The sequence below is a fragment of the Paraburkholderia sp. BL6669N2 genome (assembly GCF_003387275.1).
Taxonomy (GTDB): Bacteria; Pseudomonadota; Gammaproteobacteria; order Burkholderiales; family Burkholderiaceae; genus Paraburkholderia.
The window spans coordinates 3,896,774-4,127,459 of sequence record NZ_QUNA01000001.1 but is presented as its reverse complement, the minus strand read 5'-3'; the positions used below and the strand labels follow the sequence as shown (position 1 = coordinate 4,127,459).

General features: G+C 61.0%; 194 protein-coding genes, 1 tRNA gene and 6 pseudogenes (2 of these 201 cut by a window edge). 76 read left to right on the top strand and 125 right to left on the bottom strand.

What is annotated here, in order from left to right; genetic code table 11:
* On the bottom strand, positions 1-418 hold the start of the coding sequence (locus tag B0G80_RS18795) for an EAL domain-containing protein (protein ID WP_116118969.1). It extends 2,702 nt beyond the left edge of the window; 418 of the gene's 3,120 nt are visible here — the first part of the coding sequence; it begins with the start codon at positions 416-418; the stop codon falls past the left edge of the window.
* Between the two features lie 159 nt (positions 419-577).
* On the bottom strand, positions 578-1,054 hold the full coding sequence (locus tag B0G80_RS18790; RefSeq protein ID WP_116118968.1) for a nitrate reductase associated protein: 477 nt from the start codon (positions 1,052-1,054) through the stop codon (positions 578-580).
* 147 nt (positions 1,055-1,201) lie between these two features.
* Between B0G80_RS18790 and fdhD the strand changes: the two genes are divergently transcribed.
* Positions 1,202-2,041, top strand: coding sequence for a formate dehydrogenase accessory sulfurtransferase FdhD (gene fdhD, locus B0G80_RS18785; protein WP_116118967.1), 840 nt, complete (start codon positions 1,202-1,204; stop codon positions 2,039-2,041).
* 105 nt (positions 2,042-2,146) lie between these two features.
* Here fdhD and B0G80_RS18780 read toward each other — a convergent pair whose 3' ends face one another.
* The 19 genes from B0G80_RS18780 to B0G80_RS18690 form a co-directional block, all read right to left on the bottom strand.
* Positions 2,147-2,917: an enoyl-CoA hydratase gene (locus tag B0G80_RS18780; RefSeq protein WP_116118966.1), complete on the bottom strand. Its 771-nt coding sequence runs from the start codon at positions 2,915-2,917 to the stop codon at positions 2,147-2,149.
* Positions 2,918-3,035: 118 nt separating this feature from the next.
* Entirely contained in the window at positions 3,036-4,235 is a 1,200-nt protein-coding gene (locus B0G80_RS18775) for an acetyl-CoA C-acyltransferase (RefSeq protein ID WP_106281998.1), read from the bottom strand.
* 131 nt (positions 4,236-4,366) lie between these two features.
* The gene (locus B0G80_RS18770) at positions 4,367-6,802 is read right to left on the bottom strand and encodes a 3-hydroxyacyl-CoA dehydrogenase/enoyl-CoA hydratase family protein (protein ID WP_116118965.1); all 2,436 of its coding nucleotides are present in this window, start codon (positions 6,800-6,802) and stop codon (positions 4,367-4,369) included.
* A gap of 127 nt (positions 6,803-6,929) precedes the next feature.
* Entirely contained in the window at positions 6,930-8,717 is a 1,788-nt protein-coding gene (locus B0G80_RS18765) for an acyl-CoA dehydrogenase C-terminal domain-containing protein (RefSeq protein ID WP_106282002.1), read from the bottom strand.
* 97 nt (positions 8,718-8,814) lie between these two features.
* Entirely contained in the window at positions 8,815-9,414 is a 600-nt protein-coding gene (locus B0G80_RS18760; protein ID WP_116118964.1) for a TetR/AcrR family transcriptional regulator, read from the bottom strand.
* A 606-nt stretch (positions 9,415-10,020) separates the two neighbouring features.
* Complete coding sequence (locus tag B0G80_RS48060) at positions 10,021-10,149, bottom strand: hypothetical protein (RefSeq protein WP_404935351.1); 129 nt, start codon at positions 10,147-10,149, stop codon at positions 10,021-10,023.
* Between the two features lie 103 nt (positions 10,150-10,252).
* Positions 10,253-11,512 (bottom strand): cardiolipin synthase ClsB, encoded by a 1,260-nt coding sequence (gene clsB / locus B0G80_RS18750; RefSeq protein WP_116118963.1) that lies wholly within the window; start codon positions 11,510-11,512, stop codon positions 10,253-10,255.
* Positions 11,509-12,024, bottom strand: coding sequence for a dihydroneopterin triphosphate diphosphatase (gene nudB, locus B0G80_RS18745; RefSeq protein WP_116119756.1), 516 nt, complete (start codon positions 12,022-12,024; stop codon positions 11,509-11,511). Before nudB ends, clsB begins: the two co-directional genes overlap by 4 nt.
* Positions 12,025-12,205: 181 nt before the next feature.
* Positions 12,206-14,005, bottom strand: a complete 1,800-nt coding sequence (gene aspS, locus B0G80_RS18740; protein WP_106282010.1) for an aspartate--tRNA ligase — start codon at positions 14,003-14,005, stop codon at positions 12,206-12,208.
* 63 nt (positions 14,006-14,068) lie between these two features.
* Positions 14,069-14,722 (bottom strand): DUF502 domain-containing protein, encoded by a 654-nt coding sequence (locus B0G80_RS18735; RefSeq protein ID WP_012431717.1) that lies wholly within the window; start codon positions 14,720-14,722, stop codon positions 14,069-14,071.
* Between the two features lie 75 nt (positions 14,723-14,797).
* Positions 14,798-15,175 (bottom strand): FmdB family zinc ribbon protein, encoded by a 378-nt coding sequence (locus B0G80_RS18730; RefSeq protein WP_116118962.1) that lies wholly within the window; start codon positions 15,173-15,175, stop codon positions 14,798-14,800.
* A 182-nt stretch (positions 15,176-15,357) separates the two neighbouring features.
* Positions 15,358-15,981, bottom strand: a complete 624-nt coding sequence (locus tag B0G80_RS18725) for a thiopurine S-methyltransferase (RefSeq protein ID WP_116118961.1) — start codon at positions 15,979-15,981, stop codon at positions 15,358-15,360.
* A gap of 24 nt (positions 15,982-16,005) precedes the next feature.
* Positions 16,006-17,583 carry a ubiquinone biosynthesis regulatory protein kinase UbiB gene (ubiB, locus tag B0G80_RS18720; RefSeq protein WP_116118960.1) on the bottom strand — a complete coding sequence of 526 codons (1,578 nt, stop codon included), beginning with the start codon at positions 17,581-17,583 and terminating at the stop codon, positions 16,006-16,008.
* Positions 17,584-17,598: 15 nt separating this feature from the next.
* Positions 17,599-18,258, bottom strand: a complete 660-nt coding sequence (locus tag B0G80_RS18715) for an SCP2 domain-containing protein (protein WP_116118959.1) — start codon at positions 18,256-18,258, stop codon at positions 17,599-17,601.
* Positions 18,259-18,414: 156 nt separating this feature from the next.
* Complete coding sequence (locus B0G80_RS18710) at positions 18,415-19,407, bottom strand: Tim44 domain-containing protein (RefSeq protein WP_116118958.1); 993 nt, start codon at positions 19,405-19,407, stop codon at positions 18,415-18,417.
* A 37-nt stretch (positions 19,408-19,444) separates the two neighbouring features.
* Positions 19,445-20,176: a bifunctional demethylmenaquinone methyltransferase/2-methoxy-6-polyprenyl-1,4-benzoquinol methylase UbiE gene (gene ubiE, locus B0G80_RS18705; protein ID WP_012431711.1), complete on the bottom strand. Its 732-nt coding sequence runs from the start codon at positions 20,174-20,176 to the stop codon at positions 19,445-19,447.
* Positions 20,177-20,243: 67 nt separating this feature from the next.
* Positions 20,244-20,657, bottom strand: coding sequence for a gamma-butyrobetaine hydroxylase-like domain-containing protein (locus B0G80_RS18700; RefSeq protein WP_106282019.1), 414 nt, complete (start codon positions 20,655-20,657; stop codon positions 20,244-20,246).
* Between the two features lie 86 nt (positions 20,658-20,743).
* Positions 20,744-21,172 (bottom strand): HIT family protein, encoded by a 429-nt coding sequence (locus B0G80_RS18695; protein WP_106282021.1) that lies wholly within the window; start codon positions 21,170-21,172, stop codon positions 20,744-20,746.
* Between the two features lie 34 nt (positions 21,173-21,206).
* The gene (locus B0G80_RS18690) at positions 21,207-25,301 is read right to left on the bottom strand and encodes an FAD/FMN-binding oxidoreductase (RefSeq protein ID WP_116118957.1); all 4,095 of its coding nucleotides are present in this window, start codon (positions 25,299-25,301) and stop codon (positions 21,207-21,209) included.
* Positions 25,302-25,805: 504 nt separating this feature from the next.
* Between B0G80_RS18690 and ilvA the strand changes: the two genes are divergently transcribed.
* The 3 genes from ilvA to queF are packed head-to-tail and all read left to right on the top strand — an operon-like array spanning position 25,806 to position 29,076.
* Positions 25,806-27,329, top strand: coding sequence for a threonine ammonia-lyase, biosynthetic (gene ilvA / locus B0G80_RS18680; RefSeq protein ID WP_106282024.1), 1,524 nt, complete (start codon positions 25,806-25,808; stop codon positions 27,327-27,329).
* Between the two features lie 23 nt (positions 27,330-27,352).
* Entirely contained in the window at positions 27,353-28,255 is a 903-nt protein-coding gene (locus B0G80_RS18675) for a 5'-nucleotidase (RefSeq protein ID WP_116118956.1), read from the top strand.
* Positions 28,252-29,076, top strand: coding sequence for an NADPH-dependent 7-cyano-7-deazaguanine reductase QueF (gene queF, locus B0G80_RS18670; protein WP_116118955.1), 825 nt, complete (start codon positions 28,252-28,254; stop codon positions 29,074-29,076). Before B0G80_RS18675 ends, queF begins: the two co-directional genes overlap by 4 nt.
* A 341-nt stretch (positions 29,077-29,417) precedes the next feature.
* On the opposite strand, the gene B0G80_RS18665 is transcribed toward queF, so the two are convergent.
* The 9 genes from B0G80_RS18665 to B0G80_RS18625 form a co-directional block, all read right to left on the bottom strand.
* Positions 29,418-30,476 (bottom strand): glycosyltransferase family 4 protein, encoded by a 1,059-nt coding sequence (locus tag B0G80_RS18665; RefSeq protein ID WP_116118954.1) that lies wholly within the window; start codon positions 30,474-30,476, stop codon positions 29,418-29,420.
* 53 nt (positions 30,477-30,529) lie between these two features.
* Positions 30,530-31,318 carry a hypothetical protein gene (locus B0G80_RS18660; protein WP_116118953.1) on the bottom strand — a complete coding sequence of 263 codons (789 nt, stop codon included), beginning with the start codon at positions 31,316-31,318 and terminating at the stop codon, positions 30,530-30,532.
* Between the two features lie 214 nt (positions 31,319-31,532).
* Positions 31,533-34,406, bottom strand: a complete 2,874-nt coding sequence (locus B0G80_RS18655; protein ID WP_116118952.1) for a DUF3060 domain-containing protein — start codon at positions 34,404-34,406, stop codon at positions 31,533-31,535.
* Positions 34,407-34,558: 152 nt separating this feature from the next.
* Positions 34,559-35,983, bottom strand: a complete 1,425-nt coding sequence (locus B0G80_RS18650) for a TolC family protein (protein WP_258878907.1) — start codon at positions 35,981-35,983, stop codon at positions 34,559-34,561.
* Positions 35,973-37,394: an HlyD family type I secretion periplasmic adaptor subunit gene (locus tag B0G80_RS18645; RefSeq protein WP_116118951.1), complete on the bottom strand. Its 1,422-nt coding sequence runs from the start codon at positions 37,392-37,394 to the stop codon at positions 35,973-35,975. Before B0G80_RS18645 ends, B0G80_RS18650 begins: the two co-directional genes overlap by 11 nt.
* A gap of 2 nt (positions 37,395-37,396) precedes the next feature.
* Entirely contained in the window at positions 37,397-39,529 is a 2,133-nt protein-coding gene (locus tag B0G80_RS18640; protein ID WP_116118950.1) for a type I secretion system permease/ATPase, read from the bottom strand.
* Between the two features lie 562 nt (positions 39,530-40,091).
* A complete protein-coding gene (locus B0G80_RS18635; RefSeq protein WP_116119753.1) occupies positions 40,092-40,472 on the bottom strand; it encodes a RidA family protein in 381 nt (126 codons plus the stop codon).
* A gap of 86 nt (positions 40,473-40,558) precedes the next feature.
* Positions 40,559-42,040: an amidohydrolase family protein gene (locus B0G80_RS18630; RefSeq protein WP_116118949.1), complete on the bottom strand. Its 1,482-nt coding sequence runs from the start codon at positions 42,038-42,040 to the stop codon at positions 40,559-40,561.
* Between the two features lie 3 nt (positions 42,041-42,043).
* Entirely contained in the window at positions 42,044-42,934 is an 891-nt protein-coding gene (locus B0G80_RS18625; protein WP_106282034.1) for a MurR/RpiR family transcriptional regulator, read from the bottom strand.
* A 146-nt stretch (positions 42,935-43,080) separates the two neighbouring features.
* On the opposite strand from B0G80_RS18625, the gene B0G80_RS18620 reads away from it, so the two are divergent.
* Positions 43,081-44,358: an amino acid deaminase gene (locus tag B0G80_RS18620; RefSeq protein ID WP_116118948.1), complete on the top strand. Its 1,278-nt coding sequence runs from the start codon at positions 43,081-43,083 to the stop codon at positions 44,356-44,358.
* A 119-nt stretch (positions 44,359-44,477) separates the two neighbouring features.
* On the opposite strand, the gene B0G80_RS18615 is transcribed toward B0G80_RS18620, so the two are convergent.
* Entirely contained in the window at positions 44,478-44,978 is a 501-nt protein-coding gene (locus B0G80_RS18615) for a MarR family winged helix-turn-helix transcriptional regulator (protein ID WP_116118947.1), read from the bottom strand.
* 31 nt (positions 44,979-45,009) lie between these two features.
* On the bottom strand, positions 45,010-46,605 hold the full coding sequence (locus B0G80_RS18610) for an MDR family MFS transporter (RefSeq protein WP_116118946.1): 1,596 nt from the start codon (positions 46,603-46,605) through the stop codon (positions 45,010-45,012).
* Positions 46,606-46,744: 139 nt separating this feature from the next.
* On the opposite strand from B0G80_RS18610, the gene B0G80_RS18605 reads away from it, so the two are divergent.
* Positions 46,745-47,587, top strand: a complete 843-nt coding sequence (locus B0G80_RS18605; protein ID WP_116118945.1) for an EcsC family protein — start codon at positions 46,745-46,747, stop codon at positions 47,585-47,587.
* On the opposite strand, the gene B0G80_RS18600 is transcribed toward B0G80_RS18605, so the two are convergent.
* From B0G80_RS18600 to B0G80_RS18565, 8 genes are all read right to left on the bottom strand, one after another.
* The gene (locus B0G80_RS18600) at positions 47,557-48,513 is read right to left on the bottom strand and encodes an alpha/beta hydrolase (protein WP_116118944.1); all 957 of its coding nucleotides are present in this window, start codon (positions 48,511-48,513) and stop codon (positions 47,557-47,559) included. The genes B0G80_RS18605 and B0G80_RS18600 overlap by 31 nt on opposite strands.
* A 117-nt stretch (positions 48,514-48,630) precedes the next feature.
* A complete protein-coding gene (locus B0G80_RS18595; RefSeq protein ID WP_106282045.1) occupies positions 48,631-49,065 on the bottom strand; it encodes a CHRD domain-containing protein in 435 nt (144 codons plus the stop codon).
* Positions 49,066-49,567: 502 nt separating this feature from the next.
* The gene (locus tag B0G80_RS18590) at positions 49,568-54,010 is read right to left on the bottom strand and encodes an ATP-binding protein (protein WP_258878906.1); all 4,443 of its coding nucleotides are present in this window, start codon (positions 54,008-54,010) and stop codon (positions 49,568-49,570) included.
* Between the two features lie 53 nt (positions 54,011-54,063).
* Complete coding sequence (gene aqpZ / locus B0G80_RS18585; RefSeq protein WP_116118942.1) at positions 54,064-54,810, bottom strand: aquaporin Z; 747 nt, start codon at positions 54,808-54,810, stop codon at positions 54,064-54,066.
* A gap of 256 nt (positions 54,811-55,066) precedes the next feature.
* Positions 55,067-55,711 (bottom strand): response regulator transcription factor, encoded by a 645-nt coding sequence (locus B0G80_RS18580; protein ID WP_116118941.1) that lies wholly within the window; start codon positions 55,709-55,711, stop codon positions 55,067-55,069.
* 118 nt (positions 55,712-55,829) lie between these two features.
* Positions 55,830-56,519 (bottom strand): response regulator transcription factor, encoded by a 690-nt coding sequence (locus B0G80_RS18575; RefSeq protein ID WP_116118940.1) that lies wholly within the window; start codon positions 56,517-56,519, stop codon positions 55,830-55,832.
* 152 nt (positions 56,520-56,671) lie between these two features.
* Complete coding sequence (locus B0G80_RS18570; protein WP_116118939.1) at positions 56,672-57,364, bottom strand: response regulator transcription factor; 693 nt, start codon at positions 57,362-57,364, stop codon at positions 56,672-56,674.
* Positions 57,365-57,697: 333 nt separating this feature from the next.
* Positions 57,698-59,014, bottom strand: a complete 1,317-nt coding sequence (locus B0G80_RS18565; protein WP_116118938.1) for an MFS transporter — start codon at positions 59,012-59,014, stop codon at positions 57,698-57,700.
* A 95-nt stretch (positions 59,015-59,109) separates the two neighbouring features.
* Here B0G80_RS18565 and B0G80_RS18560 point away from each other — a divergent pair, with 95 nt between their 5' ends.
* From B0G80_RS18560 to B0G80_RS18535, 7 genes are all read left to right on the top strand, one after another.
* A complete protein-coding gene (locus B0G80_RS18560; RefSeq protein ID WP_116118937.1) occupies positions 59,110-59,997 on the top strand; it encodes a LysR family transcriptional regulator in 888 nt (295 codons plus the stop codon).
* 488 nt (positions 59,998-60,485) lie between these two features.
* Positions 60,486-61,199: a c-type cytochrome gene (locus B0G80_RS18555; RefSeq protein WP_106282060.1), complete on the top strand. Its 714-nt coding sequence runs from the start codon at positions 60,486-60,488 to the stop codon at positions 61,197-61,199.
* The gene (locus B0G80_RS18550) at positions 61,196-62,572 is read left to right on the top strand and encodes a cytochrome c (protein ID WP_181919982.1); all 1,377 of its coding nucleotides are present in this window, start codon (positions 61,196-61,198) and stop codon (positions 62,570-62,572) included. The genes B0G80_RS18555 and B0G80_RS18550 overlap by 4 nt, the downstream gene beginning before the upstream one ends.
* A 24-nt stretch (positions 62,573-62,596) precedes the next feature.
* Complete coding sequence (locus tag B0G80_RS45900; RefSeq protein ID WP_181916783.1) at positions 62,597-62,770, top strand: hypothetical protein; 174 nt, start codon at positions 62,597-62,599, stop codon at positions 62,768-62,770.
* Between the two features lie 2 nt (positions 62,771-62,772).
* On the top strand, positions 62,773-63,345 hold the full coding sequence (locus tag B0G80_RS18545) for a cytochrome C oxidase subunit II (protein WP_116118936.1): 573 nt from the start codon (positions 62,773-62,775) through the stop codon (positions 63,343-63,345).
* Positions 63,332-64,957, top strand: a complete 1,626-nt coding sequence (locus B0G80_RS18540) for a b(o/a)3-type cytochrome-c oxidase subunit 1 (protein WP_116118935.1) — start codon at positions 63,332-63,334, stop codon at positions 64,955-64,957. The genes B0G80_RS18545 and B0G80_RS18540 overlap by 14 nt, the downstream gene beginning before the upstream one ends.
* The gene (locus B0G80_RS18535; RefSeq protein WP_116118934.1) at positions 64,954-65,763 is read left to right on the top strand and encodes a c-type cytochrome; all 810 of its coding nucleotides are present in this window, start codon (positions 64,954-64,956) and stop codon (positions 65,761-65,763) included. The genes B0G80_RS18540 and B0G80_RS18535 overlap by 4 nt, the downstream gene beginning before the upstream one ends.
* Positions 65,764-65,904: 141 nt before the next feature.
* Here B0G80_RS18535 and B0G80_RS18530 read toward each other — a convergent pair whose 3' ends face one another.
* Complete coding sequence (locus B0G80_RS18530) at positions 65,905-67,554, bottom strand: methyl-accepting chemotaxis protein (RefSeq protein ID WP_116118933.1); 1,650 nt, start codon at positions 67,552-67,554, stop codon at positions 65,905-65,907.
* Positions 67,555-67,850: 296 nt separating this feature from the next.
* On the opposite strand from B0G80_RS18530, the gene B0G80_RS18525 reads away from it, so the two are divergent.
* Positions 67,851-68,651 (top strand): hypothetical protein, encoded by an 801-nt coding sequence (locus B0G80_RS18525; RefSeq protein WP_116118932.1) that lies wholly within the window; start codon positions 67,851-67,853, stop codon positions 68,649-68,651.
* Positions 68,652-68,665: 14 nt separating this feature from the next.
* On the opposite strand, the gene B0G80_RS18520 is transcribed toward B0G80_RS18525, so the two are convergent.
* The 12 genes and pseudogenes from B0G80_RS18520 to B0G80_RS18465 all read right to left on the bottom strand — a co-directional run bounded on the left by B0G80_RS18520 (position 68,666) and on the right by B0G80_RS18465 (position 83,949).
* Positions 68,666-69,478, bottom strand: coding sequence for a CoA ester lyase (locus tag B0G80_RS18520; RefSeq protein WP_116118931.1), 813 nt, complete (start codon positions 69,476-69,478; stop codon positions 68,666-68,668).
* A 34-nt stretch (positions 69,479-69,512) separates the two neighbouring features.
* Positions 69,513-70,265 carry a GntR family transcriptional regulator gene (locus B0G80_RS18515; protein ID WP_106302037.1) on the bottom strand — a complete coding sequence of 251 codons (753 nt, stop codon included), beginning with the start codon at positions 70,263-70,265 and terminating at the stop codon, positions 69,513-69,515.
* A 46-nt stretch (positions 70,266-70,311) separates the two neighbouring features.
* Positions 70,312-71,502, bottom strand: coding sequence for a CaiB/BaiF CoA-transferase family protein (locus B0G80_RS18510; protein WP_106282078.1), 1,191 nt, complete (start codon positions 71,500-71,502; stop codon positions 70,312-70,314).
* Positions 71,499-72,662 carry an acyl-CoA dehydrogenase family protein gene (locus B0G80_RS18505; protein WP_116118930.1) on the bottom strand — a complete coding sequence of 388 codons (1,164 nt, stop codon included), beginning with the start codon at positions 72,660-72,662 and terminating at the stop codon, positions 71,499-71,501. The genes B0G80_RS18510 and B0G80_RS18505 overlap by 4 nt, the downstream gene beginning before the upstream one ends.
* Positions 72,663-72,672: 10 nt before the next feature.
* Positions 72,673-74,085, bottom strand: a complete 1,413-nt coding sequence (locus B0G80_RS18500; RefSeq protein WP_116118929.1) for an MmgE/PrpD family protein — start codon at positions 74,083-74,085, stop codon at positions 72,673-72,675.
* A 5-nt stretch (positions 74,086-74,090) separates the two neighbouring features.
* On the bottom strand, positions 74,091-75,476 hold the full coding sequence (locus B0G80_RS18495) for an MFS transporter (protein ID WP_116118928.1): 1,386 nt from the start codon (positions 75,474-75,476) through the stop codon (positions 74,091-74,093).
* Between the two features lie 189 nt (positions 75,477-75,665).
* Positions 75,666-76,166, bottom strand: coding sequence for a MaoC family dehydratase (locus tag B0G80_RS18490; RefSeq protein WP_012431675.1), 501 nt, complete (start codon positions 76,164-76,166; stop codon positions 75,666-75,668).
* A 475-nt stretch (positions 76,167-76,641) separates the two neighbouring features.
* Positions 76,642-78,076 (bottom strand): annotated as a pseudogene (locus B0G80_RS18485) (TolC family protein).
* Positions 78,076-80,280 carry a peptidase domain-containing ABC transporter gene (locus B0G80_RS18480; protein ID WP_116118927.1) on the bottom strand — a complete coding sequence of 735 codons (2,205 nt, stop codon included), beginning with the start codon at positions 80,278-80,280 and terminating at the stop codon, positions 78,076-78,078. The pseudogene B0G80_RS18485 and the gene B0G80_RS18480 overlap by 1 nt, the downstream one beginning before the upstream one ends.
* 14 nt (positions 80,281-80,294) lie before the next feature.
* Positions 80,295-81,569 carry an HlyD family secretion protein gene (locus B0G80_RS18475; RefSeq protein WP_258878905.1) on the bottom strand — a complete coding sequence of 425 codons (1,275 nt, stop codon included), beginning with the start codon at positions 81,567-81,569 and terminating at the stop codon, positions 80,295-80,297.
* A gap of 88 nt (positions 81,570-81,657) precedes the next feature.
* A complete protein-coding gene (locus B0G80_RS18470) occupies positions 81,658-83,436 on the bottom strand; it encodes a hypothetical protein (protein WP_116118925.1) in 1,779 nt (592 codons plus the stop codon).
* 6 nt (positions 83,437-83,442) lie between these two features.
* Positions 83,443-83,949 carry a toxin-activating lysine-acyltransferase gene (locus B0G80_RS18465; protein WP_116118924.1) on the bottom strand — a complete coding sequence of 169 codons (507 nt, stop codon included), beginning with the start codon at positions 83,947-83,949 and terminating at the stop codon, positions 83,443-83,445.
* An 86-nt stretch (positions 83,950-84,035) separates the two neighbouring features.
* Here B0G80_RS18465 and B0G80_RS45895 point away from each other — a divergent pair, with 86 nt between their 5' ends.
* Positions 84,036-84,686 carry a hypothetical protein gene (locus B0G80_RS45895; RefSeq protein ID WP_181919981.1) on the top strand — a complete coding sequence of 217 codons (651 nt, stop codon included), beginning with the start codon at positions 84,036-84,038 and terminating at the stop codon, positions 84,684-84,686.
* A 193-nt stretch (positions 84,687-84,879) separates the two neighbouring features.
* On the opposite strand, the gene B0G80_RS18455 is transcribed toward B0G80_RS45895, so the two are convergent.
* The 3 genes from B0G80_RS18455 to B0G80_RS18445 all read right to left on the bottom strand — a co-directional run bounded on the left by B0G80_RS18455 (position 84,880) and on the right by B0G80_RS18445 (position 89,031).
* Entirely contained in the window at positions 84,880-86,694 is a 1,815-nt protein-coding gene (locus B0G80_RS18455) for a DUF3857 and transglutaminase domain-containing protein (protein WP_116118923.1), read from the bottom strand.
* A gap of 476 nt (positions 86,695-87,170) precedes the next feature.
* Entirely contained in the window at positions 87,171-87,707 is a 537-nt protein-coding gene (locus tag B0G80_RS18450) for a single-stranded DNA-binding protein (RefSeq protein WP_106282086.1), read from the bottom strand.
* Positions 87,708-87,843: 136 nt separating this feature from the next.
* On the bottom strand, positions 87,844-89,031 hold the full coding sequence (locus tag B0G80_RS18445; RefSeq protein WP_181919980.1) for an MFS transporter: 1,188 nt from the start codon (positions 89,029-89,031) through the stop codon (positions 87,844-87,846).
* Between the two features lie 345 nt (positions 89,032-89,376).
* On the opposite strand from B0G80_RS18445, the gene uvrA reads away from it, so the two are divergent.
* The 3 genes from uvrA to B0G80_RS18430 all read left to right on the top strand — a co-directional run bounded on the left by uvrA (position 89,377) and on the right by B0G80_RS18430 (position 94,785).
* A complete protein-coding gene (uvrA, locus tag B0G80_RS18440; RefSeq protein ID WP_116118922.1) occupies positions 89,377-92,250 on the top strand; it encodes an excinuclease ABC subunit UvrA in 2,874 nt (957 codons plus the stop codon).
* A 37-nt stretch (positions 92,251-92,287) separates the two neighbouring features.
* Entirely contained in the window at positions 92,288-93,373 is a 1,086-nt protein-coding gene (locus tag B0G80_RS18435) for an AI-2E family transporter (protein ID WP_106282090.1), read from the top strand.
* Positions 93,374-93,558: 185 nt separating this feature from the next.
* Entirely contained in the window at positions 93,559-94,785 is a 1,227-nt protein-coding gene (locus tag B0G80_RS18430) for a PepSY domain-containing protein (RefSeq protein WP_116118921.1), read from the top strand.
* Between the two features lie 81 nt (positions 94,786-94,866).
* On the opposite strand, the gene purU is transcribed toward B0G80_RS18430, so the two are convergent.
* The 5 genes from purU to B0G80_RS18405 form a co-directional block, all read right to left on the bottom strand.
* Positions 94,867-95,736, bottom strand: coding sequence for a formyltetrahydrofolate deformylase (gene purU, locus B0G80_RS18425; protein ID WP_116118920.1), 870 nt, complete (start codon positions 95,734-95,736; stop codon positions 94,867-94,869).
* Between the two features lie 100 nt (positions 95,737-95,836).
* Complete coding sequence (locus B0G80_RS18420) at positions 95,837-96,700, bottom strand: DUF4743 domain-containing protein (RefSeq protein WP_116118919.1); 864 nt, start codon at positions 96,698-96,700, stop codon at positions 95,837-95,839.
* A 33-nt stretch (positions 96,701-96,733) separates the two neighbouring features.
* A complete protein-coding gene (locus tag B0G80_RS18415; protein ID WP_116118918.1) occupies positions 96,734-97,348 on the bottom strand; it encodes a LysE family translocator in 615 nt (204 codons plus the stop codon).
* Positions 97,349-97,403: 55 nt separating this feature from the next.
* Positions 97,404-97,970 (bottom strand): adenine phosphoribosyltransferase, encoded by a 567-nt coding sequence (locus B0G80_RS18410; RefSeq protein ID WP_116118917.1) that lies wholly within the window; start codon positions 97,968-97,970, stop codon positions 97,404-97,406.
* A 90-nt stretch (positions 97,971-98,060) separates the two neighbouring features.
* A complete protein-coding gene (locus tag B0G80_RS18405; protein WP_116118916.1) occupies positions 98,061-100,064 on the bottom strand; it encodes a cation:proton antiporter in 2,004 nt (667 codons plus the stop codon).
* 161 nt (positions 100,065-100,225) lie between these two features.
* Here B0G80_RS18405 and kdsD point away from each other — a divergent pair, with 161 nt between their 5' ends.
* The 11 genes from kdsD to B0G80_RS18350 all read left to right on the top strand — a co-directional run bounded on the left by kdsD (position 100,226) and on the right by B0G80_RS18350 (position 109,729).
* A complete protein-coding gene (gene kdsD, locus B0G80_RS18400) occupies positions 100,226-101,209 on the top strand; it encodes an arabinose 5-phosphate isomerase KdsD (protein WP_116118915.1) in 984 nt (327 codons plus the stop codon).
* Complete coding sequence (locus B0G80_RS18395; protein WP_106282105.1) at positions 101,209-101,769, top strand: HAD family hydrolase; 561 nt, start codon at positions 101,209-101,211, stop codon at positions 101,767-101,769. Before kdsD ends, B0G80_RS18395 begins: the two co-directional genes overlap by 1 nt.
* A complete protein-coding gene (lptC, locus tag B0G80_RS18390; protein WP_012431662.1) occupies positions 101,766-102,374 on the top strand; it encodes an LPS export ABC transporter periplasmic protein LptC in 609 nt (202 codons plus the stop codon). The genes B0G80_RS18395 and lptC overlap by 4 nt, the downstream gene beginning before the upstream one ends.
* Positions 102,375-102,394: 20 nt before the next feature.
* The gene (gene lptA / locus B0G80_RS18385; protein ID WP_106282107.1) at positions 102,395-103,066 is read left to right on the top strand and encodes a lipopolysaccharide transport periplasmic protein LptA; all 672 of its coding nucleotides are present in this window, start codon (positions 102,395-102,397) and stop codon (positions 103,064-103,066) included.
* On the top strand, positions 103,063-103,848 hold the full coding sequence (lptB, locus tag B0G80_RS18380) for an LPS export ABC transporter ATP-binding protein (protein WP_116118914.1): 786 nt from the start codon (positions 103,063-103,065) through the stop codon (positions 103,846-103,848). The genes lptA and lptB overlap by 4 nt, the downstream gene beginning before the upstream one ends.
* Before the next feature lie 187 nt (positions 103,849-104,035).
* A complete protein-coding gene (locus B0G80_RS18375; protein ID WP_116118913.1) occupies positions 104,036-105,547 on the top strand; it encodes an RNA polymerase factor sigma-54 in 1,512 nt (503 codons plus the stop codon).
* 249 nt (positions 105,548-105,796) lie between these two features.
* Positions 105,797-106,153 carry a ribosome hibernation-promoting factor, HPF/YfiA family gene (gene hpf, locus B0G80_RS18370; protein WP_106282113.1) on the top strand — a complete coding sequence of 119 codons (357 nt, stop codon included), beginning with the start codon at positions 105,797-105,799 and terminating at the stop codon, positions 106,151-106,153.
* 298 nt (positions 106,154-106,451) lie between these two features.
* Positions 106,452-106,967, top strand: a complete 516-nt coding sequence (locus B0G80_RS18365; protein WP_012431657.1) for a PTS sugar transporter subunit IIA — start codon at positions 106,452-106,454, stop codon at positions 106,965-106,967.
* Positions 106,968-107,094: 127 nt separating this feature from the next.
* Complete coding sequence (hprK, locus tag B0G80_RS18360) at positions 107,095-108,063, top strand: HPr(Ser) kinase/phosphatase (protein WP_012431656.1); 969 nt, start codon at positions 107,095-107,097, stop codon at positions 108,061-108,063.
* A gap of 97 nt (positions 108,064-108,160) precedes the next feature.
* Positions 108,161-109,054: an RNase adapter RapZ gene (rapZ, locus tag B0G80_RS18355; RefSeq protein ID WP_106282307.1), complete on the top strand. Its 894-nt coding sequence runs from the start codon at positions 108,161-108,163 to the stop codon at positions 109,052-109,054.
* Positions 109,055-109,093: 39 nt separating this feature from the next.
* Entirely contained in the window at positions 109,094-109,729 is a 636-nt protein-coding gene (locus B0G80_RS18350) for an LON peptidase substrate-binding domain-containing protein (protein ID WP_012431654.1), read from the top strand.
* A 29-nt stretch (positions 109,730-109,758) separates the two neighbouring features.
* Here the strand turns inward: B0G80_RS18350 and mutY are convergent, their stop codons facing one another.
* Positions 109,759-110,886, bottom strand: coding sequence for an A/G-specific adenine glycosylase (gene mutY, locus B0G80_RS18345; RefSeq protein WP_181919979.1), 1,128 nt, complete (start codon positions 110,884-110,886; stop codon positions 109,759-109,761).
* Positions 110,887-110,893: 7 nt separating this feature from the next.
* On the bottom strand, positions 110,894-111,724 hold the full coding sequence (gene mutM / locus B0G80_RS18340; protein WP_116118911.1) for a bifunctional DNA-formamidopyrimidine glycosylase/DNA-(apurinic or apyrimidinic site) lyase: 831 nt from the start codon (positions 111,722-111,724) through the stop codon (positions 110,894-110,896).
* An 87-nt stretch (positions 111,725-111,811) separates the two neighbouring features.
* On the opposite strand from mutM, the gene B0G80_RS18335 reads away from it, so the two are divergent.
* The 8 genes from B0G80_RS18335 to hisC all read left to right on the top strand — a co-directional run bounded on the left by B0G80_RS18335 (position 111,812) and on the right by hisC (position 119,049).
* Complete coding sequence (locus B0G80_RS18335; protein WP_106282119.1) at positions 111,812-113,653, top strand: tetratricopeptide repeat protein; 1,842 nt, start codon at positions 111,812-111,814, stop codon at positions 113,651-113,653.
* Positions 113,653-114,285: a lipoprotein insertase outer membrane protein LolB gene (gene lolB / locus B0G80_RS18330; protein WP_116118910.1), complete on the top strand. Its 633-nt coding sequence runs from the start codon at positions 113,653-113,655 to the stop codon at positions 114,283-114,285. Before B0G80_RS18335 ends, lolB begins: the two co-directional genes overlap by 1 nt.
* A 65-nt stretch (positions 114,286-114,350) precedes the next feature.
* Positions 114,351-115,232, top strand: coding sequence for a 4-(cytidine 5'-diphospho)-2-C-methyl-D-erythritol kinase (gene ispE / locus B0G80_RS18325; RefSeq protein WP_116118909.1), 882 nt, complete (start codon positions 114,351-114,353; stop codon positions 115,230-115,232).
* Between the two features lie 49 nt (positions 115,233-115,281).
* Positions 115,282-115,358 (top strand) — tRNA-Gln (locus B0G80_RS18320).
* A 44-nt stretch (positions 115,359-115,402) separates the two neighbouring features.
* The gene (locus B0G80_RS18315) at positions 115,403-116,359 is read left to right on the top strand and encodes a ribose-phosphate pyrophosphokinase (RefSeq protein WP_006048037.1); all 957 of its coding nucleotides are present in this window, start codon (positions 115,403-115,405) and stop codon (positions 116,357-116,359) included.
* A 163-nt stretch (positions 116,360-116,522) separates the two neighbouring features.
* Entirely contained in the window at positions 116,523-117,146 is a 624-nt protein-coding gene (locus tag B0G80_RS18310; protein WP_106282125.1) for a 50S ribosomal protein L25/general stress protein Ctc, read from the top strand.
* 150 nt (positions 117,147-117,296) lie between these two features.
* Positions 117,297-117,899, top strand: coding sequence for an aminoacyl-tRNA hydrolase (gene pth / locus B0G80_RS18305; RefSeq protein ID WP_106282127.1), 603 nt, complete (start codon positions 117,297-117,299; stop codon positions 117,897-117,899).
* A gap of 70 nt (positions 117,900-117,969) precedes the next feature.
* On the top strand, positions 117,970-119,049 hold the full coding sequence (gene hisC / locus B0G80_RS18300) for a histidinol-phosphate transaminase (protein ID WP_116118908.1): 1,080 nt from the start codon (positions 117,970-117,972) through the stop codon (positions 119,047-119,049).
* 77 nt (positions 119,050-119,126) lie between these two features.
* On the opposite strand, the gene B0G80_RS18295 is transcribed toward hisC, so the two are convergent.
* The 3 genes from B0G80_RS18295 to rsmD form a co-directional block, all read right to left on the bottom strand.
* Positions 119,127-119,384 (bottom strand): YfhL family 4Fe-4S dicluster ferredoxin, encoded by a 258-nt coding sequence (locus B0G80_RS18295; RefSeq protein WP_116118907.1) that lies wholly within the window; start codon positions 119,382-119,384, stop codon positions 119,127-119,129.
* Between the two features lie 63 nt (positions 119,385-119,447).
* Positions 119,448-119,963 carry a pantetheine-phosphate adenylyltransferase gene (coaD, locus tag B0G80_RS18290; RefSeq protein ID WP_012431643.1) on the bottom strand — a complete coding sequence of 172 codons (516 nt, stop codon included), beginning with the start codon at positions 119,961-119,963 and terminating at the stop codon, positions 119,448-119,450.
* A 112-nt stretch (positions 119,964-120,075) separates the two neighbouring features.
* Positions 120,076-120,690 carry a 16S rRNA (guanine(966)-N(2))-methyltransferase RsmD gene (gene rsmD, locus B0G80_RS18285; protein WP_116118906.1) on the bottom strand — a complete coding sequence of 205 codons (615 nt, stop codon included), beginning with the start codon at positions 120,688-120,690 and terminating at the stop codon, positions 120,076-120,078.
* 241 nt (positions 120,691-120,931) lie between these two features.
* Here rsmD and ftsY point away from each other — a divergent pair, with 241 nt between their 5' ends.
* On the top strand, positions 120,932-122,095 hold the full coding sequence (gene ftsY / locus B0G80_RS18280) for a signal recognition particle-docking protein FtsY (RefSeq protein WP_116118905.1): 1,164 nt from the start codon (positions 120,932-120,934) through the stop codon (positions 122,093-122,095).
* 96 nt (positions 122,096-122,191) lie between these two features.
* On the opposite strand, the gene maiA is transcribed toward ftsY, so the two are convergent.
* Both maiA and B0G80_RS18270 read right to left on the bottom strand, forming a co-directional pair.
* Positions 122,192-122,836 (bottom strand): maleylacetoacetate isomerase, encoded by a 645-nt coding sequence (gene maiA / locus B0G80_RS18275; RefSeq protein ID WP_116118904.1) that lies wholly within the window; start codon positions 122,834-122,836, stop codon positions 122,192-122,194.
* Between the two features lie 25 nt (positions 122,837-122,861).
* On the bottom strand, positions 122,862-123,560 hold the full coding sequence (locus tag B0G80_RS18270; RefSeq protein WP_106282139.1) for a fumarylacetoacetate hydrolase family protein: 699 nt from the start codon (positions 123,558-123,560) through the stop codon (positions 122,862-122,864).
* A gap of 227 nt (positions 123,561-123,787) precedes the next feature.
* Here B0G80_RS18270 and ybiB point away from each other — a divergent pair, with 227 nt between their 5' ends.
* Both ybiB and B0G80_RS18260 read left to right on the top strand, forming a co-directional pair.
* A complete protein-coding gene (gene ybiB / locus B0G80_RS18265; protein WP_116118903.1) occupies positions 123,788-124,759 on the top strand; it encodes a DNA-binding protein YbiB in 972 nt (323 codons plus the stop codon).
* A 500-nt stretch (positions 124,760-125,259) separates the two neighbouring features.
* A pseudogene (locus B0G80_RS18260) lies at positions 125,260-126,291 on the top strand (2-isopropylmalate synthase); the annotation flags it as partial.
* Positions 126,292-126,482: 191 nt separating this feature from the next.
* Here the strand turns inward: B0G80_RS18260 and B0G80_RS18255 are convergent.
* Both B0G80_RS18255 and B0G80_RS18250 read right to left on the bottom strand, forming a co-directional pair.
* Complete coding sequence (locus B0G80_RS18255) at positions 126,483-126,866, bottom strand: nuclear transport factor 2 family protein (RefSeq protein WP_116118901.1); 384 nt, start codon at positions 126,864-126,866, stop codon at positions 126,483-126,485.
* A 42-nt stretch (positions 126,867-126,908) separates the two neighbouring features.
* Complete coding sequence (locus B0G80_RS18250) at positions 126,909-127,472, bottom strand: acyloxyacyl hydrolase (RefSeq protein ID WP_116118900.1); 564 nt, start codon at positions 127,470-127,472, stop codon at positions 126,909-126,911.
* Positions 127,473-127,834: 362 nt separating this feature from the next.
* Here B0G80_RS18250 and rpoH point away from each other — a divergent pair, with 362 nt between their 5' ends.
* The 5 genes from rpoH to cydX all read left to right on the top strand — a co-directional run bounded on the left by rpoH (position 127,835) and on the right by cydX (position 132,269).
* Complete coding sequence (rpoH, locus tag B0G80_RS18245) at positions 127,835-128,770, top strand: RNA polymerase sigma factor RpoH (protein ID WP_106282149.1); 936 nt, start codon at positions 127,835-127,837, stop codon at positions 128,768-128,770.
* Between the two features lie 339 nt (positions 128,771-129,109).
* Positions 129,110-129,370 (top strand): cytochrome oxidase putative small subunit CydP, encoded by a 261-nt coding sequence (gene cydP / locus B0G80_RS18240; RefSeq protein ID WP_106282151.1) that lies wholly within the window; start codon positions 129,110-129,112, stop codon positions 129,368-129,370.
* Positions 129,360-130,952, top strand: a complete 1,593-nt coding sequence (locus B0G80_RS18235) for a cytochrome ubiquinol oxidase subunit I (RefSeq protein WP_116118899.1) — start codon at positions 129,360-129,362, stop codon at positions 130,950-130,952. The genes cydP and B0G80_RS18235 overlap by 11 nt, the downstream gene beginning before the upstream one ends.
* A gap of 35 nt (positions 130,953-130,987) precedes the next feature.
* The gene (gene cydB, locus B0G80_RS18230; protein WP_116118898.1) at positions 130,988-132,124 is read left to right on the top strand and encodes a cytochrome d ubiquinol oxidase subunit II; all 1,137 of its coding nucleotides are present in this window, start codon (positions 130,988-130,990) and stop codon (positions 132,122-132,124) included.
* Between the two features lie 28 nt (positions 132,125-132,152).
* Positions 132,153-132,269, top strand: coding sequence for a cytochrome bd-I oxidase subunit CydX (cydX, locus tag B0G80_RS18225; RefSeq protein ID WP_106282157.1), 117 nt, complete (start codon positions 132,153-132,155; stop codon positions 132,267-132,269).
* A gap of 132 nt (positions 132,270-132,401) precedes the next feature.
* On the opposite strand, the gene nagE is transcribed toward cydX, so the two are convergent.
* From nagE to B0G80_RS18200, 5 genes are all read right to left on the bottom strand, one after another.
* On the bottom strand, positions 132,402-134,177 hold the full coding sequence (gene nagE / locus B0G80_RS18220; RefSeq protein WP_116118897.1) for an N-acetylglucosamine-specific PTS transporter subunit IIBC: 1,776 nt from the start codon (positions 134,175-134,177) through the stop codon (positions 132,402-132,404).
* 108 nt (positions 134,178-134,285) lie between these two features.
* Positions 134,286-136,850, bottom strand: coding sequence for a phosphoenolpyruvate--protein phosphotransferase (gene ptsP / locus B0G80_RS18215; RefSeq protein ID WP_181919978.1), 2,565 nt, complete (start codon positions 136,848-136,850; stop codon positions 134,286-134,288).
* 38 nt (positions 136,851-136,888) lie between these two features.
* Positions 136,889-137,896 carry an SIS domain-containing protein gene (locus tag B0G80_RS18210; protein WP_116118895.1) on the bottom strand — a complete coding sequence of 336 codons (1,008 nt, stop codon included), beginning with the start codon at positions 137,894-137,896 and terminating at the stop codon, positions 136,889-136,891.
* Positions 137,889-138,992, bottom strand: coding sequence for an N-acetylglucosamine-6-phosphate deacetylase (gene nagA, locus B0G80_RS18205; RefSeq protein WP_116118894.1), 1,104 nt, complete (start codon positions 138,990-138,992; stop codon positions 137,889-137,891). Before nagA ends, B0G80_RS18210 begins: the two co-directional genes overlap by 8 nt.
* Before the next feature lie 101 nt (positions 138,993-139,093).
* Positions 139,094-139,828 carry a GntR family transcriptional regulator gene (locus B0G80_RS18200; protein ID WP_106282168.1) on the bottom strand — a complete coding sequence of 245 codons (735 nt, stop codon included), beginning with the start codon at positions 139,826-139,828 and terminating at the stop codon, positions 139,094-139,096.
* Between the two features lie 372 nt (positions 139,829-140,200).
* Here B0G80_RS18200 and B0G80_RS18195 point away from each other — a divergent pair, with 372 nt between their 5' ends.
* A complete protein-coding gene (locus B0G80_RS18195; RefSeq protein WP_116118893.1) occupies positions 140,201-141,127 on the top strand; it encodes a helix-turn-helix domain-containing GNAT family N-acetyltransferase in 927 nt (308 codons plus the stop codon).
* 13 nt (positions 141,128-141,140) lie between these two features.
* On the opposite strand, the gene B0G80_RS18190 is transcribed toward B0G80_RS18195, so the two are convergent.
* A complete protein-coding gene (locus B0G80_RS18190) occupies positions 141,141-141,953 on the bottom strand; it encodes a MetQ/NlpA family ABC transporter substrate-binding protein (protein WP_106282172.1) in 813 nt (270 codons plus the stop codon).
* Positions 141,954-142,202: 249 nt separating this feature from the next.
* A complete protein-coding gene (locus B0G80_RS18185; protein ID WP_116118892.1) occupies positions 142,203-144,077 on the bottom strand; it encodes a methyl-accepting chemotaxis protein in 1,875 nt (624 codons plus the stop codon).
* Positions 144,078-144,335: 258 nt separating this feature from the next.
* Between B0G80_RS18185 and B0G80_RS18180 the strand changes: the two genes are divergently transcribed.
* A complete protein-coding gene (locus B0G80_RS18180; RefSeq protein ID WP_116118891.1) occupies positions 144,336-144,626 on the top strand; it encodes a YciI family protein in 291 nt (96 codons plus the stop codon).
* A 67-nt stretch (positions 144,627-144,693) separates the two neighbouring features.
* Here B0G80_RS18180 and B0G80_RS18175 read toward each other — a convergent pair whose 3' ends face one another.
* From B0G80_RS18175 to B0G80_RS18155, 5 genes are all read right to left on the bottom strand, one after another.
* On the bottom strand, positions 144,694-145,311 hold the full coding sequence (locus tag B0G80_RS18175; protein WP_116118890.1) for an SCO family protein: 618 nt from the start codon (positions 145,309-145,311) through the stop codon (positions 144,694-144,696).
* A gap of 4 nt (positions 145,312-145,315) precedes the next feature.
* The gene (gene cyoE / locus B0G80_RS18170; protein WP_007179448.1) at positions 145,316-146,221 is read right to left on the bottom strand and encodes a heme o synthase; all 906 of its coding nucleotides are present in this window, start codon (positions 146,219-146,221) and stop codon (positions 145,316-145,318) included.
* Between the two features lie 6 nt (positions 146,222-146,227).
* Positions 146,228-147,337 carry a heme A synthase gene (locus B0G80_RS18165; protein ID WP_116118889.1) on the bottom strand — a complete coding sequence of 370 codons (1,110 nt, stop codon included), beginning with the start codon at positions 147,335-147,337 and terminating at the stop codon, positions 146,228-146,230.
* A 22-nt stretch (positions 147,338-147,359) separates the two neighbouring features.
* Positions 147,360-148,022, bottom strand: coding sequence for a cytochrome C oxidase subunit I (locus B0G80_RS18160; RefSeq protein WP_116118888.1), 663 nt, complete (start codon positions 148,020-148,022; stop codon positions 147,360-147,362).
* A 67-nt stretch (positions 148,023-148,089) separates the two neighbouring features.
* Positions 148,090-148,806, bottom strand: coding sequence for an SURF1 family protein (locus tag B0G80_RS18155; RefSeq protein ID WP_116118887.1), 717 nt, complete (start codon positions 148,804-148,806; stop codon positions 148,090-148,092).
* Positions 148,807-148,917: 111 nt separating this feature from the next.
* Here B0G80_RS18155 and B0G80_RS18150 point away from each other — a divergent pair, with 111 nt between their 5' ends.
* Positions 148,918-149,127, top strand: coding sequence for a twin transmembrane helix small protein (locus B0G80_RS18150; protein WP_007179452.1), 210 nt, complete (start codon positions 148,918-148,920; stop codon positions 149,125-149,127).
* 181 nt (positions 149,128-149,308) lie between these two features.
* On the opposite strand, the gene B0G80_RS18145 is transcribed toward B0G80_RS18150, so the two are convergent.
* The 8 genes from B0G80_RS18145 to B0G80_RS18115 all read right to left on the bottom strand — a co-directional run bounded on the left by B0G80_RS18145 (position 149,309) and on the right by B0G80_RS18115 (position 156,600).
* Positions 149,309-150,166 (bottom strand): cytochrome c oxidase subunit 3, encoded by an 858-nt coding sequence (locus tag B0G80_RS18145; RefSeq protein WP_106282185.1) that lies wholly within the window; start codon positions 150,164-150,166, stop codon positions 149,309-149,311.
* Between the two features lie 131 nt (positions 150,167-150,297).
* Positions 150,298-150,507, bottom strand: a complete 210-nt coding sequence (locus B0G80_RS18140; RefSeq protein ID WP_091796857.1) for a DUF2970 domain-containing protein — start codon at positions 150,505-150,507, stop codon at positions 150,298-150,300.
* 35 nt (positions 150,508-150,542) lie between these two features.
* Positions 150,543-151,181, bottom strand: a complete 639-nt coding sequence (locus tag B0G80_RS18135; RefSeq protein WP_116118886.1) for a cytochrome c oxidase assembly protein — start codon at positions 151,179-151,181, stop codon at positions 150,543-150,545.
* Between the two features lie 42 nt (positions 151,182-151,223).
* The gene (locus B0G80_RS46415; RefSeq protein ID WP_097391202.1) at positions 151,224-151,358 is read right to left on the bottom strand and encodes a cytochrome oxidase small assembly protein; all 135 of its coding nucleotides are present in this window, start codon (positions 151,356-151,358) and stop codon (positions 151,224-151,226) included.
* 114 nt (positions 151,359-151,472) lie between these two features.
* Positions 151,473-153,086 carry a cytochrome c oxidase subunit I gene (gene ctaD / locus B0G80_RS18130; RefSeq protein WP_116118885.1) on the bottom strand — a complete coding sequence of 538 codons (1,614 nt, stop codon included), beginning with the start codon at positions 153,084-153,086 and terminating at the stop codon, positions 151,473-151,475.
* 44 nt (positions 153,087-153,130) lie between these two features.
* Positions 153,131-154,783, bottom strand: coding sequence for a cytochrome c oxidase subunit II (gene coxB, locus B0G80_RS18125; RefSeq protein WP_116118884.1), 1,653 nt, complete (start codon positions 154,781-154,783; stop codon positions 153,131-153,133).
* 65 nt (positions 154,784-154,848) lie between these two features.
* Positions 154,849-155,322 (bottom strand): DUF2244 domain-containing protein, encoded by a 474-nt coding sequence (locus B0G80_RS18120; RefSeq protein WP_116118883.1) that lies wholly within the window; start codon positions 155,320-155,322, stop codon positions 154,849-154,851.
* A gap of 312 nt (positions 155,323-155,634) precedes the next feature.
* Positions 155,635-156,600, bottom strand: coding sequence for a methyltransferase domain-containing protein (locus B0G80_RS18115; protein WP_116118882.1), 966 nt, complete (start codon positions 156,598-156,600; stop codon positions 155,635-155,637).
* An 84-nt stretch (positions 156,601-156,684) separates the two neighbouring features.
* Here B0G80_RS18115 and B0G80_RS18110 point away from each other — a divergent pair, with 84 nt between their 5' ends.
* Complete coding sequence (locus B0G80_RS18110) at positions 156,685-157,470, top strand: ComF family protein (RefSeq protein WP_258878903.1); 786 nt, start codon at positions 156,685-156,687, stop codon at positions 157,468-157,470.
* A gap of 18 nt (positions 157,471-157,488) precedes the next feature.
* On the top strand, positions 157,489-157,959 hold the full coding sequence (trmL, locus tag B0G80_RS18105) for a tRNA (uridine(34)/cytosine(34)/5-carboxymethylaminomethyluridine(34)-2'-O)-methyltransferase TrmL (protein WP_106282199.1): 471 nt from the start codon (positions 157,489-157,491) through the stop codon (positions 157,957-157,959).
* On the opposite strand, the gene B0G80_RS18100 is transcribed toward trmL, so the two are convergent.
* The 5 genes from B0G80_RS18100 to B0G80_RS18080 form a co-directional block, all read right to left on the bottom strand.
* Complete coding sequence (locus tag B0G80_RS18100) at positions 157,932-158,480, bottom strand: O-acetyl-ADP-ribose deacetylase (RefSeq protein WP_116118880.1); 549 nt, start codon at positions 158,478-158,480, stop codon at positions 157,932-157,934. The genes trmL and B0G80_RS18100 overlap by 28 nt on opposite strands.
* A gap of 98 nt (positions 158,481-158,578) precedes the next feature.
* Entirely contained in the window at positions 158,579-159,577 is a 999-nt protein-coding gene (locus tag B0G80_RS18095) for an NAD(P)H-dependent glycerol-3-phosphate dehydrogenase (protein ID WP_116118879.1), read from the bottom strand.
* 22 nt (positions 159,578-159,599) lie between these two features.
* Positions 159,600-160,070: a protein-export chaperone SecB gene (secB, locus tag B0G80_RS18090; protein WP_106282308.1), complete on the bottom strand. Its 471-nt coding sequence runs from the start codon at positions 160,068-160,070 to the stop codon at positions 159,600-159,602.
* A 150-nt stretch (positions 160,071-160,220) separates the two neighbouring features.
* On the bottom strand, positions 160,221-160,484 hold the full coding sequence (gene grxC / locus B0G80_RS18085) for a glutaredoxin 3 (protein ID WP_007179466.1): 264 nt from the start codon (positions 160,482-160,484) through the stop codon (positions 160,221-160,223).
* Positions 160,481-160,906 (bottom strand): rhodanese-like domain-containing protein, encoded by a 426-nt coding sequence (locus tag B0G80_RS18080; protein ID WP_012431601.1) that lies wholly within the window; start codon positions 160,904-160,906, stop codon positions 160,481-160,483. Before B0G80_RS18080 ends, grxC begins: the two co-directional genes overlap by 4 nt.
* Before the next feature lie 138 nt (positions 160,907-161,044).
* On the opposite strand from B0G80_RS18080, the gene gpmA reads away from it, so the two are divergent.
* The 3 genes from gpmA to B0G80_RS18065 all read left to right on the top strand — a co-directional run bounded on the left by gpmA (position 161,045) and on the right by B0G80_RS18065 (position 164,594).
* Positions 161,045-161,791, top strand: a complete 747-nt coding sequence (gene gpmA, locus B0G80_RS18075) for a 2,3-diphosphoglycerate-dependent phosphoglycerate mutase (RefSeq protein ID WP_106282205.1) — start codon at positions 161,045-161,047, stop codon at positions 161,789-161,791.
* A gap of 303 nt (positions 161,792-162,094) precedes the next feature.
* Entirely contained in the window at positions 162,095-163,669 is a 1,575-nt protein-coding gene (locus tag B0G80_RS18070) for a S41 family peptidase (protein ID WP_106282207.1), read from the top strand.
* A gap of 166 nt (positions 163,670-163,835) precedes the next feature.
* Positions 163,836-164,594 carry a molybdopterin-synthase adenylyltransferase MoeB gene (locus tag B0G80_RS18065; RefSeq protein WP_116118878.1) on the top strand — a complete coding sequence of 253 codons (759 nt, stop codon included), beginning with the start codon at positions 163,836-163,838 and terminating at the stop codon, positions 164,592-164,594.
* 89 nt (positions 164,595-164,683) lie between these two features.
* Here B0G80_RS18065 and ptsP (B0G80_RS18060) read toward each other — a convergent pair whose 3' ends face one another.
* From ptsP (B0G80_RS18060) to B0G80_RS18030, 7 genes are all read right to left on the bottom strand, one after another.
* Positions 164,684-166,432 carry a phosphoenolpyruvate--protein phosphotransferase gene (gene ptsP / locus B0G80_RS18060; RefSeq protein ID WP_106282210.1) on the bottom strand — a complete coding sequence of 583 codons (1,749 nt, stop codon included), beginning with the start codon at positions 166,430-166,432 and terminating at the stop codon, positions 164,684-164,686.
* Between the two features lie 311 nt (positions 166,433-166,743).
* On the bottom strand, positions 166,744-167,013 hold the full coding sequence (locus tag B0G80_RS18055; protein ID WP_012431596.1) for an HPr family phosphocarrier protein: 270 nt from the start codon (positions 167,011-167,013) through the stop codon (positions 166,744-166,746).
* Between the two features lie 96 nt (positions 167,014-167,109).
* Positions 167,110-167,637 carry a PTS sugar transporter subunit IIA gene (locus B0G80_RS18050; RefSeq protein ID WP_116118877.1) on the bottom strand — a complete coding sequence of 176 codons (528 nt, stop codon included), beginning with the start codon at positions 167,635-167,637 and terminating at the stop codon, positions 167,110-167,112.
* A 337-nt stretch (positions 167,638-167,974) separates the two neighbouring features.
* Positions 167,975-168,931 carry a glutathione synthase gene (gshB, locus tag B0G80_RS18045; protein ID WP_116118876.1) on the bottom strand — a complete coding sequence of 319 codons (957 nt, stop codon included), beginning with the start codon at positions 168,929-168,931 and terminating at the stop codon, positions 167,975-167,977.
* 102 nt (positions 168,932-169,033) lie between these two features.
* Complete coding sequence (gshA, locus tag B0G80_RS18040; protein ID WP_012431593.1) at positions 169,034-170,323, bottom strand: glutamate--cysteine ligase; 1,290 nt, start codon at positions 170,321-170,323, stop codon at positions 169,034-169,036.
* A gap of 237 nt (positions 170,324-170,560) precedes the next feature.
* Positions 170,561-172,069 (bottom strand): ammonium transporter, encoded by a 1,509-nt coding sequence (locus tag B0G80_RS18035; RefSeq protein WP_106282216.1) that lies wholly within the window; start codon positions 172,067-172,069, stop codon positions 170,561-170,563.
* Positions 172,070-172,113: 44 nt separating this feature from the next.
* Positions 172,114-172,452 carry a P-II family nitrogen regulator gene (locus B0G80_RS18030; RefSeq protein WP_006048089.1) on the bottom strand — a complete coding sequence of 113 codons (339 nt, stop codon included), beginning with the start codon at positions 172,450-172,452 and terminating at the stop codon, positions 172,114-172,116.
* A gap of 413 nt (positions 172,453-172,865) precedes the next feature.
* Here B0G80_RS18030 and B0G80_RS18025 point away from each other — a divergent pair, with 413 nt between their 5' ends.
* The 6 genes and pseudogenes from B0G80_RS18025 to B0G80_RS17995 all read left to right on the top strand — a co-directional run bounded on the left by B0G80_RS18025 (position 172,866) and on the right by B0G80_RS17995 (position 181,217).
* Positions 172,866-173,120, top strand: a complete 255-nt coding sequence (locus tag B0G80_RS18025; protein ID WP_012431591.1) for an accessory factor UbiK family protein — start codon at positions 172,866-172,868, stop codon at positions 173,118-173,120.
* A gap of 121 nt (positions 173,121-173,241) precedes the next feature.
* Positions 173,242-174,243, top strand: a pseudogene (locus B0G80_RS18020) (YifB family Mg chelatase-like AAA ATPase); the annotation flags it as partial.
* Positions 174,244-174,814: 571 nt separating this feature from the next.
* Positions 174,815-176,716, top strand: coding sequence for a hypothetical protein (locus B0G80_RS18015; RefSeq protein WP_116118875.1), 1,902 nt, complete (start codon positions 174,815-174,817; stop codon positions 176,714-176,716).
* 373 nt (positions 176,717-177,089) lie between these two features.
* Positions 177,090-179,228: a hypothetical protein gene (locus B0G80_RS18005; protein WP_116118873.1), complete on the top strand. Its 2,139-nt coding sequence runs from the start codon at positions 177,090-177,092 to the stop codon at positions 179,226-179,228.
* Positions 179,209-179,733 carry a hypothetical protein gene (locus B0G80_RS18000; RefSeq protein WP_147309872.1) on the top strand — a complete coding sequence of 175 codons (525 nt, stop codon included), beginning with the start codon at positions 179,209-179,211 and terminating at the stop codon, positions 179,731-179,733. The genes B0G80_RS18005 and B0G80_RS18000 overlap by 20 nt, the downstream gene beginning before the upstream one ends.
* A complete protein-coding gene (locus B0G80_RS17995) occupies positions 179,730-181,217 on the top strand; it encodes a site-specific integrase (RefSeq protein WP_116118871.1) in 1,488 nt (495 codons plus the stop codon). The genes B0G80_RS18000 and B0G80_RS17995 overlap by 4 nt, the downstream gene beginning before the upstream one ends.
* Positions 181,218-181,961: 744 nt before the next feature.
* Here B0G80_RS17995 and B0G80_RS17985 read toward each other — a convergent pair.
* Complete coding sequence (locus B0G80_RS17985) at positions 181,962-183,002, bottom strand: hypothetical protein (protein ID WP_116118869.1); 1,041 nt, start codon at positions 183,000-183,002, stop codon at positions 181,962-181,964.
* A gap of 973 nt (positions 183,003-183,975) precedes the next feature.
* Here B0G80_RS17985 and B0G80_RS17980 point away from each other — a divergent pair.
* From B0G80_RS17980 to B0G80_RS17970, 3 genes are all read left to right on the top strand, one after another.
* Complete coding sequence (locus B0G80_RS17980; RefSeq protein ID WP_116118868.1) at positions 183,976-184,794, top strand: hypothetical protein; 819 nt, start codon at positions 183,976-183,978, stop codon at positions 184,792-184,794.
* A gap of 561 nt (positions 184,795-185,355) precedes the next feature.
* Positions 185,356-186,771, top strand: a complete 1,416-nt coding sequence (locus B0G80_RS17975; RefSeq protein ID WP_116118867.1) for a toll/interleukin-1 receptor domain-containing protein — start codon at positions 185,356-185,358, stop codon at positions 186,769-186,771.
* The gene (locus tag B0G80_RS17970; protein ID WP_116118866.1) at positions 186,768-188,291 is read left to right on the top strand and encodes a hypothetical protein; all 1,524 of its coding nucleotides are present in this window, start codon (positions 186,768-186,770) and stop codon (positions 188,289-188,291) included. The genes B0G80_RS17975 and B0G80_RS17970 overlap by 4 nt, the downstream gene beginning before the upstream one ends.
* 55 nt (positions 188,292-188,346) lie before the next feature.
* Here B0G80_RS17970 and B0G80_RS17965 read toward each other — a convergent pair whose 3' ends face one another.
* Positions 188,347-189,789 (bottom strand): SIR2 family protein, encoded by a 1,443-nt coding sequence (locus tag B0G80_RS17965; RefSeq protein WP_116118865.1) that lies wholly within the window; start codon positions 189,787-189,789, stop codon positions 188,347-188,349.
* Positions 189,790-190,042: 253 nt separating this feature from the next.
* Between B0G80_RS17965 and B0G80_RS17960 the strand changes: the two genes are divergently transcribed.
* From B0G80_RS17960 to B0G80_RS17950, 3 genes are read left to right on the top strand one after another with little or no spacing between them, the layout of a single operon-like run.
* Positions 190,043-190,621, top strand: a complete 579-nt coding sequence (locus tag B0G80_RS17960) for a toll/interleukin-1 receptor domain-containing protein (protein ID WP_116118864.1) — start codon at positions 190,043-190,045, stop codon at positions 190,619-190,621.
* A gap of 11 nt (positions 190,622-190,632) precedes the next feature.
* A complete protein-coding gene (locus B0G80_RS17955; RefSeq protein WP_220377466.1) occupies positions 190,633-191,784 on the top strand; it encodes a toll/interleukin-1 receptor domain-containing protein in 1,152 nt (383 codons plus the stop codon).
* A gap of 3 nt (positions 191,785-191,787) precedes the next feature.
* Complete coding sequence (locus B0G80_RS17950) at positions 191,788-192,369, top strand: hypothetical protein (RefSeq protein ID WP_116118862.1); 582 nt, start codon at positions 191,788-191,790, stop codon at positions 192,367-192,369.
* An 84-nt stretch (positions 192,370-192,453) separates the two neighbouring features.
* Here the strand turns inward: B0G80_RS17950 and B0G80_RS17945 are convergent, their stop codons facing one another.
* The 3 genes from B0G80_RS17945 to B0G80_RS17935 all read right to left on the bottom strand — a co-directional run bounded on the left by B0G80_RS17945 (position 192,454) and on the right by B0G80_RS17935 (position 194,430).
* Positions 192,454-192,894: a TIR domain-containing protein gene (locus B0G80_RS17945; RefSeq protein ID WP_116118861.1), complete on the bottom strand. Its 441-nt coding sequence runs from the start codon at positions 192,892-192,894 to the stop codon at positions 192,454-192,456.
* A 94-nt stretch (positions 192,895-192,988) separates the two neighbouring features.
* Positions 192,989-193,312, bottom strand: a complete 324-nt coding sequence (locus B0G80_RS17940; protein ID WP_116118860.1) for a hypothetical protein — start codon at positions 193,310-193,312, stop codon at positions 192,989-192,991.
* Between the two features lie 239 nt (positions 193,313-193,551).
* Positions 193,552-194,430: an H-NS family nucleoid-associated regulatory protein gene (locus B0G80_RS17935; protein ID WP_116118859.1), complete on the bottom strand. Its 879-nt coding sequence runs from the start codon at positions 194,428-194,430 to the stop codon at positions 193,552-193,554.
* A 475-nt stretch (positions 194,431-194,905) separates the two neighbouring features.
* Between B0G80_RS17935 and B0G80_RS17930 the strand changes: the two genes are divergently transcribed.
* Positions 194,906-195,511, top strand: a complete 606-nt coding sequence (locus tag B0G80_RS17930) for a hypothetical protein (RefSeq protein ID WP_147309871.1) — start codon at positions 194,906-194,908, stop codon at positions 195,509-195,511.
* A 181-nt stretch (positions 195,512-195,692) separates the two neighbouring features.
* Here the strand turns inward: B0G80_RS17930 and B0G80_RS17925 are convergent, their stop codons facing one another.
* The 3 genes from B0G80_RS17925 to B0G80_RS17915 are packed head-to-tail and all read right to left on the bottom strand — an operon-like array spanning position 195,693 to position 197,198.
* Positions 195,693-196,211, bottom strand: coding sequence for a protein-export chaperone SecB (locus B0G80_RS17925; RefSeq protein WP_116118857.1), 519 nt, complete (start codon positions 196,209-196,211; stop codon positions 195,693-195,695).
* Positions 196,192-196,707 (bottom strand): helix-turn-helix domain-containing protein, encoded by a 516-nt coding sequence (locus tag B0G80_RS17920; RefSeq protein WP_116118856.1) that lies wholly within the window; start codon positions 196,705-196,707, stop codon positions 196,192-196,194. Before B0G80_RS17920 ends, B0G80_RS17925 begins: the two co-directional genes overlap by 20 nt.
* Before the next feature lie 2 nt (positions 196,708-196,709).
* Positions 196,710-197,198, bottom strand: a complete 489-nt coding sequence (locus B0G80_RS17915; RefSeq protein ID WP_116118855.1) for a hypothetical protein — start codon at positions 197,196-197,198, stop codon at positions 196,710-196,712.
* A 1,194-nt stretch (positions 197,199-198,392) separates the two neighbouring features.
* Between B0G80_RS17915 and B0G80_RS46905 the strand changes: the two are divergent.
* Positions 198,393-198,612, top strand: a pseudogene (locus tag B0G80_RS46905) (hypothetical protein).
* Positions 198,613-198,800: 188 nt separating this feature from the next.
* Here B0G80_RS46905 and B0G80_RS17900 read toward each other — a convergent pair.
* Positions 198,801-199,823 (bottom strand): annotated as a pseudogene (locus B0G80_RS17900) (IS30 family transposase).
* A gap of 632 nt (positions 199,824-200,455) precedes the next feature.
* On the opposite strand from B0G80_RS17900, the gene B0G80_RS17895 reads away from it, so the two are divergent.
* Positions 200,456-200,902 carry an HU family DNA-binding protein gene (locus B0G80_RS17895; protein ID WP_116118854.1) on the top strand — a complete coding sequence of 149 codons (447 nt, stop codon included), beginning with the start codon at positions 200,456-200,458 and terminating at the stop codon, positions 200,900-200,902.
* Between the two features lie 298 nt (positions 200,903-201,200).
* Here the strand turns inward: B0G80_RS17895 and B0G80_RS17890 are convergent, their stop codons facing one another.
* The 5 genes and pseudogenes from B0G80_RS17890 to B0G80_RS17870 form a co-directional block, all read right to left on the bottom strand.
* A complete protein-coding gene (locus B0G80_RS17890) occupies positions 201,201-201,473 on the bottom strand; it encodes a hypothetical protein (protein WP_116118853.1) in 273 nt (90 codons plus the stop codon).
* A 486-nt stretch (positions 201,474-201,959) separates the two neighbouring features.
* Positions 201,960-202,424 (bottom strand): hypothetical protein, encoded by a 465-nt coding sequence (locus tag B0G80_RS17885; RefSeq protein ID WP_116118852.1) that lies wholly within the window; start codon positions 202,422-202,424, stop codon positions 201,960-201,962.
* 239 nt (positions 202,425-202,663) lie between these two features.
* Positions 202,664-203,932, bottom strand: coding sequence for an IS256 family transposase (locus B0G80_RS17880; RefSeq protein WP_220377465.1), 1,269 nt, complete (start codon positions 203,930-203,932; stop codon positions 202,664-202,666).
* Positions 203,933-204,532: 600 nt separating this feature from the next.
* Positions 204,533-205,657: pseudogene (locus B0G80_RS17875) on the bottom strand (IS701 family transposase); the annotation flags it as partial.
* A gap of 25 nt (positions 205,658-205,682) precedes the next feature.
* The gene (locus B0G80_RS17870) at positions 205,683-206,600 is read right to left on the bottom strand and encodes a LysR family transcriptional regulator (RefSeq protein ID WP_116119743.1); all 918 of its coding nucleotides are present in this window, start codon (positions 206,598-206,600) and stop codon (positions 205,683-205,685) included.
* 109 nt (positions 206,601-206,709) lie between these two features.
* Here B0G80_RS17870 and B0G80_RS17865 point away from each other — a divergent pair, with 109 nt between their 5' ends.
* The 4 genes from B0G80_RS17865 to B0G80_RS17850 all read left to right on the top strand — a co-directional run bounded on the left by B0G80_RS17865 (position 206,710) and on the right by B0G80_RS17850 (position 213,670).
* Positions 206,710-208,221, top strand: a complete 1,512-nt coding sequence (locus B0G80_RS17865) for a CoA-acylating methylmalonate-semialdehyde dehydrogenase (protein ID WP_116118851.1) — start codon at positions 206,710-206,712, stop codon at positions 208,219-208,221.
* A 475-nt stretch (positions 208,222-208,696) separates the two neighbouring features.
* Positions 208,697-210,787, top strand: a complete 2,091-nt coding sequence (gene treS, locus B0G80_RS17860; protein ID WP_116118850.1) for a maltose alpha-D-glucosyltransferase — start codon at positions 208,697-208,699, stop codon at positions 210,785-210,787.
* 419 nt (positions 210,788-211,206) lie between these two features.
* Positions 211,207-211,590, top strand: coding sequence for a VOC family protein (locus tag B0G80_RS17855; protein ID WP_116118849.1), 384 nt, complete (start codon positions 211,207-211,209; stop codon positions 211,588-211,590).
* A gap of 691 nt (positions 211,591-212,281) precedes the next feature.
* Positions 212,282-213,670 carry an APC family permease gene (locus tag B0G80_RS17850; protein ID WP_116118848.1) on the top strand — a complete coding sequence of 463 codons (1,389 nt, stop codon included), beginning with the start codon at positions 212,282-212,284 and terminating at the stop codon, positions 213,668-213,670.
* A 138-nt stretch (positions 213,671-213,808) separates the two neighbouring features.
* Here the strand turns inward: B0G80_RS17850 and B0G80_RS46900 are convergent, their stop codons facing one another.
* Positions 213,809-214,189, bottom strand: coding sequence for a serine hydrolase (locus B0G80_RS46900; RefSeq protein WP_116118847.1), 381 nt, complete (start codon positions 214,187-214,189; stop codon positions 213,809-213,811).
* Positions 214,183-214,992 (bottom strand): serine hydrolase, encoded by an 810-nt coding sequence (locus B0G80_RS46895; RefSeq protein ID WP_181919975.1) that lies wholly within the window; start codon positions 214,990-214,992, stop codon positions 214,183-214,185. The genes B0G80_RS46900 and B0G80_RS46895 overlap by 7 nt, the downstream gene beginning before the upstream one ends.
* A gap of 168 nt (positions 214,993-215,160) precedes the next feature.
* On the opposite strand from B0G80_RS46895, the gene B0G80_RS17835 reads away from it, so the two are divergent.
* Positions 215,161-215,952, top strand: coding sequence for an inositol monophosphatase family protein (locus B0G80_RS17835; RefSeq protein WP_116118845.1), 792 nt, complete (start codon positions 215,161-215,163; stop codon positions 215,950-215,952).
* A 168-nt stretch (positions 215,953-216,120) separates the two neighbouring features.
* Here the strand turns inward: B0G80_RS17835 and hisD are convergent, their stop codons facing one another.
* From hisD to B0G80_RS17800, 7 genes are all read right to left on the bottom strand, one after another.
* On the bottom strand, positions 216,121-217,449 hold the full coding sequence (hisD, locus tag B0G80_RS17830) for a histidinol dehydrogenase (protein ID WP_116118844.1): 1,329 nt from the start codon (positions 217,447-217,449) through the stop codon (positions 216,121-216,123).
* A 449-nt stretch (positions 217,450-217,898) separates the two neighbouring features.
* Positions 217,899-219,653, bottom strand: a complete 1,755-nt coding sequence (locus B0G80_RS17825; RefSeq protein ID WP_116118843.1) for a thiamine pyrophosphate-binding protein — start codon at positions 219,651-219,653, stop codon at positions 217,899-217,901.
* A gap of 243 nt (positions 219,654-219,896) precedes the next feature.
* Complete coding sequence (locus B0G80_RS17820; protein WP_116118842.1) at positions 219,897-220,787, bottom strand: carbohydrate ABC transporter permease; 891 nt, start codon at positions 220,785-220,787, stop codon at positions 219,897-219,899.
* A gap of 17 nt (positions 220,788-220,804) precedes the next feature.
* Positions 220,805-221,710, bottom strand: coding sequence for a carbohydrate ABC transporter permease (locus B0G80_RS17815; RefSeq protein WP_220377464.1), 906 nt, complete (start codon positions 221,708-221,710; stop codon positions 220,805-220,807).
* 61 nt (positions 221,711-221,771) lie between these two features.
* Entirely contained in the window at positions 221,772-223,142 is a 1,371-nt protein-coding gene (locus B0G80_RS17810) for an extracellular solute-binding protein (RefSeq protein ID WP_116118840.1), read from the bottom strand.
* 52 nt (positions 223,143-223,194) lie between these two features.
* Positions 223,195-224,295, bottom strand: coding sequence for an ABC transporter ATP-binding protein (locus tag B0G80_RS17805; RefSeq protein WP_116118839.1), 1,101 nt, complete (start codon positions 224,293-224,295; stop codon positions 223,195-223,197).
* 807 nt (positions 224,296-225,102) lie between these two features.
* Positions 225,103-226,806, bottom strand: a complete 1,704-nt coding sequence (locus B0G80_RS17800; protein ID WP_116118838.1) for a GMC family oxidoreductase — start codon at positions 226,804-226,806, stop codon at positions 225,103-225,105.
* Between the two features lie 409 nt (positions 226,807-227,215).
* Here B0G80_RS17800 and B0G80_RS17795 point away from each other — a divergent pair, with 409 nt between their 5' ends.
* The 3 genes from B0G80_RS17795 to B0G80_RS17785 form a co-directional block, all read left to right on the top strand.
* Entirely contained in the window at positions 227,216-228,346 is a 1,131-nt protein-coding gene (locus B0G80_RS17795; RefSeq protein WP_116118837.1) for a porin, read from the top strand.
* 250 nt (positions 228,347-228,596) lie between these two features.
* Positions 228,597-229,775 (top strand): MFS transporter, encoded by a 1,179-nt coding sequence (locus tag B0G80_RS17790; protein ID WP_116118836.1) that lies wholly within the window; start codon positions 228,597-228,599, stop codon positions 229,773-229,775.
* Between the two features lie 194 nt (positions 229,776-229,969).
* Positions 229,970-230,686 carry the beginning of a GMC family oxidoreductase gene (locus tag B0G80_RS17785; RefSeq protein WP_116118835.1) on the top strand. It continues 810 nt past the right edge of the window, so the window shows 717 of its 1,527 coding nt (coding positions 1-717); the start codon lies at positions 229,970-229,972; the stop codon falls past the right edge of the window.

Genomic DNA, 230,686 nt, shown 5'->3' with positions numbered 1-230,686 from the left:
AGGCGTCCGGGCCGGCACTGGCGCTCCGGAGCAGCGCGTCGTCGATGTCGTGTTGCAGCGCGTGGCTGTCCGCGCTCAGCTTCGCGAGCGCGCCGAGCATGGCGGGTTCGCCGGCCAGTTCATTGCGCAGGTCGCGCTCCAGACCCGCGAGCGTCGTCGCCATGGCTGCGGCCGCGGCGGCCGCGCTGGCCGGCGCCGGCTCGCCCGACGCCTCGAAGCGGCCGAGCGCGGCCAGCCCGCCGTCGAGCGCCGTATGGTAGGCGTCGAGGTGCTGGCGCACGCTCGTCGAACGCAGCATGCGCGCGTCAACGTCGCGTTCGCCGCAAATCTGCGTATAGGCGACGAACGCGTTCGCGCCGATCGCCGCGGCAACGACCGCCAGATTGATCAGCAGCCGCTTCGATAGAAAAGGAGTCATGGGTTCCGAACGTCAATCGTTCTGCGGGCGGGAGCGCGCGGTCGCGGCCGATGCGTCGGGCCGCATCGATACGAGTTTCTTTACGCGCCAACCCATGGATAACGGCAGGGTTCGGAACAGATTGAGGGTAGTGAGTAAAAAAAACCTGGCCGGCCGCGCCTAGCCGGCCGCACCGAATTCCTTCATGGCCGGGACGAAGTCGTGGTTGGCCTCCGGCTTGCGCGACAGCTTGGCGAGCACGTAGCGCTTGAACGGATCAAGTTGGGCCCACTGGGCGACGCCCGGCGCGGCGAGACCGGCCAGTTGCGCCTGATGCGCGATACCCTCCGGCACGCTGTCGGTGCGACGCCAGGCCGGCGCTTCCTCGGGCGTGAACCACTCCGGCTCGATGTTCGCGTGAGTGCGCAGCATTTCGAACAGGGCATGATCGAAATTCGGCTCGATTTCCGCGTCTTCCTCGACCGGGAAACGCGCCAGCAGCTTGCGGTCTTCGAGCGGCAGCGTCTGCCATTGATCGAGCGAAATGCGCAGCCCGAACCGGTCGAGATTGAAGCGCACGGACATCGGGATGTAAGTGAAATTCTCCGAAGACGCGACCTCGAAGTTGAACAGAAGCGGTGCTTCGTTGAGTCCCATGATTGAGTCCCTCCTGGATGGCGGGCAACACGCAAGCCCAGCTTGGGGTATTTTAGAACCTTATTCGCGCGACGGCGGCATGGCTGGCGGCACCCTACCGGGCCGTCAACCGCTCGCGCGCATGGCATGACAAAGGAGTGAACTAGCTTGAACGAACTGGAAACTGCCGGGCAGCCGGGCGCGGTAGAGCGCCAGGTGCACCGGCATCGCGGCGCGGCGGTCGAAACCGTCATCGACCATGTCGGTCAGGAATGGCCGGTCGCGCTCGTCTTCAACGGCATTTCGCATGCGGTGATGATGTGCACGCCGCGCGATCTGGAAGCGTTCGCGGTTGGATTCGCGATTTCGGAAGGGATCGTGGAGCGTGGCAGCGACATTCAGGACATCGAGGTCGAACTGCATGACGACGGCGAATTGCCGCATGCCGAAGTGCAGTTGCAAGTGGTGCAACAGGCCTTCGTCGCGCTGAAGGAGAAGCGCCGCGCGCTCGCCGGGCGCACCGGATGCGGTGTTTGCGGCATCGAAAGCATCGATTTGCTGGATCTGCAGCCGGAGCGTGTGCCGGATACCGGCTTTCTGCAACGCCTCGCGCCGGATGCGATCGCGCGCGCCGCCCGCGATCTGCCCGAACATCAGGCGTTGACGCGGCTGACCGGCGGCCTGCATGCCGCCGCGTGGTGCGACGCCGTGGGCGCGATCCGCTACGCGTTCGAGGACGTCGGCCGCCACAATGCGCTCGACAAGCTGATTGGCCAGTTGGTGCTCGACCGCGTGGATACCAAGGAGGGTTTTGTGTTTCTGTCGAGCCGCGCGAGCTACGAGCTGGTGCGCAAGGCCGCGCGCGTCGACGTGCCGATGGTCGCCACGATCTCGGCGCCGTCGTCGCTGGCGATTGCGATAGCGCGCAAGGCGGGCGTGCGGCTGGTCAGCTTCTGCCGCGAGACAAGCTACGTTGACTACGATACGTTGCAGTCGACGCAGCTTTGAGCGGCCAACGCGCCTGAGCATTCAGGCGCGCGAACATCCTGACGCGCTGAAGCTCGAAGCGGCGAGCGGGCAACTCCCTTCAACGCCGGAGCGCTCGCACGCCGCTCAATCGAATTGCCGGAAGTCCGGCTTGCGCTTCTCGAAGAACGCCTTGAACGCCTCACGTGCTTCGGGCGCGAGCAGCATCTTGCCGAAATGCACGGCTTCTTCGGACATTTGCGTTTGCAGTTCCTGGTGGCTGGCGCGCTTCATCAAGCTCTTCGTCACGCGCAGCGACGAAGCCGGCAACGCGGCCAGCTTCGCGGCCTGCGAAGCCGCAAACGCATCGACTTCGGCGGCGGGCAGCACGCGATTCACGAAACCCATGCGCTGCGCCTCGGCGGCGTCGAACGCTTCGCCGAGCAACAGTTTCTCCGCCGCCGCCTGATAGCCGGCCGCGCGCTGCAACAGCAGACTCGACGCCGCTTCCGGACACAAACCGAGTTGCGTGAACGGCAGCGAGAAGCTCGCGGTATCGGCTGCGTAGACCAGGTCGCAATGCAGCAGCAGGGTCGTGCCGATGCCGACCGCCGGGCCCGCCACCGACGCCACCACCGGCTTCTCGGCCGAGCTGATCGCGCGCAGGAACTGGAACACCGGCGCGTGTTCGCCCATCGGCGGCGTCTTCATGAAATCGTCGAGATCGTTGCCGGCGCTGAAAATGCCGGCGCTGCCCCGAATCAGGATCGCCCGCACGGCGGCGTCGCCTTGCGCTTCGACCAGCGCGTCGGCCATCGTCTGATACATGGCGGCCGTAATCGCGTTTTTCTTGTCGGGCCGGTTGAAGGCCATCGTCAGCACGCCGTCGGCGCGCTCGACCAGAATATCCATCGTCATCTCCTCATACTCCTGCTGAGAATGTAAGAACGGTTCGCAAGCCGGATGGGCTGCGAACCGTTCTGTGGTCCTCAACGCGTACGCGCGAGGACCGAAGCGAACATCGGGGTGAACATGCTCACAGGCGCTCGATGATGCCCGCCGCGCCCATGCCCGTGCCGACGCACATCGTCACCATGCCGTACTTGTAGTTACGGCGGCGCAAGCCATGCACCACGGTCGACGCACGAATCGCGCCCGTCGCACCCAGCGGGTGGCCGAGGGCGATCGCGCCGCCGAGCGGGTTGATCTTCGCCGGATCGAGACCGAGGTCCTGAATCACCGCCAGCGATTGCGCGGCGAATGCTTCGTTCAGCTCGATCCAGTCGAGGTCGTCGATCTTCAGGCCGGCGGCTTTCAGCGCGGCCGGAATCGCTTCCTTCGGACCGATGCCCATGATTTCCGGCGGCACGCCGCGCACGGCGAAGCTGACGAAACGCGCGAGCGGCGTGAGGTTGAATTCCTTCAGCATCTTTTCCGACACCACGATCAACGCGCCCGCGCCGTCCGAGGTCTGCGAGCTGTTGCCCGCCGTCACCGAACCCTTATTGGCGAACACCGCGCGCAGCTTCGCAAGACCCTCGAGCGACGTTTCCGCGCGCGGACCTTCGTCGAGCGACACTTCGCGGGTCTTCACGCGGACTTCGCCGGTGGCGAGATCGGGGAAGCGCTCGGTGATGGTGTACGCAGCGATTTCGTCGTTGAACTCGCCGGCTTGCTGCGCGGCGATGGCGCGGCGATGCGATTCCACCGAAAACGCGTCTTGTGCTTCGCGGCTGATCTTCCAGCGTTCGGCGACCTTCTCCGCCGTCAGGCCCATACCGTAGGCGATGCCGATGTCTTCATTGCGATCGAAGATATGCGGCGACATGGACGGCTTGTTGCCCATCATCGGCACCATGCTCATGGATTCGCAGCCGCCCGCGATCATCGCGTCCGACTCACCGACGCGGATGCGGTCGGCGGCCATGGCGAGCGCGGTCAGGCCCGATGCGCAGAAGCGGTTCACCGTCACGCCGCCGACGCTATTCGGCAGGCCGGCAAGCAGCGCCCCCATGCGCGCGACGTTCAGGCCTTGTTCCGCTTCCGGAATCGCGCAGCCGATGATCGCGTCCTCGATCACTTTCGTATCGAGGCCGGGCACTTGCGCCACGGCCGACTTGAGCGCGTGCACCAGCAGTTCGTCGGGGCGCGTGTTCTTGAACATCCCACGCGGCGCCTTGCCGATCGGCGTGCGGCTCGCGGCGACGATGTATGCGTCTTGCAATTGCTTTGCCATTTGAATCTCCTTTGTCGACCAGAGTTAGCGCTTTAGCGCTTACTCTGGTCCCATGCAGTCTCATCGCGGTCGGCGAGAATTAGCGCTTTAGCGCTTACTCCCACCCCAAGCACATAGTGCGGGCTAGTCGCTTAGTTGCGCACCGGCTTGCCGGTCTGCAGCATGCCCATGATCCGTTCCTGCGTCTTTTGCGTGCCGAGCAGATCGACGAACGCACGACGCTCGAGTTGCAGCAGCCATTCTTCATCGACCAGACTGCCCGCTTCCACATTACCGCCGCACACCGCTTCCGCGATACGGCTCGCGATCAGGAAATCGTGCTCGCTGATAAATCGGCCATCGCGCATGTTGACGAGCGACGCCTTGATGGTCGCGATCGCCGAGCGCCCGGCCACCGGCACTTGCGTGACGCGCAGCGGCGGACGATAACCCGCCGACGACAACGCGCGCGCTTCCTTCTTCGCCACGTCGAGCAGTTCGAACACGTTGAAGACGATGGTGTCCGACGGCTTCAGGTAGCCCATCGCGCGGGCGTCGAGCGCGGAGGCCGAGACCTTCGCCATCGCCGCGTTTTCGAACGACTTCTGCACGAATTTGAGGAGGTCGTTGGTTGCGCCTACTTGCGTCGCCGCTTCCGCCGCGCGCAGCGCCGCTTCCTTCAGGCCGCCGCCAGCCGGCACGAGACCCACACCCACTTCCACCAGACCGAAATAGCTTTCGATGTGCGCGACCCGCTTCGCGCTATGCAGCGCCAGTTCGCAGCCACCGCCGAGCGCGATGCCCGACACGGCCGAGATGACCGGCACGCTCGCGTACTTCACGCGCAGCATGCCTTGCTGGAATTTTTTCACGAACGGCTCGATGCCCTTCGCGCCGCCCATCATGAACGCGGGCATGGCTTCTTCGAGATTGGCGCCGGCGGAGAACGGGCCGCCCGGCGTGCCGAGTTTCAGCGACGTCGGCTGCCACACCACCAGACCCTTGTAGTCCTTTTCGGCCAGCTCGATCGCCTGCGTCAGACCGTCGATCACCGACGGTCCTATCGTATTCATCTTGCTCTTGAACGACACGATCAGGACGTCGTTCTCGCCCGCGCGGTCGTCGACCCATGCACGCACGGCGTCGGTTTCGAACAGCGTCTTGCCGTAGGTCTTCGGATCAGCCTTGGTTTCGCCGACCAGCGGCGCCCGGAACACCTGCTTGTCATACACCGACAGCGACGAGCGCGGCACGAACGTCTTCGAAGCCGGCGACCACGAACCTTCGTTCGTATGCACGCCGCCCTGCTCAGCGACCGGCCCTTCGAGCACCCACGACGGCAGCGGCACGTTCGAGAGCGCCTTACCCGCGGCGATATCTTCCTGCACCCATTCGGCAACCTGTTTCCAGCCGGCCGTCTGCCAGCCTTCGAACGGACCTTCGTTCCAGCCGAAGCCCCAACGGATCGCGAGATCGACATCGCGCGCGTTGTCGGCGATCGATTCGAGATGCACGCCGATGTAGTGATACACGTCGCGGAAAATCGCCCACAGGAACTGCGCCTGCGGATGCTGCGATTCGCGCAGCAGCTTCAGACGCTCCGCCGGCGGGCGCTTCAGAATTCGGCCGACCAGTTCGTCCGCCTTCGCGCCGCCGTCGACATATTCGCCGGTTTTCGCGTCGAGCACCTTGATCGCCTTGCCTTCTTTCTTGTAGAAGCCGCCGCCGGTCTTCTGACCCAGCGCGCCCTTCTTTACGAGTTCAGCGAGCACAGCAGGCGTTTCGTAGACCTGGAAGAAGGGATCGTCCTTCAGCGTGTCCTGCATCGTCTTGATGACGTGCGCCATCGTGTCCAGACCGACCACATCGGCGGTACGGAACGTGGCCGACTTCGCTCGGCCCAGGCGCGCGCCGGTCAGGTCGTCCACTTCGTCGAAACGCAGGCCGTATTTCGCGGCTTCGGTCACGACGGCGAGGATCGAGAAAATGCCGACGCGATTGGCGATGAAATTCGGCGTGTCTTTCGCACGCACGACGCCCTTGCCGACCACGCTGGTCAGGAACGACTCGAGTTGATCGAGGATTTCCGGACGCGTGGTCGCGGTCGGAATCAACTCGACCAGGTGCATGTAACGAGGCGGATTGAAGAAGTGCACGCCGCAGAAGCGCGCCTTCAGTTCATCCGAGAAACCTTCCGACAGCGCCGTGATCGACAGACCCGACGTGTTGGTCGCGAAAATCGCGTTCGGCGCGAGATGCGGCGCGACCTTCTTGTACAGGTCGTGCTTCCAGTCCATGCGCTCGGCAATCGCTTCGATCACGAGATCGCATTCGGCGAGCTTTTCGATGTCGTCGTCGTAATTTGCGGGCTGGATGTATTGCGCGTCGTCCTTCACGCCGAACGGCGCCGGCGACAGCTTCTTCAGGTTCTCGATCGCCTTCAGCGCGATCGCGTTCTTCGGGCCTTCCTTGGCGGGCAAGTCGAACAGCAGCACGGGCACCTTGGCGTTGATCAGGTGCGCGGCGATCTGCGCGCCCATCACGCCGGCGCCGAGCACGGCTACCTTGCGAATGATCAGATTGCTCACGTCGTTCCTCCGGGGAGTTATGCGATGTCGCGAAGCTTCATGGACGCTTCGCAATGTGTGGCTGACGGGAAGCGCCGCGGGTTCGACACGCGCGGCGCCTGCCTTGATGTTTGCCTGAAACTGGGGCTTAGAACAGCGCTTCTTCGACGTCCATCAGCGACTTCGAACCCGCGCGCGCCTGACGGATCGTCATCGCCGTTTCCGGCAACAGCTTCGCGAAGTAGAAGCGCGCCGTGGCGAGCTTGGCCTTGTAGAACGGATCGCCCGAAGCTTCCTTGTCCAGCGCGACGCGTGCCATGCGGGCCCAGAAGTACGAGAACACCAGGTGGCCGACTGTGCGCAGATACGGCACGGCGGCGGCGCCGACTTCGTCCGGGTTCTGCATGGCCTTCATGCCGATTTCCATGGTCAGCTTCTGCACCTTTTCGCCGATGTCGGCGAGCGGGTTGATGAACTCCTGCATTTCCGGCTTCACGCCTTCGGCTTCGACGAAATCGGACACCAGCTTGCCGAACTTCTTCATCTTCGCGCCCATGTCGCCGAGAATCTTGCGGCCGAGCAGGTCGAGCGCCTGAATCGCGTTGGTGCCTTCGTAGATCATGTTGATGCGCGCGTCGCGCACGTACTGCTCCATGCCCCACTCGGCGATGAAGCCGTGGCCGCCGTAGATCTGCATGGCGTGGTTGGTGCTCTCGAACGCGTTGTCCGACAGAAACGCTTTCAGGATCGGCGTGAGCAGCGCGACGAGGTCGGCGGCTTCCTTGCGCACGGATTCATCAGCGTGCGACAGTTCCTTGTCGATATGCAGCGCCGACCAGTACGAGAACGCGCGCGCGGCTTCGGCGTAGGCCTTCTGCGTGAGCAGCATGCGGCGCACGTCCGGATGCACGATGATCGGATCGGCCGCCTTTTCCGGCGCCTTCGGGCCGGTCAGCGAACGCATCTGCAGACGCTCTTTCGCGTACGTCAGCGAGTTCTGGTAACCGATTTCGGTCAGGCCCAGGCTCTGCATGCCGACGCCCAGACGTGCGGCGTTCATCATCACGAACATCGCGTTCAAGCCTTTGTTCGGCTCGCCGACGAGCCAACCCTTGGCGTTGTCGAGATTGATCACGCAGGTCGCGTTGCCGTGAATGCCCATCTTGTGTTCGATGGAGCCGCACTTCACGCCGTTGCGCTCGCCCGGTTCGCCCGCTTCGTTCGGCACGAACTTCGGCACGATGAACAGCGAAATGCCCTTGGTGCCCTTGGGCGCATCCGGCAGACGCGCGAGCACCAGGTGAACGATGTTCTCGGCGAGATCGTGTTCGCCGCTGGAGATGAAAATCTTCGTGCCGCTGATCGCGTAAGAGCCGTCGCTGTTCGGTTCGGCCTTGGTGCGCAGAATGCCGAGGTCGGTGCCGCAATGCGGCTCCGTCAGACACATCGTGCCGGTCCAGACGCCCGCCACCAGCTTCGGCAGATAGCGTTGCTGCAACTCCGGCGTGCCATGTGCATGCAGACATTCGTACGCGCCGTGCGAGAGCCCCGGGTACATGGTCCACGCCTGATTCGCCGAGTTCAGCATTTCATACAGCGCGTTGTTGACGAACGCGGGCAGGCCCTGGCCGCCGTATTCCGGGTCGCAGCCCAGCGCGGGCCAGCCGGCTTCGACGTATTGTGCGTAGGCTTCCTTGAAACCCTTCGGCGTGGTCACGACGCCGTCGCCGACATACGTGCAGCCTTCCTGATCGCCGCTGTGATTAAGCGGGAACAATACTTCGGAGCAGAACTTGCCGGCCTCTTCCAGCACCGCGTTGATCGTGTCGGTATCGAGATCCGCGTGCTTCGGCATCTGCTTGATTTCGGCTTCGACGTTGAGCAGTTCGTGCAACACGAATTGCATGTCGCGCAGCGGCGCGGCGTACTGTCCCATGACTCTCTCCAAGTTTGACAAGAAGCCAGGCCGTTAGCTGAGTCCGTGGATCGGAACTTTCTGCGCCGCTGAATCCGCCGGATTGGCGGCGACGCTGCTAACGGCTTTCGCTTTGATACGAAACAACCAATTTTTCCAGCGCGGCCCACGTGAGACGCACCGCATCCGGCAAGTGCAGGAAGCGCGCGTCGTGATGCAGACCGAGCGTGAAGCTGTACAGTTCGAACAGCATCAGTTGCGGATCGGTGTCGGCACGCAGATGCCCTTCTTCCATTGCCTGCGAAATCGCCCGCGTGAGCGCGGCACGCCAGACCGTCACGCTCGACACCAGTTGCTCACGCACCGGGTTATCCGCGCGATCGTCGTATTCGACGGCGCCGCTGATGTAGATGCAGCCGGTGGTGACTTCCTGAATGCGTTTCTCGATCCAGCGGGAAATCATCGCGCGCAAGCGCGGCAATCCACGCGGCTCGCGCAAACTCGGGAAAAACACCTCGTCTTCGAAACGACGGTGATATTCGCGCACGACTTCGACCTGCAAATCCTCGCGCGACCCGAAATGCGCGAACACCCCGCTTTTGCTCATCTGCATGCGCTCGGCCAGCAGCCCGATGGTCAGACCTTCCAGTCCGTCGCGGCTTGCCAGGTCAAGTGCTGCATCGAGAATTGCGGCTCGCGTCTGTTCGCCTTTTCGCATAGCTTTTTACCGTTCTAATGTGACCGAAAGAAAATCGAACGGCCGTACTATTATTGAGTGCTGCCGTCCGCGAAACAAGGACTTTATTAGAAACCGGTTTCTAACCTGGTTTCAATTCTGCGGCATCCGTCAATCGGAGGAATGAGATTTTTTAGAGGCGTTTGCCTTAAGTTTGCCTTTGAGAGAGTTCGCTCGTCCAAGTACACGCTTTCTCTGATCTACGCAGCCGGGCCGACATGATGCAGCAAGTCGGTCCGAATGCAGAAGCGTTTGGCGTATCGCGGGTATGGGGAGACCGCTCGCGACGGCGCGCATTGCTCGTCGGAACGTGTGTCGATCGTCCTCGAGAGGCAAGCCCGACAGGGCGTTGACGTCGTGCGGCGGTCCGCTCGGGCTTGTCCGATCGGAACAGGCAGGAAGAAAGAGGACCGGTCAGGACGCGTTCTCGTGCGCCGGGAAAGTTGGCTCAAGCGCCGTGGCAACGCGCGCCGGCACGTCGTTCCAATAGCCACCTGCGGCTGAATGAAAAGGCGCAATCCGGGATACCACGGGCTGTGGTCCTGACCATACAACCCAGCGCTAACATCCCGCGAAACGGTTGAGCAGTCAGACCGGTTTGCCCATTGCCGCCGCAAGACCCGCAACCGAGGTCGCGACGGAAATCACCAGATCGAGGTTGTCGATCAATGACGCGGTATCCGCGAAGTCAGTAATTTCGTCTGTCCAATCGGTCAATCGATCAGTCGCACCGAGCGGCGGCGTCCAGAGCAACGGGGCCCAAGCATTGCACCCGGGCCGCTTCGTGCCGCGGCATTGTTCACAAGCGCATCGCCGCGAGTCAGTCGTACCCGCCCACCGTCAGCACCTTCATCACGGCCCGATAGGTCGTGTAGGCCAGCCAGTTGAGCGCGCGTTCGCCGGCTGGCCGGGCGTCGTAACGCGCTTCGTCGATACGGCGCGAGTCCTTGAAGGCGACGAGGATCGCTTCGCGCAGTGCGTCGATCGACGGGTCGTTCACCAGCACCACATTGGCTTCGTTGTTGAGCATCAGGCTCAGCGCGTCGAGGTTCGACGAGCCGACCGTTGCCCAGTTCGAATCCACCACCGCGACCTTGCCATGCAGCAGCGTTTTCTCGTACTCGGCGATCTGCACTCCGGCCCTGAGCAGCGCGCGATACAGAAACGGCACCGCGTAATCGAGCGCCTTGAATTCCTTGCGCCCGATAATCAGCTTCACCACGACGCCGCGTCGCGCCGCGAACACCAGCGCGCGCCGCAGCTTGCGGCCCGGCATGAAATACGGATTGGCGAGCAGCACTTCGTTGCGCGCCTGCCCAATCGCGACCAGATACGCTTTCTCGATAGCTCGCCGGTTGATCAGGTTGTCGCGCGCGACGAACGCCACGCAGGGCTGGCCGCCCGCCCACAATTCCTCGTTACGACGCCGGCGGCGGCGACGCAGACTGCCGAGCGAGGCCGTGGTCTTCGGCCCGAGATCCGGCTCCATCGACTCGATCGGCCGATGCCCGAGCCGAATCCGCCGCCATTGCACCTCGAACGCCTGGCGGATATCGGCGACCACCGGTCCATGCAATTCGACCGCGAAGTCCCAGCGCCGGTACGGCAGCTTCTCGCCATTGTTCTCGTAGTCGTCGACGATATTGATCCCGCCGCAGTACGCGAACTGATCGTCGATCACCGCCAGTTTGCGATGCGTGCGTGAAAAGCCGAAGCGGCCGAACAGATGCGGGTTGTAGATGCGATGCTCGATGCCGGCGACGGACCACTCGTCGAACAGCGGCAAACGCGCGGTGCCGACGCCGTCGGTGATCACGCGCACCTTCACGCCACGCGCGGCCGCACGCAGCAGCGCCGCGCTCACCGCCTTCCCGGCGTCGTCATGGCAGAAGATATAAGTTTCGAGCACCACGTCGCTCTGCGCGGCATCCACACGAGCGATCAGGGCGCTGAAGAACTCGTCGCCGGAACGCAGCAGCTTGACGTCGTTGCCGCTGGTGAACCGATAACGCTGCCAATAGCGGCGGCCGAGCAGCGATTGCCGCAGTCGGGCGAAGCGGCGCGCGCCGCCGACGCTCACCGGCCACGCTCCGTGGGATGCCCAACGACAGCACGCCCACTGAGCCGCTCATGCAACCTTTTAGGCAACTGCAGGATCGCATCGGCATTCGACGACGAAAAACAGCGCGACGCCGCCTCGTCATACGGCAGCCACAGAAACGCGGTGTGCTCGCGCGGCGCGAGCGTGACCTCGAGTTGCTCGGGCACCTGCAAGCTGAACCAATGCTCGGTGTTATGGATCACGCCTTCGGCATAGCGATGGCGGAACTCCGGGTAGATCTCGTATTCGATCGAATATTGCCAGTCGAACAATGCGTTGTGCGGCACTTGCGCACCGCCAACCACAATGCCGGTCTCTTCGGCGACTTCGCGCGCCGCCGTCTCGGCGAGCGGCTCATCGGGCCGGTCTTTGGACCCCGTGACCGACTGCCAGAACCCGGCGTGATCGGCACGCTCGATCAGCAGCACGTCGAGCGCGGGCGTATGGATGATGACGAGTACGGATTGCGGAATCTTCGGCGGTTTCGGCATGGCGTGAAAACTGGGCGCAATGCTTGCGCGGTACATGTCGGAGATCGGTCCAGGAAGCGGTCGAACGCAGTTGCATCGACTGTAACGCAAAAAACGAAAAAGGCGCATCACACATGGTGATCACGCCTTTTCCGGTTGCGCCTGCTGTCGTTTTCAGACAGCACTGACTGGACTCAAGCCATTACACCTTCGGTTCCGGCTGACGCAGACGGATGTGCAGTTCGCGCAACTGGCGCTCGTCCACTTCGCTCGGCGCCTGCGTGAGCAGACACTGCGCGCGCTGCGTCTTCGGGAACGCGATCACGTCGCGGATCGAGTCGGCGCCGGCCATCATCGTAACGATGCGGTCCAGACCGAATGCGATACCACCGTGCGGCGGCGCGCCGTATTGCAGCGCGTCGAGCAGGAAGCCGAACTTGGCTTGCGCTTCTTCCGCGTTGATCTTCAGCGCGCGGAACACCTTGCTCTGCACTTCTTCACGGTGGATACGCACCGAGCCGCCGCCGATTTCCCAGCCGTTCAACACCATGTCGTAGGCCTTCGCGAGGCAGCGCGCCGGATCCGTTTCCAGATACTCGAGGTGCTCGTCTTTCGGGCTCGTGAACGGGTGATGCGCGGCGACGTAGCGGTTGTCTTCCTCGTCGTATTCGAACATCGGGAAGTCGACCACCCACAACGGCTTCCAACCGCTCTCGACGAGACCATTGGCTTTGCCGAATTCCGAATGGCCGATCTTCAGACGCAGTGCGCCGAGGCTGTCGTTCACTACCTTCGCGCGATCCGCCGCGAAGAAAATGATGTCGCCGTCTTGCGCGCCGGTGCGCTCGATGATCGCCTTGACCGCTTCGTCGTGCAGGTTCTTGACGATCGGGCTTTGCAGACCGTCACGGCCCTTCGCGACTTCGTTGACCTTGATCCACGCCAGGCCCTTCGCGCCATAGATGCGCACGAATTCCGTGTAGCTGTCGATGTCGCCACGCGAGAGCTCGCCGCCCTTCGGCACGCGAATCGCCGCGACACGGCCGTCTTTCGTGTTGGCCGGCGTGCTGAACACCTTGAAGTCGACGTCGCGGACCGCATCGGTCAGGTCGGTGAATTCGAGCTTCACGCGCAGGTCCGGCTTGTCCGAACCGAAACGGCGCATGGCTTCCGAATACAGCATGACCGGGAATTTCTCGTCCAGCGTGACGCCGATCGTTTCCTTGAACACATGACGGATCATGTCTTCGAACAGATCGCGAATTTCCTGTTCCGACAGGAACGAGGTTTCGCAGTCGATCTGCGTGAATTCCGGCTGACGGTCGGCGCGCAGGTCTTCGTCGCGAAAGCACTTGACGATCTGGTAGTAGCGATCGAAGTTCGCCACCATCAGGAGCTGCTTGAACAGTTGCGGCGATTGCGGCAGCGCGAAGAACTGGCCCGGGTTCGTACGCGACGGCACGAGGTAGTCGCGCGCGCCTTCCGGCGTGCTCTTGGTCAGCATCGGCGTTTCGATGTCGATAAAGCCGAGCGAGTCGAGGTACTTGCGCGCCTCGATCGCGACGCGGTAGCGCAGACGCAGGTTGTGCTGCATCTGCGGACGGCGCAGGTCCAGCACGCGATGCGTGAGACGCGTGGTTTCCGACAGGTTGTCGTCGTCGAGCTGGAACGGCGGCGTGATCGACGGGTTCAGCACGATCAGCTCGTGGCACAGCACTTCGATCTTGCCGCTCTTGAGCGCGGCGTTCGTGGTGCCTTCCGGACGGCCGCGAACCACGCCCTTGATCTGCAGGCAGAACTCGTTGCGCACGCCTTCGGCCGCCTTGAACATCTCCGCGCGGTCCGGGTCGCAGACGACCTGGACGAGGCCTTCGCGATCGCGCAGGTCGATGAAGATGACGCCGCCATGGTCGCGGCGGCGACTCACCCAGCCGCACAGCGAGACGGATTGGCCCAGCAGTTCTTCGGTCACCAGACCGCAGTATTGAGATCTCATCGACATGATGTTTGTCTTTCGTTTTGCATTGGTTGAACGGCGCGTGGCATGGAAACGCTACGCGCCGCGTTACAGCGGAGGCTCGACTGTCGTGCGGCGCACCGGCGCCGGCGGCGCGGACGGCGCCACGACGCCCATCGAGACGATGTACTTGAGCGCAGCGTCGACCGTCATGTCGAGCTCGATCACTTCGCTCTTGGGCACCATCAGGAAGAAGCCGGAGGTTGGATTCGGCGTAGTCGGCACATACACGCTGACGTGATCTTCTTTCAGGTGGTTGATGACGTCGCCGCCCGGAATGCCGGTCAGAAACGCAATCGTATAGGAGCCGCGGCGCGGGTACTCGATCAGGAGCGCCTTCCGAAACGCGTTGCCGCTGCTCGACAGCAGGGTATCGGACACCTGCTTGACGCTGGTGTAGATCGGGCCGACCACCGGAATGTGTGCGACCACGACTTCCCACCACTTCACGAGCTTCTGCCCAATGAAGTTTTGCGTCAACAGTCCAACGACAAAGATGAAGGCAAGCGTGAGCACTGCACCGAGGCCGGGCAGGCGAAAGCCGAACAGGCGCTCCGGCTGCCACGCACGCGGCAGCAGAAGCAGCGTCTGGTCCATCGTGCCGATGATCAGTCCGAGCACCCACAGTGTGATGGCCAGAGGCACCAGCACCAGCAGGCCAGTCAGGAACACCGATTTGAGTGTCGTTTTTTTCGTCGTCATGTGTACCGCCAGAAAGCCGCGCGGGCCGAAGCCCAAGGCGCGGCGTGTGCGCCGCCCCGGAGGGCGGCAGTGCGACTAGGTGCTGCCGGAACCGCTCGAACTCGCCGAAGCGGCCGGTGCGGCAGCAGGCGCGGAGGGCGTCGCAGCCGTGTTGCCGGCCGGCGCCGCGTCGGTTTGCGTCGCGCCGTTACTGGCGCTCGCGTTCTCGCCGGAGGCGCCATTCGGGGCGCCGTTGGCGTCGGGCTTGGCCGGCGCGCTCGCGCCGCCATTGCCGCCGCGAAAATCGGTCACGTACCAGCCGGAGCCCTTCAACTGGAACCCGGCAGCGGTGACCTGCTTGCGAAATGTGTCTTTCCCGCACTCGGGACACTGCGTTAATTGCGGGTCGCTGATCTTCTGAAGCACGTCCTTCCCGAAGCCGCACGACTCGCAACGATAAGCGTAGATCGGCATGATCTTTTTCCCTACTGAAATCTGGTAAACGCTTGCAAAGCCTTGAATTATAGCCGCAAACGATATCTTCCCCCCGGATTTTGGGGACCAGCGCCCGACGCAGGCGCCGTTGCGTTAAATGGGGGCGGCGGTAGTCGAATCAAGTGCGACGGGCGCCGCCGCCAGGCGCCACAGCCGCGCGGTCAAACACGGCGACGCCAGGTTAGCCAGCGCTCACGTCCCGCGAAGACGGCAATCGAGTCGTGCACAGGCTCGTCTTCGATCAGCTCGAAGTGCGGCGTGAGCAGCGCGTGGAGTTCCGCGCGCTCGATGCCGAACGGCGGCCCTTTCGGCGTCGCGCCGATAAAAAAGAACCCCGCGAGCAACCCGCCTGCGGGTAATAGCTCGCCCATTCTTCGTGCGTAGTCGATGCGGCGCGCGAGCGGCAGCGCGCAGAGAAACGCGCGCTCGTAAATCCAGGCGGGTGCGAAAGGCGGCTCGTATGTAAAGAAATCCGCCTGCTCCACCAGATGCGCGTGCTGTGCGCCCAGTTGCTCATGCGCCGCCGCAACCGCAGCCGGTGAAAAGTCGATCGCCCGGACCGGGTAGCCGTGCCCGGCCAGCCAGACCGCTTCGTACGCGCTGCCGCAACCTGGAATCAGCACGGCGGCGCCGGGATGGCGCGCGGCGAACGACTCAAACGCGGACGGCACGCCCGCCTGATCCCACGGCATGAAACCGCGCTCAAAACGCTCGTCCCAGAACTCGGGCGAGTTGGGATCGCGGCTCTCAAATTCAGGCACGGAAGGTTGGGTCGGGTCGCTCATCAATTACCTCGCAGGGGATCGCAATCAACCGCCGTAAGCAAGCACCAGAAACACCCGCGTCAGCACCGCACCGACGCCGACCGCCACACCGAACAGCAGCAAGCCTTGCAACAGCCGGTTGGTGCGCTTCTGCTCGAGCAGAATCTGGCGAATCATGTCGTCGTTCGCGCCGCGCTTGTTGTCGTGGCGCTCGGCCAGCACGTGATGAATCAGGCGCGGCAACTGCGGTAGCGTCTTGCTCCACTGCGGCGCCTCGATCTTCAAACGCTCGTACCAGCCGCGCAGGCCGATCTGTTCGTTCATCCAGCGTTCGAGGTAAGGCTTGGCCGTCTTCCACAGATCCAGTTCGGGATCGAGCGAGCGACCGAGCCCTTCCACGTTCAGCATGGTCTTTTGCAGCAGCACCAGTTGCGGCTGGATCTCGACATTGAAGCGGCGCGAGGTCGAGAACAGGCGCATCAGCACCTGGCCGAGCGAAATATCCTTCAGCGCGCGATCGAAGTACGGCTCGCAAACCGCGCGGATGGCACTCTCGAGTTCTTCGACGCGGGTGGTCGGCGGCACCCAGCCCGACTCCAGATGCAGCGTGGCGACGCGATGGTAATCGCGCTTGAAGAACGCGAGGAAGTTCTGCGCGAGGTAGTTCTTATCGAAGTCCGACAGCGCGCCGATGATGCCGAAGTCGAGCGCGATATAGCGGCCGAAGTGCTTCGGATCGAGACTCACCTGAATGTTGCCCGGGTGCATGTCGGCGTGGAAAAAGCCGTCGCGGAACACCTGGGTGAAGAAGATTTCGACGCCTTCGCGCGCCAGCTTCGGAATGTCCACGCCGGCCGCGCGCAGCGTCTCCACCTGGCTGATCGGCACGCCGACCATGCGCTCCATGACCAGCACCGTAGGCGTGCAGAACTCCCAGTACATTTCCGGCACCAGCAGAAGATCGAGCCCGGCAAAGTTGCGCCGCAACTGGCTGCCGTTGGCCGCCTCGCGCATCAGGTCGAGTTCGTCGTGCAGATATTTGTCGAATTCGGCGACCACTTCGCGCGGCTTCAGACGCTTGCCGTCGGCCCACAACCGCTCGGCCCACACGGCGATGTCGCGCAGCAGGGCGAGATCGGAATCGATTACGGGCAGCATGTTCGGGCGCAGTACCTTCACGGCCACCGCCTTGCCGGCGTGCTGCCCTGCCTTCACCGTGGCGAAGTGCACCTGCGCGATCGAGGCGCTCGCCACCGGCACCCGTTCGAAGTCGTCGAACAGCACGTCGACCGGTGCGCCGAGCGCGTTCTCCACCAGCCGGATCGCCACCGCGGATTCAAACGGCGGCACCTGATCCTGGAGCTTGGCGAGTTCGTCGGCGATATCGACCGGCAGCAGATCGCGCCGCGTCGACAACACTTGCCCGAACTTGACGAAGATCGGGCCGAGGCTTTCCAGCGCGAGCCGCAGACGCACGCCCGGCGGCGCGTCGAACTTGCGGCCGATCGTGGTGATACGCAGCAGCAGACGCACGCGCCGGTCGTTGACGCGGCTGAGCATCATCTCATCGAGACCGAAGCGGATGACCGTAAAGAAAATCTTGAGGAAACGCAGAAAACGCATAGTTGTGCCCGGTGACTAGCGCGTGCCGCGCGACGTGGCGGCGCCGCCCGGCGCATGGGCGCCCCGCGCATCGGCGCCGCGGGCTTCGACCTTCTGTTCAAGACGCTCGAGGCGTTTTTCCACCCGCGCCAGTGCGTCGCGCGCGCGGGCCAGTTCGACGTTGAAGTCCTCCAATGCGGCGCGGCGCACCAGTTGCGGATTCTCGTCGAGCAGATATTCGGCGGCGGTGTCGAGCAGGTTGCGCCCGGTGCGCTGCACGTGTTCGCCGACCGTGCGCACCACCGAGGCCACGCGCCACGCCGGACCGTCGCCGATGAACCTGGCCAGATCTTCTTCCGGCTCCCAGCGCAGATGTTCGGCGAGCTTGGCGATCACGGTGGCGAATTCGGCGTCGCCTTCGATCTTGACATGCTTCATTAGCGCCGCCTGGCCGCCTTGTACGAAGGCGGGCAGCGCGTCGGACGACACCGAAATGGTCACGTCGAACTGCTGCGCCTCCGTGGCCGCGACCGCGCTCAGATAGCCGTCCGGTTGCACCAGCAGCATCAGCACGACCGGCGGACAGGACAGTCTCGCGGTCTTGCCCGCGTAGGGGGCGAGGCGCTCACGAGCCCACGATTCGCGGGCGAGCAGATGATTGACAGCAGCAGCGAAGGGCTTGGCGGCGAGGGTCATTGAAAGTGGCAAGAAAAAACCCGCGCGAGCGAGGTGCCCGCGCGGGTTCCTATTGTAACGTCCGTTCGCTTCGCGGCCCGCTATGCCGAACGGCCAACGTACGGTGCGAATCCAGAAGGCGCTGCTGCGTCACGCGGCCCCTGTCGCACCGCCGCTTCAGTGCTGCGCGACCTGCTGGATGCCGGCCAGCAGCCAGCCTTCGCCGGGGCGATTCGCCTTCGAGAGGTTCCAGACTTCGACGAACGGCTCCGCCGCCGCGCCCGGCGCCTCGCGAATCAGGCCCGAGAAGCGCACGCTGGCGAAGTATTCGTTCGCGCGCTCTTCCACGCCCAGCAGTTCGGCGTTCAGTTGAACGACGTCCGTCTGATTCCTCTCGGCGCCACGCGAAGACAGATCGACCTTCACCTCGGCGAACATTTCCGGCGTGGTGAATTCGCGGATGTCGTCCATATTGCCGGCGTCCCATGCGGCTTGCAGACGCACGAAGTAGACCTTGGCGTTACGCAGGAAGGCCTCCGAGTCGAAGCCGGCCGGCACCACAGGCGCGGCGTTAATCGTCGGCGTGGTGAGCGGATTGCCTTGCGGTTCGAGGTACGAGCCGGACGGCGGCGCGCTATAACGCGGTTCCTGCGAATAGCCCGTGCCGCCCGAATTCAGCGACGGCGAATTGCCCGCGTAAGCCGGTTGCGCGGAGTCACGCTTGCGGCCCATGAAGCGGCGGATCAGCCAGATACCGATCATGGCGATGATCGCAATCACGATGATATTGGCCATGGCGCCGGCGAACGCGCCGCCCAGGCCGAAGTGCGACAGCAACGCGGCGATGCCGAGACCGGCCGCCAAACCGGCGATCGGCCCGAGCCAGCGCGACCGGTTAGGCTGCGCGGCCGGAGTCGGCGCGGGCGCCGGAGCGGGCTGCGCACGCTGCTGCATGGCCTGATTGCTTTGGGAAGGTTGCGACGGCGCGGACTGCTGCGTCACGCTGTTCGACTGACGGCCAATGCTACGGCCACCGCCCATGCGGCGAGCTTCCGCATCGAGCGAAGCGAGGGAGCCGGCCATGATCAGACCGACCATCGCGATCAGTCCGATTCTTCTCACCAGCGACCGCCCAACCTTACGGGGAGATAACACACCTGAATCGGACATTTCGTACTTTCCTTTAAAAATCGATGGGTTAGGAACCCTAGTATTTGGTCCCCACATGTAAAGCTACCACGCCAGCTGACAAATTGTAATATTTGACGCCGTCGAGACCCGCTTGTTCCATCATTGTTTTCAAAGTTTCCTGGTCCGGATGCATCCGGATCGATTCGGCGAGGTATTGATAGCTCTCGGCATCTTTCGCAAAGCGTTCGCCCAACCACGGCAACACCTTAAAAGAATAGACGTCGTAGACCTTCTTGAGCGGATCCCATACCTTCGAAAATTCCAGCACCAGCAGACGCCCCGCCGGTTTCAGCACGCGCCGCATTTCCGCCAGCGCCACGTCCTTGTGCGTCATGTTGCGCAAGCCGAATGCCACCGTCACTACGTCGAAGTAGTTGTCCGGAAAGGGGATTTTCTCAGCGTCGCAAAGCAGCGCCGGCGTGATCACGCCCTTATCCAGCAGACGGTCGCGGCCCACGCGCAGCATCGATTCATTGATGTCGGTGTGCCAGACTTCACCGGTGTCGCCCGCCTGCTTCGCGAACGCCTTCGACAGATCGCCCGTGCCGCCCGCAATGTCGAGCACCTTGTAGCCCGGCCGCACGTTGGCCTGGGCGATCGTGAACATCTTCCACGCGCGGTGCAACCCGCCCGACATCAGGTCGTTCATCAAGTCGTAGTTGGCGGCAACCGAGTGGAACACGCCCGCCACCTTCTGCGCCTTGTCCTGTTCGTCGACCGATTGAAAGCCGAAGTGGGTTTTGCTCATCGCGCTCGTCCTTTCGCGTATTCTGAAATGTTGCGCCGCATCAGTGCGGCGTTCGGGGCGAATCGTATCAGTGACAGTGCCCGTGCGCAGCGCCGGCCTGAACCATCGGTGTATCGCGGTCGACGCCGGCCGCCTGAAGTTTGGCGAGATAGTCGCGCCAGAGTTCATCCTGGCGCACGGCCATGTCGTACAGCAGGTCCCACGAATAGATGCCGGTGGCGTGTCCATCCGAGAAAGTCGGCTGCAGCGCGTAGTTGCCGACGCCTTCGATCATGGTGATCGTCACTTCGCGCTTGCCGGTCTGCAACGTTTCCTGGCCGGGCCCGTGGCCCATCACTTCCGCCGACGGCGAATACACGCGCAGCAGTTCGAACGGCAGTCGATAAGATTCGCCGTTTGCGTACTGCAATTCGAGCACACGCGATTTGGAATGCACGACCACGCCGGTCGGCACTGGCGTATCGGGAGTTAGTCCACTCATGTTGACCTCATAGAGAACGCCGCCTCAATTCTTCTTGCCCTTTCGCGGGCCCGGCGCGAACGCGACAGGTTCGGGAGCGCTCGAACTCAAGCCAGCGCCTGTTCGATTTCCTGCCGCACCGCTTCGCGCAGCAAGGTGGCTTGCGCGCGGCGCGACGACAGCATGGCTTCGGACACCGTGCGCTGGCGCGGCGCCCAGATGGGCAGTGGAAAATGAGCGTCGTTCGAAAAACGCGGAATCACATGCCAGTGCACGTGCGGCACCTGGTTGCCAAGGCTCGCCAGGTTCACCTTGACCGGCTGCAGGATGCGCCGGATCGCGCGCTCGACCGCGTACACGGCCTTCATCACGCGATCGCGGTCGTCTCCGTCAAGGTCGGAAAACTCGGCCACATGCTCGTTCCAGATGACCCGGCAAAAACCCGGGTAATCGTGTTCATCGGCGAGTACGACACGCAAGGTGTCGTCGTGCCACAGCACATCGCCGCCATCTTCACGGCAAAAAACGCATTCCATCGTCGGCCTCAGGCAAAGATCGTCAGTCGTGCCATTAAACCAGCACGCGCTCGATTCCGCCATTGTTCGCACGCTGCACGTAGTCGACCATCCAGTCTTCACCGAGCACGTGACGTGCCATCTCGACGACGATATAGTCCGCCTCGATGCCCGCGTCTTCGTTGTAACGCGACAGCCCTTGCAGGCAGGACGGGCAGCTCGTGAGGATCTTCACGTCGGTGGCGCCCTTCGGCTGCGGGCCGTCGCCGGCCTTGAGCACGGAGCCCTCCGGCGCGCCCGCCGAGCCGGCCGAGGCATTGGCCGGATTGATCCCGTTCGCGCCCGCTTCGGCCACCAAAGGAATGCCGCGCAGCTTCGCCGCACCCTTGCGGATCTCCTCCTCCTTGCGGAAGCGGACCTGTGTCGAAATGTCAGGACGCGTGACCGCGAGCGTGCCAGATTCACCACAGCAGCGGTCGTTCTTCTCGATCTTGTAGCCGTCCTTCTCCGAGCCCATCAACTGATTGACGAGCTTGACGGGGTCCATCGTCTTGATCGGCGTGTGGCACGGGTCGTGGTACATGTAGCGCACGCCGTTCACGCCGTCGAGCTTCATGCCTTTCTCCAGCAGAAACTCGTGAATGTCGATGATCCGGCAGCCCGGGAAGATCTTCTCGAATTCGTAGCCGGCAAGCTGGTCGTAGCACGTGCCGCACGACACCACCACGGTCTTGATATCGAGGTAGTTGAGCGTATTGGCGACGCGGTGGAACAGCACGCGGTTATCCGTGACGATCTGCTCGGCCTTGTCGTACTGGCCCGAACCGCGTTGCGGATAGCCGCAGCACAGGTAGCCCGGCGGCAGCACGGTTTGCACGCCCGCTTCCCACAGCATGGCTTGCGTGGCGAGACCGACCTGCGAGAACAGCCGCTCGGAACCGCAGCCCGGGAAGTAGAACACCGCTTCCGTGTCGGCGGTGGTCGTCTTCGGATTGCGGATGATCGGGACGATCTTGTTGTCCTCGATATCGAGCAACGCGCGCGCGGTCTTCTTCGGCAGGTTGCCCGGCATCTTCTTGTTCATGAAGTGGATCACCTGCTGCGTGACCGGCGGCTTGCCGACGGTTGCCGGCGGGTGCGCCGTCTGCTTCTTCGCGAACTTCTTCAGCACGTCGTTGCCGAGGCGCTGCGCCTTGTAGCCGATGCCCATCATCGCGGTGCGCGCGAGGTTGATGGTCTGCGGATTGGTCGCATTGAGGAAGAACATGCCGGCCGCGTTGCCCGGATTGAACTTCTTCTTGCCCATCTTGCGCAGCAGGTTGCGCATGTTCATGGTCACGTCGCCGAAGTCGATCTTGACCGGGCACGGCGTCACGCATTTGTGACAGACGGTGCAGTGATCCGCGACGTCGTTGAACTCGTCCCAGTGTTTGATCGACACGCCGCGGCGGGTCTGCTCCTCGTACAGGAACGCCTCGACCAGCAGCGAGGTGGCCAAGATTTTGTTGCGCGGGCTGTACAACAGGTTCGCGCGCGGCACGTGGGTCGCGCACACCGGCTTGCACTTGCCGCAGCGCAAGCAGTCCTTGATCGACTCGGAAATCGCGCCGATGTCCGACTGCTGCATGATCAGCGATTCATAGCCCATCAGGCCGAACGACGGCGTGTAGGCATTGCGCAGGTCGGCACCTTCGAGCAGTTTGCCCGCGTTGAAGCGGCCATGCGGATCGACGCGCTGCTTGTACTGGCGGAACTCGCTGATCTCGTCTTCCGTCAGGAATTCGAGCTTGGTGATGCCGATGCCGTGTTCGCCGGAAATCACGCCGTCGAGCGAACGCGCCAGCTTCATGATGCGCGCGACCGCCGTGTGGGCGTCCTGCAGCATCTCGTAGTTGTCGGAGTTGACCGGCAGATTCGTGTGCACGTTGCCGTCGCCCGCGTGCATGTGCAGCGCGACGAACACGCGTCCGCGCAGCACCTGCTTGTGGATCGCCTGGGCTTCGTCGAGGATCGGCTTGAACTCGCCGCCGTTGAAAATCTGCCGCAGTTCGGCGCGGATTTCCTGCTTCCACGACACGCGGATCGTGCGGTCCTGCGTGACGTGAAATACGTTGGCGTCGGGCTGTGCGTCCACGCGGTCGGCGAATTTTTCCGCCATCGCTTCGTAGCCGAGGCCGACCAGATAGTGCTGCGCCTCGCGCAAGGACAGATCGAGCTTGTCGCGCAGGAATTCCCAGCGCGTGCGCACACGCTTGAGCAGATCGAGCGCCTGCTGCACGCGGTCTTCGAGCAGTTCGGCGCTCGGAATCTCGTTGGCGTCGTCGCTCTTGCCGAGCGGCAGCTTGCCGGCCTTGAAGAACGCTTCGAGCGCGTCGACCAACTGCAGCTTGTTCTTGATCGACAGCTCGATGTTGATGCGCTCGATGCCGTCCGTGTACTCGCCCATGCGGTCGAGCGGAATCACCACGTCTTCGTTGATCTTGAAGGCGTTGGTGTGCTTCGCGATCGCCGCCGTGCGGCTGCGGTCGAGCCAGAAACGCTTGCGCGCCTCGGCATTGACCGCGACGAAGCCTTCGCCGCTCTTGCCGTTGGCCATGCGCACCACCTCCGACGTGGCCTGCGCGACCGCGTCCGCGTCATCGCCGACGATGTCGCCGATCAGCACCATCTTCGGAAACGCGTTGCGCTTGCTCTTGGTCGCATAGCCGACCGCGCGCAGATAGCGCTCGTCCAGATGCTCGAGGCCGGCGAGAATCGCGCCGCCCTGCTTCGAGGTCTCGAACAGGTAATCCTTGATTTCGACGATGCTCGGAATCGCGTCGCGCGCCTGGCCGAAGAATTCGAGGCAGACGGTGCGCGTGTGCGCCGGCATCTTGTGCAGCACCCAGCGCGCGGACGTGATGAGCCCGTCGCAGCCTTCTTTCTGCACGCCCGGCAGACCGGCGAGGAATTTATCCGTGACGTCCTTGCCGAGACCTTCCTTACGGAACACGCGGCCCTTGATGTCGAGCGCTTCCGTGCGCAGCAGCTTTTCGCCCGGCGCGTAGTTGCCGTCGAACCATTTGAGCTCGAAACGCGCGACTTCGATGTCGTGAATCTTGCCCATGTTGTGGTCGAGGCGCGTGACTTCGAGCCAGTTCCCTTCCGGGTCGACCATGCGCCACCAGGCCAGGTTGTCGAGCGCCGTGCCCCACAACACCGCCTTCTTGCCGCCCGCGTTCATCGCGACGTTGCCGCCCACGCAGGACGCATCCAGCGAGGTCGGATCGACGGCGAACACGAAACCGGCCTGCTCGGCCGCTTCGGTCACGCGGCGCGTGACCACGCCCGCGCCGGAGAAAATCGTCGCGACTTTACGGTCGACGCCCGGCAGTTCGGTCATTTCCACCGCGCCGAGCTGTTCGAGCTTTTCAGTGTTGATGACGGCCGAGAACGGCGTGAGCGGCACCGCGCCGCCTGTGTAGCCCGTGCCGCCTCCGCGCGGAATCACGGTCAGCCCAAGCTCGAAACACGCCTTGATCATGCCGGCGATTTCGGCTTCGGTATCCGGCGTCAGCACGACGAACGGGTATTCCACACGCCAGTCGGTCGCGTCGGTCACGTGCGAAACGCGCGACAAACCGTCGAACTTGATGTTGTCCTTTTCCGTGACCTTGCCCAGCACCTTGGTCGCGCGCTTGCGCAGATCGTAGGTCTTCTGGAATTCGCTGGCGAATTCGTCGACGGCGCGGCGCGCGGCCTGCACCAGCGTTTCGACGCGCGCGGCGCGGTCCACGCCCGCTTCATCGCCGTGCTCGGTCAGATCGGCGCGGCGGCGCTTCTCGATCTCGCTCAAACGGTGATGCAAGGCCTCGATCAGCATCGCGCGGCGCTTTGGATTGTCGAGCAGGTCGTCTTGCAGGTAAGGATTGCGGCGCACCACCCAGATGTCGCCGAGCACTTCGTACAGCATCCGCGCCGAGCGGCCGGTGCGGCGTTCCGCGCGCAATTCGGCAAGCACCGCCCAGGCTTCGTCGCCGAGCAGGCGGATGACGATTTCGCGGTCGGAAAACGACGTGTAGTTGTAGGGAATTTCGCGCAGACGCGCTTCGGGATCGGCGGCCACCGCTGCGGCGGCCCCGTGCGGATCGAAAACTTGAGGTGCGTTCATGTTCGGACGACTCGGTAGGCCAGCCCGGCGCGCTCATCGATGAGGCGTCGGCTGACGGTGCGCGTGGCGCGCAATGCTGGAAATCTTCTAGGGGAGCGAAGCTCGACCGACGGCCAAACCCACACCGGTCGCTTCGCGGCGCTCAGATATAGCTACACGATCGTGCGTGGCGGACGTGACGCTCCGCCGCGGGGCAACACTCACGCGGGGCGGGCATCAGGTGGGCGATCCGAGGCTGCCAGTGCATCTTCCGATCCTTATTCCAAAATGGAATTCTACCGCATCATTCCGCCACGCGTTGACGGCTGAAGTCGGAACAGCGGCGGGGGTTTGCGCACTTTCATGGCAAATCGTACGGCGGCGGCGCCACGCCGGAATGACCAACCGAACGGTCGGGCGGCGCTGTGCGACCCTGCTTCAGTGCATATGCCGAGAGCCTGAGCCTACACCGTTGGCGCTATCATTGACCCTTTCCCGTCTCACCGAGCGCTCCGCGCCACCCGCATGGCTTCCCACGACTACCTGAAAAAAACCCTGACCGCGCGCGTCTACGACGTGGCCCGCGAGACCGAACTCGAACGCGCGCCGAATCTGTCGGCGCGTCTGCGCAATCCGGTCTATCTGAAGCGCGAGGACAACCAGCCGGTGTTCTCGTTCAAGGTGCGCGGCGCGTACAACAAGATGGCGCATATTCCTTCTGAAGCGCTGGAGCGCGGGGTGATTACGGCGTCGGCGGGCAATCATGCGCAGGGCGTGGCGTTGTCGGCGGCGCGCATGGGCGTGAAGGCGATCATCGTGGTGCCGGTCACCACGCCGCAAGTGAAGGTCGACGCGGTGCGCGCACATGGCGGCCCGACGGTCGAAGTGGTGCAGTTCGGCGAGTCGTATAGCGACGCGTATGAGCACGCAGTCAAGCTGCAGGAAGAACGCGGCCTGACCTTCGTGCATCCGTTCGACGATCCGTATGTGATCGCCGGGCAGGGCACCGTCGCAATGGAGATTCTCAGCCAGCACCAGGGGCCGATTCACGCGATCTTCGTGCCGATCGGCGGCGGTGGACTCGCGGCGGGCGTCGCCGCGTACGTCAAATCCGTGCGCCCGGAAATCAAGGTGATCGGCGTGCAGACCGACGATTCGTGCGCGATGGCCGCGTCTCTGAAGGCCGGTGAGCGTGTCACGCTGAACGAAGTCGGTCTGTTCTCGGACGGCACGGCGGTGAAACTGGTCGGCGAAGAAACCTTCCGCCTGTGCAGCGAATATCTCGACGACGTGCTGCTCGTGAATACCGACGCGCTCTGCGCCGCGATCAAGGACGTCTTCCAGGACACCCGCAGCGTGCTCGAACCCGCCGGCTCGTTGGCCGTGGCCGGCGCCAAGCAGTATGCGGAGCGCGAAGGCATCGAGAACCAGACGCTGATCGCGATCACGTCGGGGGCGAACATGAACTTCGACCGCATGCGCTTCGTGGCCGAACGCGCCGAAGTTGGCGAAGCGCGCGAAGCAGTGTTCGCCGTGACAATTCCCGAAGAGCGTGGCAGTTTCCGCCGCTTCTGCGAACTGGTCGGCACGCGCAGCGTCACCGAATTCAACTACCGGATTGCGGATGCAAACTCCGCCCATATCTTCGTGGGCGTGCAGATCAGGAATCGCAGCGAGTCGGCGCAGATCGCGGGCGCGTTTGAGGCGCACGGCTTCGCCACCGTCGATCTGACGTTCGATGAACTGTCCAAGCAGCACATCCGCTACATGGTCGGCGGTCGCTCGCCTCTGGCACATGACGAACGTCTGTTCCGTTTCGAGTTTCCCGAGCGGCCGGGCGCGCTGATGAAATTCCTTTCGTCGATGGCGCCGAACTGGAATATCAGCCTGTTCCACTATCGCAACCAGGGCGCGGACTACAGCTCGATTCTGGTCGGCATTCAGGTGCCGGACAGCGAGAACGCGGTGTTCAACCAGTTCCTCGCCACGCTCGGTTATCCGAACTGGGAAGAGACGCGGAACCCGGTATATCGCTTATTCCTCGCTTGATTACTCAGGACTGAAACACGCAGATGGCTCTCTCGCTCGTCGACAAACTGGTGGTGGCAATCTCGTCGCGCGCGCTGTTCGACTTCGAGGAAGAGAACCGCGTGTACGAGGAAGGCGATCTGCAGACCTATGAAGCGTTGCAGCGCGATCGCCTGACCGTGCCCGCCAAACCGGGCGTGGCGTTTCCGTTGATCCGCAAGCTGCTGGCCTTGAATGCGGGCGGCCATCGCGTCGAAGTGGTGATCCTCTCGCGCAGCGATCCGATCAGCGGACTGCGCGCGTTCCATTCGTGCCGGGAACATGGACTCGCCATCGAGCGCGGGGTTTTCACGCGCGGACGCGCGCCGTTTGGGTACCTGAAGCCGCTAAACGCGTCGCTGTTTCTGTCCGCGAACCAGCAGGACGTGCGCGATGCCCTCGCCGCCGGATTTCCCGCCGCGCGCGTGTTGCCCGAATCGGCGAAAATGGCGAGCAAGTATCCGGACGAAATCCGCATCGCCTTCGACGGCGACGCCGTGCTGTTTTCCGACGAAGCCGAGCGCGTGTTCCAGAAGGATGGGCTGCGCGCCTTTGTCGGCCACGAGATTCACAACAAGGATCTGCCGCTCGCGGACGGTCCGTTGAAGCCGTTGCTCGAAGCGCTGCACCGGCTGCAAAAACTCGCGGACGAAGCCGCGCCGATGCATATTCGTACGGCATTGGTCACGGCGCGTTCGGCGCCCGCGCATGAGCGCGCGATCCGCACCTTGATGGCGTGGAACATCGAAATCGACGAAGCGATGTTCCTCGGCGGCCTCGACAAGAGCGCATTTCTGCGCGAGTTCGAGCCGGACTTTTTCTTCGACGACCAAATTGGCCACTGCGAATCGGCCCGCGTCGTGACGGCGACGGGGCACGTGCTGAGTGGCATTGTGAACGCATCATGACACCCGAACAATCACCGCTGGGTAAGGCCTCCACTTACACCGAACAATACGACGCGTCGCTGCTGTTTCCGATCGCGCGAAAAAATGCGCGCGAGGCGATCGGCATCGGCGCGCAGTTGCCGTTTTTCGGCACGGATATCTGGAATGCGTATGAGTTGTCGTGGCTGAATGCGCGCGGCAAGCCGCAGATCGCGGTGGCGACGTTCTTCGTGCCGGCGGATTCGCCGAATATCGTCGAGTCGAAGTCGTTCAAGCTGTATCTCGGTTCGTTCGCGCAGACCGCGTTTGAATCGATGGATGCGGTGCGCGACACGATCAAGCGTGATGTGTCCGCGTCGTGCGGCGCGACGGTTTCGGTTCAACTGACTGTGCCGCATGACTTCGGCAAGTTGAAGATGGAAGAATTCGAAGGCATGTCGCTGGATCGGCTGGATCTGGATACCGATGTCTATCAGCCGGACGCGACATTGCTGAAGGCGGCGCTGGATGAGGCGCCGGTCGAGGAGACCTTGTTCTCGAATCTGTTGAAGTCGAATTGTCCGGTGACCGGGCAGCCGGACTGGGGCAGCGTGCAGATTCACTACGTGGGGCCGCAGATCGATCATGCGGGGTTGCTGCGGTATCTTATTTCTTATCGGAATCACACTGGGTTTCATGAGCAGTGTGTGGAGAGGATTTTTATTGATGTTTTGAAGGTTTGTAAGCCGGTGAAGTTGGCGGTGTATGCGCGTTATACGCGGCGGGGGGGGCTGGATATTAATCCGTTCCGCACGAATTACAATTTGGCTATGCCGGATAATTTTAGACTGGCGCGGCAGTAAGCAAGCGGATCGTTTTTACGCCGCGTGGCATCACGCGGCCCACATCTGCGCGATTGCCGCTTCCATTCCTCTCGTGAAGCGCGCCGTCTATCAGCGCAGAGCGCTCCATGTGCTCGCGTAAGTCCGAACTCAGTGCGCGCAGTCGCGTTCGGTCGCGAGCCAGACTCACTGCAATCTACATACTGCTCGTCGGATCGCGCAACGAGTTCCGGCGAGTGCCTGTTTGCAGAGAGTGGAGCCTTGCGTATGGTGATCTGCCAGATAGGCGGAGAGCGCGGCCTTGTAGAGGTTATGAGAGGCGAGGTGGGTTTTCGGCAAGGTGAAAGTCCTTCAAGTACTGCTCATTTTTCAAACAAGCACAGAAGAGGCGAAGGCAGTACAGGACGATGATTGTTTAATCTCAAGGCGCTGCTTCGTCGTGCTGCACCAGGAAAGACGCGGAAACGGTCTGATCGAATACTGGCTCTACGACAAAAAAGTCCGCGCAAGTACGCGTTCCATTCCGTGATGCGTCGATCCCATGAATAAAACCTGTTGAAGTAATCGACCTGAAACGAGCGCGCCGTCGCGTCTTCATGCGCGCGTCGCTTGACCGCGCGGATCGCCGCATCCAGTGCGAGGCAAAAGCGCTCGGCATGGCTTTGCCGATCTTCGGTGAACGGATAAAGCGATGCGAAATTCGCGCAGGTTTCAGGCAACGCGCCATAGGCCGGGCAAATGACCAGACAACCTGACGACAGCGCCTCGATGGCCGCGACACAACTCGTCTCCGGCCAGATGCTCGGATACGCAAAAATGTCGCAATCACGAAGCGTTTCCCGTACTACGTGATTCGGCTGCGCGCCGTGATAGCGAATTCGCGGATGAGCGCGGCAGCGGTCGAACAGTTGTCGATACGGTTCATCGCGTTGCGCCCAGCCATAAATATTGAAGCTTGAAAATACGTCGAGTTCGATGTCCGGATGCACTTTCGCGAGATGCTCGAACACCGGTACGAGAATCTCGAGTCCGCGGTGGGGCGTCGTGTGATAGATAAGCCGGATCGTTGCGCCGCGACGCGGACGATACGCGCCGAAGGGCTCGATTGCATTCTGCAAGACAACCATTTTGCGATAGGGCACCTGCGGGATCAGATTGTAGAGACAGGCCTGATAGTGCGAGACGCAAACAAGTCCGTCGAACCGCGCGAGGTTATCCGGCGATGCGAGAAATTTCGCCTCTTCTTCGCTCGGCGTGTCGTGCAGCCAGAAAATGCGCTTGCGATCCGCAGCCAGTTGGCGGGCGCGCGACGGAATGATCTGGAAGTGGCGCGCCAACTCCGGATCGAGCCGCGCATGCAGCGCCGCGAGCATGGCCTCCGTGCCGCCCAAGGCACGGGCGCTGAGTTCGTTGGTTTCCATCGTTGAGATCGTCGTATCGAGAGTGCGTCCGCAAGTTCACACAAATGAGCGCGTCAAATCTGACCGCCGACCGCCGTCATCGGGCTCGCCGCCAGCGACGCGCCGAAATCACCGTGATAGGTGTAAATGCCCTGATGCGAAAGCTGCGATTGCGTATCGACAAAAATCCGGCCGCCGATATCACGCCAGCGACGACAGAACGCATAGTCTTCCGACAGATAGCGGTTCGTGTGCGGCTCCACCATGACGTCGAAAAAGCGATAGCAAAGGTTGCGCAGCGGCGAGTCAGGCGGGCCGTCCGGCACGTACTGGAGTTCGGGAAGAACCTCGATCATCCGCGTGAATGCTTCGCGCTTGATGCACATGAAGCCGGTCGGTGCTTCGCTGACTTCCATGAAGCCTTCCGCATCGATTTCCGACGACACGTTGTCGTGAACATTGACCGGATAACGCAGATAGCGCGCGGCGAACTCCGCTCGCGTCAAGCCGGCAGGCAACGTGTCCGGCCAATCGAAGCGCTTGATCGGATAGACACCGGCGACAACATCATGATCGGCGAGAAGCAGACGCATCGCCTGATCGACCGAGAACCCGATGTCGGCGTCGATCCAGAACAGGTGCGTGTAGTGCGGGTCGGCCAGAAACTCCGCGACGGCCTCATTGCGAGCACGCGTGATCAGGCTCTCGCCGGAGCGAATCCGCACGCCGCCTTGCATGCCGTTCTGCCACAAAGCATTGTTGAGAGCCAACATGCTGTTGACGAAATTCGAGGTGACGGTGCCGCCGTAGCATGGCGTCATGAAGAGCGGGCGCATGTCGCCGAGAGCGGAGGGAGCGAGCATTGGGGGATCTCTTTGCAAAGGGTGATGTGTTTGGCGTGTGGCGCGCGCCGCAGCGTGGTTGCGTACGCGGCTAACCCGTAAGATTAAACGAGTTGCGCCGCGGCTCATCTCACTTTTAAAGACGCAATTCGGTGGTGAGCGAAGAGAAAGACTTTCTCCGCCCACGCGAACTGCTACCTTAAAAGGCCTTATGGGTCGTAAAGATCAAATGCGCTCAGTGACGCGATGAGGCGAAAAGCGATAACTCCGGCGGCATCTGCGTGACAAAATTCAATGAAGCGCCGCCGGACTCGTTTGAGTAGGCAGCCATTGCCGACACGAGTTGATTGGTTGGGCTGTCGCTCGGATTTGCACTGGATCTGACATTCGAGATCGTGACCGCATTGCCATCACCGAAACCGAGCGTGACAACACCGTTCTTGATGCTAAAAGCGGCCGACGAAAACCAGATGGCTCCGCTCGCGTCTTCCTCGACCAGATCGCCTGCCGATGTCTGGATGATCTGCTGCCCGCTGCTTGCGCTGAACGAGACCGAATTGTTACTTCCACTCAGATTCAAGCTATTTCCGCCCGCGCCCAGCACGATATGATTTCCATCCCCATTCACTTGGGATGATGCGCCAGTCAACTGAATCGTGGCGCTGCTGGCATCCACGACGTCAGACGAGCCAGACAGGTTCAATGACGCACCGCTCAGCACGTTAAACGTCGCATTGCTCATCGCGACGCTGACATCGCCTGACACGTCATAAATAGTCGCTCCTGCCGGCGACACGCCCGTATCGTAAAGTTTCCATGACAGGGATCCAGCCGTTTCCCGGTATTCGACCTGAGTGCCTGAGGCCACACCAGAGAGATTGGCGACATTGCCGCCGTCGAGTTGCACCGACAGCATGCCGCCAGTCAGCGTCAGACCGCTCGGTGCCGCACTACCCGTCATGACCAGGCCGCCCGAGGCCTGTTCGGCAAACGAGCCCGTCGACGTCGCCACCGACAGTGCACCAGCGCCGAATGCAATCCTATTGTTCGAACCTGACAGCTCCAGCGTGCCCGTGCCCTGAATCCCGTTGTAGAACGCGTTGAGGGATATCTGGTTATTGTTGCCGCTTACCGTGGCCGAACCGCCAGTGAGCAGCGAGATCGAGTCGCTATTCGCGTAGGCCGTATCTCCGTCCGAGAGGGAGATCTGGTCCCCACCTGCGCTGGCATAGACCGTCGCGTTCCTGCCCGCGCGTACGGAGCCGTTCGCGCCGACCGTGATCGTATCGCCCGTGCCGTAGTCAGCGATCCAGCTGCCAGAGCCCGCCGTCACAACGTTGCCCGTGCCGGCAGATACCGTGATCGACGCTCCGTCGATTGCTTCGGCGTGCACCGTATTGCTGTTGCCCGAAACCGAAACGCTCCCCGCTCCGCTTTCCATCGTCACGGTGTCCGACGACCCCGTCAGATTCAGCGATGCGCCGCTCAGCACGTCAAGCGTCGCGCCACTCATCATCGCACTTACGCTGGCCGTCACCTCGTACAGATTCCCGCTCACGTGCGTCAGATTCGTGTCCATGAGCGTGCTCCATGTCGCAACGCCAGACGCATCGATGTATTCGACCTGAGTGCCTGAAGTCACACCAGAGAGCTTGGCGACATTGCCGCCGTCGAGTTGCACCGACAGCATGCCGCCAGTCAGCGTCAGACCGCTCGGCGCCGCACTACCCGTCATGACCAGGCCGCCCGAGGCCTGTTCGGCAAACGAGCCCGTCGACGTCGCCACCGACAGTGCGCCCGCGCCGAATGCAATCGTATTGTTCGAACCTGACAGCTCCAGCGTGCCCGTGCCCTGAATCCCGTTGTAGAACGCGTTGAGGGATATCTGGTTATTGTTGCCGCTTACCGTGGCCGAACCGCCAGTGAGCAGCGAGATCGAGTCGCTATTCGCGTAGGCCGTATCTCCGTCCGAGAGGGAGATCTGGTCCCCACCTGCGCTGGCATAGACCGTCGCGTTCCTGCCCGCGCGTACGGAGCCGTTCGCGCCGACCGTGATCGTATCGCCCGTGCCGTAGTCAGCGATCCAGCTGCCAGAGCCCGCCGTCACAACGTTGCCCGTGCCGGCAGATACTGTGATCGACGCTCCGTCGATTGCTTCGGCGTGCACCGTATTGCTGTTGCCCGAAACCGAAACGCTCCCCGCTCCGCTTTCCATCGTCACGGTGTCCGACGACCCCGTCAGATTCAGCGATGCGCCGCTCAGCACGTCAAGCGTCGCGCCACTCATCATCGCACTTACGCTGGCCGTCACCTCGTACAGATTCCCGCTCACGTGCGTCAGATTCGTGTCCATGAGCGTGCTCCATGTCGCAACGCCAGACGCATCGATGTATTCGACCTGAGTGCCTGAAGTCACACCAGAGAGATTGGCGACATTGCCGCCGTCGAGTTGCACCGACAGCATGCCGCCAGTCAGCGTCAGACCGCTCGGCGCCGCACCACCCGTCATGACCAGGCCGCCCGAGGCCTGTTCGGCAAACGAGCCCGTCGACGTCGCCACCGACAGTGCGCCCGCGCCGAATGCAATCGTATTGTTCGAACCTGACAGCTCCAGCGTGCCCGTGCCCTGAATCCCGTTGTAGAACGCGTTGAGGGATATCTGGTTATTGTTGCCGCTTACCGTGGCCGAACCGCCAGTGAGCAGCGAGATCGAGTCGCTATTCGCGTAGGCCGTATCTCCGTCCGAGAGGGAGATCTGGTCCCCACCTGCGGTGGCATAGACCGTTGCGTTCCTGCCCGCGCGTACCGAGCCGTTCGCGCCGACCGTGATCGTATCGCCCGTGCCGTAGTCAGCGATCCAGCTGCCAGAGCCCGCCGTCACAACGTTGCCCGTGCCGGCAGATACCGTGATCGACGCTCCGTCGATTGCTTCGGCGTGCACCGTATTGTTGTTGCCCGAAACCGAAACGCTCCCCGCTCCGCTTTCCATCGTCACGGTGTCCGACGACCCCGTCAGATTCAGCGATGCGCCGCTCAGCACGTTGATTGTCGCGTCATCCATCGAAACCGAAACGCCTGGCAACGTTACGTCATAGGTCGCTGTGCTCATAAATACTCCTTAGGTTAGTTGAGCATGAATTCCCGATCGGGATTCCCGGCTCGTTCTAGTCAAAGCTTCGTCATTGCGGCGCCGCTTTGGAAAACGTTATTCAAAATGGCTGCATGGCTACATGCTCGAGCCCGTGTGCGCCGCCCTCGTCACTACAAATCCCCCCGCCCCAACTCCCCCAACTTCCCCGCCAGATCAATCCGCGCATAATCCCAATCCGCCACCGCCTGTACCCGCCGCTGTTTCGCATTGGCCAACGCCGCCTGCGTATTCATCAGTTCGAGAATGTTCCCCACGCCCGCGTCATACCGATGCCGTGCCGCGTCCCACGCTCGCTGCGCCGTCGCAAGCAGATTCACGCTGTTCTCCGCATTCTTCGTCGCCCCCGCGAGCGTCTGATAACTGCTCCACACATTCAGCGCGACCTGCCGCCTGGCATCGTCGAGCGCATATTCCTGCCGATCCGCTTGCGCTTGCGCCTGGTCGATCTGGTAATGCCGGCCGAATCCTTCAAACAGCGGAATGCTGACCTGCACGCCGATATACGCGTCGTGGCCTTTCGCCTGATAGGCCGCCAGCCCCAGTCCCAAACTTTGCGGCTGATTGTTCTGGCTGTACTTCCCGACCAGGCTCACAGCGGGCAGTCCCTGAGCGCGTGTCTGCGAAATCTTCGCGAGCGCGGCGTCGTACTGCGCCTGCGCCGCACGCACCGACGGATGCGATATCTGCACATCGCGAATCATCTGGTCGACCGATTTGCCGAACGCGCCGTATGCCCGTACATCCTCAGTCACCGCAGGCATCTCCAGCGGCACGCCGGGATCGAGATTCATATCGGACGCGAGTGTGCCCAGCGCGGTCTGCGCATCGCTTTCGGCCTTCGTCAGACTGAACAGCGCCTGCTCGTGCTGGGTCTGCGCTTGCAATGCATCGGTGAGCGGCGCAACGCCTTTGTCGGCGCGCATCTGCGCCGCCAGCATGCTGCGGCGAGTCATCTCCTCCACGTCTCGCGTCGCATCCAGTTCACCGACAGCCGCCTGCGCTTTGTAGTAATGCATAGCAGTCAATGCGAAAGAATCCTGCAACGTGGCGTTCTGCGTCGCACGCGCTGCTTCGAGCAACGCGTCGGCATTCTTCAGCGCCGCCTCACGGCCGCCGAAATCGAACAAGGTCCAGTTCAGGTTCACGCTCGCCGAGCGCACGGTTGCCGCGATATCCGAACTCAGCGCCGGGTGATCCTCGATGTTGGACACCGTGTTCTCGCGTACGGCTTGCCAGTTCGCCGAAACCGTCGGCAAATAGGCCGCGCGCGCCGCACCGACGCCCGCCGCCTGCGCCTTCACCGCCGCCCACGCTTCACGCGTCTTCGGGTTGTTGCATAAGGTCCGCTCCACTGCCTCGGCCAGTCGCAACGGCCGCGCCGGCGCATCGGCGAACCGGCAATCCGTCGCCAGCGTGCCAGCGGGCGTAGCGGAAATGTCGTGCTCCGCGTGCAGCATGTCGAACGCGCGAGCGCCGCCGCTCGCGGCGAGCGCACCCGCCAGCGTCACGAGCCGCAATTGTTTCCTAGCGTTCACGCATGCTCTCCTGTGCGGTCTGCAATAGCGGATCGACGAAGTATCCAATCACGCTGCGTCTGCCCGTGCGGATGTCCGCGGTCACCGCCATGCCCGGCGTTAGCGTGATCCAGCGGTTATCGACATGGATGCGTTTCGTATCGAGCCGGATGCGCACCGGAAAGGTCAGCCCGAGCTTCTTGTCCTGCACAGCGTCGTTCGAAACGTCGACGATGGTTCCGTTCAGAAAGCCATAACGGGTGTACGGAAACGCTTCGATCTTGACAGCGGCCCGCTGGCCGACGCTCACGAAGCCGATATCCTTGTTCTGCAACCGCGCCTCGACTTCGACGGCGTCGTCGGGGACGATTTCCATCAGCGACTGCGCGGTGGTGACCACGCCGCCCAACGTATGCACCGAGAGTTGCCGCACCGTGCCGGCGACCGGCGCGGTCAGACTCAGCAGTGCCTGGCGGATCTGTGCCTTCGATTCCTCGTCGCGACTTTGCGTCAACTGCTGCTTAGCCTTTTCCAGTTCGTCGAGCTGGTCCCGGCGAAATTTCGAGGCGGTCGCCTCGACCTGCGCGCGCTGTCCGGCGATGCCTGCCGCGAGCTCCGCCGCGTGGCTGCGTTGCGCGGCCAGTTCGTGCTCCTTGTCGAGCGCATTCTGCTCCTTGTCGAGATAGTCATTGCGCGCGACGTAGCGTTCGGCGACCAGCGCCCGATACGCGTCGGCCTGCTGGCGCGCGAGCGGCGCGGTCGCCACGAGCCGTGCGATTTCCGCGCGCGTGCTGTCCAGCGCCGCCTGCTGTTTGAGCAGTTCAGCGCGCGCGCTGTCGCATTGATCGCGGTATTCGAGCCACGCGCCTTCGGCGTGACGTTGCGCGTCCTGCATGCGGACGTCGGGCGCATCGCCGACTTGCGCGACGACCGGCGGCCGGTTCTCGCGCTGCGCGACGAGCAGCGCGTTCGCGCGCGCGGCGGCCAGCGCGGCATCGAGCCGCGACGAGCGCGCCTTGTCGGCATCCGCTGCCGCTTGCGAGGTATCCAGTTTCATCAGCAACTGACCGGGTCCGACCCGTTCGCCATCGCGCACCCGGATTTCGCGCACCACGCCTGTGACGGCCGGCTGAATGGTTTTGACACGCGCATTCGGAATGAACTGGCCGCTTGCCGTCACAACGATATCGAGGCGGCCGAACACGCCGATCAGCAACGCGATCACGGTGAGCAGCACGAGCACGCGCATCGTCCAGCGCGGCGCGGGGTGAACCGGCGTTTCGACGAGTTCGAGTTCGGCGGGCAGGAATGCGAGTTGATCCGCGTCGCGAGGCGGGCGTTCCAGCTGCCCGCGCATGTCCCACGCGGCGCGCCAGATGGCAAGATAGCGCCGGACCAGCTCGGCGAACGCGTGAAGCTTCATCGATGTCATGGTCAGCCGTCCTGCAGCGAAACGAGATGCGCGTAATAACCGTTGTGACGCAACAGCGAATCGTGATCGCCCTGCTCGACGATGCGTCCATGGTCCATCGCGATGATCCTGTCGGCACGACGCACGGCGCTCAGGCGGTGCGCGATGATGATGACCGTGCGTCCCGCGCAGATCGTCTTCATGTTGTCGCGAATGATCCGCTCGGTCTCGAAGTCGAGCGCGCTCGTCGCCTCGTCGAAGATGAGAATGCGTGGATTGGTCAGCAGCGCGCGGGCAATGGCGAGGCGTTGCCGCTGTCCGCCCGACAGGTTTCTGCCGTGCTCGCCGACCATCGTGTCGTAACCTTCGGGCAACTCGCAGATGAACTGATGCGCGCCCGCCATCTTTGCCGCGTGAATCACCGCTTCGAGCGGCACGCCCGGATCGGTCAGCGCGATGTTCTCGCGCACCGAACGATTGAACAGCAGATTCTCCTGTAGCACGACGCCGACCTGGCGGCGCAGCCATGCCGGATCGGCGAGCGCGAGATCCTGTCCGTCGATGCGCACCATTCCCTGCTCGGGAATGTAGAGCCGTTGCAGCAGCTTCGTCAGCGTGCTTTTGCCCGACCCGGAGCGCCCGACGATGCCAATGACCTGCCCGGCGCGGACATCGAACGACACGCCGTCAATGACGGGCGGGCCGTCCGGCCGGTATCGAAAGCGGATGTTGTCGAACTGGACATCACCGCGAATGGGCGGCAGAGCCTGACGCGTCTGCGGCAGTTCGGTGCGCGTGTTCAGAATGTCGCCGAGGCGCAGCATCGAGATGCCGATCTGCTGGAAGTCCTGCCATAACTGCGCGAGACGCAGCACGGGCGCGCTCACGCGCTGGGACATCATGTTGAAGGCGACCAGTTCGCCGACGCTGAGCCGTCCGTCGATCACGAGTCGGGCACCGATGAAAAGCGTGCCCAATGCGACCAGCTTGCCCACCAACTGGATCAGTTGCTGTCCGATGTTGCTCAGCTGGTTCACGCGAAAGCCGGCGCTCACGTAAGCGGCGAGTTGCGATTCCCACCGACGGATGAACTGCGGCTCGACGGCCATCGCCTTGAGCGTCTCGACACCGGAGACCGACTCCACGAGAAACGACTGGTTGTCCGCGCCGCGCGCGAATTTCTCATTCAGCCGCGAGCGGAACGCGGGCACGAGCAGTGCCGACACGACGCCATACACAGGCAGTGAGGCGACGACCAGAAGCGTCAACGCCACGCTGTACACACACATCACACCGAGAAACACGAACGAAAACGCGAGGTCGATAATGGCGGTGAGCGCCTGTCCGGTCAGGAAATTGCGGATATTCTCCAGCTCCCGCACCCGTGCAACCGTATCGCCGACGCGGCGCGCGCCGAAATACCCGAGCGGCAGCGCCACCAGATGCCGGAATAAACGAGCGCCGAGTTCGACGTCGATCCGGTTCGTCGTGTGAGAGAACACGTAGTTGCGCAATCCCGTCAACAACACTTCGAAGACCGAAGCGACCAGCAGCGTCACGCACACGACGTTCAGCGTGCTGTAGGTGCGATTGACCAGCACCTTGTCCATCACGACCTGGAACATCAGCGGCGAGACAAGTCCGAACAGTTGCAATACCAGCGAAACGCCGAGCACTTCGAGCAGCAACTTACGATAGCGAACGATGGCTGGAATGAACCAGGAAAAATCGAAGCGTGCCAGTTCACCCGCCAGCGACGCGCGCGATGCGAACAGCAGCATTCTTCCGGTGCCACGCGCCGCGATGTCTTCTATCGGCCTGATGGTCGGCGCCGCCATGCCAGGCTCGAAGATGAGCGCCGTCTTGCCATCCGATTTGGCGAGAATGAAGTGCCGCCCCTCGCGATCGAACACGAGTGCGGGCAGCGGCGCGGTCGGCAAGGCTTGAAGACGCAACGGAACAATTCGCGCTTTCAGTCCGAGGCTGCGAGCCGAAAGGACGAGATCCTTGTCGGAAAACCGGCCGTCGATCGTCGCAGCCGCGTGCTTGAGTTGGGCTGCATCGGCGGCGATATTGTGGAATCGGGCAATGGTGACGAGCGCGGCCAGGCCTGGATCTTCAATGACCGTTGATTCGGCGTCCTGATTTTTTACCATTGAAATGCGCTGTTTGTATGTTGTCTTGTTCGATGTGATTCGCTTTCGCCGCCGGGCGAAATGCGGGCCTCGTGGATTGCGCGTTTGTGACAGACCGCGACCGCTTAGAAAGATTTATTAAGCGGTTCCTACAAAGGGGGCAAAGTCTAATCGATCCCCTTTTTGAGAGAAATGCCTCAATGAGAAAATTTGAGGTGAAAGACCGATTAGTTCAGACGCCAGTCGTTTCGATCAAACGACAGCACAGGGAATATGAGCGCGGGAAAATTCCGACGGAATGACGGCGTTTGTCCTATCGACAAAGCGTCAAGGATCACATTCGGAACAAGGAGAAAAATCCGGGATTGGCGGGGACGTCGTGACTTCGGCAGTGCCATGGCTGCCGGCGCAGAGAATGTGAATTTTCGCGGGGCTAAATAGAAAATTCCCGCAGACGCTTCTCGACGAACGGGAGACGGTTCAGAAGCGGAAGCATCAATCTTTCGAGCCGGCATTGCTCAACCAGCAACGGCAAAACGTCGACAAGCGCCGACCACTTCAACCTGGCCGACGCTCACTCACATCAAGGCTTCTTGTAAGCCACACAATCCACTTCGACGCGGCAATCGATCACCATCGAAGAAACGACACATGCACGTGCCGGCGGATTGTCGCCGAAGTACTCGCGGAACACCTTGTTGAACGACGCAAAGTCACGCGGATCATCCAGCCACACGCCGCAGCGGACAACATGCTCGGCGCCATAACCGGCTTCCTTCAGAATCGCGAACACATTCTGAATCGCCTTGTGCGATTGCTCGACAATCCCGCCGTTGATCACTTCGCCGTTTTCCATCGGCGTCTGTCCGGACACGAACAGCCAGCCGTCCGCTTCGACTGCGCGTGCAAACGGCATATGCTGACCGCCTGTGCCTTTTCCACCTTCAACGCCATAACGCTTCATCTTCATACTCCTTGAAAAGTCCGGCGCGCGTTCGGCCGAATCGCCCCGCGCGCCGCAATCAATCGATTCATCAATCGGAAAAACAATCAGAACGCGCCGTGCGCGTCGCCCTTCGACGCCGCGCCGCGCGCCACGAAATGGCCGGCGCGCTCACCCGTCACTTCGCCGTCGCGATACGTCAACACGCCGTTCACCCACACCGCGTCGATGCCGTCGGCGGCCTGTTGCGGGTTCTCGAACGTCGCCACGTCGCGCACCTTGGCCGGGTCGAATAAAACCAGATCGGCGTGGTAACCGATATGCACCTCGCCGCGTTGCGTGAGTCCATAGCGACGCGCCGACAAACTGGTCATCTTGCGCACCGCTTCTTCGAGCGGCAGCAAGCCCGCGTCCCGCGCATAGTGGCCGAGCACGCGCGGAAATGCGCCCCACAAGCGCGGGTGCGGCAGCGGATCGTTCGGCAAGCCATCCGAGCCGACCATGGTCGCGGGATGCGAGAGGATGCGCCGCACGTCGTCTTCCGACATGTTGTGATACACCGCGCCCGCCGGTTGCAAGCGCTTGCCCGCTTCCTGCTGCGAGACGCCCCACTCCGCCGCAATCTCCTTCACGAGCTTGCCCGCCATCTCCGGATGCGGCTCCGACCACGTAATCGTGATGTCGATGTCGCCCGAGATCTGCTTCACATCGAGCGTCGAGGAACTGCGGTTGTACGGATAGCAATCGCAACCGATCGGCTGCAGGCGGCTCGCGCCTTCGAGCGACTTCAGCACTTCTTCGCTGCGTCCCCAGTTCGACGGACCCGCGCACTTCAGATGCGAAATCACCACCGGCACGTGTGCGTGACGGCCCACGCGATACGCCTCGTCCATGGCATCGAGAATCGCGTCGAATTCGGTGCGCATGTGCGTGGTGTACAGCGCGCCGGCTGCGGCGAGCGGTTCGGCCAACGCCATCACTTCTTCGGTCGGCGCAGAAAACGCCGAGCCGTACGCGAGCCCTGAACTCAGACCCAGTGCACCATTGGCCAATGCTTCTTCGAGTTGCGCGCGCATGCCGTCGATTTCCTGCGGCGTCGCCGCGCGATCGAGCCGGTCCATCTGGTTGCTGCGCAACGCCGTATGCCCGATCAGCGCGCCGACATTCACCGCGGGCCGCGCCGCGTTCACCGCTTCGACATATGCGGCGAAGGTCGGATACTGGAATGCGTCGCGCTCGCCGAGCAGGTTCATCGGATCCGGCGGATCGCCCTTCAGCGCAACCGGCGACGCGCTGATGCCGCAATTGCCGACGATCACCGTCGTCACGCCTTGCGTGATCTTCGGCAGCATTTGCGGCGAGCGGATCACGTGCGTGTCGTCGTGCGTGTGAACGTCGATGAAACCCGGCGCCAACGCGCGGCCTTCAGCCTCGATCACTTCTTCGGCGAGCCAGTTCGACAGGTTGCCGATCGCGACGATGCGGCCGTCGCGAACCGCGACATCGCGTTCGACAGGCGGCGCGCCCGTGCCGTCATACAGTTGCGCGCCGACGATCAGCGTATCAGCGGCTTCGGGATGCGAGTGCATGGATCAGTCTCCTAACGGTTGTCGATCGCCGCCGCCGCGGTGCGTGTCGAGTGCGTGCTTCATGCGGCGCAGCAATTCGCGGCTCTCGTCACCCTGACTGACGGCAAGTTCGGTGACGAGCACATCGAGCGCCATCATCATCGCGTAACGCGACGACGACGGCTTGTAAATGAAATCGGTCTCAAAAGCGACGATCGGGATCACCCAATCGGCCAGGCGCGCGAGCGGCGAAGCCGGCGCGGTCAGCGCAATCACCGTCGCGCCATAACTGCGCGCGATCTTGCAATTCTCGACCATCTCGGGCACGCGCCCGGTAGTAGACAGCGCGATCACCACGCATTCGCGCGACACGGTGCTGGCGACCATGCGTTGCAGCAAGCCGTCCTGATAGGTCGCGACAGGCCGGCCCAGGCGCACGAGCCGGAAGCGCATTTCGTCGGCGAGCGCGGTCGAGCCGCCGCCCATGCCGAACACGTAGATCATGCGCGCGCCGCGCAGAGCAGCCGCCGCGTCGCCGAGCGGCGCCTGGCGCAGCAATTGATGGTTATGCGCCAGCGCGGTCTGCAATTCGTCGAACACGCGAGTCGCGATCGGCTCGGGCGCGTCGCTCGGGCCGCCGGGCTGCAGGAAGCGCTGACCGACGGCCGCCGCCTGCGCAAGCCGCAGTTTGAGTTCGCGGACATCGCGGCAGCCCACGGCCTTGGCAAAGCGCGTCACAGTCGCGACGCTCACTTCCGCCCGCTGCGCGAGCGCGCCGATGCTGGCGCGCGAGGCGCCCGTCAGGTCGTCGAGAATCAGCGCGGCGACCTTGCGTTCGGCCGAGCGCAGTTCCGGCGCGCATTCGGCAATGCGCGCGACGATGTCGAAAGCCAGCGGTTCGGCGGTTAGATTCATTGCGGACTGTGGGTGGCCGCGCGAAAGCCTGTAACGCGCCCGCGGCGAACCGTGGTACTAAATAACATTTCTCCATCCATCGTACTTTCGGTAACATGGTAAAGTCAAATTTGATTCAATTTAACTGGACGATGGAGCAAGGAGACATGAAAGTTACAAACTATCAGGGCGCAACGATTGATCCTTATAGCAAGGGCTTGGGCATGGTTCCGGGCACCAGCATTCAACTCACGGATGCCACGCGCCTCGAGTGGAACCTGCTGAACGAAGACGTGAGCCTGCCGGCCGCCGTGCTGTACGCGGACCGCGTGGAACACAACCTCAAGTGGATGCAGGCATTCGTCGCGGAATACGGCGTCAAGCTCGCGCCGCACGGCAAGACGACCATGGCGCCGCAGCTGTTCCGACGTCAGCTCGAAAACGGCGCGTGGGGCATCACGCTCGCCACCGCGCATCAGGTGCGCGCGGCTTATCACGGCGGCGTGTCGCGTGTTCTCATGGCCAACCAGCTGGTCGGTCGTCACAACATGATGATGGTCGCAGAGTTGCTGAGCGATCCAGATTTCGAATTCTTCTGCCTCGTCGATTCAGTGGAAGGCGTCGAACAGTTGGGTGAGTTTTTCAAGTCGGTGAACAAGCAGTTGCAGGTGCTGCTCGAACTCGGCGTGTCGGGCGGCCGCACGGGCGTGCGCGACGTGGCGCAGCGCAATGCGGTGCTGGAGGCGATTGCACGCTATCCGGACACGCTGAAGCTCGCCGGCGTCGAGTTGTATGAAGGCGTACTCAAGGAAGAACACGAAGTGCGCGAGTTCCTGCAAAGCGCGGTCGCGGTTACACGCGAACTCGTCGAGCAGGGTCGGTTTGCGCGTACGCCGGCCGTGTTGTCAGGCGCAGGTTCGGCCTGGTACGACGTGGTCGCGGAAGAATTCGTGAAGGCCTCGGAGACCGGCAAGGTCGAGGTCGTGCTGCGTCCAGGTTGTTATCTGACGCACGACGTCGGCATTTATCGCAAGGCGCAGACGGAAATCTTCGCGCGTAATCCGGTCGCTAAGAAAATGGGCGAAGGGTTGCTGCCGGCGCTGCAACTGTGGGCGTATGTGCAGTCGATTCCTGAACCGGATCGCGCGATCATCGGTCTCGGCAAGCGCGATTCCGCATTCGATGCGGGCATGCCGGAACCGGCGCGCCACTATCGTCCGGGCAACGAAGCGCCTCGTGATATCGCGGCGAGTGAAGGCTGGGAGATTTTCGGCTTGATGGATCAGCATGCGTATCTGCGGATTCCGGCAGGCGCTGACCTGAAAGTGGGCGACATGATCGCGTTCGACATCTCGCACCCGTGTCTGACGTTCGACAAATGGCGTCAGGTGCTGGTGGTCGATCCGGCATATCGCGTAAAAGAAGTGATCGAAACGTTTTTCTGATTGGCTTCACGAAGGGCGCTTTCTCGGGAAGCGAGGCGCGCCTTTCGTGGTGTTGCGGAACGCGTGATTTTGTTCGCGTCGTTCCGCCGCACTGACCAGGTTCAGCCGCGCCCAGCAAATCAGGCCTGGCGCGGCGCTTTATCGCCCACTGTCGGGCGGGTTTGCTCGGCAGCCTCGGCTGCGCCAGCGGCAGCCGCCACTTCGCCGATTCTCGCCTCGAGCATCTTCAACGCACCGGACAGCGCGTTCAGCGCTTCGTCCGGCAGCACGGCGATCGTGTCGTGCAGAAACGCGTTGCGACGCGGCAAGCTGGCTTCGGTCGCAGAATGTCCCGCCTCCGTCAACCGCACGTTGGTCACGCGGTTGTCGCGCGCATCCATGCTGCGAGCAATCCAGCCCAAACCTTCCAGCGTTTTCAACTGCCGTGTCAACGCGCCCGGATCGACGCGCAAGCGCTCCACCAGCCGCTTCTGCGACGACTCGCCGGCCTGCTCGTGCAGCGCGAGCAGAATGCGCCAGCGCGGCAACGGATGGCCGACATGCGCCTCGAAAGCCGACATGAACGCCCGATATGTGCGGCCGAATTGCTGCATGACGGCGACGCGGTCCTGTTCTTCCATGATCTATGAGTAAAACGGTAAGTCTAAAAAATCAGTCCGCGTGAATCACGGGCTCGAGCTTGCGCTGGAGTTTGATCGGCGGCACGCGGCGGCTTTGCCAGACCGACACCACCGCGATAATGGCCGCCATGGCGAGCCCCAGATGAATCGCCGACACGAGCGCTTCGCGCGCGCTCTCGAGCAGCATCGCGCCGTTATGGCCCGCGTGCGCCAACTGGTCGAGCAAAGTAGTTTGCGCGTCCCGATTGATGAGGATTTGCGGATCGCCGAGGTCCGCGAACCATTGCGAAGCGTGATCGTTCTCCAACGTATTGCGCACACCGCTCGCGTACATATGGCTGACCAGTGTGCCGGTTAGCGCCGTGCCGATCATGCCGCCGATCATCCGCAGCGATTGCAGCAGCGCCGTCGCGATACCGAGGTGTTCTCGGCCTGCCGTTTGCTGCGCGAAAATCGTCAGGTTCGGCATGACGAAACCGAGTCCCAATCCGCCGACGATCATGAACGACATCAAGAGCCACTGCGGCATGGCGCGTGTCGCGACGACGACGCCCAGACATGCCAGCGCGAGCAGTGCAAAGCCGATATACAGCATCAGATTCGGGTTGCGCACCCGTGAGACGATGCGCCCGTTCGCAATACTGCCGATCGTGATGAATACGACCAGCGGCGTGATGACGAGACCCGCTTCCTTCGGCGACATGCCGAAGCCGCCTTGAAACAGCAACGGCGCGTAGAACAGCAGCGAGAACATCGAAAAGCCGCCCAACACGGCGAGCGTGAAGAGCGTGGCGAGACTACGGTTGCGGAACATGTCGACCGGCAGGATCGCCGTCGGGCAGCGCTTTTCCCACTGCCACAACGCGTAAGCCGACGCGACGCTCAGCGCGAGCAATGCGGCCGCGCTCAAGGTCACGCCATGCTTCGGCAGCAACTCGACGAATAGTTGCAGCGAGCCGAGTGCCACGGCGATCAGCACGGCGCCGGGCCAGTCGAGCCGCATCTTGCCTTCGTGTTCGACATGACGCAGATGCGGCAGGAAGCGCCAGACAAAAAACAGCGAGAGGAGACCGACCGGCAGATTCACGTAGAAAACCGAGCGCCAGCCGTAATACTGCGTCAGGAACCCGCCGAGCGACGGGCCCACCGCATTCGCGATGCCGAACGCCGAACTCATCAGCACCTGCCAGCGCAGGCGCACAACCGAGTCGGGAAACAGATCAGGAATACAGGCGAACGCGGTGCCGACTAGCATGCCGCCGCCGATGCCTTGCAGGCCGCGCGCGAGCACGAGGAACAGCATGTTGTTGGCCGCGCCGCACAGCACGGAGGCGCCCGTGAACACGACGATCGACGCAATCACGAACGGCTTGCGCCCGTAGTAATCGCCGAGCCGGCCGAAAATCGGCACGGTAATCACCGAGGTCAGCAGATACGACGTGGCAACCCACGCATACAACTCGAAACCCTTGAGTTCGGCGACGATGGTGGGAAGCGCTGTGCCGACCACGGTCTGGTCGAGTGCGACCAGCATCGTGACGAAGGAGATGCCGAGCATCGCCAGAAGCGACTCACGGAACGGTAAAACTTGCCCACTCGAGTGGTGGGCCGCGGTATGGACAGCCATTTTTGATAGCGCAACAGTTGACACGTCAAACGATTGGGAATCATACCACGCTGCGACGCTCTAAGCGGGACAGGCTGCTGGCTTTGCCGCGCTGACAATCGACTGAAGAAAGGAAAATCACATGACGCCAGGGAGGCACATGGAGCCGAGTTCGCTCGCAACACAATCGTTATCGGACGACGACCTGAAGGCGCTGCGCCACGCAAAACACGAGCTGGAGAGCCCCGCTCTGGCGATGAAGCTGGCGAGCATCGTCGGCGCGCCGCTGGAAAAACTGCTCGCGCGCATGCCGGCGTTCGCCAACGAAAAAGTCACCGACGCGACGGAGCTGGCGCTACGCAAGTGCCTGTCGATCGCGCTGCGCACGCTGGGGAGACGGGACGGCGCGACGCCGTTGGCGGTGCCCGACAAGCCGAGCAACTTGCTGCACAAGTTTGCCGTGGCGACCACTGGCGCGGCCGGCGGCGCATTCGGGCTGTTCGCGCTGCCCGTCGAACTGCCCGTCACGACCACGCTGATGTTCCGCTCGATCTGCGATATCGCTCGCAGCGAGGGCGAGGATCTGACGGCGATCGAGACGCAGCTGCAATGTCTGACGGTGCTTGGCATGGGCGGCACGTCAAAAGCCGACGACGACGCCGACTTCGGCTACTTCATCATGCGCGGCGCGCTCGCGCAGGCGGTGTCGAAAGCGTCATCCGAAATCGCCACCAAGGGCTTCACCGCGCACGGTTCCGCGGCCTTGTTGCGCCTGCTCAACACGATCGCCGCGCGCTTCTCCGTGCAGGTCAGCGAACAGATTGCCGCAAAGTCGATTCCGGCGATCGGCGCGGTGCTCGGCGCGATGGTCAATACGGTGTTCATCGACCACTTCCAGCAGGTCGCGCACGGTCACTTCACCGTGCGTCGGCTGGAACGGCAATACGGCCAGGCGACGGTTGAGGCCGCTTATCAGACGATCGACATCGCGCTCGACGGCTGAGCCGCGCGGTTCGTCACGCGCCGCACGAAGGCGGCGGCGCGGTCGAGCGCGCGATTTCCCTCGGGGATGAACGGCGCGAAGATCGGCCAGACGTGCGGCATCTTGTTCCACACTTCGAGTTCGCAGTCGACGCCCGCCGCGCGCGCGTTGTCGGCCACGCGTTGCGAGTCGTCGAGCAAGACTTCAGTGCTGCCTGCCATGATGAAGAGCGGCGGCAAGCCATGCAGGTCCGCGTAGACGGGAGACGCGTAGGGATGCGTGGGGGGCGTGTCGCCGAGATAGAGCTTCCCCGCCCGGGCGATCGCCGAGCCGCTGAACATGGGATCGAGACCGTCGTTAGTGCGAATGCTAACGCCGGTCGCGGCCAGATCGGTCCAGGGCGAGAACAGCAGGCCGCCTGCCGGCACGGGATCGCCCGCATCGCGCAGCGCCACCAGCGTGGCAAGCGCAAGACCGCCGCCCGCCGAATCGCCCGCGATGACGATCGACTCGGGCGTCATGCCGTCGGCGATCAACTGACGGTAGGCTGCGGTCGCGTCATCGAGCGCCGCCGGGAAGCGGTGCTCGGGCGCAAGACGGTAGTCGAGGGAAAAAACCGGTGCATCGGCACGCGCCGCCAGACCGAACACGATCGAGCGATGGGTACGCGGTGAACAGAAGTAATAGCCGCCGCCGTGGCAATACAGGACGGTCGGCCCGGCGTTCGTGGCTAGCGCACGGTCGGCGCGCTCGATCCACTCGCCGCGCAACGGCGAATCGTCCGCGCCGTACAGCTCCCGCAGACGCCAGCCGCCCGGCACCCGCGGCGACCAGACGCGCTTGGCGCTCAGCGCGCGCGCTCGTTCGACATTGATGCGTGGCTTGAGGGTTTCCGGTCGAAACTGCCTGCGCAGATACCAGCACGCGAGTGCGCTTTGCCAACTCATCGGGACACGCTCCTTCGATTGTGTCCTGTCATGTTACGTGCGTTCGCGGCTGCGTCGGTGGATGGCGGCTTCTAATCTTGAAAACGCCGGCGCCGCCGGATCAGGCTTTCCGCTCGCCTAGTTCGCCGGCAAAACCTGCCCACGAATTTCACCCATCGGATTCTGCGCGGTGTGGACGTTGAAGTACCACTGGCCCGCCATCAGATCCGTCACCTGCTGTTCGGTCAGCGCCGCCGAGCCTTTGATCGGGCTGGCGAGCGCGCCCTTGTCGATCGGCACCTGAACCTTGGCGTTCTGGCCCACCGGCGCGGGTCCGTGGAAATGCGCGGCGGTTGCCGGGCCGCTCAAGCCTTCATAGCTGACCGTCCATTGCAGGGATTTCGTCGACGTGTCGAAGGTGGCGTCCAGCATACCGTGCCCGTGGCTCACGCGAGGCGGCACCTCGCTCGAAGGCTCGAGATCCGCCTTCAATGCCACCGTATCCGCGAAGGCGACACCCGACGCCAACGCCCACAACACCACTGCAAGATTCACTTTTCGAAGCGCAGTCATGGTCTTCTCCGGACTTGAAGCCCCGCCGCACCGACACTCGGCCGCGCGCGAAGCCACCACATACTAGTGCAAATCCGCCGAATCTGTTTGTGGTGGGGCGCGCGCGGCCGTTGCGTGGTTTTTTCGGTCACTTTCGTTCAGTGCACCTGCTTTCAGGCGCGCTGGAACGCGTGGCGAGTTTGTAGGTGTCCGTAGTGATTCGCCGGGCGTTTCCGGCGCACCGACATGCCTGCGATATCGCTCAGGGCGCGTCCCGGCGACGTTTTAATCGATTTACTCAAACAGTTAATTGCGAATTTTGTAATGAATGAACCGCAACATCCCGGTTATGCTTCTGCTTGCGAGAAGTGACTCCTTCATCGAGGGAAGTCTCCAAATCTTTAACGCGGCTTCGGCCGCGTTTTTTTTCGTCTGTTGGTCTGGTTGTCTGGTTGGCCAATTTGCCACGCTCTCGTCCGCAGAGGCGCGCTCGCTTCGACGCGCACACCTGCGTGGAGCGTGCTTATACGAGCAAGGCGGCCTGCTGTTCGATTCCGTCCAGCATGGCATTGCACTTGTCGATTAACAGCATCCCGTCGTCGCGCACACGTTCCGGCGGTTTGATGGTGATTTCGCGGCGATAATCTTCGAGTGCGGTGAGCAGCGGCGGATATTGCAGGACGCTCGCCGCCCCCGCCACGCGATGAAGCCATTCGCGCACCCTTTCCAGCTCGATATGCTCGGGCTCCACGCGCTCGAGCAACGGCGACAACGACTGCACGTCCTCGCGCACGGACGACACGAAGGAGTCGAGTAAAGCCTTGACCGTCGACTCGCTGCCCCACAGTTGTGTCATGTGCCCGAGGTCGACCGGCACGAACGGTCCCGCGCCGCCACGCACATCCGGCACGGCAACCGCCGGCGTGCTGACGGCCTCCGCAGGCGCGGCTTGCCACGCGCTGTCAGTGCCGAACCAGCGGCTCAGATAATCACGCAGCGTGGCGAGCCGGGTCGGCTTCACGAGGCTATCGTCCATGCCGGCGTCGCGGCAAAGATTCAGGTCTTCGGGCGCGGTGTTCGCTGTGATACCCAGAATGGGCAGGCGATACGCGCCGTCCTGCTCACTTTCACGAATACGGCGCGTGAGTTCGTAACCGGAGACGTTCGGCATGTGGCAATCTGTGATCAGACAGCCGTAACTCGTATGCTCCAAAGCGGCCAGCGCCTCCGCGCCGTCGTTCGCCACGTCGCAGGCAAAACCAAGCAACGCGAGCTGATGACGGATCAACTCCTGATTGACCGGATGATCTTCTGCGACGAGGATCAGCCGGCCGCTGGCAATGGCCCGCTCACGATCTGGGGGCGAAGCGCCGCTTTCCGGCGTACGCGGCATGCCTGCCGACCGCGGCGCCACCGACGGCAGGCCCGTCATCGCAGCGGCACACGCGGCGCCGAGGCCGCGCCACGAAATGGGATTGACGCTGACGCGCACGTTGTCGTCGAGAATGCGGTAGCCCGTCGGCTTGGGCTTCTCGGTCAGACTGATGACGCGCGTGCGCGGCCTGATGTCCGCCGGCAAGGCCACATTTTCGCTCACGAACAGTAGATCGATTTCGGCGAGTGCGGCGCGATCGTGCAGTTCCGGCGCATCAGGCGGGACGCGGCGCAACTCGAGTCCAAGCGCCTCGCCAAAGTGCATCAGGGCCTGCGCGACGCGCGCCTCGCCGGTTGCCACGATTCCGCGTTTGCCGCGCAAGCCGTTGACCGAATAGCGCTGCGTCTCGATAGGCATGGCGAGCCGCACGGTCATGCGCGTGCCGCTACCCGGTTCGCTGCGCAACTTGAGCGAGCCGTTCATGAGGTCGATCAGCTTGCGACAGATCGTCAAGCCGAGGCCCGTGCCGCCGAAACGGCGTGTGGTGGACGATTCCGCCTGCACGAACGGCTCGAACAGCTTGGCCTGCACCTCGGGCGCGATGCCGATTCCGGTGTCCTCTACGATCATTTCGAGCGTCTGAATGCCGTCGTCTTGCGCGACGACCGACACGCACACGTCGACCTCGCCCTGCGGCGTAAATTTGATCGCATTGCCTAGCAGGTTGAAGAGGATCTGTCGCAACCGGACGCTGTCGCCGCGCAGTGTGGCGGCGACGTCCGATCCGATATCCACGCGCACTTTCAGGCCCTTTTCATGGGCGCGGCCAGCCAGCAAGCCGACAGCGTTGTCCACCAGTTCACGTATATCGATGGCTTCGGCCTCGATGGTCAGCCGCCCCGCTTCGATTTTCGAATAGTCGAGCAGGTCGTCGAGGATCTGTAGCAGCGCGCCCGCCGACTCGTGGATCATGCCCAGCATTTCGCCCTGGTCTGCATTGAGCGGCGTGCGCTCCAGCACTTCCACGAGACCGAGCACGCCATTCATCGGCGTGCGGATTTCATGGCTCATCATGGCAAAGAAGTCGTCTTTAGCGCGCGAGGCCGCTTCGGCAAGATCGCGCGCTCGCGCAAGCTCGTCGGAGCGCGCGTGCTCCATGCTGGCATCCACCCAGTAACCGCTCCACACAACGCTTCCGTCCGATTCGCGGCGCGGCACCAGTTCGGCTCGCGCCCATTTGACGTCCTCGTCGCCGGCGAAACGAAACTCCATGTTCACGGGCGTTTCGCAGTGCGCCGAGCGTTCGAGTTCAGCCAGCACGAACGCCCTATCCTCCTCGCACACGCGCTGGAAATCGACATGATCGCTGCTGCTCTGCGAACCGTCTCGTACGCCCAGCAGATGACGCGTGTCTCCGCCGATATACGGAAACGAATACGTGCCATCCGCGGTGCGGCGCAGTTGAAATACCACGGCCGGCAGTGAGCGAGTCACGTCGAAGAGGCGCCGCTCGGTCTCACGCGCACGCATTTCGGCGCGCCGGATATCGGTGATATCGACCATCGTGCCGAGCACGCAAGCCGGTTGACCGTCACTGCGGCGACAGATACGGGTCCAGAAAAGGCCATGTCGCACGTTGCCCGCGTCGCGCTCGAATTGCAACTCCACCTGCGCAGTCTCGCCACCGTTCAGCATCTCGCGAGTCATCTCGTCCAGGATGCGGCTGTTGGCCTCGCCCCACGTTTGCACCTCCAGGGTGGTTCGTCCGACGATCGCCTCGCGGCCCAATCCGCAAGCTTGCTCATAGGCTTCGTTGACTGCGATATAGCGGCCATCGAGATCCTTGGCGACGAGCGGATAGGGCACCGTCTTCATCAAGGTTTCCTGGAAGTTCAGTTGCAGTTCCAGTTCCCGCTCCGTTGTCTTGCGCAACCTGACTTCGCGCTGCAGCAACAGATAGGCACGCAGGGTGATCAGCAGCACGACGCAGACGCCAATCAGCACCGGCAGCAGACGCACCGCGGTCACGCTCCACGTGCCTGACCCGGGTGCATTGCCGGTGACCCACTTCTGCCGGATGCGTTGCTTTTGCGCGGGCGGCATTGCGAGCAGCGCACGATCGATCAGCCCGGCGAGTGGGCTCAGGTCCGGGCGCACAGCAAAGTCGAGCGCGTCGGAATCGCCAACCGTGCCGAGGATCTTGAGGACACCGCTGTACCGTTGCTTGAGCAGGATATCGGCGGCGGCCACGTTGCCCACCAGAACGTCTGCCTCGCCGGACTCAACCATCTTGAGGGCGTCGTCGAGGCTGGGCGCAACTACCACGTGGTCCTGCGGAATTCGCTGGAATGGGAGCGTAACCGACCCGCCGACATGCGACGAAACGACGATGCGGCGTGACGCAAAATCGTTCAGCGAGCGAGCCGCCGGTTCGTCCTCTCGCCCGATGAGCACCAGCGGGTAGTGCTCGTACGCACTGGTGTGCCGCGCCGTCGAAAGGCGGGGATCGTGACTCGAAGCAGTGGCGAGGATCGCAAGTTCGCCGCGCTGAAATGCTTCGATCGCAGCGGGCCAGTCAGCCGTGTCGGCGCGATTGAACACGACGCCGAGCGTGCGACTCAGATACGTCAGATAGTCGGCGGCAATGCCCGCGGGCCGGCCAGAACCGTCGACGTAACTGAAGGGCGCCCAATTGTTATCGAAACCGACCTGCAATGGCGGCAGCGAACTAAGCCACGCCTGCTCCTGCGGCGTTAGCGCGAGACGCGGCACGGTGGGCAAAGGCTTCGCGTCGAAGTTGCCGGATAGCCAGCGCGCGCGGATAGCCGCATCGTCGGCCGGGTTAATCGACGCGAGCGCCTGATCAAGTTTGTCCCGCAATGCAGTCTGATTCCGGGGCACCGCGAAGCGCAAATTGGCGGTTTTGGCGCTCTCCTCGAACGCCACTCGCAAGCCACGAAACTCGTCGGTGGACAATGCATATTGCACGGCGGTAGTGAAGCCGAGATAAACGTCCGCGTCGCCCTGGATCACGGCGGCGAGTGCCTCGCGCGTCACGGAAAACGTGACGATCTGGGCGCGTGGGAAGCGCTCGCGTGTCACACGCTCGAGCGCAAAGCCTTTTTCTATTGCGATGCGCGCTCCCGCTAACTGGGCGGGGTTCGCATAACTGTTGCTGTCCCGGCGCACCACGACCGACGAGGAAGAACGGAAATAAGGCGCGGTAAAACTCAGGCACCGCTCGCGCTCAGGTGTGCGGGCAAGACTCATCATCAAATCGACATGTCCGGCGCAGGCGGCCGCGAGCAATTGCGTCAGGTCCGGAAACTCCTTGGCTTCGATGACCACGTTCGGCCCGACAACGGCGCGCAGATAGTCGACGCTCATGCCGGTGAGTTGACCGTCTTGCATCGCGTCGAACGGCAGCCAACTGTTAGCGAGAACGCCGACGGTTAGTTTCGCGGGAAAGTTGGCGACGACCTGAGCGTTCGAGCGATTGTCGAACGATTGGGCAACGGCTGTTGTTTGCGCGGCGACGACAAGGAGCCAGGCGAACAGACACAGCGAGAGGCGTTCAAGCAAACGCCTCATTGCAACGCCTGACACGGAATTAACGGCGGACACGATGATGGCACCGGCGACACTCAGGCGACTTCGCCGCGGCCGTCGGCGAGCGTAGCGGCAGCGTCGTCAGCCTTGCCGTGCAGAAACGAGAACAGCGCCCCGGCCATGACACCGCCCGACAGAGGCGCAGCCCAGAACAGCCAAAGCTGGTCCAGCGCCCAGTCGCCGACGAACAACGCCTGGGACGTGGAGCGCGCGGGATTGACCGAGCCGTTGGTAACCGGAATCGACACCAGATAGACCAGCACCAGGCAGACGCCGACGACCAGCGGCGCGATCGGCGCCATGTCTCGCCTGTGGGCGACCAACAGGCTTGCCGTGACAAAACCGAAGGCCAGCACGAACTCGATGGCCAGCGCCGAATGCATCTGATAGTCGGCGGGAGAATGGTCGCCGAAGCCGTTTGCCGCGAACTCGCTCACGCCCAGATCGAACCCGGGACGCCCGCCCGCCACGTAAAGCAGTAGCGCGGCGGCAACGATCGCACCGAGAATTTGCGACGCGATGTAGGGGAGCAGATCCCTGACCGGAAAACGTTGCGCGACCGTGAAACCTACGGTGACAGCGGGATTGAAATGACCGCCAGACACGGCGCCGAAGCAATAGGTGGCCGTAGCGAGGGCGAGGCCGAATGCCAATGCCACTTCCAGCACCCCGGACGCCTGCTGGATCACACCGACATTCAATACGATGCTGCCGCAGCCGACGAACACCAGCCACGCCGTTCCGACACCCTCGACCAACAACCGCTTACCTAACGCACCCATGCCGCCTCCTGGTTCTGTCCGCCAGGCAGACGGCATTGCACGATCGCCGCCACAAATCTGCCTGTATTCTCACGGCCCGGGCATCGCTCAGCTTGACGAAACGACAGCTTTCATCAGGAGAGCTCGGAATAAAGCCGTAGTGAATTCAGAACTATGAGACGGCAACCTCCCACAACCAATCAGAACACTCCTAAATTCCTGGTTCTCCAAAATCATTTCCCGACTGCGCAACGCAATATGCCCATCAGATATCAGATCAGGTCAATCCGATCTGCCGCGCGTAGTCGATCAGGTCGGCTTCCGTTTCCAGCCCGAGCTTGCGCATGGCACTACGTTTTTGCGTACTGATGGTCTTGCCGCTGCGCTGCAAGCGCACCGCGATTTCATGGACTGCTAGACCTTGCACATAAAGTTGGAATACTTCCCACTCGCGTGCGCTCAGCATGCCGGCGCGTAGTTGCGGCGGCGCGTCGGCCGCGTCGATCGCGACCCGCGCGTGTTCCGACAGATAGATGTGCCCGGCAAAGGCGGCCTCGATCGCGTCGATCAATGCTGTGACGGTCTCGCGTTTATCGACGATTGCGCTCACGCCGATATGCAAGAGGCCGGACAGCATATGTGCATGGCAGATCATGGTGAGGACCACGACGCATGGATGCGACTGGCCCCGCAGCAAGCGGCGCAGAAACGACACCGCGTTGCTGCCGCCATGAATGCCCGGCATGCTGATATCGGAAACGACGACGTCGCACGCGCAGGCGTCTAGTAATTCCGCCAGTTCGTGCGTGTCGGCCGCTTCGCCGACACATTCGATGTTCGCCGCGGCTTGCAATACACGCTTGACGCCGACACGAACGCAGTCGTGATCGTCTGCGATGATGACGCGGATCTTCTGTCTCATTTTCTGTTGTCTTATCGACTGACATGCCCTGCACGCGGTGTGCTTCCCCAGGCGATGCCAATGCATCTTCTATTCGCCGCGCGACGGCGCGGCACGTCACTGACTTGTCAGCGGCTCATCACCGCTTCGGCATGGGTTCCTCAGGGATCACACCGTACTCCACGGCAAAACGAAACAATTCCGCGTCGCTGCGCAGAGCCAGCTTGCGCATGGCGGTGCACTTCTGCGCGCTGATCGTTTTGACGCTGCGCTCCAAACGCGCGGCGATCTCAGTCACGCCGTACCCTGACGCATATTGAGTGAACACTTCGAGTTCGCGGCGCGAGAGAATCTTGCGGACATAATCTAGACGCTGGGTCACCGTTGCGTCGGCGATCAACGCACGCACCGCGGGCCCGACATAACGCTCGTGCGCCAGCGCGGTGATGACGGCCACGTGAAGCAGGTCGATCCGGTCGCGCTTGCTCATGAGTCCCTCGACGCCTAGCGAAATCACCTTTTGAAGCTCGGCCGCCTCGGTTTCCATGGTGAGCACCACGAGCGCGATGTCCGGGTACCGTGTCTTGAACTGCCTGACGACTTCCAGTCCGTCGCCATCCGCGCCGCCCGGCATGTAGAGATCCATGAGCACCAGGTCGCATGAACAGCGATCGATTTCCGCGAAGAGTTCGGTGGCGTCGGCTCCCCGGCCGACGATCTCCATATTCGGGTAGCCGTTCATCAGGTTTTCGATCGCCAGCAGCACCAATGGATGATCGTCCGCGATGATCGCGCGAACGGGTGTGCTTACCTCAGCGGTGTCGCGCATCTTCTATTTCTCCTCCGTCCTAAGTTGACTGCTGCCTCTCCACGAACAAGACGGCTCTTCTCGCGATCATTAAATACTTCTTCGAAAATAACCATAAGATCGCTCCGAAACAACCTCGGTTAATTCGAAAAATAAATTACTTAGATATGCGATTAAAAATTAAGAATTCCATAGGCGCGCACGTAAGAGAAAAGACCGGGATCATTGGTGACTCCCAGTTTTGCCATGGCCTCGCGCTTTTGCCGCGTGACCGTGCGCCGATCACAGCCGAGCGCGGTCGCAATCTCAGAGATCGACTGGCCGCTTACCAGCAGCCTGACGACTTCGACCTGTTTGCCCGTTAAACGCGGCGTTGGCGGTGGTTCGTATTCGGGATCGTGTGGACGGGCTAGCGCTTCGATGATGGAACGGCCGAGGTACGCGTGACCATCGCGAGCCAACATGATCGCGTGCCGGAGTTCGTCCATCGACTCAGCCTTGCCGACCATGCTCACGGCGCCGTCCGACACGATGGCGCGAAGAATCGCGGGGTTTGTCAGAGTTGTCATCACCACGACGCGCAATTGCGGCCAGCCACCGCGGATTCGTCGCACGAGATTGAAGCCGTCGTTCACGGCGAACGAAAGATCCGGCATCGAGAGATCGGTGACGAGCACATCGCAGGGCGTGCTCCGCAGGCGTTCGATCAGCGAAACAGGATTCGTCGCCTGATCGACGACGGTGACGCCAGCCTCCATTTCCAACGCGGCACGGACGCCAAGGAGAACGAATGGATGATCGTCCGCCAGGATAATTCGAATATTCACCAGGATTTTCTCTCGTTTGTTGTAGGAGTGAATGCGCATACGCAGAAAAATCCGAACGACTCTACGTCTGCCTTAACGGCCGGCTTGGCAACGCACAGCGCGCCAAGGCAGCCATAAAATCACCGCCGAAACATTGCGAAAATCGGAGCGCTCCGAATCCTGCACAGAAACTAATAGCCCATCGCGGATCTATCAGAAGAAGAAAATCTAAATACGCAAAATGAATATTTCGTCTTTTGAGCCGCGCATTTTCGAGGGAACTTGGCGACTCGATCGTTCGCCGCAGAATTCCGATGCACCGTCTCACCCAAACCGCTTGAGGAACCCGCCGCGCCCGCCCTTCGCATGGCCAACAACCGGCGCCGCGGCTCGTCAGGTTGCGTCGCAAGCGCGCGCCGTCCTCACTTTGGTTTCTCGAGCCGCGCGCGGGAACACCGGAAACGCGATCAGCGCGCATACACTGGTCACGGCCCATACTATCGGCCACGAACCTATCGACAACAGCGGCGGAATCGCCAGCGGCGTCAGGAACAGCGCAAGGAACACACAGGTGTTGCCGATCGCGAGCGCGGTGCCCGCACGGCTCGTCCCAGCCAGCGTGGCGAGTTCCGTGAACGCCACGCCGTGCCATGCCGACGCGCTCACGCCGCCCAGCACGACCATCACTGCGAACACGGCCGTCATCGCCGTGTGATGCATGCGGGCGAGACCCGTCAGCAATGCGAGCGAGGCGAACAGCACCGCCGTCAGCAGACTACAGGCGCGCATGTAGCCGCGCCGGTTGCCGCGCCGGTCGGTCCAGCCGCCGCTCCAGACCCGCGCGATCGCGGCACCCGTTTGCACCGCGGCCATCGTCACGCTGATCGCCAGCACGCCGGCGCGGCTGAAATCGTGGAGAAACACAGTGCCGAACGTCACCACGGCGAGTTGCGGCACGCACAACGCGCCGGCGCCGAGCGCCACGCGCCAGATGCCGATGTCGCGCAACGGCGAGACGCTGGCGGGCACACCGCTCGCCGCGGCCGTGTCGCGGACTTCACGGGCACCGTCCGCTCCGGTATGAGAAGGTTCATGCAACCAGCGCCACGCGAACCCCGCCGTGATCGCGCAGGCAAGCGCCAGCACGCCATAGGCGCTCGCGAAACCGAAGCGCGACGCGAGCATCGGCAGCAGCAATGCGCCGAGGCCGCCGCCCGCTGGCACCGCGGTCTGGCGAATACTCATGGCCAGGCCGCGCTCGCCCTCGCGAAACCACGCCATCACCGCGCGGCCGCTCGAACCGTTGACGCTGCCGCCGAGCAGTCCGACCAGCAACAGGCCGAGCGCGAGCGCCATCACACCTGGCACGTGCGCACCAGACGGCACGACGAACAGCGCCAGGCCGGCCAGCGCGGCTGCGGTCGAAAGCAGTCCGAGCAACAGGACGCGCCGGTCGCCCCAGCGGTCGGTCAAGAGCCCCCACGGCAATTCGCTGACCGCGATGCCGAGGCCGAGCATGCCGAGCACGAGGCCCAGCCCCTCATTGCCGAGGTGATACCCCGAGCGCAAGAAAACCGCTGTCGTCGGAATCCCCGAGAACGCCGCTGAAAAGCTCGCGTTCGCGGCGAAGCCGACACCCAGCACTTTCCACCGATGACTTGCCGTTCGCCCGCCGGATAACCCTAAGCCCGCAATTGTTTCGCTTCCCATGACACCCTCCGCAAAGAATCTGGGGGTATCCTACGGCTGAGCTTTCCATCGGAAAAGCCGGAAATTCAGATGACTTCCATCGGATATGCCGAATCATGAGCCAACGTGGATTTGACCTGACGCAGTTGCGGACCTTCGTCGCCGTCGCCGAATCGGGCAGCGTTTCGGCGGGCGCGGAGCGGGTATTCCTGTCGCAGTCCTCCGTGAGCGAGCAGTTGAAGAAACTCGAGGAGCGCGCCGGCCAGCCGCTGTTCGTGCGCAGCAAGCAGGGCGTGAGCGCCACGCCGGCCGGCAGCCGGCTGCTCGACCACGCGCGGCGCATCATCGCCATGAGCGAAGCCGCGTTCGAAGACCTGCAAGGCCGCTCGCTCGACGGCGAATTGCGTATCGCCATCACGGACTACTACCGTCCGCACGACATCGCGCGCATTCTCAAGACGTTCTCGGAACAGCACCCACGCCTGAAGCTGCACGTCACCGTGCAGCCGAGCGCGGTGATCGACAGCAATGCGGGCGACGATGCGTCGTTCGACATCGGGCTCTCACTGCGGCTCATGGCGGACAACACGCGCGCCGCCGGCCGGCGCGCCGGCGCGCAAAGCACGGTTGTGCGGCGCGAGAAACTGCTGTGGGTCAGGGCGGCCGATTCGGGTCCGCGGCCGTCCACGCCCTATTCACTCGTATTGCTGCCGTCGAGCTGCCAGTTGCAGCGCTTCGTCGTGAAGTTGCTGGACGAGCACAAGGTGCCGTACGTGGTATCGCACTCCGCATCGGGCGTGGCCGGTTTGCAACTCGCGCTGAAGGCCGGGCTCGGCATTTCCTGCCTGAACGAATCGTCGATTGGCGGCGGCGTCGTGGCCTGTCCGGCGAGCGTGGGCTTGCCCGCATTGCCCGCCGTCGAGTTTCATCTGTTGCCTGGGCGAATCGGCGAAAGCGAACTCGTCAGCAATGCTCGCACGGCCTTGAAGGCACTTTTCAGTTGACTCATGGATGATGGGCTCACGCCGTCTCGCAGACGCTCGTGCCTCATCATCAAACAATCACATTCACGCGATAACGTCGGCGGACGAGGCGAACCGCGCGCGAAATGTTGAAAGCCCTCTAATCGACGCCTATCATGATCAGGTATCCCGTCGAACGAGCTTGTGTTTGCTATTGACGCTTAGACTAAATTCCTGCAACCTCATACACGCTGCTGAACGTTTCAAGCGTTATTCCCGCAGCCCGAAAGCCGCCACCCACCGGCGCATTCAGGCAGATCGTTGTTTATATAAAGCAATCGCATCGCCGTAGCGAATCATCACTCGCCGTCCAGAACAAGTCCGTTTCGATTTGCTGTTCTTGCAGTCGCTATACAAGAAAAATATCGGCAGAGTGGACATAGATCATCTGTCGGCTTCGCATGCGAATCCACGTGCGAATGCGCGAGAGATAATCGAGAACAAAGAACGTTCCCCAATCGAGGCCTGGCGTGCATCGTCGAACTATCGGATCGTCGGTTCTGTTTGCGCTTTACGTCATGTGGAGCGGCGTGGCATTCGCCGCCGACGCGTCCGGCGCCATGCCATCGGCCATGGACGAGCGTGTGCGCGCCTGCACCTCGTGTCATGGCGTGCAGGGTCAAGGCCTGAACAACGATTACTTTCCGCGCATTGCCGGCAAACCGGCCGACTATCTGTTCAATCAGTTGACCGCGTTCCGCGACGGCGGCCGCACCTATCCGCCAATGGGCTATCTGCTCGCCTTCCTGCCCGACGACTACCTTCGCAAGATCAGCCAGTATTTCGCCGATCTGCAACCGCCCTACCCCAATGCCGATCAAAGCAACGTTGCGCCTGCCGTGCTCGCCGCCGGACGGCGCCTCGTCACGCAGGGCGATCCGGCCCGCAAGATACCGGCATGCATTGCATGCCATGGCGCGCGCATGACCGGCACGCAACCTGGCATTCCCGGCCTGCTCGGTCTGCACGCGAGTTATATCGCCGGACAGATGGGCACCTGGCGCTCGGGCACGCGGCACGCGTTGGCGCCGGACTGCATGCATTCGATCGCGGTCAAGCTGACCGACAAAGACATCACCGCGGTATCGAGCTGGCTTGCGCGTCAGCCGCGTCCGGCCGATCCGCGGCCCGCACCGGCGTCCGCGGAACGGCTGCCTCTCGCCTGCGGGAGCCAACCGCAATGAAGCCGACCTTTCGCTCTCCGGGCGCTTTTCGCGCCGCTTTGATTGCCGTGCTGAAGCGCCGTGGCGCGCCCGCATCGCTCGTGTCCGGTCTGCTGGTTGGCGGCCTGATCGTGGCCGGCAGCGCCGCGCTTCTGCGTGCGTCGCCTACGCCACTGCTGATCGCCGAAGCACGCGCCGCCGAGACCGCCACGGCATCCGCGCCGGGCGCCGACACGCGCCCCGACATCGTCAAACGCGGCGAGTATCTCGCGCGCGCCGGCGACTGCGTCGCCTGTCACACGGCGCCGCGCGGCAAACTGTTCGCCGGCGGCCTCGCGATGGAAACGCCGTTCGGCACGCTGTACTCGCCGAACATCACGCCGGACGCCCAGTTCGGCATCGGCACGTGGAGCCAGGACGCCTTCTTCAAGATGATGCGCACCGGCCGCACGCCGGACGGCACGCTGATCTACCCAGCCATGCCGATCGCGCAATACACCAAGGTGACGCGTGAAGACTCCGACGCGATCTTCGCGTTTCTGAAGACGGTCACCCCGGTCCGCGAACCGAACCGCAAGCACACGCTTCGCTTCCCGTTCAACCAGCGCAAGCTGCTCTATGGCTGGCGTACGCTGTATTTCCGCGAGGGCGAGTTCCAGCCCGATCCGACCAGATCGGTCGAATGGAACCGCGGCGCGTATCTGGTCGAAGGGCTCGGGCACTGCACGATGTGCCACACCAAGATCAACATGCTCGGCGGATCGTCGCAAAGCGAGCAGTTCGCGGGTGGACTGATTCCGGTGCAGAACTGGTACGCGCCGTCGCTGACCTCGGACAAGGACGGCGGCCTCGGCGACTGGAGCATCAAGGACATCGTCGATCTGCTGCAAGCGGGCATTTCCGATCGCGGCGCCGTGTACGGGCCAATGGCCGAAGTCACGTACCACAGCCTTCAGTACATGACGGAAGAAGACGTCAAGGCGATGGCCGTTTATCTGAAGACCTTGCCGGACAAGAGCGGCCGCAAGTCGGGGCCGTCAGCGCCTACCAATACCAACGTGTTCGCGCTCGGCGAAAAAATCTACGCCGACAAATGCGCGCTCTGTCACGGCGCGAAAGGCGAAGGGAAGTTGCAGCATTACCCGCCGCTCGCCGGCAACCAGTCGATCGAAATGGACTCCGCGGTCAATCCGATCCGCATTGTGCTGAACGGCGGATTCCCGCCGGGCACCATGCGCAATCCGGAGCCGTACGGCATGCCGCCTTTCGGGCAGGAACTGAACGACACCGACGCCGCCGCCGTGGTCACCTATATCCGCACTGCGTGGGGCAATCACGGCCAGCCCGTGACGTCCCGCCAGGTCAACGAGTTGCGCAACGCGCCGCTGCATTGATGCACTGCATTGGAGAGCCTTTAGATGGAAGCGAACGATACTCGCAGCGCGCCGCCGACCGATAGCGAAGTGGAACGCGTCGTCGCGGCCGGCCCGCATGGCGCGATCGCCGTGGCCGGTGTCGCCACGCTGATCGTCATGGCGATCTGGTTCGGCTTCTACTTCGTCGTGTTTCTGCCGCGCGGCGTCGTTCACTGATCATGTCGACCGATTCCAATCATCAACCGGGCGGCGGCCACGCGGTAGCCTTACGCGCCGAACGACGCTGGGCGATTTTCGCTGTCGCGCTGATCGTGCTGATGCTAGCGGTCATCGTGTTCTCCGGGCTGCATTGGGCAATGATGCCGCCCTCGCGCGTCGAAACGATCGATCCGTCGCGCCTGCAACTGTCCGGCGAATTCGTCGAAGACAATCTCGGCAGCGCGGTCCAGCCGGACGGCTCGGTGGTCGTGCGCTTTATCGCGCAGCAGTATTCGTTCACGCCGCAATGCCTGCTTGTGCCCGCCGACACGCCGATCACGATCCGCACCACTAGCGCCGACGTCGTGCACGGCCTGCTCGTCACCGACACCAACATCAACACGATGGTCGTGCCCGGCTACGTCGCCACGCTCAACACGCGTTTCGACGCGCCCGCAGATCACACCATGCCGTGCCACGAGTTCTGCGGCTTCGGCCATCAGACCATGTGGGCACATGTGAAAGTCATCGACAAAGCCACCTTCTTCGAGCAGGCCCGACAATCACGGAGGCTGAGCTGTGTTTCACGCTAAGCGACTCGTTCTCGCGCATTTCTGGCTCGCCTTCATTGCGTTTCTGATCGCGCTGCTGCTCGGCGCCTGGCAGATGCTGGTGCGCAGCCCGCTCATGCCGTGGGTCGGCGACCCCGAGCTTTACTATCGCTCGGTGACCGCGCACGGTTCGGTGATGGCCTACGTGATGCCCACCCTCGTGTCGATGGGCTTCGGCTACGCGATCGTTGAGCTGGCTCTCGCGCAACGTCTCGTGGGTCTCAAATGGGCGTGGGCCGCGTTCATCATGCTGGCCGTCGGCGCGGTCATGGCGATGGTGCCGGTGGCGTTCGGCCGGGCTTCGGTGCTCTACACCTTCTATCCGCCGATGATCGGCAGCCCGTTCTATTACCTCGGCGTGGTGCTGGTAGTGGTCGGCTCGTGGATCTGGGTCGCGCTGATGCATGTGAATCTGCGCATCTGGAAACGCGCCAATCCCGGCAAGCCGGTGCCGCTCGCCATGTTCGCCAACGTGGCGGGCGCGTATCTGTGGGCATGGACCGCCGTCGGCGCGGCGCTGGAGATCCTGTTGCAGATCCTGCCGGTCGCATTCGGCCTGACCAACACGATCGACGCCGGCCTCTCACGCATCCTGTTCTCGTGGACGCTGCACGCGATCGTCTACTTCTGGCTGATTCCCGCTTATATCGCCTACTACACGCTGGTGCCGCGCGCGATCGGCGGACGGCTCTACAGCGATTCGATGGCGCGCGTGTCGTTCATCCTGTTCCTCGTCTTCGCGATGCCGATCGGCATCCACCATCTGTTCGCCGATCCGCAGGTCGGCTCCGGCTTCAAATTCCTGCATGCCGTGTTCACCGGCATGGTGTCGGTGCCGACACTGCTGACGGTGTTCACGATTTGCGCGTCGGTTGAAATCGCCGGCAGATTGCGCGGCGGCAAGGGCGCATTCGGCTGGCTGACCGCCTTGCCCTGGCAGAACCCCATGATGCTCGTGATCGCGTTTTCGTTCGTGATGCTCGGTCTCGGCGGCGCGGGCGGGTTGATCAACATGAGCTATCAGTTGAACTCGACCGTGCACAACACGCAGTGGGTGACCGGGCACTTTCATCTGATTTTCGGCGGCGCGATCGTCATCATGTACTTCGCGATTGCCTATGAGCTGTGGCCGCAACTGACCGGCCGCGCGATCGTGTCGGTGAAGCTGGTGCGCACGCAACTGTGGCTGTGGTTCATCGGCATGATGGTGGTGACGCTGCCATGGCATTACGTTGGCCTGCTCGGCGCGCCGCGCCGCATGGCCTACTACGATTACAACGCTCTCGGCTTGCAGTCCCAGGCGTTCTGGGTCGGCATGTCGGCGGTGGGCGGATTGATTCTTTTGGCGTCCGGCGTGCTGTTCATCTACATCCTCGTGAAGTCGCAATTCGGTCCACTGGTTCAGCAGCAGGTCTTCCGCTTTGCGAGCGCGGCGCAACCGGTGGACCGTGTACCGGCCGCGCTCAATAGCTTCGGCTTGTGGGTGGCGTTGATGATCGGACTCACAGTCGTCAACTACAGCGTGCCGATCGTGCAGTTGCTCAGATTGCCGCAGACCTCCGTGCCGGCAGTCGTCGTCGGAGCGCAGCGATGAATCAGGAACGCGTCTTCAGCTTGCGCAACCCATGGTTCACCGTGAGTGTGGGCGGCACGATTGCAATTGCTATCGTGGGAATACTGATCGGCTTCATCTGGCTGCCATCGGCAAGCCAGTCGTTCGGCGATCGCGGCTTGTGGGCGACGATCTGCAGCGCCGCGGGTGCGCCGTCGAGCTGGTATGGCGGCAGCAATCTCGCCGGTCCGGCGCCTAGCGACGTCGTGGTCCTGCCGCCGTTGCGGCGCGTGCGGGCCGACGCGAATTCGATTGGCCGTGGCGCGACGATCGCGACACAGAATTGCTCGATGTGCCACGGCGTACTCGGCACGGTGCAAGTGACCGCGCCGGCGTTGGCCGGCCAATATGCCGATGTGGTCTACAAGGAATTGCGTGACTACCAGAACGGCGTGCGCCAGAACGCGATCATGCAACCGATCATCGCCGCGCGCAGCGATCAGGATCTGCACGATCTGGCGGCTTACTACGCGTCGCTGCCGAGAGCGCCCGCGGCGGAAACCCTGCCCACTGGCGTGGGACCGGATGCGAACGCGGTGAAACTCGCCATGCAGGGCGATCCGCAGCGCAATATCGCGCCTTGCGCCGCGTGTCATGGACAACTCGATCGCAAGGGCGCGGCGCCGTGGCTCGGTGGGCAGTCGTCGATTTATCTTGCCGCGCAGATGCGCGCCTTTGCTTCCGGCGCGCGGCGCAACGATATCAATGAACAGATGCGCAACGTGGCGCGCCAAATGACGCCCGCGGAGATCGACAGCGTGGCGAAGTATTATGCGGCCATGCAGTAACGGTCGATTGTCCGCGCGACGTGGTTTGTCGCGAAGACTCCGTGCGCCGTCGCGTCACAACCACCGACCTTGAGCGTCGCCATCCCCGGTACGGCTTGCCCCGAAGACTCAACAGACCGCGGCGTAAAGCAACCGCCGATGCTAAGCCGTCGCAAGTTCGCCTGCACCGGCGGTGTTCGGCGTAGCAGCCGAACTGCCGCGCCGCCCGGCAAACGAAGACGAAGACGCTGCACCGCTGCCGGTCTGGAACACCGACACAGCCGACGTCAACCGCCGCGCCTGCTCTTCCAGCGAACTCGCGGCAGCCGCTGCCTGCTCGACCAACGCGGCGTTCTGTTGCGTCACCTCGTCCATCTGCGCGACCGCGAGATTGACCTGATCGATGCCCGTGCTTTGCTCCAGAGCAGCCGCCGCGATTTCACCCATGATCGAACTCACGCGCGCAATCGCGCCGACGATCTCGGTCATCGTCGAACCCGAGCGTTGTACCAATTGCGAGCCGGCCTGCACGCGCGCCGTCGATTCGTCGATCAAGCCCTTGATCTCCTTGGCTGCCGCCGCGCTGCGTTGCGCGAGCGAGCGCACCTCGCTCGCCACCACCGCGAAGCCGCGCCCCTGCTCGCCGGCGCGCGCAGCTTCAACCGCGGCGTTCAGCGCCAGAATATTGGTCTGAAACGCGATCCCTTCGATCACGCCGACAATGTCGGCAATCCGTCGCGAATCGTCGACGATGCCATGCATCGTGCCCACCACCTGCTCCGTCAGATCGCCGCCTTGCGCGGCCAGCGTGGACGCGCCCTGCGCGAGCGAGCTGGCCTGCTTCGCGTTGTCCGCCGTCTGCTTGACGGTCGAGGTGAGCTGTTCGATGCTCGCCGCCGTTTCTTCGAGCGACGCGGCCTGTTCCTCGGTACGTTGCGAGAGATCGGTGTTGCCCGCGGCAATCTCGCTCACGCCGGTGTCGATGGATTCCGTGCCTTGGCGCACCGAGTTCACCGTCGCGATCAGCGATTCCTGCATCTTGCGCAGCGCGGCCGCGAGACGGCCCATTTCGTTATGGCTGCCCACGACGATCTGGCCGGTCAGGTCGCCATTGGCGATGCGCTGAAACTGGGCGATGGTGGCGTCGACCGGACGGACAATGGCACGCACCAGCACCGCGCGGCCGATCCATGCACCCAGCAGCGATGCGGCCATGCCGATCGCCACTGCAATGCAGATCGCGTAGAACAGATCCTGCGCGTCCTGATAGCGTTGCGCACCGTGATCGAGTTGCAACTGTTCGAGCGTGAGCATCGCCTTTTCGTACGCGCTGTAGAGCGACGGCAGCTTGTGCGCCTGCAATTGCTGGAAGGTCGTCTTGTCGCCGGACTTGAGCGCGGCGAGCGCCGGATCGACGCCTTCGTGTAGGAAGGTGTCGCGCTTGTCCTGCATGTCCTTGATGAGGCGTTGTTCGTCGGCGTCCGTGCTCGCGCGGCTCAGATAGTGGGCAAGGCGGTCGTTGGAGGCTTTCTGGTATTGATCAAAACGCTTGAGCACGGCATTCGCGCCGTCCTGATCGTTCAGGTCGACCAGCGATGCGTACGTCGCCAGCGCGAGACGCAGGCGCAACAACTGTCCGGCGCTGCCTTCGAGGTCGGCGACAGCGGGCGTGTCCACGGTGTACATCTGCTGCAGCGAAGCATTGCTCGAACGCAGCGACAGCAAGCCGGCGGCGGCGCCGAACAGCAGCACGACGCCGAAGAACACGATCATCAGGGTGAGGCAGGTGCGAATCGACAGATTTTTCAACATCGGGCTTGTCTCCGTTGGGCTGCCTGACCGGATGTTCAGTAATACCTCGGCCACACTGCTGCGCCCAAGCCCGTTCGGCCAGGTCCGCAACTCTTGTCTAAATTTAAGCGAACGCCACATATAAGGACTACGGCTCAATCGCAAAAAACTTTATGGTGGCTGGCGCATGGGCTTGCGCTACATCAACATACGGGTGCATATGAAGGGTGATGCGCACTGGGCATTGCGGGACTACCCGGCTTCTCGCCGGGCGGCGCTTGATGGAAAGTGGCGGGATGTGTCCACGGAGCACGGCGATGTCGGAAATAGGCTCGGCGGTGGTGGTTTTTGTTCTTCTGCTCGTCGTGACCGCGGCCGGGGTGTGCGTGCGCCCCCTCCTGCCCGAGGAGCACAAGGCGCACGAGACAGTGCAGTTGATCCAACTGGTGATCGGCATGCTGGTGACGTTCGCCGCGCTGGTACTCGGCTTGATGACGGCATCCGCGAAATCCAGCTTCGACACCGCCTCGAACGACTTGCGCGCCTACGCGGCCGATCTGATCGAGTTCGACACGACCTTGCGCGACTACGGCGCGGAAACCGAACCGGCCCGGCATTTGTTGCGCCAGTACACCGCCGCGGCGATCGCATCCACGTGGCCTGCCGAAACGCCGCCCACTGGCGACTATCCGAAAGACATAGGGTCGCAAAACAACTCGCAGAAACTGGAGAGCGTGCGGCTCGGCGACATGCTGAGCGCCGTGGGCCGGGAGTTGCGGGCGCTACGGACGCCCGACCCGTTACGGCAGCGCGCGCTCGATGACGGGCTGAAGCAATACCGGCGTGTCGTGGATGCGCGATGGAAGCTCATCGAGGAAGCGCACAGTTCGATTTCCCAGCCTTTTCTCAAGACATTGACGTTCTGGCTGGGTGTGATCTTTCTGAGTTTCGGCTTGATCGCGCCGCGCAACGCGTTGGCATTGGTCACGATTTCGCTGGGCGCGGTGTCGATTGCTTCGGCGATCTACGTGATTGTGGACCTGGATACGCCGTTTACGGGGCCGATCGTCATCTCCAGCGCGCCGTTGAGGGACGCGCTGGATCATTTGAGGCGGTGAGCGCTGCGCGGGCGTCACGGGACGAGCGCGTCGAACTCCGCAATCCGCCGCGCCCGTTCGATGACCGGCCGGTCGACCAGTTTGCCATCCACCGCGAACGCGCCTTGCGGATGCTCGCGAGAAGCGGCCAGAACGCGCGATGCCCAGCGCCGCTCGTCTTCGCTCGGTGCGAAGCCGCTGTTGACCGGGTCCACCTGTCGCGGATGAATGCACAGCTTGCCGCCGAAGCCGAAGCGCCGCGCAGCGGCCACATGCTCCACCAGGCGCGCGAGATCGTCGAGTTCCAGCGTCACACCGTCGATCGGCGCGGGCAGACCCGCGTAGCGCGATTCGATGACCATCTGCGAGCGCACGTAGTTCAGTTCCACGCCGAGCCCTTCGATGCCGGCATCGCCGCAAAAGTCCACCGTGCCGAAAGCGAGCCGCATGACCGACGGCGCGCCGGCAATTTCCCGCATTGCCACTACGCCCGTCACGGTTTCGATCAGCGCCACGATTCGCATCTGCGATGGCAGCCGAGCGGCGACATCGGCGAGTTGCTGCGCGCTGTCCGACTTCGGCAGCATCATCGTGGAAACGCCGGACGCGCGCACCATGTCCACGTCATCGATATGCCACGGCGTGCCTACTGCATTGACGCGGACGATCAGCCGCGTAAGGTCCGCCGTCGATAGCCAGCGTTGCAGGCCTTCGCGCGCGGCCGGCTTGGCCGCCGGTACGACCGCGTCTTCCAGATCGATCACCACCGCGTCGGCGCCCGTGTCGAGTGCCTTGCTGAAGCGCTCGGGGCGGTCGCCCGGCACGAACAGATAACTGCGTGCGTCCATGTTCTTCTCCTGAACGGCACGCGTCGCAAGGGTGCTAGTTCGCGTGCCAGTCGCGTTGAAACGTTTCGGAATAACTGTAGCGATCCGCCGGATGCACGCTGATCGTCAACTCGACCACCTGCGCGCGCCGGTTCAGATAGCGTCGGCATAACCACAGCGCCGGCGAACGCGGCTTCGCGTTCAAACGCTGCGCCAGCTTCGCCGGCAGCGCCACCGCGCGGATTTCCTGCTGTACTTCGGTGATCTGCTCACCGAACTGCTTTTCGATCATCGTGTAGATCGGCACATGCGTCCGGCCGCTCAGGCCCGTCAACGAGCGAAACGCCGGGTGGATATACACCTCGGTGTGGCAGATCGGCTCAACACTCTCCGGCGACAGACGAATGCCCTCGGCCAGCAGCCAGGTTTCGCCCGGCTTCGCGCCGAGCCGCTCGATCAGATCCGGGTCGTCGATCTCCACTGTCTGCGTCGACGCGATCTCCAACTCCGTGTCGGTCGTATAACGGTGCAGATCGCTCAGGCGCTCCATCACCTGACGGTACGCAGTCTCGCTCTGCGTGGCTTTCACGCGGGTGCCGATGCCGGGCCGCCGGTCCACCAGACCGCGCTGCTCCAATTGCTTGATCGCCTGCCGCACGGTGAAGCGGCTCGCGCCGAACTGCTCGCACAGTTCGAACTCGGTCGGCAGCAACGTGCCGATGGGAAACTGCCCGCCCTGAATCTCGTTCAGGAGCGTCTGTGCCAGCTGCATGTAACGCGGCTGTTGCCCGAGGACTGTCGTGGCCATCTGGATGTGCAAAAAAGTGAGAGGGCGGACGGTTGCCCGCCCGGCCTTATTGCACCACACCCGCCTCCCTCAGCAAAGCGATCCTTTCCGCGCCGTAGCCCAGTTCGTCGAGCAGACGCTGCGTGTCTTGCCCGAGATCCGGCGCCGCACGCGTCGGCAGCGGCTCGTCGACCCGCACCGGCGCGGCCACGCCGCGCACCTTGCCGAAGCGCGGATGCTCGGCATCCACCACGCATTCCCGTTCGGCGACGAAGGGATTCTCCAGCGCCTCCTTTACATTGAACACCGGCGCGGCCGGCACCCGGCCGCCGAAGCGTTCGAGCCATTGCGCCGTGGTCGCCGTCGAAAGCACCGCGTCGAGTTCGGTCTGCACCAGATCGCGATTCGCGAGACGCGCCTGGAAGTTGCAAAAGCGCGGATCGGTCACCCACGACGGCTTGTCGATCACTTCGGCGAGCACGCCCCAGAACTTCTCCTTGTTGCACATCAGGAAGATCCAGCCGTCCTGCGTCTTGTACAACTGGCTCGGCGTGAGCGACGGGTGCGACGAGCGGTTCTCGCGCCCCGTCACCACACCGCCGTTCAGATACCACGTCGCGACATAGGCGAGGTTATGCAGCGCGACGTCGAAGAGACTCACGTCGATATCGCGCCCTTTGCCCGACGTCTTCGCATCGACGAGGCCGGCGAGCAGTGCCATCGCCGCCGTCGTGCCGGTCATCAGATCGATGATCGACAGGCCGAAGCGCGCCGGCGGACTATCGGGTTCGCCGGTGACTGACAGATAGCCCGCCTCGGCTTGCATCAGATAGTCGTAGCCCGGCCATGCCGCGCGGCTGCCAGTTCGTCCATAAGCGGACAGATGCCCGCACACGATCTTCGGATTCGCCTCGCAAAGTTGCGCGTAAGTGAGCCCGAGTTTCGCCGGCAGATCGCCGCGCAAGTTGTTGAACACGGCGTCGCTCTTCGCGACGAGGTCCAGCAGCACCGCGCGCGCTTCGGGCTTCTTCAAGTCGAGCGTGAGACTGCACTTGTTGCGATTGAAGGCTTCGAAGAAGTGGCTGTCGCCCTCGCCGAAGAAATACGGGCCCACCGCGCGGCCGACGTCGCCGCCATTGCTCGGATGCTCGATCTTGATGATCTCCGCGCCAAGGTCCGCGAGATGTTGAGTGGCGAAAGGCCCGGCGCCATATTGTTCGATGGCGAGCACGCGCACGCCTGAGAGAGGCAGACTCATACCGGGCTCCGTTCGATCAATTGCTTGGCGATGATGATGCGTTGCATCTCGTTGGTGCCTTCACCGATCGTGAGGAGCGGCGCGTCGCGATACAGGCGCTCGACGTTGTATTCCTTCGAATAACCATACGCGCCGTGAATGCGCATGGCCTCGATACTGTTTTCCAATGCGGCTTCGGTCGCGAAGTATTTCGCCATGCCCGCTTCCATGTCGCAGCGCTCGCCGCGGTCGTACTTCTTCGCGGCGGCGTCCACCAGTAAGCGGCCGGCTTCGACGCGCGTGGCCATTTCGCCGAGCTTCAGCTGGATCGCCTGGTGTTCGCAGATCGGCTTGCCGAAGGTTTTGCGCTGCTGCGAATAGCTGACCGATTCATCGAGCGCGGCTTGCGCGACGCCGACGCCGCGCGCCGCGACGTTGATACGGCCGAGTTCGAGGCCGCCGAGTATCTGCTGCAGGCCCTTTCCTTCCACGCCGCCAATCAGCGCATCCGTGGACACGTGATAGTCGTTGAAAGACAACTCGCACGTATCGATGCCTTTGTAGCCGAGCTTTTCGAGTTGACGGCTGACCTCGAATCCCGGTCCTTTCTGCACCAGCAACAAACTCATCCCTCGATGACGCGGCTGCGCCGTCGTATCCGTCTTCACCAGCAGCGCCAGCGTGTTGCCGTGCTTGCTGTTGGTGATCCACGTCTTGTTGCCGTTCACGATGTATTCGTCGCCGACGCGTTTGGCGGTCGTGCGAATGGCTTGCAGATCGGTGCCGCAATCGGGCTCGGTGAGGCCGATGCCGCCACGCCACTCGCCGGTGGCGAACTTCGGCAGATATTTGCTCTTCTGCTCGGGCGTGCCGTTGCGTTGCACCAGCATCGCGAGAATCAGATGCGAGTTGATGATGCCGCTCACCGACATCCACACTCGCGAGATGCGCGCGATGATCTGGGCATAGGTCCGCGTCGACAGACCCAGCCCGCCATACTCGGGATCGATGATGCAGCCGAACAGGCCCATCTCTTTCATCTTCTCGACGATCTCCGTCGGATAGATATCGTCGTGATCGAACTCGTGAACGTAAGGACGCACCTCGGTTTCGAGAAAGCGGTCGAGCATGTCGAGAATCAGTTGATCGTTTTCCAGCGTGTCGAGTTCTGTTGCAGTCATGATGACGTCCTTAGGATGCGGTGTGTCCGGCAAGCGTGTCAGCGAGCGAGCGGGCCGGCTGCTCGTCGAGTTGCAATACGGCTTGGGCGATCTGTTCGGCGACGCTGCGCGAGACGCTGCGCTGCGCGTTAGCGTAGAACTTGGCGACGATGTCGTCGTTGCTGACGGGCCGGTCCGCGCAGCCGCGATTGATCGCCTCGCGATGCGCGACGCGCGAACCGTCGCTGCGCTCCACCACGACTTCGCCGGTGTAGTGGCGCGGGAATGTCGTGTCAGGGTCGATTTCATAGTCGACTTTTGCGGCAAGTGCGAGCACCGCGGGGTCGGCGAGCGCGGCCGGTTCGAGTTCGTCGAGCGTGAAGCGGCCTTTGAGCAACGCGGTGGCGACGATGTACGGCACGCTGAATTGCGCGTCGTAGGCGGTGACCGGTTTGCGCTTCGCATCGACCGGTTCGCACACGATTTCCACCGTGCCGCGCGGCACTTTGGCGATCACGCGTTTGATCGAGTCGAGCTTTTCTGCCGAGAAACGATGCTCGCGATTTAGCGCGATTGCCGCGTCGGCGACTGCATGCGTGAAGTGGCATGCGGGCAGCGGCTTGATCGCCACTTCGTCGATCTGCCAGGTGCTGCCGAGGCCTTCTGTGGCGAGTTCACGATCGGCTGCGTCGAGCGGCTTGCCGAGGTGGCTGGCGTAGAGACCGAAGCGTCCTTCATAGGCCAGACGCGGGCCTGTGAAGCCGTGCTTCGCGAGCGTCGCGGCGGTGATGGCCGACGCGGCCGCGAAACCAGGATGAGCGCGCTTGGTCCACGCACCGTCTTCGAGGAATTCGAGGCTGCCGGCCGCCATCGAAAGAACGATGCCTTGTGCGTTCGCCACGCGGGCCTCGTCGAGTTGCAGCAATCTGGATGCGGCGACCGCGCAGCCGAATGCGCCGACTAGACCCGTCGGATGGAACCCGGCGTCGTGGAATCCGCCCTTCGCCGCCGACGCCACACGCGTCGACACTTCCATGGCGACGATGTATGCAGCCAGCAGGTCCGCGCCGTTCACGCCGTCGCGGTCGGCAAGCGCGAGCACGCAGGGCAATGCGCTGGTGGTCGAGTGAATGACGCCGCGTGAATGCGTGTCGTCGAAATCGAGACCGTGAATCAGCACGCCGTTCATCATCGCGGAATCACGCAAGGCGAGCCGCCGGCCATAGCCGATGACGGGTGAAGCGCCGCTCCCAAGCTCCGAGAACGCGGCAAGCGAAACATCCGCATACGGATAACCGCGCGACGCGAATGCAATGCCGACGGCGTCGAGAATCAGATGCTTCGCGCGGGTTTGCACGGCGCGCGGTACGTCGCTCAATTGCAGGCCCAGGCCGAAGCGCGCGTATTGATCGGACAGCGTGACGGAGGAATCGAGTGAAGTCATGAGCTTTAACCTTGCTGGGTAGCAGGAAGCGAATCAGAGTCGGTGTCGAGGCTCGGCGAGATCCGCTCGAGCGCATGCTGGTTGGTTTCCACACGCAGCAGCAGAATCCCGAACACCAGCAACGCGAGCACGCTGCTCACCATGGCCAGCACACCGGACACGCCGAACGAGTTGTAGAGCAGCACCGCCAGATACGGCGTGCTCATGGAGGCAGCGCGGCCGCATACGCCCGCCGTACCGGTGCCGCGCAGGCGCAGTTCAGTCGGAAACAGTTCCGGGATGTAGGCGAACAAACCCAGCGTGGTGACCGTATAGATGCAGGTGATCAACACGAAGCCGACGCTGCTGATCGCCCAGCCCGCATGCATGTTCGGATAGATGAAGCCGACCACGATCGTGGCGATCGCGAAGATCACGAGGCCACGCGCCCGTCCGATGCGGTCCGCGCAGAAGAAGCCGACCAGTGCGCCGCCCGGCGCGCCGAACGCCATCAGCGTCGTGAAGCCTAGCGATTGCACAATGGTGAGGCCTTCCTTGACGAAGAAGGTCGGCAGCCATGCAACAAAACCGTACACCGAAATATTCACGGCGACTGCAGTGAGAATCGCAACCAGCGTGCGGCCGAGCATGGCATGTGAGAACAACGCGGAGAACGGCGCTTTCGGCACTTCGAGACTTTCAGTGCGTTCGACAGGCGGCAACGGACCTCGCTGACGCTGCACCTCGTGCTCGATAGCGGAGACGGTCGCCTCGGCTTCCTCACTGCGTCCAACCGATTCGAGCCAGCGCGGCGACTCCGGCATCCGATGCCGCAGCACCCACACGATGATCGCGCCGACTCCGGCAATTGCGAACATATAGCGCCAGCCGAGATGCGGAATCACGATGTAACCCACCGCCGTCGACACCAGCAATCCGGAATTGATGATGAGCGCGAGCAAGGCGGTCCAGCGTCCGCGTGATGCGGGCGGGATGAATTCACATAGAGTGCCTGCCGCGACCACCAGTTCGGCGCCGAGGCCGACGCCCATGATCAGCCGCAGCACGATCAGCCACATCATGTTCGGCACGAAACACGCGGCAATCGACGCGAGCCCGAAGATCAGCAGGTTCGTCTGATATGACGAGCGGCGGCCGAAGCGGTCGCCCAGATAGCCGGCAAAACCCGCGCCGATCAGCATGCCGAGAAAGGTCACCGAGATGAAAAGCGCGTTCAGCTTCAGATCCGAGAAGCCCGCTTTCACCATCGCGCCGAGCGCGCCGGCCGCGAGATAGATGTCGAAGGCGTCGAGAAAGGCGCCCGCGCTGATGAGCCCGAGAACCTTCCAGTGAAAGGACGCGATGGGCAGGCGATCGAGTCGCGCGCCCGAGTTGACGATACCGATAGCCACCTTTGTCTCCTTGGTGTGCGTGCGGCTGCGTTGGCGCCCGCCGCATCGCGACGCCTGTTCGGACGTCGCCGGAATCCACGCACTGACTGCTCTTGCTGGCAGATGTGCGCTGTTTTGCTGCTGGTCGTTCTCAGACAGGGCGGGCCCTCGGCCCGAACATGCGGCGGTTCACGCCGGAAAACGCGTCGATCAATCGCCCACTCCGTGCCCGCGCGCCGGCACCAAGGCGCTGCGCACGAAATCCATGATCGGCGTGCCGTCCTGCTTGAACGCGCGGGTCTGCACGGTGACGATGCCCTGCCCCGGACGCGACTTCGACTCGCGCTTTTCGAGCACTTCGGATTCCGCATAGATCGTGTCGCCGCAAAACACCGGGCCGGTCAGACGAATCTCTTTCCAACCGAGGTTGGCGATCGCCTTGCCGCTCACGTCGTTTACCGACAGACCCAGCACCACGGCAACCGTCAGACCGCTATTGACGAGCAGGCGGCCGAACTCGCTTTTGGCGGCGTAGGCGGCGTCGCAGTGCATCGGATGGAAGTTCATCGTCAGGAGCGAGAAGTGGATGTTGTCGGCTTCGGTAATAGTGCGCCCGGGGCGGTGTTCGTAGATGTCGCCCACCTGAAAATCTTCGAGGTAGCGGCCGTAGCTGGCGCGAATGCGGTTTTTGACTGCGACGTCGGACTCCATGCCTGTCTCCTGTTTCGAGTAACTTATCTGCCTTTGTTGCTTTGTCCGTACAAAGTGTGGTTTGAGTATTGTCGTCGGAGGGGGGAATGTCAAGGCGGTATTCGTGGAGTCGGCGCGCAATCGGGGTAAATGCGCCGCTGAGGCACGCCAGTGCTCGTGACCAGGTTTATCCCTGGGGGCGCAATGGGGAGACCTGATACTCGGCGACTGCAATCGTGCGTTTGCCACGCCCCTCCTGGAGGAAATGCGACCGTAACGATCTACTACGAACCCAACACGAGGAATGCTGCGCTCATAGCGATCGACCGCGTTCGGCTACGAACTTCCGAAAGAATTCGACTTCCCCAACAAGCGGGTTGCGCTTCTGGAATGCACAAGGCCTCAATATTTCTCACGAATCGCGCAGTTCGATTCTGTCGATGCACCCGCACCTTGCGGCGCCGACGCACCTTGACGCGAAAGGCGTTTAACCGGATCAGTCGGCCGTCCACAACTCGAGCTTACCGAGACTGGCGGCGAGGCCGAGGCGTGCAGTGCGCCACTTCGACACCGCCAGCAGGCGCAGTTTCTGCGCATCGGCGAGGGCGGTCTGTGCGTTCAGCAATTCGGTGAACGTACCGAAGCCTTCCTTGTGGCGACCTCGAGCGATGTCGAGGGCACGCTGCGCGTCAGCGAGCAACTCCTGCGAGTTCGACAGGTTCGCCGCATCGGTCCGCACATTGTGATAGTTCCTCCACACGTCGAGCGACACCTGCAGTTCGGTGTCTTGAACTATTGCATCTTGAGCATCCGCCTGCGCCTGCTCCTGCGCGAGCCGGTAGCCCGACGCAAACCCTGCGAACAACGGGATGGTCAGTTGGACTCCAATCGTGCCGCCGCGACTTCCGGTGACGGGAATCGACTGCGGTTGCTGCTGATACGATGGGTTGTTCTGCGCGAAGCTGCCGACAAGCGAGATCGTCGGTCGTCCCTCTGCACGCGCGGCGTCGACTTTCGCATTCACGGCGTCGAGCTTCGCACGTGCAGCCAGCAGCTTGGGCCGCCGCTGCTTTGCCTCGTCGATCAAGCGGTCGACATCCGCAGCAAGCTCCCCAGACACTTCGGGCGTGTGCTCCAGTGGCGCGATCTGCACTGGCACATTCGCATCCATCCCCATCGCTACCGCCAATGCGCCCTGCGCGCCGCGCGCGTCACCCTCGGCGCTCACGCGCTCGAGCACCGCACGACGATAACTGGTCCGCGCCTGCAATTCGTCAAGGAGCGCGCCAGCGCCGGCAGCACGCTTTGCGCCCGCCTCCGCAAGGCTTTCCTGCGCAATCGCTTCGGTACGCCGCGCCGCGTCAAGCGACGCCTGTGCATCGCGCAGCGCGTAAAACGCCCACGAGGCGTTGAAGAACACCGCCTGAAGCGTATCGTCTTGCGCCGCGTTCGCCGCAGCAAGCAGTGCGCGTACCTCATGCCGCACTGCGCCGCGCTTTCCGAAATCAAACAGCACCCAACTCAGATTCAACACACCGTACTTGCTGGACGAGTTCTGAGACTGGCTGCGTGAACCGGCGCCGAACGCCCTGGCGTCGTACGTGGTCGACAACGTGTCACGCTCGACACCCACCGTCGCATTTAACGCGGGCAGGTAAGTGGCATCGGCGATGCTGACACTCGCCGCCCGCGCGCGCTTGCGCCCACGCTTGCCGGACTTGCGGATTTGCACAGACCGCCTGCAGAATCGCGTCATCGAGTTCGAGGGGCCGCGCCTTTGAAGCGTAGCGGCATGCCGCGCCCTTAAGCAGCGGCGCAGCGGGAGTGTCCGACACGTCGGCGCGGGTGAGAAACACATCCAATGTTTGGGCATTTGCGACGGGCCCATGTGCGAGCGCAACCACCCACAGGGTCGAGAACAGACGCCCCATCACTGACTCGCCTCGTCCGGCGGCGTGGCGACGGCCGGCACGCACGCGGGCGCGCGGGTCGCAAGCGATGAGGTATGGACGACTGCCGCAGCCGGCTGATCACGCAGGACCTTTCCCCCACCGAGCGTTACGACACGCGACGCGGACGCGATCGTCTCGGGCCGATGCGCGACGATCACGCGGGTTATTCGCAACGCACCGATGGCAGCGTTGACCTGTTGTTCACGTTGCAAGTCGAGATGACTCGTGGCTTCATCGAGCGCAAGAATTTTCGGGCGTTTGTAGAGCGCACGGGCGAGCAGCACTCTCTGCTTCTGCCCGCCCGACAATACCGTGCCCATGTCTCCGACGAGCGTGTTGTAGCCCATCGGCATGTCAACGATGTCCTCATGCACCGCGGCGAGCCGCGCGCATTCGCCGATCCATTGCTGATCGGCGGCCGGATCGAAGAAGCTGATGTTGTCCGCGATCGAACCCGCGAACAGCACGTCGTCTTGCAGTACGGTGCCTACAAGCGAGCGCACCCGCTCGAGGCCGAGCCTCGTGGCATCGACGCCACCGATCCGCACCACACCGCTCGTCGGATCCAGCACGCCGAGTAGCACATTGACCAGCGTCGTCTTGCCACAACCGGATGGGCCGACGAGCGCGACGGATTCGCCCGGCGCGATCGACAGCGACACGCCATCGAGCACCGCGGGCTCACCGTCGGCGTAGCGAAAGCACACGGCATCGAACTCGATGCTGGCGGTCAGCTCGTCCTCTTCGCCCGGCACATGCCTCGAGTTCACGTTGGGTTCGCTCTCGGAAAAAACCACATCGGCAAGCCGCTCACCCTGTAACTGCAACATCCTGACTTCGAAATACTTGTCGATCAGGCTGCCGACACGGCTGTCGAATTGCTCCCTGTATGCGTTGAACGCGATCAACACGCCGACCGTGAACTGGCCATCCATTACCATGCGAGCGGCGAGCCAGATGATCAACAACCCCGCCACGCCGAACAGAAGCCCATTGAGCTGCTGGTACAGCAGTTGCAACTTCTGCACATGCAGATCAGCGTTCACCTGCTCGACGAGCAGCGTGAGCCAGCTCGCACGACGTTCACTCTGGCGATTGAACAATTTGATGGTTCTGACGCCGCGGGCGGTTTCGAGGAAGTGACTCTGCTGTCTGGCCGCACGCACAATCTGCTCCTCGCTCGCGCGTAGCAGCGGCCGGTACCAAAGCCAGCGCAGCAGGGCATAAAGCGCCATCGCACCGAGCGCGACGCTGCCGAGCGGGCGGCTGTAGACCATCATCATCGCCAGTGTGACGAGCGCCATCACGCCGTCTATCACCGCACTCAGGAACGAAGTGGTCAGCGTCTGCTGGATAGTGTCGATCGAACCTACGCGTGACACGATATCGCCGAGGTGGCGCCGCTCGAAATAACGTACCGGGAGACTGAGCAAATGAGTGAACACGTTCGCTCGCCATTGGACGTTGAGCGTCGTGCCGAAGTACATTAGTGCCCATGCGCGGAGCGCGCTCGTGGCCTGCTGCATCAGTAACAGTATGCCGGAGCTGATCACCAGTACTGTGAGCAGGTCGCGGTCGGCGCTGACGATCACTTCGTCGATCACCCATTGCAGGAAAAACGGCGAGACCAGCGCGAACACCTCGAGCGCGAACGCAAGCAGAAGGATCTGCCCGAGCGAACGCGACAGGCCGGTGATCGGTCCGATCAGCGTACGCAGCTTGACCGCCGGGGCGGCCGCGCGCGGCTGAAAACCGCCTGTCGGCCAGAGCTCGAGCGCGACACCGGTGAAAGACTCAGACAGTTCGTCCAGTGACACCCGCCGCACACCGCGCGCGGGATCGTGAATAACCGCGCGCTTGAGACCGACCTCTTTCAAGACGACGAAATGGTTGAAGTTCCAGTGCAAGATACACGGCGCGCGCAGTTGCTTGAGCTGGGCGAGGCCGAGTCTAAGCGCGCGTGTGCCGAGGTCGAGCCGCTGCGCCATTTCGATTACGCGGCCGAGCCCAGTTCCTTTGAGTGACACGGGGAATCGGCCGCGCAAGGTAGCGAGGTCGATATGGTGGCCGTGGTGCCCCGCGATCATGGCGAGGCACGCCAGACCGCATTCGGTCGCCTCGGTCTGCAGGACCATCGGCAACTCGCGGCCGGCGCCGAACGAAAGACGATCGAAAATGGGCATTGACGGGCGACGGGTCAGAGTTTTCCAGTAAGGCTATAGAGCGGCTCGAGTACCCATTCGTACAGACGCCTGCGTTCCTGCAGGATGTCGGCCTGTAAACTCATACCGGCTTGCAGCGGTTGCTGCTTGCCGTAGGCGGTGACGGTCTGCCGGTCGAGCGTAGCGGTGACGCGGTAGAACGACCCTTCAGCACCCTGCACATCCGTGGGCGGCATGCCGCTCGAGGACAGGTCCGCCGCCAACAGCGCAGCACGGGCGATTGAAACCACGCGGGCTGGGTACTGGCCGAATTTCTGGTACGGATAGGCCCGGTAACGAACGCGCACCGGATCGCCAGTGTGGATGAAACCGACCGCTGCGCTCGGCACGAACAGGTAGACCTGCCAACGTGAGCCATCAGGAACGATGCTGGCGGCGGGATGCGTGCTGTCGATTGTCTGTCCGGGCTCTGCTATCACAGCGGTCACCATGCCGGCCTCCGGCGCGGTGATGACGAGTTCCCGGCGAGCCTCGCTTTCGATCAGCGTTTGGTCGATGTCGATTACGCTGCGGTCCATCCGTGCGAGTTGGTTCTGCTGCCGCATTGCCAGTCCGGCGAGCGCATTGGCAGCTTCCCTGAGCATCTGCGAAATGTTTGCGCGATCGCGCTGCAGGGCGAGCAGCCTTGACTGCTGATCGAGCATATCGGCCTGCCGCTGTTGAAGCTGATCTCTGGAAATGTAGTCTCGTACAAGCAGACGCTCGTAGCGCGCCACGCCATCCGCCGCGATCGACGCGCGCTCGCGCTGGCTCGCGAGTTGCTCGTCGAGCCGCGCGAGTTCCGCGCGCTGGTTCGCCAGCTTCGCCTCCAGCGTGTCGCGCTCGTCCCTCTGCAGTAGACGCGTCTTCTCGATTTCCTGCAGCAGCGACTGCTTGCGCTCACGTGCCCGCTCGATCAGCGCGGCTTGCGTGCTTCCTCCCGCCGTGCTTTGCAGTTCGGTCGAAACCGTGTACAGCACCGTGCCACGCGAGATGCGCTGTCCCTCGGACACCTCCTTGCGCAGGACGACGCCGGACTGTTGCGCATACACCCTGACCAGACCGGTGTCGGGTACGATGACCCCTTCCACGGTTATGCGGCGGGTATAGCTCGCTAGCGCGAACAGCAGCACGACCGCGAGCGCCATGCAGACCGCGGCAGTCGTCAGAAGCGCAATGGACATGGACCGCACGAGCACAATCTGACCAAGCGTCGATGTACGCTGCGCGCGCTGCGCCTCGTCTCTGAAAAGAGTATCTTGGGATTTCACTTAATGAAGAATGCATGCTTTATACGCGTTCTACGATACGAATGAAGGCGTCGTCCTCGAAGGAACTCGATTCGTACACGGCGACTATTCAGCAGCCGGGACTGGCAATTCTGGCCAGCCGGTCAGCTCCGTAACGAGCAACCATGCCTTTCATTTCACTGTTGCAGCGGGACAGCATCTCGAGTTGCGCTACAGGGTGAGATGACACTTCATTGAAACTGGAAATATTTAGTGTATCGGTGCGCAGATCGAGTTCTACTCGGCGGTTCGGGGCATTCCACAATGTCATATTTAGACCGTCGTCATATTTCATCGACAGTAAGGCCGTCTGCTTGCGTTCGCGAATGAAATTGTCGATCGGTGCTTTCAGACCTGTGTGCATCGAGGGCGTCTGTAGCATCTCGGCAATCTCCGCCTTGACGACCTCGCGATCCAGATACGCCCCGGCTGTGAGACGCCGGGCCTCACCAATCAACAAGGCACGCTGAAAGGACGCTCTGGACACGTCAACCTTCTCGGCTTCCTGCAAAGCGAGAATCATGACAAGACGATATGCCTCGGACATCTCATCGCGTACCTTAAATAGGGGGAAGCATGCGTCGGATTCGTTGCCCGCCAGACCTGCGAAGCGTGCGAAAGAGATCCAGGCTAATCGGCCCTCCAGACTATGTTCGCTACGTGTCGCGCGCGAATCATCGGGGGCAACGTCGCTGAAACTCGAGATCCATGAGTCTAGAGCCGAGATCAGTAACTTAACCCATTGCAATGCAGATGGATGGCCCGCGATCTGCCGCGCAACGAACCCCGGTATGCCGGCGAGGCAAAGAAAGTACTGCGTACACCGGAGATCGAACTCCTGGTCGAAAACCCGAACACTGTACTCGAGCGCTCGATCCGCACGAGTACCATCGCGCAACCAGTATCTGTTCGCGTAGTAGCAGATGGACGCGAGGCTCCTGAGCAACGGGATGTGTTCGGACCAAACCCTTTTCCATGTCGACTTCAAATCTTGTGCGGTGTCCTGCGTCGACGCATGGAGCGTCATGACAGACGTGAAGTCGAGGAGCTTGCCCTCAATAGAAATATTCGACGACGTACAGCCGTGCGACATCAGGTGCGAGCGACCAAAAGCCAATTGGACAGCGGATCGTCGCGCAAGCTCGCCGAGGCCGTAATGAAATCGCTGCTCGTCGGGGAGGTTTTGCCATTCGTCTTCCGGGCACTTTTCCGGCTTGGGCAGATAGGCTGCGAGGCGCGGCGCGAGGCTTGCGACGCGCTCGACGTCTGCCTCCCGATGCCATGCAACGTCGTGGAGCGGCTTGAAGTGAATGGCCCGCTCGAAGTGTGCGGGTCGGACGTTTGGCTCCCTGACAAGCAATGCGCGATCGCTTGCTCGGGGGGGACCAGCGCTGAACGGTCGCAGAACTGCGATGACTTTTTCCCCGCCATAAGGCAGCGCTTCATTCAGAATTTCGCCCCACAGCGCCTCATAGATCGCGTCGCCGCGCGACAGGCGCCCATTGGAGTGGGCGTCATCCGAGCCGCTCCCTAACAGGAGATTGGGGCCGACACCTTTTACCTGAAGATTGCCGGCTAGCCCACAGCGCGCACCGCCGCCGTTATTCACAATCCCTTCGCCTCCGTAACGCTCCGCCAACCAGATCCGCTGTTCGTACGATTGACGGCGCGACTGCTCCGATGCGATGAAAGCACATTGGTTGACGATTTGCTCGTCGCTACGCCCCGCGCTTTCACTTCTGAACGCAACCGTAGCTTCGCGCGCGCGCTCGACGACGAACGGGACGAAAACGGGCGTGAGGTCGTGAAGGCGGGGCCGACGTTCCACGGCGATCGTTTTGTCGTTCATGTTGTCCTACGCGTATGAGGTGGATTTCGGCCATTCCAATTTCTTGGACGCATTTGCCGCAGGCATAACGCGACAAAGTTGCCTACGGTAGACACGGACTTTTGCTGACCGGCCGCGAGGGCTCCAGAAAATCGCATCATGATCCGCGAAATCCGCACTTTGAAAAAACGCGTATAGCCATGTTATATAACCGGTGGCCACGCAGGCGTCGATGATCCACAATTGCCGCCCCTCGTTCCACTCGGATAGATGCGTCATAGACTTCCCGGCAGAAAAATCTCTGGCCGCATCATCGGCGAGAAATGCCCAAGTGACGAATCCCACAGGTCTACGCATTACGTCAAAAATAATTTTAATCTGGCTAATTTCAATTGCTGGCTCGATCCATTTTCTTAAATAGTCGCCACCTTTCTCCATATAATATTGGTGATGCGCCATAAGACCAGCGGCACATCCAAGCTTTTCGTATTTGTGTCTGACAAAGGAATCAGCGAATTCGAGTTCTTCGGGCATCTGAGTTACGGATAAGTGCCGTTCGAGATCAGGAAGGATGCCCCCGGCACGGATTTACGGAGCAAGCATTACGCTCTACGGGGGCGTTGCAGCATGTCTTTTTTAGCCGGTCGCGTCAGAGCGTCGGTTACAAGCTTCAACGAGGGGAACTAGGAACCACCACTGCCCGTAAAACCGCGATACGCACCTGCAAGACCACCGGAAACCATTCCCGCGATTCCGCTAGCTCCGATAGGCTGGCCAGAGGCCGCCGCGCCCGTAGCGCCCACGATACCGCCACCTACGGCCCCTTTCAGCCCACCGACGATCGCGGTGCCGAAATTGCCACCGCCGGATACGATCAGCAGTTCCTCGTCGGTCAGCTCACGGAAGTCACCGGAAACAGCGAAAGCGGTATTGGCCGGTTGCCCGAAGGCAATTACTGCCTGCTCCATATCAAATCACCTCGCACATTTAAAGAGCTTAAAGAAAAATTCACCAAGAAATACGGTTACGGAAGCCGCTACAACTGCCGCCACCGTCCCCGCGGGCACAACGTTGATTTTTTTTATTATGAAACTAACACCAAGATAGAGAATAAAAAGGAAACAAAACTTGACCGCAACAATCGAGATCTTACTCATCACGCCCCTGAAAATGAGTTGACAAGAAAATCACCATTAAAGACATTTTGCGTTTTGGCGCGCAAACCGAACTCCAATTATTGGTCAGATTTCCGGAATTCGCGTCTTTTTTAAGATAATCTGGGTATGCCTCTATTTGTACAACACCAAAACCTAAAATCATATGTGGCAATGCGGCGCAAGGCGGCACTGACTTCCGCAGACCTCGCCATTGGCTTCGTGCGCGAGCCCGCCAATCTTGAGTCGCATCACAAAAACCGCCGTGCAGCAGATTGCCCACCGTCAGCGGCGCAAGCTCGCTGCGTGGCTAGAAATAAACCAATTGCGACCGCAAGTCGCGCTTGACAGCACGCGCCATCGCCCGGAATTCAGGATATTGATCTGAATGAAGCAATGCCCCGGACGACGCCATCTTCAAGCTGCGCACGACGGTGACCGTCTGACCGCTCATGTGATAAGCCGATGTATACGTTCCGAGCGACGAAACGATCGTGGCCGGACTGGGAAGCTTCGGTATGGTGATGCCGTCGGGCCAGACGATGGTCGTCGTTTCTGTTACGTGCCGCCCCGCTAGCGGCATGGCGAATTGACGATGCTCCAGGCCGGCATCTTCGAACACCGCACCAATGTTGCTGAAGCTCCCCAAGCCTACCGGAACGGGGATTGCGCCGGGACCAGGTAAAAGCGCGTAATCCGGCAAGGTAAACTGCGTGTCGTAACGAAATGGACGAGTCAAGTCACGGAGATCGTGATGAGCGTAGACGCCGTTGCCATCCTGACCAGTCATTGTCAGAACCCGGGCCCCAAGCTGCGCTTCGAAACCCGGCGGAAGTCCCGCAAATATTTGACGTGCAACCAGGTCGAAGACTCCTCCGTTTTCGATCTGACTTGTGCCCGTGACATCGCCCTCCTGATTGATCGTGACGCTCGTTGTGACCTGCACGCATGCATTGTCCGGATTGGCGACCGGAAGTGTCATGACGCGCGCGCAGCCGCTACCGTCATCTGTCACTAGCGCCTGCTTGCCCAGCTCGGTAGCCGGCAAGACGCCGAATCGCGCAATCGCCGCGGTAGAGTCGACAAACACCGCGAACTCAGGCAGATACGTAATGGCGTGATCGAACACGCCGACGGGTAACGCAACTTTCGGGAGCCAGTAGATACTGTTTGAATTGACAAGGACCGGGGCGCTCTTGATGCCCTTGGCAGCCAGCAACGACTCGAACAAGGTCACGTGGTCCTTGCAATCGCCGTAAGCAGCGGCCAGAACCGCATCGGCACTGTGCGGCACAACGCTTCCAATGCCAAAGTGAACGGCCACATACCGCACGTGCGTGCTGATCCAGTTGTACAGAATTTCGGCTTGCTGCTTGCGATCCGCGACGTCACGCGTAAGTTCATCGGCAAGCGCCTGGATGGCAGGCGTAATCCGCGCTGTCGGCACGGAGCGTTCAAGATAGGCTTTACCGACGGCCGCGAAATCCACAAACGTACTGACCGCGATACGCGGACTGTAGTCGACATCGCTCACCGACGACATTTCAGGTTGGCGAGCGTGGCAGTTCGCCAGCGACCATTGCCAAAGCTGCGCGCCTGGCGGATCCGGCTCCACTGGTCCACCAGGCAAGCGGACCGCATCGACTTGCAGGTTCATGGATCGCGGCGCCCGTATCGTCAATTGCACCGACTCCCGGAACTCTCCGTCGCTGAAATATTCAAGCACAAAGAAATGCCCCGGAAACAAGGGTTTTCTCTGTATTTTCTGGTAGCACAGCGTCAGCGTCGATCCGACTCCAACGCCGGGAAAGACAATCACTTTCACCTTGTTGTCATCGAACATTGGCGCATGCGCACTCTCGGCACTCTGTTGTTCGATGATATCGCCAGGCGAGACGTCGATGCGCCGACCGTCACTCGTAATCGTGTAGGCCCGTATTACCGACAGATCTTCCAGCGAGCTGCTGTAGCGCAACGATATCTGACTGCACTGGTGTACCCCCTGCTCCGACTCGATACGGATACGCTCAATGACTTGTTTCGTGTAAGTGCCGTCTTCGCAAACATCGTATGCAATGTCTTCGAAAACGCGGATTACGTTTGGCCGAAAGTTCGTTATTTGCATGAGGTTCGCGATGGAGGAGCGCAATTCGAGCTTGCGATAGTACGCGAACCTACTAGCGGAAAATCATGGCGCGACATTTCGCCCGTTGCGAGCCTGAAGGTAGCGGCATCGGCGGATTCGATTTATCGGAAAGAAATCCGCGCACGGCAGAACAACCCTCGGTGGGACTTCTTGCAACGGTTCAAGCGGGGGACGTGCAGACCGTTCAGAACGGCTCTTCTGTCATGGACGCGAGTCAGGAAATTGATCGCAATCTCTCACGAAGTGGCCACGTCTGCGAGCGGCTTCGGCACGGTCGTCTGGATCTGTCGCACTTCGCTCGCGATGCTGCAAGCGGCCAGGCCGTCCCGGGCGTCCACGCATGTCCGATGAAAACAGGACATCCCGATTGTGGCTCAGGCTGGTACTGGACTTGAAAAAAAACCCCGCTGCTTGAGCGGGGTTCATTGCATCAGTTCTGCGCGAGTGCGGATGAATCAGAACGGAATATCGTCATCCATCTCATCAAACCCGCCGCCAGCCGGCGCGCTCGGACGGCTCGCGCCGCCACCGCCACCACCGCTGCCGCCACGCGCACCACCGCCCGACACAGCGCGGCCGCCACCGCCGCCGCCGCTACGTTCCGACGGTTCGCCACGGCTGTAGCCGCCTTCGTCGCCACCACCGCCCATCGAACCGCCGCGACCGCCCAGCATTTGCATCTGTTCGGCGACGATTTCCGTCGAGTAACGGTCGGTGCCGTCTTGCGCCTGCCACTTACGGGTGCGGATGCGCCCTTCCAGGTACACCGACGAGCCCTTCTTCAGATATTCGGAGACGATTTCCGCGAGGCGGCCGAAGAACGACACGCGGTGCCATTCGGTCGCTTCCTTCATTTCGCCGGACGCCTTGTCCTTGTACCGATCCGTCGTTGCAAGGCGGATGTTCGCCACTGCGTCGCCGCTCGGCAGATAACGGACTTCCGGATCGGCTCCGAGATTGCCGACGAGAATGACCTTGTTCACGGATGCCATGAGTTTCTCCTGTTGATTCCGTTACGGGCGGCGCGGCAATACACGGTTTCGCGTTTCAGGGCCGGCAGGCCCGAGACCGGAACTGCGCCTCTGCCCGCCGCCGGGTGAGTTCTGGGTAAGTTCGGGATGCGCCGTATTACGCTTTGCGCGGCGGCTGTTTCATCTTTGCGGCGATTATAAGCCAGCACAAGACGAGCCCCGAACACGTAAAAAAGACAGCGCTCTGACCATCCACTTTCAGCAGCCAACCGCCGACCACACCGCCCAGCGCAAGACCGATCGACTGTGTGGTGTTGTACACGCCGGCCGCCGCGCCCTTGCGGGTTCCCGGCGCCAGCTTCGACACCAGCGAAGGCTGCGAAGCCTCAAGAATATTGAAGCCCAAAAAGTACACAAAAAGGATCGCCGCCACACTCAGAATCGTATGCGGAGCGACGCCCAATAACAACTGTCCGATAAGGATAAGACCGATCGCGGAAAGCAGCACGATTTTCATCTTGCCGCGCTTTTCAGCGGCGATGATCGCGGGCACCATCATCACGAACGAAAGGCCCATGACCGGCAAATACACTTTCCAGTGCGACGCGACCGGCAGGCCGCCCGCTTCGAGAATGCGCGGCACGACGAGGAACAGTGCGGTTTGCGTGGCATGCAGGACCAGCACGCCGAAGTTCAGACGCAGCAGCTCGACGTTGTGCAGCACTTCGGCGAACGGCGCGCGCACGTGCACCGGCTTCGGCGCATCGGGCACGATCCACAGCACCACGCCGATCGCCAGAATCGAGAAGATGCCGACCAGCGTAAACAGCCCGCTCATGCCGACCCACTGGAACACGATCGGCGCACCGACGATCGCCACCGCGAACGACACGCCGATGCTGCCGCCCACCATCGCCATGGCCTTGGTGCGATGTTCCTCGGAGGTCAGGTCGGCGATAAACGCGATCACCGCCGACGACACCGCGCCCATGCCCTGAATCACCCGTCCGACGATGATCCACGTCATGTCGTGCGCGCCCGCCGCGACGAAGCTGCCGAGCGCGAAAATCAGCAAACCGGTCGCAATGACCGGTTTGCGGCCGACCTTGTCGGAAACCCAACCGTAAAAGATGTACAGCATGGACTGCGTCACGCCGTATGCGCCGAGCGCGATACCCACCAGCAGCACGTTGTCGCCGCCGGGGATGGTCTTCGCGTAGATCGAGAACACCGGCATGATCATGAACAGACCGAGCATACGCAGCGCAAAGATGGCGGCAAGCGACACGGTCGCGCGCAGTTCAGGCGCGCTCATGCGTGAGGAAATGGCGGACGGATTGGACATCGGGAGCGTTCGTAGATTGAGCTGGGCGGCACACCGCGGACAGGCACAGCGGCGGAGCGGCCACGCCCGCGAGGCTTACCGCAAGACGGCGGGCCGGCAGCGCCGCGGCGTTCAAGCCGACAGCCTTCCTGCATTCCCGCTGGCGCCTCGCGGTGCCTCGTGTTGCCTTGTACTCGCGGAAAATGGCCCCAAGTTAGACGTCTTCCCCGCGGCGCTGGACCGCTGCCTTACAGCACGCCTCGACGCCTCTTCAGGCTGTCAGGAAGCCGTAACGGCGGTCTTGAAAAGTCGTTATAGTAGCAGGTTTAGCCTCTTCCTTTTTCCGCCAGTTCATGGAATAAATCCGTGGAACAAATCCGTATTCGTGGGGCTCGCACCCACAACCTGAAGAACGTCAACCTCGATTTACCCCGTCACAAGCTCGTTGTCATCACGGGCCTCTCAGGCTCGGGCAAATCGTCGCTGGCGTTCGACACGCTTTACGCGGAAGGACAACGGCGCTACGTCGAAAGTCTCTCCGCCTACGCACGCCAGTTCCTGCAACTGATGGAGAAACCGGACGTCGATCTGATCGAAGGCCTGTCGCCGGCGATCTCGATCGAACAGAAGGCGACCTCGCACAATCCGCGTTCCACGGTCGGCACCGTCACCGAAATTCACGACTATCTGCGTCTGTTGTTCGCGCGGGTCGGCACGCCTTACTGTCCGGACCACGAAATTCCGCTGGAAGCGCAAAGCGTCTCGCAGATGGTCGACGCCGCGCTCGCGTTGCCGGAAGAAACGAAGCTGATGATCCTCGCGCCCGTGGTGGCGAACCGCAAGGGCGAGCACGTCGAACTGTTCGAGGAAATGCAGGCGCAAGGCTTTATCCGCTTCCGCGTGCGCTCCGGCGGCGGCACCGCCAATGAAGGCGTCGCGAAGATCTATGAAGTCGACTCGCTGCCCAAGCTGAAGAAGAACGACAAGCACACCATCGACGTGGTCGTGGACCGCCTGAAAGTGCGCCCCGACATGAAGCAGCGTCTCGCCGAATCGTTCGAAACGGCGCTGCGTCTCGCCGACGGCCGCGCGATCGCGCTCGAAATGGATACGGACAAGGAGCATCTGTTCAGCTCGAAGTTCGCCTGCCCGATCTGCTCGTACTCGCTGCAGGAGCTGGAGCCGCGCCTCTTCTCGTTCAATAACCCAATGGGCGCGTGCCCGGAATGCGACGGCCTCGGCCAGATCACCTTCTTCGATCCGAAGCGGGTGGTCGCGCATCCGTCGCTGTCGCTCGCGGCGGGCGCCGTGAAGGGCTGGGACCGGCGCAATCAGTTCTACTTCCAGATGCTGCAAAGTCTCGCGGCATTCTACGAGTTCGACATCGACACGGCCGTCGAAGACTTGCCGGAGAAAGTCCGCAAGATCCTGCTGTTCGGTTCGGGCAAGCAGGAGATCCCGTTCTCGTACATCAACGAACGTGGCCGTACTTCGGTGCGTGAGCATGTATTCGAAGGGATCATCCCGAATCTGGAGCGGCGTTACCGCGAGACCGATTCAGTCGCGGTGCGCGAAGAACTCGCCAAGTATCAGAACAATCAGCCCTGCCCGGCCTGCGCCGGCACGCGGCTGCGGCGCGAAGCCCGCTTCGTGCGGATCGGCACGGACGGCGACGCGCGCGGCATCTTCGAAATCAGCGGCTGGCCGTTGCGCGACGCGCTCGGCTATTTCCAGACGCTGCGTCTGGAAGGCTCGAAGCGCGAAATCGCCGACAAGGTGGTCAAGGAAATCGTCGCGCGGCTGATGTTCCTGAACAACGTCGGGCTGGATTATCTGTCGCTGGAGCGCAGCGCGGAAACGCTGTCGGGCGGCGAGGCGCAGCGCATTCGCCTCGCGTCGCAGATCGGCTCGGGCCTGACCGGCGTGATGTACGTGCTGGACGAGCCGTCCATCGGCCTGCATCAGCGCGATAACGACCGGCTGATCGCCACGCTCAAGCATCTGCGCGACCTCGGCAACTCGGTGATCGTCGTCGAGCACGACGAGGACATGATCCGCATGGCCGACTACGTGGTCGACATGGGGCCGGGCGCCGGCGAACACGGCGGCATGGTGATCGCCGAGGGCACGCCCAAGCAGGTGCAGGCGAACGCGGCGTCGATGACCGGGCAGTACATGTCCGGCGCGCGCAACATCGAATTCCCCGACGAACGCAAGGAGCCCGACGATAAGCGCCTGCGAATCGTCGAGGCGTACGGCAACAATTTGCAGCACGTGTCGCTGGACCTGCCGGTCGGCCTGCTCACCTGCGTGACCGGCGTGTCGGGTTCGGGCAAGTCCACGCTCATCAACGACACGCTGTACCACGCGGTCGCGCATCACCTGTACGGCTCGGCCACGGAGCCGGCGCCGTATGAATCGATCGAAGGCCTTGAGCACTTCGACAAGGTCATCAACGTCGACCAGTCGCCGATCGGCCGCACACCGCGCTCGAACCCGGCCACCTACACGGGCCTCTTCACGCCGATCCGCGAACTGTTCGCGGGCGTGCCCGCGGCGAAGGAACGCGGCTATGAAGCCGGCCGCTTCTCGTTCAACGTGAAGGGCGGCCGCTGCGAGTCCTGCCAGGGCGACGGCGTGCTGAAAGTCGAGATGCACTTCCTGCCCGACGTGTACGTGCCGTGCGACGTCTGTCACGGCAAGCGCTACAACCGCGAAACGCTGGACGTGCAGTACAAAGGCAAGAACATCAGTGAAGTGCTCGACATGACGGTGGAGAACGCCTATGAGTTCTTCAAGCCGGTGCCGGTCGTTGCGCGCAAGCTGAAAACCTTGCTGGACGTGGGTCTGGGCTATATCCGGCTGGGCCAGTCGGCGACCACGCTGTCGGGCGGCGAGGCGCAGCGGGTCAAACTATCTTTGGAACTGAGCAAGCGTGATACGGGTCGCACGCTATACATACTTGATGAGCCGACCACCGGCTTGCACTTTCATGACATCGCCTTGTTGCTCGAAGTGATTCATCGATTACGCGACCAGGGTAATACCGTCGTGATCATCGAGCATAATCTCGATGTAATAAAGACTGCGGACTGGGTCATCGATCTCGGTCCGGAAGGCGGAGCGGGCGGCGGCCAGATCATCGCCCAAGGCACGCCTGAACAAGTTGCGAAATCAAAGGCAAGTTTTACCGGCAAGTACCTGGCGCCTCTGCTGAAACGCGCGGCCAGTAAAAAGTAAGTAACGCGGCACAACTCGGTTGGAGACGGAATAAGCCATGGCCAAGCGGAATCAGGCGCGCGACGACGGGCAAGTGCAGGACCTACGCCCACGCCCGGTCAGGCTGACGAGCGACATGAGCCTGCCGAAGCTGTCGGCGGTTGAAATCGGCAGTTATATCGTGATGCTGTTCGGCATGTGGGCGGTCATCGAACTCCGGCTGCTCGGCGCGTTGCTCGCCGGGCTGCTGGTGTTCCAACTGGTTCACACCATCGCGCCGCGCATCGAGCGCCACATGTCGAGCAAGCGGGCGCGTTGGCTCGCGGTGGTGTTCCTGGCCACGGTGATCGTGGGCGCGTTGACGGGGCTCACGCTCGGCATCATCGAGCATTTCGAGAACGACGTGCCGAGCGTGCAGAAGCTGCTCGACCAGGCCATGCAGCTGATCGACCAGGCGCGCGGCCGGATTCCGCAATTCGTCGCCAACTATCTGCCGGTCGATACCGAACAGATGAAGACCAAGGCGGCGGAGTTGATGCAGACGCACGCCAACATGCTGCAGCAAAGCGGCAAGACCGCGGCGCGCGCGTTCACGCATATCCTGATCGGCATGATTATCGGCGCGATCATCGCGGTCGGCGCGCAGAAGCATATGCAGCGGCTGCCGCTATCCACGGCGTTCGTCACACGCGTGACACGTTTCGCCGACGCGTTTCGCCGCATCGTGTTCGCTCAGGTAAAGATCTCGGCGATCAACGCGGCCTTCACGGGCATCTTCCTGCTGGTGATTCTGCCGATCTTCCACGACACGCTGCCGTTGTCGAAGACGCTGGTGCTGGTCACGTTCATCGTCGGCTTGCTGCCGGTGATCGGCAATCTGATCTCGAACACGATCATCGTCGCGGTGGCGCTCTCGGTGAGCTTTCCCGCGGCGGTCATGTCGCTCGTATTCCTGATCCTGATTCACAAGCTCGAGTACTTCCTGAACGCGCGCATCGTGGGCGGACAGATCGAGGCGCGCGCGTGGGAATTGCTGATCGCCATGCTCATCATGGAAGCCGCGTTCGGTCTTCCCGGCGTGGTCGCGGCGCCGATTTTCTACGCGTACATCAAGCGGGAACTGATCTACTTGCGGTTGGTTTGAGGCGGCGGGAAGCGCGCCACCGGAACGGAAACAGCGGCGCTTCGGCGCCGTTTTTCATTGGTCGCACGTTTACGGAGAACTTGCGGCGCACGGCAACACTCCCGTAAGATGCGAACAATTCCTATTTACGAAGCGTGTGCCGTGACACCCCTTTCCAAGCCCTGCTCCATCGCGACGGCTCGCCTATGAGGCGTCAGCTCGTCCGTCTGCACCGCTGGTTCGGTGTCGCCACAGCGCTGTTTCTGTTCGTCGCCGGCCTGACTGGCGCGATCATCGCGTGGGACCATGAGCTCGATGCGGCGCTGAACCCATCCTTCTTCAAAGCCCGCAGCGCCGGTCCGGCGCTGTCGGGCCTGGAGTTGGCTCATCGCGTGGAAGCGGCCGATTCGCGTCTTCAGGTGGCGTATCTGCCGCTGGCCGCCGAGCCAGGCCATACGCTGCAAATGATGGTGCTGCCGAGAACCGACCCGGGCACCCGGAAGCCCTACCCGCTAGACTTCAACCAGATTGCCGTCGACCCCGCCACCGGCGAGATCCAGGGGCGCCGCGAATGGGGCGTCGCCTCGCTCGCGCGGCTCAATCTGATCCCGTTCATCTACAAGCTGCACTACACGCTGCAACTGCCGTTTACCGGCGGCGTGGACATCGGCACGTGGTTGATGGGGATCGTCGGCATCATCTGGTTGTTCGACAGCGTAATCGCGTTGTGGCTGTCGTTTCCGAGCGTCAAGGCATGGCGCAAGTCGTTCGCGTTTCGCCTCGGGCGCGGCGGCTATACGTTCACTTTCGATTTGCACCGCTCGGGCGGCGTGTGGATCTGGGGCCTGCTGGTGATCGTTGCGCTGACATCGGTATCGATGAATCTCTCCGCGCCGGTGGTGCGGCCCATCGTGTCGCTGTTCTCGAAGCTCACGCCGGACCCGATCAACAACCCTGAAATCCTGCGCGCCCCGCAACCGGGTGACCCCGTGTTGAGCCGCGAACGCATCGTGCAACTGGCCGAGCAGGCAGGCCGCGCGCAGAACCTCGGCGTCGCGCCGGGCGGCATCTACTACGCGGAATTCATGCATGCATACGGCGTCGGTTTCTACGCGACCGGCAACGATCACGGCGACTTCGGCCTCGGCGTCCCGTGGATGTATTGGGATGCGGCCACCGGCAAGCAACTTGGCGCGCAGATCCCCGGCAGGGGTACGGCGGGCGATATTTTCGTGCAGGTGCAATTCCCTCTGCATTCGGGACGCATCCTCGGTCTCGGCGGACGGATTCTGATTAGCGCTGTCGGCATCGCGGTCGCCGTGTTGAGCGCGACGGGGCTGCTAATCTGGCTGAAGAAGCTCAGCGCGCGCCGCCGTTCGGCGCAGAACGCCAGTCTCGCGCGCGAAGCGGGCCGGTCCGCGGCGCGCTCCTGAAATGCGGGCAAACAAAAAGGCGGCGCCGGAATCATCCGGACGCCGCCTTCCATACCGAGCCTGCTAACAACAGCTTTTCGCTTAGCGAAACACGACCGACTTGCTGCCGTTCAACACGACGCGATGCTCCACGTGCCACTTCACCGCACGCGCCAGCGTCACGCACTCCACGTCGCGGCCGATCGCCGTGAGTTGCTCCGGCGTCATGCTGTGGTCGACCCGCTCCACTTCCTGTTCGATGATCGGACCTTCGTCGAGATCCGTCGTCACGTAATGAGCGGTCGCGCCGATCAGTTTCACGCCGCGATCGAACGCCTGGTAGTACGGCTTCGCGCCCTTGAAGCTCGGCAGAAACGAATGATGAATGTTGATCGCGCGGCCGGCCAACGCTTCGCACAGCTTCGGCGACAGAATCTGCATATAGCGCGCAAGCACCACCAGGTCGGCTTGATGCTCGTCGATCACTTCGAGCACGCGCGCTTCCTGTGCGGCCTTCGCGTCGGGCGTGGCGCCCAGCAGCGGGAAATGATGGAACGGAATGTCGTAGCTGGCGGCGAGCTGATAGAACTCCTTGTGGTTCGAGATGATCGCCGGAATCTCGATACCCAGCTGGCCGGTGCGGTAGCGGAACAGCAGATCGTTCAGGCAATGGCCGATCTTCGACACCATGATCACCACGCGCGGCTTGACCGACGCGTCGTGCAACTCCCAGCGCATGCCGAACTGCCCGGCGAGCGTCGCGAACGACTCGCGTAGCGCCTGCAGACCCGGATCGCCGCCCACCTGCTGGAAATGCACGCGCATGAAGAACTCGCCGGTGCGGCTGTCGCCGAACTGCGCGGAGTCGAGAATATTGCTGCCACGCTCGAACAGAAAGCCCGATACGGCGTGAACGATGCCGGGCCGGTCGGCGCACGACAGTTTGAGGATAAAGCTGTGATCGGTCGACATGACCTGGGTGACTCCCTTCTTCAATGCGTGGTTTGTTCGGTGTGTCTGGTTCGACGCAGCGCGCTTCGGCATGGTCGTCGCACGCGCACCGATGCGGCGCTCAGGCGAATACCGGCGGCACGAACAACGCCTCGATGCCGGTACACGCGTCTTCATCGATCCAGCGGCGGCGCAGCAGGCAATCCAGCGTGGCCAGGCTCGCGTCGACGGTCATGGCGCCCTCCTCGATCCAGCGCGCCGCTTCGTCGATACGCGCGAGCCGGTGTTCACCCACTTCGCCATCCTGATTGCGCGGCGCGAAATCGGCCGGCAGCGCGAGGTCGTAGATAAAAATCTGTTCGGCCTGCGTGCCTTCCGGCAACGATTGCAGCACATGCGCAGTGCGCCCCGCCACGGCGCGAGTGGCGATTTCCTCGGGAATGCCGGCTTCTTCCCAGCATTCCTTGACGATCGTTTCCGCGACGCCGAAGCCCCAGCCGATCCCGCCCGCCACGACATTGTCGAGCATGCCCGGGTCGGTCGCCTTGGTGTCGCTGCGGCGCGCGATCCACAATTGCGGCGCGCCACGGGGCGCCCCGCTATCCGCGTATTCTACGACGCCGTTCAGATGGACCGCGTAGGTCATCGTGCCGAAGAAGCGCGACGCCGCGCGTTCGATATACGCGAGCGGCGGCGCATCGAACGCATTGCGGATCGCGTAGGTCTCGTTGCGCCAGCCCGGAATGCAGTCTTCAGCGGCGAGCGCGCCGATCACGGAACCGAGCGCGGCGCTGCGCAAATCCACCGTATTGAATGCGGGCGCCAGAGTCACACGGCCACTGTCGATATCGAACACATCGGGCCAGCGCGCAAGTAATGGCACATCGCCCGTGCGGATCCAGCCGACCTGCTCGGCGTCGATACAGAACGGCACATGCGCCTGCACGTCGAAGCGGCGCGCGGCGGTAATGCATGGCAAAGTCATTTAACGCTCCAAACTAATGTCCGCGCAATCCCGTCAATCACGCAACGCGACGCGAATCCCGATTGCGATGAACGTGGCGCCGGCCAGGCGATCGAGCCATACACCGACACGCGGACGGCGTTTCAGCCAACCGCCGATCATCCCCGCGCACACGCCGAACAGCGAAAACACCACCACCGTCTGCAGCATGAACAGCACGCCGAGTTCGAGCATCTGCAGCGTGACGCTTTGCGTGCCGTGCGGCTGCACGAACTGCGGCAGGAACACCACGAAGAACAACGTCACCTTCGGGTTCAGCAGATTGCCGAGCACGCTCTGGCGAAACACCGCCATCAACGGCTGCGGCGGGCGCTCGTGCGCGGTCGCGAGACCCTGGCTGCGCAGCGCCTTGATGCCGATCCAGATCAGATACGCGGCGCCGGCCAGTTTGATGACTTCGAAGGCCACCGGCGACGAGCGCAGCAACGCGGCCACGCCGAGCGCGGCGAGCGTCGTGTGAAACGTGATGCCGGCCGCAAAGCCGAGCGCCGCGACGAGCCCCGCCGCGCGACCCTGCGAGATGCCGCGTGCGAGCACTTGCAGATTGTCCGGGCCGGGCGCCATGGTAATGGCGATCGATGTGGCGAGAAACAGCAGGAAGTTGGGCATCGTTCTTACCTTCTTATGGACGAGAAGAAGTTCACCGCGGCTTGGCCGCGTGCGATCAATGACCGTCGAATCGGGTCACCGTATAAAGCGCGAGGCCGCCCTCGCTGAGCAGCTTCGAACCGCCGAGCTCGGGCAGATCGATGATCGCTGCGCCTTCCACGACAACCGCGCCGAGTCGCTCGAGCAGCATCTTGCCGGCCATCATCGTGCCGCCGGTCGCGATCAGATCGTCGATGATCACCACGCGGTCGCCCGGCTTGCAGGCGTCCTCATGAATCTCGACGGTCGCCGTGCCGTATTCGAGCTCATATGATTGCCCGACCCGCTTGTAGGGCAGTTTGCCCGCCTTGCGGATCGGAATGAAGCCGAGGTTCAGTTCGTACGCGAGAATCGGCCCGAAGATGAAACCGCGCGCTTCGAGCCCGGCAACGTAGTCGAGCTTCGCGTCGATATAACGCTGCACGAACAGATCGATCAGCACGCGCAGCGACTTCGGCTCCTGCAGGAGCGGCGTGATGTCGCGAAACTGCACGCCCGGCTGCGGCCAGTCGGGCACCGTGCGAATGTGGCTTTTGATGTAGTCGGCCGCATCGAGCGGCGCGCTCGCGAGCGCGTTGGACATGATGTCTCCGGATGGACCTCGACAGGTCCGATGAAAAACTAAACGAGCGGCGGCCCGGCAGGCTCGCCTAGCCAGGCATGAGCGCAAATTTCAGGCTGCGGCGGCGCCTGCGCGCCGGTGCTTCGAGAGCCGTTCCTCGGCCTCCGCCAACTGTTCCGGCAACCCGCGCAACACCACGATGTCGCTCGCGCGCAGCTTGGTGGACGGGTCCGGCTCGACGCCGCGAATGCCGTGCCGGCGGATCGCCGTCACTTCGACACCGATCTCGAACAGGCCCAGGTCCGCGAGCGTCCGGCCTACCGCGTCCGCGTTTTCGTCGACCGGCACCGATTGTAGCCGCACCTGTTCGTGGCCGTCGTCGTCGTCGACGTCGTCGGCGCCGTGGAAATAGCCGCGCAGCAGCGCGTAGCGTTCATCGCGCATCTCTTCCACGCGACGCACCACGCGCCGCATCGGCACGCCCATCACCACGAGCGTGTGCGAGGCGAGCATCAGACTGCCTTCGACGATTTCCGGAATCACCTCGGTCGCGCCCGCTGCCAGCAGTTTTTCCAGATCGGCGTCATCGACAGTACGAACGATCACCGGCAACGTCGGCTCCAGTTCGTGGATGTTGTGCAGCACGCGCAATGCCGACGGCGTATTCGCATAGGTGATCGCAATCGTTGCCGCCCGATGGATACCGGCTGCAAGCAGCGACTCGCGCCGCCCGGCATCGCCGAACACGACCGATTCACCCGCAGCCGCGGCTGCCGCGACTCGATCGGGATCGAGGTCGAGCGCGACGTATGACAAACCTTCATGTTCCAGCATGCGCGCCAGATTCTGCCCGGCCCGGCCGTAGCCGCAAATGATCACGTGGCCGCTTTGTTTGAGACTCTGCGTGGCGATGCGCGTCATTTGCAACGACTGCATCATCCATTCAGTCGACGACAACCGCAGTACGATCCGATCCGCGTTCTGGATCATGAACGGCGCGGCCAGCATCGACAGCAGCATGGCTGCGAGAATCGCCTGCAGCAGGGTGGCGTCGACGAGATGCTTGTCGAGAATCAGATTCAGCAGCACGAAGCCGAACTCGCCCGCTTGCGCGAGGCCGATGCCGGTGCGCATCGCGACGCCCGGCGACGCGCCGAACAGGCGCGAAAGGCCCGTGACCATGATCGCTTTCAGCAGAATCGGGCCGATCAGAAAGCCGAGCACGATCAGCGGATGCTCCCAGATCACGCGCGGATTGAGCAGCATGCCGGTGGTAATGAAGAAGAGCCCGAGCAGCACGTCGCGAAACGGCTTGATGTCTTCTTCCACCTGATGCCGGTACGGCGTCTCGGCGATCAGCATGCCGGCGATGAACGCGCCGAGCGCGAGCGACAAGCCGAACTTGTCCGTGATGAACGCGCAACCCAGCGTCACCAGCAACAGATTGAGAATGAACAGTTCCTGCGAGCGGCGCCGCGCCACCACGTTGAACCAGCGCGTCATGAAGCGCTGGCCCACGATCAACAGCAGCGACAACGCCACGACGATCTTGATGGCCGCCACGCCGAGCGAACTGACGAGATCCTCGGAATTGCCACCCAGCGCAGCGATGACGATGAGCAGCGGCACCACCGCCAGATCCTGAAACAGCAGCACGCCGAAAATATTGCGGCCGTGCTCGGTCTCGATCTCGAGCCGCTCCGCCAGCATCTTGCTGACGATCGCCGTCGACGACATGGCGAGCGCGCCGCCCAGCGCCACGCTCGCTTGCCACGTGATGTGCACCCAGCGCTCCAGCACGAAGCCGAGCGAGACCGCCACCGCGATCGTGCCGATCACCTGCAACAGGCCGAGGCCGAACACGAGGCGGCGCATCGAGCGCAGCTTGGCGAGTGAGAACTCCAGCCCGATCGAAAACATCAGGAACACCACGCCGAACTCGGCGAGGTTCTGCGCGCCCGCCGAGTCGGGAATCAGACCGAACGCATGCGGACCGACGACGATGCCCACCGTCAGATAGCCGAGCATCGGCGGAAGATTCAGAAAGCGAAACACCACCACGCCTGCCACCGATGCCAGCAGCAGGAACAGCGTCATTTCGAGGGGGGAAATCATCGGCAAAAACGCATCGGTAAAGCGTCCTCGTTCGTCAGCGGAACCGCGCACGAGAAACGCCGTGCGACAAGGTTGAGGGGCCGTTAAAGGCAGCGATAAAGACAGCGGCTCGGCACAGCAGGCCCGGCGCGGCGAACAGGCGCCTTTGCTATACTTCGCGAATGATAGCGAAAATCAATGGCGACCGGGCACTCGCGCTCGCTCGCGACGTGCTCGACATCGAAGCGGACGCCGTGCGCGCGCTTCGCGATCAACTCGACGATGGTTTCGTCGGGGCGGTCGACTTCATCCTGGGTTGCCGCGGGCGCGTGGTCGTTTCCGGCATCGGCAAATCCGGCCACGTGGCCCGCAAGCTCGCGGCCACGCTCGCCAGCACCGGCACGCCGGCGTTCTTCGTGCATCCCGCTGAAGCCAGCCACGGCGACCTCGGCATGGTCACCGCCGAGGACGTGTTCCTCGCGCTGTCCAATTCCGGTGAAACCGAAGAACTCGTGGCGATCCTGCCGCTCATCAAGCGGCTCGGCGCAAAGCTGATTGCCATGACGGGCCGTCCGTCATCGAGTCTCGCACAACTGGCCGACGTGCACCTGAATTCCGGTGTGTCGAAAGAAGCCTGCCCGATGAATCTTGCGCCCACCGCCAGCACCACCGCCGCGCTCGCGCTCGGCGACGCGCTCGCGGTCGCGGTGCTCGACGCGCGCGGCTTCGGGCGCGACGACTTCGCGCGCTCGCATCCGGGCGGCGCGCTCGGCCGGCGCCTGCTCACTTATGTCCGCGACGTCATGCGTACCGGCGACCAGGTGCCGAAGGTCACGCCCGACGCCACCGTGCGCGACGCGCTGTTTCAGTTGACCGCCAAGCGCATGGGCATGACCGCGATCGTCGATCAGGATGAGCGCGTCGCCGGCATCTTTACCGACGGCGACCTGCGCCGCGTGCTCGAACGCGACGGCGATTTCCGCGAACTGTCGATCGCCTCGGTCATGACCGCCGGCCCGCGCACCATCGGTCCGGATCAACTCGCGGTCGAAGCCGTGGAACTGATGGAGCGCCACCGGATCAATCAGATGCTGGTCGTCGACGAAGCAGGCAAGCTGATCGGCGCACTCAACATGCACGACCTGTTCTCGAAGAAGGTGATCTGATGGCCATTGCTCCGCCCACCGCGACCGAACGCGCAAGCCGCGTCAAGCTGATGATTTTCGACGTCGACGGCGTGCTGACCGACGGCGGCCTGCTGTTCACGGCGGAAGGCGACACGATGAAGGGCTTCCATTCCATGGACGGCCACGGCATGAAGCTGCTGCGCGAGGCCGGCATCGAGACGGCGATCATCACGGGGCGCAAGTCGGGGATCGTCGCGGTACGGGCGAAGGAAATGAACGTCACGCACGTCTATCAGGGCGTGCAGGACAAACCTCAGGCGTTCGCGGACCTGTTGCAGCAAACCGGCCTGAGCGCCGAAGAATGCGGCTACATGGGCGACGACTGGGTCGATCTCGCCGTGATGCTGAAGGTCGGCTTCGCGGCCGCGCCGGCCAACTCGCATCCTGAAGTGATCGCGCGCGCCCATTGGGTCAGCGAGGCACGCGGCGGCCACGGCGCGGCGCGTGAAGTCGTGGATACGCTGCTGCGCGCGCAGCACAAGTACGAAGCGCTGCTCGCGGCCGCCTGTAGCGGCGAACAGCGGGGCCTCGTCGGATGAACCAGTTTCGCCTGACGTCACTGATTCCGCTGGTCGCCATGGCTGCGCTCGCCGGTATCACGTGGTGGCTGCTGCAAGCCACCCTGCCCCGGCAGAACGAAGGCGTGGTGCGCCCCAAGGAGCACACGCCGGACTACTTCGCCGACAACTTCTCGGTTTCCGAACTCGATCAGTCGGGCTCGACGCAATACCGGCTGACCGCCCAGTCGCTGATCCATTACGAAGACGACGAGCTGAGCGACCTGGTCAAGCCGGCCATGCGCGCGTTCCAGCCCGGCAAGCCGATCGTCACGGCAACCGGCGACACCGGCAAGGTGAACGGTGACGCGTCGATCGTCGATCTGTACGACAACGCGCGCATCGTGCGGGCGCCCGGCTACGGAGATCCGCAGATGCAAGCGGATTCGCAGCATTTTAGGGTGCTGGTCAACGACGATGTGATCGAGACTGAAAAGCCGGTTAAACTTCAGCGCGGCATGTCGGTGATGACTGCCAGCGGCATGAACTACAACAACGTCACCCGGGTGATGCAGCTGTTCGGCAACGTGAAAGGCAACATCGCCCCGTCCGAAGCAGGCGGCAGCTCGCCCAAGCAACCCGGGTAATCCATTCCAGGCGTGACTGCATGAACGAATCGTTCCCCCGTTTTGATACCGGCCGCCCGCGCACCCTGTCCGCGTGGCGCGCCGGACTCGCTGCGCTGATCGTCGCGTTGCCGCTTGCCGGCTTCGCGCCGCTCGCGCACGCCGACCGTGCCGACAAGGACAAGCCGCTGAACATCGAAGCGGACAACATGACTTACGACGACCTGAAGCAGGTCAACATCTTCACAGGCCATGTGGTCGCCACCAAAGGCACGATCGTCATCAAGGCCGATCGTGTCGAAGTGACGCAAGACCCGCAGGGCTATCAGTACGCCACCGGCACCTCGAGCGGCGGCAATCTGTCGTACTTCCGCCAGAAGCGCGAAGGCCTCGACGAATACATTGAAGGCACAGCTGTTCGTATCGACTACGACGGCAAGCAGGATCTGACCACGCTTACCACCAACGCTACCGTGAAGCGCCTGCAAGGCCTCTCCACGGTGATGGACCAGGTGCACGGCAGCGTCGTCACGTACGACGGCCAAAACGACTTCTACACGGCGAAGGCGGGCAAGGACGTCGCCGGCCCGGGCAACCCGACTGGCCGCGTGCGCGCCATGCTGTCGCCGCGCAATGGCGGCGCAGCGCCGCTGAACGGCGCGTCGGCCACGCTTGCGCCGTCCACGACGATCCAGGGAGCCCCGAACCAGTGAGCACCTCAGCGTCCCTCCCCAATCGCAAGCCGGCCGGCACCAGCAGTTCGCTGGTGGTGCGCAACCTGAAAAAGCGTTACGGCTCGCGCACGGTCGTCAAAGACGTGTCGCTCGACGTGAAAAGCGGCGAAGTGGTCGGTCTGCTCGGCCCCAACGGCGCGGGCAAAACCACTTCGTTCTATATGATCGTCGGCCTCGTGCCGCTCGACGCGGGCGAGATCGATCTGGACGGCAAGTCGATCAGCCTGCTGCCGATCCATAAGCGCGCTTCGCTGGGTTTGTCGTATCTGCCGCAGGAAGCTTCGGTGTTCCGCAAGCTGAGCGTCGAAGAAAACATTCGCGCGGTGCTGGAATTGCAGCACGAAGACAACGGCGCGCGGCTCAGCAAGGACGCCATCACGAGCCGCACGGAAGCCTTGCTCGACGAGTTGCAGATTGCGCACTTGCGCGAAAATCCGGCGCTCTCGCTGTCGGGCGGCGAGCGTCGCCGGGTCGAGATCGCCCGGGCGCTGGCTACCAATCCGAGCTTTATTCTGCTCGACGAACCGTTTGCGGGCGTCGACCCGATCGCCGTGCTGGAAATTCAGAAGATCGTTAAATTTCTGAAGCAGCGCAATATCGGCGTGCTGATCACCGACCACAACGTGCGTGAAACGCTCGGCATCTGCGATCACGCCTACATCATCAGCGACGGCAGCGTGCTGGCCGCCGGCGCGCCGAGCGACATCATCGAAAACGAAAGCGTGCGGCGCGTCTATCTGGGCGAGCACTTCCGCATGTAAGCGCATGAGGGATTACCGGCCGTGCGAGCGCGCACCGGCCGGTCCCTCCATGCGGCAACCGCACATCCGCATTTTTGAGCCGGGCCGTCTTGCGCCCGTCGCCGCCCAAAACTGGCGCACGCGTAATTGCGAATGTCGCAAGGTATCGCGGTCGTGGCAAACTCTCTACAATGAATCTCAACTTGCCATGAAAGCCAGCCTCCAACTCCGCCTATCGCAGCATCTTGCGCTGACGCCGCAGCTGCAGCAGTCCATCCGGCTGCTTCAGTTGTCTACGCTCGAACTGCAGCAAGAAGTTGCAATGGCGATCTCGCAGAATCCGCTCCTCGAAAACGAGGACGACTGGATCGCGAGCCCGCTGCGCGTAGCGGCCGACGGCTCGCTGATCGCGCAGGCGCCCAACTCCTCCGCGCCGCCCGACCAGATGGGCGGCAATACGTCGTCCTCGTCCAGCAGCGAGCGCGCCGAGAACGGCGAACCTCAGGGCGTCGACGAATACAACGGCCTTGCGGGCGACGGCAACGGCGACGCGTCCCAATGGAATCTCGACGACTACGGCCGCTCCGGCAACGCCTCTGACGACGACGACCTGCCGCCGCTGCAAATCCATGAATCGAGCACCTCGCTGCGCGATCACCTGATGGCGCAATTGCGGGTCACCCAGGCAAGCCAGCGCGACCGGGCGCTGATCACCTTCCTGATCGAATCACTCGACGACGACGGCTACCTGGCCGCCACGCTCGAAGAAGTGCTGGCCGATCTGCCCGAAGAGCTCGAAGTCGACCTCGACGAAATGAACGCCGCGCTGGCGCTGCTGCATAGCTTCGACCCGGCCGGGGTCGGTGCGCGCTCCGCGTCGGAATGTCTCAAGCTGCAATTGTTGCGGCTCGATGGCTCGCCTACACGCACGCTCGCGCTCGACATCGTCGCTCACCATCTCGAACTGCTCGCGGCGCGCGATTTCACGCGACTGCGCAAGCATCTGAAGGCCAATGACGACGATCTGCGCGATGCGCACGTGCTGATCCGCTCGCTCGAACCGTTTCCGGGCGCGGCCTATGGCAAGGCCGAAGCGGACTATGTGGTTCCGGACATCATGGTGCGCAAAACGGCACAGGGCTGGCAAGCCGAGTTGAACCCAGAGGTCGTACCGAAGCTGCGAATTAATCATCTGTACGCGAATATTCTGCGCAATAACCGGGGCGATCCGGGCAGTGGTTCGTTGCGCCAGCAACTGCAGGAAGCGCGTTGGCTGATCAAAAATATCCAGCAGCGTTTTGAGACGATTCTGCGCGTGGCGCAGGCAATTGTGGAACGTCAGAAGAGCTTTTTTGTCCACGGCGAAATTGCCATGCGCCCCTTGGTTTTGCGGGAAATTGCTGATACGCTGGGCCTACACGAGTCAACTGTCTCGCGTGTGACAACCGGTAAATACATGCTGACCCCATTCGGGACGCTTGAATTTAAGTACTTCTTCGGATCACACGTTTCGACTGACACGGGCGGCGCGGCGTCTTCAACGGCGATCCGCGCGCTCATCAAGCAACTGATAGGAGCGGAAAACCCGAAATCTCCTCTTTCGGACAGTCGCATAGCCGAACTGCTGGCGGAACAGGGCTTCGTGGTCGCACGGCGTACCGTTGCGAAGTACCGTGAAGCGCTGAAGATCCCGGCAGTCAACCTGCGCAAGTCTCTGTAGCGCGCCCCCAAGCTGTCGCTTCGCGCCAGCCCCCCCGAGGGGGCAAGACAACTTGGGGCGGCCCGGCGTTTGTCTTGAGCCCGTCGCCTTCCGCGGCGGGCATTTACCGGCCGCTCCGCAGTTGGCGGACAGGCCGGCCGATGCGACCTGCCAGCAGTCAGCCACCGGGGGGCGACTCAGGCAAGCCGACAGATCGACCGGACCTTCGTCATCGTGCGGACCAAGCGGCCATTAGCTTGGAGAAGCACTATGAATCTGCAGATCAGTGGACACCACCTCGAAGTAACGCCTGCGTTGCGCGAATACGTGATCACCAAACTGGATAGGGTGCTAAGACATTTTGATCAGGTCATCGACGGCAGTGTGGTCCTCTCGGTCGACAACCACAAGGAAAAGGAAAAGCGTCAAAAGGTTGAAATCAACCTGCATCTCAAGGGCAAGGACATCTTTGTCGAGAGCTGTGACAGCGACCTGTACGCTGCGATCGATCTGATGATCGACAAGCTTGACCGGCAAGTCATCCGCCATAAGGATCGTCTGCAAGGCCATGCGCATGAGGCGATCAAGTATCAACCGGCGCCGCAACTCGACGTGCCGCCGCAATAAGGGAAACCAGAAGGCGCTTTTCGTTTCTTCATTAGCTCTTCGTCTTCCCTTAACCAGCGAAACCGCCCGGACCCGGGCGGTTTTTTGTTTCCGGACGCTGCTTTTCGCGCGGCGTCGCACCCTGTGCCCACGCTTCAAAAGAACTCAATACGCATTGATGGCGCGCCGCACCATCCGTGGCTACCCTGTTCTATAATGTTCCGGTTACCATCGGGGTCAGGTAAGCTCAAGCGAAAGTCGGTCGGCCGGAGTCCTGCGCTTTCGGACTCCAACGCATGTCGCCGTGAGCATCGAACGAATGGAACGCCACTCAAACGCCCCAGCGAGGAGAACCCAGGCCACGTTTTCGCCTGTCAACATGAATCGTTTAGCCAAATTTCTTCCCCTCGAGAACGTCGTCGTCGGACTATCGGTCACCAGCAAGAAACGTGTGTTCGAGCAAGCGGGCCTGATCTTCGAGAACCAGAACGGCATCGCCCGTAGCACGGTCACTGACAATCTGTTCGCGCGCGAGCGCCTCGGATCGACTGGCCTTGGTGAAGGCGTGGCGATTCCGCATGGCCGGATCAAAGGCTTGAAGCAGCCGCTCGCCGCGTTCGTCCGTCTTGCCGAACCCATCCCCTTCGAATCGCCCGACGGTCAGCCGGTCTCGTTGCTCATCTTCCTGCTCGTGCCCGAACAGGCCACCCAACAGCACCTCGAAATCCTTTCGGAAATCGCGCAGTTGCTGTCCGATCGCGAAGCCCGCGAGCGCCTGCATACGGAAGAAGACCGCGAATCATTGCATCGCCTGCTCACTCAGTGGCAACCTTGATGCATCGGCGGTTATCCGCACGCCGGTGATCCGCGCAGGTGCGGATACAGTCTGACAACGCAACCGGCCCGCGCTAGCGCGGCCGTTGCTTTGTCCGGCAAGCGGCCCACAATGGAGTCACTGACTCATGGATACGTCCAGCATCAACGCCCAAAGCATTTTCGACGATAACGCGGCCATGCTGAAGCTCAGCTGGCTGACGGGGCATGAAGGCTGGGAGCGCGGCTTTTCTTCGGAATCGGTCGCCAATGCCACGTCGAGCGCCGACCTCGTCGGCCACTTGAACCTGATCCACCCGAACCGGATCCAGGTGCTCGGCGACGCCGAAATCGACTACTACAAGCGCCAAACCGACGAAGACCGCTCGCGCCACATGGCCGAGCTGATTGCGTTGGAACCGCCGTTTCTAGTGGTGGCGGGCGGCGTCGCCGCGCCGCCGGAACTGGTCCTGCGCTGCACGCGCTCGTCCACGCCGCTGTTCACCACGCCGATGTCCGCCGCCGCAGTGATCGACAGCCTGCGCCTCTACATGTCGCGCATTCTCGCGCCGCGTGCCACGTTGCACGGCGTGTTTCTCGACATTCTCGGCATGGGCGTGCTGCTCACTGGCGACTCAGGCCTCGGCAAGAGCGAACTCGGGCTGGAACTGATCAGCCGCGGCCACGGCCTCGTTGCCGACGACGCGGTCGATTTCGTGCGCCTCGGTCCCGACTTCGTCGAAGGTCGCTGCCCGCCGTTGCTGCAAAACCTGCTGGAAGTGCGCGGCCTCGGCCTGCTCGACATCAAGACGATTTTCGGTGAAACCGCGGTGCGCCGGAAAATGAAGCTCAAGCTGATCGTGCAACTGGTCCGCCGTCCCGATGGCGAATTCCAGCGGCTGCCGCTGGAAAGCCAGACGGTCGACGTGCTCGGCCTGCCGATCAGCAAGGTCACGATTCAAGTGGCGGCCGGCCGCAACCTTGCCGTGCTGGTCGAGGCCGCCGTGCGCAACACGATCTTGCAACTGCGCGGCATCGACACGCTGCGCGACTTCATGGATCGCCAGCGCCTCGCCATGCAAGACCCCGACAGCCAGTTTCCCGGCAAACTGATCTGAGTCCGCAAGACCGGGCCGTATCCGCAGTCAACGGCAGGCCGCGGGTACGCGCGGGAAGACCAGATGCTATGATGAAATGTACGGTTTTGACGACCCCATGCGCATAATCCTGATCACCGGTATATCCGGCTCCGGCAAATCAGTTGCCCTGAACGCGCTTGAAGACGCAGGCTATTACTGCGTCGACAACTTGCCGCCGCGCTTCCTGCCGCAACTGGCCTCCTATCTCGCCGAGGACGGGCAAGACCGCCTCGCGGTCGCGATCGACGCGCGCTCGAGCGCCTCGCTCGACGAAATGCCCGCCATGATCCGCGACCTGTCCCGTGCCCACGACGTACGCGTTCTGTTCCTCAACGCGAGCACGCAGTCGCTGATTCAACGCTTCTCCGAAACGCGCCGCCGCCATCCGCTGTCCGGTTCCACGTCGCACGACGCCGACGTCGGCCTGCTCACCTCGCTCGCCGAAGCGATCGAACGCGAACGTGAACTCGTGGCGGGTTTGGCGGAATTCGGCCATCAGATCGACACCAGCAATCTGCGCGCGAACGTGCTGCGTGCGTGGGTCAAGCGCTTCATCGAGCAGAAAGATTCAGGGCTCGTGCTGATGTTCGAGTCGTTCGGTTTCAAACGCGGCGTGCCGCTCGACGCGGATTTCGTGTTCGACGTGCGCACCTTGCCGAACCCGTACTACGATCATGAATTGAGGCCGCTCACCGGCCTCGATAAACCGGTGATCGATTTTCTCGATGCGCTGCCGGTCGTGCACGAAATGATCGACGACATCGAAAAATTTCTCGCCAAGTGGCTCCCGCATTTCCGCGACGACAACCGCAGTTATCTGACCGTCGCGATCGGTTGCACGGGCGGCCAGCACCGCTCGGTATTCATTGCGGAGACGCTCGCCGCGCGTCTCGCAGCGTCGGCGAATGTCATTGTGCGGCACCGCGATGCGCCGGTTGAAGCCGGCGAATCATCGAAGTTAGTGGCTTAACCGGCCGCATCGCGCGGCCTCAACTCGAAGCGTTGCGCCATGTCTTCTACTTCTACTGTGCTTGCCGATGTGCCGCTGTTTCCGCTGCATACGGTGCTGTTTCCCGACGGACTGCTGCCGCTGAAGATTTTCGAAGCGCGCTATCTCGACATGGCGCGCGACTGTCTGCGTGAAAAAACGCCGTTCGGTGTATGTCTGCTGAAAAGCGGCGCGGAAGTGGCGCGTGCGGAGGAGCCTTCGGTGCCCGAAGCAATCGGCTGTCTCGCTGAAATCGACGAGTGCGATGTCGAAGCCTTCGGCATGCTGCTGATTCGCGCGCGCGGCACGCGGCGTTTTCGTTTGCTGTCGCATCGCGTTGAATCGAGCGGTTTGCTGGTCGGCATGGCCGAGCCGCTCGGCGAGGACATGCCGCTCGAAGGCAACGAGCAATTGGCCAAATTCGGCGCATGCGCGGAAGTGCTCGAACGGATCATCGCGACGATCCGCGAACGCGATCCGGACAGCCTGCCGTTCGCGGAACCGTTCAGACTCGAAGATCCGTCATGGGTGTCGAACCGTCTTGCCGAAGTGCTGCCGATCGCGCTGCGTGCCCGCCAGAAACTGATGGAATTGCAGGACGCCGGCGCGCGAATCGACGTGGTTCATCACTACATGCAGCAGCATCAGTTACTTTGAAGGCGGGCGCCGCGCTCCTGGCGGATTGATCAGATCAGCGAGCCTTGCAACCCGTCCAGCAGCTTGCGCACGGGCGCCGGAACACCGAACGAATCGAGATCGCTGAGCGCGACCCACGCGGTGTCGGCATCGCCCAGCGCGGCCAAAGCGCCGACTCCGCGATCCAGTTCCGCCAGGCGCGGCTCGATATCCAGTTTGAAATGCGTGAACACATGCGTGAGTGGCGCCAGCGGCGAGACCGCGCCGTCGCCACCGAAAGCGCGCGCACGTTCGGCGAGCGCGGCTTCGTCGGCGGCTTCGGGCAGGCTCCATAAGCCGCCCCAAATGCCGGACGGCGGGCGCTTCTCCAGCATCACCGCGTTGCCGTCGCGCAGCACCAGCATCCATGTGCGGCGCGTCGGCACGGTCTTTTTCGGACGCGCCGTGGGCAGTATGCGCTGACGTCCGGTCAGGTTGGCGACGCAGTCGGCGGCGAATGGGCAGCGCAGGCAGTCCGGCTTGCCGCGCACGCACAGGGTCGCGCCGAGATCCATCAGGCCTTGCGTGTACGCGCTGACGTCGGCATCCGATGCGTTCGACGGAAGCAGTGACTCCGCCAGCGTCCACATCGCGTTTTCGACTTTCTTTTCGCCGGCAAAACCTTCGACGCCGAACACGCGCGCCAGCACGCGCTTCACGTTGCCGTCGAGAATCGTCGCGCGCGCGCCAAATGCGAAGGACGCGATCGCCGCCGCCGTCGAGCGGCCGATGCCCGGCAATTCCGCCAGTTCCTCGACCGATGCCGGAAACGCACCGCCATGTTGCTCGACCACGACTTGCGCGCAGCGATGCAGGTTGCGTGCACGTGTGTAATAGCCCAGGCCGGCCCACAACGCCATCACGTCGTCGGACGGCGCGGCGGCGAGCGCGGCGACGGTCGGAAAACGCGCGAGAAATTTCGCGTAGTACGGAATCACCGTCGACACCTGCGTCTGCTGCAGCATGATTTCCGACAACCAGATGCGATACGGATCGCGCGTGTTCTGCCACGGCAAACCATGCCGGCCATGCTGACGCTGCCACGCGATCAGACGCGCGGAAAAATCAGACATGACCGGAACAGCAGGCGCTTGCGGCGCGGCGGACGAAGTGGAACGCGGAGTTAAGCGAGAAGGCATCGACGATTTAGCGCTGGCAGGTGGGACAGAAATACGTTGAACGCTGCCCTTGCACGATCTGTTTGATCGGCGTTCCACACACGCGGCATGGCAGTCCGGCGCGATCATAGACGAAATAGTCGAGCTGGAAGTAACCGCTTTCGCCATCGCTGCCGACGAAGTCGCGCAACGTGCTGCCGCCCTTCTCGATGGCGGCGGCGAGCGTCACGCGCACGGCGTCCGCCAGCAACTCGTAGCGCACGAGCGAGACGCGGCCCGCCGCGGTGGTCGGCCGGATGCCGGCGCGAAACAGGCTCTCCGACGCGTAGATATTGCCCACGCCGACCACGATTTCGCCCGCCAACAATGCCTGCTTCACCGAGATTTTGCGCCCTCGCGTGAGCCGGTGCATCAGCGCGCCGGAGAACGCGGGCGAAAACGGTTCGACGCCGAGGCTCGCGAGCAACGGATGCTCGAGCACGTCGCCGGCTTCGCGCGGGTGCCACAGCACCGCGCCGAAGCGCCGCGGATCGCGATAGCGCAAAATGAACTCGTCGAAGATCCAGTCGATGTGATCGTGCTTCGCCGCAGCCGGCGGATGCGGCACGTGACGCAGCACCCGCAGCGTCCCCGTCATGCCAAGATGCACGATGAACCAGCCCGCGTCGATCTCGAACAGCAGGTACTTGCCGCGCCGCTCGACCTTGCGCACCACGTGGCCGCGCAAGGTTTTCGCAAGATCGGCCGGAATCGGCCAGCGCAATGCGGGCGTGCGCACATCCACGCGCTCAACCTTGCGCCCGGACACATACGGTTCGATTCCCCGTCGGGTAACCTCAACTTCTGGCAACTCTGGCATGTCTAACTGGTGTGCAACTTGCGTGAGTGGTTGTGCGCGTATTGTAGCGAGCGCGTTACAATCGTCCGAAACATTGAACGGATTTCCATGAACTTGTCCTTCGTGAAGCTGTTTTTGAAGCGCCCGGCTAGCGCATTCCGCGTACCGCACGCCGTGTCCGCTCGCCGGATGCTCGGTGCGGCAGCGCTCGCAGTCTGGGCACTGGCGGCCGTGCCCGCTTACGCGCAGGACCCCTCGCCGGACTCGGATGACACCTCGGTCACCTTGCCGGATCCGCTCGGCCCGGCATCGGCGGAAGACCAGAAGTCCCTGCCCGGCGTGCCGCTAACGAGCCAGATCGTATTCCAGGTGCTCGCCGCCGAGGTCGCGCTGCAGCGCGACCAACCGGCGCCCGCCTATCAGACTTACCTCGCGCTCGCGCGCGACACGCACGATCCGCGCATGGCGCAGCGCGCCACCGAGATCGCGCTGGCCGCGCAGAGTCCGTCGGACGCGTTGGCTGCCGCGCAATTGTGGCAGCAGTATGCGCCGAACTCGGAACGCGCCGCGCAACTCGACGCATCGCTGCTCGTGTTGTCCGGCAAACCTGACGACGCGGCGCCCATCCTCGCCCGCGAACTCGCACGCGTACCCGCCGACAATCGCGGCAGCGCAATCCTGGCGCTGCAGTTGCTGCTCTCGCGCGGCCCGAACCGGATCGGTGGCCTGCACGTGTTGCAGGATCTGCTCAAGAACGACATGAACCGGCCCGAAGCGCAACTGGCGATCGCACGCCAGCAACTCGTATCGGACGACGCACCGGGCGCGCGCAAGTCGCTCGAACAGGCGCTCGCGCTCAAGCCCGACTATTTGCCGGCAGCGCTGACGCTGTCGCAAATGGGCCCGGAAGAGCGCAAGGAAGGCATCGCTTCGCTCGAAAAGTACGTGCAGCAGAATCCGAAATCGCATGACGCGCGTCTCGCGCTCGCGCAGATGTATCTCGCGAGCGACCGTCTGGACGACGCGCAGAAGCAGTTCGAGATCATGCACAAGAACAACGCAAACGAGCTGACGCCGCTCATGGCGCTCGCGCTCATCAAGATCCAGCAGAAGAATTTCACCGACGCGCAAACCTACCTGACGCAGTACGCCCAGCAAGCCGAAAAAACGCAGGGCGCCGATCCGGGCCAGGCGTACATCTACCTTGCGCAACTGTCGCTCGAGCAGAAGAATGAAGCGGCCGCGAGCGACTGGCTGAACAAGATCTCGCCGTCGAGCCAGCAATATGTGCCGGCGCAGATCACGCGCGCGCAATTGCTCGCCAAGCAGGGCAAGACCGACGACGCACGCAAGCTGCTGGCTAACCTGCCGGCGCCGGACCCGCGCGACCAGGCGCTGATCTCCCGCACCGATGCGGCGATCCTGTTCGACGCGAAGCGCTATCCGGAGGCGGAATCACGTCTGCAGCGAGCCACGGCGCAATTTCCCGATGACCCCGATCTGACCTACGACTACGCGATGTCCGCTGAAAAAACCGGCCATTACGACGTCATGGAAGCGCAGTTGCGCAAGCTGATCCAGACGCAGCCCGACAATCCGCAAGCGTATAACGCGCTCGGCTACTCGCTGGCCGATCGCAATCAGCGCCTCGCCGAAGCGGATAAGCTGGTCGAGAAGGCATCCTCATTGGCGCCGAACGACGCGTTCATCATGGACAGCGTCGGCTGGGTCAAATACCGGATGGGCAACACCTCGGACGCAATCAAGCTGCTGCGCAAAGCTTACGACATGCAGCCGAACGCCGAAATCGGCGCGCACCTCGGCGAAGTGCTATGGAAATCCGGCAATCAGGATCAGGCACGCGCCGCTTTCCGCGATGCACGAAAGCTCGAACCGGACAACGACACGCTTGTCAAAACGCTCCAACGTCTTCAGGTGAACGATCTTTGATGCGTCTTTCCCGTTTGATTCACTTTCCTCGGGCGCCGCGCAGCGCGGCGTTCGCGTTCGCTGCGGCAGCGGTCGTCGCACTGGCCGGTTGTGCATCGGTCAAACCGCAAGGGCCGTCCACGTCGAATGCCGCGACTTCCGTCACCGCGCAGACGAGCCGTGCTTACCAGGGCCGTTTCGCGGTCCAGTACAACGATCAGAACGGCCAGCAGCGCAACGCTTACGGCAACTTCACGTGGCAGGAAACCGGCGACACCGTGACCCTGCAGTTGCGCAACCCGCTCGGCCAGACGCTGGCGGTGGTGACGTCGTCGCCGGCTTCGGCAACGCTGGAGCTGCCGAATCGCCAGCCGCTCACCGCGGATAACGTCTCCACGCTGATGCAGAATGCGCTCGGCTTCGCGTTGCCGGTCGAAGGGCTGCGCTATTGGCTGCAACCGTCGCCGGCGCCCACTTCGCGCGCCAGGACCGAGAAGGATCCCGAGCAACCGTCGCGGCTCAAGCAAATCACGCAGGACGGCTGGACAATCGACTATCTGGCTTATGCCGACGCGCCCGCAACCGGCGTGAAGCGCATCAATCTGAGCCGTTCGGAACCGCCGCTCGACATCAAGCTCGTGCTGGATCAGTAACCTCGCGCCGTCTCGCGCGACCTTGCCGCTTCTTCGGCGCCATCTGGCGCATGTAGCCTCGACTCATGATTGAAACGACCGATTCGCTGCGCGATTGCCTCGCGCCAGCGAAACTCAACCTCTTCCTGCACATCACAGGCCGCCGGCCGGATGGCTATCACACGCTGCAAACGGTCTTCCAGTTGCTCGACTGGGGCGACACGCTGCACTTCACGCGACGTGACGACGGACTCATCACACGCAGCACCGAAATCGCCGACGTGCCGCCGGAACACGACCTGACTGTGCGCGCCGCGACGCTGCTCAAAACGCATACGGGCTCGCCTGAAGGCGTCGATATCGAAATCGACAAGCGTCTGCCGATGGGTGCCGGCCTTGGCGGCGGCAGCTCTGATGCGGCGACGACGCTGCTCGCGCTGAACCGTCTGTGGAAGCTCAATCTGCCTCGCCTGGAGTTGCAGGCGCTGGCATTGAAACTTGGCGCCGATGTGCCGTTTTTTGTTTTCGGAAAAAATGCGTTCGCCCAGGGTGTCGGAGAAGCTTTAGACGTTGTACAATTGCCGCCGCGCCATTTCCTAGTAGTGACGCCGAGGGTTCATGTTCCGACTGCAGCGATTTTCTCTGAAAAAGCGTTGACAAGAGATTCAAAACCCCTCACAATTACGGACTTTCCTGCAGAACTTAGCTGCAACACTGACTGGCCAGAAAGTTTCGGCCGCAATGACATGCAGCAGGTTGTCGTAGGAAAATACGCGGAAGTAGCGCATGTGTTGCGATGGTTTGAAAACGTCGCGCCAGCGCGGATGTCTGGATCAGGTGCGAGTGTTTTTGCCGCGTTCCGAAGTAAAGCTGAAGCAGAAGCGGTGCAAGCCAAACTGCCAGCCGAATGGAATAGCGCAGTGACCGCAGGTCTCGATCAGCATCCACTCTTTACTTTCGCGTCATAAGTTTTGCCTCGTCGAACGCTCCTCGTTCGGTGAAGCTCAAAGTTAGTGTAGGGGAGTCGCCAAGTTGGTTAAGGCACCGGATTTTGATTCCGGCATTCGAAGGTTCGACTCCTTCCTCCCCTGCCAAAATTCTCGCATTTCCCTCGCCCCCAGCCTGAAGCAGGTGCACGATGAGCAGCCATGACGGCCTGATGGTTTTTACTGGCAACGCAAATCCCGCGCTTGCACAGGAAGTCGTCAAAATCCTCGGTATTCCCCTCGGCAAAGCAATGGTTAGCCGTTTCTCGGACGGTGAAATCCAGGTCGAGATTCAGGAAAACGTGCGTGGCAAGGATGTCTTCGTCCTGCAGTCCACGTGCGCACCGGCGAACGACAACCTGATGGAACTGATGATCATGGTCGATGCGCTCAAGCGCGCATCCGCCGGCCGGATCACCGCAGCCATCCCTTACTTTGGTTATGCTCGTCAAGATCGCCGCCCGCGTTCCGCGCGCGTCGCCATCTCGGCGAAGATCGTGGCGAACATGCTGGAAATCGCCGGCGTCGAGCGGATCATTACGATGGATCTGCACGCCGACCAGATTCAAGGCTTCTTCGACATTCCGGTCGACAACATCTACGCTACGCCCGTGCTGCTCGGCGATCTGCGCAAGCAGAACTACGAGAACCTGCTGGTCGTTTCGCCGGACGTCGGCGGCGTGGTGCGTGCCCGGGCATTAGCCAAGCAACTGAATTGCGATCTCGCGATCATCGACAAACGCCGCCCGAAGGCGAACGTTGCCGAAGTGATGAACATCATCGGTGAAGTCGAAGGCCGTACCTGCGTGATCATGGACGACATGGTCGACACCGCCGGCACGCTCTGCAAGGCAGCACAAGTTTTGAAGGAACGCGGCGCAAAGCAGGTGTTCGCTTACGCTACGCACCCGGTTCTGTCGGGCGGCGCGGGCGAGCGTATCGCGGCTTCCGCACTCGACGAACTCGTTGTCACGGACACGATCCCGCTCGGCGAAGAAGCCCGCTCGTGCGCAAAGATCCGTTCGTTGACCAGCGCCGGCCTGCTTGCCGAAACGTTCTCGCGGATTCGCCGCGGCGATTCGGTCATGTCGCTGTTCGCTGAAAGTTAAGTATTTGCGAAGGCGCAGTGCGCCGCTTCTGGCGGCAAGCTGCGCTTTTGCACAATCGGCATGAACGAACGAAGGTTCGTGCCGCAGCTCTGGGGCCTCAGCCATCTGGCTTGGAGGCCCCGTTTTTACTGCCTGGTCGCGGGCAGTGCATTGGAGATTCAAAATGAAAGTAGTCGCTTTCGAGCGTTCTTTGCAAGGTACGGGTGCGAGCCGCCGCCTGCGTAACTCGGGCAAGACCCCGGGCATCGTATATGGCGCTGGTGCTGAAACGCAATTGGTCGAACTGGACCACAACGCGCTGTGGCACGCGCTGAAGAAAGAAGTTTTCCACTCGTCGATCCTCGATCTGGAAGTGGCAGGCAAGTCGCAACAGGTTCTGCTGCGCGACGTGCAATACCACCCGTTCCGTCAGCTCGTGCTGCACGTGGACTTCCAACGTGTCGACGCGAAGAAGAAGCTGCACACCAAGGTGCCGCTGCACTTCATGAACCAGGAATCGAACCCGGCAGTGAAGCTGTCGAGCGCGGTGATCTCGCACGTCATCAACGAAATCGAAATCGAGTGCCTGCCGTCGGCACTGCCGGAATTCCTCGAAGTTGATCTGGCGACGATCGAAGCAGGTCACTCGGTTCACGCCAAAGACATCAAGCTGCCGGCAGGTGTGTCGCTGGTTGCTCACGTCGAAGCAGAAAACCCGGTGGTCGCAGCTGCAACGATCCCGGCTGGCGCAATCGCTGAAGGCGACGCCGCTGCTGCTGAAGGCGAAGGCGAAAAGCCGGCTGCTTAAGGGCGCCTCAGGCAAAGAGCAAGAAATCCTCTCGATCCGTTTGAATGAAACGGTCGACGTGACCCGCCGAGGTTCGCCCCGGCGGGTTTTTTTTCGGTTTTTTTCGGCTCGGCTGCGTTCAGCTTTCGGGCCAGACGGACCTACGCAATCATGATCAAGCTGATCGTCGGCCTCGGCAATCCGGGCGCCGAATACACCGCGACGCGCCACAACGCCGGCTTCTGGCTGGTCGATCAACTGGCGCGCGAAGCAGGCGCGACGCTGCGCGACGAACGGCGTTTCCACGGCTTCTATGCCAAGGCACGGCTTCACGGCGAGGAAGTGCATCTGCTGGAACCGCAGACGTATATGAACCGTTCCGGCCAATCGGTCGTGGCGGTTGCGCAGTTCTTCAAGATTCTCCCCGACGAAATCCTGGTCGCGCACGACGAACTCGACATGCCGCCCGGCAGCATCAAGCTGAAGCTCGGCGGCGGCAGCGGCGGCCACAACGGGCTGAAGGACATTACCGCGCATCTTTCGTCGCAGCAATATTGGCGGCTGCGGATCGGCATCGGCCATCCGCGCGACCTGATTCCTGAGAGCGCGCGCGCCGGTGCCAAGCCCGACGTTGCCAACTACGTGCTGAAGCCGCCGCGCCGGGAAGAGCAGGACGTGATAGATGCGTCGATCGAGCGTGGGCTTGCCGTCATGCCGCAAATCATCAAGGGCGAACTGGAACGCGCAATGATGCAACTGCATCGCAACCCGTAGACTGTTTCGCTGGAAGCCAGCTTGCCGTAACGCCGTCGACAGCAACGATCTTGTTTGGGAGGAGAACCGCTTGAGCCGCTATTGGAGTGACATCGTTCACCGTCTGACGCCGTATGTGCCGGGCGAACAGCCCGTGGTCGCGCATCCGGTCAAGCTGAATACCAACGAGAATCCGTATCCGCCGTCGCCGCGAGTGCTCGAAGCGATCCGGCGGGAACTGGGCGACGCGGCCGAATCGCTGCGGCGCTATCCCGATCCGACGGCGCACAAGCTCCGCGAGACGGTGGCCGCGTACCACGGCATCCGCGCGGAGCAGGTGTTTGCCGGCAACGGCTCTGACGAAGTGCTGGCACTCACGTTCCAGGCCTTGCTCAAGCACGACAAACCCTTGCTGTTTCCGGACATCACGTACAGCTTCTATCCGACGTATGCGCGACTTTTCGAAGTCGACTACCGGACAATCCCGCTGGACGACAGCTTCGCGATCAACGTCGACGACTACAAGTCGCCGAATGGCGGCATCCTGTTCCCGAATCCGAATGCGCCGACCGGCCGTCCGCTGCCGCTCGCCGATATCGAGCGCCTGGTGGCGAGCAATCCCGATTCCGTGGTGGTGATCGACGAAGCCTATGTGGATTTCGGCGCCGAATCGGCCGTCTGTCTGATCGGCCGCTATCCGAATCTGCTGGTCGTCCAGACCGTGTCGAAGTCGCGTTCGCTGGCGGGAATGCGCGTTGGCTTTGCGTTCGGCAACCCGGAGTTGATCGGCGCGCTGAACCGCGTGAAGGACAGCTTCAACTCGTATCCGCTCGACCGCCTTGCGCAAGTCGCCGCCGCGGCGGCGTACGAAGACGACGCGTGGTTTCGCGACACCTGCGCCAAAGTCGTGGCAAGCCGCGAGCGGCTGGCCGCGGGGCTGACGGCATTGGGCTTCGAGGTGGTGCCGTCGGCGGCGAATCTGCTGTTCGCTCGCCATGAGGGCTACGACGCCGCGACGCTCGTGCTGCGACTGAGGGAAAAGGAGATATTCGTGCGCCATTTCAAGGCGCCGCGCATCGACCAGCATCTGCGAATCTCGGTCGGCACCGACGCCGAATGCGACATTCTGCTGGACGCGTTGCGCGAGATCTTCAGCGCGTACGTGGGATAGGACCGCGCAAAAGCATCACCGCCAAAAGAAAACGGCGAGGCCGAAAAGCCTCGCCGTTTTCCTTTTGACTTCGTACCTCAGGCGCCCTTCGCGATCTGCAGCGCGTGGTACTTGGCCATCAAGCCATCAGGCGTCTCCAGATGGTCCGGGTCGCGCGGAATACACTCGACCGGGCACACCTGAATGCACTGAGGCTCGTCAAAATGCCCGACGCACTCGGTACATTTCCTCGGGTCGATCACGTAGATTTCCGGGCCCATCGAAATTGCGTCGTTCGGGCACTCGGGCTCGCACACGTCGCAATTGATGCACTCGTCGGTAATCATCAAGGCCATACTTCTCTCACTTCACGCCGGCCGCAGCCGGCTTTGATCCGTCAAACCGACAGTTTACGCCGGTTACGGTTGTCCCGCCGAAGCGCCGCTAGCCGGATCCATCGCGGCGACCTTTTCCGTCAGCCATTTCTCGACCGACGGGAACACGAACTTGCTGACGTCGCCGCCGAGCTGGGCGATTTCACGCACGATCGTGCCCGAGATGAACTGGTACTGATCAGACGGCGTCATGAACATGGTTTCGACGTCGGGCAGCAAATAGCGATTCATGCCGGCCATCTGGAACTCATATTCGAAGTCCGACACGGCCCGCAGACCGCGCACGATCACGCGCGCGTTATTGGTGCGCACGAAATCCTTCAATAGCCCTTTGAAGCTCATCACCTGAACGTTCGGGTAGTGCCCGAGCACTTCGTGAGCGATGTCGAGGCGCTCTTCGAGCGTGAAAAATGGCTTCTTGTTGCGGCTGTCGGCAACGCCGACCACCAGCGTGTCGAAAATGCTCGACGCGCGCCGAACGAGGTCTTCGTGACCGCGCGTCAGCGGGTCGAACGTGCCCGGGTACACGGCGACTACCATGAGACTTCTCCTCTCTTCAGACAAAGGGGCACGTCAAAGCGTCCACGCGACGCATTTGGCACGGACCGCGCCCGTGACGGCGAACCGTCCGGCGCTTGTTTTGGAACGCGCATTATTCCTTATTTTCGCGCTGCAGCAAATGAAAGTGGACAGCGCCGGCCTTACCTTGCCGCACGATGTCCCACCCCGCGAGCGTCTCGTTCCCGTCGAGTTCGAGCGCCTCACCTGCTTCCACATATAGAAATCCGTCTGCGCTCACGAGCGGCGCCGCCAGCGCGAGCGCTTTGCCGAGCAGGTCGCCGCCGAACGGCGGATCGAGAAACACCACGTCGAACGAACCGGGCGGGAGGCTCGCGGCAAGACGCAAACCGTCTGCTTCAGCGATTTCGATTGTGCGCGCCGCCAGGCGTTCCTGGTTCGCGCGCAACTGGCTGGCAGCCCGCGCATTGCGCTCCACCATCAAGACCCGTGCCGCGCCGCGCGACGCCGCCTCGAAGCCCAGCGCGCCGCTGCCGGCAAACAGATCGAGGCAGCGCTGGCCGTCCAGATTCTGCCCGAGCCAATTGAACAGCGTCTCGCGCACGCGATCCGGCGTGGGGCGCAGGCCGTCGAGATCGAGCACGGGCAAAGGCGTGCGCTTCCAGTCGCCGCCGATGATACGGATGGCGTGCGGCTTGCCGCCTTTGGACGAAGCGCCATGGGCGCGTGAAGGTGCGGAACGGGGCATGCGGTTTCGATTACGTTATTGAAGCGCCCGCGACGACGAAATATGCGGGCCGGAGCGCCAACGTTACCACAGCGACGCCCCGCGTCCAGCCTGGCCGTTCGGCCGATACGACGGCCGGCGGCGCGCCTGATAAAATGTGCGGCTTCCAGCGCCTTGCATCCCGCATCGCAACGCTGCCTGCCGCTCCCACCGGTCTTGTGCCGGCTGCGCGCATCGGCGCGCGCTCTCACCACGCCAGATCATGTTCAGCTTTTTCAAACGATTCAAGGGTTCGAAAGAGTCCGATAACGCGCCAGAAGAGTCGCAAACCGCGCCAGAAGGCTCGACGCCCGCAGGCACCGTGGAGGCGCCCGTCGCGCCGGCCACGCCGCAGCCGGCCGCGGCTCCGGTTCGCGTCGAGACGCCGCCGGTGGCCGCTCCGTCCGCAATCGATCCCGAGCCTGACGCATTCGCGCTCGAAGAAACTGTCGAAGTCGTCCCGCCGCCGCCGCCGGACGCGGGCGCCAAGCGTTCTTGGCTGACGCGTCTGAAGACCGGCTTGTCGAAGACGAGCTCGAATCTGACCGGCATTTTCGTCGGCACGAAGATCGACGAAGACCTGTACGAAGAGCTCGAAACCGCGCTGCTGATGTCGGACGCCGGCGTCGACGCCACCGAATTCCTGCTCGAAGCGCTGCGCGAAAAAGTGCGCGCCGAGCGCCTCGTCGATCCCCAGCAGGTCAAGATCGCGCTGCGCACGTTGCTAGTCGACCTGCTCAAGCCGCTGGAAAAATCGCTCATGCTCGGCCGCGCGCAACCGCTCGTGATGATGATCGCCGGCGTCAACGGCGCGGGCAAGACCACCAGCATCGGCAAGCTCGCCAAGCATCTGCAGAGTTTCGATCAATCCGTGCTGCTGGCCGCGGGCGACACGTTCCGCGCCGCCGCGCGCGAGCAACTGGCCATCTGGGGTCAGCGCAACAACGTAACTGTGGTCTCGCAGGAAAGCGGCGACCCGGCTGCGGTGATCTTCGACGCGGTCGGCGCCGCGCGTGCGCGCAAAATCGACGTGATGATGGCGGACACGGCCGGCCGCCTGCCGACCCAACTGCATCTGATGGAAGAACTGCGCAAGGTGAAGCGCGTGATCGGCAAGGCGCAAGACGGCGCGCCACACGAGGTGCTGCTGGTGATCGACGCCAACACCGGCCAGAATGCGCTCGCGCAAGTGAAGGCTTTCGACGACGCGCTCGGCCTCACCGGCCTGATCGTCACCAAACTCGATGGCACGGCGAAGGGCGGCATTCTGGCCGCGATCGCGCGGCAGCGTCCGATTCCGGTGTACTTCATCGGCGTCGGCGAAAAGGTCGAGGATTTGCAGCCTTTCAGCGCTGAAGAGTTTTCCGACGCGTTGCTGGGCGGCTAAGCGCCGCGGCGTTCGCGGGCTAAGCCTCGGGCTTAGGCAGCAAAGGGCACTCCTTGGAGTGCCCTTTTTTCATCCCGCCTGCCCGACGATCACAAATTACTCGGCGTCCGGCTGCGCGCCCGGCGCCGCGCGCGCAAACGCGTCGAGTTGCATCGCGTGATCGTAGATGCGTTGAATCGTCGGAAACTTCGCCGTGTCGACCTTGAAGCGCTGCGCGTTGAACACCTGCGGAATCAGACAGGTGTCGGCAATGGTCGGCGCATCGCCGAAACACAGCTTGCCGGTACGGGAATCTGCCGCCAGATGTGTTTCCAACGTCGCGAAGCCGGCTTCCACCCAGTGCCGGTACCAGGCGTCCTTGGCGTAATCGTCGACGCCCAACGTGTGCTTCAGATACTTCAGCACGCGCAGGTTGTTCAGCGGATGAATCTCGCACGCCACCTGCAACGCCAGCGCGCGCACATACGCACGATCTGCCGGCGCCTTCGGCAACAGCGGCGGCTCGGGATGCATCTCTTCCAGATACTCGATGATCGCGAGCGACTGCGGCATCACTTCATTGCCGTCGACAAAGGTCGGCACGATCCCGTCCGCGTTCACCTTGCGGTATTCGGGCTTCAACTGCTCGCCGCCGTCGCGCACAAGATGCACCGGCACGTAGTCGTATGGCAGATTCTTCACGTTCAGCGCAATGCGCACGCGATAAGACGCCGAGCTACGGAAATAGCTGTAGAGCTTCATGTTGTCTGTCTCCCCCAACCGGCCGTCAGACGACGCGCACGCTGAGCTCGCCGAGCCCGTCCACGCCACCCTTCATCAGATCGCCCTGCACCACTGCGCCGACGCCTTCCGGCGTGCCGGTGAAGATCAGATCGCCAGGTTGCAGTTCGAACAGCGTCGACAGATAAGCGATCGTCTCGGCCACCGACCAGATCAGTTGCGACACGTCGGAGTTTTGCTTTTCTTCGCCGTTCACCGATAGCCAGATCGCGCCCTTGTCGACATGGCCGACCGTCGCCGCCGGATGAATCGGGCCGAGCGGCGCCGAGTGATCGAAGCCCTTCGCGGTATCCCACGGACGGCCCAGCTTCTTGGCTTCGGCCTGCAGATCGCGGCGCGTCATATCGAGGCCGAGCGCGTAACCGTACACGTGGTCCAGCGCGCTCTCGACTGGAATGTTCTTGCCGCCCTTGCCGATCGCCGCCACCATTTCCATCTCGAAGTGGACGTTTTTCGACAGCGACGGGTACGGAAACTCACCGGTAGCACCGGGCGCGACGTACAGCACGGCATCGGCCGGCTTGGCGAAGAAGAACGGCGGTTCGCGGTCGGGATCATGTCCCATCTCGCGCGCGTGCGCCTCGTAATTGCGGCCCACACAGTAGATGCGACGCACCGCGAACTGCTCGCTGGACCCCACAACCGGCACCGCGACCACCGGTGCGGGTGCAAATACGTAACTCATCCCGTTCTCCGTTTCTTGATGTGTGCCGCCTGTGCGGCGATAAAACATCGAGTGTAACGCGCGACAAAGCGCCGCGCGCACCAGTCCGGCATGGACTGGCAAGGCCGGCGGCACGGGCGCGGGGCCTCGCCGGATCGCCATAGATGCGATACTCACAGTCAACAGCGTCCCTTGAATACCGTGGCAAACCGCTTTGAAGCGGTACGCCAACACGTCCCCTGCGCCCGATGACCGACTCCGCCGACACCGTCAATCCCTTCCCCTGCGCCCGCTTCATCAAGGAAATCGGCCGAGGCCCGAACGGCGCCCGCGCGCTGACCGCCGACGATACACGCGCGCTCTACACCGCCATGCTCGATGGCCGCGTGGCCGAGCTCGAACTCGGCGCGGTGCTGCTCGCGTACCGCGTGAAGGGCGAAACCGCCGACGAACTCGCCGCGATGCTGGCCGGCGCACATGCTTCTTTCGAGCCGGTCCATTTGCCGCACGGCACGTTCCGGCCCGTGTCGATACCCAGCTACAACGGCGCGCGCAAGCAGCCGAATCTGGTGCCGCTGCTCGCCCTGCTGCTGGCGCGCGAAGGCGTGCCGGTGCTGGTGCACGGCGTCACCGAAGATCCGGGCCGGGTTACGAGCGCGGAAATCTTCACGCATCTGCAGATTCAGCACGCACGATCGCACGCCGATATCGAAGATGGTCTCGCCGAGCACCGCGTTGCGTTTGCTCCAATCGAGGTGCTCGCGCCGAAGCTCGCACGGCTGCTTGCGCTGCGCCGGCGCATGGGCGTGCGCAACTCGACGCACACGCTCGTGAAAATCCTCCAGCCGTTCGCGCCCGCGGGTCTGCGCCTCGTGAACTACACGCACCCGCCGTATCGCGACAGCCTCACACAACTGTTCAACACGCATCCGGACGCGGCCGCCGGCGGCGCGCTGCTTGCGCGCGGCACCGAAGGCGAAGCGGTGGCCGATACGCGTCGTCAGGTGCAGGTCGACTGGTTGCACGATGGTGTCTGCGAAACGCGCGTGCCGCACGAGCGCTCGTCGCCCGATGCGCCGGAAGTGGACTTGCCCGAGGCCAAGGACGCGCCGACGACCGCTGCCTGGATCAGCGCCGTCTTGCGCGGCGAAGCACCCGTGCCGAGCGCGATCGAACGGCAGGTGGAACTGATCGTGGACGTCGCCAGAATGCCCGTGTAATGGCCGCGGCGTAAGCGCTACGGCGCGCTTGCCGTCGCCCGCCGCGACCCACGCGGGTTGACACGCCGCAACGCGGCGTCATACATTAGACCCATGCGTTCCCTTCCGAACACCCTCCGAATTACCTCCGGCCGCCTAGCGCGGCCCCTATCGCTACGCCTGGCGTAAGTCAGGCGTAGCGCCGCGCGTTGGCATCTCAGGTTGCTCAAAGCGCGGGCTCTCCAGCAGTTCCGTTGTTCCTGTTGCACCCCCAAAGCGTAGTTCTTCACAACCTGTAGTCGTTTGCATTCGTCCGTTTACCGCGCGGACGAAGCGCGAGGATCAAATGCACGCCGCATGGGCTTTATCCACGTCCGTTTTCGCCGTCACGATGACGCCGTTCGTTCGCGCCCGTTCGTTGTTGCCGCTAGCCACCGGCTGGCGGACCGTGCATCCGTGGCAGTCCGCCAACCGCTCCCGGCCACACCCTTTCGCAGACGACCCAACGAACGAGGCTCACCATGTTGCAAAACCCCGCTGAAAAATACCGCCCCTTCCCGCCCGTACGTCTGACCGGCCGCAAATGGCCGAGCCGCACCATCGACCGGGCGCCGATCTGGATGAGCACCGATCTGCGCGACGGCAATCAGGCGCTGATCGAGCCGATGAACGCCGCGCAAAAGCTCGAGTTCTTCGAGATGCTGGTCGCGATCGGTTTCAAGGAGATCGAGGTCGGCTACCCGTCGGCGTCGCAAACGGACTTCGATTTCGTCCGCAAGCTGATCGAGGAAAAGCGCATTCCCGACGACGTGACCATCGAGGTCTTCATGCCGTCGCGAGCGGAACTGATTGCGCGCACGTTCGAGGCGCTGGAAGGCGCGCCGCGCGCCATCGTGCACTTGTACAACGCGATCTGCCCGTCGTTTCGGCGGATTGTGTTCAATCAGTCGAAGACCGAGATCAAGGCGCTGGCAGTGCAGGGCACGCAACTCATCAAGGACCATGCGCAGGCGCGTCCCGGCACGCACTGGACCTTCCAGTACTCGCCGGAAACGTTCAATACGACCGAATTGCCGTTTGCACGCGAGGTATGCGACGCGGTCGCGCAGACGTGGCGGCCCACGCGCGATCACAAAATGATCGTCAACCTGCCCGCGAGCGTGGAGGCGGCGACGCCGAACGTTTTCGCCGACCAGATCGAATGGATGCATCGCAATCTCGGCTATCGCGACAGCATCGTGCTGTCAGTGCATCCGCATAACGATCGCGGCACCGCGGTGGCCGCCGCGGAACTGGCGCTGCTGGCGGGTGCGGACCGCGTCGAAGGCTGCCTGTTCGGCAACGGCGAGCGCACCGGCAACGTCGATCTCGTCGCGCTGGCGATGAATCTGGATGCGCAAGGCGTCGATACGGGGCTCGATTTCTCCGATATGGAGGCGGTCCGGCTCGTGGCGGAGCGCTGCAATCAGTTGCCGGTGCATCCACGCCATCCATATGCAGGCGAAGCGGTGATGCGGGCGAAGAACGCGGAGCGGCAAGGCGTCGCGGCGCAGGTGCTCAACGTGGCAGAAACCGGCGCGCCGGATCGACGCGAATGGAGCGGTGTGGATCAGGAAAGCGTCGCCGCCTGAGAATCAGGCCGACGTGAGGCAAACCGACGCAAACACGATGCGCGAGCGCTCGCGTCAATCGGAGCGGCCCGCTCACAAGGCGCCGCCGGCTCGACAGAATGAGCTCACAAGGCTCACTCGATTGCGCAACGCGTGGCCTGCCAGGCAATCAGGCGCCAACGGCCGTCTTCCTGCATATGAATCGCCGTGTAGGCGATCGGAAACAGCAGCGCCCCGTTGTTCGCCTCCATTTCGATCAGCGCGCGACCGGTTACCACGCAGATCTCGCGCCCGACCGGCAGCACCTCTTGCGACTGAATCTCGATCTGCCGATAGCGGCGGCGGCCCGTAGTAATCCCGTCGATGAACTGCCGTTTGGTTTCCCGCTTGCCGTTCGTGTGAACGTAGCTCACGTTGTCCGCGAGCAGGGCGTCGAGCGAGGGCCCGTCGCCGTCGACCATCGCCCGAAAGCGCTCTCGCTCGAGTTCGCGAACCGCTTCGATAATCTTTGCTGCCATCGCTCAGCCCCTTGCACCGGTGAGCCAACGTGGCCACGGTTGTCAGAAGTTGTATTGCAGATATAGCTGGTGGAAATTTATACCAGGATTCGGCTCTTTGATACCGCCGTTGGAAACATGCTGGAAGCGATAGCCCGCCTGGTACTGCTGGTGGCTGCCGAACTGCACGCCCGCGCCGGCTGTTGGCGCAAATTGGAACGCCGTGGCATAGGTGTAGTCAGAAGAGATGCGGGCATGCGTAAGAAGTCGCACACCAACACCCGCTTCCACGAAGGGACGGATCGAGCCCGTGCCGCGAATGAAGCGGATAAACGGCGTGACGCCGAATTCGCCGATATTGCGGTGCTCGTCACTTTCATCGGTATGCCACCAGGCCACGTGCGCTTCGCCGATCAGCGCGAAGTGCCAGTCGCCAATTTGCCACCAGGTCAGATTGGGGTCCCACACCACCCCAAGGTCGAGCTTCCGGACGTGATGGTCGCCAAGACCGCCTGCAACCTGCACGCCCCACTGATCTGCCGAGGCCAAACCTGAAGCCCCTAAAATCAACGATCCGGCGAAGATTTTTAGAGTCAGACCACGCAAAGCATTCTTTTTGTTGTTCATCTAACACCCGGGTTCCGTGGAACGCTGAACAATCTGTAACTGTTTTGCGTATTCTAAGGTGAATCTCAATTTAGCGGATCGTATGAAGAAAGCTGACTTTCCGCAATTAGTCACTTCAAATTTGGCAAAAATCAGGTCTTTATAACGATGCAGGCAGTCTGTTAGGTAAATTCTACGTCTAGCACAGAGCCGGCCGAAGCGGTGTACCATGGCTATTGATTCGTAATTTCAATAGGAATTTGTGGAACTTGGATGCCCCTACGCCCTCTAAGTATTAGCACTCGGCAAATCAGAGTGCTAACATCCAACGCTGGAGTCGTTACCTGAATAAGCTTTTGTCTGATTCCAAAGGAGTTTCCTACGTGAGCCATGCAATGACCCTTCCGAGTACTTTGAGCCCGTCGTCGGCTAAGGCCGCTTCGGCAGGTGCACTGGCGCTCTCGCATTCCTCGCTGCTGCCCGGTCAACTGGGCAATATCGACGCCTACATCCAGGCCGTAAATCGGATTCCGATGCTGACGCCGGCGGAAGAACGCCAGTTCGCCACCGAATTTCGCGAGCAGGACAACCTCGAGTCCGCGCGCCGTCTCGTCCTGTCGCACTTGCGGCTGGTCGTGTCGATCGCGCGCAACTATCTGGGCTATGGACTGCCGCACGCCGACCTGATCCAGGAAGGCAATATCGGCCTGATGAAGGCCGTGAAGCGCTTCGATCCGGAGCAGAACGTGCGCCTCGTGTCGTACGCCATGCACTGGATCAAGGCTGAGATCCACGAATACATTCTGCGCAACTGGCGGATGGTGAAGGTCGCCACCACCAAGGCGCAGCGCAAACTGTTCTTCAACCTGCGCAGCCACAAGCAAGGGCTGGGCGCGTTCACGCCGGACCAGATCGACGATCTGGCCAAAGAGTTGAACGTGAAGCGCGAAGAAGTCTCCGAAATGGAAACGCGTCTGTCCGGCGGCGATATTGCGCTGGAAGGCCAGGTCGAAGACGGTGAAGAAGCGTACGCGCCGATCGCCTATCTGGCTGACTCGCATAGCGAACCGACCGCCGTGCTGGCTTCGCGTCAGCGCGACAAGCTGCAAAGCGACGGTATTGCGAGCGCGCTGGACGCACTTGACGCCCGCAGCCGCCGCATCATCGAGGCACGTTGGCTGAAGGTGGAAGACGACGGGTCGGGCGGCTCCACGCTGCACGAACTGGCCGACGAATTCGGCGTGTCCGCCGAACGTATTCGCCAGATCGAGGCGAGCGCTATGAAGAAGATGCGCGGCGCGCTCACCGAATACGCTTAACGCTTGAAAATTGTCAGCATGCCGGTTCGTCCGGCGCGCGGCAGCAAAGCTGCCAAGCCCCGCCCTCGCAAGACGGCGGGGCTTTTTTTCGCCCACGCCGCGGCTTGTTCGCGCACGCCCGCCTTCGCTCAAGAACATCCACAAGCGACATGCGTTTCTTGACGTATCACAAACCAGATAGCAATACTGGTTGAACGGGGCAAGTCTCGCGACCCAATGCCGCAGTTCCGAACTGTTGCGCGCGAGGTTCTACTCCTAGAATCGGGATGCACTCGCCCGACCGCTGACGCGGTCTGGCGCCAGCCGGATTCGCCGGTGTGAAGTTGCCTTCTACCGATCATGACCACAGCCCTCAATCGCAGCACCACCCGCCGCCGGAGCCTGCGCCAACGGTTCCATGGCTGGGTGCGCGGTCCGACGTTGGCGCGGGATATCGCCATCGTCCTCGCCATCAAATTCGTACTGCTGATGGCGCTCAAGTACACGTTCTTCAATCATCCGCAGGCGGAGCACATGTCGCTGCCGCCTGAGCAAGTCGCGCAGGCGCTGCTGTCCGTGCCTGCCTCGCATCCGTCCCAAGGTGATCCACATGCCCGTTAGCGAAGTCGTAGAACTGTCGCGCCTCCAGTTCGCCATCACCGCGCTTTACCACTTTCTGTTCGTCCCGCTCACGCTCGGCCTGTCCTGGCTGCTTGTCATCATGGAGTCGGTCTATGTGATGACCGGCAAGCAGATCTACAAAGACATGACCCAGTTCTGGGGCAAGCTGTTCGGCATCAATTTTGCGATGGGCGTGACCACCGGTCTCACGCTGGAATTTCAGTTCGGCACCAACTGGTCTTACTACTCGCACTATGTCGGCGACATTTTCGGCGTGCCGCTCGCGGTCGAAGGCCTGATGGCTTTCTTTCTCGAGTCGACCTTCGTCGGGCTGTTCTTCTTTGGCTGGAAACGGCTCTCGAAGGTCCAGCATGTGTTCGTCACGTTTCTCGTTGCGCTCGGCTCGAATCTGTCGGCGCTGTGGATTCTGGTGGCCAATGGCTGGATGAACAATCCGGTCGGCGCGACCTTCAACTACCAGACCATGCGCATGGAGCTCGATAGCATCTTCTCCGTGCTGTTCAATCCGGTCGCGCAGGTCAAGTTCGTGCATACCGTGTCGGCGGGCTATGTGACGGCGTCGATGTTCGTGCTCGGCGTGTCGTCGTGGTATCTGCTCAAGCGCCGCGACACCGAATTCGCGTTGCGCTCGTTCGCGATTGCCGCCGGCTTCGGTTTGGCGTCGACGTTATGCGTGATCGTGCTCGGCGACGAATCCGGCTACCGTACCGGCGAAGTCCAGCAGGTCAAACTGGCCGCGATCGAATCCGAATGGGAAACCGCGCCCGCACCGGCTCCGTTCACGATCATCGGGATTCCGAATCAGAAGGAAGAGCGCACCGATTACGCTATCAGGATTCCGTACGCGCTCGGCCTGATCGCTACCCGTTCGCTCGATGAACCCGTGGTCGGTCTGAAGGATTTGATGGCGCGCAACGAGGTGCGCATCAAGAACGGCATGCTCGCCTACGCCGCCCTGCAGAAGCTGAAACAAGGCGACATCACCGACGAAGCCAAAGCCGCCTTCGACGCGCACAAGCAGGATCTCGGCTACGGCCTGATGCTCAAGCAGTTCACCGCGAACGTCACCGACGCCACGCCGGATCAGATCGCCCAGGCCGCGAAGAAAACGATCCCGCCTGTGGCGCCCGTGTTCTTCTCGTTCCGGCTGATGGTGGGCCTGGGCATTCTGTTCCTCGCCACCTTCGTGCTGGCGTTCTGGTTCTGCGCTCAGCGCTCGCTGTTGCTGGAGAAGCGCCGCTGGTTCCTGCGCTGGGCCGTATGGGCAATTCCGCTGCCCTGGCTCGCGGCGGAGTTCGGCTGGATCGTCGCTGAAGTGGGCCGTCAGCCGTGGACCATCGCGGGCATTCTGCCGACCAACCTGTCGGCCTCGAGCCTGACGCCGAATGACCTGTATCTGAGTATCGCGGGCTTCGTGGTGTTCTACACGGTGCTGTTCATCATCGAAATCATGCTGATGTTCAAGTACGCGCGGCTCGGTCCTTCGTCGCTGCATACGGGCCGCTATCACCACGAACAACAGCCGCTGAATCAGCCGCTGCCGACCAACACGGCCGCCTGATTCGCCGCCACTGAGTTTCAAGGGAAAAGATCATCATGGATTACGCAACCCTCAAACTGATCTGGTGGGTGCTGATCGGCGTGTTGCTGATCGGCTTCGCGCTCACCGACGGCTTCGACATGGGAGCGGCGATTTTGCTGCCATTCATCGGCAAGACCGACGCCGAGCGGCGCATCGTCGTGAACACGGTGGGCGCGACGTGGGAAGGCAATCAGGTGTGGCTCATCACGGCGGGCGGCGCGATGTTCGCCGCGTGGCCGCTGGTGTACGCGGCGTCGTTCTCCGGCTTCTATTTCGCCATGCTGCTGGTGCTGTTCGCGCTGTTCTTCCGGCCGGTCGGCTTCGACTACCGCAGCAAACGTGAAGACCCGCGCTGGCGCATGGCGTGGGACTGGGCGTTGTTCGTCGGCGGCTTCGTACCGGCACTGGTGTTCGGCGTCGCGTTCGGCAACCTCCTGCAAGGCGTGCCGTTCTCGTTCGATACCGACTTGCGCGTTACCTATCACGGCGGCTTCTTCGAATTGCTCAACCCGTTCGCGGTGTTGTGCGGCCTCGTCAGCGTATCGATGCTGGCCGCGCACGGCGCCGCCTTCGTCAAGATGAAAGCGGACGACATTGTCGCCGAGCGCGCTTCGCTGGCGCTTCGAATCGCCGCGTTCGCGACCGTGGTGCTGTTCCTGATTGCTGGTGCGCTGATCGCCACGATGATCGGCGGTTACCAGGTGATCGACGCCCCAGCGCTCGACACGGTCGCCAATCCGTTGACGAAGAACGTGATCGGCGCACCCGGACTGTGGCTCACCAACTACGCGAACTATCCGTGGATGGTGGCCGCACCGATGGCCGGTCTCGCAGGCGGCGTGCTGGCCACGCTGCTCGCCCGCTCGCGCTTCGAGAAGAGCGCCTTTCTGTCGACCTCGCTGATGATCATCGGCGTAATCCTGACGGCGGGCTTCTCGATGTTTCCGTTCATCATGCCCTCCTCGCTCGACGGCCGCAGCAGCCTCACCGTGTGGGATTCGACTTCGAGCCGCATGACGCTGCAGATCATGCTGATCGCCGTGATCATTTTCCTGCCGATCATCCTGATCTACACGAGCTGGGTGTATCGCGTGATGCGCGGCAAGGTGACCGCCGCCGCGCTCGAAGAGAATCACCATACGATGTATTGACCGGCAAGACGCTTAACAGGAGTTTGCGATGTGGTATTTCAGTTGGATTCTCGGGATCGGCGTGGCGTTGGCGTTCGGCGTCATCAACGTGATGTGGCTGGAGTCGCGCCAGTCGGCGGCAACGAGTGCGCAGAAGAGACGCTAAGGCGGCACATGCCGGCTGAGATGGGCCGGTAAACGGAAAAGCGGGACCTTGATTGATTCAAGGTCCCGCTTTTTTTATCGCAGCTTAAGCGAATGCGAAGCGGCGCGAGCCGCACCTTTGTCTAGCAATGCGTCATGCCGGCAAAGGCGTTGCACCGCCGCTTTGCGTCGTGCGCGTCGCCAGCTTTTCCGCGTAGCGTTGCGCCGCGTCGCCGACGACGATATGGAACGTGTCCGCAGAAACCCATGCCGTATCGAGCGTCGCCAGACGTTGACGATCGACTGCCGACGGATCGCGCACGACGATACGCAAACGCGTCGCCGCGACCGCATCCAGCGACACCACGTTGCCCGCGCCGCCGAACACGGCGAGCCAGCGCAGCGGATCGGGATCGAGCGGGCCGCTGCCTTGAGCACCCGAAGCCGCAACCGGCGCAGCCGCCACAGCCTGAGCCACGGCAGCAGCCACCGGCTTCACCGCCTCACCACCACCCTGCGCGATCACCGTACGGATTTCGTCCGCGATGATGTCCGCTTCCGGTCCGATGATCACCTGCACGTTGGTCGAGCCGCGCTTGAGCACGCCACGCGCGCCGATCGTCTTCAGCTCGCTTTCCGAGACTTTGTTCGAATCGACCACCGACAGACGCAGACGCGTCGTGCAAGCATCCACCACCGACAGATTCGACGCGCCGCCCAGCGCCGCGATATAACGCTGCGCACGCGGCGCAGCCGCACCGGCGACCGGCGATACGAAACCACCCGCGGCAAACGAGTCGACCTGTTCGTCGGCAGCGGCGGGTTCGCGGCCCGGCGTCGCCATGTTGAACTTACGGATGAAGAAGCGGAACAGACCGTAGTACACGACCATGTAGACGAGGCCGATCGGAATCGCCCACCAGCCGCGAGTCGACAGACCGTAGTTCAACACGTAGTCGATTGCGCCGGCGGAGAAGGTGAAGCCGAGGTGAATGCCGAGCGCCGAACAGATGGCGAGCGAGAGGCCCGTCAACAGCGCGTGGATCACATACAGCACCGGTGCGAGGAACATGAAGCTGAATTCGATCGGCTCGGTCACGCCCGTCAGGAACGAGGTCAGTGCCATCGAGAACAGCAAACCGCCCACAACCGCGCGGCGCTCCTTCGGCGCTTCATGGAACATCGCGAGACACGCAGCCGGCAGACCGAACATCATGACCGGGAAGAAGCCCGTCATGAAGGTGCCCGCAGTCGGATCGCCCGCGAAGAAGCGATGCAGGTCGCCCGTCACCGCGGCGCCGCCCGGCGGCGTGAACGTGCCGAACACGAACCATGTCAGCGAATTGAGGATGTGATGCAAACCCGTGACCAGCAGCAGGCGGTTCAGCACGCCGAACACGAATGCGCCGAGTGCGCCCGCGGTGGTCAGCCAGTGGCCCGCCGTATCGATCACGGCTTGCACCGGTTGCCATACGTAGCCGAACGCTATGCCGAGCACGAGACAGACAACCCCCGTGACAATCGGCACGAAGCGTTTCCCTCCGAAGAACGCCAGGTAATCGGGCAGCTTGATGTCTTTGTACCGGTTGTACAACAAGCCCGCGACGATACCCGCCACGATCCCGGACAACACGCCCATGTTGAGCTTGTCGTTGATGTCCTTCATCACCGCGACTTCGATCAGATAACCGATCGCACCCGCCAGACCCGCCACGCCGTTGTTGTCTTTCGCGAAACCGACCGCCACGCCGATCGCGAACAGCAGCGGCAGGTTGTCGAAGATCGCGCCGCCGGCGTCGGCGATCATCTTGATGTTGAACACATCGGGTTGGCCGAGGCGCAGCAGCAGGCCGGCGACCGGCAGCACCGCAATCGGCAGCATCAGCGCGCGTCCCAGGCGCTGAATCTTCAGAAACGGATTCCCATCCATTGATACCTCCAATCCTTGTCTCTTTGTTGAACGCCGTTCTTGAACGGCGTCTTGAGTTTGTAGCTATGAGTGTTGATTGAGCGAAGCTGGCTGCGGACCGTGTGGGGTTCAGTCCAAAGGCCAGGTTTCGCGGCTTGCTGCTCTTACCGCCTGCGCCGATTCGAGCGCCAGGGCATCCTGGGCGCGTTGACGGCACAGCTGATAATCGAGGTTGCGCACCCGCGCCTTGATGCCCGGCACCGACACCGGATCCACCGAAAGTTCGGTCACGCCGAGGCCGATGAGCAGCGGCGCGGCAAGCGGATCGCCCGCCAATGCGCCGCACACGCCGACCCATTTGCCGTGCTTGTTCGCGCCCTGCACCGTGGCCGCGATCAAGCGCAGCACGGCCGGATGCAAGCCGTCCGCCTGAGCGGCGAGGTCGGCCTGACAACGGTCCATGGCGAGCGTGTATTGCGTCAGATCGTTGGTGCCGATCGAGAGGAAATCCGCGTGTTGCGACAGTTGATCGGCCAGCAACGCCGCCGACGGCACTTCGATCATCACGCCGACTTCGATCGGTTCCGTGCGGCCCAACTCGCGCGCGAATTCATCGATACGCTTGCGGATGCGGATCAATTCGCCGACGTCGGTCACCATCGGCAACAGGATGCGCACGGCGCCGAGCGGCTGCACCGCCAGCAGACCGCGCAACTGATCGTCAAGCAGATCCGGGCGCACTTGCGCGAGGCGGATGCCGCGCAAGCCGAGCGCGGGATTCGGTTCGGGCGGCAGCGTCAGATAGTCCACTTCCTTGTCGGCGCCGACGTCCAACGTGCGGATGATCGCCGTGCGGCCGCTCAATGCATCGACAATTGCCTGGTAGCTCTGACGATGTTCGTCCGTGGTCGGCGCGGCCGCGCGGTGAATGAACAGCAGTTCGGTGCGCAACAGGCCAACGGAATCGGCGCCGTTTTCGACGGCGGTTTTCGCGTCGTCGAGCGTGGCGATGTTCGCGGCGACTTCGATCGCGCGGCCATCGGCCGTGACCGCCGCTTGCTGCGAGGTGCGGCGGTTTGCTTCGCGCACATCGGCCAAACGCGTGCGCTCCAGACGCGCGCGTTCCACATCGAGTTCGGTCGGTGCGAATTCGAGGCGGCCGGTCGTGGCGTTCACCACCACTTGCGTGCCTTCGGGAATCGCGTGCAGCGCGTCGCCGACTGCGACCAGCGCGGGAATGCCCGCCTGACGCGCGAGAATCGCGGCATGCGAGGTCGCGCCGCCGCGTGCCATCACCAAGGCAGTGACACGCGAACGATCCAGCGTCGACAGATCGGACGGCGTGAACTCTTCAGCCGCCAGCACGGCTTCTTCCGGCAGCGTGCGCGCCGCGGCGTTCGTGTAACCCAGCGCGCGCAGCACGCGCTTCTCGATGTCGCGCAGATCGGCGGCACGTTCCGCGAGCAACGCGTCTTCGATATTCGTCAGGATCGCTATCTGTGCGCGGATCGCTTCGCGCCACGCAAAGCCGGCGCTTTTGCCGAGGCTGATCAGATCGCGCGCCGCGTCGAGCAGCGTGGGATCTTCGAGCAGCACGCGATGCACGGAGAAAATGCCCGCTTCGCCAACCGCGCCGCGCTGCGAGGCGTCACGCACCGTCGTATCGAGATCCGCATCGACGGTGGCAATGGCCTTGTCGAGCAAACGGCTTTCCGCTGCGGACGTGCCGGTCGCCTTTTCGGGCGGATCGATGTCCGCGTCGTCCCAACGCACCAGCTTGCCGACCGCGACGCCCGGCGCCGCGCAGACGCCGGCGAGCGTATTCGGTGCAAGCGTCTCGCCCGCCGGACGAGCAACAGCTTGAGGCGCAGGCGAACTTTGGCGCGCCGGTTTCTCTTCCACTTCTCCGTGCGCTTCGCGCGTCAGTTCGTTTGCAATCGCAGCCACAGCGGCAGCAGCTTGCGGACCGACGCCCAGCAACTCGATGGTCGCGCCTTCTCCAGCGCCAAGGCCAAGCAAACCGACCACGCTTTCGATCGCCGCTTTACGCCCTTCGTAACGCACTTCGACGCGTGCATCGAATCCACGTGCCGCTTCGCGCGCACGCGCCGCCGGACGCGCATGCAGACCGCCTGCGTGAATCAGCGTGACTTGCTGACGCGCTTCTTCCGTCACGTTCGTCGCGCTCGCCTGGCGCGATGCCTCGGCCGCCGCGCCGCCGCGCGCGCGCAGCAGCAGCAGCGGCGTCTCACCCGCCTTCAGCAAGCCGCCCTGCACACGTTCGACGATCTCGAACGCATCCGAGTTGGCAATCGCGATCACCGACACGAGGCTCGGCGCATTCAGCGCGACCTGATCCTGATCGAACTCGATCAGCACGTCGCCGGCGCGCACTTGAGCGCCTTGAGCGACCATCGGTGCGAAACCCTTGCCGTTCAGTTCGACCGTATCGATACCGATATGCAGCAGGATCTCGGCGCCCTCGGCAGTGGCCAGCGTCACAGCGTGACCGGTGCGCGCCAGATGGGTGACCGTACCGTCGCACGGCGCGACGAGTCGGCCTTCGAGCGGATCGACGCCGATGCCGTCGCCGAACATGCCGCCCGAAAACACAGGGTCGGGCACGTTCGCGAGCGGCACGACCGGACCGGTCATGGGCGCGAGCAAAACAATATGGCCTTCAGAATGGCTCATCAAGCGGGACTCCTCGACACGTCGCATCTGATTACTCGTCAGTGAGTTTCGGTGACTTTGTTGAGATGGCGCGGCGCGTCGGGATTGCGCCCGCGCGCGGCAGCAAGGCCGGCGGCCATCACGTAAAAGGACAGGATTGCAGCGATCGGATCGAGCGCCGCATGAGCGGTGGTGGCGAGCGGCAGCGTGGCTTCGGGCACGTCGGCCGACGCCGCGAGCAGCACGCGCGCGCCGCGCGCCTTCATGTCGCGCGCGAGTTGCAGCAAGCCGGCCTGCTCGGGTCCGCGCGGTGCGAAGACCAGCAACGGATAGTCGCGATCGATCAGCTCCATCGGACCGTGACGCACTTCCGCGCTCGAAAACGCCTCGGCCTGAATGCCGGAGGTTTCCTTCAGCTTCAACGCGGCTTCCTGCGCGATGGCAAGACCCAGCCCGCGGCCAATCACGATCATGCGCTCGACGCCGCGCAATTCCTCCACGGCCGTCGACCAGTCGAGTTCACCCGCCGTACGCAGCGCTTCGGGCAGCGTTTTCAACGCGGCCAGCAGTTCGACGTCCTTCTGCCAATGTGCGACTAGCTGCGCGGAAATCGACAGCATCGCGATGTAGCTCTTGGTGGCCGCGACGCTGAGTTCCGGACCGGCGACGAGCGGCAACTCGAATTCACACGCGTCGGCCAGGGGTGAGCCCGACACGTTCACGGCGGCGACGGTCAATGCGCCTGCTTTGCGCAACGCTTCCATGGTGCCGACCAGATCCGGACTCTTGCCGGATTGCGAGAACGCCAGCGCGAGCTGATCGCGCACTTGCAGTGGCGCCTGTTGCAGCGTGGCGACCGACATCGGCAGCGAGGCGACCGGCACGCCCAGGCGGCTCATCGTCAGGCTCGCGAAATAACTCGCCGCGTGATCCGAGCTGCCGCGCGCGACTGTCAGCGCGACATGGCGCGGCTGCTGTGCCAGCTTCGCCGCCAATGCCTCGACGCGCGAGGTATCCGTGAGTTGCGCGGCGACCGTTTCAGCGGACGCCAGCGCCTCTTTAAGCATATTCGACAATTGCTTCTCCTTCGACGTAAGTCGCGCTCAACGCCAGTTCACGGTCGAACACGACCATATCGGCCCATGCACCGCGCGCGATGCGGCCGCGGTCTTCAATGCCCAGGTAGTCGGCGGCGTAGCGCGACAAACGGTTCGATACATCGGCGATCGGCAAGCCGATCGACACAAGATTGCGCAGCGCCTGATCCATGGTCAGGGTGCTGCCGGCGAGCGTGCCATCGGCGAGACGCACGCCGCCGAGGCACTTCGTCACATGCTGGCTGCCAAGACGGTATTCGCCGTCGGGCATGCCCGTGGCCGAGGTGCTGTCCGTGACCACATAGAGACGCGGAATCGCGCGCAATGCAGCGCGGATCGCCCCCGGATGGACGTGCAGCAGATCGGGAATGATTTCGGCGAACTCGGCGTGCGCGAGCGCCGCGCCGACGAGGCCGGGATTGCGATGGTGCAGCGGCGACATGGCGTTGAACAGATGCGTGAAGCCGCAGGCGCCATGCTTGAGCGCGGCGACGGCGTCGTCGTAGGTGCCGAGCGAGTGGCCCAGTTGCACACGCACGCCGCGCGCCGCCATCTCGGAGATGATCTCCATATGGCCGGCAATTTCCGGCGCCAGCGTGACCACGCGAATCGGCGCGATGGACAGATACTTCAGCACTTCGTCCATGACTGCCGAGACCGCCGCGTCCGGTTGCGCGCCGAGCTTGCCGGGATTGATGTACGGCCCTTCCAGATGCACGCCGAGCACACGCGCGCCGCCGGGCGTGCGAATCCGCGCGTTGTTGCCCAGTTCCGCGACGACGGCCATCAGCTCGTCGCGCGGCGCGGTCATCGTGGTGGCGAGCAGGCTGGTCGTGCCGTAACGCGCATGCGTGCGCGTGATGGTTTCGACCGCGTTGCCGCCTTCCATTACGTCGGAGCCGCCGCCGCCATGCACGTGCAGATCGATGAAGCCGGGCAGGATGTACGGCGCGTCGTTGGTCGACGGATCGACGCGTTCGCCGGTGAGCGCCGTGATGCGGCCGTTTTCGTATTCGAGCGTGCCGTGAATCCACCCATCGGTGGTGAGTATGTTTCCGGTCAGCATGAGTCTCTCTGGTGAGGCGTGATACGGGGTGTGGCTGAATGGCGCTTTGTCTGCGCCGCACCTGAACTTGCAGGCTGCGCGTGCGGACTCAGCCGGTCAGCTCAGGTGCGCAATTCAGCGACGAAGTCGTAGTAGTCATCGCGGCAATAGGTGTCGGTCAACTCGATTGCGCGCTGATCGGCGCTATAGCCGATACGGGTAATGACCAGCAGCGCCGAGCGCGGTTCGATATCCATCAGCGAAGCGATCTCGCTCGACGCGTTGACCGCGCGGAAGTGCTGCAACGCGCGCACCACGGCCGCGCCGCGTTGCTCGAGATAGCTGTAAAGCGAATCGCCGACGGCATGCGGATCGGGCACGATCGCCGACGGCAGCGCCGAATGCTCGACCGCCATGACGATGCCGTCCGCGCGCCGCAGCCGCCGCAGACTCGTCACCGCCGCGCCGGGCGACAACCCGAGGTGCACCAGTTCGTCACGGTTGGCGGCGCGGATATCGCGCTCGAGCCACACCGAATCCGGCCGGAAACCGCGCTGCTGCATCTTCTTGGTGAAGCCGGTGAGCCGCGAAAGCGGATCTTCGACGCGCGGTGTGATGAAGCTGCCCGCGCCGCGAGCGCGCCGGATCAAACCTTGTTCGACCAGCAACTCGATCGCCTTGCGCGCCGTGATGCGCGACACGCCGATCGCGTCCGAGAGCGTGCGCTCCGAGGGCAGCGCCTCACCCGCCGACCATACGCCGCAGTGGATCGCCGTCGCAAGATTGCGCGCGAGCTGCAAATAGAGTGGCGTGACGTTGCGGGCGTCAGGCATCAGTGCGGACCAGCGAGTTTCCATGGGGCTCCGGCGGCCTTCGCGAAAAGGTAGGCCTACGAAAAATGAGAGCCCATTATATAACCAACATAATACCAGTCAACCAACTGGTTCCATGCCGGTACGATCCGGTGCAAAGCCTTGCTGAATAAGGCTTAGAGGGGCGTGCGGAGGCGGCGGAGAGGGTTTTTTGGAGCCCAGGATTTACCCGCATGGGGCTTCAGAAAGCCTGCTAACCGGTTCAAACAGGGTTTCAGCGCGCTGACATCCGCGAGACGATCGATACCTTTTTAATACCAGTGCCGGTCAGGCCTTTGTCGGCGTGGCTTCTGTAAAGGGGTGCGTTCCAATATAGTGCTGAGTAGCAAGCTATAAAAAATCCCCTGGGAGCCGCATTTGACAGATTCCGAGACGCTGCGGCGTGCTCAGGCCGTCCGCCATTTCAACCGCTTCTATACCCGACACATTGGTGCGCTGCATGAGCATCTGGCAAAAAGCGCGTTCTCACTGACCGAAGTGCGCGTACTGCACGAGCTGTCCCGCGGATGTGCGCAAACGGCCTCGGTGCTCGGGCGTTCTCTCGGTCTCGACAGCGGTTACCTCAGCCGTCTGCTGACGAGCTTCGAACGACGCGATCTGATCACGCGGCGCCCGTCCGAGACGGATGCGCGCCAGTCGCTCATCGCGCTCACGGATAGCGGCCATGCTGCGTATGCCCCGCTCGACAGCGCGGCGATCGAAGAAGTGTCGACCTTGCTTTCCGGCCTCACGGCCCTCTCCCAGGATCAGTTAATCGCCGCGATGAAGCTCATCGAGCGGCTGCTCGGCGACAAACCCAGGCACGAACTCGTGGTGCTCCGTCAGCCGCGTGCGGGTGAATGCGGCTGGCTCGTGCATCGGCAGGCGCAATGGTTCGCCGCGCAATACGACTGGAATCCGTCGTTCGAGGGATTGCTCGCGCGGGTCGTCGCCGATTACACGCAACGCAATGATCCGCTGCGGGAGATGTGCTGGGTCGCCGATCAGGACGGGATGGTGGTCGGCTCGGTGTGCATCGTCGGCGTATCGACGACGGTGGCGGGCGTGCGGCTTCTGTGGGTCGAGCCGGATGTGCAGCGTTTGGGGATCGGCACGCAGTTGCTGAACGAATGCGTGCGCTTTGCAAAGCGCGCGGGCTATACGAAGCTCACGCTGACGACGGCCGCCTCGCTCGAACAACCGCGCCGCCTGTGCGAGCGCGCCGGGTTCAGGCTTGCCGGCACGGCGGCTGAGCGCCGTTTCGGCAAGGACCTGACGGTCGAGCGATGGGAATTAGGCCTGTAGCGAACGTCGCTGCTTAGAACGACGGCACCACTGAACCCTTGAACTGCGTCTTGATGAACTGGCGCACGTCTTCCGACTGGTAAGCGGCAACCAGCTTCTTGACCCACGGCTTGTCCTTGTCTTGCGTGCGCACGGCGATCAGGTTCGCGTACGGGCTATGCACGTCTTCGAGCGCGATCGCATCTTTGGTCGGTTGCAGGCCGGCGGCCAACGCGAAGTTCGTGTTGATCGCGGCGGCGTCGACGTCCGACAGCGAGCGCGGCAGTTGCGCGGCGTCGAGTTCGACCAGCTTGATCTTCTTCGGATTGTCGGCGACGTCGAGCGGCGTCGCGTTATTGCCGTTCGTGCCCGCGCCGGTCTTCAGCTTGATCACGCCTTGCGTTTGCAGCAACAGCAGCGCGCGATTTTCGTTCGACGGATCGTTCGGCACCGCGACCTTCGCGCCTTGCGGTAGATCCTTCAGCGACTTCAGCTTCTTCGAATAGATACCGAGCGGCGAGATGTACGTGAGGCCGGCGTTGACGATCTTGTAGCCGCGCTGCTTGATCTGGCTATCGAGGTACGGCTGGTGCTGGAAGCTGTTCGCATCGAGGTCGCCTGCGTCGAGCGCGGCGTTCGGCTGCACGTAGTCGTTGAATTCGACGACCTTCACGTTCAGGCCTTCGCGCTTCGCCACCTTGGTGACGACTTCCCAGATCTGCGCGTCCGGGCCGCCGATGGTGCCGACCTTGATGACTTTGTCGTCGGCGTGCGCGCCGAAGCTGGTGAAGATTGCCGTAGTGGCGACGACTGCCGAGAGGGCTTTGAGGATGTTTCTGCGCTGCATGTGATTCTCGCTTGTTTCTAATCGAAGGCTTGATCGATGACTTGATTAATGGCGCTTCGATTTCTGATCGGTGTCAGATTCGGGTGGAAGCCGGCGGCAACATGGCGTGTGGCCCTGCGCCGTCAACTGGACCTGAAATGGTCTCATAGTCCCGGCGAGATGGGAAATATCACGATCGCATATGGTTATGCGCCTTGAGCGGCGGGGACCGCGTGCATGTGAGAGGCACGCGGTCGATGCAGCGGGGAGTCAGAAGGTGGTCCAGTCGTCTGGCGCGGTGACTCTTACTGCCTCGGTGGATGCGCGCGGCGTGGTCACCGCGACAGGCTTGGCGCTCGTAACATGCGCGGACGAAGCCGATGCTCGGGTCGATGCAGAGGCCGACATGGCGGACGTCCTGTTGGGTGCCGGCAATTTCGGCTCCGCATGCGGCGATGCCGACGCAGAGTGCGACGCCGTGCCGATTTCGCGCGCTGCCGTTGCGGCGGCATGCGGCGCCGCGACCCTTGCCGTCGCCAACGTCGCAGTCACTCTCCGCGCCGCGACGACCGCCGAACCAGGCGCGCTCCCTTCAGCGCCATCCACGCGAAACGCGTTCACTGTCTCGCGCAAACGCCCCGCCTGATCCTGCAACGAAGCCGCCGCGGCCGCCGCCTGCTCGACCAGCGCCGCGTTCTGCTGCGTCACTTCGTCCATTTGCGTGACGGCGCGGCCGACCTGGGCAATGCCGCTGCTCTGCTCTTCGGATGCCGCCGCGATCTCGCCCATGATGTCGGTGACACGCCGCACGGCCTGCAGAATTTCGCCCATCGTCGTGCCGGCCTGCTGCACCAGTGTCGAGCCGTTGTGCACACGTTCGACCGACGCGCCGATCAACTGCTTGATCTCCTTGGCCGCCGTCCCCGAGCGCTGCGCGAGGTTGCGCACCTCGCCCGCGACGACCGCGAAACCGCGGCCCTGCTCACCGGCGCGCGCCGCTTCGACGGCTGCGTTCAACGCAAGAATGTTGGTCTGAAACGCGATACCTTCGATCACGCCGATGATGTCCGCGATCTGCCGCGAGCTATCGTTGATCTCGCTCATCGTGCCGATCACACGGCTTACCACGTCGTTGCCGCGCGTCGCGATTTCGGACGCGTTGTGCGCGAGTCCGCTTGCTTGCCGCGCGTTGTCGGCGTTCTGCTTGACCGTTGCGGTGAGTTCCTCCATGCTCGCCGCGGTCTCCTGCAGCGAAGCCGCCTGCTGCTCGGTGCGCTGCGAGAGATCGCCGTTGCCGGCCGCGATCTGCTGCGTCGCCGACGCAATGGATTCCGCCGAGCGACGAATCTCGCCGATGGTCTGCTGCAAGCGGTTCTGCATGTCATGCATGGCCGCCATCATGCTGGTCTTGTCCTGCGGACGAACGGCGACCACCTGCGTCAGGTCGCCCTGCGCGATACTCGCCGCGAGCCGCGCCGCCTGATCGGGTTCGCCGCCGAGGCTCGCGCGCACATTGCGGATGATCAGCAGCATCGCCAGCGAGATGATCGCGCCGATCACCAGCACCACGGCCAGGTGGCCGAGCAGGGTCACGTAGTACACCGTATCGATGTCCTTGACGAACACGCCGCTCGCGATGTTCCAGTCCCACGGCGCGAAGCGCACCACGTAGCTGATTTTCGGCACCGCCGTTTCGCTGTGCGGCAGGCGTCCGCGATATTCCGCGAAACCGCGGCCGCTTGCCTTGGCCGCGTCGACGATTGCCACGTACAAGAGCTTGCCGTCCGGATCCTTGAAGTCGCCGACCGGCTTGCCGGTCATCTGCGGCAGCGTGGGATGCATCAGCACGACGGGCTTCGAATCCATCACGAACAGGTAGCCGGATTCGCCGTAGCGCATGGTCGCAAGACGGGCGAGCGCTTCGCGCCGTGCGTCGGCCTCGCTCAGCTTGCCGTTCTGCGCGAGCGCGTAATAACCGTTCACGATACCTTGCGCGGCATCGACCAGGTTCACCATGCCCGCCTTGCGCTCGGCCAGCATCGTGCTGCGCGTTTCGACCGCGCTCCACAGCCCGACGCCCAGCAGCCCCAGCCAGACGAGCGCGAGCGACAGCCATAGTTTGCGATTCAAACTCATCCTGCTCATTGTTGTTGTCTCTCTCGTGTGATTCATGTTCCGTTCGCAGTCGCAAGAGTGCGATTGCATATCGCGCGCAAACGATTGCTATCGATATAACGGCATGGCAAACGGGCAACTTGAGAGACGCTGCGAGGAGGCCGGCGGGCGCGACGCGCGGCATGCGTGCGGATTGAATGCACGCATCGGATCGGTCTCTGCACGATAATTGGAGACTGCGGCCGCATGCGTGATGCGGCTCATTCCCTTGCTGAGAGAACCACGCCCATGTACGTCATCGACCTTATCTACACCGCACCGCTCGAACGCGTCGACGACGCGCTGGAAGCGCACCGCGCGTTTTTGACGCAACAGTTCGAGGCAGGCGTGTTCGTCGCCGCCGGACCGAAAGTGCCGCGCGACGGCGGCATCATTCTGGCGGTGCGCGTCGAGCGCGAGAAGCTGGACGAGATTCTAGCTAGCGACCCGTTCGCGCAGCAGAAGCTCGCGCGCTACGAGGTGACGGAATTCAAGGCGACGCGGCTCGCGCCCGGGTTGAATCTGCCGATTCCGGATTGAGCGTTGGAAAGAGAGGAGATGTGAAAACGGGCGCGCGATACCACACGTGTCCTTACGGCTGCGTGCGTCAGTCGAGCAGGAGCTTGATGTCGTGCACCCACGGCGTCGCGCCCTGGCCGTCACGCGCGAACAGACGCAGCTTGCCGTCCGTGTCGAACACATAGCTCGCGGCCGTGTGGTCCATCGTGTAGCTGTCAGGCGTCTTGCCCGGCACCTTCGCGTAGTAGACGCGGAAGTCCTTCGTGATCTTGGTGAGTTGCGCCTGATCGGCCGGACGCAAGCCGACGAACGTCGGGTTGAACGCCGGCACGTATTGCGCCAGCAACGCCGGCGTATCGCGCTCCGGATCGACGGTGACGAACAATACCTGCACGCGCTTCGCGTCTTCCGGACCGAGTTGCTGCAACGCTTGCGAGAGCTCGGCCATCGTGGTCGGGCAAACGTCCGGGCAATGTGTATAGCCGAAGAACAGCACGACCACCTTGCCCTTGTAGTCCGCCAAAGTGCGGACATGGCCGGCCGTATCGGGTAACGAGAAGTCGCTGCCGAACTGGGTATTGCCGGTGATATCGAGATTCTGGAACGCCGGCGGCTGCTTGCCGCAGCCTGCTATCAGCAACGCGGCGCCGAACGCGCAAGCGATCACAGCAGCACGCGCCGTGCGCGCGAAGCGGATATTGAGCATGGTATTACGCGCCGATCAGGACGCGCGCATAGTGGTCGATCAGCAGCGCGGCGAACAGCAGCGAGAGATAGACGATCGAGTAACGGAAGGTCTTGCGCGCCAGATCGTCCGAGTACTCGCGATAGATCTTCCACGCATAGGCAAGGAACACGGCACCCAGCAGCACGGCGGCGGCGAGATACACCACGCCGCTCATGCCGGAGATGAACGGCATCATGGTGACCGCGAACAGGATCACCGTGTACAGCAGAATATGCAGACGCGTGTACTTCTCGCCGTGCGTGTTCGGCAGCATCGGCAGGCCGGCGTTTTCGTAGTCTTTGCGGCGATACAGCGCGAGCGCCCAGAAATGCGGCGGCGTCCATACAAAGATGATCAGCACCAGGATCCACGCGTCGCCCGGCACATGACCGGTGACCGCGGCCCAGCCAAGCGCCGGCGGCATGGCGCCCGAGGCGCCGCCGATCACGATATTCTGCGGCGTGGCAGGCTTGAGCAACAGCGTATAGATGACGGCATAGCCCACGAACGTGGCCAGCGTGAGCCACATGGTGAGCGGATTGGCGAACGTATAGAGCGTCCACATGCCGAGGCCGCCGAGCACGGCCGAGAACAGCAGAATCTGCGCGGTGGTGATTTCGCCGCGCGCGGACGGCCGCCACGAAGTGCGGCGCATCTTGGCGTCGATCTTCTGCTCGACGAGGCAATTGATGGCGAACGCCGCGCCGGCCAGCAACCAGATGCCGACGGTGCCGCCGATCAGCGGAGTCCAGGGCACCATGCCAGGCGTCGACAGGAACATGCCGATGACGGCGCAGAACACGGCGAGTTGCGTGACGCGCGGCTTCGTCAGGGCGATGTACTGGGAGACCCGGCTACCGGGCGTTTGGGAGAGTGTTGTGCTGTCCATGTGGAGTCACGCTGGCGCGGCATCGCGCGCAGGGAGCACGGCGCGGCCGGGACGGCTATAAGCGATTCGAAAGTTTAACATAACGAGCAGAAGCAGCAGGATCGCAGCCCCGCCGTTATGCGCGACCGCAATGGGCAACGGCCATTGCAGAACGATGTTCGACAGCCCGGTGATGAACTGGATCGACACCACCAGCAGCACGCCGTTGGCGGGGCGCCGCAGCGACTCGAAGCGGCGCAGTTTCAGCGCGAACCACACCAGATACGCGACCACGACGATGGCGAATGTGCGGTGGGTCCAATGAATCGCCACCAGCGCATCCTGCGTGATCATGTCGCCGTCGCCGGTCATGCCGAGCGCGCGCCACAGGTGGAAGCCGTGCGTGAAGTCCATCGGCGGGACCCATTGGCCGTTGCAGGTCGGAAAATCCGTGCACGCGAGCACCGCGTAGTTGGTGCTGACCCAGCCGCCCAAAGCGATTTGCGCGATCAGCAGCACCAGACCCGCGATCGCCGCCGCGCGCCAGCGCGCTGCTTCAGGCTCGTAGGCCGGCAACGGCGTTTGCCGCGCGGCCAGCCAGCCGAGCGTGCCCAGCAGCGCGAGGCCGAGCAGCAAGTGCGTGGTCACGATGATCGGTTGCAGCTTCATCGTCACGGTCCAGGCGCCGAACGCGCCTTGCACCAGAATCAGCAGCAGCAACGATGTCGGCCACCACGGTGACACATGCAGCGGACGCCGCTTGACGCGCGCCGTCCACGCGATCACGGTCTGCGCGATGATCAGCACGCCGATCGCCATCGCGAAGTAACGGTGGATCATTTCGATCCAGGCCTTCGTCATGCTGACCGGTCCGGTGGGCATCGCCTGATGAGCGGCCGTGATCGCCGCATGCGCGATAAACGGCGACGAGGTGCCGTAACAGCCTGGCCAGTCCGGGCAGCCGAGCCCGGAATCGGTGAGCCGCGTGAAGCCGCCGAACATCACCAGGTCGAGCGTGAGGAAGGTGGTGAGCCAGACCAGTTTGCGGAATTTGTTGTCGTCGGCCTTGACCCATACGTAAGACAGCGGCAACAACGCGATACACAAGCCGATCAGAGCCAGTTGCAGTACGAACATCTCTCTTACCTATATTGCGGCATCAGCCGATGCGCGACCATTTGAGCAGCTTGGTCAGGTCGCCTTTGATCTTGCTGGGATTCGGATCTTTCGGGAAACGCATCATCAGATTGCCGTTCGGATCGACCAGGTAGATGTGCTCGGTGACTTTGGTGCCGTTGTCCGTGGGCAGCCATGCAGACACCTGCGCCGGATCTGCAATCATCATGTCGGTGTCGGGATACGCCTTTTGTATCACGTCAGACACGTTGCCTGCATCGGTGCGCAGCCACACTTCCACGACGCGCTCGCGCTCCGGGCCCTGAGCTGCGCGGATTTGTCGCATGAAGTAGAGCTTGGTGACGCACGCTTTGTCGCACGCGCTGTTGTCGACGGAAATCATCAGCCAGTGGCCGCGCAGCGCGGCGAACTTGACGGGCTTGCCATCCTCGCCGGTGACCATGAGCGAATCGGGGATCGGGCGTTGCGGTTCGACTAGCGTGCCGTAGCTCGAGGTGCCGCCGGTCGGCTTGATCACGTAGTACATGAAATACGACACTGCGATCGGCGCGCCGCAGATGATCGCCACCAGCAGCAGCATCCAGCGGCCACGCTGCCACGAGCCTTTGCCGTTAGGTTGGCCGGGTACGGCGCGGGGTGCTGCGGGTTTGCCGGCTTGCGGCGAACGGGGAGATTGCGTGGACACTACGGACCTCTTTCAATGATTGCGCGGCTTGCGGCTCGAACCTGGGCCACAAGCCGCATGTGCTGCATTACGCGCCGGGCGCGTGCTCTTTCTTCGCGGCGCGGCGCGCGGCATACAGGCCGAAGACCAGCGCGGCGGCGGCCATGCCCCACCACTGGAACATGTAGCCGTAGTTGCGCTCGACGCCTTCAGTCGGCGCGGGCCAGTCGCGCACCAGCTTGTCGCCGTCGTCGCTCAACTGCTGAATCACGAACGATTGCAGCGGCAGGCCGGTTTCTGCGGCGTACGCAGCGACATCCAGATTCTGGCGGATCAGTTGATGCTCAGCCGAGCCGCCATGCCCCAACTCGTACGCGCGCGAAGCGTCGGCACGGGCAATGCCTTCGATTTCAATTTCGCCTTGCGGCGTCGTGTACGGCGCGATGGTTTCGCGATTATTCATATTGCGCGGCAACCAGCCACGATTGACCAGCACGTAACCGCCGCCGGCAAGTTTAAAAGGCATCACGACGTAAAAGCCCGGCTGGTCGTTATACGGACGATTATCGAGGTAGACGACCTTGTCCGCGACGAAACTGCCACGCGCCTTCACGCGATGAAACTCGATGTCCTTCAACTGAACCGGCGCGCCGCTCACCGGCTGCGCGGGCGCATTCTCGAACTGCGTGATTTGCGCTTCGAGCGCTTCCTTTTGATGCGCGCGGTCGCGCTGCCAGAAACCCAGCCGCACCGTTACCACCATCACCAGCAGAATCAGCAGCACGGGAACGAGGCGAAACTTCATCGCGCACGCTCGTCAGCCGCGTGCGGCGCAACAGGGAACGGCCGGCAAACGCAGGCGCGCGGTGCGATAATAAACATCTTGCCTCTGCGCTTTCCGGTTTCAGCTGGTTCCATGCACATTCTCGTTCCCATCGCCTTCGTCCTGATCATCGCCAGCATGGTGTCGGCGCTGTACTTCATGATGCATGACAAGGGCAAAACCAAGCGGATGGTCTGGTCGCTCGCCACGCGGGTGGGCCTGTCGATCTCGCTGTTCCTGTTCATCCTCTTTGCTCACTGGATGGGCTGGATTCAGTCGACCGGTATTCCTTACGGGCGCTGAGCCCGGCGGAAAAATCTCCACGCCGCCAAACAAAACGCCGCCCTGACAGGGTCGAGGGCGGCGCTGCGTAAGTCTCACGTACTGCTGTCTTGCGTTGTTGCTCGTACGCCGGCCCCGTAGAATTCGGCGCAAACGGCCTGCACACATTCCGACGTTCTCGGTCGGCGCAGGCCAGACTGCGTTACAGCCAGTACACGACGACGTACAGCCCGAGCCACACGACGTCCACAAAGTGCCAATACCAGGCCGCGCCTTCGAACGCGAAGTGATGCTCCGCCGTGAAGTGCCCGCGAATCATACGCGCCAGCACAACGGCCAGCATCGTGCCGCCGAGAAACACGTGGAAGCCGTGGAAGCCGGTCAGCAGGAAGAACGTCGAACCATACACGCCAGAATTCAGCGTCAGATTCAGTTCGTTGTACGCGTGGAAATATTCGAAGCCTTGCAGGAACAGGAAGCAGACCCCAAGCACGAGCGTTGCGGCCAGCCAGATGATCGCCTTCTTGCGATGATCTTCACGCAGCGCGTGGTGCGAGACCGTCAGCGTCGCGCCCGAGGAAAGCAGCAACGCCGTGTTGATGGTCGGCACCGGCCACGGTTGCATCGACTTGAAGGTCGAGACCAGCGCTGCCGGGCCGTTGTTCGGCCACACCGCCGAGAAGTCCGGCCAGATCAGCTTGTAATCAAGGCTGCCCAATTGGTGCAGCGCGATTTCACGCGCATAGAACAGCGCGCCGAAGAACGCACCGAAGAACATCACTTCGGAGAAAATGAACCAGCTCATGCTCCAGCGATACGACTTGTCGACGTTCTTGCCGTACATGCCGCCTTCCGACTCGGCGATCGCGTCGCCGAACCAGTGCCACAGCGTAAAGAGCAGCCACAACAAACCGGCCACGACGCCGATCGGCGCCCAGTCGTGTTCGTTGATCCAGGCCGCAAGCGATCCGAGCATGACCAGCAACCCAGCAGCGGCGCTGATCGGATGCCGCGACGGATGCGGTACGAAATAGTACGGGCTCTCGTTTTGACCGCTCATTCTTGATTCTCCACTTCAGTCCAGTTGTTCCGGAAGCTCCGGCTGTATCTTCGGCGGCGCGTCGATACCGCACCGCTTCGCTCTAATTTCTGGGCGCTGCTTTGCCCGATTCTACGCGTGCGTCTGGCGCTTCAACCTACTACGGCGCGCACGATCAGAATCAGCGCCACGATAAAAATGGCCGCGCAGATCAATGCTGCGGCGATCACGTGCAGCGGGTTCAGCTGCGTGGCATCCGCTTCCAGATCGCGACGCTTGCGCACCCCGAAAAACGACCAGAACACCGCACGCATCGACTGACCAAAACTGCTTTTGCGCGGGCTGCCGCCGTTATCGCTCATCTCGTTTCTCTTTCCTTCGCCGGCGGCGCGAGCCGTCAGGCGGGATTGGCCGCCGTGGCTGCCGCGCTTTTATCCGCGCCTGTTGCCATATTGGCTGTGGGCGCCGCACTTCCAGCCGTCGCCGCTGCCGGCGTATTCAATTCAAAGAACGTGTACGACAACGTGATCGTTTTCACGTCCTTCGGCAACTTCGGATCGACCACGAATACCACCGGCATCCGCCTGGTCTGATTCGCCGTCAAAGTTTGCTGCGTAAAGCAAAAACACTCGATCTTCTTGAAGTACTCGGTGGCCTGCTTCGGCGCGTAGCTCGGAATGGCTTGCGCCTGAATCGTGCGCGCCTGTTCGTTGCTCACCTCGTACATCACCGTCGTCACTTCGCCCGGATGCACGTCGAGACTGCGCAGCTCCGGTTTGAAACCCAGCGGGCCGCGCGCGTTCGCATCGAATTCGATCGAAATCGTGCGGCTCATGTCGACCTGCGTATTCTTCGCCTCGCGCACAGTGGCATCACGCTGCACAAGGTTGTTGATGCCGGTGATCTGGCAGATCGCCCGGTACATCGGCACCAGCGCGAACCCGAAACCGAACATCATCAACGCGACGACGAACAGCTTGATCAGCATCGAACGGTTAAAAGAGCGGTCGGCCTGAGCCGGCGGTTGCGTCGACATCTCAATCCTCAACAAGCCTGCAAACTGACTCGAACCACCCGGTCAGGTGAACCACTTCTGATGAATGATCACGCTCGCGAAAAAGACCGCGGCGATCACGAACATCACGAAACCGATCCGCCGGTTGCCCGCACGAATCTGCTCGGGCGTACGTCTTTCTTGAGGATTGCGCGTCATGCTCGACTTTTTGAATACTTTTCGTGACTACGGATGCCGCCACGACTTTCCTGACCGCCGGCTCAGGTAGCGAACTGCTGCGCTGCCCGAGCCGGCAATCTCACCGTGCGCCGATTACTCGACGGTCGGCGGGTTTTCGAACGTGTGGAACGGAGCCGGGCTCGGCACGGTCCATTCGAGGCCCGTTGCGCCGTCCCACGGCTTGTCGCCAGCTTTTTCGAGTTCGCCGCCGCCACGGTAGGCCGGCAGTGCAACCGCGAACAGGAAGTAGACCTGCGCCAGACCAAAGCCGAACGCGCCGATCGAGATGACCTGGTTCCAGTCCGTGAACTGCGCCGGGTAGTCAGCATAACGACGCGGCATGCCCGCGAGACCGACGAAGTGCATCGGCAGAAACGCGAGGTTGAAGAAGAACAGCGACGCCCAGAAGTGGATCTTGCCGCGCGTCTCGTTGTACATCCAGCCGGTCCACTTCGGCGCCCAGTAGTACCAGCCGGAGAACAGCGCGAAGAGCGAGCCCGCCACCAGCACGTAGTGGAAGTGCGCGACCACGAAATAAGTACCGTGATACTGGATGTCGAGCGGGGCCATTGCCAGCATCAGACCCGACAGACCACCGAACGTGAACACGATCAGGAAGCCGACCGCGAACAGCATAGGCGTTTCGAAGCTCAGCGAACCGCGCCACATCGTCGCGACCCAGTTGAACACCTTCACGCCAGTCGGCACGGCGATCAGCATGGTGGCGTACATGAAGAACAGCTGGCCCGTCACCGGCATGCCGGTGGCGAACATGTGGTGCGCCCAGACCATGAACGACAGAATCGCGATCGACGACGTTGCGTACACCATCGAGCTATAGCCGAACAGCGGCTTGCGCGAGAACGCCGGAATCACCTGCGACACGATCCCGAACGCCGGCAAGATCATGATGTACACCTCGGGGTGCCCGAAGAACCAGAAGATGTGCTGGTACATGACCGGGTCGCCGCCGCCTGCCGCGTTGAAGAACGACGTGCCGAAGTGACGGTCGAACAGCACCATGGTGATCGCGCCCGCCAGCACCGGCATCACGGCGATCAGCAGGTATGCGGTGATCAGCCACGTCCAGACGAACATCGGCATCTTCATCAGCGTGAGGCCGGGTGCGCGCATGTTCAGGATCGTCACGACGATGTTGATCCCGCCCATGATCGACGAAGCACCCATCAAGTGGACCGCGAAAATCGCGAAGTCCATGCCCGGGCCCATCTGCGTGGAGAGCGGCGCGTACAGCGTCCAGCCCGCAGCGGTCGCGCCGCCGGGCGCGAAGAACGAACCGACCAGCAGAACAGCCGCCACCGGCAGAAGCCAGAAGCTGAAGTTGTTCATGCGGGCGAAAGCCATGTCCGATGCGCCGATCTGCAGCGGCACCATCCAGTTCGCGAAGCCGACGAAGGCCGGCATGATCGCGCCGAACACCATGATCAGGCCGTGCATGGTGGTCAACTGGTTGAAGAACTCGGGACGCATGATCTGCAAGCCCGGCTCGAACAGTTCGGCACGGATCATCAGCGCCATCACGCCCCCGGAGAGGAACATGGTGAACGAGAAGATCAGGTACAGCGTACCGATGTCCTTGTGATTGGTTGCGAACAGCCAACGGCGCCAACCATGCGGCGTTTCGTGGGCATGGTCGCCGTGCACGTGTTCGTGGCCTGCGACTACATCGTGTCCGATGCTAGACATGACAATCTCCTAAAGCGAATACTGCGGTGCTGACCATGAACACGTCAGGCAGCCGGGCTGATCTGAACACGCCGGGCTTCTTTCGCGTCACTGCCGCCCGTGATCGTTTCCGGCTTCTTCAAAATAATATGGTCTTCGGCAATGCCGGCTGCTTTCAATGCGTCGCGCACGGCTTCGGCGCGGCTCTTCGCGAGTTTCGCGTTGAGGTCGGCGGAACCGGTGGCGTCGGTGAAGCCCGACAGCGTGAATTTCGCGTCCGGATGCGCTTTTGCGTAGGCTGCGGCTGCGTCGACTGCCGCTTTCGCGTCGGCCGGCAGCGTGCTCTTGCCGGTGTCGAAGTAGATGCTGGCCGGGAGTGCCGCTTGCGATGCCGCGCTGTCCGAACCGGCCGCTGCCGGTGCCGACGCTGTTGCCGCTTCCGCGCCCGAGGCGCCGGATGCTGCCGCCGCGCCCGAAGCTGCCGCTGCGCCGCTCGCTGCCGCGCCTGCGTCGGCCAGATGGTTGCCGCCTTCCGGCAGCTTGCCGTTGCGGGCGTCGGCCACTTGCTTCGGCTGGAGAATGTCGCCGGTGTGGTTGCCCCACGAGTTACGTTCGTACGTGACCACCGAGGCGATCTCGACGTCGTTCAGCGTAGGCGCCCACGAGGGCATCGCATTCTTGCCCTTCAGCACCAGGCTGACGTGCTCGGCGATCGCGCCGTTGGCGATCTTGCTGCCGTCGAGCGCCGGGAACGCGCCTGCACCCTTGCCGGTCGGCTGGTGGCAGACTGCGCAGTTCGCTGTGTAGACCTTGCCGCCGCGCTCCATCAACTCGGCCATGGTGTAGGTCTTGTTCGGATCGTCCTGGCCGGCGGCCATTTTCTTCTTCTGCGTGTCGACCCACTTCGCGTAGTCGTCGGCGGAGAGCACTTCGACCACCACCGGCATGAACGCGTGTTCCTTGCCGCACAACTCGGTACAGAAGCCGCGGAACGTGCCGACCTTGTCAGCCTTGAACCACGTGTCGCGCACGAAACCCGGAATCGCGTCCTGCTTCACGCCGAAAGCCGGCACGTACCAGGAGTGGACCACGTCGTTCGCGGTGGTGATGATGCGGATTTTCTTGTCGACCGGGACGATCAGCGGATTGTCGACTTCCTGCAGATACGTGGTGGAAATCGGCTCGCGGCCATCGGTTTGCGCACGGGGCGTGGCCAGCGTGGACAGAAAGTTGATGCCTTCGCCCGGGCCCTTCACGTAGTCGTAGCCCCATTTCCACTGGTAGCCGGTGACCTTGATGGTGACGTCGGCGTTGGTGGTGTCTTTCATCGCGACCACCGTCTTGGTGGCGGGCAGCGCCATCAGCACGACGATGATGAACGGCACGATCGTCCAGATGATTTCGACGGTAGTGCTTTCGTGGAAGTTGGAAGCTTTGTGGCCTTTCGATTTGCGGTGAGCAAAGATCGAATAGAACATCACGCCGAACACGCCGACGAAGATGACCAGGCAAAGAACCAGCATGAACATGTGGAGGCTGAAGAGCTCCTCAGCGATCTTGGTCGCAGGCGGCTGGAGATTGATCTCGTTGACGGCGGGGCCGCCCGGAACATCGCCCACTGCCAGGGCCGCACCGGCGAAAAGCAGACCGCTCATCGCCAGCACGCCCATGAGGGCTCGCTTGATTGTTTTCATAGCTTCCTTACCCAAATTTTCCATTCAAACCCTCGACCCCGCTGGCAGGTTGCCTCGCGCTCCCCGTGAACGCCGCGCGACTCATCGCATTAACAACGCGTGAGCCACATACGCAGTTCGCCTGCGAACTGCGCGCGCCGATACTGCGCGAGATGTTGCCCGATCATGATCGTCTGCCCGCGCGAGACCAGTTTGATCTGGTCACGCGGTGTTGCGCCCGCCTCGATCCGCACCCAGCGCGGATTGAACTCGAACTGCGTGAGTTGCTCGGCGCTGACCTGCTCGATGACGAGCCGGTTCTGAAACAACCGGATGCGCTCGTAATCCACAGCATGACGCGCATATATGGCAAACGCGATGCCCACCGCCAGCAATTCGATACCGGTGAACGGCAACACCAGCCAGGCGCCGACCAGAACCAGCATGAAAGCAATTGCCGACGAGAACAACGCTAGCGACACGTAGAAATACACGAACTGCCGCGGCGATATCGAACAGTTGCGTTTCATCGTCCAGTCTTTCAGAACCGGTTCTGAATCCGCCAGCAGATCTGATGCTTCCATCGCTGCCTCCCACCGATTGTCTCCAATCGCCGCCAGCGCCAATCTTCGCAGCCATTATTCCGGCCGTTCGATCACCGCCGCGCTATCTTATCTTGCTGCCCTGTGCCTCGGGCCTGCCGCCCCAAATGTGGGAACTCCGGGCGACAAACTGACGCATTATAGGCGCGATCCATAGCATCCACAAGCAAGCCTCCATTGGCCCACAAGCCATGCGCGACAAGCCTCCGCGCCGTTTTGACGCACCTTTTGCGCGTCTTTTGAAGCGGTAATTTCAGACATAACAGATGTCGTCTTTACCGCCCCGGCAATTCTTCAACGATTCCTCGACGAGCCTCGCCCAATGTCCTCGATTCGCACGATGCCGTGACCCTCGGCCGTGGTACGCGGCACGGCTTTCCATGCGTGTCCGTAGATCACTTCGAAGGTCAGCGCGATCGTGCCGTCGGCGCGCCGGCGGGCTTCGAGGGCCGCGAGCAAAGCCTTGTGCAGACAGCGCGCCGCGGCGCTCGACGACGCTTCGCGCTCGAACGGATAGGCGCCCCAGCGGCGCACGTCGGCGAGCAGCGACTGCGGCGACTTATAGGTAATGGTGAGGACTTCCTGGTCCATCACGGGGATCTCGAAGCCGCTTTCGACCAACATGTCGCCGAGATCGTGCATGTCGACGAAGTCGATCACATGCTTGCGCGAGGGGACGCCATGCGCCGCCTCGACTTCGGCATACGCGCCGCGCAATTCCTTGAGCGAGTCGGGACCGAGCGTGCTGAACATCAGCAGGCCGTTGACTTTGAGCACGCGCTGCCACTCGGGAAACACGAGATCGGGCCGCGAGTGCCAGTGGAGCGCCAGATTGGACCAGATGAATTCGAACGCGCCGGCCGCGAACGGCAGCGCCGAAAAGTCGGCTTGCGCGAAGCGCGGACCGCGGGCGCCAAGCGCCTTGCCGAGCGTTGCCGGCAAAAAGCGCCGCCAACTCGTGTCGCCGGAATCGTGCTGGAGCGCGCGCATGAGCATGCCGTGCGAGAGGTCGGAGCCGAATACCGGCGCTTCGGGAAAGCGCTCGCGCAGAGCGGGAATGTCTTCGCCCGCGCCGCAGCCGGCGTCAAGCACGCTCGCCGGCATGACCTTGATGAAGTCGAGGCGCTCGCGCATACGTTGCGCGATCTCGCGCGGCAGGAACGCGACCTCATTGAAAGTCGCTGCGCGACGGTCGAAGATCCGCCGGAGGCGCCGGGAATCGTAGGCCGGACGGCCAGTTTGAGCGGAAGTTGGGGACATGGGTGTCGTGCTGGCGTGGAGCACGAAGTATACTCGCTCGCTTCTTTCCATTCAGCGTGAAGGGCCTTCGCGGGCGGTTCCACCGTGTCATTCCGACCCATTTCATCATTTTCCGGCGGCAGATTCGCGCATTTCGCGAACGGCTTTCGTTCAGCCTGGCCACGCGTGATGCACGCGGCGTTGCCGAACCTCTGCGCGTTATGCGGCAATTTGTCGCATACGACGCTGTGCCCCGGTTGCGACGACGCCTACTGGAACGAAAGCCGCTTGCGCTGCACCGTCTGCGCAGTGCCGTTATCCCGTTCGCGATGGGCGGCTTACGCGCAATATCGCTGCGCGGATTGCATCGGCGAGCCGCCACCGTTCGACGCGACCTTCGCCCTCGCCGACTATCGGGCGCCGCTGGATACGCTCGCGGTCGGCCTGAAGTTTCGCGCGCGGCTGATGCTGGCGGGCGAGTTCGCACAACGGCTCGCGCGTCTTGCGCAGGATTCCTGGCAGGACCGCGCCGAATGGCCGGACGTGATCGCGCCCGTGCCGCTGGCCAGAAAACGGCTCACCGAGCGCGGTTATAACCAGGCTTGGCAGATCGCCAGGCCGCTGGCCCGCGCGCTGAAGTTACGCAGCGACGCCACCTTGCTGGATCGCGTGATTCACACCGCACCGCAGTCGAGGCTCGATCTCGACGCCCGCCGCCTGAATGTAGGCTGCGCCTTCAAGGTCGCTGGATCTGTCCAAGGCCTGCACGTCGGCATCGTCGACGATGTGATGACGACCGGCGCCACACTCGAAGCGCTGGCGCGCACGCTGAAGGCAGCCGGCGCTCGGCGGGTCACCAACTTCGTCGCGCTGCGCACACCGAAAAACTAGCCTCCACCTGAGCTCACCATGTTCAATGTCGTTCTCGTAGAACCGGAAATTCCGCCGAACACCGGCAACGTGATCCGCCTGTGCGCCAACACCGGCGCTCGGCTGCATCTGATCGAGCCGCTCGGCTTTCCGCTCGACGACGCCAAGTTGCGCCGCGCCGGCCTCGACTATCACGAGTACGCGCAAATGAACGTGCATGCGGATTGGGCGGCGTTCATCGCCAGGGAAGCGCCGGACCCGGCGCGCATGTTCGCCTTCACCACGCGCGGCTCGGGCCGCTTCCACGAGCACGCCTTCCAGTCCGGCGACTGGTTCGTGTTCGGCGCCGAAACGCGCGGCCTGCCCGACTCGGTGCTCGACCAGTTCGCCAATGAGCAACGCGTGCGCCTGCCCATGCGGCCAGGCAACCGCAGCCTGAATCTGTCGAATACCGTTGCGATTGTTGTGTTCGAAGCGTGGCGTCAGACCGGCTTCGAAGGCGGCGCCTGACGGCGTTTCAGTTCGGCTTCGTAGCGCGCGAACATGGCGTCGTCGAAACAGGCGAACACCACCTGTTCGATTTGCTGCGTGCGCGGCAACGTGTCGAGCACCGTGCCGACCGCGATCCGCACCGCCTGATCAGCGGGGAAATGGTAGATGCCGCAACTGATCGCGGGAAACGCAATGCTCTTGCACTGCGCCTCGCGCGCCACCTCGAGCGAGCGCTGATAACAGGACGCCAGCAGGTCGGCCTCGACATGCGTCCCGCCACGCCAGACCGGGCCGACTGCGTGAATCACATGTCTGGCCGGCAGACGGTAGCCGCCGGTCAGTTTCGCGTCGCCGGTCGCGCAGCCGCCGAGCGCCTCGCACTCGCGCAGCAGCTCTTTGCCGGCCGCGCGATGAATCGCGCCATCCACGCCGCCTCCGCCCAATAACGACGTATTCGCGGCGTTGACGATCGCATCCACGGCGAACGTGGTGATGTCGACCACGCGTGCCTCCAGCGTGCAACGATTGAATCTGAGCATGGGAACCTCGCTGATCCGAAGCGTCGATAAAACGTGGACAGCGAGAGCCGGCAGCCGTTCAGCGCTTTGGCGCGCTAAACGGCTGAAAAAGACAACGCTTATTCGGCTTTGGAGTCGCGCCGCAGCAGGGCGCTGACGGCGTCGCGCGGCGCCACGCCGTCGAACAGCACGGCGCAGACCGCCTGCGTGATCGGCATCTCGATGGCATGCGCGCGAGCAATCGCGAGCACGGCTTGCGCGCAACGCACGCCTTCGGCCACGTGACCGAGGGCGCCGAGAATATCCTCGAGCGTGCGGCCCGCGGCGAGTTGCACGCCAACGGTGCGATTGCGTGACAGATCGCCGGTTGCGGTCAGGATCAGATCGCCCAGGCCGGTCAAACCGGTGAACGTTTCCGCGCGTCCGCCCAGCGTCACGCCAAGGCGCGACATTTCGGCGAGACCGCGCGTGATCAGCGCCGCGCGCGCATTCAGACCGAGGCCGAGGCCGTCGGCGATGCCCGTTGCAATGGCCAGCACGTTTTTCACCGCGCCGCCCACTTCCACACCGACGACGTCGTCGCCGGTATAGATGCGCATGGCGCCGTGATGAAACGCGGCGACCGTGCGCTCGCGGCACGCCGCCGACGCGCTCGCGATGGTCAGCGCCACCGGCAAGCCCTGCCCGACTTCGCGTGCGAAGCTCGGCCCGGAGAGCACGCCGTTGCTCCGGTGTTCCGGCAGTTCGGCCGCGACCACCTGATGCGGCATCAACTGCGAATCGGCTTCAAAGCCCTTGCACAACCACACGAGATGGGCCGGCACTTTGCCCGCGTCGCGCATCGCCTGAAATAGACCGCGCAGTCCGGCCACGGGCGTCGCCACGACGCATAACGCGTCGTCGGCGAGCGCGTGGTCGAGCGCTGCGTTCAGATCGGCTTCATAGCGAAGCGAAGGCGGCAAAGCAACGCCCGCCAGGTAGCGGGCGTTTTCGTGCGAAGCGGAGAGCTCGGCAATGAGCGCGGACTCGCGCCCCCACAACACCGTGTCGTGCCTGACGGCCAGATGGCCGGCGAGGGCGGTGCCCCATGCGCCGGCGCCGAGGACAGCAACCTTCATAGCCGGCACTGCCTGCGACACGTTAGTGCGTGACGCCGTTCTGCGCCGCGCCGTCCTGGCCACCCATCTGCGCAAGGCGTTGCTCGTACAGCGCCTGGAAATTGATCTCGGCGAGGTGGATCGGCGGGAAACCGGCGCGGGTGATCGCGTCGGCGATGTTCGAGCGCAGGTACGGGAACAGGATGGTCGGGCAGGCAATGCCGACCAGCGGATCGATCTGCTCGGCCGGAATGTTGCGGATGTCGAAAATGCCGGCTTGCTTGGCTTCGATCAGGAACGCCACCTTGTCCGCAACCTTGGCCGTGACCGTGCCCGTGACGAGGATTTCGAACACGGTGTCGGCGAGGCGCTCAGCCTTCACGTCGACTTCGACTTCGACCGAGGGCATTTCCTGTTCGAGGAAGATGCCCGGCGAATTCGGCTGCTCGAGCGACATGTCCTTCAGATAGATGCGCTGGATGTTGAAGAACGGCTGGTTATTCTCGTCGGACATGATGAAGTGATTCCCTGATAGATATGCATAGTGGCGGCCCATGCGAGCATGGGCCGCCAGATCATTGCGGCGCGCCGCCCGCCCTGATGAGGCGAGGCCGCGCCGGCTTGGTGTTCACCCGCCTTCTCACGCGCCCGCGGGCGCGCGAAGTCAGGCGGTTGCTTCGAGCAGCGGCATCAGACCGCCCGCGCGATCGAGCGCGGAAAGGTCATCGTACCCGCCCACATGCGTCTCGCCGATGAACACTTGCGGCACCGTGCGGCGACCGGTCCGGGTCATCATTTCCTCACGACGGGCCGGGTCTTTGTCGATCAGTACCTTTTCAACGTGCTCGACGCCGCGCGACTTTAAAAGACGTTCGGCCATCTGGCAATACGGGCACACCTGGGTGCTGTACATGATCACTTTGTTCACTTGGCTGCTCCTTGTTTCACAACCGGCATACCGGCTTTCTGCCAGGCGTCGACACCGCCTTCGAGAACATGGACTTCCGCGTAACCTGCATCCTGCACGATACGCGCTGCCTTGTTCGACTGCTGGCCGGTCTGGCATACCAGCAGCACCGGGTTGCTCTTGTTCTTCACGAGTTGCGCGACCTTCGCCTGCAACTCTGCAAATTCAAGGTGCCGCGCCGCGGGCAAATGCCCTTTGGCGTAGTCGGCGGACGGACGCAGATCGATGACCGCCGCATTGCGCCGGTTGATCAGTTGCGTGGCTTCAGCGGCCGACAGGCCGCCGCGCCCGCGCCGGCTGATCGTCGGCCACAGCAGCAACCCACCGGAGATGAGGACGATCGCGATCAGTACAAGGTTTGTGTAATCAGTGAAAAACTTCACGGAAAATCCGCCGAAAAAGAGAGAAATCGAAAAGGGCAATCCAGCCATTATAAAATAACCGTCTGACGCGATGGCGGCGCTCCTTCAGAGGACCGCGCGCAGCGCTTTCCCGCTTCCTCACTACCGACCGGCAATCTCATGTACAAACTCGTTCTCATCCGCCACGGCGAATCGACGTGGAACAAGGAAAACCGCTTCACGGGCTGGGTCGACGTCGACCTCACCGAACAGGGCAACAATGAGGCGCAACAGGCGGGCGTGCTGCTGAAGGACTCGGGCTACACGTTCGACATCGCCTATACGTCGGTGCTCAAGCGCGCGATCCGCACCTTGTGGCACGTGCAGGACAAAATGGATCTGATGTACCTGCCGGTGGTGCATTCGTGGCGTCTGAATGAACGCCACTACGGCGCGCTGTCAGGTCTGAACAAGGCGGAAACGGCCGCGAAGTTCGGCGACGAACAGGTGCTGGTCTGGCGCCGCAGCTACGACACGCCGCCGCCAGCGCTGGAGCCGACGGACGAACGCGCGCCCTATAACGACCCGCGCTACGCCAAAGTGCCGCGCGAGCAACTGCCGCTCACCGAATGCCTGAAAGACACCGTCGCGCGCGTTCTGCCCCTGTGGAACGAGTCGATTGCGCCGGCCATCAAGTCGGGCCGCAAGGTCGTGATCGCCGCCCATGGCAATTCGATCCGAGCGCTGGTGAAGTACCTCGACAACATTTCGGACGACGACATCGTCGGCCTGAATATTCCGAACGGCGTGCCGCTCGTCTATGAACTCGACGAAGACCTGAAGCCCATCAAGCACTACTATCTGGGCGATCAGGAAGCGATCGCCAAGGCGCAGGCCGCTGTTGCCAAGCAAGGCAAGGCCGGCTGATCTGCCATCTTGCCGCCATGTTGCCGTCAGAAACGCGGTGAATGGCGGCTCACGGGTCGCGCCGACGGGCAAGACGAGCCGGTCAGCGCGGCTCGCTTGATTCGAGCGCGCCGTCCTGGCCGCCATCCATCCGTTACGGCACATTACTTCATCGTTGTGCGCGCAATCCAACGAACCAGGCCCGGCGCGTGCTGTCGAATCACGATTGCCTGCGCCGCGCCCTGACTTGGCGGGTGTGCAGTTATACTTGTCCGTCCCCATCTCTATCGACGCTGCCACGCGCTTCCGACCGCAACAGACTCTATGCGAAAGAACCTGAAAAATATCGGCCTGATTGCCGCGGGCCTTGCTACCGGCGTATTTGCCACCCTGCAGCTCTCGGCTTCGGCCCAGCAACCCGCCGGCGCAGCGTCGAACGCCGTTGCACCGCTGCCGCTGGACCAGCTCAGGCTCTTTGCCGAAGTATTCGGGCAAATCAAGCACGAATACGTCGAACCGGTCGACGATAAAAAGCTTCTCACCGCCGCCATCAAGGGCATGGTGTCGAGCCTCGACCCGCACTCGTCCTACCTCGACAAGACCGATTACGAAGAGTTGCAGGAGCAGACCAAAGGTCGCTTCGCCGGCCTCGGCATCGAAATTTCGTCGGAAGACGGCCTGATCAAGGTGATTTCGCCGATCGAAGACACGCCCGCGTTCCGCGCCGGCATTCGTCCGGGCGACCTGATCACGCGTATCAACGACAAACCCGTGCGCGGCATGACGCTCGACCAGGCGGTCAAGCAGATGCGCGGCGACCCGGGCACCAAGGTTACGCTCACCATCTTCCGCAAGACCGACGACCGCACGTTCCCGCTCACGGTCACGCGCGCGATCATCAAGGTCCAGTCGGTCAAGATGAAGATCCTTGCGCCCGGCTACGCCTATGTGCGGATCACGAGCTTCCAGGAACGTACCGTGCCTGACCTGGCTGCGAAGCTGCAAGACATCGCGCGTCAGCAGCCGAATCTGAAGGGTCTCGTGCTCGACCTGCGCAATAACGGCGGCGGTCTGCTGCAAAGCGCGGTCGGCGTGGCCGGCGCGTTCCTGCCGCCGAATTCGGTTGTGGTGTCCACCAACGGCCAGATTCCGGATTCGAAGCAGGTCTATCGCGACACCTACGACAACTACCGCCTGCAATCCTTCGACAGCGATCCGCTGAAGGACGAAGCGCCGATCTTCAAGACCGTGCCGATGATCGTGCTGACCAACGCGTACTCCGCGTCGGCGTCGGAAATCGTCGCGGGCGCGCTGCAGGATCAGCATCGTGCGCTGATCGTCGGCAAGACCACCTTCGGCAAGGGGTCGGTGCAGACCGTGCGTCCCATGACGGCTGACACCGCACTGCGTCTGACCACGGCGTACTACTACACGCCGAGCGGCCGGTCGATCCAGAACAAGGGCATCCGTCCTGACGTCGCGGTCGATCAATACGCGGAAGGCGATCCGGACGACGCACTCGTCACCCGAGAAGTCGACTACACGAATCACCTTGCGAACACGCAAGATCCGAACGAGAAGAAGGAAGCGGAACAGCGCGAACAGGAGCGCATGGACCAGTTGCGCCAGCTTGAAGAGCAGAACGACAAGAAGACGCCGGAACAGCGTCAGAAGGATCGTGAGCGCAAGCCGGTGGAATTCGGTTCGGCCGACGACTTCATGCTGCAACAGGCGCTGAACAAGCTGGAAGGCAAGCCGGTGCAGGAATCGAAGTCGCTGACCGAGCGCCGTCTCGCGCAGAACAAGCCGGCCGCGTCGGCGTCCGCGCCGGTCGCGGTGAAGCCGACGCAACCGGTGCCGGGTGCAGCGGCCCCCGCGCCTGCTTCGCAAAGCAACTAAGCAGCCAGTCTGACGTGTCTTCGCAGCGAAACGTGCTGCGAAGACACGCTGCCATACCCAGCATCAGTAAGAACACCCGCTCCCGGCGCGATTAAAATATCCACAACGCGCACGGCAGGCCCGTCGGTCCTGCATCTCATCGCGCGACACACTCACGCGCCCCGCCATGAACGACGATCAACTCCTTCGCTATTCCCGCCACATCCTCGTCGATGAAATCGGCATCGAAGCGCAACAGCGCTTTATCGATGCGCACGCGATCATCGTCGGCGCGGGCGGCCTGGGCTCGCCCGCGGCAATGTATCTGGCTGCGGCGGGCGTCGGTCGTTTGACTTTGGTCGATGCCGACACGGTCGACCTGACCAATCTGCAGCGGCAAATCCTGCATGTGACCGCATCGGTTGGACGCAAGAAGGTCGAATCCGGGCGTGACGCGATCGCGCGGATCAATCCCGAGGTCGCGGTGGACGCGGTGGCCGAGCGCGTCGACGACGCGTGGCTCGACGCGCACGTGCCGCATGCGAGCGTCGTGCTCGACTGCACCGATAACTTCGCCACGCGCCATGCGATCAACCGCGCCTGCGTGAAGCACGGCGTGCCGCTGGTGTCGGGCGCGGCGTTGCGCTTCGACGGCCAGATCAGCACCTTCGATTTCCGCGACGAAGCGTCGCCCTGCTACGCCTGCGTGTTTCCCGAAGACCAGCCGTTCGAGGAAGTCGCGTGTTCGACCATGGGCGTATTCGCGCCGACGGTGGGCATTGTCGGTTCGATGCAGGCGGCCGAAGCACTCAAGGTGATCGGCGCAATCGGCACGCCCTTGCTCGGCCGCCTGATGATGCTCGATTCACTGCGGATGGAGTGGACCACGATGCGCATCGCGCGCCAGCCGGATTGTCCGGTGTGCGGACAGACGCACCTCGCCTGACGCTAGCTAGCCTCCTCAACCGCACGCTGAAACAGAAACGCCGCCCAATGGGCGGCGTCTTCACCGGATGACGAAGCGACCGCGGCGACTCAAGCCAGCATCACGCGCTTTAGCGCAGCCTGCACTTCTTCGGGTTCGAACGAAGCCAGCACATCGGCCACCGGCTTTTCCAGCGTCTTCAGATGCGAGCGCAGCACTTCCTGCTTGACCACCAGCAGCTGGCTCGGATGCATCGAAAACTCGGTGAGGCCCATGCCGAGCAACAGGCGCGTCAACGTCGGATCCCCCGCCATCTCACCGCACACCGAGACCGGCACGCCCGCCCGCTTTGCTTCGCGCAGCGTGAACGCGATCAGATGCAGCACCGCCGGATGCAGCGGGTCATACAGATGCGCGACCGAGTTGTCCGCGCGATCGATTGCGAGCGTGTACTGGATCAGATCGTTGGTGCCGATCGACAGAAAATCGAGCCGCTTGAGGAACAGCGGCAAAGCGATGGCGGCGGCCGGAATCTCGATCATCGCGCCGACCTGCACGTTGGGATCGTAGGCCATACCCGCGTCGTCGAGCTGACGCTTGGCTTCGCGAATCAGATCGAGCGTCTGGTCGATTTCCTGGGCGTGCGCGAGCATCGGAATCAGAATCTTCACCGAGCCGAACGCCGACGCGCGCAAAATGGCGCGCAACTGCGTGAGGAACATCTGCGGCTCGGAAAGACTCCAGCGAATCGCTCTCAGCCCCAAGGCAGGGTTCGCGGCGGTTTCGTAAGCATCGCCCCCGCTCATCGAATCGAGCGGCTTGTCGGCGCCCACGTCGATCGTGCGGATCGTGACCGGCAGCCCGTTCATCAACTCGACCGCGCGACGATACGCGCCGAACTGCTCCTCCTCTTCCGGCAGGCGGTCCTTGTGATTCATGAACAGGAACTCGGTGCGGAACAGGCCGACGCCCGTCGCGCCCGCATCGACCGCGGCGCGCGCGTCGTCCGGTAACTCGATGTTCGCGCACAGTTCGATGCGGGTGCCGCACAGCGTTTGTGTGGGCGAAAACTTCAGCCGCTGCAGCTTGCGCTGCTCGAGCGCCTTCTCGCTCTGCCGATACGAGTACTCTTCCAGCACGATCGGCGCGGGATCGACAATCACAATGCCATGATCGCCGTCGACGATAATCAGGTCGTCCTGGCGAATCAGCGCGCTCGCGTGCTGCACGCCGACCGCCGCCGGAATACCCAAGCTGCGCGCGACGATCGCCGTGTGCGACGTGCGGCCGCCCAGGTCCGTGACGAAACCCTGAAATGTCTGGGTCTTGAACTGCATCATGTCGGCCGGTGCGATGTCGTGCGCGACCACGATCATTTCGTCGCATGCACCGTGCACGCCGTCGCCCAGCGCCACCGATGCGCCGGCGAGCGCCTTCAGCACGCGCTCCACCACCTGCTCGATATCGGCTTTGCGCTCGCGCAGGTACTCGTCTTCGATATCGTCGAAATGGCGCGAGAGGCGCTCGAGCTGCTCGGTCAGCGCCCACTCCACGTTGTAGCGGCGCGTGCGGATCAGGTCGAAAGTTTCCTGCACGAGCATCGCATCGTTCAGGATCATTGAATGCACGTTGATGAACGCGCCCATTTCGCTAGGTGCGTCCGCAGCGAGATCGGCACGCAGCGTTTCGAGCTCGTAATGCACGTGTTGCTGGGCCGTGCGAAAGCGCTCGATCTCGCTCTCGATCTGGGCGGGTTCGATCAGATAGTGGTCTACGTCAAGTGCAGCCGGGGCGATCAGATAAGCCCGCCCGATGGCGATACCGCGTGACACGGGAATTCCATGCAGCGTGAAGGACACGCGCACCTCCTCTAGTTGTGTGATGCCGCGGCAAACCGCTGCAATGCTCTCAGACACTGTCCGTCATTATAAATTCCACGCCCTTCGTAGATGCGACGGGGGTGTGTGCAGTGCAGCACGAAAAACCGTAAGCAGCCGTGGCAATGCGCCTTCATCGGCCTCGCGCTTCGCGCATCGCTCGACGAAAGTCTCGCAACCGCATGTCGACGCGCGCGCCCTCACGCGCGTTTCTTCTGCCCATTGTCATGCGCTAAAAAAAACGCCGCGGACAACCGCGGCGTTCTTGCTCATCGCAACGTGGACGCGCCAGTTCACTGCCCCTCGCCGAATTTATCGGCAATCAGTTTCAACAATGCGTCCATCGCTTCTTTTTCGTCGGAGCCTTCCGTTTCGATCAGCACCGTGCTGCCGATGCCCGCGGCCAACATCATCACACCCATGATGCTCTTGGCATTGATACGGCGGCCATTGCGGCTCATCCAGATTTCCGCCTGATAGTTGCCCGCGAGTTGGGTCAACTTGGCCGACGCGCGCGCGTGCAGCCCCAGCTTGTTCACAATAGTCGTTTCCTGTTGCAGCATGTGATGGTCCGAAGCGCGGGTAAGTGTTGTTGTGAAAGGTGAAACTGCAAAGCGAATGCAATGCGCCTGGCGCCCAAGGCGAGCCGGCGCAACGACTTATAAGCCGGCCGAATCGGCTTTCTGTGTCAGGTCGGCCTCAGGAGGCAACGCAGGGATACAGTCAGCCGATGCCGCCTCCGGCGGCAGAGCCGGCAAACAGTCGCCGGATTCCGCCGTGGGCGCAATGGGCGCCGGGGTGGCCGGTCCGATTGCATGCACGCCCTTGGTGGCGCCGGCGAGTGCCTTGTCGACCAGCGTGTCGAGCGGCGTGGCGCGATAACAGACCGCACGCACCAGCATCGGCAAATTGACGCCGCACAGCACGCGCACGTCCGGCAACGAAGCGAGCCGTCCGGCGATATTCGCCGGCGTGGCGCCGAACATATCCGTGAGGACGAGCGCGCCGTTTTCTTCCTTGAGACGCTCGATCTCCGAGTTCGCAAACGCAACCTGCTGTACCGGATCGCAATCCGGCGATACGTCGATCACGCCGATACGAGCCGGCAAGCCACCATAAATGTGCGAAATGCAATCGCGCAACGCGGTGGCGAACGGAGCGTGCGCAATGATCAGAATGCCTGCCATGTCAGCCTTACTGCAAAAGAACGGCCTCGAACCGTGAACCGGGACGAAGCCCGGTTCGTCAGCGCCCTCTGCCGGCCGTGGGCCATGAGGGCCGGAACGCATCGATTGACGAGCGGCTTGCCGCGCATGGCGTCGTGCCTGCGCCGGCGAAACACTGCTCGCTTACAGTCCGCTGCCCGTGACACCCGTCGGGTCCCGCCGATTCACCTTGGCGCGGAAGAGCGGGCATTGTATCAGGCTCATTTTCGCGCCAATTCCGGCGTGCTGCGTGAGGCGGACTTACTACACAGTTTGGGGAGCATGGCGGGCATTCAAGTGCCGGCAGCAGGCCGCGCCATCATCCCGCCGCGCGCTCCAATGCGTCGATGAACATGGCGGCCACGTCGAAGCCGGTTTGATCCATGATCTCGCGGAAACACGTCGGGCTCGTCACGTTCACTTCGGTCAGCCAGTCGCCGATCGCATCCAGCCCGACCAGCAGCAAACCGCGCGCTGCAAGTACCGGCGCCAGCGTATCGGCGATCTTGCGGTCGTGCTCGGTCAGCGGACGCGCCACGCCGAGGCCGCCGGCCGCGAGATTGCCGCGCACTTCATTACCCTGAGGAATACGCGCGAGCGAATACGGCACGGCCTCACCGCCGATCAGCAAAATTCGCTTGTCGCCCTCTTTGATCTCGGGGATGAATTTCTGCGCCATCACCGAACGCGCGCCGTCGTGGCTCAGCATTTCGATGATCGAACCGAGGTTCATGCCGTCGGCCTTCACGCGGAACACGCCCATGCCGCCCATGCCGTCGAGCGGCTTCAGGATCACGTCGCCATGCTCCTCATGGAACGTGCGCAAGCGGGTCGCGTCGCGCGTAACCAGCGTGGGCGCGACGAACTGCGCGAACTCGCCGATCGCGAGCTTTTCCGAATGATCGCGAATCGCCTGCGGTTTATTGAAGATGCGCGCGCCGCCGCGTTCGGCCATTTCGAGCAGCCACGTCGACGTGACGTATTCCATGTCGAACGGCGGGTCTTTGCGCATCACCACCGCGCTGAAGCTCTTGAGCGAGCGCGGCGCGGCTGCTTCAGCGTCGTACCAGACCTCGCGATGCAGATCGGTGACGTCGCCGACAATCGCAAAGCGCTGCACGTTCGCCTCGACGTCGCCGCCCGTCCACGCCAGATGCTTCGGCTCGCACGTGTACACCACGTGACCGCGGCGCGCGGCTTCGGCCATCATCGCGTAGGTCGAGTCTTTGTAGATCTTGAATTGCGTGAGCGGATCGGCGATGAAAAGAATGTCCATGAAGGTCCCGGTGCGCCCTAACGGGCTTGGCATTGATCGTAAATATAGTCGTTGAAAATGGCGATGGCGGCACGCATGCCGCCATCGGCCACCCGAGGTGGCTTAGACCTGGATCGCTTCCGGATCGGTCTTTTCCAGTTCCACCGATGCGGCCAGCAGCCCGAGCCGCGCCACCACGCCGTACATATAGAAGCGGTTCGGCGGCGCCGCGCCCGGCTTGGCGTGCGCGTCGGGCAGCGCCGTATGCTCGAAGCCGAGCGGCACGAAGTGCATGCCGGGCGCGTTCAGGTTCTGGTCGCGCTCGCGGCTGCCATGCACGCGGTAGAAGCCGCCCACCACGTAGCGGTCGATCATGTACACCACCGGCTCGGCCACTTCTTCGCCGATGCGCTCGAACGTATACACGCCTTCCTGCACGATCACGTCATGCACTTCCAGGCCGTCTTTGGTCGCGGCCATCTTGGCGCGTTCGCGCTTGGTGAGCGCGGCGACCTCCGACGCATCGTGCACGGTCATCACGCCCATGCCGTATGTGCCCGCATCCGACTTGATGACGACATACGGTTTTTCGGAGATGCCGTACTCGCGATACTTCTTGGCGATCTTCTTCAGCACGCCGTCGATCGCGTCCGTCAGCGCTTCCTCGCCGGTGCGTTCCTGGAAGTCGACGCCTTCAACGTGCGCGAAGTACGGGTTGATCATCCACGGGTCGATCTCGACCATCTTCGCGAATTTCTTCGCGACGTCGTCGTAACAGGAAAAATGCGTGGATTTGCGGCGCACGGCCCAGCCGGCATGCAGCGGCGGCAGCAAATACTGCTCGTGCAGATTTTCGAGCACGGGCGGGATGCCGCCCGACAGGTCGTTATTCAGCAGAATCGAGCACGGGTCGAAATTCTTCAGGCCGAGGCGTCGCTGCGAGCGCTCGAGCGGTTCGAGCACCAGTTTCTGGCCGTCGGAGAGCGCGATCGTGACCGGCCCGTTGATGGTTTCGTCGAGCGTGCCGAAACGCACGTTCAGGCCGGCCTGGCGCATGATCGCGGCCAGACGGGCGACATTCTCGAGATAAAACGCGTTGCGCGTGTGGCGCTCGGGAATCACCAGCAGATTCTTTGCGTCCGGACAGATCTTTTCGATCGACGCCATCGCGGCCTGAACGGCCAGCGGCAACACTTCCTGCGGCAGATTGTTGAATGCGCCAGGAAACAGATTGGTGTCGACCGGCGCGAGCTTGAAGCCCGCGTTGCGCAGATCGACGGAACAGTAGAACGGCGGCGTGTGCTCCTGCCATTCGAGCCGGAACCAGCGTTCGATGGCGGGAGTAGCGTCGAGGATCTTCCGCTCAAGATCGAGCAGCGGGCCGTTTAACGCCGTAACTAGGTGCGGAACCATTGATCACTCGCAGACTGGAGAAAAAAGATTGTAGAGCAAATGCTTTGTCCATTTGGGGACGGTTTCTCCATTCGCAAGCGGACGCGAATGCATTCTCGCTATTGCCATCATAGGCGGGGAAAACTACCGTTTACAAGATAGCGCGCAAGAAAAAAGCCCGCCATGAAGGCGGGCCAAAATCGCTGCGCTTATCCGTCATCCCCACGAGCCCGGGAGCGCGGGCTCGCGGTGTGTTGCTTATTCGACGTGTTCGCCGTGCAGCGTCACGTCCAGACCTTCGCGTTCCTGTTCTTCCGTCACACGCAGGCCCATCACCATGTCGATGATCTTCAGCAGGATGTAGCTCACCACGCCGCTGTAGATCAGCGTCGTCAGCACGCCCTTGGCTTGCAGGATCACGCTGCCATCCGCGCCGCCGATGTCCTTCACCGCGAACACGCCGGTCAGCAGCGCACCCACGATACCGCCGATGCAGTGCACGCCGAACGCGTCGAGCGAGTCGTCGTAACCGAGCTTGTGTTTGAGCCACGTAGCCGACCAGAAGCAGATCACGCCCGCTGCGATACCGATCACCAGCGAACCCGCCATGCCGACGAAGCCCGAAGCCGGCGTAATCGCCACCAGACCCGCCACGGCGCCCGACACGATACCGAGTACCGACGGCTTACCCTTGGTCGCCCATTCAGCGAACATCCAGGCGAGTGCTGCCGCTGCGGTCGCCACTTGCGTTGCGAACATCGCGAAACCGGCACGGCCGTCTGCTGCCACCGCCGAACCCGCATTGAAGCCGAACCAGCCTACCCACAGCATGGCCCCACCGATCAGCGTGAGCGTCAGGTTGTGCGGCGCCATCGCTTCCTTGCCGTAACCGACACGCTTGCCGAGCACCAGCGCGCAGACCAGCGCCGCGATACCGGCGTTGATGTGCACCACCGTGCCGCCCGCGAAGTCGAGGATGCCCGCGCTAGCCAGCCAGCCGGTCGGTTCCCAGACCATGTGCGCGATCGGCGAGTAGACGATGATCGACCACAGCGTCATGAACACCAGCATCGCCGAGAACTTCATACGGTCGGCAAACGCACCCGTGATCAGCGCCGGGGTAATGATCGCGAACGTCATCTGATAGACGACGTAGACCGTTTCCGGGATCGTCGGCGCGAGGTGGCTGACGGTCAGCGTCGTGGCCTTGTCGCCCTTGATGTAGTTCATGCCCGACATGAAGAAGCGCGAGAAGCCGCCAATGAACGATCCACCCGGCGTGAAGGCGAGGCTGTAGCCCACCACGACCCAGATGATCGACACGAGGCAGGTGATCGCGAAGCTTTGCATCAGGATCGCGAGCACGCTCTTCTTGCGGACCATGCCGCCGTAGAACAGCGCCAGACCCGGAATCGTCATGAACAGCACGAGCGCGGTGGAGGTCAGCATCCAGGCGGTGTCGCCCGAATTGATCTTCGACGAATCGACCGAGAACGGCGCGGTCGGGGCAGCCGGCGCAGCGTCCGATGCTGCGGGTGCGGCGGCGGCCGCGCTGGCAGCCGGTGCGGCGGACGCGTCAGCGGCCGGTGCCGAAGCCGCGGCGGCAGCAGGTGCGGCCGAAGCGTCCGGTGCCGGCGCGCTCGCCGTCGTATCGGGAGCAGCGGCCGAAGCGGCTGCGGGGGCGGAAGCGTCGTCCGCGAGGGCGGCGCCGATACCGCCCGCGAGCAGCGAACCGGCCATCAGCAAGGACATCATTAATTTGCGCATCTTTCGTTTCCTCTTGTCGCTATCTGTGTCGCTATCTTTTGGTATTACAGAGCGTCCGCGCCGGTCTCCCCGGTGCGGATCCGAATCACCTGTTCGATCGGCGTGACGAAAATCTTGCCGTCGCCGATCTTGCCCGTGCGAGCCGCACGCTCGAGCGCCTCGATCGCCTGGTCGACGATGTCGTCCGAGACAGCGGCCTCGATCTTCACCTTCGGCAGAAAATCGACGACGTATTCGGCGCCGCGATACAGCTCCGTGTGACCTTTCTGGCGACCGAAACCTTTGACTTCCGTCACCGTGATGCCCGAGACGCCGATGGCCGACAAGGCTTCGCGCGCCTCATCGAGCTTGAACGGCTTGATGATTGCGGTAATGAGTTTCATGACATCCCTCGCTTAGTTGCGTAACCCGTTTGCGTAACCCGTTTGCTAACTCTCGTTGCGTATCCCTAAAACCGTTCGCGTGGTCTCGTTCCGCTGCCGGTAAAAAGGCGCCGGCAGTGCGCGCGGGGCAGTAACAGCAACTCGCATGCCATGTTGTGTCAGACTCCGCCCCGTGGACGTCGCAAAAGGGGCGCAAGCCGCCCTGGCCGGACGGCCAACGTTGACGGGGGCACGCTGGCGCAGCGTATGGATCGTTGCTAGAGTGTTTGCAGGTCTGGAACGCAAGGGCGCGCACCAAAGGGGCTCATGCCGCAACGTCACGCAATGGGGCATGCACCAACACCGCCCATTTGCCGCTACAAAGCACAGGCGTAACGAAACATGCACATTTTTTGTGCACCAAGGGGAACACCATGAAACAACCGAACGATGTTTTTAACGACTTTCAGGCCCGCATGAGCGAGCTCTTCAAGAACTCGCCGGCCAAGGACGTCGAGCGGAACGTCAAGGCCATGCTGTCGCAGGGCTTTTCGAAGCTTGACCTGGTCACGCGCGAGGAATTCGACACGCAGACCCAGGTGCTGGTGCGCACGCGCGCTCGCCTTGAAGAACTGGAGCGCCGCGTCGCCGAACTCGAACAGAAGCTGCCGGTCACGCAAACGCCGTAACGCTTTGCTCGCGGCGTGATCGCCGCGCAGTGCTGCACATCACAGGCAAGCGAGCCGTGACGTCATCAGCGTTTTAGGGGACTTGCGCGCGCCTTCGGCGCGCCGTCCGACGGGAGAAAACATGTCGCTTGCCGTGGTGCGCAGTCGCGCGCCGGCCTCTGGCCGCGCGCCCGAAGTAACCGTCGAGGTCCACCTCGCGAACGGACTACCCTCTTTTTCGATCGTCGGCCTGCCTGATCTGGAAGTGCGCGAAAGCCGCGAGCGCGTGCGCGCGGCACTGCAGAACTGCAACTTCGACTTCCCCGTCCGACGCATCACCGTCAATCTCGCCCCCGCCGATCTGCCAAAGGAATCCGGCCGCTTCGATCTGCCCATCGCTTTGGGCATTCTGGCGGCGAGCGGCCAGATTCCTGCCGAGTCCTTGCTGCATCGTGAATTCGCGGGTGAACTGTCGCTGACTGGTGCGCTCAGACCGATGCGCGGCGCTTTCGCCATGGCGTGCGGAACGGCGCGCGGCGGCGCGGCTCAAGGCGGCGGCGCTCTGGCGCAATCCGCCGGGACGGCGAGCGAGCTTGCTGTCGGCGAGGCAACCGCGCTTTCCACGCCTCAACTCTATCTACCCGCTGCGAGCGCGGCGGAAGCGGCGCTTGTACCCGGCGTCGATGTCTACGGCGCCGCCGATCTGCCTTCGTTGTGCGCTCACCTCGCGCAAGCGCCCGACGGCCGCCTTCATCCAGTCGCCGCGCCGGACCTCGCCGAAAGCCCAGCGGCCGTTATCCCGGATATGGGCGACGTCATCGGTCAACGCGGGGCGCGGCGGGCACTCGAAGTTGCCGCTGCCGGCGGGCATCATGTCTTGCTGGTCGGGCCGCCCGGCGCGGGCAAATCCATGCTCGCCGCCCGCCTGCCGGGCCTGCTGCCGCCCATGACCGACGACGAGGCGCTCGCTTCCGCGGCCTTGCTATCCGCCAGCCGGGCCGGCTTTACGCCGTCGCAATGGCGTCGACGGCCGTTTCGCGCTCCGCATCATTCATCGAGCGCCGCCGCGCTGGTCGGCGGGCGCAATCCGCCGCAGCCCGGGGAAATTACGCTGGCGCATCTGGGGGTGCTCTTTCTCGACGAGTCAGACGGTTCGCTTTTTGGGTCGTCTTTATCAAATGGCCAGCTCATCGCTGCAGCCGGGCGGCCGAGTCGCATCCCTCGAAAAAAGTCCGTTGACAATCGTCAAATCGTCGTCTGTTGACAACACCAGTTAGCAAGCTGCGCCGACACTCGCGAAAGAGCGCTAACGCCTCTAGAAGCGACCTATGAACCCCCACCGTTAAACAGTTAATAATAATTATTGACATACGGATTCAATAGTTATTATTTATTTTAGATAAAATTTTGCGACAAGCTCCGGTGCATGACTCTGTAGCACTCGTGCCCTGCCCGTATGCCCAAACCTAAGGATTCCTAAGTCTAGATACGATAATCGCGGACCCGTATTCCACTTCTGAATTGACAACGTTGCTCCGCTGGTTCCTGCAACTGACCACCTCTAGATTTTTGAGAAAACTTCTAAAATTTTAGCTATCGAACTTAAATTTTAAATAGTTAAAATCTTTTTAGATTGGATTTCGATTTGGCGAATCAACTGGCTGAGGGGAGGCGACGAAGTTAGAAAGGGACATCGCGTCCCGAATGTAAACGCCATGAAAACGAAAGCGGAAATCCACTCACCAGCAATTATTCGCGATGTTTCCTTGCTCGGGCAACGCCTTCCGCGCGACCTACCGGGACAGGTGCGTGAAAAAATCGTGAGCACTTGTGAGAACCTTCGCCAGAAGTCCTATCGCGAATACGGCAGTCGTTTGGTGACAACGTTCTCCTGCTATCTGGCGGTAACCGGAGATGCTATATCTGACCATCTCCCACACCACAAAAACTCCGTCGTGTGGTTACGCCTCATCGGCGCCCTCAACTCCGCCACGTTCGTCGAGTTACCTGCACAGACCCGTTACCTGTATTCGCGGGTTGCTATCGAAGTCGGGAGAGAGCTTTGGCCCGAAGAAGGAGCTTTCCACAACATCACAATATCGTCACTCGCGCCGACTCCATCGATAAAAGCGCTGGTGAAGAAATTTGAAGCAATCAAGCTCAATGATGAGCAAGTACTGTTGTGGCGCGGCTGGCCACTTGAGGATGCCGGCGGTCACATACGCTGGCTTCCGTTGCACTCAGTAGCCATTCGGCACGGGATGCCATTCGCCAGCAAGCTCTACGAAATCATTGCCAATTACTGGTCGGGTAGCCGGCGTCAAAAAATTGGCGCGTTGGCGCTGTTCATAGAGGCGTTGGCTACCTTTCCTGACCTAACGACGGAATGCCTTCGTAACCGAGAAACCGTGCGTCTATTCTGGCAGAAGTTTTGGGATTTCTACACAGAAAAACGAAGTGAGACTTGCAGACAAACAACGGTTATCAATGACTGGACGCGCGAATGGACACAGTTCGTTCGAGCTGTTCTCGAAGGAAGCGGGTTATTCGCATATTGCGTTGGACAATTCCCCGGTCCGGACAGTGACAGCGACAATCGAAATCCAAAGTCCTTAGAGAACCTGTTATGCGCTCTGCCCACAGAGCGTTTGAGCGACGAGGAAGCACTTAAATTTTTGAGCATCAAAATACCGGAGGCGCTCGAATGCGTAAAGGCGTGGGCCCAAAAAAAGACGTCAGAAATAATGGGCCGGCGAAGGTCCCGCAAACGAGCCGCACTTACCGGACAAATTCGTGTGCTCGGGAACTCGAGGAAACTGGTCAGTCGGGACAATCCCGACCACTATGCGAATGCCTGCGCCACATTCGAACACCACGGATTCCTGACGAGAAATGAGATGAAAAGTCTGTTCGTTCTATATCCGGCCGACTTAGGGTTGGTTGCAGAGGAACTAGGCTTACCCACTACCACGTCCTTGCTCCCCCACGCTGCTTTGCTAGTTGCCGAGCATTCTGAGTTGACGCCGTCGATGCTTGAAAATCTCGAGCTTTGGAACGAGCGAGGAAAGCTGACCGGCCTATCACGTCAACAGCAGGGTCTCTACTACCTCAGAGCCCCCAAATTTCGGTCAGGCAAAAGGACAGGATATAAGACCATCCTTCTGAATCGCCGGTCACTTCGCATCATTCGCGAGATTCTTGTACTGACTCGTGAAATTCGCGACTACCTGCGCGTACGACACCGTCCCGATTGGCGCAAGCTATTCATCACTTGCGGAGAAGCATTCTCACCCCCAACGGCGGTCGGCCGCTTCAGCACCTTGACATCCTCCGGTGAATACACCGCAAAGCTGGTTCAAGAGTTTTCGAAAACGCTGCGCATCCCCACCGCTTCGGCAGCCGAGTTCGTTCGCCGTTTCAGCCTCCGCTCCGTTCGCTCGACCAAGGCCCTATGTGTTTTTCTCAACACGCATAGCGAGGCGGAAATGGCCAAGGCACTTGGACAGACCGGTGTGAGAAACGACGTCCTCGAGCGTTACCTCCCCCAACTCTCAGGATGTTCTTCCGCGAGCGATGGATTCGAATATTTCACTCATATCAAATCATATCGACAATGAGAGGGAGCCCGCACCTGCTACCGGCGACCGGCTTCAAGAACGTAGCGGAAGTGGACGCGTTCATGCTGAAGCACGCTTTTCCCACGGTCAGCACTTTCGCATCAAGCATGCGCCCCCCTGAAGAACCGGCTCGCCGACAACAGGCCCGCGTTGTGTTCAATGCAAGCCCAGACGTCTTAAGACTGATGGCAAGCCTGGAACTTGCGAGCAAGCAGAATCGGCCTGTCAGTAACGTCGTGTACGAGTACTGGAGCGACGTGTCTCATGCGGTCCTTTCTTATCTTGGGGAGCGCATTGGACTGCAGCCGTCCATCGACCGAGCGCTGCAAGCCGCTCGTGAAACCGCAGACGTACAACTGGTTGCAAACATGCTATGAACGACGGCCTTAAGAGTATAGCGGCAGAGCCTTGGTCAGATAGGTTCCTATCGGAGATACGCGACGCGGCCAGCTGGTTGCAGTCTCCTTTTAACTCGCCTGTGCTCAAGGCGGATTTCGGTAAAGGCCAAACTCTCCTCGTTGACTTCCGAATTGACGTGGGCGGACAAGGACAGCTCGTCGACTCGCGCCACAGGGTACTTTTCGAAGATATTCAGTACTTCATCCTTTTACAGACGCATCCTTGCGTCAGAGGTCGCGGATATCTGTCACCGGAAACTCAGCGTCTGCACGTCATCCGTGGCCTTCACGTCGTCGACCACTTCCTGCTCAACGCCACTAGCACGAAGCTAGCGCAATATGGATTTCGGGGCGTTGTGTCACATGAATTGAAGTCGATGCTTGCTGAGCGGGCATGCTCCCCTGACGTAGAAGAGTCAGTCTATAGATGGTCGACATTTCTGGCAAAAACACTGAGGGAGAAAAGTGCAACACTGACTCAGGCAGACATCGAGGACGTCTCGGCCTCACATCCGGAAATCCTCGATATCCCCATTCACGAGAACGATTGGTCTCTGGACCTCGAGCTCGAAGAACTTAAGCGAGCCCGAATCTGGCTGTTCCTTAACAAAGGCTACGTTAGACCACACAAGGTCGACTATCGCCTTTCGCCATCCAGCTCGTTCCTGTCGAAACTGATTTATCGCAACACTCTTTGGGGCAGTAACCCACAGATTTCACGAACGGCCTTCGAAGAACTTTGCGTTTCCCCAAAGGAGAATACGTACCGAGAATACGACGAAGTTCCCGTTAAGCCCGGCTCGCTAGACGAGGCGTGTTCGCGCAAACACTTCGAGAAATATCGGAGTACGTTGGTTTCATTCCAACACTTGTCACGTCTGGACCGCGGTATCCCAGAGTCATCGCTGGCCGAATTATCGACCTTCGATATCGAGGCTGCTCAGCGGTTGAAAGCAGACTGTACCATCGGTATCGCACCATTCGACTACGTTCGGAATGTCGTGAAACAAGCAGTTGATTTTTATTTCGCACACAACGCTACCCTGTTCACCTGCTGCGCCAATGTACTCGGGGCGGCCAGACGGGCTGGCGTTTCTGCCAAAAAATTCTTCTCTTCCAGGTCCATCCAACCGTACCTAACGAGGAACGGGCGACGTCTTGGCATTCGTTTCTGGTCATTGGCGTATCAGATGAGCTTCATCGAGAGCAATCCGAACCGGAAGGAAACTCACCTGCCCAAGCAGGACTACTTCGACAGGCTGCGCCGTAATGAGGGTCTCCTAGAGATGATGAGGGTGTTGTATGGTGCCATGCAACTCATTGTCGGATGGTTGATGGCACTTCGCGTCGGCGAAATGATTGACCTGAACGCCTTATCTCTAAGCGACAACAACAGATGGCTCGCGGTGCAATCCCGAAAAAGCGGGCCCGGGAAGTTCCGGCGAACTGACCTGATTCCGGCGCCAGCATTGGTAGCTCGGATAATGCGTCGGCTTATTGAATTCAGGAGGATGCTTTCCGTAGCCGGTGTTGCGATACATGAATCACTATTCGCGGTGCCCACTTTGGACGGAGACCGGCTCACAATGGCTTATGCGGCGTACAACGCGCGAATCGACTGCTTTATCGACTACATTGAAGCGCCCGTGACCGAATCAGGGTTACGCTATTACATTCGTCAGCATCAGCTACGGAAGAATTTTGCCTTGTGGTTCTATGCCGAGGCGCCGTTCGAAACGACAGATACTCTGCAGTGGTTCCTTCGACAGCGTGACGCCGAGCAAACGGAACACTATCTCAGGGCCAACTTCTCCGGCCAGGTTCTCCGAACGCTGCAATCAACAGCGGCAACGTTGATGGTGCGGGATGGGAGAAAAGAAGCTGACGACTTGGCAGCAATCGCGCTTCGAAGATTTGGTGCCGACCGTCATAGCGTAATAGATGAACGCCGATTTGCGGAGTACACGCGATACGTAGAGAAGCTTCGGCAAGAGGGCTCACTTATCTTCGACGTCCATTACATGTGTGATTCGAACCAGAAGAGCCATGTGGTTTCATTAGTGGTATTTGACCATGAAGAAGAGGATGCCGACAATGAATCCGTTAGCGCTTAAACAGGTAGTGGCGCGCGAGACATTGTTAAAGGAAGTCGCAAAGAAGCCAGCACTGTTCGCAAATGACACTGTCGTGGGCGTCGCCATTCAAAATCAGGGAAATCTCGCAAAACTAACGTATCCCGCGCGAGAAATCTTACCCATGTCTTTGAATACACTCAAAGCGCATGCGAACGACTGGCAGGTGCAGGGATGGCAGGAACTTGATGAACTACGTCTGCACGCACTCGAAAAGGTCACCTCCACTCGCGCCGCTGACAATAGTCCGAAGCCCGGAACCAAGGCCGACCTCGAGCAGCGCGTCGAAAGTCTTACCAAAGAGCGCGACGACGCATTGGAAGACCTGGCGCTTCTCACGGACGCCTACTACCGTGCGATGCAAAATGCCCGCTCCTATGCCAAAGATTCCAAGAGGACAGACCTAATTCAGAGGTGCGCAGACGATGAGGTCGAGTTGCGGGCGATGACTTCTATTCTTCATATCCGGCTTGGAGGAAAGAGATGAAATTTGAGCGAATAAACGGGGAACTGTCGCTCGTTCTTTCTTCACAACTGCACAGCCATGCTCGGGCTGACTTCAAATTCTTCAGTCACTTTCTGGGAATAGAGTCAGAGTTAGTGGCAGCAGCCCGGTTTCCGTTGGCAAGGTGGCCGAACGGGCATTGGTGCATGGAAGTGAATCTGTTCATGACCGAATGCTTCAAAAAGGGATTCTCACTTCGCGGCTCACAGGGCGGAACGCTCGGCACATACTGCTCCTACCTCGCTCCACTTATCCGCTATGTGAACAGCAACATGGACGGGTTTTCCAAAATGACCGATTCACACTTTGCTCTTGCCGTCCGACAGCTCAGAGTGAAGGTAGAAAGAGGAGAAGACTTCAGTCCAAAAAATAAGGTGACATCGACGGTAAAAATCGCGTCGGTTTGGCTAGATTTCCTCGTATTCGTGGGCGACTACTACGCAACTCCAAACTTCGTGTCTAAAGAAGGAACAATTAGAGCCTACCGGATACGCAAGTTACACCGGTTACCAAACGGAAGATATGTCGAATCCTATGCGTGGAGCCATTGGTCTTTCCCAACAGAAGAAGAGCCGGAGCGGCCACGGCTCCCGATAGACGACAAAACCCTCCTCGCGCTACGTACTGCGGTCGACGATGTGTCGCGCAACACTCCCGAGTCCCTGTACATCCATTCGCGCAGACTCGTCATGTTCGCACTCTTTGATGAAGTTGGGCTCCGCAGAATGGAGTCTGCTACGAAGCTGACACGACGTAACGTAGTTGAAGCTCTCGAAGCGCGTGACGAAGCACGTGCATCCGGCGAGCAACGGATACCTATGCTCTCATTTGACACAGTTAAGCATACGCGCTCCCAACACAGAGAAGTGCCGGTCAGCCCGATACTGCTTGATTTCCTAGAGGAATATCTGGTTTCGAGCCGTCACAGGCTGAGGCAAATAGGCGTTCCAGTTCGTCTCGATACCCCCCTGCTGTTCAACGCGAAATCCGGGGAAGCTCTGCGCCCGAATACCATCACTCAGGAATTTGCGCAACTTGCTAAACGAGCTGGCATAAAAGTCTCTGCAAGCCCACATCTGATGAGGCATCGATACATTACGAATGCTCTCGTTCGGCTCATCATTGCCCATAACATCAGCACGAAGTCAGATTTCCAAAAGCTTATCCTCGACGACACAGATTTCAAACGAAAGGTTAAGGAGGTAACCGGCCACGCCTCCGTTGCCAGTTTAGAGCCGTATCTGACGCTTGCCTTTGATGTTGTAGGAAAGCTAGATATGACGGTGGAGCGCGCACGCATACTGGCCGCACTCGACGCATTGCATAGGGCCGTCCAGGACCATGAGTCTTGCATCAAACGGGGTGTCGATGCATCAGGCGCCAAGGCGCGCCTTGCGGAAGCGTCGATTGCGATTGACGGCATGTACCGCCGTTCCGACCTGTATCCTGACTCTTCGACGGTCTAGCATCGGACCCAAATTCGATTGTTGTGGGGCCCGATAAGCAAGCTTCTAGCCAACGCGTGACGCCCGCGGGAAATGGGTCGCCGCTTCTACCGCAAATCATCAACCACTCCACCGCCCCGACCAGATAATCCTCCGGTCACTGGCTTGCCAGCAATTCCACCGCCTCCCGCACCCGCAGCACCCGCAACGCGGTCTCCTCATCGCCCGCGCCCACGCTCCCCGTCGCCATTGATTCCAACAGCGACTGCGCGCAAGCAACCCGGTCCATCGCCCGGCGCAACCTCACGAAGCTGGCGTCACAAATCCCCGAGTCTCGAGCCGCTACTTCTACGTCGTTGGCGGCGTCTGCCAGTAGGACCGACAGCAGCTCAACGACTCTGCGCCCAATGTCAGTGGGCGCTAACTCACCTCGGCGTGGCGGCAGATGGAGGGGCCGAGAATTCGCTGCCAGTGAAGCAATGCCGTTACCGACATCGCCCTGCGACCGCGCGGTAGCCTTGGTCTCGGCCACTTAGCCATCGCTACGCGCAGCTTCTGCAATTGGCGATGGCCGATGGGCTCCCGGCCATGAAACCGACCGAGCAGGACTGATACCACATTGACCTTCATCAACGAAAACTTAGCGATTGAGCAAAGATTTCAGTCACCGCCTAGTCCAGCGTTCTAGGACGTCGACAAATGGCCAGTGGCGCCATACGAGAAATGACGCCAGCCTGGCCGCGCGAAGGTCGCGGGATTATCTCCCTACCGCTGCTTTGACTCCTTCTTTCCGCCAAGCGACGATGTATCGGAGTCCAGTGTTTCTACCGCGGCCACGTACTCCGAATACTGGTCTGGTGAGAACGTCGGCATGTGCAAAGGAATGGCCCAGTTGGCAGCAATTTGCCCGGCCTGAGGTCTGCCCAGCTTCTTGTCACTTCTATTGCGAATGACGCCGAGGAAGACATCGCAGCCTCCCGAAGCAATATAACCGTGATAGTAGCTGTAGATGCTCGTTCCTTGAATTGTCCCGATATCGGCGTACAGCCGCTCTGGAATTTTTGACCCATAGCGCGTCATCGCATCATTGACGCGCTCGTCGCCTTCCTTAACGCCTTGACACATGCCGTATGCCAGAGACTCAGTATCGGTCTCAGGGATGGTCTCCAGGTTCGGGACCGGCTCCATCAGCTGTTGGTCGGCAACCATTGACAGCATCGTCCTGTCTGTCAACAGCTCGTAGGGAATCACTGGGATATAAGCGCCGCCGAGGGCTGCCATGAAGGGCAAGCCCAGCACACTCTTATATCGGCGCGCCGCAACGTTTAGAAGCGACGCAGCCTGTTTTGCGGACGGCGGAATGAGCGGCGCCACGGGTTGGGCCGATTCAGGCGCAGGAGTCGACGCTTTCGGCGCACGCTTTTCCGGTTTGCTGGCACCTGCGGGAGCACTCAGCGTCGTGACTACATCGTAGAATTGCTGGTCAGCTTTCCTTCGGTCGGCCTCTGACAAACCTTTTACGCGGCGGCAGTGATACGCCAGCAGTGCCATGACGACTTCCGTCCTGTTCGTGTCGGGCGCGTCTGCCAGCAGTCTCTTGTCTTTTCGGCTGTAATCGCCTCGAACTTCCCCTCCCGCCAGTTTACCCAAGCCACTCAGGGAAAGCGCACCGCCTGCCTGAACGTCCGCGCCGTCGCTTTTCGGAAAAGAATTGCATTCGGCTTCGGTTGATGCGTCGCTGCTATATGCAGGTAACGCCATGGTGGCAACAATTACGGCGACGACGGAAAGTACTATCTTCTTCATCAAGGGATTCGCAATAGAAGTGGTGGACAGGCCGTAGAAAAAAGCACATCAATTAAAAAGCCCGCAACTAGGCGTCGCCCCTGCCGGTTGCGGTGCAGACCAGAAAAACTACATCACTACTTCGTCCGGACTGTCCCTGAGTGGGAGCTGAGGAGGATGCCCCACACTTGCTACGGCAGCGACAGGATACGAATCACGTAAATGCGAGAAACTCGCCATATGTCTATTCTTAAGCTATCGGCATCGCTGAACGATTCTTGAGGTCAAACACAGGGACTCTTGCATTTCAGCTGTATGAGCGGCTATGGCTTTGGTCAGCGCAACGTCTTCGCAGGTTGGGAGACGCCAGTACCTTATGTCGTGGAGATTCACGCAAGCTTGCCTGCCGGCACACAAACGGCGAGCACAAAAATGCCTCCTGCGAGAGCCGCTCGCAAAAACGCGCGGAAAGTTTCCAGGCAAGACCGGTTTTCAATGCTGATGGCGAATCCGCCTCACCATTGATGCGGCATGCGGGAAGTGACGTCGGCGAATGGACTTATTGCCGTCGTCTCCGTGATGGACGGACTATCTCGGCGCTGGTCGATGAGTCTCTGGCAGCCTTCACTCTGTGGCGTAATCTATAATCGGGAACGAGAGAATGTTCCCGACAAACATCAATTTTTCCAAGCCAAACTGCATGCCCGCATCTCATCTATTTATTGACCAGCACGGATTGCCTTCCGTCTGATGCCGCGGAGAAGCGCTCTGCGGCAATGGCGCTGAACTTCCTTTTTCCGATGACGACCGGCAGAGGTTCCAACTCGCATCCCCGACGATTTCTTCGCGTTGCCGAGCAGAGTCGACTGATTCGCTTCCTGGCTGCCACGTCGATTACAGGCGTCCAGGAAGTCGCTGACGTTCACCGGATGATTGCATCTCCAAGCGACGTGGCCGACACCTTGCTTGAAATGGGCCAAGGGCGGCTACCGAGATGGTCAACCATATGACGGCCTATCTGGAGACAAGTGAAAGCGTCGATGCGCAAGGATTGCTTACGGCGCTAGCCAGCGCTTGCCGCGAGATAGCTTCCGCCGGGGTGCTGACCCGGGCATGCCACGCGAGCGCCAACCTTGCCGCATGCTGCCTTCCCCACGCGAGCGAACCGGCCGCATTATCGCTTGAATTCGTCGACGACGTGCCCCTCGTTGCAGGCCTGGACTTCCTCGTGAACATCGGCATGCGCCACGCCGAGGTGCGTGGAGTTCAACCGCACAAAATCAAAGAGGCAACGGTTTTCATTGGCGACCTAGACGCTGTGCAAAACTGCATCGCGTCCTGGACGGCACGCGCAATCGACCTGTTCGCCACAGACGTGCTGAAGGAACCGGACCTCTTCACGGTGCTCTATGGCCTGGCTAATCTGGGTCGCGCCTCGGATGAGAAATTTGCCATCCAAGCGCTCAAACAACTCTGCATGCTGACGCCAGGGGGACTCAAACACTTCCTACGACTCGCCGCGCCCTCCAAGGACTTCAACGACATCGTCTTTTTCCTGTATGTCTGGGATGCAGACGAGATGGCTGACCTGGTGGAAGCGTCTACCGTTGCTGCAGACCACGACTGGTACATCGCAAGACTACGTTCCAATCGCGAAACAAGGCAGCTGATTGCGCAGCGAAACGGGGTATCCCCGGAAGCCGATATTTCGAGTGAGGCTGACGGCAAGCCCGGCGAGGCGGCGCCAGATGAGCGCGCGCGCGGGTCGGACGACGCAGAACCTGCAAAGGGAACAGATGGGAACGATGGTTGAGCTCGAAAGCCTCGCTTACTGCCATGAGGCCGCCTTCGCGCATGGGTGAGATGCACCGACGACGAATTGCAGACCGCTCGCCGTCCGGCACTGCCAAAAATTCCACGGTAGCCTCGTCCTTCGAACCTCGCGTACCGCCAGCGTGCGAATCGATGTCCGCCACCGTCAGCCCGTGTTCTTCCATCAAAGCTCGAATTTCTTTCGATGATGCCAGACCACTGCTTCACGACGAGGGCTTCCGCCTGCTTCTGAAGCTTCTAGATTTTTGCTTGCAGCGATTCCAATGTTGCCATTCAGGCCTCCATATTCGACATGCCAAAACTATGACACACGGGTTCCTCGCGGGGAGAATTGCCTGTGCATAAATTGCGCACGCTGGCGACTCCGGAAAGCGAAAAACGTTGACATCCTAGCTGAGCGGATGAACCGAATTTTCTTTTGTTCTGTGCGTAAGAACCAAGAAGCGACCAAGTCGATATACTGCGTGTTCGCAATCGCGTTCATCAAACCCGCCAGACGTCAATTCGCGACCTTGGTGGAGTTCAGTAGACGGGCGGTTAATTGAATAATAAAGACCTCATCTTCATTTCTCATGCTGCGCCTGAAAACAACGAGTTCGCGAGTTGGCTCGCGTCCCGTCTAAAGGCAGCGGGCTATAGCGTTTGGGTCGAGCTTCAGAGGCTGGAGACTGGCGACCGCTTCTGGCCCGAGATAGAGTCAGCAATCCGAACACGCGCCATCAAGTTCGTGACGGTCGTAGCCAAGCCTGCAGCCATGAAGTACGGCTACAGGCGCGAATTGAGCATGGCAGACGCTGTCGACCGCGAGAGTCCAGGCTTTATTCTCCCGATTCGCGTTGACGAGATTCCACTCTCCGAAGTGCCCGCCGAAGTCCACGACAAACACATCCATGACTTCAGCGAGGGATGGCATCGTGGCCTTGCCGCGCTCGTCAAGCGACTGGAGAAAGATGGCGTGCCACGTGCAGTGGACACGGAACACGCAGCGTCGAACTGGTCGACTATCCAGCTCGACGACCAGCAACGAGCAATTGCCGCCGAAGAGACGCTGCTTTCGAACTGGTTAATCGTAGAGAACGCTCCCGCGGGAATCCGGCTCCACCAGTTTGATGGCGAACCAATCAGCGACCGCGCTTTCAAGGGCGAATGGCCGTCGCGCGTGGTGGGAAAGACCGTCATTACGTTCGCCAAAGCGACCGATTTCGCGGTCCGCAAACACTACAGCGGCACAGTAAGCTCGTCCGAGTTGCTTCTGGACTCGTTTCTTGCATCGCGATGCCTTGAGCTTCCAACCCTATCGGCGCAGGACCGGCGAGCTATCCTGGTCGACATCCTCCGACAAGGATGGGAGAGATGCATGACCCTGCGCGGCTTGCACGCTTACGAGCTGGCGAGCAAGAGGCTTGTCTGGTATCTCCCGTGGAACCTGTCTGCAGGAAAGCAGCTGACCTTTTCCGATGCTACGGGGAAATCCGGCAGACGCGCGCTCAACGGCGAGAGCGTCAAGCTGTCGTCCAGATGGCACTTTGCCGTCTCGCCAAACGTGCTTATCAAGCCGAACCTGAGGTTCGGGCTGAACTACACGGCGGTCTTCACCAAGGATGGCATTGAGCCTCTCGATGACAAGGCCAAGGCCCACCGGTTCAGACGGTCGTTCTGCAAGAACTGGTGGCAGGACAGATGGCGCGACATGCTTTCTGCATATCTGACGTTTATCAAAGGGAGCGAGCCGGCGCTCACAGTTCATTTATCTCCAGACCGCCGACTTCAGTTTCAGCCGCAGCTGTTGAGCTTCGTTGCACCGATAAGCGCGCTCGAGCCCGTTCGGGCTAACCAGCTCCCGGACGAACTTGTCGATAGTTTGAGCGGCGACGAGACCGATTTTGACGATGAGCCGGCCCTTGACTGGCAAGATGGCTCCAATACCCAAGGCGATACGGTGGAAAGCTCGATATGACAAGCGCAAAACTGGGGTATTTGCCTGAGCCGCGTCTGACGTTCGGCTTTGGCCAGCAACACGAGTCGCCCAAAGACGGGCTGTTCCTGTTTGGTCCTCTTGAACCTGCTCCGATGCAGGTCTTGAGAATCGGCGCCATCGGCACAAAGGATGGACTGGCACGGCTGCGCGGCTGGCTGGAAGAGGTTCGCGGCATCATTCCGGCAAAAGACGACCCGTCGCCGCAACATCGAATGTTTCCGGGCTTCGGCGCTGTCTTTGGTGCCGAATTGCCCTTGGTCCCCACCGCCGAGCTGTGCGTCGACAAAGATGAGTTGCGCCGTGCGCTGTTCGATGCGGATAGACATCAGGGGATGTTTGCAACCGTCGACCTTTTCGCCAAGGAGATTGTTCGTTTTCGTCATGAAGACGAGACGTCTATCGACATCTGGTTCGTCGTCGTCCCCGAATACGTCTACACCTACGGCAGGCCTCTGTCGAAGATTCCTAGTTCCGACCGCGTGGAGGTAGAGAGGGATATCAATCGGAAGCTCGCCGAAAAGATTGAGAGCACGCCATCGCTTTTCGCAGAAGACAACGCGGCCGCAGTTCCCTACCGATACGAGTTGAATTTCCACAATCAGCTCAAGGCAAGGCTGCTCGAACAAGGCGACATCGTTATACAGGTCATTCGGGAAACGACCATTGCTCCCAACGATTTCCTGCGACGCGATGGCCGCCCTTCTCGAGGAACACAAGACCCGGCAACTCTAGCCTGGAATCTGAGCGTCACGACGTACTACAAGTTCGGAAAGCGCCCGTGGAGACTGGAACATATTCGCGAAGGCGTTTGCTATATCGGCCTCGTATTTAAACGACTGACTGAAGCATCGGACACCCGCCTCGCGTGTTGTGGCGCTCAGATGTTTCTGAGTTCCGGTGACGGGGTCGTCTTTCGGGGCGCGGTAGGCCCTTGGCGCTCACTTGCGACCCGTGAATTTCATCTTTCACGTGTGGCCGCTCGCGACCTAGCCCTGATGGTTATCAAAGCATACCAGCGCTCGCACGGCAAGCCTCCCGTCGAAGTTTTCATCCACGGCCTAGCTCACTTCAACGACGAAGAGTGGGCTGGCTTCCAGGAAGCTCTGCCGACGGGAACGTCTCTCGTTGGCGTGAGAATCAGGGAAGGCAGCGACCTGAAGCTCTTTCGTACTGGCACCAGACCTGTCCTTCGTGGGACCACTTTTCAACAGTCCGAGCGAGGCGGCTACCTTTGGACAAGAGGATACATTCCCTACCTGAAGACGTACATGGGACGGGAATCACCTAACGCGCTACGCGTTGACCTGCTCCGGGGAGAAGCTGACCTGACGACCGTCATGCAAGACATCATGGGCCTGACCAAACTCAACTTCAACAGCTGCACCTATGCAGACGGACTGCCGGTTACCTTGCGGTTTGCAAATATGGTCGGGGAAATCCTCACGGCCGGCCCTGGGAGCGCCCGGATTGCGCCTTTGCCGTTCAAACACTACATCTAGCCGTGTTACAGCGCCGAGGACACTCACTCCAAGGTCGACGGCGCCCTTCACAAAACTAGACGCCCCGCAACCGCTTCAGGAGTTTTTCGACATGCTCCAGATACTCCGGCACCGAAACGGGAGCCTCGCCTAATGCAACGAAGTCACGCTTCGTGATACCGTGCCGCTCCTTCGGTGACAGGCTGAGCATTTCCTCCCAAACCTGACATGCGGCTCCTCCGGTAATTCCAAGAGGCAGGACAGGTCGCCCGGCAGCACGCGCAAGCGCGACTTCCGCAAGCACACCGGGCGCTACCTCGTAGTCCTTGCCCTTCTTCACCATCCCGCCGATGACGATACAAACGCCGGACTGAGCGACCATATCTTCACGGTACTGCTTCTTGAACGCCTCCTGGTCGAGGCCCTTCGGCAGAGTCTGGGGAAAAGGTCGCAGCAGCAGGATGCTGTCGAGATTTACGTACTTCGCTTTGTGAGCTTCGCCCATCACTCCAGCGATTACGGCACTCCCGACTTCAAGTCCAAACCCGGAGACGAGACGCGCTCCCTGCTGGGCGATGATGCGTCCAACGCCCTGCGCCACGTCGCGAACCCGCGTTCCCTCGCCGGAATCGCGAGCTTGCACAGGATAGCTTCCAGACACAAAAACGCTTGCATTCGCGACCGCAGCTTCGACTTCCTTCAGGAGCAATGGAATCTCGCTGAAGTTATCGACTTCGACGCAATTCAGTCCGTATCTTTCAAGGTCCGCGACCCAATGCTGGTGTCGCGAAAGTTCACGCCTTGCCTTCTCCTTAGCGGCGGCGCTTTTAGCCGAATCAGGCGGTGGCGGCCGGCGGACGATGGCGTAGTGCTGCGGCGGCGTCTCACGCACAATCTCCCGGAGCAAGCCAAACAGATGTGCCACGTTTGCATCCGTGAAGCTGAATCCGATGAACAGCAGGCTCATCCCCAGTGAGTGACCAGTGAGGAGATGAAAAAACGCACCCTTCTCGCGCCGGTACAGTTCGTAGTCTTCCTTCGAGATGACAACATCAGCAGGACTGTCGACCGAACCATGCATCTTGTATAAGGTTGCCGAGGCAGTCGGGTCCGGAATTGTAAGGTCGTCAATACGGGTCTTTACGTCGATTTTCTTGCCCGCCTGGTCCCAGGCGGTTTCAATGAGACGGTCGTAGTTCGTCGTCCAGACATGCTTGAGCGGAAGCCGGGCGAGAACCTTCAACGATTCTGGCACATCAGCCTTTTCCGGGAACGCCTCCTTGATTACCTTGGCAATCTTCGTCCGCGTCTTCTTGTTGTGGTTGATATACCACTGCGCGACACCAGCAAGGTCGTATTCAACATCCAGGTCGATATCCAGCTCTTTGGCAATGCCTGCTAATAGCCCTTTCCAACTCGGATAGCCTGCATCCATTGAGACACCGGCACCGAGGAACACTGAAGCCGTTCCCCGCTTCAAGGCCGCGGAATATTCCCTAAGAAACTCTTTTTTGTTCACAGCGTCAATTTATCCAATATATTTGCGTGATTTCTGACTTCCGCGGGCGAACCGTCATAGCTGAAACACACTACTCATCTCCGTAAACGTTGTCGCGGAAGCATGAAAACTTGGACGGCTTGCCCGACAGGCACAAGCCCACTATCATCAACGAAAAGGCTTGCCGATGCCATCTTTGGCGGTCGGCCTCCCTCTCACTTAGAAATCACATTACAAGGACCGGGACGAGCGAGCACATCGCCGCCGGCATTTCATGAGTCTCATACACTCGGGGCAGTTACGGGCACGCGCGCAGCAAGGACAGCAGTTCACGAAGTCCGCGGGTCGAATCAAACTCGAAGCGGCACTTGAAGGCTACGGCGAGCGCCCGCACGACATTTTTTTGTCACATAGCAAACTCGACGAAGAAGAAATCTACGGGCTGAAGTTGATGCTTGAGGATTACGGGCATTCCGTGTACATCGACTGGATTGACGACCCACATCTTGACCGTGAGGAAGTTAGCAAGGAAACGGCTGCGCTCCTGCGCGCACGCATGAAATCCTCGCGCAGCCTGTTATACGTCACTTCTGAGAATTCGGTTAAATCGAAGTGGACCCCTTGGGAGCTAGGATTCAAAGACGGTAGCAGTGGACGCGCAGCGGTTCTGCCGGTCGCCACAAACGAAACGTCTACTGACGCTTATGATGGCGTGGAATATCTTGCGCTTTATCCGTATCTCTCAGAATATCGGGATTCGGAAGGGAAAAAGCGTCTCTGGATAAACTGGACTCACACCAACTACATCCGCTTCGACGACTGGCTCGATGGCGAAGAACCTTACCAGCGGTAACCACAATGTCTATGGCAAACCAACCGCTCTACGAGCTTGCGCTCCTCGGTAACGTTCCGACTGCTATCCGCGACGCAGTAGCGGACGCATTAAACACAGGAGTCGAGGAACTTGGACTTGCCCTCGGGAAGACAGTATCGCTTTTCATAGGCTCGCCGTGTGACTTCCGCCCCGCGGGTGAGCGCTGCGCTGCCGCTTTGTGCTTCCAAACCGACACCGATAGTGAAGAATGTCTCAGACGGCTGGTGAACCACAACATACCGATTGTCCCGGTCGCATCAACCTCGAGTGCGTTCACGAAGGAGTTTCCGCGCGTTCTGGCTCCTTTGAACGGTCTTACGGTCGACCAGTCTGACGCGGCCGCATTGGCACGGGCTCTTCTGGAATGCGCGTCGTTACTGCCACGGCAGCGACGTGTATTTCTCAGCTATCGCAGAACAGAATCCACTGAGGCAGCGCTGCAACTGTACGCGGCGCTATCTGCCAGACTCTACGATGTGTTCTTGGATACGCACGGAATCTATCCTGGACAACATTTCCAGGAAGTTCTCTGGCAGCGTCTCTACGACTCAGATGTGCTGCTGTTCCTCGATACACCCGGCTATTTTGAAAGCCGCTGGACCTCGGCGGAATTCGGCAAGGCGCAATGGCGTGGAATTCCGGTCCTGCGGGCAGCCTGGCCGGGGGTCGCCATGGACGTTCGCGCGCAACTCGCCGTCACGCACAGCCTGGATGCCAGTGACTTCGTTGGTGCAACAGGACAATTGACAAAGACGGCCGAGCAATCCATCTGCGAATCGGTCGAAAGCCTGAGAACGCGGAGTGTCACGGCCCGTTATCAACAGCTGGTTTCGACTTTGGCCGCTTCAGTTCAGCGTGGCGGAGGACGGGTGGAAGGCGCCTCGCTGCGACGAAGCCTGATTGTCTCAACGCCATCCGGGCAAAAAGTCGCCGTGTACCCAACCCTCGGTGTCCCTACTACCTACACTTTGCACGATGCGACTCTCGACGGGCATACCCCACCGGTCGCTGTGCTGTATGAAGAGGGCGAGTCCGAGGAGCGTGAATGGCACGCGCACATGAAATGGATTTCGCAGTATCTTAACAAGACCGTCCGACTGGTTGACAGCTACCGGTCGGGTTCCGTGTTCCAAGATTGGTGACATATGGACGAAATTTTCCTTTCTGCCAGTGTACCGCAGCCCGGACGGCAATATTATGGGACGGCAGACCCGCTGCTCATTCACTTTGCGGTACGCGCCTTCCTGACGCTTATGCTGGGCCGCCGTCGGATTGTCTGGGGTGGACATCCCTCCATCACGCCGATGGTTCAAGCGGCATGCCAAAGCCTAGGGCTAAAGTACACGCAATCCGTTATGCTTTACCAGTCCGAAGAGTTTCGCGGAACGTATCCGGCCGAAAACGATGACTTTCCCGACGTGGTTTTTACCAAAGCTCAAGCCGACCGGACGTCCAGTCTCCGATTCATGCGGGAAGAGATGCTAGGACGGAACACATTGACCGGAGCAGTGTTCATTGGCGGGATGGAAGGCGTCATCGAGGAATATGAGATTTTCGTCAAAGCACATCCAAAGGCGCCAGTGGTGACGGTTCCAAGACCGGGAGGAGCATCACGGGAAGTCGCGCTTCGCTGCGGATACGATGAAAGTCGCGACCTCTTTCCCACCGATTTCACTCGTCTGTTCATCGAACAACTCGGTGTTTTCCCGTCAGAGCCTCGTATTTGATATCAAGAAGGCCCGCCATCCCAATCAAAACACAGCACGGCGGCCGCGGCCTTCACATTCATATCGATGCGCCTCGCCGTTCACCTACCGTCCAGCAGCTTTCGCCGCCGCTTCAATCCAATTACCCATCTTGTTATAGCCATCATCTGCCGTCCAACTGTAGAACGGATAACCGGCAGGTATTTTTCCGCAGCACACCGTCACCGGCATGTTGAAGCTTGCGACTTTGCTGATATCTATACCCAGCATTCCATTCCCACGGGCCTTACCTTTTTCGATTTCGTACTTTACCCACTTACTGGCGCACGTCGTCGCGCCTACAAGCACTACCGTCACGCTGGTTCCGTCAAGTTGCCGGTCTATCCAACGCGCAATTGCGGCTTCCCCCTGACGCTCCACCGACTCGAATTCCGCCTTATCGATAAACCCTGCCGCATCGATGCCCTTTACCACATGGCTGTTGCGCACAATCATCACTCGATTTACGTCTTCGTACGCAAAGCTGAAGAACACTTTCCTAGCCATAGTTCGTCTCTCAGGTTCGGTTGGGTATTGGATGATGTCGACACACGGCGTGTGACGACAACGGATACTGCCACGATTCATAATGCCTGAATACTCAATGCTTGCACCGTGGCATACGAAACCTGATAAGAACTTCTTCGACCTGGCTCACCATAAACCACTCGTCTGATAGCGCTCCATCCGGACGCACCGGGCTCGGCCGGTCATGGAATGCTCGCAGCCGCCCTTTGCTTGCGGCGAAATACCATTCGACTAGGCACGTAACCCCACCGCCGCCGACCTGCACATAGTTGCCTTCAACATCCGTCAGCGCCGCAAACGAAGATGGCCCGTAACTGCGCAAGCTCTTTATGCCGCGCCGTATCGCGGATTCGCGAGGAGCGTCGACCGGGGCTTTGCCTTCAACTTCGAATCTCATGGAGCAACTCTTCAATTGCGACCGGCCGAAGTGGATGCGGTCCTCATGGCCAACGCAAAAGGTCGTCCGCTGCCCAAGCCACTATCCCGCGAGGCAAGCCTGCCTTGCGGGGCTGCATCCGGGGCGTTGCACATTGACGCCCAGATTTGATTACGCGCCGGCTTCCGCGACGGCAATTTCCGGCGCAACGATGGCGGCATCAACTTTTGCAACAACCTTCTTGGAAGCAACTGCCTTTTTCACCGGGCGTTCTTTGCCGGTGCCTTCTTGCTGGCGACTACCGTCTTCGCTGCCGGAGCTTTCTTAGCGACCACCTCCTCCGCCACGGCTTTCTTGGCAGCAACCTTCGATTTGCTCGCCTCAGTCACCGCAGCGCCGACGCCCGCACCATCAATCAGAAACTTGCTGCGGTCTTTCGCACCAGCCAGCCACGCCGGAGCGCGGCCTCGCCCACTCCATGTCGCGCGCGACTTGGGGTCACGGTAAAGCGCCGGTTGCGGACCCTTGCGCTGACCCTTGCCCACAGTCGCACCGACCGACTTCGACCCCGTCTTCTTGCCGATAGCCTTCGCCTTGCTCTCAGTACCCGCGCTTGTCGCAGCGGTCGGCTCAGCACCACTTGCAATCAGGAATTTACTGCGGTCTTTGGCTTCAGCAATCCATGCCGGAGCGCGACCGCGGCCACTCCACGTCGCGCCCGACTTTGCGTCACGGTACATCGCCGGTTGTTGACCACGGACGTAAGCGCTGGCGGCCTTCGCTTTGCTGACAGAAGCCGGCTTTGCCGTCGCTGTACTTCCGTCAATCAGGAATTTGTCTCGGTTCTTCGCGGCGGCAATCCAACTTGGTGCCCGGCCGTGTCCGGTCCAGGTTGCACCACTCTTCGGGTCGCGATATCTCGGCACGGAGCTTCGGGCTTTCGGTGAAGCCTTGGCCCCAGGCTTCGGCCCGCGTTTCTTGCCGCCAGTGTGCGCATCGATGTCAGCAATCGTGAGGCCGTGTTTCGCCATGAGGTGACGAATCTTCTCGATAACAGCACTCGACTCTTTCGCGACGAGCGAGTCAGCTTGCGCCTGGAGTTTTTGGATTTTTGCTTGCAAGGATTCCAGAGTTGTCATTTTTCCTCTCCTATTGAATAGCCGGCACTATGCCACGCACCCGCCGCTGTCGTCACTCTTCCAGTCATTTAGCCCGATGGTTCGATTGTGATATTCCCCTCGAAGACTCGTGAAGCTTTGAGAGTCCCCAGCGGAGATTAGGTCCGCCCGGTGCCACGGACAAGCTAAAGTTTGAGAGCAAGTAACCGTTAGCACTATTGAGCGGAAATTGCTCACAGAACACAGGCGTCGGCCTATACGCGCCCGCGTCTTTCCATAGAAAACAGGCGTCTACGATTCATGAGCACACAACTAAGCAAGAAAACACCAACATCTATTTCGCAGCGCAGTTCGAAGACTGAAGAGGTGACTTCGCGACCTTCGCTTCCTGCCATACCGCTTGCGGCAGTCATCATCAGCGGCTTTGCTCTAAATGGGGCGATATTCCTATGGCTGTTGCGTAATGCAGGTCACGCCTACCGGCTAGGATATTTGCTTGGCTTTGGCTTTCAGCCAGACGCCTTGCCGTGGAGCGCCGACGACCTCATTTATCTCGGCTACTACGCGCAAAGAGGACTATTTAGTTCCAATGCTCGGGTTGTTCTTCGTCTTCGCGGCGTTGCTCGCAGCGGTCTTCTTTGCCGGCAATCTTGTGAGGCATCGCGCGACACTGAAGCAAGGAACACAGCACATCAGGGTCAACGGGGGAAAATCGGGAAACATAGTCACACCCGAAGTGATGTTCTTCTGGGTGGCATCAATTGTGATTTTCGTTTTGCTCGTGTGTAGTGTCTTGCCACTTGGTCTCCTTGGACCTGTTCGCAACAGGGGCGAAGGCGATGCGGCAAAGGCAATAACCGCGATTCAACAGTGGAACCTAAATGAAATGAAGGCGCATCAGCTGAAGTTTGTGGAAATCGTTCGTGACAAGGCAGGACTTGTAGCCGGCGTACCCATTTCGTGCACGGACAAGCTATGCGCGGTGTACTCACCGGGTGGCCCCGTCCATGCTCATACGGTTCCGCTCACGGATATCATTTCGTGGTCGACCATAGAACTCGAGAACGTACCGCCGAATGAGAGGGGCGCGCAGGCACACTGAGGCATGAACGCCTCCAATCGGTTTGGTCATCCCCGCGCTTCAATTGATGCGGCGACGATATCGGCCCGAGACGACGGCCGATGCCTATTAAAAAAAGGCTCAGCGCATTGCGCTCGAGCCCTTCGCTTGATTACCGTCCAGTATGTCGCCAACCAAACCTTCGTTTGCAGGCCGCGCGTGACTATGCCTCGGTCGCCTTCTTTCGGGATTTCTTCGGAGTCTGCGATGCCGCGACTGCCGCTGCGGCAGTAACTCGTTCCTGGGCAGGGAACAAGTTCAGAAAATTGACGGTGGGCAGCATCATTGGGCCTTGGGGGAAACGCCCCGTAAGCGTCAACATCTGCTCCCTGATTGCTCCGTAGAGTACTGCCGAGCCGTTTACGACTGCAAGCTTGTGCGCTTTCTTCTCATCCTCGGCTGTTGCCTCGAAGAAACCTTCGGCTTCGACTTCGAACGAATAAGGGAAGGGTGTCTTCGCCTTCTTGGGCTTACACGTCAGCCCAATCTTCAGTGCAAACCTGAAAGGGGAAGACTGCTCAGAAGGAGCCGAAACCTGAACGTTAGCGGAAAAGTCAACGCCATCAAAGCTTGGATACGGTCCGACTCCCGAGCTGGGCTGGGGGCGACCACCGTTGCCAGTCGTTTGAATCTCAAGCTTGTTGAAGTGATAGTGTTGCAGGTCAAGAGGCGAGCGCTGCATCGTAGTAGTCCGTGTTTGCCGCAGTGAAGTCGACTTTGTAGAAATTTTTCTGGGTGTGAGAGAACCATTCTGGCCAAGTGTCTTCCGGCCGGCGACCCTGCGATGCGACGGTCGGCACTTCCTTGAGCTTCATGCCTCTGGAAACCACGTGTTTGTTGTCAAACGAAAAGTGCTGCCAAGGTTGCGTAGGTGCTCGCTCCGACTCAGCCCGCGGCACTACGTCGAAGGTGTACCCCAAAACCTTGAAAATAGCGTAGAGCGTGCGCAAAGTCAGATTCTCTTTGCCGCCCAACACTTTGCTCACGCGCGCTGGCTTCCAGTCTAGGCTCCGGGCGAGGTCTGCCCTTGTCCAACCAGCATGCATCATCAAAGAGGAAAGATTTACCGCCACTTCTTGCGCTTTCAGTTCAAAGTCGAAATCCTCAGCCTGTGCTGCCTCAGCCAGCAGCAATGCAAGGTCTCTATGTGTGCTGGTGGTCGATTTCGCTGCGCTCATGTCTATGGCTCCGTGACGTAACTGAACTTCTCGGCCTCTTCGGCGTCGATGAATGCTTCGACGGCTCGCTGCAGGTCGCGCTCCTGCGCTTTGGTGAGCCTGTCCTTATGCTTCGGGAATGCGTGGGTGAGCAGAATCAGCTTGTCCTGCCCATAGTAAAAAGTGACGCGCACGTCCCCCCTCCTTACCCGCCAAACATCCCGCGTCTTGCCCTTGTACTCGAAAGAATGGGTCTTGTGACATTGCTTTTCGTCGTAAAACTCCGCAACGGGTTGACCAGACGCTGCGACCTGAATCAACTTCGCAAGCTCCAAGAGCGCGGCTTTGCGAGGCGCCAGCTCGAGCTGAACAACCTGGAGAAGCAGCTCGCAGGTCGAAGCGTCATTCTCCGCGCACCAAGCCACGAGCTTCCTTGCGTTCTTGCCGGGAGTAGGTTCTGGCCCCACTATCCCGATGGAGCGGCGCTGCAAAATGCGCAGATGGTACGCCATGTTAACTTAAAAGTGAAGGTTGTGCAGTGTTCGGCAAGCCACGGCCAACCGAAGAAAGGTTACAGATTCTACATACGTTTCGCCTGCTCCAAAACATCGCATAGTGGTATTTCCCTTCAGTCAGTAGGGTTGAAGTTGCCGCATTTCATGCCGACATCTAAACGTGGAATCTTCATCCGCAGAGGACACCGCAATGAACGCATATAACGTCCGTCCGACCGCCTTACTGGCCCGGACCGTCGAGGAAGCAGCAGACGATTTGGAGTTTCAACGGGAGTTGCATGCGAACGAGCTTGAGGTGCTCACAAAGCGCGTCCAAGCACGTGCAGACAGCAGCTCACCTTATCTGGCGGCTCTTCGGCGCCGGTCGGCAACGCTCGTGCGGGCTTTGCAGGCACTTGGTTGAGAACAGAACTGGCGTCGTCTCGGGCATCGCAAACAAGACGGGGGCTTTCAAGAACTGACGTCTTGCGGACGTAAGTCGAGGGATTTGGTTCTATTGGGGAGCGCTCCAAGAGGCTCGCCAATCAATTTCCTAACCTTGACGAGGATAACCTCTGGCGGTCTCGCCGTCCCACGCGAGAGATGGTTAGCGGTTCTTGGATTGCTAAGACCGCAAAACCCAGATGCCCTATGGCAAGGCATGCTGGGACAGCGGCTTCGTGGCAGGCATAAGGGTGGCATTGGCGACTGAGAAAGGGACAACCCGTTCGCCCAGGGGATGTAAATAACCTACGATTTGTATGTTTGAAGGCGGTCGCACCGCCGATAACATTAAATGTCCCCGGGCAAACTTGTAACCTGTCTTGCAGAGTTCCAAATAGCGAGCAAATATGGAGAAGGAATGCTTCGATTCTTGGGGGCGAGCGCACTGTTGCTGACAGTTGCTTCGACAGCGTCGGCGGGTGGACAATACATCGAGGTTTGAAATCCGCCTGAAGCGCGGGGCGCGGTCGCACACACGACGCCTTCGCATAATCAATCGATGCATCGACACGTGGTCCCGCATGCGGTGAAATATCACCCGCGAAAAACTCCGCACTTTACGCCGAAGTTGAGTGCGAAACAACGTGAAGTCGGGGTAGATTCGCGAATGAAAGAGCCCAATGTGACAACCGTTCCGCACCAGATAACGCCGGAGGGCAACATCCTTCGCGTCGACTCTCGCCATGCCTCCGTTAAGTCGGCGCGCTAGTGCAATCAGAAACGTATCACGGCTATAGCATTTGGGGGGCATGCAATCCTGCATCAGGAGGACCTGCAGGAGCCCGAGCGGTACGCTGCCAGCGGGACCATCACTATCCGCAATAAGGTAATTCAAGCGTCTGAGGTGCTCGGCGGTTTTGATACAGACGGGGAAGCGCAGCGCGCAGGACTTGAATGGGCACGGGCATGGATTGATAGCCACGGGTGACCAGAACCAAGTGGGTGAACCCGACATCTATGACGCTGCATAGAAGCACGGACCATACTTGGCGCGTAGCGCTCACTTTCCTTGCTTTCGCATCCAAACAAAGGAGCCTCCTTTCGAAAGTGCCTCCGCAAAAAGAGCTCCGTCCACTTATGGCTTGGCGGTTTCAAGGGTGAAGCGCAACAGCGGGATTAATGTTTAGAGCTTTGAGGTTGACTTGCTGATGCGAGGGTCGCGGCGAAGACCTCGAATGGTGAATGGAAGTTGTGAGTTGCACGAGGCCGGCTATTCAGACTGTCGGCGATGGCGTCGAGTTCGTCCTGACTGTAGACCGAAAGGTCGGTGCCTTTGGGCAGATACTGTCGCAGCAGCCCATTGGTGTTTTCGCAGGTGCCGCGCTGCCATGGACTGTGCGGGTCGCAGAAGTACACGTTCACGCCGGTTGCGGCCGTGAGCTCCTTGTGGCGCGACATTTCTTTGCCCTGGTCATAAGTGAAGCTCTGCCGCAGTGGCGCGACAATCGAATTGAGTTTGGCGGAGAAGCCCGCCAGCGCTGAAGCTGCGGTGGCGTCTTCCATCTTTGCGAGCAGCACCAGGCGGCTGGTCCGTTCAACCAGAACGCCGACCGAGGACTGGTTGCCCGCGCCCTTGATGAAGTCGCCTTCCCAGTGTCCGGGCAGCAGTCAGTCCTCGATTTCGGGCGGCCGCACATGAATACTGACCATGTCGGGAATCTGTCCGCGTCGGTCTGTGCCGCGTGTACGCGGCATGCGCGTGCTGTGACCAGGGCGCAGGCACGCAATGAGCTGACGGCGCAGTTCGCCGCGCGGCTGGGCGTAGATGGCCGTGTAGATGGTTTCGTGCGAAACCTGCTGGGTCGGGTCGGTCGGATACATACGTTTCAGTGTGCCCGATATCTGCTGGGGTGACCATTTCCACTCAAGCAGGGTGAGAACGATACGCCAGCAGACGCTTTGCAGGCCGAGCTTTGTGGGGCGTCGGCCCGCGCTGCGGCGTGCGGCGCTGAGCGCTTCAGCCGGTATCGATGCGTAGCCTGCCGGAGAGCTGTTTCGCGTCAGTTCACGGCTAACGGTGGCCGGCGAGCGCCCGAGTATCCGGGCCATGGCCCGGATACTCGAACCCTGCAGATGCAGGTTTGCAATGGTCAGGCGCTCTTCAGGTTGTAGTTGCTGGTACTGGGTTCTTTCGTGCATCGCAACACCTTATACGAAACGGTGTTGCACTTCAGATTTGAGGCCGCCCTCCCTTTGAGATGTCCGCACTATGCCATGCGTATTGACCGTTCGCTAGCTGTTATCGATTACGTCTTGAGGAGCATTGGCGGAACGTTCAAATAGCAGAACAGTCTTCAAGGGTCGACGTACCCAACGTCTCCAACAGGACGAGATAGTTTCGCAGCGCTATGACTTGTGATGCATCCAAGTCGATGCTTTGCACGGCGCATTGCCGGAAGGTGACCCTTCGCTTAAGCCATAGGAAAATAAGCATCCTTCAGCAAACACCAATCACCTTAAGAGCTCGCGTGCATCATTGCCGATTCCGGCACCAGACGCTGGACTCGCGCGAGTGTTTACCCCCCTTGCTCCTGCGTCAAACCCTGTCGCGTAGCCGTGTTTGTGAGCGCAGCCTCCTTTTGGAGGGGTACAGGTCGCCGTTTTTTCGTTCCTTCTTCACAAAACCACTTGTTTTAGGGCCTCGCCCGTTGCGGTTCCAAATGCGAATTGCTACGCTAGCGCCAGCCTGAGAATTTGGACCTTTGCGCATTGTCGGTGACTACGCAAAGGCAAGGACCCCGGGCCAACCTTTGACCAATGACGAGAAATCTATGGCAACGAAAGCTGCAGCAAAGCCGGCTCCGAAGAAGGTAACGACTACGGTCGAGAAAAAGGCGAAGGCGCCGACGGTAAAGAAGGCGGCGACTCCTGCGACGAAGAAGGCGGTCGCTGCCACGCCGCTGAAGCCCATCAAGGATTCGTTCACGAAGGCTTCGCTTGCTACCCATCTTGCCGAGCGCGCAGGTGTCGAGCCGAAAGCGGCGAAGGCTTTGATGGCCGCTTTGGAAGAAACGGTGCTCGCATCGGTCCACAAGAAGGGTGCGAAGGAGTTCACGCTTCCGGGTCTGCTGAAGGTTGTCGCTCAGGACGTGCCGGCAAAGAAGAAGCGCTTCGGCAAGGACCCGTTCACGGGCGAAGAAAAATGGTTTGCCGCAAAGCCCGCTTCAGTGCGTCTGAAAGTGCGCCCGCTGAAGAAGCTGAAGGACGCCGCGGTCTAAACCGGACCGCCGGAAAGGGAGCCCCTCGCGACGGAAGTCTGAGGGGCTTTTTACTTTTTGTGCCTGGGGAGCACGGGCCTTAATGTAATCTGGCCACTCAGGGTGAACTGGGCGACACAGCAGAGCACTCCGCGCGCACTGCGAGGAGCAATCGACTTGAGGGCACCACGTTGTCAGCCGAAATTGAATATCCGGGAACAGCATAAGTCGAGCAACCAGCCAGAGTTGCGACTGCTAGTAAGCGCACCACTAGAGCCCACGCCATCAAACACGAACGAGGAGTCGATGTCTTTCATGGTTAGTCCCCAAACGGGTTGCCTGTGTCTTTGACTTCCGTATTCAGGTTGTATTCCGCACGCACGACCTTGAGCACGCCCTCGATATCGCGCTCGAAGCCGACCGCGTTGCCGAAGTGGGTCATGTTCCAGTTGCAGCCTGTCTTGTCAGGCTCTTGCAACTGCGGCCGCGGCACGCGAATCTTCACGCCATCCTCGACGATTTCCTGCAAGCGATGGATTCGCCGGTTGACCTCCTGCTGTAGCTGCGATGCATTGAGCGTCTTTCGCATCATCCAAGTCTCCTTCCGATTGCTCAAGCCAGTCTAGCGCAAGTGAGGCGCTCCTCGACCTGCGCTGAAATGCAAAGTGCCTGAGAAAGCAGGTGCCTTGGTTCGTCGGGGTGCGTCAGTAAGTCAGTACGCGACAACCACAACGCCGCTGCCGCCAATGCCACGACCACCGATGCGCCCACCGTCCCTGCCACCACCGATGTTCGCTGGCCAAACCCTGTGTCGCAAGTCTGTGCTCGTATTACGGCCGTTTCCGACGACCTGAGGCGGAGGACAGTCCGAAGTGCAACCCAAAGGTGACAGCGTTGAGCTCAAGCTTAAGTGCCCGGAAGCTCCCACGCCCTCGGCCGTCGACTTATCCACAGATTTTGTTAGCAAGGTTGTGGACAACACGCTCGCATTCGTCGCAAGTACTTGAGGGACTGGGACTTTGCTATTTAAGTGCAGGCAGCGGCAGGCGCTTCATCCAGCGCCCCCCTGCTTGACCTACTAGTTCGAGGCCGCTTTGGTCCTAACCGCAGCGGGTTCGCCCGTCTGCTTGAACATCTCGTCCATCAAGTCTTGGACCACACCGTCCGCATTTGGGAACTGATGCAGGACCGAATTCTTCCAGTGTCCCGATGTGATAAGGCCTCCGGCGGGCGCCTTGTAAAATCGAATGTCCATCGAACGCAGATACATAACGATATCCCAGTACCAACTGTCGGTGTAGCTGACGTTCATGTCTGCTTTGTCACACGCTGGCGCCAGCGTTACCGACACACCATGGTTCTCCAGATTGCGCTGGATTGCTGCATCCATATCGGCAGACCGGCCGCCATGAGCCGTAAAGCACGCCGTTGCCATCGGCGAGCCCTTCACTTGAGGACCGGCGGTAACGTTTTGAGTGGTCGAACATCCAGAGAGTATGACGAGCGCCGAGACGGTGGCGACCAGGGAAACCAGAGTACGCATTTTATTTTTCCTGTTTGAATGCAGGGACAGCACTCTGAATATCGGCAGCTACGTCGCCAACTTGAGCGAGCGGGAGGAAGACCCCGCTCGCTGTTCGACTGTTACCTAGGCGACTATGCGCTCGCCTCTGTTGACGCATGCGGCACTGACGAAGCCTCGACCTGTGCGGCAGCGGTTTTGACCGAAGCAGCCTTTTTGGACGTGTCAGAAATCTTGTGTGCTGAGGCCGGTTAGAAATCTCAGTTGATGGCGCTGGTGAACCGCTCGCCGAACAGAATGGCGAACTGATTGACTGCTTGCCGCCAGGTGATAGGTGGCATCTTCCAGTCCTTTTCGATGTTGCGCAAGGCCAGGTATAGCAATTTGCTGGCGGCTTCGTCGCTGGGGAAGTGACCGCGGTTCTTGACGATCTTGCGAAGCTGCATGTGCATGCTTTCGATCGCGTTTGTCGTGTATATGATTCTGCGTACCTCCGGCGGATAGGCGAAGAACGGAATGACTTGCTCCCATTGGCGCTGCCACATCGCGGCGACCGTTGGGAATTTCTTGCCCCATTCGCTTTGCGAGAAGGCTTGCAGCGCCGCCTCAGCGGCTTCGGCGGTAGCGGCCTGATAGATCGGCTTGAGCGCCGCAGCCAACGGCTTACGGTCCTTCCAGCTCGCCAGATTCAGCGAGTTGCGGATCAGATGCACGATGCAGGTCTGGATCTGGGCGGCCGGGTACACCGCTTCGATCGCCTCGGGGAAGCCGCGCAGGCCGTCGACGACGGCGATCAGAATGTCATGCAAGCCGCGGTTCTTCAGTTCGTTGAAGACCTTCAGCCAGAACTTGGCTCCCTCGGTTTGCTCGATCCACAAACCCAGCACTTCCTTGCGCCCGTCGGCCCGAATGCCCAGCGCGAGGTACACCGCCTTGTTCCTGACCGTGCCTTCGTCGCGGATCTTCAGTCGAAGTGCGTCGAAATACACGATCGGATACATCGCCTCGAGCGGGCGTTGCTGCCACTGTTCGACTTCGGCCAGCACCTCGTCGGTGACGGTCGAAATCAGATCGGGCGACACCTGTAGGCCATATAGCTCCAGCAAATGGCCCTGGACCTCGCGCACGCTCATGCCGCGCGCGTACATGCTGATGACGTGATCGTCAAAGCCCGGCAGCCGGCGCTGATACTTGCCCACCAACTGCGGCTCGAATGTCGCCTGCCGGTCACGCGGAATGTCCAGATTCAGTTCACCATTGGGCGTGATGACCGTCTTGGGGCTGGTGCCGTTGCGGTGGTTGCCGGACTTGCCTTGCCCGGTCTCGGCTTCCAGATGGTGGCTCAACTCGGCCGCGAGCATGCGCTCAGCCAGCCGTTTCTTGAGCTGGCCGGCCAGACCTGATTCGCCCAGGACCGACTCAGCATCCTTGCCCTGCACCTGGGCAAGCAATTGGTCGATCAACTCATCGGGAAACAGCTTCGGTGCCTTCGGGGTCCTGTTCTTCTTTGTCACGGTTGCTTCGGTCATAGGACGTTATTTCCGTTATCGTCTCATGACCTCGGCACACAGAAAATCTGACAGGCTCGCCTTTTTGCTTGCCGTTTTCTTGGCAGTCACCTTCTTGCCGGCAGAACCGGCCTTCTTCGCAGCCGGTGTCCCAATTAACCTAACCATTGCGTCAATCCGCAGTCAATTGTCCGAGCACATTTACAAATTCGAAATCAACGCCTTTGTCGCCACTGGAACAGGCGCCGCTATTGATTGCGCCAACAACAGGTCTCCTGGTTTGACGAGAGTTAATGGAAATTTATAAGTTACCCAAGGCGGCGACGGCTATAGACAACTCGGAATCATGTCATCTGTCCAACGGAAAGCCAGCAACGAACGAATCACGCAGATGAGTGACAAACAGACCGATGGCCCTAGTACTACAGCCGTAGATCTGGGTAAACTGGAGGCACACATCCTCGTCTTCGGTAGTGGCACTGCTGGGCGCGGTACTGGTGTCGGCGCCGCCATGCCGAACAGGACAACACGTACGCGATAGAGTGGGCGCCGCGCCACAGGATGCGACAGAGCAGCCGGCGGATCTCCTGCACGCTGAGCGGCACCAAACCTTCAGGTGTTTTTTTTGCCGTGCACCCGCAGGGTGACGAGTACTGCATGGGCCAGCAGAGCCAGCGTGATGTGGCGATACCAGCCTTGCCATCGGCGCACCTCATACTGATCGAGTCCGCATTCGCCTTTGGTCGCCTCGAAGCCGGTCTCGATTTCCCACCTGCGGCCCGCGACGTTCACCAGGGTTTGCCGTGTGGCCTTGCTGCGCGGTGCGTATACGACGTAATACGCATGTTCGCGTTGCTCGTCCAGGCTGCGTCGCACCAGCAGGTAATGCCCGAAGCGGCGCTCCTCTTCGGTGATCTGCAAGCGCCACAGCGGAGTCAGCGCCCAGTCATACAGGCGCTCGCCCTTGGCGCCGGCACCCGCTGACAGGCGGCGCCATGCCCTTGCCGGCAGGGCCTCGGCGATCCGGTCTGCCCGTACGTACTCTGGACCTTTCCACCATAGGGGTTCGTTCTTCGCAACGGCCAGCACGAAAGACTGGCCGCGCGACTCGAGCCACAGCCGCAGGTGACGGTCACCGCCGTAGACTTCATCCCCCGTGACCCAGCCGCACGGCACCCCTGCGTCCAGCGCCCGCTCAAGCATACGACGCGCAAGCTGTGGCTTCGTTGCGAATTCCACCGACCCGGGAATGCCCGCTGCCTCGCAGCGCACCCGGTCATCGGTCCACACCTTGGGTACATACAGTTCGCGGTCGATGAACGCACTGCCGCCACGACCGGCATAGCAGAGGAACACGCCGATCTGGCTGTTCTCGATACGACCTGCCGTGCCACTGTACTGGCGTTGAACACCGGCCGAGTGCTGTCCCTTCTTGAGGAAGCCGGTCTCGTCCACAATCAGCACCGCGTCACGCTCGCCCAGTTCTTCCACTACATAGCTACGCAGCACATCGCGAGCGGCATCCGCGTCCCATTGCGCCCGCTCCAGCAGGTGCTGTACGCCATCGGGTGTCGCTTCGCCGATCCATTCGGCGAGTTGCCAGCCGTTCTTGCGCTCGACTGTACCCAGCAGGCCCTTCAGGTATGCGAGCGACCGCTGTCGGGGCTCCGGACGCCTGAACAGTTCCCCGAGCCGCTGGTGCAGTACCTCCAGTTCACGCTCCCACGCTTTTGCAGTCGAATGCATAGCCTTAACGTATAGTAATCCTTAATTATTTGAGTATAGTAAAAAAATCTACGGCTGTAGTACTAGGCACTTGTGAGGCATAGGGCCTTACAACAACAATCTGGTCAGCGAACGCACCAGTTGGCCGCCAGTCTGCAAGCAATACTTCCAACCGTCCGTCGAGCACCGCTGCCTGGGCCGTAAAGTCAGGAAGGAGGGCCACGCCCAGTCCATCCAGCGCCGCATCACGAAGTGATTCACTGTTATTTGCGGAAAAAGGCCCATCCACCTTAATTATTTGCGTCGGCTCTGCCGCCTGTCTTTCCGTCTTCGGCTGAAACGTCCACTCCGTGGCGCCGCGCGCTCGCGGATAGAAGAGACAGTCATGCTGGGCAAGGTCAGACGGTTGCTCGGGGCGCCCACGCTCATTCAAGTATTGCCGACTCGCGACGATGACCGATGCTGTATCGCAGAGCTTCACCGCGACGTGCGTTTCGGGTACCTGCGCGCTGTGCCGGATGGCCAGGTCAAATCCTTCGGTTGAGATAGAGCTCAACTGGTCCGAAACCTCCAGTTCGACTTTGACCTCACGATTTGCCTTAAGGAACGTGTGCATTTTGGGCACCAGCTGTTGACGTGCGAACGCGACCGGCGCCGTCACCCTCACCAATCCTCGTGCTACACCCGCCAGTTCACGAACGTTTAGAAAATTCGTCGCAATCTCGTCGAATTGCGCACGCGTACTTTCTACCAATCTTTCCCCAGCGTTAGTAAACCGGACGCTGCGGGTCGTCCGTTGCACAAGCGCGATACCTGCGACTCGTTCCAGCTCGGTAATTTTTTGACTCACTGCCGCCTTGCTGACACTCAACCTAGAGGCAGCCTTCGTGTAGGACCCTTGTTCCGCCAACACGATGAGCCAGTGCAGGTGAACCCACAAGGCTTCCACGCTTTGAATGTCCACCATCTTATTGTTCACCCAAAAAAACAATCAGTTCGCCATTGACGTCTTTTCTCGCCGGTTTTCGGCCCTTAGACTCCAAACACTAAACAATCATGTAGGAGAATGTCAAATGCAGGCTTACCAAGATACCGCCGACGTTTTGCACTTCATCGGGGGCACGGAGACCCGGGGCGTCAGCACCCGAACGCAGCAAGTCTTCAATCCCGCGACGGGACAGTCGCAGCGCAAACTGGTGCTGGGCGAGACCGCCGATATTGATACCGCGGTCGCAACTGCCAAGGCAGCGTTTCCGAAGTGGGCCAATGTTCCCCCTATCCGACGCGCCCGCGTAATGCTCCGATTCCTAGAACTGATGAATCGGCACAAAAACGAGCTCGCTGCCATCATTACGGCCGAACACGGCAAAGTCTTTTCCGATGCGCAGGGAGAAGTCGCCCGCGGCATCGACATCATTGAGTTCGCCTGTGGCATTCCGCAGCTTCTCAAGGGTGACTACACCGAGCAAGTGTCGACAGGCATGGACAACTGGACCGTTCGCCAACCGCTCGGCGTCGTTGCAGGCATCACGCCCTTTAATTTTCCCTGCATGGTTCCGTGCTGGATGTATCCGGTAGCAATCGCTGCCGGCAACACGTTCATCCTCAAGCCTAGCGAACGGGACCCGTCCGCCGCACTCTTCATGGCTCGTCTGCTCAAAGAAGCTGGTTTGCCGGATGGCGTGTTCAACGTCGTACAGGGTGACAAAACCGTCGTCGACGCGTTACTTCACCATCGCGACGTCAGCGCCGTGAGCTTCGTCGGTTCCACTCCGATTGCCAACTATATCTATGAAACCGGCGCAAGGAATGGCAAGCGAGTTCAGGCATTGGGTGGGGCCAAGAACCACATGGCTGTTATGCCCGATGCAGACGTCGGGCAGGCTGTCGATGCCTTGATTGGTGCGGGGTACGGCTCCGCCGGTGAGCGATGCATGGCGATTTCGGTCGCCGTCCTGGTTGGCGACGTTGCTGACAAAATCATCCCGCTCCTGGCAGAACGAGCGCGCGCCCTTGTCATTAAAAACGGTATGGAGCCTGACGCGGAAATGGGACCTATTGTGACAAAGGAAGCTCGCGACAGAATCGAAGACTACATTGGAGTGGGTATCGAGGAAGGAGCTCAACTTGTCGTTGATGGTCGCGGATTGAAAGTCGAAGGATGCGAAGGAGGCTTTTTCACGGGTGGCACACTGTTCGACCACGTAACACCAGAAATGCGCATTTACAAAGAAGAAATTTTTGGACCGGTGCTAGCCTGCGTCCGGGTGGCGAATTTCACCGAAGCAGTCGAACTCGTGAACAATCACGAATTCGGGAACGGTGTCGCGTGTTACACGCGTGATGGAAATGTCGCCCGTGAGTTCGGTAGGCAAATCCAGGTAGGCATGGTCGGCATCAACGTACCTATTCCGGTTCCAATGGCATGGCACGGATTCGGCGGCTGGAAGCGCAGTCTTTTCGGAGACACGCATGCATACGGTGAGGAAGGCGTTCGCTTTTATACGAAGCAAAAATCCATTATGCAACGTTGGCCCGAAAGCATCGATAAGGGTGCCGAGTTCGCGATGCCGGTATCGAAGTAAGCTTTAGTCAAAGGCACACCGTACTGCTCTGTACGGTGTGCCTGACACAGATTCAGTCTCAATCGTATTTTGGGACTTGGGACATTCACCAAGAAGCAGTACATCAGTCCCTCTCCTCCTTCGTAACACCAACCAGTTTGCGCAAACCAGCGCAACTGCACCAACGCGTTCCCATCCTGCGCGCAGCAAGCGAAATCAACTTGTGCAGTTTAAACGCCTTCGAGGCCTGAGCTGGCGCAAACTGAAGCGACCTGATGCACTGCCAGTGCAATCGACTTCGGCTTCTAGCAGTTTCACACGCCCCGGCGCCACAAAGAACACGACGCACATCTTCGCGCGTTGACGCGAATCCTCTCGGTCATCTCAATTGCACCGATTCCAGCCAATTCTGGGTATAGCCTTTGCGACAGAGAGTGCTTTTCTCGCGGTGCATATTCTCGCGAGCGTCCGAACCACATTTCCAGAGGAGTCTGTTATGGATTCTCCAGTTGCCGAACATGTTGAGTGGCTCGTCAGTCATTCGATGCTTCGTCAACTTCGAACACGCGCTCGCACATACGCAGGCCAGGCGAGATTGTGGCTTCATCCCTACGCTGAAACCAGACCTCGAGTTGCGTGCGCTATATCGTCCGTGTGGTTTACAGCCTATCCCGGTGCGGTCATCACGACACCAGGCGACTCCGTTCTGCGAACGCTTGGTAGCGACGGCCTTTGGCGCGCGCTTTCATCAATCGGTATTCAAGCGGTGCACCCTGGTCCTACCAAACTCGCCGGCGGGCTCACAGGTCAGACCATCACACCATCAATCGATGGCAACTTCGACCGCATTGGACTCGGAATCGACCCGCGTTTCGGCAACGAAGAAGAGTTCGTCGCCATGAGCAGAATGGCTGCCGCCCACAACGCAGTCGTGATTGACGATGTCGTCCCATCGCACACAGGAAAGGGAGCCGATTTCCGGCTAGCCGAGATGAACTACGGCGATTATCCCGGGCTATATCACATGGTTGAAATCAAGCCGGACGATTGGAGCCTGCTGCCTGATGTCGTGGAAGGAAAGGATGCGGTAAATTTGCCGCCCCACGTCGTAGATGCTTTGAAGGAAAAGTGCTACATCGTCGGACAATTGCAGCGCGTGATTTTCTTTGAACCCGGAATCAAAGAGACTGATTGGAGCGCAACGGCGCCCGTAATTGGTGTCGATGGCGTCAAGAGACGTTGGGTCTACTTGCACTACTTCAAGGAAGGCCAACCGTCGCTTAATTGGCTGGACCCGACCTTTGCGGCGCAGCAACTCGTCATCGGCGATGCGCTCCATTCCATCGACGCTTTGGGCGCACGCGGACTACGCCTAGACGCCAACGGCTTTCTAGGCATCGAGCGGCGAGCGCATGGAAATGCCTGGTCCGAGAGCCATCCTCTTTCGATTACCGGAAACCAGTTGCTAGGGGGAGCAATACGCAAAGCTGGAGGTTTCAGCTTTCAGGAGTTGAATCTCACCGTCGATGACATCGCAGCGATGTCGAAAGGCGGCGCAGACCTCTCGTACGATTTCATCACCCGCCCGGCCTATCAGCATGCCCTCTTAACGGGTGACACAGAGTTTCTCAGACTCATGCTGAAGACCGTGCATCAGTACGGAATCGACCCTGCTTCCCTCATCCACGCTCTCCAGAACCATGACGAACTGACGCTTGAGCTAGTACATTTCTGGACGCTACATGCGAATGCGACTTTCACATTCCAAGGCCAGACATGGCCTGGAAACATCCTACGCGAGCATATTCGCGAAACGATGTATGAACGCCTGAGCGGTGAACACGTCCCGTACAATCTGCGCTTCGTCACGAACGGTGTGTCCTGCACAACCGCGAGCATCATCGCTGCCGCGCTCAACATTCGCGAACTCAACTCCATGACCGACCAGGACAAGGAAAATATCCAACAAATCCACTTCCTTCTGGCGATGTACAACGCACTGCAGCCCGGGGTTTTTGCAATCTCAGGCTGGGACCTCGTGGGTGCATTACCGTTACCCATCGCAACGGTCGAAGAGCGCATGGTCGACGGAGATACCAGATGGATTCATCGCGGCGCCTACGACCTGACTGGCGAAAATCCAGACGCAGCGGCCTCCGGAGAAGGCATCCCTCGGGCGATGGCCTTGTATGGCCCCCTGCCGGAACAGTTGGCTAACCCGAACTCGTTCGCGTCACAACTTCAACACCTCATCTCCGTGCGCGAAGCCTATAAGATTGCTTCGAGCAAACAAATAGCCATGCCTGATGTCACTTCGCCTAGCCTCCTCGTCATGGTTCATGAACTTCCTGCGGGCAAAGGAACACAAGTAACCGCTCTCAATTTCAGCGCAAGCACCGTCGACGAAACAATATCTTTACCAGGCATAGCTTCCGGTCCAGTCGTCGATATGCTTGCAGAGTCGGTTGTGGGCGACCTTGACGAGTTTGGGACGCTGAGAATCTTGCTGGATGGCTATCGCGGGGTATCGCTACGCATTGTGAGCGCACTGCCTGCGGCAATTGTTGACGAAGACGATGAGCGATAGTGCTACCAAAGCGAGGGCAGCCAGGTGCCTTCAATGATTTCGAATACAGATACCCGTCCAGAACTTGTTTTTGCTCGTGAAAGCTGACCTCACCACTGGCGCCCACTGCTACACAACCGGTGCAGGCTGCGATGACAGGACTTATCGCGGGGAGCACCGAACTCTGCGCTCTGCGGGATACGACGGTTCGAGCCGACAATCACGACACGCTCATGTGAGTGAACCCTTATACGAACCGGGGAGCCGTTGCATATGTACGCCAGACATCCTCATAATCGAACTCCTGATGCTGCGTGCGCCCGAGTTTGGCAACGCAGGCTAGCGTTCTGCTCGCTCGCTGCCACGGCCGTTGATGCAATTCATTCGTAGCTGTCGGTGGCGCCCACGTACGGGTATTGATACAAAAAATTGAGGAAAGCATGCGCCTAGCACATGTAGCACTGTGGACTCGCGACATTACAGCCGCCGCGGGATTTTGGCATGAGTATTTCAATGCAGAAATTGGACCGCTTTATCTCAGCGCCCGGCGACCAGGTTTCACGTCGTGCTTCGTTCGCCTCGCATCAGACTCACTTCAGGTTGAATTGATGACTGGTCCTTGGGTGGTCGCGAAAGCAGCCGATGAGTGTTTTGGCTGGGACCATATCGCGATTTCACTCGGCGATGCCGACGCAGTTGATGCTTTGGCCAAGCGTTGCGCGACAAACGGAATCTTGCTGTCCGGCCCTCGACGCACTGGCGACGGTTTTTATGAGGCGGTGATAGTGGCCCCGGATGGTACTCGAGTTGAAATCACCAGTTGATGGCCCACGCCTACCGTCAAGATAGAAAAAGGGGGCGCATTTCGCTGGTTGTCACAACGTCGGAGCGCCTTCTGGACCCACCGTAGCCCTCGCATTTTGCCTCTCTGCGGGAACGATGCTGTCGCAAAGTGATGAGTCAACTTGTAACAAAATGCAGCATTTTAGTCAGGGTAACCCCGTAAACTAACGTCGACCCTTCGCACAATGACGCACCATGTGCGTCGCTTTGCTGCAACGCGAGTACGCGTGCGAACTATCAGCCCGAGATTTTGGCAACGTACACTGCATTCAAACGCGGTGGGTAACAGCCAGTTGCGTCGAACTGCGATTAGGGTTGGCCCAAGCTGCAAGCTTGGACAAAGACTGAACGACGGGTTTTCCAGACTGCATCTCAATCGTGCGAGCCGGCCGGCACGAATCGAATCTGACCCGTGCATCCGTACCTATCCAATGTCGACGTTCGCTGCTTCCTAAGCGACCGAGTCGTCGCACGAATAAAACAACGGTCAAGAGTCTCACAAAGACGTGGCGCAAGGCGTTACGACGCGACCAAAACTAAGTGCGCTGCTGATGTCTAGCGGAGCTTCGGCTGGCATCAAGCATTGCGCACACACGTCTATATCACGTCGCTCGTGCACACGTGATGAAACAAACAAGTCGATGAGAAGCATTGCGAGGAGGTTTTGAGGACATGGAAAGTATCGCAACAGGTACCGCGGACGAAGCGCCACGTTACACAAGCCAATCGAACGACGCCGAATATTCGACCGGCTTGAATCGCGCCCTGAGTGTGAGCGACCTCATCGCCTACGGCATGGTCTACATGCTGCCAATTTCACCGTTTGCCATGTTCGGCATCATTGCAAGCGTCGGCAATGGAATGGTCCCGCTGATTTACATTCTCAGTGTGGTTGCTATGGGCTTCACAGCTCGCAGCTATCAAGTGCTGAGCAAGGAGTTTCCGAATGCTGGCTCAGCGTACACATACGCTCGACACGGCATAGGAGAGGCAGCAGGGTTTTTCGCTGGTTGGTTGCTCTTTCTGGACTACATCATCAGCCCCGGTCTGCTAGCAATTATCAGCGCCGCAGCCATGAACAGCTTCATTCCCGAGGTTCCACGTTGGGCCTGGATTCTGGGGTTTATCGGCATCGGAACGTTGCTCAATCTCGTAGGCGTCTCGGTTACAGCCAAAACGAACCGTATTTTCCTCGTTATCATGATGGCGGTGCTTGCAGTCTTTCTCGGTGCCGGCCTGTACGCCCTTCATACGGGAAAAGGCAATGGCGGTCTCACACTTGGTGCCATCTATAACCCTCATACCTTCACCTGGGCGGCCGCCGGCAGCGGCATTCTCGTCGCCTCATTAAATTTCTTGGGTTTTGATGCCATTACGACCTTGGGCGAAGAGGTGCGACCGAAGCAAAAGCACCTGCTCGGCTTTGCGGGCATGGCAACGCTCGGCATCATGGCAGTGCTCTTCGTCGTTCAAACCTGGGTCGCGGCCGACCTGGCACCCGGTGCTCATATTTTCTCGCCGGACACTGCGTTCTATGACATCTCACGTTATGCCGGTGGCAACTGGCTGTTCGCTCTGACGTCCATCGGTACTGCCCTAGCCTTTGGCATCCCCTGCACGATTGTTTCACAGCTAGCCATTGCACGAATCATCTATGCCATGGGCCGCGACCGCCAATTGCCCCATGTGTTCGCCCGTGTCAGCACAAAGAGCCAGCAACCGTATGTCGCAAATCTGTTCGTCGCCGGTGTTTCCCTGGTCGTATCGCTTGCATTCCAAGACCATCTTGATGACCTTGCGCTCTTCCAGAACTTCGGCGCATTGTCGGCATTCATGCTTGTGAACGTATCGTTGATTGGCTACTTCTGGTTTAAGAAAGGTTCCCGCAACATCGTCTCGCACATGGTTCTGCCTCTCGTCGGTCTGGCTATCATCGTCGCGTTGATGTCATCCATGCGTATCGCAACGCTGCAGATGGGGGTGACGTGGCTCGCACTTGGACTCATCTACTACCTCGTAATGCGATATGCCCTGGGCCGAAAGGTTGCTATCGAAGTTTAGACACCAAAAACTTCCTTTACCTAAAACCGGCAGTGCTTGAGTTGACCGAACCAAGCCCATCCCCGGGGAGGGTTGGCGCACTGCACAGAAAGCCGGGGTGATTAATAATCGCCCTGGCTTTTTATATTGAACTGCCGCCTACGACGCGCGAGCACCTGCTCGGCCAAAAGCAGCATATACGGCATCTCGAACGTCCTCTGGGAACCTTCCTCCAACTCCCTCCCAGGTCGTATTTGTAAGCGCCACTACGGTAAGCCCGCTTGCGACGTCAACAAACCAAGAGTGACCGTACACCCCGCCCCACCCAACCGTCCCCACCCGCTGCGGAGTGATAAGGCGAGATGGGTCCATTAACACGGCACCCATGTATCCGAATCCCCATCCGTCGCCCTGCGCGCGGAGGTCTGCGTCGACGTGAGCACTGCGCATGAGGTGTGCGAGCCTGCTGTCCAAGAACCCTGCACCGTCTTTGCGTACTGTCTCAAGAGCTTTCAGGATATCCCGTGCACCTCCTACCATTCCGGCTCCCCCGACGGAAACTCATTGGGTGCATGAGCTCGACGAGGCGAAAATCGGATTGCGATTCCGGAGTCTGGTGGCACAACTTCCGCAGGCTCTGGCATCTCCGCCAATGTACCCAAGGAATCGATATAAGGCACTGCGAGCTCCCGTTGCGCCTTAGCCGCGAACGCGAGTGAGTTAAGTCCAAGCGGACGACATATCAAGTCATCGATTGCATCCGGGAGTGTACTTTCCGTCGCGCACTCAATGATTGCCCCAACAACGTCAAGACCGAGAGAATACTGCCATGCGGCTCCAGGTTCGAACTTGAGCTTCGCGTTGCCCAACCGCCGGAGGTTTTCCGCAAGGGTTAGACCGGAACAGTCGAGCCCATCAGAAACCCGGAACCGCTCATACTCCGACCCGGCAGCTTCTTGGAAACCATAGCTCAGGCCTGACGAATGCGAAAGAAGGTGGTGCAGCGTAATTTTGGGCTGTCGGCCATCTGCCAGACGAGGTCGAAAATAGGGTAACCAGTTCGTGATTGGCTCGTGCAAATCCAGAATGCCGAGGTGCACAAGCTTCAAGGCTGCAAGACTCACAATTGGCTTTGTCACGGACGCCAGTCTGAAACGTGCATTGATGTGCATTGGTATTGCCAAAGCGATATTTTCATAGCCCGCAGCCTCTTCCGCGACAACAACACCATTTAATGCAACCAGAACCACACCACCTGCAATGCGGCCCTCGTCGACCGCTTGACTCAACACAGTCAACACATTCTGGCTCACGTCCTCCTGAAATCGAGCACTTTCGCTCATTGCCATTCCCCTTTAGTGTACGGCGCCCCACTCCGGAAATTGCTTACGCAGATTCGACTACGCTTACTCGATTTCGTCCACATCACCACCTACAATTAACTTATCTGAGCACAGCTTCGTAAAACGTCTCTTTGGTCGCATCCAAGGCTCTCTCAGGCTCAAGCAACTATGAATTTATTCGAAGACTATAGGCAGTTCGTCGAGTCGACGTTAAACGAAACTGGTCAAATTGGTATCCGCTATTTTCGACAAGAAATCGACATCGCGCAGAAGACCGACGCAAGCCCGGTGACGATTGCAGATGTAGATATCGAGGCTCTGATTCGAGCCAGGATTATGGAAGCTTATCCGTCTCATGGAATCCTCGGAGAAGAGCAGGCCGCGCTCAACCCTCAGGCAAAGTTTTGCTGGGTGGTTGACCCTATTGATGGCACGAAGAGCTTTATCAGCGGCATGCCGCTGTGGGGAACTCTTATCGCGCTTTTGAAGGATGCTGCCCCTATCTTTGGCATCATTGACGTCCCCGTGCTCGGTGAGCGGTACGTCGGAACCCGTGAACAATCTACTGAACGCAACGGAGAAGCAATCCGAACGAGCGGTTGCGGTGAACTGCGAAAATGCAACATGTTCTCAACGTCGCCCGATATGTTTAGCGAAACGGAGTTCGAAGTGTTTAATTCACTTAGTAGCAAAGCGCGATTCCGCAGATACGGCGGCGATTGCTACAGCTACGCAATGCTCGCCACCGGCAAAATTGACGCCGTCGTCGAGGCTGGTCTCAAGCCGTACGACTATCTCCCCATCGTCCCGGTTGTGAACGGCGCTGGAGGTGTTATGACCGATTGGAACGGCAATCCATTGACGCCAACAAGCGATGGACGAATTATCGCCGCGGCAACTCCCGAACTGCATCGCGCCTTATTGGAAGAGACGATAAGACTTGCCACAAGCGAAGCTTGAGTACTGGCACCTAGAGACGTTCATGCTGTAGGCCTGGAGAAGCCGCCCGGCTTCATTGCCGCATAAAAGCCAATCTATTCTAAAAACACGCACCGGTCGCAAAGCGACCGGTGCTCGTTAGCAAATCGCATCAACTAACGTCTCAGCGAGATATGTACCTTGACGTCATCACTTCGCCGTCTCAGCCGGCACAGGAGCAGCCTTGCCATACGGGACGTCGATGTTACCGAGACGACGCAAGCGGATGTTTGCCTGTTCCGCATGGCCAGAAAAGCCTTCGAGAATGCACAAACGCGAGCAGTACTCGCCGATGAGTACGGACGCCTCGTCAGTAAGAATTCGCTGATACGTACACGTCTTCAGGAACTTGCCGACCCACAGGCCACCCGTGAACCGCGCTGCACCTGAAGTCGGCAGCGTGTGGTTCGTACCGATAACCTTGTCTCCATAGGCGACGTTTGTGCGTGCGCCCAGGAAGAGCGCACCGTAGTTGCGAAGACGTTTCAGGAAAAAGTCGGGGTCGCGCGTCATTACTTGCACGTGCTCCGATGCGATGCGGTCCGACTCCCGAATCACTTCTTCATCATTTTCACAAATGATGACTTCCCCGAAACCTTCCCAGGCCTTGCGAGCAATCTCAGCGGTGTCAAGTTGGTTCAGCAGACGCTCGACTTCCACAAGCGTCTCCTCGCCGAGCTTCCGCGAAGTGGTGACAAGCACTGCTGGAGAGGTCGGGCCGTGCTCAGCCTGGCCCAGCAGGTCCGTCGCGATAAGCTCAGCGTCGACCGAGTCATCCGCGATAATCATGGTTTCGGTCGGGCCCGCGAACAGGTCAATACCAACCTGACCAAACAGTTGACGCTTCGCTTCGGCGACATATGCATTACCCGGCCCGACGATGATGTCCACTTGCGGAAATTCACCAATCCCGAGTGCCATAGCGGTTACAGCTTGCACGCCGCCGATGCAATAAATCTCATCGGCACCCGCAAGATGGATAGCGGCAATAACAGGCGCGCTTGGTCGACCTTCGAAAGGAGGCGACGTCGCGATAACGCGGTCTACACCAGCGACCTTTGCCGTTACGATGCCCATATGCGCAGATGCAACCAGCGGATATTTTCCGCTCGGGATGTAGCATCCGACGGTTTGGACGGGAACGTTCTTGTGACCAAGAATGACGCCGGGAAGCGTTTCAACTTCGATATCATGCATCGACGCCAGCTGATGGCGTGCGAAGTTGCGGACCTGTTCCTGTGCGAATTTAATATCCGCAATTTCCTGCTCTGTCAGTTCGGCAATGCAGGCATCGATTTGCTCTTGCGAGAGACGAAACTGCGACGGATTCCACTTGTCGAACTTAGTGGAGTACTCGCGCAGAGCGTCATCCCCCCGTGCGGAGATGTCGGCAATCACCTCCTCAACAATACGACGGACCTGTTTAGTGTCGGCTTCCCCAGTGGGTTGCGTGGTAGCTGACTTCAAAAAAAACGACATGATTGCCCCTTATGATGCAACTCAGAAATTGAGTGGACTCTTCAACGAGAAAATTCTTAACTAGCTGAGACTCCGCACTTGGAGTCGAAAGCTTTGCGTGGGAAAGCGCGTCACTTTTGCAGCGCGAAGTCAGTATCAGTCGAGAAAAACTCCAACTCAATTTCGCGAGACACCTCGAATATGACGCACTGTGACGCTATCTTTGGTCTGGATGCTTCTACGTTACGAACCACAAGGAAAAGCCGGCGCTTCGCATTTACGACCACACCGTCACTTGAGCATCGACGATTCTTCGCTACGTCTGACTTGTATAGACCAGTCCCTGAAGACCAAAGATAGTGAGACGCAACGGGCACTCGTCAAACTGACGACCCTGTTTGCTAGCATGAATTCACAACTTTCCGGCCCGAATGCCACATCGTTTTCAAGCGACCGGCTGGGCCATGCTCTTAGACCAGACTATCCTGTTGCATAGCGCGATTCTGTACATCCTCATAACGCGTTGCTGCATCATTTTCATGTCGCGCGACCATCACTTCAACCAAGGCGGGACCCGTGCTGTCAAGCGCCCGGCGAAATGCGCCCTCCAACTGAGAAGCGTGCTCGACGCGCCATGCATCAAGTCCAAAGCTTCTAGCAATTTCTGAGAATGCGAGTGGGTACGGACGTCCATCGGGCAAACAAAACTCGCCAATACTCGGACGCGCACCGAGAGAACCAATCGCACCGGATACGAATTCTGGTCCGCTTCGATTGAAGACAACGAAAACGACAGGAATACAATGCATGACGCTAACCGCCATTTCCTGCATCGATTGAAGAAAATCACTATCTTCAACCACGCATACGACCTGCCGCGCTGGCATCGCGAGCTTCGCGCCTATCGCAGCAGGAACAGCCCAACCACCTGCCGCGGACGCTCCTGGTGACAAGAATGTGCGCGGCGCATAGACAGGGAAATGCTCACGCGCTATATGCACGACGGCGCCGGACCCAATGACCGCAATGGCATCGCGATGGAGCACTTTGCGGAGCTCGAGAAACGGCCGCGGCGGCCGAATGAAGGTCTCGCTCGCACCTGACCTGCTGGCGACCTCGTTCCGCCACTGCTCACGCAGTTGCCGCATAAGTTCAATGAATGCCTGTCGTCGTGCACCTGTCGCCCGCTTCAACTTCCCGTTCATCGCCGCGTTGAGGTCGACTAACGCGCTTTTCGCATCCGCGACAATCCCGACCTCTACCGGATAGCGTTTTCCGATTTCGTCTCTCTCAACGTCAATCTGAATCAACTTTTTACCGGCCACTTCTGATATACCGCTCGCGCTTCCATAGATGTCGTGCAGGTCCGATAGACGGCTGCCCACCGCAACAATGACGTCGGCCTTGCTCAAAAGCGCGGTTCCCCACTGGCTTGCCTCTGCGCCCACCGAACCAGCATTGAGGTCGTGGTCATGGGGAATTACCCCAATGCCGTTGCCCGCCACCAATACCGGCGCTGAAAGGGCATCAGCCAAAGCGTTGAGCTCGGATATAGCATCTGCAGCCACCACTCCGCCACCGGCTAGAATGATTGGACGCTCCGCGTTGGCAAGAAGGCTAGCTGCCAGTTCAATGACCGCGGGGTCTCCTCTCAGTCGGCCCTGGGTGAGTCGGTTCTGTGGGGATTCGGAACTTACGTGCTCCGTGTGCGTCTGCAGTTCAAAGGGAACTTCGAGATGGACAGGGCCCGGTCTTGCACCCAGCGCACTGTTAAAGGCACGATGCATCGCTTGCGGGAGTTCCGAAAATCCGCACACCTTCCACGACCTCTTGAGGCCGCTGCATGCCGAGTCTGCGTCCCACCCTCGCCCGGTCCGCGTAGAGCGAGTCGAGCCAGCAGGCGCGTCGCCGGAACCTTGGTCACCCGTGATTAGAAGCACACCACAGGAATCAGACAGGCAATTCGAAAGAGCCGCCGAGGCAGTATAAATTCCGGTTCTTGAGGGAAGCACAACAGCCATCGCACTCCCGCACGCGCGGAAGTATCCGTCCGCCATATGGACGGCGCTCTGTTCGTTAACCACCCGAATAAAGGGAATGCTAGCGCCCGGCGCATTGAGACCTTCAAGTACGGCGCTGTTTCCGTTGCCCGGCACGCCTGCGACATATCGCACTCCATACGCGCGCAACTCCTTCGCGATGACCTGCCCGCCAGATAACTTCACTCGAAACTCCCGGTATTTTCACGCGCGATGGCCGCACGACACATTGACACAACGCTCTCGCGCATCAGTATTCGCGATAAAAAAGCGAAACTCAATTTCGCACCGCACTGATTCGCGACGCACTCCGACGCACTCCGACGCAGAAAGCGCATCGAATGCGTTCAGTGTGCGACGTCGTCCGAAGGGGCGACCTACTTCTGTGCCCACCCACGATGCTGGTCGCAACATGACGCTATGCTCTAATCAACCGCGTACAGCGCCACTTAACGAGAATCCGCCTTTGAAATAGCGCGACATCACGAAGTAGAGGGCGATGACGGGCAACGAGTAAAGGATAGAGAAGGCGGCAATCTGCCCGTAACGAATCGTTGCGGACCCAATGAAACTGTAAATTGCAATCGGCGCCGGTTGGCTTGATTGGTCCGCAATCAGGACAATCGGAATCAGGAAATTGCCCCACGCATTGACGAAGCTGAAGATGGCTGCGGATGCAATCCCTGGCATCGCTAGCGGGACGATAACCGAGCGGAGAATGCGGAAGGTGCCCGCCTGCTCCATGCTTGCGGCCTCCTCAAGGTCAAGCGGAATCGCGTCGATAGTGTTTTTAATGAGATATATGGCGAAAGGTAGCGAAGTGACGCCCAAAAGAATTGCAGTCGGCACAAGGGAAAGCATGTCGTACTGCGCGAACATCTTGTAGACCGGCACGATAAGAATAGTAACGGGCACGCCTGAGAGGAAAAGGATGCCAAGTAAAATGGGACCTTTCCATGGAATACGGTGCCGAGAAAACGAGTAGGCCGCCAATGTTCCCGCGCCGGTCGACACCACTGCCGCTATCGTCGAAACAATCACGCTGTTCCAGAGAGCTTGAGCGTTTCCTTGCGCCAAAGCATCCACAAAGTTGTCCAACGTCAACGTCGGGAGCTGAATTTGCCAGCCGGCGTGCTTGTCAACTGCTCCAACCACAAGCCACAAGACCGGGATAACGAAGTAGGCTCCGATAAGCAGCAGTATCACGTTCGCGAGCAGCCTACCCGACATGGGCTCGACACGCCGCATCGTGCGCCCGACGACATGCGCAGAGTCTCCCGTCACCTTTTGAGCAGAAAGTTCCATTCTGTTTTCCTTCATGATGCTGTTCCAACAAGTTAGGCGGAAACCGCTTTCAGCTTGCTCTTCCGAACTTGACCAGGACGATATTGGCGAGCGATAAGCACGAAGGCCAATCCAAGCGCCGATGAGAGCAGTACGATTACGTTTCCAAGAAGCGCGCTGTAACCCAATCTATGAAATTTGAAGCCTTGCACGTACGAGTAGATGGGCAGGATATTGGTCTGATTGTCGGGGCCCCCACCGGTCATCAAATAGACCAGCGTGAAATTCGCGAAGGTCAAAAGCGTCATCAGAAGCGCAGACATCAAGATGGTCGGCTTCAGCAACGGTAACGTCAGCCGAAACAGTCTTTGAGCTGCGCTCGAGTTTTCCAGTATTGCCGCCTCAACCATCTCAGTTGGGATACCCCGCAAAGCAGCAGAGAACATAATCATCGAAAGCCCGGCCAGCGACCATACATTCGCAATTGACACCACCAGCATTGGATAGGTGTAGAGAAGGTCATGATTCGCGTCGCCAAGGAGGCGCGGGAATGTGCCGCCGCTCGTGGTTGCCGCATACCAGATGACGGCAATCGTAATTGGAGGGAGATTCCATGCAAGTACGGCCAGCCCAGACACAGCCTTGCCAAGCACGCCGCTCGCCTTTTGCATCAACAGCGCCATCGCGAGTCCGAGAATCGTTGAACCAAACGCACCTGAACCAACGACAAACACCACGGTTTGCCATAGCGAACTCGTGAAGACGTCGTCGCTCAGCAGCGTTCGGACATTCTGAAGCCCGGTGAACCAATAGTTGACCGCATGGGGTCCGATGAGTTGGAGATTGGTAAATCCGAGGTAGATTGCATAGACAATCGGCAACGCCAGAAGCGAAAGCAGCAGGATGGCCGCGGGTGCGAGCAGCACTAGGCTCACAGGGCGAAACGTGGTCTGATTCATCGTCAAAACTCTCCAGAACATACGCTGGCCGCCCGAAGCGGCAGCCAGCGAACCGCATCGACTATCTTGCGGCCATCAACTTGTCGTCACCAAGCTGGTTAGACAATTCGCTCTTCATCATTCGCACAGCATCGTCCACACTCATCTTCGGCTTCAGCACAAGCGCCTCGGTTGCCGCTTCAAACGCATGGGCCCAGACCGGATAGTCGGGGTCCGCCGGCACACTCTTCGCGACGGCCAGCAGCTTCCCGAACTGCTCCTGATACGGCGGCGCAAGTTCGGTGTATTGTTTGTCGGTCCAATAGCTCTTTTGCGCCGGAACAAAGCCAGTCCAATTCGCCCCGTCGATGGCGTGCTGTTTGCCGACAATTGTTTGAACGAGTTGCCAGGCGAGGTCTGGATGCGCAGTCTTCTTGTAGATTGAGACGTCCCAACCACCAAACGCGCTGGCGTAACCATTACCGCCGCCGGAGACTGTCGGCAGCGGTGCGAAACTGACCGACTTGGCAGCCTCCGGCCAGCACGGCGAACACATCGACTTGCTCCATGCTGCCGGAACGTAGTTTCCTACCAGGGCGATGCCAATGTGGTGCTTCGGAAACTCCGGCGTAGCGAGCGCCGGCGAGTTCGCATTCAGAATGAGCGAAGACGGCGCGAGCAACCCTTCAGCAGAAGCCTGACGGTAGAAGCTTAGGACCTCGCGAATCCCCTTGGTATCCACCGCCCACTTGCCCGACGCATCTTTAATCGTTGGGTCACTTGATGCCATCAGGAGGTTAGCTGCGCCAAGAACAAGAGCCGAGGTTCCACCGGCAGGTCCCGTAATTGCCCACAACGGCCAAACACCCGGGTCGCTCTTTTTAATCTTTCGCGCCGCGTCAAACACGTCTTGCCAGTTCTTGGGCTTCCAGTCAGCTGGGATGCCCGCCTTAGCGAATACCTGATGGTCGTAGAGCAAGCCCGACGTGTTCACGCCCTGACTGATACCAATGATGTCCTTTCCAGCAGTTGACTCCTGCTTCACCGCGTCGGGGAAATCCTTCCACCACGCCGCGTTCGCAACGTATTGGTTCAATGGCAAGAGGTAGCCGCTCGCCGCCCACTGCGCCATCTCCTGTGCGGGAAGTTGCGCTACATCAGGAGCTGCGTTCGTGTTCCCATAGGACATGCTGACCTTGGTCACAATGTCATCGAAGCCACCGGGAATCGGAACGAGTTGAACCGTGACGCCAGGATGGGTTTTTTCGAAATCAGCCTTGACGTCGCCCCAGAACTTCTTCGTAAGTTCCGGTGTAACCATCACGTACTCCGACCCAAAGGCGAGTTTGAGGACGGTATCTGCATGGGCTACGTTGCAAAGCAACGAACCCGCGGCCAACATCGCCGAGGCGACCGCGACCACCTTCTTGCTGCTGCGAGTAAGACAACGCATTGCTGGACTCCTAGTGTCTGTTGTTGAAATGAATTTAAGCTGCCATCTGGTATTAATGTCTAAGGCTCTTTCCGGTTTCTGCGTCGAAGTAGTGAAGGTCTGCAGGGTCGAAAACCAGGTCAACTCGCTCGCCGAGTGCGACTGGCGAGAAACTCGGGAATCTCGCGTCAACGACGGCCCCGTTAATCGACACACGCACAAAATTCTCCGACCCCGTCGTCTCGATTGCCTCAACGACACCAGAAGTCCGAACATCGCATCGAGCGGGAGCATCCTTGACCCAATGCAAGTCGTCCGGCCGGATGCCAATTTCGACCTTCGAAGGTATCGAGCCGTTGAACTCAACGCGTTGGGCCGGCGGAAGTCGAAATTTCGCTCCGAGAGCAAGGCAGTCGGCATCGGACGAAGCAAGACTTATTTCGCTAGGGGCCACATTCATACGTGGCGACCCAATAAAGGTTGCAACGTATTTGTCCACGGGGCGTCGATAAAGGCGCTCGGGCGTGTCAATCTGGAGCAGCTTGCCGCCGGAAAAGACAGCGATACGATGTCCCATCGACATTGCTTCGACTTGGTCATGGGTGACGTACACCATCGTCGTGCCGAGACGGCGCTGCAATTCGGAGATTTCGCTGCGCATATGGGTGCGTAGCGCCGCATCGAGATTCGAAAGCGGCTCATCAAGCAAAAAAAGGCGAGGCTCGCGAATCATCGCGCGACCAAGCGCGACGCGTTGACGCTGCCCTCCGGAGAGTTCAGCAGGGCTTCGCGAAAGGAGGCTGTCGAGCTTCAACATCGCAGCAACCTCGCGAATGCGCTTTTCGATTTCCTTGGGGCTGGATTTGCGGACTTCCATGCCAAACGCGAGGTTCTTGTAAATCGACATGTGTGGGTAAAGCGCATAGCTTTGAAAAACCATTGCTATGTCGCGTTGTCCAGGAGGCAACGCCGTCACATCCTTGTTCCCAATCGAGATGCGACCGTCGGTTGGGCTTTCGAGTCCAGCCAGCATCCGTAGGGTGGTCGATTTGCCGCAGCCGGACGGGCCGACGAAAACGAGGAACTCACCATCCTCGACGTCGAGGTTGAGGTCCGACACGACGTTGGTTTCACCGAACGTCTTATAGACGTGCTCGAATTTTATCGATGCCATTGCGCTGGTCCCGCTAAAGAGAGTGGAGTGATGCGAATGTCGCCCCGCAGACCCTTAGAATGAGGAACTCGCTCGGAGGTCTACACCATGGGTGGGGAAACGGTTCAATGTGAACGCAGTTTCAGCATCCAAAATCTCTGTCTCAATTTCGCAACCAGTCCAAACCTGACGCGAACTGACGCGACCAGAATTCAGCTCTGCTGCAGGGGCGCTCGCGCTCACTTATATCGTCAATGAACGAGCCCGTCGTTGGCGGGTTGCCGCTTTCGGCTTTAGAGCAATGCAGTCCGACGGGCTGCAGTTGGGGTGCGAATGGGACTTACCCGTACACATCGTCTTCAGACCATTTTTTCGACGGGCGCAGTTAGGGACGGGGGACAAATCGGGATAAAAAGAATCGGAAGCCCGAGCTAGACAACCAACTCGGGATTAAGCGGATACTGCGTCGTTGTACTTTATGCGCGGCCACATACCTCGACGGGTGCACTAGAAGCGTCAGATTTGCGAATCTGCAATTAGCCCAGGTCGCAGGTTGCATCGCTCTGCCGATGGAGAAACCGCGTCAAAACGACAGGCGCACACAAACGCTGCGAACGAGAGGAATATGCTGTCCCAATCGACAAAGGCGTCGATTCGCGTCAACTGGATTCGGCTCGACGTACCTGCGAGGCCGTAGCTCAACGTGCGCCGAATAGGCACGCTTGATAGAAAAAAAGCGCAGGACCGAAGTCCTGCGCCAAGAGGCTCGTAGGGGCCTCACGCATGGTAAAAAGGTGCGCGCAATAACATGCCGCGCTGTGACAATGTTCAGTTCGAAGTGCTACCAACAGGCAGCGAGAAAATATTGATTGGATTCGTGGTCTTTCTGTCTTGCTTAACCATCCGACTCGCTTTCTCGGCAATCATTACGGTCGGTGAGTTGGTATTTCCCGAGGTAATCGTAGGCATAATCGAGGCGTCAACGACACGCAACCCAACAACCCCAAAGACACGCAGGCGTGAGTCGACAACAGCACCCACCTCCTCCTTTCGTCCCATTTGGCAGGTTCCTACCGGGTGAAAAATCGTAGTGCCGACGATTCCCGCTGCTTGAATCAGCTCATCATCTGTTTGATATTGCATCCCGGGAAGTATTTCCTTCGGCTTATATTTTTCGAGAGCACGAGCAGAAACGATTCGTCGCGTGTACTTGAGTGCGTTCACTGCGACTCGCTTGTCGTATTCAGTAGAGAGATAGTTCGGCGCGATAACGGGCGGGACCGATGCGTCGGAAGATTTGATGTGAATCGTGCCTCGTGACGTCGGTCGGAGCTGACAGACCGACGCTGTAAAGGCATCGAACGCATGCAACGGCTCGCCAAATTTCTCAAGAGACAGTGGTTGAACGTGATACTGAATGTCGGCACGCGGAGTCGGCCCCTCCGTCCCGGAGTTCGCAAACACGCCAAGCTGTGACGGGGCCATCGCCATCGGTCCGCTGCGCTTCAGTACATACTCCATACCAATTGCCAGTTTCCCCCACCAACGTGCGCTGAGCGTGTTAAGTGTCTTTGTCCCGGATACCTGGTACGCCATACGCAACTGCAGATGGTCTTGGAGGTTTTCTCCGACGCCCGCAAGATTGCTGACGACGTCGATGCCACACTCCTTCAACCGTGCACCTTCGCCAATCCCAGACAATTCAAGCAGCTTCGGCGAATTGACTGCGCCAGCACAGATGATGACCTCGAGATTTGCCATCGCAATCAGGTCTTCGCCATTCACTTGAAAATGAACCCCGCTACAACGGTTGCCGCCGAAAGTCAGGCGTTGCGTCATAGCTCCTGTCATGACCTTCAAGTTGGGTCGCTTCAATGCTGGACGCAGAAAAGCCTTGGACGCATTCCAACGGACGCCGCTCTTCTGATTCACGTCGAAATAGCCGACGCCTGCATTGTTCCCACGGTTGAAGTCATCGGTAAAGGGGATGCCGGTTTCTTGCGCAGCACGTGAAAATTCTTCGAGGATTTCCCACTTCAGGCGCTGCTTCTCAACACGCCACGGGCCACCTCTACCGTGCGCATCACTGGCTCCGCCGTGATAGTCCTCGCTATCCCGGAAGATTGGAAGCACAGACTCCCAGTTCCACGACGAATCCCCCGTCAGCTTCGCCCAATGGTCATAATCGTCGCGCTGCCCTCGCATGTAAATCATGCCGTTGATAGACGAACAGCCACCCAGGACTCGCCCGCGGGGATAGGCCAGCACGCGACCGTTGAGCCCGACTTCTGCTTCAGTCTTCATGCACCAATCAGTGCGCGGGTTGCCAATGCAGTAAAGATAGCCGACCGGAACGTGTATCCAGTGATAGTCATCGGCACCGCCAGCTTCAAGAAGCAAGACTGACACGTCGGCGTCTTCGGACAACCTGTTCGCGAGAACGCACCCCGCCGTACCGGCACCAACAATAATGTAGTCGTAGATACCTACGGAGCGTCTCGCCTGTTTATCTCTGACTTTTCCTGCCTGCATCACGTCTCCTGAATTCATCCGCGAGCCGCTGAGCGAAAGCAAATTGGCGCGAACTACGCCTGCCTTCTTCGTCTGCCGCCTGCCTCGATAACCTCGGAAACCTCCCAACGGTCTCATCTGATTAAGCGACAGCGGGGCGATTCGGATTTTTGACAATGGTGCGGGGAAACGTCTTCCATTTCCATTCCGCGGTCCTTCGCATAGCTTCGCGACCCAAAGCTTCCTGGTGACGCACTTCGCGCGTCAGTATGCGAAGCAAATTTTCGAAGCTGCGAAATTGAGCCCAGATTTATGGTTGCCAACACTGTTCATCACGCAACGGGCGTCCCGCGTCTGAACGCGTAGCTCTGTGCACCACCCTCGTATGGCAGTGAATCTAATTACATTTTGCAAACAACAGGAAGCAGACATGAGGAAACTTACGACGCTGGCCGCTGCATGCGGGCTCGCATTCTGTGTTAATGCGCATGCTCAAAGCAGTGTCACGCTCTACGGCATTTTGGATGCTGGCATTGCCTATATCCACAACAGCGGAGGTCATAGTTCGCAGTGGAAGATGTCTACCGGAAATATTTCGGAAAACGAATGGGGTCTGCGCGGGACCGAGGACCTTGGGGGTGGGCTGGCCGCAAACTTTCAAGTCGAAAACGGATTCGACATCGCCTCAGGGCAATTGCACCAGAACGGTCGCCTGTTTGGTCGCCAGGCATGGGTTGGACTCGCGTCTCCCACAACTTGGGGCGCTGTGACACTCGGTCGCCAGTACGACCCGATTTCAGACGTTCTTCAACCGCTCACGGCGGACGCCTTTTCCGGCATCTTCGCGACGCCGGGTGACGTCGACAACTATGACAGCAGCGCCAGGTTCGACAATGCCGTTAAGTGGGTTAGCCCAAACTGGGGCGGAGTAAAGCTTGAGGCAATGTACTCCTTTGGCGGTATCGCCGGTGCCACAGGTTCCGGTCAGGTCTACTCGGGCGCTGCCTCGTACAATCACGGCCCGTTCTCGATTGCAGGTGGCTACATCCATATCGACAACGGCAACGCTACCCTTTCCACACGCGGCACGTCTGCATCAGACTCTTTGTTCAACAGCGCGGTCAACGCTGCTTACGCGTCCGCTCACGCTATCGACATCGCACGTATCGGTGGCAACTACGTAATTGACCAAGTGACCGTGGGAGCAGCGTACAGCTACTCCAAATATTCGCCGGATGGCCACTCAACGTTCACCGATTCCCAAAAATTCCAAAACGGCTCTGTGTACGCGACCTGGCAACTCTCGCCGGCATTCCAAACGACGATTGGCTATAACTATACGAAATCGACGGGGGATTCATCCGCGACATATCATCAGGTCGCATTGGGCGTCGACTATTTGCTGAGCAAGCGCACCGACCTGTATGCCGTTGCGGCATATCAGCACGCCAGCGGCCAGAACGGGGCAGGCCACGCGCAAGCTGTAATCGGCTCTTATGACGTCAACTCCGGCGCAAACTACCAGGTGCTTACGGTGGCCGGAATCCGCCACTCGTTCTAAAGTTCGTCATGGTTGCCACATGCGGCTTCTCCTGCATGTGGCAACCTAATTTTGCAACAAATGTAGCAGACCATATCATTTGCTTTAGTACGACGACGTCGAGTAGCATTTTCTGAATTCTTGACGCTGACCGCGCACGCAACTCCTATGCGCGACACCTTCCGCGAGTTTCGCTGCCAAGCGGCAGCGGATTCAACTCAGCGCCAGTCACCCGAGTCTCACGACTCACCTCACACAGGACCGCTTGTCGATGACAGCATGCAGTTTCAACGAGACCCGCTCATCCGTAACAGTTTGGCAACAGCACGCGACCAGAGCCGCGTTCTTCGCGGCCGGTTTCGCTGTTGCCGCATGGGCACCCCTGGTTCCGTTCGTCAAGAATAGACTCGCAATCAACGACGCTACTTTAGGGTGCCTCCTTCTTTGTCTCGGCGTCGGTTCCATCCTCGCGATGGTCAGTTCCGGCAGCGTCGTCTCGAGATTCGGGTGTCGACGTGTCATCAATCTGTCGATGCTAGCTGCCGCGGTCATGCTGAGTCTGCTCGGCTCCGTAAGCGGGATATTACTGACAGGCGTGGTGCTCGCATTGTTTGGTGGTGCAATTGGGACGATGGACGTTGCAATGAATGTTCACGCTATTGCTGTCGAACAAGGCTCGGGACGCCGCATGATGTCGGGCTTCCACGCACTCTATAGTATCGGTGGGCTCGCGGGCGCGGGAGGTGCGGCGGCGGCGCTGTCAGCCGGCATTGCGCCGGGCGCTACGGCTATCGGTGCGGCATCTGCGCTCATCATCGCGCTTGTTATTTTCGGCCGACATTTTTTGAGCGATAAGACCCAGGCACATGGTTCATCCCTGGTCGTCCCGCGCGGAAGCGTACTGCTCCTGGGCAGCATGTGCCTCATGCTGCTGTTAGTGGAAGGCGCAATGCTCGATTGGAGCGCGCTTTTGCTCTCCGGCTCGAAGGCAATGCCTGAAGCGCAAGCTGGAATTGGATACGCAGTCTTTGCCGGCACCATGACGGCGATGAGACTCACGGGAGACTGGACCGCCGCGAAGCTAGGAGCTCGTCGCGTGGTACGGCTGGGAAGCGCCCTCGGTGCCATAGGCGTCGCGTTGGCGGTGTTCACACCCGACCCGTACCTCACCATTTTCGGCTTCGCGCTTATGGGCGTAGGCTGTGCGAACGTTGTCCCCATCCTTTATTCGGCGGCAGGCGCCGACAAGTCCATGCCGTCGGAACATGCCATCGCTGCTACGGCAACGCTTGGGTACGCAGGCACCTTGACCGGCCCCGCTGCTATCGGCTTCATCGCTCACGGTATCGGTCTATCCGCCGCCTTCGGGCTCCTGGCGGCCCTGCTCCTAATCGTCTGCCTTGCCTCAAACATTGTCCCAAAGCATGAGCAGCCTGACGCGCTCAGTTGATGGACGCGACGCATCTCCGTTGGGTTGAAGCGCTCACAGGCGAATCCACGACATCCAACTGCGTCACATTGCGTCAGTTTCATTGTGGTTGCGAAATTGAGCGGAACTTAATGGACGCAAATACTGGCGACATCTGCTCAATCCGCGACGGAGTGAAGCAGTTCAAACGCTAACCCCACATACGCAAAGTCATCATGCAAACAAATCACGACGTTATCGTAATCGGCAGCGGAGTTGGTGGCGGCACGGTCGCCCGCCGCCTCGCCGAAAACGGGATTAGCGTTCTGGTGCTCGAGCGCGGTGACTGGGTCCCCCGAGAAGCCGATAACTGGAGTGTCGGGGCAGTTTTCTTCGACAAGAAGTACACCGCGCACGATAGCTGGCTGGACGGCCAAGGAAATGAGTTCCGTCCGAACATCTATTACAACGTTGGAGGTTGCACCAAGTTCTACGGCGGCAGCATGATTCGCTTCCGCGAAGAAGACTTTGGTGTTCTCGAACACGAAGAAGGTATTTCGCCGGCATGGCCGATTAGCTACGCCGACATAGAACCGTATTACTGCGAAGCCGAAGCGCTCTTTGACGTCCATGGCGACGACAGCGGCGACCCGAGCGCACCGTGGCGCAGCAAACCCTATCCTTCGCCAAAGCTTACTTCAGAGCCTCTCGTTCAACGCATGGCCGACACAATGCGGCGCCACGGAGCGAGTACGTCAGCACTGCCCGAAGCAATCGACTATGGCCCAAAGGGACAATGTATCCGCTGCAAGACTTGTGACGGTTTTCCGTGCAAGTTAGGCGCGAAGTACGACGCGGAGACAGCCCTGATTCAACCCGCACTTGCGACTGGCCGCGTGGACATACTCACGAACTGCTACGTCCAACGGCTTCTGCTCGACGTCGACGGAAAA

Coding starts and splice junctions, on each gene's coding strand:
- B0G80_RS18135 (WP_116118886.1), bottom strand. CDS start 151,181: ATGTCGACGCAACCGCCGGCTCAGGCCGACCGCTCTTTTAACCGTTCG.
- B0G80_RS46900 (WP_116118847.1), bottom strand. CDS start 214,189: ATGGTAGGAGGTGCACGGGATATCCTGAAAGCTCTTGAGACAGTACGC.
- ybiB (WP_116118903.1), top strand. CDS start 123,788: ATGACCGACTCCGCCGACACCGTCAATCCCTTCCCCTGCGCCCGCTTC.
- aspS (WP_106282010.1), bottom strand. CDS start 14,005: ATGTCGATGAGATCTCAATACTGCGGTCTGGTGACCGAAGAACTGCTG.
- B0G80_RS18030 (WP_006048089.1), bottom strand. CDS start 172,452: ATGAAACTCATTACCGCAATCATCAAGCCGTTCAAGCTCGATGAGGCG.
- B0G80_RS18525 (WP_116118932.1), top strand. CDS start 67,851: ATGTCGGAAATAGGCTCGGCGGTGGTGGTTTTTGTTCTTCTGCTCGTC.
- B0G80_RS17940 (WP_116118860.1), bottom strand. CDS start 193,312: ATGAGATTCGAAGTTGAAGGCAAAGCCCCGGTCGACGCTCCTCGCGAA.
- B0G80_RS18185 (WP_116118892.1), bottom strand. CDS start 144,077: ATGAGCAGGATGAGTTTGAATCGCAAACTATGGCTGTCGCTCGCGCTC.
- B0G80_RS18605 (WP_116118945.1), top strand. CDS start 46,745: ATGGAGCCGAGTTCGCTCGCAACACAATCGTTATCGGACGACGACCTG.
- B0G80_RS17855 (WP_116118849.1), top strand. CDS start 211,207: ATGCGCCTAGCACATGTAGCACTGTGGACTCGCGACATTACAGCCGCC.
- B0G80_RS18140 (WP_091796857.1), bottom strand. CDS start 150,507: ATGAGCGATAACGGCGGCAGCCCGCGCAAAAGCAGTTTTGGTCAGTCG.
- B0G80_RS18335 (WP_106282119.1), top strand. CDS start 111,812: ATGAACTTGTCCTTCGTGAAGCTGTTTTTGAAGCGCCCGGCTAGCGCA.
- treS (WP_116118850.1), top strand. CDS start 208,697: ATGGATTCTCCAGTTGCCGAACATGTTGAGTGGCTCGTCAGTCATTCG.
- B0G80_RS18790 (WP_116118968.1), bottom strand. CDS start 1,054: ATGGGACTCAACGAAGCACCGCTTCTGTTCAACTTCGAGGTCGCGTCT.
- B0G80_RS18505 (WP_116118930.1), bottom strand. CDS start 72,662: ATGACTGCAACAGAACTCGACACGCTGGAAAACGATCAACTGATTCTC.
- B0G80_RS18180 (WP_116118891.1), top strand. CDS start 144,336: ATGTACGTCATCGACCTTATCTACACCGCACCGCTCGAACGCGTCGAC.
- gshB (WP_116118876.1), bottom strand. CDS start 168,931: ATGGACATTCTTTTCATCGCCGATCCGCTCACGCAATTCAAGATCTAC.
- B0G80_RS18365 (WP_012431657.1), top strand. CDS start 106,452: ATGGAACGCCACTCAAACGCCCCAGCGAGGAGAACCCAGGCCACGTTT.
- lptC (WP_012431662.1), top strand. CDS start 101,766: ATGAACCAGTTTCGCCTGACGTCACTGATTCCGCTGGTCGCCATGGCT.
- B0G80_RS18250 (WP_116118900.1), bottom strand. CDS start 127,472: ATGAACAACAAAAAGAATGCTTTGCGTGGTCTGACTCTAAAAATCTTC.
- B0G80_RS17920 (WP_116118856.1), bottom strand. CDS start 196,707: ATGAGCGCAGCGAAATCGACCACCAGCACACATAGAGACCTTGCATTG.
- B0G80_RS18480 (WP_116118927.1), bottom strand. CDS start 80,280: ATGCCCATTTTCGATCGTCTTTCGTTCGGCGCCGGCCGCGAGTTGCCG.
- cyoE (WP_007179448.1), bottom strand. CDS start 146,221: ATGGACAGCACAACACTCTCCCAAACGCCCGGTAGCCGGGTCTCCCAG.
- B0G80_RS18545 (WP_116118936.1), top strand. CDS start 62,773: ATGTCGACCGATTCCAATCATCAACCGGGCGGCGGCCACGCGGTAGCC.
- B0G80_RS18015 (WP_116118875.1), top strand. CDS start 174,815: ATGAAAACGAAAGCGGAAATCCACTCACCAGCAATTATTCGCGATGTT.
- B0G80_RS18500 (WP_116118929.1), bottom strand. CDS start 74,085: ATGACTTCACTCGATTCCTCCGTCACGCTGTCCGATCAATACGCGCGC.
- hpf (WP_106282113.1), top strand. CDS start 105,797: ATGAATCTGCAGATCAGTGGACACCACCTCGAAGTAACGCCTGCGTTG.
- B0G80_RS18190 (WP_106282172.1), bottom strand. CDS start 141,953: ATGCAGCGCAGAAACATCCTCAAAGCCCTCTCGGCAGTCGTCGCCACT.
- B0G80_RS18530 (WP_116118933.1), bottom strand. CDS start 67,554: ATGTTGAAAAATCTGTCGATTCGCACCTGCCTCACCCTGATGATCGTG.
- B0G80_RS18560 (WP_116118937.1), top strand. CDS start 59,110: ATGAGCCAACGTGGATTTGACCTGACGCAGTTGCGGACCTTCGTCGCC.
- B0G80_RS17970 (WP_116118866.1), top strand. CDS start 186,768: ATGACAAGCGCAAAACTGGGGTATTTGCCTGAGCCGCGTCTGACGTTC.
- B0G80_RS18575 (WP_116118940.1), bottom strand. CDS start 56,519: ATGCGCGACACCGCTGAGGTAAGCACACCCGTTCGCGCGATCATCGCG.
- B0G80_RS17850 (WP_116118848.1), top strand. CDS start 212,282: ATGGAAAGTATCGCAACAGGTACCGCGGACGAAGCGCCACGTTACACA.
- B0G80_RS18610 (WP_116118946.1), bottom strand. CDS start 46,605: ATGGCTGTCCATACCGCGGCCCACCACTCGAGTGGGCAAGTTTTACCG.
- B0G80_RS17935 (WP_116118859.1), bottom strand. CDS start 194,430: ATGACAACTCTGGAATCCTTGCAAGCAAAAATCCAAAAACTCCAGGCG.
- purU (WP_116118920.1), bottom strand. CDS start 95,736: ATGTCGACCGATCACAGCTTTATCCTCAAACTGTCGTGCGCCGACCGG.
- B0G80_RS18435 (WP_106282090.1), top strand. CDS start 92,288: ATGGCCAAGCGGAATCAGGCGCGCGACGACGGGCAAGTGCAGGACCTA.
- hprK (WP_012431656.1), top strand. CDS start 107,095: ATGGATACGTCCAGCATCAACGCCCAAAGCATTTTCGACGATAACGCG.
- ftsY (WP_116118905.1), top strand. CDS start 120,932: ATGTTCAGCTTTTTCAAACGATTCAAGGGTTCGAAAGAGTCCGATAAC.
- B0G80_RS18375 (WP_116118913.1), top strand. CDS start 104,036: ATGAAAGCCAGCCTCCAACTCCGCCTATCGCAGCATCTTGCGCTGACG.
- cydB (WP_116118898.1), top strand. CDS start 130,988: ATGGATTACGCAACCCTCAAACTGATCTGGTGGGTGCTGATCGGCGTG.
- nagE (WP_116118897.1), bottom strand. CDS start 134,177: ATGGATGGGAATCCGTTTCTGAAGATTCAGCGCCTGGGACGCGCGCTG.
- B0G80_RS17880 (WP_220377465.1), bottom strand. CDS start 203,932: ATGACCGAAGCAACCGTGACAAAGAAGAACAGGACCCCGAAGGCACCG.
- B0G80_RS18295 (WP_116118907.1), bottom strand. CDS start 119,384: ATGGCCTTGATGATTACCGACGAGTGCATCAATTGCGACGTGTGCGAG.
- ispE (WP_116118909.1), top strand. CDS start 114,351: ATGATTGAAACGACCGATTCGCTGCGCGATTGCCTCGCGCCAGCGAAA.
- ubiE (WP_012431711.1), bottom strand. CDS start 20,176: ATGAGCAAAACCCACTTCGGCTTTCAATCGGTCGACGAACAGGACAAG.
- B0G80_RS18710 (WP_116118958.1), bottom strand. CDS start 19,407: ATGTCCGATTCAGGTGTGTTATCTCCCCGTAAGGTTGGGCGGTCGCTG.
- B0G80_RS18150 (WP_007179452.1), top strand. CDS start 148,918: ATGCACATTCTCGTTCCCATCGCCTTCGTCCTGATCATCGCCAGCATG.
- B0G80_RS18695 (WP_106282021.1), bottom strand. CDS start 21,172: ATGGAATGCGTTTTTTGCCGTGAAGATGGCGGCGATGTGCTGTGGCAC.
- gshA (WP_012431593.1), bottom strand. CDS start 170,323: ATGGTTCCGCACCTAGTTACGGCGTTAAACGGCCCGCTGCTCGATCTT.
- B0G80_RS18055 (WP_012431596.1), bottom strand. CDS start 167,013: ATGCTGCAACAGGAAACGACTATTGTGAACAAGCTGGGGCTGCACGCG.
- mutM (WP_116118911.1), bottom strand. CDS start 111,724: ATGCCAGAGTTGCCAGAAGTTGAGGTTACCCGACGGGGAATCGAACCG.
- B0G80_RS46415 (WP_097391202.1), bottom strand. CDS start 151,358: ATGACGCGCAATCCTCAAGAAAGACGTACGCCCGAGCAGATTCGTGCG.
- B0G80_RS18625 (WP_106282034.1), bottom strand. CDS start 42,934: ATGAATCTAACCGCCGAACCGCTGGCTTTCGACATCGTCGCGCGCATT.
- nudB (WP_116119756.1), bottom strand. CDS start 12,024: ATGCCGAAACCGCCGAAGATTCCGCAATCCGTACTCGTCATCATCCAT.
- aqpZ (WP_116118942.1), bottom strand. CDS start 54,810: ATGGGTGCGTTAGGTAAGCGGTTGTTGGTCGAGGGTGTCGGAACGGCG.
- B0G80_RS18640 (WP_116118950.1), bottom strand. CDS start 39,529: ATGGTAAAAAATCAGGACGCCGAATCAACGGTCATTGAAGATCCAGGC.
- B0G80_RS18420 (WP_116118919.1), bottom strand. CDS start 96,700: ATGACTTTGCCATGCATTACCGCCGCGCGCCGCTTCGACGTGCAGGCG.
- B0G80_RS18635 (WP_116119753.1), bottom strand. CDS start 40,472: ATGAAGCGTTATGGCGTTGAAGGTGGAAAAGGCACAGGCGGTCAGCAT.
- B0G80_RS18595 (WP_106282045.1), bottom strand. CDS start 49,065: ATGACTGCGCTTCGAAAAGTGAATCTTGCAGTGGTGTTGTGGGCGTTG.
- lptA (WP_106282107.1), top strand. CDS start 102,395: ATGAACGAATCGTTCCCCCGTTTTGATACCGGCCGCCCGCGCACCCTG.
- B0G80_RS17815 (WP_220377464.1), bottom strand. CDS start 221,710: ATGAATCAGACCACGTTTCGCCCTGTGAGCCTAGTGCTGCTCGCACCC.
- cydX (WP_106282157.1), top strand. CDS start 132,153: ATGTGGTATTTCAGTTGGATTCTCGGGATCGGCGTGGCGTTGGCGTTC.
- B0G80_RS18415 (WP_116118918.1), bottom strand. CDS start 97,348: ATGCCCAACTTCCTGCTGTTTCTCGCCACATCGATCGCCATTACCATG.
- B0G80_RS45900 (WP_181916783.1), top strand. CDS start 62,597: ATGGAAGCGAACGATACTCGCAGCGCGCCGCCGACCGATAGCGAAGTG.
- B0G80_RS18255 (WP_116118901.1), bottom strand. CDS start 126,866: ATGGCAGCAAAGATTATCGAAGCGGTTCGCGAACTCGAGCGAGAGCGC.
- B0G80_RS17805 (WP_116118839.1), bottom strand. CDS start 224,295: ATGGCATCGATAAAATTCGAGCACGTCTATAAGACGTTCGGTGAAACC.
- B0G80_RS17795 (WP_116118837.1), top strand. CDS start 227,216: ATGAGGAAACTTACGACGCTGGCCGCTGCATGCGGGCTCGCATTCTGT.
- B0G80_RS18535 (WP_116118934.1), top strand. CDS start 64,954: ATGAATCAGGAACGCGTCTTCAGCTTGCGCAACCCATGGTTCACCGTG.
- B0G80_RS17800 (WP_116118838.1), bottom strand. CDS start 226,806: ATGCAGGCAGGAAAAGTCAGAGATAAACAGGCGAGACGCTCCGTAGGT.
- B0G80_RS18490 (WP_012431675.1), bottom strand. CDS start 76,166: ATGGAGTCCGACGTCGCAGTCAAAAACCGCATTCGCGCCAGCTACGGC.
- B0G80_RS18350 (WP_012431654.1), top strand. CDS start 109,094: ATGTCTTCTACTTCTACTGTGCTTGCCGATGTGCCGCTGTTTCCGCTG.
- lolB (WP_116118910.1), top strand. CDS start 113,653: ATGCGTCTTTCCCGTTTGATTCACTTTCCTCGGGCGCCGCGCAGCGCG.
- coaD (WP_012431643.1), bottom strand. CDS start 119,963: ATGGTAGTCGCCGTGTACCCGGGCACGTTCGACCCGCTGACGCGCGGT.
- B0G80_RS17885 (WP_116118852.1), bottom strand. CDS start 202,424: ATGCGTACTCTGGTTTCCCTGGTCGCCACCGTCTCGGCGCTCGTCATA.
- B0G80_RS17960 (WP_116118864.1), top strand. CDS start 190,043: ATGAGTCTCATACACTCGGGGCAGTTACGGGCACGCGCGCAGCAAGGA.
- B0G80_RS18470 (WP_116118925.1), bottom strand. CDS start 83,436: ATGAACGACAAAACGATCGCCGTGGAACGTCGGCCCCGCCTTCACGAC.
- B0G80_RS18645 (WP_116118951.1), bottom strand. CDS start 37,394: ATGACATCGATGAAGCTTCACGCGTTCGCCGAGCTGGTCCGGCGCTAT.
- B0G80_RS18050 (WP_116118877.1), bottom strand. CDS start 167,637: ATGGCAGGCATTCTGATCATTGCGCACGCTCCGTTCGCCACCGCGTTG.
- ilvA (WP_106282024.1), top strand. CDS start 25,806: ATGGCTTCCCACGACTACCTGAAAAAAACCCTGACCGCGCGCGTCTAC.
- B0G80_RS18690 (WP_116118957.1), bottom strand. CDS start 25,301: ATGAACGCACCTCAAGTTTTCGATCCGCACGGGGCCGCCGCAGCGGTG.
- mutY (WP_181919979.1), bottom strand. CDS start 110,886: ATGCCTTCTCGCTTAACTCCGCGTTCCACTTCGTCCGCCGCGCCGCAA.
- B0G80_RS18580 (WP_116118941.1), bottom strand. CDS start 55,711: ATGAGACAGAAGATCCGCGTCATCATCGCAGACGATCACGACTGCGTT.
- B0G80_RS18025 (WP_012431591.1), top strand. CDS start 172,866: ATGAAACAACCGAACGATGTTTTTAACGACTTTCAGGCCCGCATGAGC.
- B0G80_RS18615 (WP_116118947.1), bottom strand. CDS start 44,978: ATGGAAGAACAGGACCGCGTCGCCGTCATGCAGCAATTCGGCCGCACA.
- B0G80_RS18115 (WP_116118882.1), bottom strand. CDS start 156,600: ATGTCCCCAACTTCCGCTCAAACTGGCCGTCCGGCCTACGATTCCCGG.
- B0G80_RS18065 (WP_116118878.1), top strand. CDS start 163,836: ATGAACGACGATCAACTCCTTCGCTATTCCCGCCACATCCTCGTCGAT.
- B0G80_RS18515 (WP_106302037.1), bottom strand. CDS start 70,265: ATGGCCACGACAGTCCTCGGGCAACAGCCGCGTTACATGCAGCTGGCA.
- B0G80_RS17895 (WP_116118854.1), top strand. CDS start 200,456: ATGGCAACGAAAGCTGCAGCAAAGCCGGCTCCGAAGAAGGTAACGACT.
- B0G80_RS18155 (WP_116118887.1), bottom strand. CDS start 148,806: ATGAAGTTTCGCCTCGTTCCCGTGCTGCTGATTCTGCTGGTGATGGTG.
- B0G80_RS17915 (WP_116118855.1), bottom strand. CDS start 197,198: ATGGCGTACCATCTGCGCATTTTGCAGCGCCGCTCCATCGGGATAGTG.
- B0G80_RS18520 (WP_116118931.1), bottom strand. CDS start 69,478: ATGGACGCACGCAGTTATCTGTTCGTGCCGGGCGACCGCCCCGAGCGC.
- B0G80_RS17980 (WP_116118868.1), top strand. CDS start 183,976: ATGGTCAACCATATGACGGCCTATCTGGAGACAAGTGAAAGCGTCGAT.
- B0G80_RS18410 (WP_116118917.1), bottom strand. CDS start 97,970: ATGTCCAACGCGCTCGCGAGCGCGCCGCTCGATGCGGCCGACTACATC.
- B0G80_RS18175 (WP_116118890.1), bottom strand. CDS start 145,311: ATGCTCAATATCCGCTTCGCGCGCACGGCGCGTGCTGCTGTGATCGCT.
- ctaD (WP_116118885.1), bottom strand. CDS start 153,086: ATGTCTAGCATCGGACACGATGTAGTCGCAGGCCACGAACACGTGCAC.
- cydP (WP_106282151.1), top strand. CDS start 129,110: ATGACCACAGCCCTCAATCGCAGCACCACCCGCCGCCGGAGCCTGCGC.
- B0G80_RS18780 (WP_116118966.1), bottom strand. CDS start 2,917: ATGACGATGGATATTCTGGTCGAGCGCGCCGACGGCGTGCTGACGATG.
- B0G80_RS17925 (WP_116118857.1), bottom strand. CDS start 196,211: ATGCAGCGCTCGCCTCTTGACCTGCAACACTATCACTTCAACAAGCTT.
- B0G80_RS18120 (WP_116118883.1), bottom strand. CDS start 155,322: ATGGAAGCATCAGATCTGCTGGCGGATTCAGAACCGGTTCTGAAAGAC.
- trmL (WP_106282199.1), top strand. CDS start 157,489: ATGTTCAATGTCGTTCTCGTAGAACCGGAAATTCCGCCGAACACCGGC.
- B0G80_RS17945 (WP_116118861.1), bottom strand. CDS start 192,894: ATGGCTAGGAAAGTGTTCTTCAGCTTTGCGTACGAAGACGTAAATCGA.
- B0G80_RS18665 (WP_116118954.1), bottom strand. CDS start 30,476: ATGGAAACCAACGAACTCAGCGCCCGTGCCTTGGGCGGCACGGAGGCC.
- B0G80_RS18005 (WP_116118873.1), top strand. CDS start 177,090: ATGAACGACGGCCTTAAGAGTATAGCGGCAGAGCCTTGGTCAGATAGG.
- B0G80_RS18310 (WP_106282125.1), top strand. CDS start 116,523: ATGAAAGTAGTCGCTTTCGAGCGTTCTTTGCAAGGTACGGGTGCGAGC.
- B0G80_RS18630 (WP_116118949.1), bottom strand. CDS start 42,040: ATGCACTCGCATCCCGAAGCCGCTGATACGCTGATCGTCGGCGCGCAA.
- B0G80_RS17865 (WP_116118851.1), top strand. CDS start 206,710: ATGCAGGCTTACCAAGATACCGCCGACGTTTTGCACTTCATCGGGGGC.
- B0G80_RS18200 (WP_106282168.1), bottom strand. CDS start 139,828: ATGGAAACTCGCTGGTCCGCACTGATGCCTGACGCCCGCAACGTCACG.
- B0G80_RS17835 (WP_116118845.1), top strand. CDS start 215,161: ATGAATTTATTCGAAGACTATAGGCAGTTCGTCGAGTCGACGTTAAAC.
- B0G80_RS18765 (WP_106282002.1), bottom strand. CDS start 8,717: ATGGGACAGTACGCCGCGCCGCTGCGCGACATGCAATTCGTGTTGCAC.
- B0G80_RS18035 (WP_106282216.1), bottom strand. CDS start 172,069: ATGCGCAAATTAATGATGTCCTTGCTGATGGCCGGTTCGCTGCTCGCG.
- B0G80_RS17985 (WP_116118869.1), bottom strand. CDS start 183,002: ATGAAGAAGATAGTACTTTCCGTCGTCGCCGTAATTGTTGCCACCATG.
- B0G80_RS18210 (WP_116118895.1), bottom strand. CDS start 137,896: ATGCTTAAAGAGGCGCTGGCGTCCGCTGAAACGGTCGCCGCGCAACTC.
- B0G80_RS18590 (WP_258878906.1), bottom strand. CDS start 54,010: ATGAGGCGTTTGCTTGAACGCCTCTCGCTGTGTCTGTTCGCCTGGCTC.
- B0G80_RS18430 (WP_116118921.1), top strand. CDS start 93,559: ATGAGGCGTCAGCTCGTCCGTCTGCACCGCTGGTTCGGTGTCGCCACA.
- B0G80_RS18760 (WP_116118964.1), bottom strand. CDS start 9,414: ATGCGAAAAGGCGAACAGACGCGAGCCGCAATTCTCGATGCAGCACTT.
- rapZ (WP_106282307.1), top strand. CDS start 108,161: ATGCGCATAATCCTGATCACCGGTATATCCGGCTCCGGCAAATCAGTT.
- B0G80_RS18510 (WP_106282078.1), bottom strand. CDS start 71,502: ATGAGTCTGCCTCTCTCAGGCGTGCGCGTGCTCGCCATCGAACAATAT.
- B0G80_RS18660 (WP_116118953.1), bottom strand. CDS start 31,318: ATGCTCGCTCCCTCCGCTCTCGGCGACATGCGCCCGCTCTTCATGACG.
- B0G80_RS18620 (WP_116118948.1), top strand. CDS start 43,081: ATGAAAGTTACAAACTATCAGGGCGCAACGATTGATCCTTATAGCAAG.
- nagA (WP_116118894.1), bottom strand. CDS start 138,992: ATGCTGACCGGAAACATACTCACCACCGATGGGTGGATTCACGGCACG.
- B0G80_RS18455 (WP_116118923.1), bottom strand. CDS start 86,694: ATGCAAATAACGAACTTTCGGCCAAACGTAATCCGCGTTTTCGAAGAC.
- B0G80_RS18100 (WP_116118880.1), bottom strand. CDS start 158,480: ATGCTCAGATTCAATCGTTGCACGCTGGAGGCACGCGTGGTCGACATC.
- B0G80_RS18655 (WP_116118952.1), bottom strand. CDS start 34,406: ATGAGCACAGCGACCTATGACGTAACGTTGCCAGGCGTTTCGGTTTCG.
- hisD (WP_116118844.1), bottom strand. CDS start 217,449: ATGTCGTTTTTTTTGAAGTCAGCTACCACGCAACCCACTGGGGAAGCC.
- B0G80_RS18775 (WP_106281998.1), bottom strand. CDS start 4,235: ATGGCAAAGCAATTGCAAGACGCATACATCGTCGCCGCGAGCCGCACG.
- B0G80_RS18700 (WP_106282019.1), bottom strand. CDS start 20,657: ATGAGTGGACTAACTCCCGATACGCCAGTGCCGACCGGCGTGGTCGTG.
- B0G80_RS18315 (WP_006048037.1), top strand. CDS start 115,403: ATGAGCAGCCATGACGGCCTGATGGTTTTTACTGGCAACGCAAATCCC.
- B0G80_RS18235 (WP_116118899.1), top strand. CDS start 129,360: ATGCCCGTTAGCGAAGTCGTAGAACTGTCGCGCCTCCAGTTCGCCATC.
- B0G80_RS17950 (WP_116118862.1), top strand. CDS start 191,788: ATGGACGAAATTTTCCTTTCTGCCAGTGTACCGCAGCCCGGACGGCAA.
- B0G80_RS18570 (WP_116118939.1), bottom strand. CDS start 57,364: ATGCGCATTCACTCCTACAACAAACGAGAGAAAATCCTGGTGAATATT.
- B0G80_RS18675 (WP_116118956.1), top strand. CDS start 27,353: ATGGCTCTCTCGCTCGTCGACAAACTGGTGGTGGCAATCTCGTCGCGC.
- ubiB (WP_116118960.1), bottom strand. CDS start 17,583: ATGCGTTTTCTGCGTTTCCTCAAGATTTTCTTTACGGTCATCCGCTTC.
- B0G80_RS17890 (WP_116118853.1), bottom strand. CDS start 201,473: ATGATGCGAAAGACGCTCAATGCATCGCAGCTACAGCAGGAGGTCAAC.
- B0G80_RS18715 (WP_116118959.1), bottom strand. CDS start 18,258: ATGACCCTCGCCGCCAAGCCCTTCGCTGCTGCTGTCAATCATCTGCTC.
- B0G80_RS46895 (WP_181919975.1), bottom strand. CDS start 214,992: ATGAGCGAAAGTGCTCGATTTCAGGAGGACGTGAGCCAGAATGTGTTG.
- B0G80_RS17820 (WP_116118842.1), bottom strand. CDS start 220,787: ATGAAGGAAAACAGAATGGAACTTTCTGCTCAAAAGGTGACGGGAGAC.
- ptsP (WP_181919978.1), bottom strand. CDS start 136,850: ATGAGCCATTCTGAAGGCCATATTGTTTTGCTCGCGCCCATGACCGGT.
- rsmD (WP_116118906.1), bottom strand. CDS start 120,690: ATGCCCCGTTCCGCACCTTCACGCGCCCATGGCGCTTCGTCCAAAGGC.
- coxB (WP_116118884.1), bottom strand. CDS start 154,783: ATGGAAAATTTGGGTAAGGAAGCTATGAAAACAATCAAGCGAGCCCTC.
- B0G80_RS18600 (WP_116118944.1), bottom strand. CDS start 48,513: ATGAGTTGGCAAAGCGCACTCGCGTGCTGGTATCTGCGCAGGCAGTTT.
- B0G80_RS17955 (WP_220377466.1), top strand. CDS start 190,633: ATGGCAAACCAACCGCTCTACGAGCTTGCGCTCCTCGGTAACGTTCCG.
- B0G80_RS18565 (WP_116118938.1), bottom strand. CDS start 59,014: ATGGGAAGCGAAACAATTGCGGGCTTAGGGTTATCCGGCGGGCGAACG.
- B0G80_RS18735 (WP_012431717.1), bottom strand. CDS start 14,722: ATGACGACGAAAAAAACGACACTCAAATCGGTGTTCCTGACTGGCCTG.
- B0G80_RS18145 (WP_106282185.1), bottom strand. CDS start 150,166: ATGAGCGGTCAAAACGAGAGCCCGTACTATTTCGTACCGCATCCGTCG.
- B0G80_RS17790 (WP_116118836.1), top strand. CDS start 228,597: ATGACAGCATGCAGTTTCAACGAGACCCGCTCATCCGTAACAGTTTGG.
- B0G80_RS18000 (WP_147309872.1), top strand. CDS start 179,209: ATGAATCCGTTAGCGCTTAAACAGGTAGTGGCGCGCGAGACATTGTTA.
- B0G80_RS18070 (WP_106282207.1), top strand. CDS start 162,095: ATGCGAAAGAACCTGAAAAATATCGGCCTGATTGCCGCGGGCCTTGCT.
- kdsD (WP_116118915.1), top strand. CDS start 100,226: ATGATAGCGAAAATCAATGGCGACCGGGCACTCGCGCTCGCTCGCGAC.
- gpmA (WP_106282205.1), top strand. CDS start 161,045: ATGTACAAACTCGTTCTCATCCGCCACGGCGAATCGACGTGGAACAAG.
- maiA (WP_116118904.1), bottom strand. CDS start 122,836: ATGAAGCTCTACAGCTATTTCCGTAGCTCGGCGTCTTATCGCGTGCGC.
- B0G80_RS18450 (WP_106282086.1), bottom strand. CDS start 87,707: ATGGCATCCGTGAACAAGGTCATTCTCGTCGGCAATCTCGGAGCCGAT.
- B0G80_RS18445 (WP_181919980.1), bottom strand. CDS start 89,031: ATGTCCAATCCGTCCGCCATTTCCTCACGCATGAGCGCGCCTGAACTG.
- B0G80_RS18095 (WP_116118879.1), bottom strand. CDS start 159,577: ATGAAGGTTGCTGTCCTCGGCGCCGGCGCATGGGGCACCGCCCTCGCC.
- queF (WP_116118955.1), top strand. CDS start 28,252: ATGACACCCGAACAATCACCGCTGGGTAAGGCCTCCACTTACACCGAA.
- B0G80_RS18270 (WP_106282139.1), bottom strand. CDS start 123,560: ATGAGTTACGTATTTGCACCCGCACCGGTGGTCGCGGTGCCGGTTGTG.
- B0G80_RS18165 (WP_116118889.1), bottom strand. CDS start 147,337: ATGTTCGTACTGCAACTGGCTCTGATCGGCTTGTGTATCGCGTTGTTG.
- secB (WP_106282308.1), bottom strand. CDS start 160,070: ATGTCCGACGAGAATAACCAGCCGTTCTTCAACATCCAGCGCATCTAT.
- B0G80_RS17810 (WP_116118840.1), bottom strand. CDS start 223,142: ATGCGTTGTCTTACTCGCAGCAGCAAGAAGGTGGTCGCGGTCGCCTCG.
- B0G80_RS18725 (WP_116118961.1), bottom strand. CDS start 15,981: ATGAGCGACCCGACCCAACCTTCCGTGCCTGAATTTGAGAGCCGCGAT.
- B0G80_RS18405 (WP_116118916.1), bottom strand. CDS start 100,064: ATGATTTCCCCCCTCGAAATGACGCTGTTCCTGCTGCTGGCATCGGTG.
- B0G80_RS18730 (WP_116118962.1), bottom strand. CDS start 15,175: ATGCCGATCTACGCTTATCGTTGCGAGTCGTGCGGCTTCGGGAAGGAC.
- B0G80_RS18465 (WP_116118924.1), bottom strand. CDS start 83,949: ATGCCCGAAGAACTCGAATTCGCTGATTCCTTTGTCAGACACAAATAC.
- B0G80_RS18550 (WP_181919982.1), top strand. CDS start 61,196: ATGAAGCCGACCTTTCGCTCTCCGGGCGCTTTTCGCGCCGCTTTGATT.
- B0G80_RS18395 (WP_106282105.1), top strand. CDS start 101,209: ATGGCCATTGCTCCGCCCACCGCGACCGAACGCGCAAGCCGCGTCAAG.
- B0G80_RS17995 (WP_116118871.1), top strand. CDS start 179,730: ATGAAATTTGAGCGAATAAACGGGGAACTGTCGCTCGTTCTTTCTTCA.
- pth (WP_106282127.1), top strand. CDS start 117,297: ATGATCAAGCTGATCGTCGGCCTCGGCAATCCGGGCGCCGAATACACC.